This window comes from Lentzea chajnantorensis (assembly GCF_054300775.1).
Genome location: NZ_JBSDZT010000002.1, coordinates 287926 through 511686 on the forward strand (window position 1 = coordinate 287926; position 223761 = coordinate 511686).

At 70.0% G+C, this 223761-nt stretch carries 240 protein-coding genes, 4 tRNA genes, 2 pseudogenes and 1 riboswitch (2 of these 247 cut by a window edge); of the genes and pseudogenes, 90 read left to right on the top strand and 156 right to left on the bottom strand.

Annotated elements, in window-relative coordinates:
* Positions 1 to 2020, top strand: the 3' portion of a protein-coding gene (locus ACVDFE_RS01790; protein ID WP_458429348.1) for a polynucleotide kinase-phosphatase. The gene continues 449 nt to the left of window position 1, outside the view; 2020 of the gene's 2469 nt are visible here — the last part of the coding sequence; its start codon lies beyond the left edge, outside the window; it ends in the stop codon at positions 2018 to 2020.
* Between the two features lie 48 nt (positions 2021 to 2068).
* On the opposite strand, the gene ACVDFE_RS01795 is transcribed toward ACVDFE_RS01790, so the two are convergent.
* A complete protein-coding gene (locus ACVDFE_RS01795; protein ID WP_458429349.1) occupies positions 2069 to 2317 on the bottom strand; it encodes a hypothetical protein in 249 nt (82 codons plus the stop codon).
* A gap of 2 nt (positions 2318 to 2319) precedes the next feature.
* Complete coding sequence (mca, locus tag ACVDFE_RS01800; RefSeq protein WP_360386001.1) at positions 2320 to 3189, bottom strand: mycothiol conjugate amidase Mca; 870 nt, start codon at positions 3187 to 3189, stop codon at positions 2320 to 2322.
* Between the two features lie 96 nt (positions 3190 to 3285).
* On the opposite strand from mca, the gene ACVDFE_RS01805 reads away from it, so the two are divergent.
* Positions 3286 to 3708, top strand: coding sequence for a DUF4307 domain-containing protein (locus tag ACVDFE_RS01805; RefSeq protein ID WP_360385999.1), 423 nt, complete (start codon positions 3286 to 3288; stop codon positions 3706 to 3708).
* Positions 3709 to 3892: 184 nt separating this feature from the next.
* Positions 3893 to 4390, top strand: a complete 498-nt coding sequence (gene greA, locus ACVDFE_RS01810; protein ID WP_360385997.1) for a transcription elongation factor GreA — start codon at positions 3893 to 3895, stop codon at positions 4388 to 4390.
* A 24-nt stretch (positions 4391 to 4414) separates the two neighbouring features.
* On the opposite strand, the gene ACVDFE_RS01815 is transcribed toward greA, so the two are convergent.
* Positions 4415 to 4924, bottom strand: coding sequence for an Lrp/AsnC family transcriptional regulator (locus ACVDFE_RS01815; RefSeq protein ID WP_458429350.1), 510 nt, complete (start codon positions 4922 to 4924; stop codon positions 4415 to 4417).
* A 74-nt stretch (positions 4925 to 4998) separates the two neighbouring features.
* Here ACVDFE_RS01815 and hppD point away from each other — a divergent pair, with 74 nt between their 5' ends.
* Entirely contained in the window at positions 4999 to 6180 is a 1182-nt protein-coding gene (gene hppD / locus ACVDFE_RS01820; RefSeq protein WP_458429351.1) for a 4-hydroxyphenylpyruvate dioxygenase, read from the top strand.
* 54 nt (positions 6181 to 6234) lie between these two features.
* Positions 6235 to 6483 (top strand): hypothetical protein, encoded by a 249-nt coding sequence (locus tag ACVDFE_RS01825; RefSeq protein ID WP_360385992.1) that lies wholly within the window; start codon positions 6235 to 6237, stop codon positions 6481 to 6483.
* A 242-nt stretch (positions 6484 to 6725) separates the two neighbouring features.
* On the opposite strand, the gene ACVDFE_RS01830 is transcribed toward ACVDFE_RS01825, so the two are convergent.
* The 3 genes from ACVDFE_RS01830 to ACVDFE_RS01840 form a co-directional block, all read right to left on the bottom strand.
* Positions 6726 to 7871, bottom strand: coding sequence for a cystathionine gamma-synthase (locus ACVDFE_RS01830; RefSeq protein ID WP_458429352.1), 1146 nt, complete (start codon positions 7869 to 7871; stop codon positions 6726 to 6728).
* A gap of 96 nt (positions 7872 to 7967) precedes the next feature.
* Positions 7968 to 9047, bottom strand: a complete 1080-nt coding sequence (locus ACVDFE_RS01835) for an RDD family protein (protein WP_360385988.1) — start codon at positions 9045 to 9047, stop codon at positions 7968 to 7970.
* An 88-nt stretch (positions 9048 to 9135) separates the two neighbouring features.
* Complete coding sequence (locus ACVDFE_RS01840; RefSeq protein ID WP_360385986.1) at positions 9136 to 10506, bottom strand: cystathionine beta-synthase; 1371 nt, start codon at positions 10504 to 10506, stop codon at positions 9136 to 9138.
* A gap of 115 nt (positions 10507 to 10621) precedes the next feature.
* Between ACVDFE_RS01840 and ACVDFE_RS01845 the strand changes: the two genes are divergently transcribed.
* The 3 genes from ACVDFE_RS01845 (at position 10622) to ACVDFE_RS01855 (ending at position 13187) form a co-directional block, all read left to right on the top strand.
* Positions 10622 to 11494: an SGNH/GDSL hydrolase family protein gene (locus ACVDFE_RS01845; protein WP_458429353.1), complete on the top strand. Its 873-nt coding sequence runs from the start codon at positions 10622 to 10624 to the stop codon at positions 11492 to 11494.
* Between the two features lie 92 nt (positions 11495 to 11586).
* The gene (locus ACVDFE_RS01850) at positions 11587 to 12807 is read left to right on the top strand and encodes an acetyl-CoA C-acetyltransferase (RefSeq protein WP_458429354.1); all 1221 of its coding nucleotides are present in this window, start codon (positions 11587 to 11589) and stop codon (positions 12805 to 12807) included.
* Positions 12808 to 12974: 167 nt separating this feature from the next.
* Positions 12975 to 13187 carry a hypothetical protein gene (locus ACVDFE_RS01855; protein ID WP_360385980.1) on the top strand — a complete coding sequence of 71 codons (213 nt, stop codon included), beginning with the start codon at positions 12975 to 12977 and terminating at the stop codon, positions 13185 to 13187.
* Here ACVDFE_RS01855 and ACVDFE_RS01860 read toward each other — a convergent pair.
* Positions 13184 to 13597: a GNAT family N-acetyltransferase gene (locus ACVDFE_RS01860; protein WP_360385978.1), complete on the bottom strand. Its 414-nt coding sequence runs from the start codon at positions 13595 to 13597 to the stop codon at positions 13184 to 13186. The two genes, ACVDFE_RS01855 and ACVDFE_RS01860, sit on opposite strands and share 4 nt — an antisense overlap.
* Positions 13598 to 13667: 70 nt before the next feature.
* Positions 13668 to 14471, bottom strand: coding sequence for a Bax inhibitor-1/YccA family protein (locus ACVDFE_RS01865; protein ID WP_360385976.1), 804 nt, complete (start codon positions 14469 to 14471; stop codon positions 13668 to 13670).
* A 354-nt stretch (positions 14472 to 14825) separates the two neighbouring features.
* Between ACVDFE_RS01865 and ACVDFE_RS01870 the strand changes: the two genes are divergently transcribed.
* From ACVDFE_RS01870 to ACVDFE_RS01880, 3 genes are all read left to right on the top strand, one after another.
* Positions 14826 to 16190, top strand: coding sequence for an MSCRAMM family protein (locus ACVDFE_RS01870; protein WP_458429355.1), 1365 nt, complete (start codon positions 14826 to 14828; stop codon positions 16188 to 16190).
* The gene (locus ACVDFE_RS01875) at positions 16187 to 16888 is read left to right on the top strand and encodes a class F sortase (RefSeq protein WP_360385972.1); all 702 of its coding nucleotides are present in this window, start codon (positions 16187 to 16189) and stop codon (positions 16886 to 16888) included. Before ACVDFE_RS01870 ends, ACVDFE_RS01875 begins: the two co-directional genes overlap by 4 nt.
* Positions 16889 to 16970: 82 nt before the next feature.
* A complete protein-coding gene (locus ACVDFE_RS01880; protein WP_360385970.1) occupies positions 16971 to 18107 on the top strand; it encodes a polysaccharide deacetylase family protein in 1137 nt (378 codons plus the stop codon).
* Positions 18108 to 18223: 116 nt separating this feature from the next.
* On the opposite strand, the gene ACVDFE_RS01885 is transcribed toward ACVDFE_RS01880, so the two are convergent.
* The gene (locus ACVDFE_RS01885) at positions 18224 to 19261 is read right to left on the bottom strand and encodes a PQQ-dependent sugar dehydrogenase (protein WP_458429356.1); all 1038 of its coding nucleotides are present in this window, start codon (positions 19259 to 19261) and stop codon (positions 18224 to 18226) included.
* A gap of 289 nt (positions 19262 to 19550) precedes the next feature.
* On the opposite strand from ACVDFE_RS01885, the gene pqqA reads away from it, so the two are divergent.
* The 6 genes from pqqA (at position 19551) to ACVDFE_RS01915 (ending at position 23952) form a co-directional block, all read left to right on the top strand.
* The gene (pqqA, locus tag ACVDFE_RS01890; protein WP_360385966.1) at positions 19551 to 19673 is read left to right on the top strand and encodes a pyrroloquinoline quinone precursor peptide PqqA; all 123 of its coding nucleotides are present in this window, start codon (positions 19551 to 19553) and stop codon (positions 19671 to 19673) included.
* A 170-nt stretch (positions 19674 to 19843) separates the two neighbouring features.
* Positions 19844 to 20542, top strand: coding sequence for a pyrroloquinoline-quinone synthase PqqC (gene pqqC, locus ACVDFE_RS01895; RefSeq protein WP_458429357.1), 699 nt, complete (start codon positions 19844 to 19846; stop codon positions 20540 to 20542).
* Positions 20536 to 20805 carry a pyrroloquinoline quinone biosynthesis peptide chaperone PqqD gene (gene pqqD, locus ACVDFE_RS01900; protein ID WP_360385962.1) on the top strand — a complete coding sequence of 90 codons (270 nt, stop codon included), beginning with the start codon at positions 20536 to 20538 and terminating at the stop codon, positions 20803 to 20805. The genes pqqC and pqqD overlap by 7 nt, the downstream gene beginning before the upstream one ends.
* Positions 20798 to 21877, top strand: a complete 1080-nt coding sequence (gene pqqE / locus ACVDFE_RS01905) for a pyrroloquinoline quinone biosynthesis protein PqqE (RefSeq protein ID WP_458429358.1) — start codon at positions 20798 to 20800, stop codon at positions 21875 to 21877. The genes pqqD and pqqE overlap by 8 nt, the downstream gene beginning before the upstream one ends.
* On the top strand, positions 21874 to 22752 hold the full coding sequence (gene pqqB / locus ACVDFE_RS01910; RefSeq protein WP_458429359.1) for a pyrroloquinoline quinone biosynthesis protein PqqB: 879 nt from the start codon (positions 21874 to 21876) through the stop codon (positions 22750 to 22752). The genes pqqE and pqqB overlap by 4 nt, the downstream gene beginning before the upstream one ends.
* A gap of 51 nt (positions 22753 to 22803) precedes the next feature.
* Positions 22804 to 23952 (top strand): PucR family transcriptional regulator, encoded by a 1149-nt coding sequence (locus tag ACVDFE_RS01915; protein WP_458429360.1) that lies wholly within the window; start codon positions 22804 to 22806, stop codon positions 23950 to 23952.
* On the opposite strand, the gene ACVDFE_RS01920 is transcribed toward ACVDFE_RS01915, so the two are convergent.
* Positions 23906 to 24751, bottom strand: coding sequence for an SGNH/GDSL hydrolase family protein (locus tag ACVDFE_RS01920; RefSeq protein WP_458429361.1), 846 nt, complete (start codon positions 24749 to 24751; stop codon positions 23906 to 23908). The two genes, ACVDFE_RS01915 and ACVDFE_RS01920, sit on opposite strands and share 47 nt — an antisense overlap.
* Positions 24752 to 24867: 116 nt before the next feature.
* On the opposite strand from ACVDFE_RS01920, the gene ACVDFE_RS01925 reads away from it, so the two are divergent.
* Positions 24868 to 25617 carry an inositol monophosphatase family protein gene (locus ACVDFE_RS01925; RefSeq protein ID WP_458429362.1) on the top strand — a complete coding sequence of 250 codons (750 nt, stop codon included), beginning with the start codon at positions 24868 to 24870 and terminating at the stop codon, positions 25615 to 25617.
* Positions 25614 to 26294: an SDR family NAD(P)-dependent oxidoreductase gene (locus ACVDFE_RS01930; RefSeq protein WP_360385950.1), complete on the top strand. Its 681-nt coding sequence runs from the start codon at positions 25614 to 25616 to the stop codon at positions 26292 to 26294. The genes ACVDFE_RS01925 and ACVDFE_RS01930 overlap by 4 nt, the downstream gene beginning before the upstream one ends.
* 6 nt (positions 26295 to 26300) lie before the next feature.
* Here the strand turns inward: ACVDFE_RS01930 and ACVDFE_RS01935 are convergent, their stop codons facing one another.
* From ACVDFE_RS01935 to ACVDFE_RS01985, 11 genes are all read right to left on the bottom strand, one after another.
* A complete protein-coding gene (locus ACVDFE_RS01935) occupies positions 26301 to 29885 on the bottom strand; it encodes a DUF4082 domain-containing protein (RefSeq protein ID WP_458429363.1) in 3585 nt (1194 codons plus the stop codon).
* A gap of 301 nt (positions 29886 to 30186) precedes the next feature.
* A tRNA-Leu gene (locus tag ACVDFE_RS01940) sits at positions 30187 to 30263 on the bottom strand.
* Positions 30264 to 30382: 119 nt separating this feature from the next.
* The gene (locus ACVDFE_RS01945; RefSeq protein ID WP_458429364.1) at positions 30383 to 31048 is read right to left on the bottom strand and encodes an ATP-grasp domain-containing protein; all 666 of its coding nucleotides are present in this window, start codon (positions 31046 to 31048) and stop codon (positions 30383 to 30385) included.
* Positions 31049 to 31483: 435 nt separating this feature from the next.
* Entirely contained in the window at positions 31484 to 31606 is a 123-nt protein-coding gene (locus ACVDFE_RS01950; RefSeq protein WP_360385944.1) for a hypothetical protein, read from the bottom strand.
* A 231-nt stretch (positions 31607 to 31837) separates the two neighbouring features.
* A complete protein-coding gene (locus tag ACVDFE_RS01955) occupies positions 31838 to 33163 on the bottom strand; it encodes an NAD(P)/FAD-dependent oxidoreductase (RefSeq protein WP_360385942.1) in 1326 nt (441 codons plus the stop codon).
* A 142-nt stretch (positions 33164 to 33305) separates the two neighbouring features.
* Positions 33306 to 33767: a hypothetical protein gene (locus tag ACVDFE_RS01960; protein ID WP_458429365.1), complete on the bottom strand. Its 462-nt coding sequence runs from the start codon at positions 33765 to 33767 to the stop codon at positions 33306 to 33308.
* Positions 33761 to 34990, bottom strand: coding sequence for a DUF58 domain-containing protein (locus ACVDFE_RS01965; protein WP_458429366.1), 1230 nt, complete (start codon positions 34988 to 34990; stop codon positions 33761 to 33763). The genes ACVDFE_RS01960 and ACVDFE_RS01965 overlap by 7 nt, the downstream gene beginning before the upstream one ends.
* Entirely contained in the window at positions 34987 to 35928 is a 942-nt protein-coding gene (locus ACVDFE_RS01970; RefSeq protein WP_360385936.1) for an AAA family ATPase, read from the bottom strand. Before ACVDFE_RS01970 ends, ACVDFE_RS01965 begins: the two co-directional genes overlap by 4 nt.
* A gap of 109 nt (positions 35929 to 36037) precedes the next feature.
* Complete coding sequence (locus ACVDFE_RS01975) at positions 36038 to 36388, bottom strand: hypothetical protein (RefSeq protein WP_360385934.1); 351 nt, start codon at positions 36386 to 36388, stop codon at positions 36038 to 36040.
* Entirely contained in the window at positions 36385 to 36990 is a 606-nt protein-coding gene (locus tag ACVDFE_RS01980) for a DUF4129 domain-containing protein (RefSeq protein WP_458429367.1), read from the bottom strand. Before ACVDFE_RS01980 ends, ACVDFE_RS01975 begins: the two co-directional genes overlap by 4 nt.
* A 103-nt stretch (positions 36991 to 37093) precedes the next feature.
* Complete coding sequence (locus tag ACVDFE_RS01985; RefSeq protein ID WP_458434249.1) at positions 37094 to 37801, bottom strand: uracil-DNA glycosylase; 708 nt, start codon at positions 37799 to 37801, stop codon at positions 37094 to 37096.
* Between ACVDFE_RS01985 and ACVDFE_RS01990 the strand changes: the two genes are divergently transcribed.
* Complete coding sequence (locus tag ACVDFE_RS01990; protein ID WP_458429368.1) at positions 37757 to 39214, top strand: S10 family peptidase; 1458 nt, start codon at positions 37757 to 37759, stop codon at positions 39212 to 39214. The genes ACVDFE_RS01985 and ACVDFE_RS01990 overlap by 45 nt on opposite strands.
* Before the next feature lie 163 nt (positions 39215 to 39377).
* Here the strand turns inward: ACVDFE_RS01990 and ACVDFE_RS01995 are convergent, their stop codons facing one another.
* Entirely contained in the window at positions 39378 to 39593 is a 216-nt protein-coding gene (locus ACVDFE_RS01995; RefSeq protein WP_458429369.1) for a DUF397 domain-containing protein, read from the bottom strand.
* Between the two features lie 22 nt (positions 39594 to 39615).
* Positions 39616 to 40467: a helix-turn-helix domain-containing protein gene (locus tag ACVDFE_RS02000; protein WP_458429370.1), complete on the bottom strand. Its 852-nt coding sequence runs from the start codon at positions 40465 to 40467 to the stop codon at positions 39616 to 39618.
* 328 nt (positions 40468 to 40795) lie between these two features.
* Between ACVDFE_RS02000 and ACVDFE_RS02005 the strand changes: the two genes are divergently transcribed.
* From ACVDFE_RS02005 to ACVDFE_RS02035, 7 genes are read left to right on the top strand one after another with little or no spacing between them, the layout of a single operon-like run.
* Positions 40796 to 41095 (top strand): hypothetical protein, encoded by a 300-nt coding sequence (locus tag ACVDFE_RS02005; protein ID WP_458429371.1) that lies wholly within the window; start codon positions 40796 to 40798, stop codon positions 41093 to 41095.
* Positions 41092 to 41235: a hypothetical protein gene (locus tag ACVDFE_RS02010; RefSeq protein WP_458429372.1), complete on the top strand. Its 144-nt coding sequence runs from the start codon at positions 41092 to 41094 to the stop codon at positions 41233 to 41235. Before ACVDFE_RS02005 ends, ACVDFE_RS02010 begins: the two co-directional genes overlap by 4 nt.
* Positions 41232 to 41507: a hypothetical protein gene (locus ACVDFE_RS02015; RefSeq protein WP_458429373.1), complete on the top strand. Its 276-nt coding sequence runs from the start codon at positions 41232 to 41234 to the stop codon at positions 41505 to 41507. Before ACVDFE_RS02010 ends, ACVDFE_RS02015 begins: the two co-directional genes overlap by 4 nt.
* Positions 41497 to 41673 (top strand): hypothetical protein, encoded by a 177-nt coding sequence (locus tag ACVDFE_RS02020; RefSeq protein WP_458429374.1) that lies wholly within the window; start codon positions 41497 to 41499, stop codon positions 41671 to 41673. Before ACVDFE_RS02015 ends, ACVDFE_RS02020 begins: the two co-directional genes overlap by 11 nt.
* Complete coding sequence (locus ACVDFE_RS02025) at positions 41670 to 41930, top strand: hypothetical protein (RefSeq protein ID WP_458429375.1); 261 nt, start codon at positions 41670 to 41672, stop codon at positions 41928 to 41930. The genes ACVDFE_RS02020 and ACVDFE_RS02025 overlap by 4 nt, the downstream gene beginning before the upstream one ends.
* 12 nt (positions 41931 to 41942) lie before the next feature.
* Entirely contained in the window at positions 41943 to 42089 is a 147-nt protein-coding gene (locus ACVDFE_RS02030; RefSeq protein ID WP_458429376.1) for a hypothetical protein, read from the top strand.
* Positions 42090 to 42098: 9 nt separating this feature from the next.
* Positions 42099 to 42374, top strand: coding sequence for a hypothetical protein (locus ACVDFE_RS02035; RefSeq protein ID WP_458429377.1), 276 nt, complete (start codon positions 42099 to 42101; stop codon positions 42372 to 42374).
* 90 nt (positions 42375 to 42464) lie between these two features.
* On the opposite strand, the gene ACVDFE_RS02040 is transcribed toward ACVDFE_RS02035, so the two are convergent.
* From ACVDFE_RS02040 to ACVDFE_RS02055, 4 genes are read right to left on the bottom strand one after another with little or no spacing between them, the layout of a single operon-like run.
* A complete protein-coding gene (locus tag ACVDFE_RS02040; protein WP_458429378.1) occupies positions 42465 to 42815 on the bottom strand; it encodes a hypothetical protein in 351 nt (116 codons plus the stop codon).
* Positions 42816 to 42818: 3 nt separating this feature from the next.
* Positions 42819 to 43625, bottom strand: a complete 807-nt coding sequence (locus ACVDFE_RS02045; protein WP_458429379.1) for a hypothetical protein — start codon at positions 43623 to 43625, stop codon at positions 42819 to 42821.
* 1 nt (position 43626) lies between these two features.
* The gene (locus ACVDFE_RS02050) at positions 43627 to 44271 is read right to left on the bottom strand and encodes a hypothetical protein (RefSeq protein ID WP_458429380.1); all 645 of its coding nucleotides are present in this window, start codon (positions 44269 to 44271) and stop codon (positions 43627 to 43629) included.
* On the bottom strand, positions 44268 to 44531 hold the full coding sequence (locus tag ACVDFE_RS02055) for a hypothetical protein (RefSeq protein ID WP_458429381.1): 264 nt from the start codon (positions 44529 to 44531) through the stop codon (positions 44268 to 44270). The genes ACVDFE_RS02050 and ACVDFE_RS02055 overlap by 4 nt, the downstream gene beginning before the upstream one ends.
* A gap of 127 nt (positions 44532 to 44658) precedes the next feature.
* Between ACVDFE_RS02055 and ACVDFE_RS02060 the strand changes: the two genes are divergently transcribed.
* On the top strand, positions 44659 to 45057 hold the full coding sequence (locus tag ACVDFE_RS02060) for a hypothetical protein (protein WP_458429382.1): 399 nt from the start codon (positions 44659 to 44661) through the stop codon (positions 45055 to 45057).
* Here ACVDFE_RS02060 and ACVDFE_RS02065 read toward each other — a convergent pair whose 3' ends face one another.
* The 42 genes from ACVDFE_RS02065 to ACVDFE_RS02270 all read right to left on the bottom strand — a co-directional run bounded on the left by ACVDFE_RS02065 (position 45058) and on the right by ACVDFE_RS02270 (position 73902).
* Positions 45058 to 45240, bottom strand: coding sequence for a hypothetical protein (locus ACVDFE_RS02065; RefSeq protein ID WP_458429383.1), 183 nt, complete (start codon positions 45238 to 45240; stop codon positions 45058 to 45060).
* Complete coding sequence (locus ACVDFE_RS02070) at positions 45237 to 45923, bottom strand: hypothetical protein (RefSeq protein ID WP_458429384.1); 687 nt, start codon at positions 45921 to 45923, stop codon at positions 45237 to 45239. The genes ACVDFE_RS02065 and ACVDFE_RS02070 overlap by 4 nt, the downstream gene beginning before the upstream one ends.
* A 34-nt stretch (positions 45924 to 45957) precedes the next feature.
* Positions 45958 to 46623: a hypothetical protein gene (locus ACVDFE_RS02075; protein ID WP_458429385.1), complete on the bottom strand. Its 666-nt coding sequence runs from the start codon at positions 46621 to 46623 to the stop codon at positions 45958 to 45960.
* A gap of 548 nt (positions 46624 to 47171) precedes the next feature.
* Positions 47172 to 48242, bottom strand: coding sequence for a hypothetical protein (locus ACVDFE_RS02080; RefSeq protein ID WP_458429386.1), 1071 nt, complete (start codon positions 48240 to 48242; stop codon positions 47172 to 47174).
* A 33-nt stretch (positions 48243 to 48275) separates the two neighbouring features.
* The gene (locus tag ACVDFE_RS02085) at positions 48276 to 49130 is read right to left on the bottom strand and encodes a hypothetical protein (protein ID WP_458429387.1); all 855 of its coding nucleotides are present in this window, start codon (positions 49128 to 49130) and stop codon (positions 48276 to 48278) included.
* Positions 49131 to 49137: 7 nt separating this feature from the next.
* Complete coding sequence (locus ACVDFE_RS02090; RefSeq protein ID WP_458429388.1) at positions 49138 to 52065, bottom strand: phage tail protein; 2928 nt, start codon at positions 52063 to 52065, stop codon at positions 49138 to 49140.
* A 31-nt stretch (positions 52066 to 52096) separates the two neighbouring features.
* Entirely contained in the window at positions 52097 to 52339 is a 243-nt protein-coding gene (locus ACVDFE_RS02095; RefSeq protein WP_458429389.1) for a hypothetical protein, read from the bottom strand.
* 65 nt (positions 52340 to 52404) lie between these two features.
* Positions 52405 to 52785 carry a phage tail assembly protein gene (locus ACVDFE_RS02100; protein ID WP_458429390.1) on the bottom strand — a complete coding sequence of 127 codons (381 nt, stop codon included), beginning with the start codon at positions 52783 to 52785 and terminating at the stop codon, positions 52405 to 52407.
* Between the two features lie 115 nt (positions 52786 to 52900).
* Entirely contained in the window at positions 52901 to 53767 is an 867-nt protein-coding gene (locus tag ACVDFE_RS02105; RefSeq protein ID WP_458429391.1) for a phage tail tube protein, read from the bottom strand.
* 55 nt (positions 53768 to 53822) lie between these two features.
* On the bottom strand, positions 53823 to 54245 hold the full coding sequence (locus ACVDFE_RS02110) for a hypothetical protein (RefSeq protein ID WP_458429392.1): 423 nt from the start codon (positions 54243 to 54245) through the stop codon (positions 53823 to 53825).
* A 5-nt stretch (positions 54246 to 54250) separates the two neighbouring features.
* On the bottom strand, positions 54251 to 54541 hold the full coding sequence (locus ACVDFE_RS02115; protein ID WP_458429393.1) for a DUF5403 family protein: 291 nt from the start codon (positions 54539 to 54541) through the stop codon (positions 54251 to 54253).
* A 1-nt stretch (position 54542) separates the two neighbouring features.
* A complete protein-coding gene (locus tag ACVDFE_RS02120) occupies positions 54543 to 54890 on the bottom strand; it encodes a hypothetical protein (RefSeq protein WP_458429394.1) in 348 nt (115 codons plus the stop codon).
* Positions 54887 to 55372 carry a hypothetical protein gene (locus tag ACVDFE_RS02125; protein WP_458429395.1) on the bottom strand — a complete coding sequence of 162 codons (486 nt, stop codon included), beginning with the start codon at positions 55370 to 55372 and terminating at the stop codon, positions 54887 to 54889. Before ACVDFE_RS02125 ends, ACVDFE_RS02120 begins: the two co-directional genes overlap by 4 nt.
* A gap of 2 nt (positions 55373 to 55374) precedes the next feature.
* A complete protein-coding gene (locus ACVDFE_RS02130) occupies positions 55375 to 56595 on the bottom strand; it encodes a hypothetical protein (RefSeq protein ID WP_458429396.1) in 1221 nt (406 codons plus the stop codon).
* A 65-nt stretch (positions 56596 to 56660) separates the two neighbouring features.
* Positions 56661 to 57335: a hypothetical protein gene (locus tag ACVDFE_RS02135; RefSeq protein ID WP_458429397.1), complete on the bottom strand. Its 675-nt coding sequence runs from the start codon at positions 57333 to 57335 to the stop codon at positions 56661 to 56663.
* Positions 57336 to 57475: 140 nt separating this feature from the next.
* A complete protein-coding gene (locus ACVDFE_RS02140; protein WP_458429398.1) occupies positions 57476 to 58267 on the bottom strand; it encodes a VG15 protein in 792 nt (263 codons plus the stop codon).
* A gap of 3 nt (positions 58268 to 58270) precedes the next feature.
* Positions 58271 to 59656: a phage portal protein gene (locus ACVDFE_RS02145; RefSeq protein WP_458429399.1), complete on the bottom strand. Its 1386-nt coding sequence runs from the start codon at positions 59654 to 59656 to the stop codon at positions 58271 to 58273.
* Positions 59657 to 59680: 24 nt separating this feature from the next.
* Entirely contained in the window at positions 59681 to 61417 is a 1737-nt protein-coding gene (locus tag ACVDFE_RS02150) for a hypothetical protein (RefSeq protein ID WP_458429400.1), read from the bottom strand.
* Positions 61401 to 61829, bottom strand: coding sequence for a phage terminase small subunit (locus tag ACVDFE_RS02155; protein WP_458429401.1), 429 nt, complete (start codon positions 61827 to 61829; stop codon positions 61401 to 61403). Before ACVDFE_RS02155 ends, ACVDFE_RS02150 begins: the two co-directional genes overlap by 17 nt.
* Positions 61830 to 62092: 263 nt before the next feature.
* On the bottom strand, positions 62093 to 62461 hold the full coding sequence (locus tag ACVDFE_RS02160) for a hypothetical protein (RefSeq protein WP_458429402.1): 369 nt from the start codon (positions 62459 to 62461) through the stop codon (positions 62093 to 62095).
* Positions 62462 to 62465: 4 nt separating this feature from the next.
* Positions 62466 to 62792, bottom strand: coding sequence for an HNH endonuclease (locus ACVDFE_RS02165; protein WP_458429403.1), 327 nt, complete (start codon positions 62790 to 62792; stop codon positions 62466 to 62468).
* A gap of 3 nt (positions 62793 to 62795) precedes the next feature.
* Positions 62796 to 63320: a hypothetical protein gene (locus tag ACVDFE_RS02170; RefSeq protein WP_458429404.1), complete on the bottom strand. Its 525-nt coding sequence runs from the start codon at positions 63318 to 63320 to the stop codon at positions 62796 to 62798.
* A gap of 5 nt (positions 63321 to 63325) precedes the next feature.
* Positions 63326 to 63673 carry a hypothetical protein gene (locus ACVDFE_RS02175; protein ID WP_458429405.1) on the bottom strand — a complete coding sequence of 116 codons (348 nt, stop codon included), beginning with the start codon at positions 63671 to 63673 and terminating at the stop codon, positions 63326 to 63328.
* Between the two features lie 208 nt (positions 63674 to 63881).
* Complete coding sequence (locus tag ACVDFE_RS02180; protein ID WP_458429406.1) at positions 63882 to 64130, bottom strand: hypothetical protein; 249 nt, start codon at positions 64128 to 64130, stop codon at positions 63882 to 63884.
* Positions 64131 to 64134: 4 nt separating this feature from the next.
* On the bottom strand, positions 64135 to 64881 hold the full coding sequence (locus tag ACVDFE_RS02185) for a hypothetical protein (protein ID WP_458429407.1): 747 nt from the start codon (positions 64879 to 64881) through the stop codon (positions 64135 to 64137).
* Complete coding sequence (locus ACVDFE_RS02190; RefSeq protein WP_458429408.1) at positions 64878 to 65147, bottom strand: hypothetical protein; 270 nt, start codon at positions 65145 to 65147, stop codon at positions 64878 to 64880. Before ACVDFE_RS02190 ends, ACVDFE_RS02185 begins: the two co-directional genes overlap by 4 nt.
* Positions 65144 to 65404, bottom strand: coding sequence for a hypothetical protein (locus tag ACVDFE_RS02195; protein WP_458429409.1), 261 nt, complete (start codon positions 65402 to 65404; stop codon positions 65144 to 65146). The genes ACVDFE_RS02190 and ACVDFE_RS02195 overlap by 4 nt, the downstream gene beginning before the upstream one ends.
* On the bottom strand, positions 65401 to 65691 hold the full coding sequence (locus ACVDFE_RS02200) for a hypothetical protein (protein ID WP_458429410.1): 291 nt from the start codon (positions 65689 to 65691) through the stop codon (positions 65401 to 65403). The genes ACVDFE_RS02195 and ACVDFE_RS02200 overlap by 4 nt, the downstream gene beginning before the upstream one ends.
* Complete coding sequence (locus ACVDFE_RS02205) at positions 65688 to 66974, bottom strand: hypothetical protein (RefSeq protein ID WP_458429411.1); 1287 nt, start codon at positions 66972 to 66974, stop codon at positions 65688 to 65690. Before ACVDFE_RS02205 ends, ACVDFE_RS02200 begins: the two co-directional genes overlap by 4 nt.
* Positions 66971 to 67192: a hypothetical protein gene (locus ACVDFE_RS02210; RefSeq protein ID WP_458429412.1), complete on the bottom strand. Its 222-nt coding sequence runs from the start codon at positions 67190 to 67192 to the stop codon at positions 66971 to 66973. The genes ACVDFE_RS02205 and ACVDFE_RS02210 overlap by 4 nt, the downstream gene beginning before the upstream one ends.
* Positions 67189 to 67356, bottom strand: coding sequence for a hypothetical protein (locus ACVDFE_RS02215; protein WP_458429413.1), 168 nt, complete (start codon positions 67354 to 67356; stop codon positions 67189 to 67191). Before ACVDFE_RS02215 ends, ACVDFE_RS02210 begins: the two co-directional genes overlap by 4 nt.
* Complete coding sequence (locus tag ACVDFE_RS02220) at positions 67353 to 68714, bottom strand: DnaB-like helicase C-terminal domain-containing protein (protein ID WP_458429414.1); 1362 nt, start codon at positions 68712 to 68714, stop codon at positions 67353 to 67355. Before ACVDFE_RS02220 ends, ACVDFE_RS02215 begins: the two co-directional genes overlap by 4 nt.
* Entirely contained in the window at positions 68711 to 69916 is a 1206-nt protein-coding gene (locus ACVDFE_RS02225; RefSeq protein WP_458429415.1) for a hypothetical protein, read from the bottom strand. Before ACVDFE_RS02225 ends, ACVDFE_RS02220 begins: the two co-directional genes overlap by 4 nt.
* 4 nt (positions 69917 to 69920) lie before the next feature.
* Entirely contained in the window at positions 69921 to 70277 is a 357-nt protein-coding gene (locus ACVDFE_RS02230) for a hypothetical protein (protein ID WP_458429416.1), read from the bottom strand.
* Complete coding sequence (locus ACVDFE_RS02235) at positions 70274 to 70849, bottom strand: hypothetical protein (RefSeq protein ID WP_458429417.1); 576 nt, start codon at positions 70847 to 70849, stop codon at positions 70274 to 70276. Before ACVDFE_RS02235 ends, ACVDFE_RS02230 begins: the two co-directional genes overlap by 4 nt.
* The gene (locus tag ACVDFE_RS02240) at positions 70842 to 71192 is read right to left on the bottom strand and encodes a hypothetical protein (protein ID WP_458429418.1); all 351 of its coding nucleotides are present in this window, start codon (positions 71190 to 71192) and stop codon (positions 70842 to 70844) included. The genes ACVDFE_RS02235 and ACVDFE_RS02240 overlap by 8 nt, the downstream gene beginning before the upstream one ends.
* The gene (locus ACVDFE_RS02245; protein ID WP_458429419.1) at positions 71185 to 71361 is read right to left on the bottom strand and encodes a hypothetical protein; all 177 of its coding nucleotides are present in this window, start codon (positions 71359 to 71361) and stop codon (positions 71185 to 71187) included. The genes ACVDFE_RS02240 and ACVDFE_RS02245 overlap by 8 nt, the downstream gene beginning before the upstream one ends.
* Before the next feature lie 29 nt (positions 71362 to 71390).
* The gene (locus ACVDFE_RS02250; RefSeq protein WP_458429420.1) at positions 71391 to 71831 is read right to left on the bottom strand and encodes a hypothetical protein; all 441 of its coding nucleotides are present in this window, start codon (positions 71829 to 71831) and stop codon (positions 71391 to 71393) included.
* Positions 71824 to 72567: a DNA polymerase III subunit beta family protein gene (locus tag ACVDFE_RS02255; RefSeq protein ID WP_458429421.1), complete on the bottom strand. Its 744-nt coding sequence runs from the start codon at positions 72565 to 72567 to the stop codon at positions 71824 to 71826. Before ACVDFE_RS02255 ends, ACVDFE_RS02250 begins: the two co-directional genes overlap by 8 nt.
* Entirely contained in the window at positions 72564 to 72836 is a 273-nt protein-coding gene (locus ACVDFE_RS02260) for a hypothetical protein (protein ID WP_458429422.1), read from the bottom strand. Before ACVDFE_RS02260 ends, ACVDFE_RS02255 begins: the two co-directional genes overlap by 4 nt.
* Positions 72836 to 73654: a hypothetical protein gene (locus ACVDFE_RS02265; protein ID WP_458429423.1), complete on the bottom strand. Its 819-nt coding sequence runs from the start codon at positions 73652 to 73654 to the stop codon at positions 72836 to 72838. Before ACVDFE_RS02265 ends, ACVDFE_RS02260 begins: the two co-directional genes overlap by 1 nt.
* 8 nt (positions 73655 to 73662) lie before the next feature.
* Complete coding sequence (locus tag ACVDFE_RS02270) at positions 73663 to 73902, bottom strand: helix-turn-helix domain-containing protein (protein ID WP_458429424.1); 240 nt, start codon at positions 73900 to 73902, stop codon at positions 73663 to 73665.
* A gap of 283 nt (positions 73903 to 74185) precedes the next feature.
* On the opposite strand from ACVDFE_RS02270, the gene ACVDFE_RS02275 reads away from it, so the two are divergent.
* The 3 genes from ACVDFE_RS02275 (at position 74186) to ACVDFE_RS02285 (ending at position 77254) form a co-directional block, all read left to right on the top strand.
* The gene (locus ACVDFE_RS02275; RefSeq protein WP_458429425.1) at positions 74186 to 75028 is read left to right on the top strand and encodes a helix-turn-helix domain-containing protein; all 843 of its coding nucleotides are present in this window, start codon (positions 74186 to 74188) and stop codon (positions 75026 to 75028) included.
* 118 nt (positions 75029 to 75146) lie between these two features.
* Positions 75147 to 76526 (top strand): tyrosine-type recombinase/integrase, encoded by a 1380-nt coding sequence (locus ACVDFE_RS02280; RefSeq protein ID WP_458429426.1) that lies wholly within the window; start codon positions 75147 to 75149, stop codon positions 76524 to 76526.
* 299 nt (positions 76527 to 76825) lie between these two features.
* Positions 76826 to 77254 (top strand): GNAT family N-acetyltransferase, encoded by a 429-nt coding sequence (locus ACVDFE_RS02285; RefSeq protein WP_458429427.1) that lies wholly within the window; start codon positions 76826 to 76828, stop codon positions 77252 to 77254.
* 68 nt (positions 77255 to 77322) lie between these two features.
* Here the strand turns inward: ACVDFE_RS02285 and ACVDFE_RS02290 are convergent, their stop codons facing one another.
* The 13 genes from ACVDFE_RS02290 to ACVDFE_RS02350 all read right to left on the bottom strand — a co-directional run bounded on the left by ACVDFE_RS02290 (position 77323) and on the right by ACVDFE_RS02350 (position 90440).
* Positions 77323 to 78318 (bottom strand): ABC transporter ATP-binding protein, encoded by a 996-nt coding sequence (locus tag ACVDFE_RS02290; protein ID WP_458429428.1) that lies wholly within the window; start codon positions 78316 to 78318, stop codon positions 77323 to 77325.
* Positions 78311 to 79297: an ABC transporter ATP-binding protein gene (locus ACVDFE_RS02295; RefSeq protein ID WP_360385924.1), complete on the bottom strand. Its 987-nt coding sequence runs from the start codon at positions 79295 to 79297 to the stop codon at positions 78311 to 78313. The genes ACVDFE_RS02290 and ACVDFE_RS02295 overlap by 8 nt, the downstream gene beginning before the upstream one ends.
* Positions 79298 to 79307: 10 nt before the next feature.
* Positions 79308 to 80282: an ABC transporter permease gene (locus ACVDFE_RS02300; RefSeq protein ID WP_360385922.1), complete on the bottom strand. Its 975-nt coding sequence runs from the start codon at positions 80280 to 80282 to the stop codon at positions 79308 to 79310.
* Complete coding sequence (locus tag ACVDFE_RS02305) at positions 80275 to 81204, bottom strand: ABC transporter permease (protein ID WP_360385920.1); 930 nt, start codon at positions 81202 to 81204, stop codon at positions 80275 to 80277. Before ACVDFE_RS02305 ends, ACVDFE_RS02300 begins: the two co-directional genes overlap by 8 nt.
* A 122-nt stretch (positions 81205 to 81326) precedes the next feature.
* Positions 81327 to 82946: a peptide ABC transporter substrate-binding protein gene (locus ACVDFE_RS02310; protein ID WP_360385918.1), complete on the bottom strand. Its 1620-nt coding sequence runs from the start codon at positions 82944 to 82946 to the stop codon at positions 81327 to 81329.
* A 170-nt stretch (positions 82947 to 83116) separates the two neighbouring features.
* Positions 83117 to 84064: a Ppx/GppA phosphatase family protein gene (locus tag ACVDFE_RS02315; RefSeq protein WP_458429429.1), complete on the bottom strand. Its 948-nt coding sequence runs from the start codon at positions 84062 to 84064 to the stop codon at positions 83117 to 83119.
* 3 nt (positions 84065 to 84067) lie between these two features.
* Positions 84068 to 84619: a GNAT family N-acetyltransferase gene (locus ACVDFE_RS02320; RefSeq protein WP_360385914.1), complete on the bottom strand. Its 552-nt coding sequence runs from the start codon at positions 84617 to 84619 to the stop codon at positions 84068 to 84070.
* 49 nt (positions 84620 to 84668) lie between these two features.
* Positions 84669 to 85226, bottom strand: coding sequence for a GNAT family N-acetyltransferase (locus ACVDFE_RS02325; protein WP_458429430.1), 558 nt, complete (start codon positions 85224 to 85226; stop codon positions 84669 to 84671).
* A 104-nt stretch (positions 85227 to 85330) separates the two neighbouring features.
* Complete coding sequence (locus ACVDFE_RS02330) at positions 85331 to 86656, bottom strand: lytic transglycosylase domain-containing protein (protein WP_458434250.1); 1326 nt, start codon at positions 86654 to 86656, stop codon at positions 85331 to 85333.
* 152 nt (positions 86657 to 86808) lie between these two features.
* Positions 86809 to 87312 (bottom strand): DUF501 domain-containing protein, encoded by a 504-nt coding sequence (locus tag ACVDFE_RS02335; protein ID WP_458429431.1) that lies wholly within the window; start codon positions 87310 to 87312, stop codon positions 86809 to 86811.
* Positions 87288 to 87782 (bottom strand): FtsB family cell division protein, encoded by a 495-nt coding sequence (locus ACVDFE_RS02340; protein ID WP_360385906.1) that lies wholly within the window; start codon positions 87780 to 87782, stop codon positions 87288 to 87290. The genes ACVDFE_RS02335 and ACVDFE_RS02340 overlap by 25 nt, the downstream gene beginning before the upstream one ends.
* Before the next feature lie 3 nt (positions 87783 to 87785).
* A complete protein-coding gene (gene eno, locus ACVDFE_RS02345) occupies positions 87786 to 89072 on the bottom strand; it encodes a phosphopyruvate hydratase (protein WP_360385904.1) in 1287 nt (428 codons plus the stop codon).
* A 147-nt stretch (positions 89073 to 89219) separates the two neighbouring features.
* Complete coding sequence (locus ACVDFE_RS02350; protein ID WP_360385902.1) at positions 89220 to 90440, bottom strand: cytochrome P450; 1221 nt, start codon at positions 90438 to 90440, stop codon at positions 89220 to 89222.
* 16 nt (positions 90441 to 90456) lie between these two features.
* Here ACVDFE_RS02350 and ACVDFE_RS02355 point away from each other — a divergent pair, with 16 nt between their 5' ends.
* The gene (locus ACVDFE_RS02355) at positions 90457 to 91158 is read left to right on the top strand and encodes an alpha/beta fold hydrolase (RefSeq protein WP_360385900.1); all 702 of its coding nucleotides are present in this window, start codon (positions 90457 to 90459) and stop codon (positions 91156 to 91158) included.
* Here the strand turns inward: ACVDFE_RS02355 and ACVDFE_RS02360 are convergent.
* The 3 genes from ACVDFE_RS02360 to ACVDFE_RS02370 all read right to left on the bottom strand — a co-directional run bounded on the left by ACVDFE_RS02360 (position 91143) and on the right by ACVDFE_RS02370 (position 93953).
* A complete protein-coding gene (locus ACVDFE_RS02360; protein WP_458429432.1) occupies positions 91143 to 91883 on the bottom strand; it encodes an SDR family NAD(P)-dependent oxidoreductase in 741 nt (246 codons plus the stop codon). The two genes, ACVDFE_RS02355 and ACVDFE_RS02360, sit on opposite strands and share 16 nt — an antisense overlap.
* Positions 91884 to 91933: 50 nt before the next feature.
* Positions 91934 to 93451 carry a BTAD domain-containing putative transcriptional regulator gene (locus ACVDFE_RS02365; RefSeq protein ID WP_458429433.1) on the bottom strand — a complete coding sequence of 506 codons (1518 nt, stop codon included), beginning with the start codon at positions 93449 to 93451 and terminating at the stop codon, positions 91934 to 91936.
* A gap of 61 nt (positions 93452 to 93512) precedes the next feature.
* On the bottom strand, positions 93513 to 93953 hold the full coding sequence (locus ACVDFE_RS02370) for an Lrp/AsnC family transcriptional regulator (protein ID WP_360385894.1): 441 nt from the start codon (positions 93951 to 93953) through the stop codon (positions 93513 to 93515).
* Between the two features lie 81 nt (positions 93954 to 94034).
* Between ACVDFE_RS02370 and ACVDFE_RS02375 the strand changes: the two genes are divergently transcribed.
* Together ACVDFE_RS02375 and ACVDFE_RS02380 are read left to right on the top strand one after the other, a co-directional pair.
* Complete coding sequence (locus ACVDFE_RS02375) at positions 94035 to 95189, top strand: MalY/PatB family protein (protein ID WP_458429434.1); 1155 nt, start codon at positions 94035 to 94037, stop codon at positions 95187 to 95189.
* 107 nt (positions 95190 to 95296) lie between these two features.
* Positions 95297 to 95680, top strand: coding sequence for a tetratricopeptide repeat protein (locus tag ACVDFE_RS02380; protein WP_360385890.1), 384 nt, complete (start codon positions 95297 to 95299; stop codon positions 95678 to 95680).
* 7 nt (positions 95681 to 95687) lie between these two features.
* Here ACVDFE_RS02380 and efeB read toward each other — a convergent pair.
* The 3 genes and pseudogenes from efeB to efeU all read right to left on the bottom strand — a co-directional run bounded on the left by efeB (position 95688) and on the right by efeU (position 98878).
* A pseudogene (gene efeB, locus ACVDFE_RS02385) lies at positions 95688 to 96927 on the bottom strand (iron uptake transporter deferrochelatase/peroxidase subunit).
* Complete coding sequence (gene efeO, locus ACVDFE_RS02390; RefSeq protein WP_360385886.1) at positions 96924 to 98039, bottom strand: iron uptake system protein EfeO; 1116 nt, start codon at positions 98037 to 98039, stop codon at positions 96924 to 96926. The pseudogene efeB and the gene efeO overlap by 4 nt, the downstream one beginning before the upstream one ends.
* A 20-nt stretch (positions 98040 to 98059) precedes the next feature.
* A complete protein-coding gene (gene efeU / locus ACVDFE_RS02395) occupies positions 98060 to 98878 on the bottom strand; it encodes an iron uptake transporter permease EfeU (protein ID WP_360385884.1) in 819 nt (272 codons plus the stop codon).
* Between the two features lie 130 nt (positions 98879 to 99008).
* On the opposite strand from efeU, the gene ACVDFE_RS02400 reads away from it, so the two are divergent.
* On the top strand, positions 99009 to 99815 hold the full coding sequence (locus tag ACVDFE_RS02400) for a hypothetical protein (RefSeq protein ID WP_458429435.1): 807 nt from the start codon (positions 99009 to 99011) through the stop codon (positions 99813 to 99815).
* Here ACVDFE_RS02400 and ACVDFE_RS02405 read toward each other — a convergent pair whose 3' ends face one another.
* The 5 genes from ACVDFE_RS02405 to mfd form a co-directional block, all read right to left on the bottom strand.
* Entirely contained in the window at positions 99816 to 100448 is a 633-nt protein-coding gene (locus tag ACVDFE_RS02405) for a hypothetical protein (protein WP_458429436.1), read from the bottom strand.
* Positions 100449 to 100489: 41 nt separating this feature from the next.
* The gene (locus ACVDFE_RS02410; RefSeq protein ID WP_458429437.1) at positions 100490 to 103627 is read right to left on the bottom strand and encodes a S41 family peptidase; all 3138 of its coding nucleotides are present in this window, start codon (positions 103625 to 103627) and stop codon (positions 100490 to 100492) included.
* Positions 103628 to 103695: 68 nt separating this feature from the next.
* Positions 103696 to 104616 (bottom strand): MazG family protein, encoded by a 921-nt coding sequence (locus ACVDFE_RS02415; RefSeq protein ID WP_458429438.1) that lies wholly within the window; start codon positions 104614 to 104616, stop codon positions 103696 to 103698.
* Positions 104613 to 105554 carry a hypothetical protein gene (locus tag ACVDFE_RS02420; RefSeq protein WP_360385875.1) on the bottom strand — a complete coding sequence of 314 codons (942 nt, stop codon included), beginning with the start codon at positions 105552 to 105554 and terminating at the stop codon, positions 104613 to 104615. The genes ACVDFE_RS02415 and ACVDFE_RS02420 overlap by 4 nt, the downstream gene beginning before the upstream one ends.
* 13 nt (positions 105555 to 105567) lie before the next feature.
* Positions 105568 to 109122: a transcription-repair coupling factor gene (mfd, locus tag ACVDFE_RS02425; RefSeq protein ID WP_458429439.1), complete on the bottom strand. Its 3555-nt coding sequence runs from the start codon at positions 109120 to 109122 to the stop codon at positions 105568 to 105570.
* A 152-nt stretch (positions 109123 to 109274) separates the two neighbouring features.
* Between mfd and ACVDFE_RS02430 the strand changes: the two genes are divergently transcribed.
* Together ACVDFE_RS02430 and ACVDFE_RS02435 are read left to right on the top strand one after the other, a co-directional pair.
* Positions 109275 to 109550 (top strand): DUF4291 family protein, encoded by a 276-nt coding sequence (locus ACVDFE_RS02430; RefSeq protein ID WP_458434251.1) that lies wholly within the window; start codon positions 109275 to 109277, stop codon positions 109548 to 109550.
* Between the two features lie 7 nt (positions 109551 to 109557).
* Positions 109558 to 110667: a PQQ-dependent sugar dehydrogenase gene (locus ACVDFE_RS02435; RefSeq protein WP_458429440.1), complete on the top strand. Its 1110-nt coding sequence runs from the start codon at positions 109558 to 109560 to the stop codon at positions 110665 to 110667.
* Between the two features lie 123 nt (positions 110668 to 110790).
* Here the strand turns inward: ACVDFE_RS02435 and ACVDFE_RS02440 are convergent, their stop codons facing one another.
* Positions 110791 to 111390: a TetR family transcriptional regulator gene (locus ACVDFE_RS02440; protein WP_458434252.1), complete on the bottom strand. Its 600-nt coding sequence runs from the start codon at positions 111388 to 111390 to the stop codon at positions 110791 to 110793.
* A 73-nt stretch (positions 111391 to 111463) separates the two neighbouring features.
* Between ACVDFE_RS02440 and ACVDFE_RS02445 the strand changes: the two genes are divergently transcribed.
* The 9 genes from ACVDFE_RS02445 (at position 111464) to ACVDFE_RS02485 (ending at position 119382) form a co-directional block, all read left to right on the top strand.
* Positions 111464 to 112603: an alpha/beta hydrolase family protein gene (locus tag ACVDFE_RS02445; protein WP_458429441.1), complete on the top strand. Its 1140-nt coding sequence runs from the start codon at positions 111464 to 111466 to the stop codon at positions 112601 to 112603.
* A 100-nt stretch (positions 112604 to 112703) separates the two neighbouring features.
* Positions 112704 to 112774, top strand: a tRNA-Gln gene (locus tag ACVDFE_RS02450).
* Positions 112745 to 114487: a GGDEF domain-containing protein gene (locus ACVDFE_RS02455; RefSeq protein ID WP_360385867.1), complete on the top strand. Its 1743-nt coding sequence runs from the start codon at positions 112745 to 112747 to the stop codon at positions 114485 to 114487. The genes ACVDFE_RS02450 and ACVDFE_RS02455 overlap by 30 nt, the downstream gene beginning before the upstream one ends.
* Positions 114488 to 114534: 47 nt before the next feature.
* Entirely contained in the window at positions 114535 to 116004 is a 1470-nt protein-coding gene (glmU, locus tag ACVDFE_RS02460; protein ID WP_458429442.1) for a bifunctional UDP-N-acetylglucosamine diphosphorylase/glucosamine-1-phosphate N-acetyltransferase GlmU, read from the top strand.
* 14 nt (positions 116005 to 116018) lie between these two features.
* Positions 116019 to 116990, top strand: coding sequence for a ribose-phosphate diphosphokinase (locus ACVDFE_RS02465; RefSeq protein WP_360386664.1), 972 nt, complete (start codon positions 116019 to 116021; stop codon positions 116988 to 116990).
* Between the two features lie 299 nt (positions 116991 to 117289).
* Positions 117290 to 117895, top strand: a complete 606-nt coding sequence (locus tag ACVDFE_RS02470; protein WP_458434253.1) for a 50S ribosomal protein L25/general stress protein Ctc — start codon at positions 117290 to 117292, stop codon at positions 117893 to 117895.
* 62 nt (positions 117896 to 117957) lie between these two features.
* The gene (locus ACVDFE_RS02475; protein ID WP_360385861.1) at positions 117958 to 118464 is read left to right on the top strand and encodes a DivIVA domain-containing protein; all 507 of its coding nucleotides are present in this window, start codon (positions 117958 to 117960) and stop codon (positions 118462 to 118464) included.
* Positions 118454 to 119032: an aminoacyl-tRNA hydrolase gene (pth, locus tag ACVDFE_RS02480; protein ID WP_458429443.1), complete on the top strand. Its 579-nt coding sequence runs from the start codon at positions 118454 to 118456 to the stop codon at positions 119030 to 119032. Before ACVDFE_RS02475 ends, pth begins: the two co-directional genes overlap by 11 nt.
* Before the next feature lie 35 nt (positions 119033 to 119067).
* Entirely contained in the window at positions 119068 to 119382 is a 315-nt protein-coding gene (locus ACVDFE_RS02485) for a hypothetical protein (protein ID WP_458429444.1), read from the top strand.
* On the opposite strand, the gene ACVDFE_RS02490 is transcribed toward ACVDFE_RS02485, so the two are convergent.
* The gene (locus tag ACVDFE_RS02490; RefSeq protein ID WP_458429445.1) at positions 119379 to 120992 is read right to left on the bottom strand and encodes a fatty acyl-AMP ligase; all 1614 of its coding nucleotides are present in this window, start codon (positions 120990 to 120992) and stop codon (positions 119379 to 119381) included. The genes ACVDFE_RS02485 and ACVDFE_RS02490 overlap by 4 nt on opposite strands.
* Before the next feature lie 100 nt (positions 120993 to 121092).
* Here ACVDFE_RS02490 and ACVDFE_RS02495 point away from each other — a divergent pair, with 100 nt between their 5' ends.
* On the top strand, positions 121093 to 122427 hold the full coding sequence (locus ACVDFE_RS02495; RefSeq protein WP_458429446.1) for a DivIVA domain-containing protein: 1335 nt from the start codon (positions 121093 to 121095) through the stop codon (positions 122425 to 122427).
* Positions 122428 to 122491: 64 nt separating this feature from the next.
* Here the strand turns inward: ACVDFE_RS02495 and ACVDFE_RS02500 are convergent, their stop codons facing one another.
* The 10 genes from ACVDFE_RS02500 to metG form a co-directional block, all read right to left on the bottom strand.
* A complete protein-coding gene (locus tag ACVDFE_RS02500) occupies positions 122492 to 122899 on the bottom strand; it encodes a hypothetical protein (protein WP_458429447.1) in 408 nt (135 codons plus the stop codon).
* 110 nt (positions 122900 to 123009) lie between these two features.
* On the bottom strand, positions 123010 to 124776 hold the full coding sequence (locus tag ACVDFE_RS02505; RefSeq protein ID WP_360385851.1) for an ABC-F family ATP-binding cassette domain-containing protein: 1767 nt from the start codon (positions 124774 to 124776) through the stop codon (positions 123010 to 123012).
* Between the two features lie 246 nt (positions 124777 to 125022).
* Positions 125023 to 125985, bottom strand: coding sequence for a 4-(cytidine 5'-diphospho)-2-C-methyl-D-erythritol kinase (locus ACVDFE_RS02510; protein WP_360385849.1), 963 nt, complete (start codon positions 125983 to 125985; stop codon positions 125023 to 125025).
* Positions 125986 to 126042: 57 nt separating this feature from the next.
* Entirely contained in the window at positions 126043 to 126843 is an 801-nt protein-coding gene (locus ACVDFE_RS02515) for a MetQ/NlpA family ABC transporter substrate-binding protein (protein ID WP_360385847.1), read from the bottom strand.
* Between the two features lie 28 nt (positions 126844 to 126871).
* Positions 126872 to 127555 (bottom strand): methionine ABC transporter permease, encoded by a 684-nt coding sequence (locus ACVDFE_RS02520; protein WP_360385845.1) that lies wholly within the window; start codon positions 127553 to 127555, stop codon positions 126872 to 126874.
* Positions 127552 to 128550, bottom strand: a complete 999-nt coding sequence (locus ACVDFE_RS02525) for a methionine ABC transporter ATP-binding protein (RefSeq protein ID WP_458429448.1) — start codon at positions 128548 to 128550, stop codon at positions 127552 to 127554. The genes ACVDFE_RS02520 and ACVDFE_RS02525 overlap by 4 nt, the downstream gene beginning before the upstream one ends.
* 218 nt (positions 128551 to 128768) lie before the next feature.
* A riboswitch (SAM riboswitch) is annotated at positions 128769 to 128862 on the bottom strand.
* A gap of 88 nt (positions 128863 to 128950) precedes the next feature.
* On the bottom strand, positions 128951 to 129772 hold the full coding sequence (gene rsmA, locus ACVDFE_RS02530; protein ID WP_360386659.1) for a 16S rRNA (adenine(1518)-N(6)/adenine(1519)-N(6))-dimethyltransferase RsmA: 822 nt from the start codon (positions 129770 to 129772) through the stop codon (positions 128951 to 128953).
* Between the two features lie 191 nt (positions 129773 to 129963).
* Positions 129964 to 131373, bottom strand: coding sequence for a transglycosylase family protein (locus ACVDFE_RS02535; protein ID WP_360385841.1), 1410 nt, complete (start codon positions 131371 to 131373; stop codon positions 129964 to 129966).
* Between the two features lie 301 nt (positions 131374 to 131674).
* Positions 131675 to 132469: a TatD family hydrolase gene (locus tag ACVDFE_RS02540; protein WP_360385839.1), complete on the bottom strand. Its 795-nt coding sequence runs from the start codon at positions 132467 to 132469 to the stop codon at positions 131675 to 131677.
* A gap of 26 nt (positions 132470 to 132495) precedes the next feature.
* Positions 132496 to 134289 carry a methionine--tRNA ligase gene (gene metG, locus ACVDFE_RS02545; RefSeq protein WP_458429449.1) on the bottom strand — a complete coding sequence of 598 codons (1794 nt, stop codon included), beginning with the start codon at positions 134287 to 134289 and terminating at the stop codon, positions 132496 to 132498.
* A gap of 54 nt (positions 134290 to 134343) precedes the next feature.
* Between metG and ACVDFE_RS02550 the strand changes: the two genes are divergently transcribed.
* Genes ACVDFE_RS02550 through ACVDFE_RS02560 form a run of 3 tightly spaced genes read left to right on the top strand, consistent with a single transcriptional unit; the run spans position 134344 to position 136589 of the window.
* On the top strand, positions 134344 to 134895 hold the full coding sequence (locus tag ACVDFE_RS02550) for a PadR family transcriptional regulator (RefSeq protein WP_360385835.1): 552 nt from the start codon (positions 134344 to 134346) through the stop codon (positions 134893 to 134895).
* Positions 134896 to 134953: 58 nt separating this feature from the next.
* Positions 134954 to 135886, top strand: coding sequence for an ATP-binding cassette domain-containing protein (locus tag ACVDFE_RS02555; protein ID WP_458429450.1), 933 nt, complete (start codon positions 134954 to 134956; stop codon positions 135884 to 135886).
* Entirely contained in the window at positions 135876 to 136589 is a 714-nt protein-coding gene (locus tag ACVDFE_RS02560) for an ABC transporter permease (protein WP_458429451.1), read from the top strand. The genes ACVDFE_RS02555 and ACVDFE_RS02560 overlap by 11 nt, the downstream gene beginning before the upstream one ends.
* Positions 136590 to 136657: 68 nt before the next feature.
* Here ACVDFE_RS02560 and rsmI read toward each other — a convergent pair whose 3' ends face one another.
* Positions 136658 to 137503 carry a 16S rRNA (cytidine(1402)-2'-O)-methyltransferase gene (gene rsmI, locus ACVDFE_RS02565; RefSeq protein ID WP_458429452.1) on the bottom strand — a complete coding sequence of 282 codons (846 nt, stop codon included), beginning with the start codon at positions 137501 to 137503 and terminating at the stop codon, positions 136658 to 136660.
* Between the two features lie 24 nt (positions 137504 to 137527).
* On the opposite strand from rsmI, the gene ACVDFE_RS02570 reads away from it, so the two are divergent.
* Complete coding sequence (locus tag ACVDFE_RS02570; protein ID WP_458429453.1) at positions 137528 to 139069, top strand: dolichyl-phosphate-mannose--protein mannosyltransferase; 1542 nt, start codon at positions 137528 to 137530, stop codon at positions 139067 to 139069.
* Between the two features lie 175 nt (positions 139070 to 139244).
* On the opposite strand, the gene ACVDFE_RS02575 is transcribed toward ACVDFE_RS02570, so the two are convergent.
* The 4 genes from ACVDFE_RS02575 to ACVDFE_RS02590 all read right to left on the bottom strand — a co-directional run bounded on the left by ACVDFE_RS02575 (position 139245) and on the right by ACVDFE_RS02590 (position 143188).
* Positions 139245 to 141218, bottom strand: a complete 1974-nt coding sequence (locus ACVDFE_RS02575) for a serine/threonine-protein kinase (RefSeq protein ID WP_360385825.1) — start codon at positions 141216 to 141218, stop codon at positions 139245 to 139247.
* 243 nt (positions 141219 to 141461) lie between these two features.
* Positions 141462 to 142049, bottom strand: coding sequence for a hypothetical protein (locus ACVDFE_RS02580; protein ID WP_458429454.1), 588 nt, complete (start codon positions 142047 to 142049; stop codon positions 141462 to 141464).
* Positions 142046 to 142309 (bottom strand): hypothetical protein, encoded by a 264-nt coding sequence (locus tag ACVDFE_RS02585; RefSeq protein WP_360385821.1) that lies wholly within the window; start codon positions 142307 to 142309, stop codon positions 142046 to 142048. The genes ACVDFE_RS02580 and ACVDFE_RS02585 overlap by 4 nt, the downstream gene beginning before the upstream one ends.
* A gap of 45 nt (positions 142310 to 142354) precedes the next feature.
* Positions 142355 to 143188: a hypothetical protein gene (locus ACVDFE_RS02590; protein WP_360385819.1), complete on the bottom strand. Its 834-nt coding sequence runs from the start codon at positions 143186 to 143188 to the stop codon at positions 142355 to 142357.
* A gap of 63 nt (positions 143189 to 143251) precedes the next feature.
* On the opposite strand from ACVDFE_RS02590, the gene ACVDFE_RS02595 reads away from it, so the two are divergent.
* The 3 genes from ACVDFE_RS02595 (at position 143252) to ACVDFE_RS02605 (ending at position 146746) form a co-directional block, all read left to right on the top strand.
* Positions 143252 to 143914 carry a Crp/Fnr family transcriptional regulator gene (locus ACVDFE_RS02595; protein WP_458429455.1) on the top strand — a complete coding sequence of 221 codons (663 nt, stop codon included), beginning with the start codon at positions 143252 to 143254 and terminating at the stop codon, positions 143912 to 143914.
* Positions 143915 to 144008: 94 nt separating this feature from the next.
* On the top strand, positions 144009 to 144737 hold the full coding sequence (locus ACVDFE_RS02600) for a nucleotidyl cyclase domain-containing protein (protein ID WP_360385813.1): 729 nt from the start codon (positions 144009 to 144011) through the stop codon (positions 144735 to 144737).
* On the top strand, positions 144734 to 146746 hold the full coding sequence (locus tag ACVDFE_RS02605) for a hypothetical protein (RefSeq protein ID WP_458429456.1): 2013 nt from the start codon (positions 144734 to 144736) through the stop codon (positions 146744 to 146746). The genes ACVDFE_RS02600 and ACVDFE_RS02605 overlap by 4 nt, the downstream gene beginning before the upstream one ends.
* Here ACVDFE_RS02605 and ACVDFE_RS02610 read toward each other — a convergent pair.
* The 8 genes from ACVDFE_RS02610 to ACVDFE_RS02645 all read right to left on the bottom strand — a co-directional run bounded on the left by ACVDFE_RS02610 (position 146734) and on the right by ACVDFE_RS02645 (position 152448).
* Positions 146734 to 147060, bottom strand: coding sequence for a hypothetical protein (locus ACVDFE_RS02610; RefSeq protein WP_458429457.1), 327 nt, complete (start codon positions 147058 to 147060; stop codon positions 146734 to 146736). The genes ACVDFE_RS02605 and ACVDFE_RS02610 overlap by 13 nt on opposite strands.
* Positions 147061 to 147283: 223 nt before the next feature.
* A complete protein-coding gene (locus tag ACVDFE_RS02615) occupies positions 147284 to 147655 on the bottom strand; it encodes a cupin domain-containing protein (RefSeq protein ID WP_360385809.1) in 372 nt (123 codons plus the stop codon).
* Positions 147656 to 147744: 89 nt separating this feature from the next.
* A complete protein-coding gene (locus ACVDFE_RS02620; RefSeq protein ID WP_458429458.1) occupies positions 147745 to 148509 on the bottom strand; it encodes an excalibur calcium-binding domain-containing protein in 765 nt (254 codons plus the stop codon).
* 130 nt (positions 148510 to 148639) lie between these two features.
* Positions 148640 to 148712, bottom strand: a tRNA-Ala gene (locus tag ACVDFE_RS02625).
* Between the two features lie 58 nt (positions 148713 to 148770).
* Positions 148771 to 149499, bottom strand: coding sequence for a divisome protein SepX/GlpR (gene sepX, locus ACVDFE_RS02630; RefSeq protein WP_360385805.1), 729 nt, complete (start codon positions 149497 to 149499; stop codon positions 148771 to 148773).
* Between the two features lie 155 nt (positions 149500 to 149654).
* Positions 149655 to 150308, bottom strand: a complete 654-nt coding sequence (locus ACVDFE_RS02635; RefSeq protein WP_360385803.1) for a GNAT family N-acetyltransferase — start codon at positions 150306 to 150308, stop codon at positions 149655 to 149657.
* Positions 150308 to 151531, bottom strand: coding sequence for a molybdotransferase-like divisome protein Glp (gene glp / locus ACVDFE_RS02640; RefSeq protein WP_360385801.1), 1224 nt, complete (start codon positions 151529 to 151531; stop codon positions 150308 to 150310). Before glp ends, ACVDFE_RS02635 begins: the two co-directional genes overlap by 1 nt.
* Before the next feature lie 32 nt (positions 151532 to 151563).
* Positions 151564 to 152448, bottom strand: a complete 885-nt coding sequence (locus tag ACVDFE_RS02645) for a UTP--glucose-1-phosphate uridylyltransferase (RefSeq protein ID WP_360385799.1) — start codon at positions 152446 to 152448, stop codon at positions 151564 to 151566.
* A gap of 38 nt (positions 152449 to 152486) precedes the next feature.
* On the opposite strand from ACVDFE_RS02645, the gene ACVDFE_RS02650 reads away from it, so the two are divergent.
* The 4 genes from ACVDFE_RS02650 to mscL all read left to right on the top strand — a co-directional run bounded on the left by ACVDFE_RS02650 (position 152487) and on the right by mscL (position 154544).
* Positions 152487 to 153053, top strand: coding sequence for a 5-formyltetrahydrofolate cyclo-ligase (locus ACVDFE_RS02650; protein WP_458429459.1), 567 nt, complete (start codon positions 152487 to 152489; stop codon positions 153051 to 153053).
* Positions 153054 to 153147: 94 nt separating this feature from the next.
* Positions 153148 to 153468, top strand: coding sequence for an FmdB family zinc ribbon protein (locus tag ACVDFE_RS02655; RefSeq protein ID WP_458429460.1), 321 nt, complete (start codon positions 153148 to 153150; stop codon positions 153466 to 153468).
* A gap of 72 nt (positions 153469 to 153540) precedes the next feature.
* Positions 153541 to 154095: an SAF domain-containing protein gene (locus ACVDFE_RS02660; protein ID WP_360385793.1), complete on the top strand. Its 555-nt coding sequence runs from the start codon at positions 153541 to 153543 to the stop codon at positions 154093 to 154095.
* Complete coding sequence (mscL, locus tag ACVDFE_RS02665) at positions 154095 to 154544, top strand: large-conductance mechanosensitive channel protein MscL (protein WP_458429461.1); 450 nt, start codon at positions 154095 to 154097, stop codon at positions 154542 to 154544. Before ACVDFE_RS02660 ends, mscL begins: the two co-directional genes overlap by 1 nt.
* A 239-nt stretch (positions 154545 to 154783) precedes the next feature.
* On the opposite strand, the gene ACVDFE_RS02670 is transcribed toward mscL, so the two are convergent.
* The 8 genes and pseudogenes from ACVDFE_RS02670 to ACVDFE_RS02705 form a co-directional block, all read right to left on the bottom strand.
* Positions 154784 to 154969, bottom strand: a complete 186-nt coding sequence (locus tag ACVDFE_RS02670) for a hypothetical protein (RefSeq protein WP_458429462.1) — start codon at positions 154967 to 154969, stop codon at positions 154784 to 154786.
* A 7-nt stretch (positions 154970 to 154976) separates the two neighbouring features.
* Entirely contained in the window at positions 154977 to 155477 is a 501-nt protein-coding gene (locus ACVDFE_RS02675; protein WP_360385787.1) for a MogA/MoaB family molybdenum cofactor biosynthesis protein, read from the bottom strand.
* A gap of 5 nt (positions 155478 to 155482) precedes the next feature.
* A pseudogene (locus ACVDFE_RS02680) lies at positions 155483 to 156410 on the bottom strand (ATP-binding protein).
* Positions 156368 to 157054: a response regulator transcription factor gene (locus ACVDFE_RS02685; protein ID WP_360385785.1), complete on the bottom strand. Its 687-nt coding sequence runs from the start codon at positions 157052 to 157054 to the stop codon at positions 156368 to 156370. Before ACVDFE_RS02685 ends, ACVDFE_RS02680 begins: the two are co-directional and overlap by 43 nt.
* Positions 157055 to 157247: 193 nt before the next feature.
* A complete protein-coding gene (locus ACVDFE_RS02690) occupies positions 157248 to 158816 on the bottom strand; it encodes a S1C family serine protease (RefSeq protein ID WP_458429463.1) in 1569 nt (522 codons plus the stop codon).
* Between the two features lie 66 nt (positions 158817 to 158882).
* Positions 158883 to 159965 carry a galactose-1-phosphate uridylyltransferase gene (gene galT, locus ACVDFE_RS02695; protein ID WP_360385781.1) on the bottom strand — a complete coding sequence of 361 codons (1083 nt, stop codon included), beginning with the start codon at positions 159963 to 159965 and terminating at the stop codon, positions 158883 to 158885.
* Positions 159962 to 160759, bottom strand: coding sequence for a DeoR/GlpR family DNA-binding transcription regulator (locus ACVDFE_RS02700; RefSeq protein ID WP_360385779.1), 798 nt, complete (start codon positions 160757 to 160759; stop codon positions 159962 to 159964). Before ACVDFE_RS02700 ends, galT begins: the two co-directional genes overlap by 4 nt.
* Position 160760: 1 nt before the next feature.
* Complete coding sequence (locus ACVDFE_RS02705; protein WP_458429464.1) at positions 160761 to 162743, bottom strand: beta-galactosidase; 1983 nt, start codon at positions 162741 to 162743, stop codon at positions 160761 to 160763.
* Positions 162744 to 162994: 251 nt separating this feature from the next.
* Here ACVDFE_RS02705 and ACVDFE_RS02710 point away from each other — a divergent pair, with 251 nt between their 5' ends.
* From ACVDFE_RS02710 to ACVDFE_RS02720, 3 genes are read left to right on the top strand one after another with little or no spacing between them, the layout of a single operon-like run.
* Complete coding sequence (locus ACVDFE_RS02710) at positions 162995 to 164302, top strand: ABC transporter substrate-binding protein (RefSeq protein ID WP_458429465.1); 1308 nt, start codon at positions 162995 to 162997, stop codon at positions 164300 to 164302.
* On the top strand, positions 164299 to 165255 hold the full coding sequence (locus ACVDFE_RS02715) for a carbohydrate ABC transporter permease (RefSeq protein ID WP_360385773.1): 957 nt from the start codon (positions 164299 to 164301) through the stop codon (positions 165253 to 165255). Before ACVDFE_RS02710 ends, ACVDFE_RS02715 begins: the two co-directional genes overlap by 4 nt.
* Positions 165252 to 166154 carry a carbohydrate ABC transporter permease gene (locus ACVDFE_RS02720; RefSeq protein ID WP_458429466.1) on the top strand — a complete coding sequence of 301 codons (903 nt, stop codon included), beginning with the start codon at positions 165252 to 165254 and terminating at the stop codon, positions 166152 to 166154. The genes ACVDFE_RS02715 and ACVDFE_RS02720 overlap by 4 nt, the downstream gene beginning before the upstream one ends.
* 55 nt (positions 166155 to 166209) lie before the next feature.
* On the opposite strand, the gene lepB is transcribed toward ACVDFE_RS02720, so the two are convergent.
* The 8 genes from lepB to ACVDFE_RS02760 all read right to left on the bottom strand — a co-directional run bounded on the left by lepB (position 166210) and on the right by ACVDFE_RS02760 (position 173004).
* A complete protein-coding gene (lepB, locus tag ACVDFE_RS02725) occupies positions 166210 to 167061 on the bottom strand; it encodes a signal peptidase I (protein ID WP_360385769.1) in 852 nt (283 codons plus the stop codon).
* Between the two features lie 9 nt (positions 167062 to 167070).
* Entirely contained in the window at positions 167071 to 168456 is a 1386-nt protein-coding gene (locus ACVDFE_RS02730; RefSeq protein WP_458429467.1) for a sensor histidine kinase, read from the bottom strand.
* Positions 168453 to 169148 carry a response regulator transcription factor gene (locus ACVDFE_RS02735; RefSeq protein ID WP_360385767.1) on the bottom strand — a complete coding sequence of 232 codons (696 nt, stop codon included), beginning with the start codon at positions 169146 to 169148 and terminating at the stop codon, positions 168453 to 168455. The genes ACVDFE_RS02730 and ACVDFE_RS02735 overlap by 4 nt, the downstream gene beginning before the upstream one ends.
* An 81-nt stretch (positions 169149 to 169229) precedes the next feature.
* Positions 169230 to 169841 (bottom strand): trimeric intracellular cation channel family protein, encoded by a 612-nt coding sequence (locus ACVDFE_RS02740; protein ID WP_360385765.1) that lies wholly within the window; start codon positions 169839 to 169841, stop codon positions 169230 to 169232.
* A 19-nt stretch (positions 169842 to 169860) separates the two neighbouring features.
* The gene (locus ACVDFE_RS02745) at positions 169861 to 170622 is read right to left on the bottom strand and encodes a nucleotidyltransferase domain-containing protein (RefSeq protein WP_360385763.1); all 762 of its coding nucleotides are present in this window, start codon (positions 170620 to 170622) and stop codon (positions 169861 to 169863) included.
* 69 nt (positions 170623 to 170691) lie between these two features.
* On the bottom strand, positions 170692 to 171861 hold the full coding sequence (locus ACVDFE_RS02750; protein ID WP_458429468.1) for a GNAT family N-acetyltransferase: 1170 nt from the start codon (positions 171859 to 171861) through the stop codon (positions 170692 to 170694).
* 10 nt (positions 171862 to 171871) lie between these two features.
* Positions 171872 to 172687 carry a 3-hydroxyacyl-CoA dehydrogenase family protein gene (locus tag ACVDFE_RS02755; RefSeq protein WP_458429469.1) on the bottom strand — a complete coding sequence of 272 codons (816 nt, stop codon included), beginning with the start codon at positions 172685 to 172687 and terminating at the stop codon, positions 171872 to 171874.
* Positions 172684 to 173004 carry an EthD family reductase gene (locus tag ACVDFE_RS02760; RefSeq protein ID WP_458429470.1) on the bottom strand — a complete coding sequence of 107 codons (321 nt, stop codon included), beginning with the start codon at positions 173002 to 173004 and terminating at the stop codon, positions 172684 to 172686. Before ACVDFE_RS02760 ends, ACVDFE_RS02755 begins: the two co-directional genes overlap by 4 nt.
* A gap of 74 nt (positions 173005 to 173078) precedes the next feature.
* Here ACVDFE_RS02760 and ACVDFE_RS02765 point away from each other — a divergent pair, with 74 nt between their 5' ends.
* Complete coding sequence (locus ACVDFE_RS02765; RefSeq protein WP_360385755.1) at positions 173079 to 173726, top strand: histidine phosphatase family protein; 648 nt, start codon at positions 173079 to 173081, stop codon at positions 173724 to 173726.
* On the opposite strand, the gene rpmF is transcribed toward ACVDFE_RS02765, so the two are convergent.
* From rpmF to ACVDFE_RS02780, 3 genes are read right to left on the bottom strand one after another with little or no spacing between them, the layout of a single operon-like run.
* Positions 173723 to 173884: a 50S ribosomal protein L32 gene (gene rpmF, locus ACVDFE_RS02770; RefSeq protein WP_360385753.1), complete on the bottom strand. Its 162-nt coding sequence runs from the start codon at positions 173882 to 173884 to the stop codon at positions 173723 to 173725. The genes ACVDFE_RS02765 and rpmF overlap by 4 nt on opposite strands.
* Positions 173884 to 174135: a type B 50S ribosomal protein L31 gene (locus tag ACVDFE_RS02775; RefSeq protein ID WP_360385751.1), complete on the bottom strand. Its 252-nt coding sequence runs from the start codon at positions 174133 to 174135 to the stop codon at positions 173884 to 173886. The genes rpmF and ACVDFE_RS02775 overlap by 1 nt, the downstream gene beginning before the upstream one ends.
* Positions 174132 to 175016 (bottom strand): GTP-binding protein, encoded by an 885-nt coding sequence (locus ACVDFE_RS02780; RefSeq protein ID WP_458429471.1) that lies wholly within the window; start codon positions 175014 to 175016, stop codon positions 174132 to 174134. Before ACVDFE_RS02780 ends, ACVDFE_RS02775 begins: the two co-directional genes overlap by 4 nt.
* A gap of 66 nt (positions 175017 to 175082) precedes the next feature.
* Between ACVDFE_RS02780 and rpmB the strand changes: the two genes are divergently transcribed.
* The 4 genes from rpmB to rpsR are packed head-to-tail and all read left to right on the top strand — an operon-like array spanning position 175083 to position 176000.
* Positions 175083 to 175313, top strand: a complete 231-nt coding sequence (rpmB, locus tag ACVDFE_RS02785) for a 50S ribosomal protein L28 (RefSeq protein ID WP_360385748.1) — start codon at positions 175083 to 175085, stop codon at positions 175311 to 175313.
* Positions 175313 to 175480 (top strand): 50S ribosomal protein L33, encoded by a 168-nt coding sequence (gene rpmG, locus ACVDFE_RS02790; protein WP_065914914.1) that lies wholly within the window; start codon positions 175313 to 175315, stop codon positions 175478 to 175480. The genes rpmB and rpmG overlap by 1 nt, the downstream gene beginning before the upstream one ends.
* Complete coding sequence (gene rpsN / locus ACVDFE_RS02795) at positions 175480 to 175773, top strand: 30S ribosomal protein S14 (protein WP_360385745.1); 294 nt, start codon at positions 175480 to 175482, stop codon at positions 175771 to 175773. The genes rpmG and rpsN overlap by 1 nt, the downstream gene beginning before the upstream one ends.
* On the top strand, positions 175767 to 176000 hold the full coding sequence (rpsR, locus tag ACVDFE_RS02800; protein ID WP_360386651.1) for a 30S ribosomal protein S18: 234 nt from the start codon (positions 175767 to 175769) through the stop codon (positions 175998 to 176000). Before rpsN ends, rpsR begins: the two co-directional genes overlap by 7 nt.
* Here rpsR and ACVDFE_RS02805 read toward each other — a convergent pair.
* Positions 175948 to 176304 carry a hypothetical protein gene (locus ACVDFE_RS02805; RefSeq protein WP_360385743.1) on the bottom strand — a complete coding sequence of 119 codons (357 nt, stop codon included), beginning with the start codon at positions 176302 to 176304 and terminating at the stop codon, positions 175948 to 175950. The genes rpsR and ACVDFE_RS02805 overlap by 53 nt on opposite strands.
* Before the next feature lie 83 nt (positions 176305 to 176387).
* Between ACVDFE_RS02805 and bluB the strand changes: the two genes are divergently transcribed.
* Entirely contained in the window at positions 176388 to 177020 is a 633-nt protein-coding gene (bluB, locus tag ACVDFE_RS02810) for a 5,6-dimethylbenzimidazole synthase (protein ID WP_360385741.1), read from the top strand.
* Between the two features lie 44 nt (positions 177021 to 177064).
* Entirely contained in the window at positions 177065 to 178564 is a 1500-nt protein-coding gene (locus ACVDFE_RS02815; protein ID WP_458429472.1) for a tetratricopeptide repeat-containing diguanylate cyclase, read from the top strand.
* A 36-nt stretch (positions 178565 to 178600) separates the two neighbouring features.
* Here the strand turns inward: ACVDFE_RS02815 and ACVDFE_RS02820 are convergent, their stop codons facing one another.
* Together ACVDFE_RS02820 and ACVDFE_RS02825 are read right to left on the bottom strand one after the other, a co-directional pair.
* Positions 178601 to 179248 (bottom strand): response regulator, encoded by a 648-nt coding sequence (locus ACVDFE_RS02820; RefSeq protein ID WP_065914918.1) that lies wholly within the window; start codon positions 179246 to 179248, stop codon positions 178601 to 178603.
* Between the two features lie 134 nt (positions 179249 to 179382).
* Complete coding sequence (locus ACVDFE_RS02825) at positions 179383 to 180015, bottom strand: peptidoglycan recognition protein family protein (protein ID WP_458429473.1); 633 nt, start codon at positions 180013 to 180015, stop codon at positions 179383 to 179385.
* A gap of 133 nt (positions 180016 to 180148) precedes the next feature.
* On the opposite strand from ACVDFE_RS02825, the gene ACVDFE_RS02830 reads away from it, so the two are divergent.
* A complete protein-coding gene (locus ACVDFE_RS02830) occupies positions 180149 to 183346 on the top strand; it encodes a penicillin acylase family protein (RefSeq protein WP_458429474.1) in 3198 nt (1065 codons plus the stop codon).
* A 46-nt stretch (positions 183347 to 183392) separates the two neighbouring features.
* On the opposite strand, the gene ACVDFE_RS02835 is transcribed toward ACVDFE_RS02830, so the two are convergent.
* Complete coding sequence (locus ACVDFE_RS02835; protein WP_458429475.1) at positions 183393 to 184250, bottom strand: hypothetical protein; 858 nt, start codon at positions 184248 to 184250, stop codon at positions 183393 to 183395.
* A 163-nt stretch (positions 184251 to 184413) separates the two neighbouring features.
* Here ACVDFE_RS02835 and ACVDFE_RS02840 point away from each other — a divergent pair.
* A tRNA-Arg gene (locus ACVDFE_RS02840) sits at positions 184414 to 184489 on the top strand.
* A 135-nt stretch (positions 184490 to 184624) separates the two neighbouring features.
* On the top strand, positions 184625 to 186202 hold the full coding sequence (locus ACVDFE_RS02845) for a tyrosine-type recombinase/integrase (RefSeq protein ID WP_458429476.1): 1578 nt from the start codon (positions 184625 to 184627) through the stop codon (positions 186200 to 186202).
* Here ACVDFE_RS02845 and ACVDFE_RS02850 read toward each other — a convergent pair.
* Positions 186177 to 187340, bottom strand: a complete 1164-nt coding sequence (locus tag ACVDFE_RS02850) for a hypothetical protein (RefSeq protein WP_458429477.1) — start codon at positions 187338 to 187340, stop codon at positions 186177 to 186179. The genes ACVDFE_RS02845 and ACVDFE_RS02850 overlap by 26 nt on opposite strands.
* A 141-nt stretch (positions 187341 to 187481) precedes the next feature.
* Here ACVDFE_RS02850 and ACVDFE_RS02855 point away from each other — a divergent pair, with 141 nt between their 5' ends.
* The 4 genes from ACVDFE_RS02855 (at position 187482) to ACVDFE_RS02870 (ending at position 189948) form a co-directional block, all read left to right on the top strand.
* Positions 187482 to 187826 (top strand): hypothetical protein, encoded by a 345-nt coding sequence (locus ACVDFE_RS02855; protein WP_458429478.1) that lies wholly within the window; start codon positions 187482 to 187484, stop codon positions 187824 to 187826.
* Positions 187823 to 188083: a hypothetical protein gene (locus ACVDFE_RS02860; RefSeq protein WP_458429479.1), complete on the top strand. Its 261-nt coding sequence runs from the start codon at positions 187823 to 187825 to the stop codon at positions 188081 to 188083. The genes ACVDFE_RS02855 and ACVDFE_RS02860 overlap by 4 nt, the downstream gene beginning before the upstream one ends.
* A gap of 124 nt (positions 188084 to 188207) precedes the next feature.
* Positions 188208 to 189092: a helix-turn-helix domain-containing protein gene (locus ACVDFE_RS02865; RefSeq protein WP_458429480.1), complete on the top strand. Its 885-nt coding sequence runs from the start codon at positions 188208 to 188210 to the stop codon at positions 189090 to 189092.
* Positions 189085 to 189948, top strand: a complete 864-nt coding sequence (locus tag ACVDFE_RS02870) for a helix-turn-helix domain-containing protein (protein ID WP_458429481.1) — start codon at positions 189085 to 189087, stop codon at positions 189946 to 189948. Before ACVDFE_RS02865 ends, ACVDFE_RS02870 begins: the two co-directional genes overlap by 8 nt.
* Before the next feature lie 224 nt (positions 189949 to 190172).
* Here the strand turns inward: ACVDFE_RS02870 and ACVDFE_RS02875 are convergent, their stop codons facing one another.
* Genes ACVDFE_RS02875 through ACVDFE_RS02895 form a run of 5 tightly spaced genes read right to left on the bottom strand, consistent with a single transcriptional unit; the run spans position 190173 to position 194103 of the window.
* On the bottom strand, positions 190173 to 192341 hold the full coding sequence (locus ACVDFE_RS02875; protein ID WP_458429482.1) for an FtsK/SpoIIIE domain-containing protein: 2169 nt from the start codon (positions 192339 to 192341) through the stop codon (positions 190173 to 190175).
* The gene (locus ACVDFE_RS02880; RefSeq protein ID WP_458429483.1) at positions 192334 to 193164 is read right to left on the bottom strand and encodes a hypothetical protein; all 831 of its coding nucleotides are present in this window, start codon (positions 193162 to 193164) and stop codon (positions 192334 to 192336) included. The genes ACVDFE_RS02875 and ACVDFE_RS02880 overlap by 8 nt, the downstream gene beginning before the upstream one ends.
* A complete protein-coding gene (locus ACVDFE_RS02885; RefSeq protein ID WP_458429484.1) occupies positions 193161 to 193490 on the bottom strand; it encodes a hypothetical protein in 330 nt (109 codons plus the stop codon). Before ACVDFE_RS02885 ends, ACVDFE_RS02880 begins: the two co-directional genes overlap by 4 nt.
* Complete coding sequence (locus ACVDFE_RS02890) at positions 193487 to 193825, bottom strand: WhiB family transcriptional regulator (protein ID WP_458429485.1); 339 nt, start codon at positions 193823 to 193825, stop codon at positions 193487 to 193489. Before ACVDFE_RS02890 ends, ACVDFE_RS02885 begins: the two co-directional genes overlap by 4 nt.
* On the bottom strand, positions 193822 to 194103 hold the full coding sequence (locus ACVDFE_RS02895) for a helix-turn-helix domain-containing protein (protein WP_458429486.1): 282 nt from the start codon (positions 194101 to 194103) through the stop codon (positions 193822 to 193824). The genes ACVDFE_RS02890 and ACVDFE_RS02895 overlap by 4 nt, the downstream gene beginning before the upstream one ends.
* Positions 194104 to 194255: 152 nt before the next feature.
* Here ACVDFE_RS02895 and ACVDFE_RS02900 point away from each other — a divergent pair, with 152 nt between their 5' ends.
* From ACVDFE_RS02900 to ACVDFE_RS02910, 3 genes are all read left to right on the top strand, one after another.
* Complete coding sequence (locus ACVDFE_RS02900; protein WP_458429487.1) at positions 194256 to 194654, top strand: helix-turn-helix domain-containing protein; 399 nt, start codon at positions 194256 to 194258, stop codon at positions 194652 to 194654.
* Between the two features lie 228 nt (positions 194655 to 194882).
* Positions 194883 to 195992, top strand: a complete 1110-nt coding sequence (locus ACVDFE_RS02905) for a tetratricopeptide repeat protein (protein ID WP_458429488.1) — start codon at positions 194883 to 194885, stop codon at positions 195990 to 195992.
* An 80-nt stretch (positions 195993 to 196072) separates the two neighbouring features.
* Positions 196073 to 197155: a hypothetical protein gene (locus ACVDFE_RS02910; protein WP_458429489.1), complete on the top strand. Its 1083-nt coding sequence runs from the start codon at positions 196073 to 196075 to the stop codon at positions 197153 to 197155.
* A gap of 80 nt (positions 197156 to 197235) precedes the next feature.
* Here the strand turns inward: ACVDFE_RS02910 and ACVDFE_RS02915 are convergent, their stop codons facing one another.
* On the bottom strand, positions 197236 to 197811 hold the full coding sequence (locus ACVDFE_RS02915) for an NUDIX hydrolase (RefSeq protein ID WP_458429490.1): 576 nt from the start codon (positions 197809 to 197811) through the stop codon (positions 197236 to 197238).
* A 239-nt stretch (positions 197812 to 198050) separates the two neighbouring features.
* Here ACVDFE_RS02915 and ACVDFE_RS02920 point away from each other — a divergent pair, with 239 nt between their 5' ends.
* Entirely contained in the window at positions 198051 to 199409 is a 1359-nt protein-coding gene (locus tag ACVDFE_RS02920) for a pentapeptide repeat-containing protein (RefSeq protein ID WP_458429491.1), read from the top strand.
* A 275-nt stretch (positions 199410 to 199684) separates the two neighbouring features.
* On the opposite strand, the gene ACVDFE_RS02925 is transcribed toward ACVDFE_RS02920, so the two are convergent.
* Positions 199685 to 200521, bottom strand: a complete 837-nt coding sequence (locus ACVDFE_RS02925) for a hypothetical protein (RefSeq protein ID WP_458429492.1) — start codon at positions 200519 to 200521, stop codon at positions 199685 to 199687.
* 399 nt (positions 200522 to 200920) lie between these two features.
* On the opposite strand from ACVDFE_RS02925, the gene ACVDFE_RS02930 reads away from it, so the two are divergent.
* The gene (locus ACVDFE_RS02930; protein ID WP_458434254.1) at positions 200921 to 201184 is read left to right on the top strand and encodes an NUDIX hydrolase; all 264 of its coding nucleotides are present in this window, start codon (positions 200921 to 200923) and stop codon (positions 201182 to 201184) included.
* 117 nt (positions 201185 to 201301) lie between these two features.
* Positions 201302 to 202150 carry a hypothetical protein gene (locus ACVDFE_RS02935; protein WP_458429493.1) on the top strand — a complete coding sequence of 283 codons (849 nt, stop codon included), beginning with the start codon at positions 201302 to 201304 and terminating at the stop codon, positions 202148 to 202150.
* A gap of 204 nt (positions 202151 to 202354) precedes the next feature.
* Here ACVDFE_RS02935 and ACVDFE_RS02940 read toward each other — a convergent pair whose 3' ends face one another.
* The 3 genes from ACVDFE_RS02940 to ACVDFE_RS02950 all read right to left on the bottom strand — a co-directional run bounded on the left by ACVDFE_RS02940 (position 202355) and on the right by ACVDFE_RS02950 (position 203877).
* Complete coding sequence (locus ACVDFE_RS02940; RefSeq protein WP_458429494.1) at positions 202355 to 202513, bottom strand: hypothetical protein; 159 nt, start codon at positions 202511 to 202513, stop codon at positions 202355 to 202357.
* Between the two features lie 373 nt (positions 202514 to 202886).
* Positions 202887 to 203372, bottom strand: coding sequence for a hypothetical protein (locus ACVDFE_RS02945; RefSeq protein ID WP_458429495.1), 486 nt, complete (start codon positions 203370 to 203372; stop codon positions 202887 to 202889).
* 34 nt (positions 203373 to 203406) lie between these two features.
* The gene (locus ACVDFE_RS02950; RefSeq protein WP_458429496.1) at positions 203407 to 203877 is read right to left on the bottom strand and encodes an N-acetyltransferase family protein; all 471 of its coding nucleotides are present in this window, start codon (positions 203875 to 203877) and stop codon (positions 203407 to 203409) included.
* Between the two features lie 183 nt (positions 203878 to 204060).
* On the opposite strand from ACVDFE_RS02950, the gene ACVDFE_RS02955 reads away from it, so the two are divergent.
* Positions 204061 to 204981: an LCP family protein gene (locus tag ACVDFE_RS02955; protein ID WP_458429497.1), complete on the top strand. Its 921-nt coding sequence runs from the start codon at positions 204061 to 204063 to the stop codon at positions 204979 to 204981.
* A gap of 251 nt (positions 204982 to 205232) precedes the next feature.
* Positions 205233 to 209042 carry an nSTAND1 domain-containing NTPase gene (locus ACVDFE_RS02960; protein WP_458429498.1) on the top strand — a complete coding sequence of 1270 codons (3810 nt, stop codon included), beginning with the start codon at positions 205233 to 205235 and terminating at the stop codon, positions 209040 to 209042.
* Here the strand turns inward: ACVDFE_RS02960 and ACVDFE_RS02965 are convergent.
* Complete coding sequence (locus ACVDFE_RS02965; RefSeq protein ID WP_458429499.1) at positions 209026 to 209874, bottom strand: glycosyltransferase family 4 protein; 849 nt, start codon at positions 209872 to 209874, stop codon at positions 209026 to 209028. The genes ACVDFE_RS02960 and ACVDFE_RS02965 overlap by 17 nt on opposite strands.
* 242 nt (positions 209875 to 210116) lie before the next feature.
* On the opposite strand from ACVDFE_RS02965, the gene ACVDFE_RS02970 reads away from it, so the two are divergent.
* Entirely contained in the window at positions 210117 to 210614 is a 498-nt protein-coding gene (locus ACVDFE_RS02970) for a DUF2165 domain-containing protein (RefSeq protein WP_458429500.1), read from the top strand.
* Here ACVDFE_RS02970 and ACVDFE_RS02975 read toward each other — a convergent pair.
* The 3 genes from ACVDFE_RS02975 to ACVDFE_RS02985 form a co-directional block, all read right to left on the bottom strand.
* Entirely contained in the window at positions 210589 to 212583 is a 1995-nt protein-coding gene (locus tag ACVDFE_RS02975; protein WP_360385711.1) for a diguanylate cyclase domain-containing protein, read from the bottom strand. The genes ACVDFE_RS02970 and ACVDFE_RS02975 overlap by 26 nt on opposite strands.
* Before the next feature lie 176 nt (positions 212584 to 212759).
* Positions 212760 to 215072 (bottom strand): LuxR C-terminal-related transcriptional regulator, encoded by a 2313-nt coding sequence (locus ACVDFE_RS02980; RefSeq protein WP_458429501.1) that lies wholly within the window; start codon positions 215070 to 215072, stop codon positions 212760 to 212762.
* Positions 215073 to 215104: 32 nt separating this feature from the next.
* Positions 215105 to 216292, bottom strand: coding sequence for an Hsp70 family protein (locus ACVDFE_RS02985; RefSeq protein ID WP_458429502.1), 1188 nt, complete (start codon positions 216290 to 216292; stop codon positions 215105 to 215107).
* 224 nt (positions 216293 to 216516) lie between these two features.
* Here ACVDFE_RS02985 and ACVDFE_RS02990 point away from each other — a divergent pair, with 224 nt between their 5' ends.
* The 6 genes from ACVDFE_RS02990 to ACVDFE_RS03015 all read left to right on the top strand — a co-directional run.
* Positions 216517 to 217440, top strand: coding sequence for an IniB N-terminal domain-containing protein (locus tag ACVDFE_RS02990; protein ID WP_458429503.1), 924 nt, complete (start codon positions 216517 to 216519; stop codon positions 217438 to 217440).
* Between the two features lie 196 nt (positions 217441 to 217636).
* Entirely contained in the window at positions 217637 to 219445 is a 1809-nt protein-coding gene (locus ACVDFE_RS02995) for a dynamin family protein (RefSeq protein ID WP_360386645.1), read from the top strand.
* Positions 219442 to 220836 carry a hypothetical protein gene (locus ACVDFE_RS03000; RefSeq protein ID WP_458429504.1) on the top strand — a complete coding sequence of 465 codons (1395 nt, stop codon included), beginning with the start codon at positions 219442 to 219444 and terminating at the stop codon, positions 220834 to 220836. Before ACVDFE_RS02995 ends, ACVDFE_RS03000 begins: the two co-directional genes overlap by 4 nt.
* A 31-nt stretch (positions 220837 to 220867) precedes the next feature.
* Positions 220868 to 222148, top strand: coding sequence for a PhzF family phenazine biosynthesis isomerase (locus ACVDFE_RS03005; protein WP_458429505.1), 1281 nt, complete (start codon positions 220868 to 220870; stop codon positions 222146 to 222148).
* 247 nt (positions 222149 to 222395) lie between these two features.
* Positions 222396 to 223346: a LysR family transcriptional regulator gene (locus tag ACVDFE_RS03010; RefSeq protein WP_360385691.1), complete on the top strand. Its 951-nt coding sequence runs from the start codon at positions 222396 to 222398 to the stop codon at positions 223344 to 223346.
* A gap of 61 nt (positions 223347 to 223407) precedes the next feature.
* A protein-coding gene (locus ACVDFE_RS03015) for a helix-turn-helix domain-containing protein (protein ID WP_458429506.1) crosses the window boundary here: on the top strand, positions 223408 to 223761 show its 5' portion. It continues 495 nt past the right edge of the window; only the first 354 of its 849 coding nucleotides appear in the window; it begins with the start codon at positions 223408 to 223410; its stop codon lies beyond the right edge, outside the window.

Consider the following 223761-nt stretch of genomic DNA (forward strand, 5'->3'; position numbering starts at 1 on the left):
GCGCGTGCACGTGCTGCGCTCGGAGTCCGATGTGGACAACGCGACCGTCGTGTACGAGAAGCTGCTCAACGACCTGCGGCACGAGACCGGCCCGTTCGACGTGATCGGTGACGTGCACGGCTGCCGCGCCGAGCTGGAGGAGCTGCTCACCGAGTTGGGCTACGCGCTGGTCCGCGACGAGGAGGGGCGCGCGGTCGACGCGCTGCCGCCGGGTGACCGCAGGGCCGTGTTCGTCGGCGACCTGGTCGACCGCGGCCCGGACACGCCCGGTGTGCTGCGGCTCGTCATGGGCATGGTCGCGAACGGCCACGCGCTGAGCGTGCGCGGGAACCACGAGGAGAAGCTGGTCCGCGCGTTGCGCGGGCACAAGGTGACGGTCCGGCACGGGCTGGAGAAGTCGCTGGAGCAGCTCGCGCACGAGCCGGAGGAGTTCCGCCTGGCTGCGCAGAAGTTCTGCGACGGGCTGATCGCGCACTACGTGCTGGACGACGGCAAGCTCGTCGTGGCGCACGCGGGCCTGCCCGAGCGCTACCACGGCCGTGCGTCGGTGAAGGTGCGCAGCTTCGCGCTCTACGGCGACACGACCGGCGAGACCGACGAGTACGGCCTGCCCGTGCGGCTGCCGTGGGCGAACGACTACCGCGGCTCCGCGATGGTGCTGTACGGGCACGTGCTGGTGCCCGAGGCCGAGTGGGTCAACAACACCATGTGCCTGGAGACGGGCGTGGTGTTCGGCGGGAAGCTGACCGCGTTGCGCTACCCGGAGAAGGAGCTCGTCTCCGTCAAGGCGCACCAGGTCTGGTACGAGAACGACCGGCCGTTCCCGCCACCGGTCGCCGAGCGCACGCCGGACGTGCTGTCGCTGACCGACGTCACCGGCCTGCGCCGGATCGAGACGTCGGTGATGGGCGCGGTGACGGTGCGCGCGGAGCAGTCGGCCTCGGCGCTGGAGGTGATGAGCCGGTTCGCGATCGACCCGCACGACCTGCTGTACCTGCCGCCGACGATGGCGCCCACGGCGACCTCGCGGCGCGAGGACGTGCTGGAGCACCCCTCCGACGCGTTCGCCGAGTACCGCGCGGCCGGTGTCGCGCAGGTCATCTGCGAGGAGAAGCACATGGGCTCCCGCGCGGTGCTGCTGGTGCGCGAGGAGGGCGGGGCGGTGTACACGCGCACCGGCCGCGCGTTCTTCGACGGCGCGTTGGGCGAGGAACTGCTCGACCGGGTGCGGGAGGCCGTCCGGCCGCTGTTCGCCGAGCTCGCCACCGACTGGCTGCTCCTCGACGCCGAGCTGCTGCCGTGGAACGTCAAGGCCTCCGGCCTGATCCGCGAGCAGTACGCGGCGGTCGGCGCGGCGGCCGGTGGCGCGCTGCCGGTGGCGGTTGAGGCGTTGTCGGCTGCGGCGGCCCGTGGTGTGGACGTGTCGGACCTGCTGGCGCGTACTTCGCGTCGTGCCGCGAACGCCGTTGCGTACCAGGAGGCCTACTCGCGCTACTGCTGGCCCACGAACGGTCTGGAGGGCGTGCGGATCGCACCGTTCCAGCTGCTGGCGGCGGCCGGGCAGACGTTCCACGACCGCTCGCACCTGTGGCACCTGGAGAAGCTGGGTGCGCTGGAGGGTCCGCTGTGGCAGCAGACGCGGCACCTCGTGGTCGACGTCACCGACGAGTCCTCGGTGGCGCGCGGGGTCGGGTGGTGGGAGTCGCTGACGGCGGACGGCGGTGAGGGGATGGTCGTCAAGCCGCTGGCGAACCTGACCCGGCGGGCACAGCCGGGCGTGAAGGTGCGCGGGCGCGAGTACCTGCGGATCATCTACGGCCCCGACTACACCGAGCCGGCGAACCTGGCCCGTCTGCGCAAGCGCAGCCTCGGCCGCAAGCGCGGGCTGGCGTTGCGCGAGTACGCACTGGGCATCGAGGCACTGGAACGGGTCGCACGCGGCGAGCCGTTGTGGCGCGTGCACGAATGCGTGTTCGGCGTGCTGGCGCTGGAGTCGGAACCGGTGGACCCGCGCCTGTGACGGCCGGGCCGCACGCCTGCCTCCTGGCGGGCGTGCGCCGGAACCCGGTCAGTCCTTCTTCGGCGCCTTCGCCGGCTCCGCGGTCTCCGCCGGCTCGTCGAACGACGCGGGCAGCTTCCTCAGGTGCTTGTTCATCGAGCGCACCAGGAAGAACACGGCGACGAAGAACAGGATGAGCAGGACGAGGCCGACCGGGGAGGACTTGCCGAAGTCCTCCCCCTGGCCGCCCTTGTCGTCGTTCGTGTTCGACGGCTGCTGAACAGCGACGATCGCAACCGTGTCGGTCCAGGGGTTCACCCCTAGACCTTAACTCCGGCGAACAGGTCGTCTTCGGGCAGCGTCGAGTCGACCTGCGAGCGCACGAGCTCGTACTCCTCGGTGGGCCACACCTCGACCTGGATGTCCATCGGGATGGCGAACCAGCGGCTGGTCGGGTCGATCTGGGTGGCGTGGGCCTTGAGGGCCTCGTCACGGACGTCGAAGTACTCGGAGCACTGGACGCGGGTGGTGACGCGGTCCATCACGTCGGGACGGGCGGCGTCCCAGTTCGCGAGCCACTCGGTGTAGGGCGACTCCAGGCCGCGGGCCTCCAGCGCCTCGTGGAACGCCACCAGCTTCGCGCGGGAGAACCCGTGCGAGTAGTAGACCTTCACCGTGTCCCACGCGCCGCCGAGCTCCGGCTTGTACGAGGCGTCGGCGGCCGCGTCGATCGCGGCCATCGAGATCTCGTGCGTGCGGATGTGGTCGGGGTGCGGGTAGCCGCCGTTCTCGTCGTAGGTGACGATCACGTGCGGGCGGAAGTCGCGGATCGCCTCGACCAGCGACGGGACCGACTCCTCCAGCGGGACGAGGGCGAAGCAGCCCTCGGGCAGCGGCGGCTTCGGGTCGCCCTCGGGCAGGCCGGAGTCCTTGAAGCCCAGCCAGCGGTGCTGGATGCCGAGGATCTTGGCCGCGTTGGCCATCTCCTCGCGGCGGACCTCGATGATGTTCTCGAGCACGTCCGGCTTGTCCATCGCCGGGTTCAGAATGCTGCCCGCACCACCGTCGGTGCAGGTCACAACCATGACGTCGTGCCCTTCCGCGATGTAGCGGGCCATCGTGGCCGCGCCCTTGCTCGACTCGTCGTCGGGATGTGCGTGCACTGCCATAAGGCGCAGCTTGTCGGCCATGACCCCCGTGGTCCTCCTGTGTGAACGGTCCTGCGACACTCAACAACTGAACGTCGAGCACCATTGTTCCCCAGAGGCTTGAGGAGGCGCGGGATAGTGGCACAGCGCGCTCTCCCCGAGGGGCGGTACGGCAAGAGCAGCCGCGCGGCGATGCCCAGGCTCGCGCGGTGGGCGTTACTCGCCGTAGCCGTGGTGGTCGGTGCGGTCGTCGCGTTCGTCGGTTACCGAAATCTCGGCACAAAACCGATCGAGGCCGAACAGACGGCGTTCCAGATCCTCGACAGCGAGCGGGTGCAGGTCACTTTCCAGGTTTCCCGAGACCAACCGGAGCGACCGGCCGTCTGCATCATTCGGGCCCGGTCCAAGGACGGGGACGAAGCGGGTCGGCGTGAAGTTCTGATCCCGCCGGGGAATTCGACCGTTGTCGAGACAACTGTTGTTCGCGGTTCGAAGCCGCCGGTCACCGGCGAAGTGTTCGGCTGCTCCTACCAGGTTCCCGCCTACTTGTCCACGACCTAGCGGCCAAGCGGGTGATCTGCGGTTTAAGCGGCGAGATGAGGAACAAATCGCCGTCGCTGAACGTTGTCTCCGTGTTACTATTGCAGCTCAAGCACGGCCCCGGCGCGGGCCGTGTTTTTCCGTTCCGGGCTGGCGGCCCGGGAACTATCTGGCACACACGCGTGCGCCGGAGCAAGACGAGGAGTTGGTGACCGTGAGCGACACCCAGGTGACCTGGCTGACCCAGGAGGCCTACGACCGGCTCAAGGCTGAGCTGGACGAACTGATCGCGTACCGCCCGGTCATGGCTGCCGAGATCAACGCTCGTCGCGAAGAGGGCGACCTCCGCGAGAACGGCGGCTACCACGCGGCTCGCGAGGAGCAGGGCAAGCAGGAGGCGCGCATCCGCCAGCTGCACGAGCTGCTCCAGGCCGCGAAGGTCGGCGAAGCTCCCACCACGAAGGGTGTCGCGGCACCGGGCACGGTGCTCACGATCCGCTACGAGGGCGACGACGAGACCGAGACCTTCCTGCTGGCGACGCGGGAAGAGGGCGCGCACGGCGAGATGGAGGTCTACTCCCCGTCCTCACCGCTGGGCAAGGCGCTGAACGGCTCGAAGGACGGCGAGACCGTCGAGTACGAGCTGCCCAACGGCAAGCTCCAGAAGGTCACGCTGATCTCCGCGGTGCCGTACTCGGGCTGATCACACGACGTTGCGGAGGGGCGGTCACTGCGGTGACCGCCCCTTCACGCGTTCCAGGAGCGGTCGCACCCGCGGCGGCACCGGCGTGGAGAGCGCGATGGAGGTCGACAGCCTGCGCACGTGCGGCACGTCGACGATGTGGTCGACCACGCGCTGCAGGTCCGCGTTGGACCGCGCGACCATCCGCACGAAGAGGTCGCCCTGCCCGGTCGTGGCGTGCACCTCGCACACCTCGCTGATCGCGGCCAGGCCCTCGCACACCTCCTGCCGGCGGCCCTGCGCGATCTCGACCGTCGCGAACGCGGTCAGCCCGTAGCCCATCGCCCCCAGGTCCAGCGCGGGTGGGAACCCGGTGAGCACACCGCGGCCGGTCAGCCGGTCCAGCCGGGCCTGCACGGTGCCACGTGCGACACCGAGCCTGCGGGAGCATTCGAGGACGCCCAGCCGCGGCTCGTCGGTGAGGAGCAGCAGCAGCCGTGCGTCCAGTTCGTCGACTGTCTGGTCAGAGTGCTCACTCTGCTGGTCTTCGGCCACGCATCACTGTACAAAATGCGCAGGAAAATTGAAGACTGTTGCTCACCCTGTCGGGTCATCTCATGCTGATGAGCATGACGCAGCAGCTTGACGACGTGAGCTACGACCAGCTCCGGCAGCTCGTGGGGTTGGTCGACTACGACGCGACCAAGGACCCCTTCCCCGTGCGCGCCATGGACGCCGTGGTGTTCGTCGCGGGCAACGCCACGCAGACCGCGTGGCTGTACCAGGTGGCGTTCGGCATGGAGCTCGTGGCCTACGCGGGCCCCGAGACCGGCCAGCGCACGCACAAGTCGTTCGTGCTGAAGTCGGGCTCGGCCCGCTTCGTGATCCACGGCGGCGTGCAGCCCGGTTCCCCGCTGCTCGACCACCACCGCAAGCACGGCGACGGCGTCGTCGACCTGGCGCTGGAGGTCGGCGACGTCGACCAGTGCATCGAGCACGCCCGCGCGCAGGGCGCGACCGTCCTGGAGGAGCCGCACGACGTCTCCGACGAGCACGGCACCGTCCGCCTCGCGGCCATCGCCACCTACGGCGAGACCCGCCACACCCTGGTGGACCGCTCGAAGTACACCGGCCCCTACCTGCCCGGTTACGTGGCCAAGACGTCGACCGTGAAGCGGCCGGAGGGTGCGCCGAAGCGCCTGTTCCAGGCCGTCGACCACTGCGTCGGCAACGTCGAGCTCGGCAAGATGGACTACTGGGTCGAGTGGTACAACCGCGTCATGGGCTTCGTGAACATGGCGGAGTTCATCGGCGACGACATCGCCACCGACTACTCGGCGCTGATGTCCAAGGTCGTCTCCAACGGCAACCACCGCGTCAAGTTCCCGCTGAACGAGCCGGCGGTCGCGAAGAAGAAGTCGCAGATCGACGAGTACCTCGAGTTCTACGAGGGCGCGGGCGTCCAGCACATCGCCTTGGCCACCAACGACATCATCAAGACCGTCACCGCCATGCGCGAGGCGGGCGTGGAGTTCCTGGAGACCCCGGACTCCTACTACGACGACCCCGAGCTGCGCGCCCGCATCGGCGAGGTCCGCGTGCCGATCGAGGTCCTCAAGGAGCACCGCATCCTGGTCGACCGCGACGAGGACGGCTACCTGCTGCAGATCTTCACCAAGCCGATCGGCGACCGCCCCACCGTGTTCTACGAGCTGATCGAACGGCACGGCTCGCTGGGCTTCGGCAAGGGCAACTTCAAGGCGTTGTTCGAGGCCATCGAGCGGGAACAGGAGCGCCGCGGCAACCTCTGATGCGCGTTCCCCGGTAGGCTGCCTTACGGGGGACTCACATCGTGGGGAGGTGGCATGGCACTCGTACGACGCGTGGCCGCGGTGATTCCGCTGGTCGGAGCCGTGACCACGGCTGCGGCGCTGACCGGCGCGGCGTTCCTGACCGTGGCCCACGCGGGTTGCGACGAGGCCGGCCGCTTCGTCCGCACCGGCGAGTCGATCGAGTTCGTCGGCGGCTGCGTCAACGGCGCCGACCTACCGGCGGCGCCCACAGCCGACACCGCGGACAACGTGGACAGGTTCGGCGGCTCGAAGAAGCCGTAGTAGCGCTGAGGGCGTCTGCAAGTACCACCAACTCCACGTTGGCCGTACTTGCAGACGCCCTCTCCCCGTTGCTCGGAGTGCACGCGGGGCCCTTTCGTGCACCAGGAGCGCACGCGGGGAGCTTTCGTACTCCTGGTGTACGCGGGGAACTTTCGTGCTCCTGGAAGTGCACGCGGGGAGCTTTCGTGCACCAGGAGCGCACGAAAGGGCCCCGCGTGCGGTGGGGCAGCAGAGGGCAGGGGTTAGCCGAGGGCGGCCAGCAGGTCGGAGACCAGGTCGTCGCCCGACTCGATGCCCACCGAGACGCGGACCAGGTCGGCGGGGACCTCCAGCATCGAGCCCGCGGTCGAGGCGTGCGTCATCTTGCCGGGGTGCTCGATCAGCGACTCGACGCCGCCGAGCGACTCGGCCAAAGTGAAGAGCTCGGTGCGCGCGCAGACCGCGAGCGCCGCTTCCTCGCCGCCCTCGACGAGGAACGAGATCATGCCGCCGAAGCGACGCATCTGCTTGGCCGCCACCGCGTGGCCGGGGTGCGACTCCAGACCGGGGTAGATGACCTTCTTCACGCGCGGGTGGCGGGTGAGGGCCTCGGCGACCAGCTCGGCGTTGTCGGAGTGCTTCTCCATGCGCAGCTCGAGCGTCTTGAGGCCGCGCAGGGTCAGGTAGGCGTCGAACGGGCCGGGGACCGCGCCCGCGCCGTTCTGCAGGAAGCCGAACGCCGCGTCGGTCTCCTCGTCGGAGGTGACGAGGGCGCCGCCGACGACGTCGGAGTGGCCGCCGACGTACTTGGTGGTGGAGTGCAGCACCACGTCGGCGCCGAGCTCCAGCGGGGTCTGCAGGGCCGGGGACGCGAAGGTGTTGTCCACCACCAGCTTGGCGCCCGCGGAGTGGGCGACCTCGGCGATCGCGGCGATGTCGCCGATGTTCAGCAGCGGGTTGGTCGGCGTCTCGATCCACACGAGCTTCGTGGCCGGCGTGATGGCGGCGCGGATCGCGTCGACGTCGGAGACCGGGGCCGGCGAGTGGGTGACGCCCCACTGCGAGAAGACCTTGTCGATCAAGCGGAACGTGCCGCCGTAGGCGTCGTTCGGGATGACGATGTGGTCGCCGGGCTTGAGGAACGCGCGCAGGGCCGTGTCGGTGGCACCCATGCCCGACGAGAACGCACGGCCGAAGCGGCCGCGTTCCAGGGAGGCGAGGGCGGTCTCCAGTGCGCGGCGGGTCGGGTTGCCGGTGCGCGAGTACTCGAAGCCCTGGCGCAGCCCACCGACGCCGTCCTGGGCGTACGTCGACGTCGCGTAGATGGGCACGTTCACCGCACCCGTGGTCGGGTCCGGGTCCTGACCGGCGTGGATCGCCCTGGTCGCGAAGCCGTATGGGGTGCTCATGTCCGCAGGGTACTCACCCGTCCGGCCGCCGACCGGCAGGAGTGCGGAACAGAACAGCCCCCGGTCACGGGGACCGGGGGCTGTTCTGGTGAGGTCTTACCAACCCTGCTGCTGGCCGTAGCCCTGCTGCGGCGGCTGGCCGTAGCCACCCTGCTGCGGGTAGCCGCCGGTGCCCGGCTGCTGGAAGCCGCCGGTGCCACCGCCGTACGGCGAGGCCGTCTCCGGGGCGTTGATCACGATGGTCTTCATGATCTTGTCGGCCCAGGTCTGGTTCTTCGGCTCCCACAACGGGGCCAGGAAGCCCGCGTTGCACGGCAGCGAGTCGACGACGTGGCACAGCTGGCGCACGAAGGTGGTGCCGGCGCCGAGCGGCTGCAGCGTCTCCTCGGAGACGAGCTTGATCTTGGCGATCTTCTTGCCGATCGTCTGGCCGGTCGCGCCCTGCCTGATGATCAGGTTCCAGATGTAGAACCCGAACAGCGCCAGGTAGAGCACGATGCCGATGATCGCGAAGATCCACGCGGCGTCGGGGCCGATGCCCGCGCCGACGAGGCCCAGCACGAACGCGACGAGCCACACCACGACGACCGGCGCCGCGACGTCGATCAGGTAGCCCACGAACCGCGAACCCCACTCGGCGTAACCGGTGGGAGGCGGCGGCGGGAAGCCGGGAGCGCCGCCGTAGGAGGGCTGGCCGTAGGGCTGCTGCTGCGGCTGACCGTACGGCGAGCTCTGCGGAGCGCCGTAGGGCTGCTGCTGGTGCTGCTGCGGCTGGCCGTACGGGCTCGACTGCGCGGGCTGGCCGTACGGGTTGGACTGCACGGGTTGCCCGTACGGGTTCGACTGCGGAGCGCCGTAGGCGGGCGGCTGCGGAGCACCGTACGGGGGCGGCTGCTGGGCGGGGAACCCGCCGGAGCCGGGACCCTGTGCCGGGAAACCGCCGGAGCCGGGAGCGCCGGCCGGGGGCACCTGCCCCGGGCTGACGACCTGGGTGGCGTCCGCGTTCTGCTGCGGCGCGGCAGGCGTCTGACCAGGCGAGACGACCTGCGTGGCGTCCGGGTTGTGGGACGCCTGCGGCTGCCCACCTCCTGGGACGACCTGCGTGGCGTCCGCGTTTGGCTGCTCGTGCTGCGGCTGACCGCCGAACGGATTTCCTGGCGGCTGCGGAGCGTTCATCCGGTTTCCAACCCCCTTGGCTGGGCCGTGTGTGTATGAGTCTGGTTGATCTGGGGCGTCACGCTATCGGACGTACGGCCTTCTACGTTCAGCGACCAGCCAAGAAACCGAGAATGTCCTGCCTCGTCACGACACCGGCGGGCTTCCCGTCCTCCAGCACCAGCGCGCCGTCGGCGTGGGTCATGGCGTTCATGGCCACACTCACCGGCTCACCGGCGCCCAGCGTGGGCAGCGGTGCGCCCATGTGCTTGTCGAGGCGGTCGGCCAGCTGGGCCTTGCCGGTGAACAGCGCGTCGAGCAGGTCGCGCTCGTTGACCGCGCCGGCGACCTCGGCCGCCATGACCGGCGGTTCGGCGTTCACGACGGGCATCTGCGAGACGCCGAACTCGCGCAGGATCGCCACCGCGTCGCCGACGGTCTCGTTCGGGTGCGCGTGCACCAGGTCGGGCAGCTGGCCGCCCTTGCGGCGCAGCACGTCGCCGACGGTCGCGCCGGTCGAGTCGGGCGGCAGGAAGCCGTAGGAGGCCATCCAGCGGTCGTTGAAGACCTTCGACAGGTAGCCGCGGCCGCCGTCGGGCAGCAGCACGACCACGACGGCGTCCTCGGGCAGGTCCCGCGCGATGCGCAGCGCCGCGGCGGCGGCCATGCCGCAGGAGCCGCCGACGAGCAGGCCCTCCTCGCGGGCCAGGCGCCGAGTGACGTCGAACGAGTCCGCGTCGGAGACCTCGACGATCTGGTCGCAGACGGTCTTGTCGTAGGTCTCCGGCCAGAAGTCCTCGCCGACGCCCTCGACGAGGTACGGCCGGCCGGTGCCGCCGGAGTAGACCGAGCCCTCCGGGTCCGCGCCGATGATCTTCACCGCGCCGTCCGAGACCTCCTTGAGGTAACGGCCGGTGCCGGAGATCGTGCCGCCGGTGCCGACGCCCGCGACGAAGTGCGTGATCTTGCCCGCCGTCTGGCGCCACACCTCGGGGCCGGTCTGGTGGTAGTGGCTCGCCGGGTTCTCCGGGTTCGCGTACTGGTTGGGCTTCCACGCGCCGGGGATCTCGCGGACCAGCCGGTCGGAGACGTTGTAGTACGAGTCCGGGTGCTCGGGCGCGACGGCGGTCGGGCACACCACGACCTCGGCACCGTAGGCCTTGAGGACGTTGCGCTTGTCCTCGCTGACCTTGTCGGGGCACACGAACACGCACTTGTAACCCTTGCGCTGGGCGACCAGCGCGAGGCCGACACCGGTGTTGCCCGAGGTGGGCTCCACGATCGTGCCGCCGGGCTGCAGCTCGCCGGACTTCTCGGCCGCCTCCACCATGCGCAGCGCGATGCGGTCCTTCACGCTGCCGCCCGGGTTCAGGTACTCGACCTTGGCCAGGACGGTCGCCTTGATGCCCGAGGTCAGGGAGTTGAGCTTGACCAGCGGCGTGTTGCCCACCAGGTCGACGACGTGCTCGACGTACTCCACCGCTGTACTCCCCACTCCCACTCTCCGAGATAGCGCACGAAGCGTAGCTCTAGTGGCAGCGGAGGTTGATTCGAACGGTGATGCCGACGATTCCAGGGGAGAGGGGGTGGTGCGGATGCTCGGCACGGGACACCTGCGCGCGGCCGCCATGACCGCCGCGACGCTCGGCGGGCTGTCCGGGGCGCTCGTCGGGCTGCTGAACGAGCAGGGCAGACGGGCCCGCGTGGCCATCGGCGTGCTGGAACACCTGTGGCCCGCGCCCGACGGCGTGTACCGCGACGACGGCCGGGACCCGCTGCGGCTGGCGGTGCTCGGCGACTCGATGGCGGTCGGCGTCGGTGTGACGCACCCCTCGCAGATGCCGGGCGTGTTGCTGGCCGGGGCGCTGGCCGAGGAGGCGGACCGGCCGGTGCGGCTGTCGACGTACGCGATCAGCGGCTCGACGACCCGCGACCTGGTGCCGCAGGTCGACGCGGCGCTGCCGGGCGAGCCGCAGGCGGCGCTGGTCATCATCGGCGCGAACGACGTGACGACGCGGACGCCGGTGCGCGACTCGGCGGCGTTGCTGGGCGAGCAGGTCCGCCGGCTGCGCGCCGCCGGGTGCGGTGTCGTGGTCGGCACCTGCCCCGACCTCGGGATCGTGCGGCCGATCCCGCAGCCGCTGCGGGCGATCGGGCGGCGGTACAGCCTGCGGCTGGCGGCGGCGCAGACGGCGCAGGTGCGGCGGGCCGGCGGTGTCGCGGTACCGCTGGGGAACCTGCTGGCACCGGAGTTCACCGCGCGGCACGCCGACATGTTCAGCTCCGACCGCTTCCACCCCAGCGCCGCCGGCTACGAGGCGGCGGCCGGTGTGCTGCTGGCGCCGTTGTGCCGGGTGGCGGGGTTCCTGCCGGAGTGGGCGGCGGCGCCGGTGCCGTTGCGCTCGGCGGCGGCGCTGGCGGTGGGCGCGTCGCGGTGGCCCGCGTGGCTGCACCGGCGGCACGCGTGAGTTCCGGAAATCCTCGTCACGTGCGCTGGCCGGGGTGAGCGGGCGTTAACTAGGCTCGGCTGCGACCTTGACCCCCAACGAGGAGCTCCCCGATGCCTGAGGCCGTGATCGTCTCCGCCGCCCGCTCCCCCATCGGCCGCGCGGGCAAGGGCTCGCTGAAGGACGTGCGGCCCGACGACCTCGCCGCGCGGATGGTGAAGGCGGCGCTGGACAAGGTGCCGCAGCTCGACCCGGCGCAGATCGACGACCTGATGCTCGGCTGCGGCCTGCCCGGCGGCGAGCAGGGTTTCAACATGGCGCGCGTCGTGTCCGTGCTGCTGGGCCACGACACCCTGCCCGGCACGACGGTCACCCGCTACTGCGCCTCGTCGCTGCAGACCACGCGCATGGCCCTGCACGCCATCAAGGCGGGCGAGGGCGACGTGTTCATCTCCGCGGGCGTCGAGACGGTGTCGCGCTTCGCCAAGGGCAGCTCCGACTCGTGGCCGGACACCCACAACCCGCTCTTCGCCGACGCCGAGGCCCGCACGGCCTCCGTCGCCGCCTCCGGCGCCTCGACGTGGGACGACCCGCGGGTGTCCGGTGCCCTGCCGGACGTCTACGTCCCGATGGGCCAGACCGCGGAGAACCTGGCGCTGCTGAAGGGCGTCTCCCGCAAGGAGATGGACGAGTTCGGCGTCCGTTCGCAGAACCTCGCCGAGAAGGCGATCGCCGACGGCTTCTGGGCCCGCGAGATCACCCCGGTGACGCTGCCCGACGGCACTGTCGTCTCCACCGACGACGGCCCGCGCGCCGGCGTCACCTACGAGGCCGTGTCGCAGCTCAAGCCCGTGTTCCGCCCGGACGGCCGGATCAACGCCGGCAACTGCTGCCCGCTCAACGACGGCGCGGCCGCCCTCGTGGTCATGTCCGACACCAAGGCCCGCGAGCTCGGCATCACGCCGCTGGCGCGGATCGTCTCCACCGGCGTCTCCGGCCTGTCGCCGGAGATCATGGGCCTCGGGCCGGTCGAGGCCTCGAAGCGCGCGCTGGCGCTGGCGGGCCTGTCGATCTCCGACATCGACCTCGTGGAGATCAACGAGGCGTTCGCGGCCCAGGTCATCCCGTCCTACCAGGACCTCGGGATCGACCTGGACCGGCTGAACGTGAACGGTGGCGCCATCGCCGTCGGCCACCCGTTCGGCATGACCGGCGCGCGGATCACCACGACCCTGATCAACTCGCTCCAGTTCCACGACAAGCAGTTCGGTCTGGAGACGATGTGCGTGGGCGGTGGCCAGGGCATGGCGATGGTGCTGGAACGCCTCAGCTGATCCTGGACCGATTCCAAGATCTGCAATTTGCCACTTGCAAGTAGCTCCGTTTCACCCGAACGGAGCTACTTGCCCACCACCGTTCTGCCGATGACCTGAATCGTCCAGCAATGGCGTCATCGGGCGAGGGGAAGTCCGTCCCTACCGACGAGTCAGGAGGTTGGGACATGCCCTATGTGTGGTGGCAAAGCGAATACGACCTGCAATGCCACGCGTTCTCGCTCGACCAGGCCCGTGGTTCCCGCCGCAGTTTCTACGAGGCGGTGTGCGAGCACTCGGTGCCCGATGAACGGGTGTCGCGTTCGCAGGTGGGGGCCCTCTGCACGGACTGCCTGATCAAAATCGGCACCGAGCTGCCGGACGTGCGCTGGCGGGTCTAGCGCACGAGCCGCATGCCGACCGACGCCGGGGCGCTCTCGGTGAAGCCGTGCCGTTCGTAGAGACGACGGCCGGGCGGGTCGGCGAGCAAGCTGACGTACGCGTCGGGCGAGTGGTCGCCGATGCGGTCCAGCAATGCGGTCATGATCGCGTCACCGATGCCTTTGCGCTGGTGGCGCGGCAACACCGCCATGTCGATGATGTGGAAGTACCAGCCACCGTCGCTCAGCACGCGACCCATGCCCACGGTTTCGCCTGATTCCGCGTGAATCGCGCGAACAGTGGCCCACGCGCCGTTGATGCCGTTCTCGGCTTCCTCACGACTGCGCGCGCTCAGGCCGGATTCCTCGCGCAGGCGCAGGTAGTCGTCGACGGTCGGCGGACTCATCTCCAGGCGGTACCCGTTTTCCACGCGACCCAGCCTACAAATGCAGAAGGGCGCCCCGCCGCAGCGGAACGCCCTCCGATCGGATGCCCGGACGTCAGTCCGAGTTGAAGTACGAGAGCAGGCGCAGGATCTCGGTGTAGAGCCACACCAGGGTGACCGTGAGACCGAACGCGATCTGCCACGCGAACTTGGCCGGCACGCCGGCCCGGATCGCCTGGTCCGCGGCGTCGAAGTCGATCAGGAAGCTGAACGCCGCGAGGCCGATGCAGACGAGGCTGAAGATGATCGCGAGCGTGCCGCCGGAGCGGAGGCCGAGGCCGCCGGTCGTGAAGAAGCTCATGATCAGGTTGAAGAGCATCAGGACGGCGACGCCGATGATCGCGCCCGTGATCCACTTCGTGAACTTCGGCGTGACGCGGATCGCGCCGGTCTTGTAGACGACCAGCATGCCGGCGAAGACGCCGATCGTGCCGATGATCGCCTGGCCGATCACCACGACACCCTGGCCGGGGTTGCCGGTCCAGCCGTCGATCAGCCGCCCGATGATCCCGCTGAACGCGCCGAGGAAGACACCCTCGACGGCGGCGTAGGCGATGACGAGGGGCGGGCTCGGGACGCGCTTGAACGAGATGATCAGCGCGAGCACGAGTCCGATGATCGCGGCCGGGAACAGCAGTACCCAAGCCTGCATCAGGTAGGTGATGACGGCGGTGACCGCCACCACGGCCAGCGTGATGCCGGTCTTGGTGACGACGTCGTCGATCGTCATCGGCCGCTCGCTGGTCAGCGGCGGCGGGGCCTGCTGGTAGCCGGCTTCGGGCTGTCCGAAGCCTGCATAGCCTCCGTACCCGCCGCCGGTCGGCAGGTTACGGAAAGCCGGGTTGCTGCTGGAGCGCACCTGGTCCTCCTGGGGCGTTGCTTTACGCCGTCACGGGTACAACGAGCACGCTGGGTGCCAGGTTCCCCGTCGGTAAAGCCGACTTTACTCGCACAAGCGATCACACGTGCGCTAATAGTGTGCGAACTCGCGCGAAGACTCCGGAGCGTGACCTGACCTCGGCGTGTCGCGGCGTGTCCGGCCCCGTGCGCGTAACGCCGATCACATAACATTCACGATCACACCCTGCGCAGCGCCCTAGTTCCCCCTCGTGGCGGCTTGTCCCCGAAGTGGGCTACCGACAAGCTCGCACGCGGGATATGTACAGGTCAGAGGGGACCACGATTCACCATGGGCTGGAAACGTCTTGCCGCAGTGGCTGCGGTCTCGGGGCTCGCGCTCCTGACCGCCCCCGCGACGGCGACAGCGGTCGGCGTCAAGGGCATCGGCTACAACGCGACAGAGGTCCAGCCCAACGCCACCACGGGTTCGGAGTGGCACGGGTCGTACGTGTGGCAGGACAAGCACGTGTGGTGCGTGCAGTACGCCCTGCCCGCTCCCGACAGCGCGGTGGGCTACCAGCCCGGTGACGAGCTGCTGACGAAGGCGGGCAAGAAGCTCGCGCCCGACGTGGCCGCGAACATCTCCTACCTCCTGCTGCGCTACTCCACGACCAAGTCGGCGGAGGAGGCGGCGGCGCTCGCGCACCTGCTGCACAGCTGGACCGCGGCGCCGGACGGTGCGGTGAACTTCGACACGAAGGACCCGCGCTACCTCGCCTACAACGCCGAGTGGTACGCCGCCCGGCTGCCCGCGCCCGTGCTGGAGGCCGTCGCGCGGATGCGGGCCGACGCCGAGGCCAACCGCGGCCCGTGGAAGCTCGCCGCGACCGCGCCGCAGGAACCGCTCGTCATCGGCACCGAGTCGACGTGGACCGTGTCGCTGCTCAAGCAGAACGACAAGGGCGTCTCCGGCGCGCCGATCAGCTTCGCGCTGACCGACGCCACGCTCGTCGACGGCAGCGCGGAGGGCAAGGTCACCACCGACGCGAACGGCAGCCCGGTCGCGCTCAAGGTCGTCCCCACCGGTCCGAAGCCGGCGATCGCGGTCACCGCCGACTCCCCCGCGGACAAGCCGGTCGTGCACCAGCCGATCCAGACCGAGAACATGCAGCGGATCGTCACCACCGGCGGCGAGAAGAAGCTGACCGCCGCCGCCAACGCCCAGGCCAAGACCGCTCCGGGCGCCGTGAAGATCACGAAGATCGACTCGGAGACCAAGAAGGCCATCGCGGGCGTCGCGCTGCGCGTCACCGCCAAGGACCAGACGAGCCCCGCGCTCAAGCAGGACGACAGCCCGCTGGTCGGCACGGACGGCAAGCCGCTGGTGCTGCAGACCGGTGCCGACGGCACGGTCGAGGTGCCGGACCTGCGCACGCCGCAGGAGATCTGCCTCGTCGAGGTGGCCGCGCCGAAGGGGTACGAGGAGTTCTTCGACGCGAAGGCACCACCGGCCGCGTGCGGGTCCGTCGGCCCCGGCTCGACGCTCGCGCTGGAGCTGGTGAACAAGCCGAACACCCCGGTCGTGCCCAGCACGATCCCGGCGGGCACGGAGGGCAGCACGCCGGTCGCGACCGCGTCGTTCGACTCGCAGCTGCGCCCCGGTCTGCTGCTCTCGGTGGGTGGCCTGGTGCTGCTCGGCGGGGCACTGGCAGGCTTGCTGGTGTGGCGCAGGCAGTGAGTTCCCGGGCTTTCCTGACCGGCGTGCTGGTGGTGGGCGTCGCCGCCACCAGCGTGCTGGTCACCTCGTCCGAGACCGACGTCCTCGCGGGACGGCCGGTCGCGGACGAGATCCCCGTGGTCGGGCCCGGTCCTGTCGGCGACAGCATGAGCACCGGCAGGGGCGCCGACCTCACCGGGTTGATCGGCGGCGCGAACACCGGCAACGCCAAACCGGTCGAGCCCGCACCACCGCAGCAGCAACAGCCCGCGCCGCCCAAGGCCGGTCCCGGTTCGGTGCGGCTGCCCGCCGGTGGCTCGGCCACTCTGGTGCGGCGCGAGGTCAAGGACGGCGTGCTGCCGGTGCCCGACGGCATCGGCGAGGCGACCTGGTGGGGCACCGAGCTGGCGGGCGCCGAGGGCGCGACCGTGCTGGCCGGGCACGTCGACTGGAAGGGCGCGAAGGGACCGTTCGCCGAGCTGTGGCAGGCGCAGAACGGCCGTGAGGTCGTCGTCGCCGACAGCGCGGGCGAGGAGTTCCGGTTCAAGATCCGGCAGATCGAGACGGTCCGCAAGGAGGAGCTGCCGGCCCGCGCGCTGGAGCTCTTCGGGCCGCGCGGCCCGCACCGGCTGGTGCTGGTCACGTGCGGGGGTACCTGGATCGGTGGACAGCAGGGCTACGAGGCGAACCGAGTGGTGATCGCCGACCCCGTCAGGTGACCAATCGCCTCCCCGGCGCAACCCGTTCGGGTGACCGATCGTCTCCTACTGTGTGAAGCGCTGGGGATGGTTGACCACGGGCGTGGCTCTGGCACTGGCACTCGTGCTGGTGATGACGCTGAGTCCGCACGACGACCCGGACCAGCAGGCGGAGAACGGCCCGCTGCCGATGGCGCCCCGCCTTCCGACTCCGAAGGAGTCCGGGCCCGCGCCGCGCGTGCCCGGCCCCACGCCGGAACAGCTCGCGAAGCAACCGTGGATGCACAAGCTGGCGCAGGGTGAGAAGCCGCCGCAGTTCGTGCTCTTCTCCTTCGACGGCGCGGTGTCCAAGCAGCACTGGGACAAGGTGCTCCCGGTCGCCAGGCAGACGGGCGCGCACGTCACCGGCCTGCTGTCCGGCGTGTACATGCTGGCCGACCAGGACCGGACGCTGTACCAGCCGCCCGCGGGTCTCAAGCGGGGCCGGTCGGACATCGACTTCGGCGGCAGCAGGCAGGACATCGAGGCCAGGATCGGCTACCTGAACCAGGTGATCGCCGACGGCCACGAGATCGGCACGCACTACAACGGCCACTTCTGCTCCGGTGGCAGCCAGCCCTCGGTGGACAAGTGGGACAACGCCGCCTGGAACGCGGAGCTGGCGCAGTTCCGCCTGATCGTCGACAAGGCGCGGTCCGAGGGCTTCCGGTTGCCCGCCGACGCGGTCCGGGGTGGACGGACGCCGTGCCTGGAGGGCAACTGGGACGAGGCCTTCCCTGCGATGGCCGCCCACGGCCTGGTCTACGACACCAGCCAGGTCGCGCTCGGCGTCCAGTGGCCGTCCGTCCAAAGGGGACTGTACGAGTTCCCGATGCCCGAGGTGCGCGTCCCCGCGCTGGGCCGGCAGGTCGTGATGATGGACTTCAACCTCTGGTACGCGCTCAACGGCGCCAAGGAGGAACCGGCGCGCGCCCCGGAGTTCACGCAGATCGTCGTCGACACGTACCGGTCGGTGTACCGGGCGGCGCTGAACGGCAACCGCGCGCCGCTGGTGATCGGCAACCACTTCAACGAGTGGAACGGGTCGGCGTTCTCCACGGCGATGGAGCAGTTCCTCGGCGAGGTGTGCGGCAAGCCGGAGACGGTGTGCGCCACCTACACCGAGGTCATCCAGTGGATGCAGCTGCAGGACCCGGCGGTCCTCGACCAGCTCCGCCGGATGCCCGCCGCCCGCAACTGACCCCACCTCCCGACGTCACCCACTCGTGTCCGCCTACGGCACGCGGGGACCCTTCGTACCCCAGAAGCGCACGAAGGGTCCCCGCGTGCCGAAGCAGCGGTGCGCGAACGGGTGGGTCAGGCGTCGGTGGAGACGATGCGGTCGTCGGTTGAACCGGGTTGGCCGTTGGCGTCCTGGTTGGACGTGCCGAACCACAGGGTGCCGTCCGGTGCGGGAGCGATCGAGCGCACCCGGCCGTAGGCGCCGGTGAACAACGCCTGCGGCGTGCCGAGCGTGGTGCCGTTGACCGGGATCTTCCAGATCCGGCGGCCGGTGACGGCGCCGACGTAGAGCGCGTTCTTGTGCAGGGCGATGCCGGTCGGGCCCGCCAGCCGGTTGGACCACGTGACGGCCGGGTTCGTCATGCCGGCGACGTTGCAGTTGCCCTCGCACGTCGGCCAGCCGTAGTTCTTCCCGGCCTCGATGCGGTTGATCTCGTCGGTCGTGTTGTTGCCGAACTCGGTGGCGTACGCGGTGGTGCCGACCCAGGTGATGCCCTGGGGGTTGCGGTGGCCGATCGTGTACACGACGCTGTTCGCGCGCGGGTTGCCGCTCGCCGGCCTGCCCGCGGTGTCGAAGCGCAGCATCTTGCCGCCCAGCGAGTTCCAGTTCTGCGCGTTGGCCGTGTTCTGCGCGTCGCCGGTGGTCGCCCACAGGTAGCCGTCCGGACCGAACTCCAGGCCGCCGCCGTTGTGGTAGCGGTTCTTCGGGATGCCGGTGACGATCGGCTGCGGCGTGCCGCCCAGCGCGAGCTTGGCGATCCGGTTGTCGGTCGCCGTCGAGTAGTAGATGAAGACCGAGTTGTCGGTCGCGAACGTCTTCGACACCGCGAGGCCGAGCAGTCCGCCCTCACCGCCCGTGCTCTGGGCCGCTTCCACGGTGTCGAGCTCGGTCACGGTCGTGCCGCTGAGCTTCTTGATCTTGAACGTGTCCCGTTCCGTGAAGATGCCGCTGCCGTCGGGCAGGAACTCGATGTCCCAGGGGATGTCCAACCCGCTGGCGAGGGTCCGCTCGGCCTGCGCGGAGGGTCCGTCCTGCGCGGAGGCCGGGATCACGCAGAGGGAGGCGGCGACGGCGGTGCAGGCTGCCGCTGCCGCGATACGACGAGCACGCATGTGTGCTCTCCTTCGGGTCCGCTCGTGGTTTCAGTCTGCGGCGGAGGTGTTGCAGGGCGTGTTTACCCAATCACAGCTCGCACAAACTCACAACGCTCATCGGATGTTTCGATACAACCGTCCGCCTTCTCAGGCCTGAAAGGCGGTTCCGCTCCGATGATCTTTGGGAACCTTGTGAACGGTCTAGCGCGATCCACGCGGGACGTCCTACGGTGAAAGTCGCCGCCGCGCCCCACGGAAGAGCCGCGCGTGCCCTTCCCGGGCACGCCGTAGACCCGAGGAGTCGCGCATGAACGTTGCCGCTACCGCTACCGAGCACAAGCTTCCCGAGGTCAAGCGCGAGTGGGTGAAGCCCGACTTCCGCGACTTCGACACGCCCATGGAGGTCACCGCCTACGCGGCCCGCAGCTGACGCGGCCCGCACCGGGACCCCCGCGGCGGCGGGGGTCCCGGTCTCCCGCACTCCCCCTGCCGGCAACGGCATCTGCAAGTACCACCAACACATGATCGAATCGCCGTCGAAGCCAGGGGAGCGAACGCGACGGGTACGACTTCTGGCCAACCGCTGAGGAGTGCACGCTGATGAAAGCCGTGTCCGCCCAGGAGTTCGTTGCGGAGCTCCGCGCGCTGGCCCCGCGGTACTGGGACAGCCACCCGTTCCACCTGCGCATGCACGAGGGCGGCCTGAGCAAGCACGAGCTGCAGGCGTGGGCCGCGAACCGCTGGTACTACCAGCGCTGCATCGCGCAGAAGGACGCCGCGATCCTGTCGAACTGCCCGGTGCCGGAGGTCCGCCGCCAGTGGCGCGAGCGGATCGTGTGGCACGACGGCACGGGACCCGGCGAGGGCGGCGCAGAGAACTGGCTGCTGCTCGCCGAGGCGGTCGGGCTGACCAGGGACGAGGTGCTCGACGAACGGCACGTGCTGCCCGGCGTCCGGTTCGCCGTCGACGCCTACGTGAACTTCGCGCGCACCAGGCCGTGGGTCGAGGGGGTCGCCTCCGGGCTGACCGAGATGTTCTCGGGTGCGTTGATGCGCAAGCGACTCGCGGCGTTGCGGGAGCGGTACCCGTGGATCGCCGAGGAGGGGTTCGCCTACTTCACCGACCGCATCCGGGCGGTCGCCGGCGAGGGACAGGCCACTGTGGACGTCGTGGTCGAGCACGCCCGCACCCGCGAACAGCAGCTGGCGGCCGTGGCGGCGCTGGCGTTCAAGTGCGACGTGCTGCGGGCCGTGCTGGACGCCGTCGACTACTACTCGGGCAGGGGCAGGCCGTGCTAGCGCTCGGCGCCGTGCCGCGCATCCGGCGCGGGGTGAAGCGCGGCTACGACCAGATCCGCTCCGCGCACGTCGTGCTGTTCCCCGAGGGCGTGCTGGTGCTCAACGAGACCGCGGCCTCCGTCGTGGCGCTGTGCGACGGCGTCCGGTCGGTGGGGGACATCGCGCTGGCGCTGGGCGACGAGTACGCCGGCGTCGAGCCGGCGGACGTGGCGGAGCTGGTGGCGCGGCTGGTGGACCGGAGGGTGGTCGACGTCGATGGCTGAGGCACCGTTCGGCCTGCTCGCCGAGCTCACGCACCGCTGCCCGCTGCAGTGCGGGTACTGCTCGAACCCGGTGGAGCTGGTGCGCAGGGGCGCCGAGCTGCCCACCGAGGACTGGCTGCGCGTCTTCGACCAGGCCCGCTCGCTGGGCGTGTTGCAGGTCCACCTGTCCGGCGGGGAACCGCTGCTGCGACCGGACCTCCCGGAGCTGGTGGCGCACGCGAACAGCCTCGGCTGCTACGTCAACCTCGTCACGTCCGGTGTGGGCCTGTCCCGCGACCGGCTGCACGACCTGGCCGGGCGCGGCGTCGACCACGTGCAGCTCTCCTTGCAGGACGCGACCAAGGCAGGCAACGACCGGATCGCGGGCATCAAGGCGTTCGACCGGAAGGTCGAGGCAGCGGCCCTCATCCGCGCCGAAGGCCTGCCGCTGACCGTGAACACCGTGCTGCACCGGCAGAACCTCGACAACGTCGCCGGGATCATCGCGCTGGCCGAGCGGCTGGGCGCGGAACGGCTGGAGCTCGCCAACACCCAGTACTACGGCTGGGCGCTGCGCAACCGGGCGGCGTTGCTGCCCACGCGCGACCAGCTGGCGGCGGCCGGCCCGGTCGTCGCCGCGGCGCAGGAACGGCTGCGCGGGGTGATGGAGATCGTCTACGTCATCGCCGACTACCACGAGGCGCACCCGAAGCCGTGCATGTACGGGTGGGGTGCGCGGCAGCTGACCGTGGCGCCCGACGGCTCGGTGCTCCCCTGCCCCGCCGCCACCGTGATCCCGACGCTGCCGGTCGAGAACGTGCGCGACTCGTCGTTGCACGACATCTGGCACGACTCGCCGTCGTTCACCGCCTTCCGCGGCTTCGACTGGATGCGGGACCCGTGCCGGTCGTGCCCGCGCAAGGAGGTCGACTTCGGCGGCTGCCGGTGCCAGGCGTTCCAGCTCACCGGTGACGCCGCCGCCACCGACCCGGTGTGCTCGCTGTCGCCGAATCGGTCCACTGTGGACCTGATTCTGGCGACCGAGGTGGCACCGGCGGTCGAACCGGCCGTGGCCATGCGGAGGATGCCGTGAAGGCGGTCCTGCTCGGCACCGCGGCCGGCGGCGGGTTCCCGCAGTGGAACTGCGCCTGCGCGCTGTGCGTCCGCGCCCGGTCCGGTGAGCTGCCCGCCCGGTCGCAGGACTGCCTGGCGGTCAGCGCCGACGGCACGCGCTGGTGGCTGGTCAACGCCTCGCCGGACATCCGCACGCAGCTCGTCGCCTGCGCGCTGCTGAACCCCGGTCCCGGCCCGCGCGAGACCCCGGTGCGCGGCGCCCTGCTCACCGACGCAGAGCTCGACCACGCGCTCGGCCTGCTGACGTTGCGCGGCGGCACGGGCCTGGCGGTGTGGGCGCCGGGCCCGGTGCTGCACGCGTTGCGCGACCGGTTCGACCTGCGCTCGGTGGTCGACGGGTACGCACCCGTGGACTGGCGCGAGGTCACCACCGCCGAGGTCGAGCTCGACGGCCTGCGGGTGACGGCGGTCCCGATCAGCGGCAAGCGCCCGAAGTACGCGCGGTCGTCCACCGTGGAGGGCGATTGGGTGGTCGCCTACCGGTTCGCCGACCCGGTCACCGGTGGTGTGCTGGTCTACGCGCCGTGCCTCGCGCACTGGCCGGACGGGTTCGACGACGTGGTGGCCGGGGCGGACTGCCTGGTGCTCGACGGCACGTTCCACGCGGCCTCCGAGATGGGCACGGCGACGGGCAGCGGGTCCGGGCAGGCCGCGATGGGCCACCTGCCGATCACGGCGAGCCTGCCGCGGTTGCGGCGGTTCCCGGCCGTGCGGCGGATCTACACGCACCTCAACAACACCAACCCGGTGCTGGACCCGGACTCGCCGGAGGCGGCACAGGTGCGCGCGGCGGGCGTGGAGCTCCCGCCGGACGGCACGGTGCTCGAACTCTGAGGTGCCCGGACTCTGAGGTGCCCCGGACCCCGAACGGGCCAGAATGGGCGGATGTCCTTCGTGATCGGTGGTCGTCCGCTGGCCGAGCGGATCGTCGCGGAGCTGCCGTCGTTCGTGCGGCTCGTGCTCGCGGAGATCACCGACCGGGTGCCCGGCTACCGGCAGCTGCCCGCCGAGGAGCTCTCCGGTGACATCGCCCGCGTGATCGAGGGGACGCTGCGGGCGTTCGCGCGGGTGCTGCGCAGCCGGGAGCTGCCGACGGCCGACGAGCTGCGGTTCCTGCGCGAGTCGGCGGCCCGGCGTGCGGAGGAGGGCGTGCCGGTCGACGTCGTGCTCACGGCGTACCACGTGGGCATCCAGGTGGTGTGGGACGTGCTGGTGCCCGAGGCGCGGCCGGAGGAGGTCGGCGAGGTGCTGGCGCTCAACGCGCTGGCCATGCGGTACCTGCAGCTCGTGACGCCGGTGGTGAGCGCCGGGTACCTCGACGAGCGGCAGACGATGTTCGACGACGAGCGGTCGGCGCGGCACACGCAGCTGACCGGGCTGCTCGACGGCACGCGGGTCGCGGACGGGCCCGTGGTGGTGCTGGCGCTGCACGTGCCGCCGCACCCGGACGAGCTGACCGACGGGGTGGACGCGGCCGTGGCCGGGCGGCGCAAGCTGCGGCGGCTGCGCACCGAGCTGGAACGGCACAGCCGCGAACCGGTCCTGTCGGCGCTCACCCCCGACGGCGGGATCGTGCTGCTGCCGGGTGAGGACGACCGGGCCGACCGGGTCGTGGCGGACGCGGCACGGGCCGCCGGGGTGTCGTTGACGGTGGCGGCGGTCGCGGCCCCGCCGTCCGGGGTCGCGGCCGCCGCCGGGCTCGCCCGCGAGGTGCTCGCCGTCGCCGTGCGCTCGGGTCCCGGCCTGTACCGGCTGGCCGACGTGCTGCTGGAGTACCAGCTGTCCCGGCCGAGCGCGGCGCTGGAACCGCTGGCCGCGGTCGTGGCGCCGTTGTCCGACGAGCTCGTGCAGACGCTGGAGGTCTACCTGCGCCGCGGGTCGCGCCGGCCGGCCGCCACCGAGCTGCACGTCCACCCGAACACCGTGGACTACCGGCTGCGCAGGGTCGCGGAGCTCACCGGCCTCGACCCGACGCGGATCGAGCACGTCACGCTGCTGGCGGCTGCCCTGGCCGCGCGGCGCGCGCGACCGTAGCGCCGAACGCGGCCATGCCGGCGGCGTTGGGGTGCAGCGGCGCGGCGGCGGTCGTCGGCACCAGCCCCTCCAGGTAGCGGTCTGCGGGTGCGGCGCAGATGTCGTGGCCCACGGTCACGGCGGCGAAGTCCACGTACGTCGCGCCGCGCTTCTGGGCCTCGGCCCGCGCGGTGGCGCTGACCCGGTTGAGCACGCCCTGGAGGTAGTCGGCGTCCCGGCTCCACACCGGCTGCACCGGGTAGCAGCCGCCCGGCCTGATGTACGTGCCGTAGCCGGTGACCAGCACCTTCGCCCGCGGTGACCGGCGCTTGACCTCGTCGAGCGCGGCGCCGAGCTCCGGCCCCCACGCGTCCACGGCCGCGGCCAGCCGGTCCGTCCCACCGGAGGTGTAGCGGTCCTTGCAGGAGACCCCGATCGGCTGGGGCAGCAGGTTGATGCAGCTCAACGCCGTCTGGAACAGGCCGACGTCGTTGGCGCCGACCGTCAGCGACACCAGGTCGGTGGACGGCTTGAGCGCGGCGAACTGCGGTGCCACGAACCCGAACTGGCGGCCCGTGAAGTCGTCGGTCTTCGCACCGGAGCAGGTGACGTCGGTCAGCCGCGCGCCGAGCAGCTCCGCCGCCACCCGCGGGTAGTCGCGGGCCGACCGCAGGCACCACAGCGCCGGGTCCTGGGCCGGGACCAGCGGACCGGCCGCCGCCGAGTCGCCCAGTGCCACGTACTCCACGGTGTCCGCCTGGGCGGTGGTTGTTCCGGCGACCAAACCCGCCACCAGAGCCAACCCGGCCACGATCCGCATCCCGAACCTCCAACGTCGTCGTCAGGTCAGCTCATCGTGGTGGTTCCGGTCACGTGCGCGGGTGGGACGTTGCCCAGAGTCGGCCGGTCGGGTTTGTGACCGATCACAATGGGGGCGTGACTCCTGGCGAACTCCTCGACCTCGCCGCGCAGGCCTGCGTGGACGCCGCGAAGCTGCTGCGCGAGCTGCCGGTGGACGTTGCCGCGAAGGGCGCGTTCGACCAGGTCAGCAGTGCCGACCTGGCGGTCGAGGCGTTCCTGCGGCGTGCGCTCGACGTGCCCGGTTCCGCCGTCGTCGGCGAGGAGCTGGGCGCGGAGCAGGCTCGGATCACCTGGTACGTCGACCCGATCGACGGCACCCGCAACTTCGTCCGCGGGCTGCCCCTCGCGTGCCTGTCGGTGGCGGCGGCGGTGGACGGGCGGCTGGTGGCGGGGTGCGTGCTGGACCCGTTCCGCGACGAGCTGTTCACCGCGGCCGAGGGCGTGCCGTTCGCGGTGCGGTCGGCCGGGCTGGTGGTCCCGCCGGGACCGAGCCCGCGGCCGGTGGTGCTGACCGACGTCCCGTTGCCCGGCAGCCCCTACAGCGGCGAGGTGGAGCTGCTGGCCGACCTGCTCGCCGTCGCGGACGTGCGGCGGGTCTACGTGACGGCGCTGTCGCTGGCCTGGGTCGCGGCCGGGCGGGCGGACGCGGCGGCGAACCTGGGCATCCACCCGTGGGACGTGGCGGCCGGCGCGGTGCTGGTGCGGGCGGCCGGCGGCGTGTTCCACCACGTCGGCGGCGACGCGCTGGGGGCGGCGGGCTTCGTGGCCGGCCGTGGTGAGATCGTCGACTGGTTGCGCGACCGGTTGGAGGGCATCGTCTCGTGATCGACCTCAGCGGCCGGGTCGTCCTGGTCACCGGTGCGGGCGGCACGATCGGGGCCGGCATCGCACGCCGGTTCACCGCGGCCGGCGCCGTCGTCGTGCCGCACCGCGGCCGTGCCGACGGCGACCTGCGGTTCGCGGCGCGGCGCGTGGTCGAGGAGGCCTTCGCACTGCACGGCAGGCTCGACGCGGTGGTGAACAACGCCGGTGTGCAGCCCGTGGAACCGTTGCCGGGCATGAGCACCGAGTCCTGGCAGTCCGTTGTGGACATCAACCTGACCGGGCCGTTCGCCGTCACCCAGGCGGCCGCAGAGGTCCTGCCGCAGGGCGGGTCGATCACGCACATCGCGTCGATCGAGGGCACCCACCCGGCCGCGGGCCACGCCCACTACAGCGCCTCCAAGGCCGCGCTGGTCGTGCACGCGCGGGCCGCGGCCCAGGAGTACGGGCCGCGGCTGCGGGTGAACACCGTGTCCCCCGGCCTGATCAGCCGCCCCGGCATCGAGGAGCAGTGGCCGGAGGGCGTCGCGCGCTGGCACGACGCCGCCCCGTTGCACCGCCTCGGCACGCCCGAGGACGTGGGGAACGCGTGCGTGTTCCTCGCCTCCGACCTGGCGGCGTGGATCACCGGCCACGACCTGGTCGTCGACGGCGGGGTGACCGCACGCCCCACCTGGTAGCCCTGCTCAGCCGGCCTGCACGACCACGTCCACCCAGTAGTTCGTGGAGTCGAAGCTGGACGCGGGGAACGACCCGGCCGGGCCGTAGACGAACACCCCGTTGCCGCCCGCGCTCGCACTCGACGGCGCGGTCAACGAGCCGACCACCCTGGCGTTGGCGAAGTAGCCGTTCGTCACCGAGTAGCGCGTTGTCGTGTGGTACGCGGCGATGTAGGTGGTGTTGGCCGTCAACGGCACCGGGTTCGCGAAGGTCACCGTCTGCCAGCCGCTCGCCGACTCGCCGGTGAACGTCGCCGTGGCGAGCAGCTGCTGCGTGGCGGCGTTCCACAGGTGCGCGACGTGCGTGCCCGTGTTCAGGGAACCCTTGTAGAACTTGATGCCCGTCGCCGTGGCGTTCGCCGAGGACGTGCGGAACTTGACGCCCAGCTCCAGCGGGCCGACGTCGCCGGAGTTCACGATCGCGGGCACGTCGGAGCCGCTGAACAACGAGACCGGTGCCGGCGGCTGCACCGGGACCGCGGCGATGACGTCGACGAAGTAGTTGCCGGCCGCGAACGACGACGAGGGGAAGCTGCCCGCCGGGCCGTAGGTGAAGACGCCGTTGCCGCCCGCGCTCGCACTCGACGGTGCGACGAGCTGCCCCGCCGTCCGCGCCGAGGTGAACCCGTTCTCGGTCACCGAGTACTTCGTCGTCGTGTGGTACGAGACGACGTAGAACTGGTTCTGCGTCAACAACACCGGTGACGGGAAGGTCGCGCTCTGCCAGCCGCTCGCCGTCTCACCGCTGAACGTGGCGGTCGCGAGCAGCACGCCGGTGGTGGCGCTCCACAACCGGCCGGTGTGCGGCCCGGTGTTCAGCGTGCCCTTGTAGAACTTCACACCGGTCGCGCTCGCCCCCGCCACCGTGCACTGGAACTTCACACCGAGCTCGACCGGGCCGTTGTCGGTGGAGTTCGGGATGGCGGGCACGTCGGCGCCGGTGAACAGCGACTGCGTGGTCATCGCGACACCGACGTTCAGGCTCACCGTCGCCGAGGACTGCAGGAACCCGTTGGTGATCGTGTACTGGAAGCTCGCGGGCCCGGAGAAACCGGCGGTGGGCGTGAACGTGACGGTCTGGGCGCCCGCGTCGAAGCTCACCGTGCCGTTGGTGGCAGAACCCGCCGACACCATCGAGATCGGGTAGCCGTTGGGGTCGGAGTCGTTGGCCAGCAACGTCGCCGCGGGGATCGTGAGCGCGGTGCCCACCGGCGTGGTGAAGCCGCTGTTGCCGACCGCGACGGGCGCCAGGTTGCCGGCACCGCCCGCCCGCGCGAACACCACGTCGACCCAGTAGTTGGACTTCAGGAACGTCTCGGTGGGCATGGTGCCGCCCGCGCCGTAGCGGAAGACGCCGGCGTCGGCGGGCGCGGTGATCGCACCGCACGTGCGCGGGACGTGGAAGAAGTTGTGGTCGGAGTTCTCGAACTTCGCCGAGTGCACGCTGACGGTGTAGGTCTCGCCGGGCGTCAGCGCGACCGGGGCGATGTTCACCTGCTGCCAGCCGCTCGCGGTCTCACCGGTGGAGCCCACCTCGGCGAGCTTGGTGCCGGCCGCGTTGTAGAGCCGGGCGGTGTGCGCACCGGTGTTGTACGGGTTCTTGTAGAACCGCAGCGCGGTGGCGGAACCGGGCGTGTTGACGGAGAACCGCATGCCGTGCTCCAGCGGGTTCTCGTCGGGCGCGTGCAGCCCGTACGGCACGTCGGTGGGCTGGAAGAGCCGCACCGAGGCCGCGGGCGTCACCGTCACCGTGCGCGTGGGCCCGTTCTCGACGTTGAGGCTGTCGTCGACGGCCCGCACCTTGACCGCGTACGTGCCCGGCAGGTGCGGCCACCAGGAGAACGACCAGCTCGTCGTACCCGTGGCGGCCCGCCAGGACTGGCCGTTGTCGGTGGACACCTCGACGGTCGCGACGCGGCCGCCGACGTCGCTCGCCGTGCCGCTGATGATCACCTGCGCCTGCTGTGTGAACGTCGCACCGTTCGCGGGCGTCGTGATCACCGTGACCGGCGGCGTGGTGTCCGTCGAGGCCGTGGCGGGCGTCAGGTTGCCCTGCAACGTCTCCGGCTGCACCCCCATGTCCGCGAACAGGTTCACGGTTGCCTGCTGCGCGTCGCGGTCCTCGGACACCACGGGCATGGACGGGTCGGTGCTGGTGTAGTCGTGCACCGCGTCGAGTGCGAACGACCAGAACACCGTGCCGGCGCCGAAGACCAGGGCACCACTGGGCGCCCGGTAGAGCGTGAGGTGGTGGGTGGCGTCGCCGTCACCGGTCGTGGTGCCGTAGTCGAGGAGGTACTTGGCGCCGATGAACCGGTCGGTGCGGGAGAGCTTGACGAGCGTCGGCGGCCGGAACCGGTTGTCCGGCGACTCGTCCCACTCGTAGCCGAGCACGCCGTCCTCGACGTACCCGACCTGTCCCGCGGTCAGCGCGGCCATGCCGGTGTTGCGCCAGAACCGCAGCTTCCCGTACGCCTCCGGCACCTCGATCCGGTCGGCCTGGTGCGAGTCGACGGAGAAGCTGGTGCCCGTCAACCGGTTCTCCGCGACGCCGCCGTTCGAGGGCGGTGAGAACGCCGGGTCGCGCCAGGTGCCCGTCCACTCCGGACTCGGGTCGATCTTGGCGGCGTTCCTGGTCTCCTTGTAGCAGACCATGGTCCGGTTCGGCGTGCCGGTGACGTCGGGCTCCCAGCGGACCCGCCAGTAGACCTCGTTGCCGCTGAAGAAGCACAGGTGCACCCCCGCGTCCCTGGCCGCCTCGACGCGCGCACGCTGCGCCCCCGACCAGTACTCGTCATGCCCGACCGAGAGGTACACGTGGTGGTTGGTGAGGACGTAGTTGCCCGGCCCGACGTCCAGGCCGGTCACGTAGGCCACGTCGTACCCGTTGCGCTCCAACCACCTGATCATCGCGTACTCGGCGCTGAGCACGAAGTCCTGCGGCCCGGCGTCCACACCGCCCTGCGAGAGCCGCGTGCTGAACGGCCGGTTGCAGCTCACCTTGAACGCCCGCCCCGTCGGCGTCCCGGTGGCCGCGTTGCCGCCGTAGAGGTTCGCGCCACCCCACCCGTTGTAGGCCTGCCAGGTGGTGTCCGAGGTCTGGAAGACGATGTCGCGCTGCGTCCCGTCGCCGCGCACGACGAACGGGATGTGACTCGCCCCCGCGACCCCGTCCTGCCGCACCAGCTTCGCGAGGAACACACCGGACACCATGGTCGCGGGCACGGCCCACGAGGCGGTGACCGACCAGTTCGACGCGTCCCACAACCCGGTGCCGAGGTCGTTGAACGCGGCCGGCTGCACCGACGAGGTGGTGCGCTGGATCGTGTGCACCTTCCGCGCGCCGGCACCCCCGTAGTAACCGAGCCGGTAGATGTCGATGCGGTAGTTCGCGGAGTTCGAGTGGATCTTGAAGTCGATCGTCTGGCCCCTGTTGACGCTCAGCTTCGTGGTGAAGCCCGCCAGGGTGGGATCAGCGGCCCCGCTGATGCCGTCCCACTCGGACTTCGGACTCCCCGGCAACTGGTTCTCGGTCACGATCGGGTTCGGCATCCCGGCCCCCTTCGTCCCCCTATGGACATGCTCGTGACCGGGATATATGCCTCTCCGTAGTCGTCGTTAGCCCAGTGGGCACGCTGACACCCGAATGGATTAGGTGACGATGAAAGGTTTGCCAAATCCTGTAACGGAGGGGGTCTGAGCTGCGAGAACTCTCAGCCGTCTCGACAGGAGGGCGGGAGCACTCTCAGCGCTCCGGGAAGATCGGCGACCAATGGGTGTCACCGACGGTTACAAGATCAACTCTGCGGCACGGTCGCGCTGGTCAACGCCGTGGTCGACCGGGTGATGCGCATGGTGCCCCCGACGGGATTCGAACCCGTACTGTGATCCTTTTAAGGGACCTGCCTCTACCGATTGGGCTACGGGGGCGACGGGGAGCCTAGGCCTTGATCGTCGGCTTGTGTGCGCGGATGGTCGTTTCTCGCCCGAGCGGCCCAGTGAATTGGACTAGAGCGAGCATCCGGCTAAGCATCGAACGGACCCGAACATCAGCGCGTCCTCCCCGCTCCGAGCAGCTCCTTGAAGCGCAGCGCGACCCAGTCGTGGACGGCGGCGGACACGGAGTTGTCGCCGGCGCGGTGTTCGAACCAGCGCCAGTCGCAGTTGACGTTGATCTCCAGGAACACGTGGTCGCGGCCGGTGACGAGGAGGTCGAAGGCGGCGACCTGGACGCGCCAGTGGCGGGCCAGTGCCAGCAGGCGGTCCGACAGCGAGGTGGGGACCGAGGTCGGGGTCACGCGGACCGCGTCCGGGTCCACCCACAGCTGGGCCGGGTCGAGCTTGTCGACCTGGTAGGCGATGCAGCGTTCGCCGATCACGAAGACGCGCAGCTCGGTGTCGGAGGGGACGTACTCCTGCACGATCACCGGCGCGGGTTCGGGGGCGTCGGAGGCCCTGGAGGTCTCCAGCGGGCGCGGGAACAGGCCGTGCTGGACGCCGGGGCGGGGTTCGAGCAGGTGGCGGCCCGCGGTCTTGACGATGCAGCGGCCACCGCCGGGGCGGGTGCGGCCGGGGCGGGTCGTCACGGCGGTGCGGGGCACGCGCAGGCCGAACGCGGCGGCGTCGGAAAGCTGCGTGAGGCGGTCCAGGTGCGTCGAGAAGCGCGAGGGGTTCACGTGGGCCCAGTCGGAGCGGGAGGACAGCCAGTTGGCCACTGAGGCCCACTGGTCGACCGCGTAGGCGCCGGCGAGGGTGCCGGGCTCGACGGGGACCGCGGAGAAGCTCGAAGTGGCGGCGCCAGACCAGCAGGGGGCGCAGCAGCCAGCGGTCGAGCTCGACGAGGGGCTGGTCGGTGTAGACCGACAGCGGGAGGTCGACGCAGCGGTCGGCGTCGATGCGGGCCATCCGGATGCCGCGCTCGGCCAGTGCGATGGAGAGCTCGTTCATCTCCATGTCGGCGGCGCGCGCCAGGACCAGCACGCACGGCTGGGGGTTTCCGTCGCCCTCGTCGACCATGCCGAGGCGGTGGACCTGCTCCTGGAAGTCCAGGCACTTGGGAGGAGAGCGGAAGAGGTAGTCCTGACCCTGCAGCAGCAGTGGTCTGGCAGCCTCGGACGGGGCACTCGGCACCCGCCCGTCAGCCGACCTGCTCAATCGTCCTTCTTGCTGCTGAAACTCTTCCCCGCCTGTGCGTACTCCGCGGCGTACCGCGCCAACGCGGGGTCCTCGATCTCGCCGCGACGAAGCTGTGCGGCCAGCTCCTCGAGAGACATCGGGATCACCTCTTTCCCACACGGGCGCACCACGCATTCAGGTGATGCACCAGCCGTAGTCTCAGGTTCACGTAACGCAATGTCAAGGCAGGCGTCAGCGCTTTACTCCGATTGGGCGCTCAAGTTCCGCCTCTGGGCCATAAGAGTGCCCCGGACGAGGTGTCGTCCGGGGCATCTTCACACTCACAGCGAGTGGCGGTCACGCGTTCGGCCCACTGGACCGAACCAGGATCAGCTCTGGACCGCGCGGTCGAAGTCCGACTTCGGGTCGTTGATCTGGCCGAGCGCCACGACCTCGCGGCCGTAGAACAGCGCCTGCGTCCAGTCCATCAGCACGCGGAGCTTGCGGTTCACGGTCGGCATGAACGCCACGTGGTAGCTGCGGTGCATGAACCACGCCGGCAGGCCCTTGAAGCGCAGGCCGAACACGTCCGCGACGCCCTTGTAGAGGCCGAGGCCGGCGACCGAGCCGAGGTACTTGTGGAAGTAGTCCTTCGGCTTCTGGCCGCGCAGCGACGCGACGATGTTCTTGGAGAGCAGCTTCGACTGGCGGATGGCGTGCTGCGCGTTCGGCACGCACGTCGCCGTCGGGTCCTCGTCGGTGCGCGAGAGGTCCGGCACCGCGGAGCAGTCACCGGCGGCCCACACGCCTTCGAGGCCCTGCACCTGCATGGCGGCGGTGCAGCGGACGCGACCGCGCTCGTCGAGCGGCAGGTCGGTGTTGCGCAGCACCGGGTTCGCCTTCATGCCGGCGGTCCAGATGATCGTGTCGGAGTCGAACTCGGTGCCGTCGTCGAGGACGACGTGCCCGTTCTCCAGCGACTTCACGCGGGTGTCGAGGTAGATCTTGATACCGCGCTTCTCCAGCGCCTCGACCGTCCACGCACCGAGCTTCGCGGAGACCTCGGGCATGATCCGGCCCATCGCCTCGACGAGGACCCAGTTCATCTCTTCGGGCTTGATGCCCTCGTAGTACTTGAGCGCATACCGCGTCATGTCCTCAAGCTCGGCGAGCGTCTCGATGCCCGCGAAGCCACCACCGATCACGACGAAGCTCAGGAGCTTCTTGCGCAGGTCCGCGTTGTTCGTGCTGGCGGCCTGGTCCAGGCGCGACAGCACGTGGTTGCGGACGTAGATCGCCTCGCCGATCGTCTTCATGCCGATGCCGACCTCGGCCAGGCCGGGGATCGGGAGCGTGCGCGAGATCGCACCCAACGCGGAGACGAGCACGTCGTACTCGATCTCCTCGACGTGGCCGTCCGACAGCTCGGCGGTCACGATCTTGCGCGCGTGCTCGATCTTGGTGACGCGGCCCGTGACGACGTGGCAGCGCTTGAGCACCTTGCGCAGGGGGGCGACGACGTGGCGCGGCTCGATGGAGCCGGCCGCCGCCTCTGGCAGGAAGGGCTGGTAGGTCATGTGCGGCTGCGGGTCGATGACGGTGACCGACGCCTCACCGGAACGCAGCTTCTTCTGCAGTCCGAGAGCCGTGTACATCCCGACGTACCCACCGCCGACAATGACGATTCGCGTGGGTTGCGACTTCACAGCAGCCATACACACATGGTTGCACCACGACCCCATTTTTCGCGCGTCCGGAGGGGCCGTTGTGACTACCGTCGCCGGGTGACGCCGGACACCCTCGGCACTGACCTGCGCCGGGAGCCCGGTTCGACCGGTTCTCGCTGAGAGGAACGGTTCAGATCCTCAGTGCGACGACCCCGATGAGCACCGTGAGAGAGCCCAGGCCGAGCAGTTCCACGAGCCCGGTCCGAGTCCCTGATGGGATGAACGCGGTGAACGCCGCAACAACGAATGTGATCGTCTGAACAATGGCGAACCGGCGTGCCGGTGCTTTCAGCGCGGCGGGTTCCACATTCGTTTTCACCGGAACGACCGCCGCGAGCGCGGACGTCACGTGAACGAGGTGCAACAACGGGATCATCACCAGCACCCCGAGCCGCAGCGGGTGCCCGTCCCCGAACGCCATCGTGACCGCCGCGTACCCGATGAGCAACGCCGGTCCCGCGCTCGCCGGCAGGAACACCGACAACGCGGTCAGCCCCGCGACGACGACCAGCGGCACGATCGAGTCCGCTTCGGCGTTGAGGACCAGGGCCACCGGGAGCGCGGCCAGGACGAGCGCGAGCCGCATCAGCATCCGCTCGTCACCCTCACGCCGTGCCGCGCCATCCGCCGCAGCCGCACGCGGTGCTCCGCGGCGATCAGCTCCGCCGCCACCTCGCCCCACGGGGTCTCGCGGTCGGGTTCGAGCGGCGCGGGCAGCGTGTCGACCGCCAGCACCAGGTGACCGCGTTTCGCCGTCTGCACGGCCAGGTCGGCGATGTCGTCGTCGATGAACGGCGACAGCAGCACGACCACGCAGCCGTGCGGGAGAGCGCGCAGCACGGGTTTGGCCGACCACCCCGCGGCCTGCGCGCACACGACGAGCTGCGTGCGGATGCGCATCAGGTGGCGGCGCCCGACGCCGGAGCGGACGTTGAGCTGCGGCCGGCCCAGGTCCACCAGCGCCACCCGGTCGCCCTGCCGCAGGTACCCGGCGGCCATCGACGCGGCGCCGCGCACCGAGCGGTCCAGGCTGCCGTCCGGGCGGGTGGTGGCGCCGTGGCGGACCGACGCCCACTCGCCGACCTCGGCGCCGAGGTCGGTCCTGGTGTCCACCGCCAGCACGACCTCCGCGTCGGCCTCGGCGTGCCGTTCGCGGACGTGCAGCGCGCCGGTGCGGGTGGTGACCCGCCAGTCGATCCGCCGCAGCCGGTCGCCGGGCTGGAACGCGCGGATGTCGCGCAGCTCGGTCGAGTCGCCGGGGCGTGGTGAGCGGTGGACGCCGACCAGGCCGGCCGGGCGCGGCGGTAGCGGGCCGGCCGGGTGGTGCTCGACCGGCGGCAGGATCGTGCGGACGTGCTCGACGCCGACGACCGGGCCGTGGACGTGCAGGCCGTCCGGTCCGGCGAAGAGGTGGTCGAGCCGCAGGTCGACGCCGGGTCCCCAGGCGTCGCGGCGGACCTCGACGGGCAGGTCGGGCACCTCGGCGGGCAGCGCGACGACCTTGCCGGGCAGCTTCACGACGGCGATCTCGGCGTCGGCGCCCTCGACGTGGGCGACGGTGTGCACGAGCCCTGCGCCCGCACCGCGCGGGACGGGCCGGACCTCCACCGTCGGCGTGCCCTTCGGCCTGGTCGTGAGCAGCACCGACAGCACGAGCGGGGTGCCGAACAGGACGAGCTCCACCTCGTGCAGGAACAGCCCGGCCAGCACCAGCCCGAGGCCCAGCCACACCGCCCGCGCGTAGGCGTCGGTGGGGTGCCAGTGCGCGCCGTGGGAGGCGGCGAACGCCTCGCGGATCCGGTCGGCCCTGCTCATGCGCTCGGTGGTCCCGGCACCCTGCCGAGCAGCTCGGTCACGACCTGCACGCCGCTCACGCCGGAGGTCCACGTCTCCGGCTTCAGCACGAGCCGGTGCGCGAGGACCGCGACGGCGCACTCCTTGACGTCCTCTGGCAGCACGTAGCCGCGTCCGTCCAGGGTGGCCAGTGCGCGGGCGACGAGCACGAGCCCCTGCGCGCCCCGCGGGGAGGCGCCGACCTCGACCGACGGGTGCTGCCGCGTCGCGCGGGCCAGGTCGACGCAGTACCGCAGCACGTCTTCGTCCACAGTGGACAATTCAAGCTCCCGCTGCAGCTCGGCGAGCCGGCCGGGGGCCAGCACCGGCGGCACCTCGGCGTCCTCGCGCTGCCGGGCGATGCGCCTGCGCAGGACCTCGACCTCCTCGTCGACCGGCGGGTAGCCGATGTCGAGCCGCACCAGGAACCGGTCGAGCTGCGCCTCCGGCAACGGGTAGGTGCCCTCGTACTCCACCGGGTTGGAGGTGGCCAGCACGTGGAACGGCGCCGGCAGCGCGAACGTGCGGCCCTCGACCGTGACCTGCCGCTCCTGCATGGCCTCCAGCAACGCCGACTGCGTCTTGGGCGGCGTGCGGTTGATCTCGTCGGCCAGCAGCAGCCCGGTGAACACCGGCCCCTCGCGGAACTCGAACTCGCGCGTGCCGGGGTCGTAGAGGAACGACCCGGTGACGTCGGCGGGCAGCAGGTCGGGTGTGCACTGCAGGCGCCGGAAGTCGAGGCTGAGCGCTTGCGCGAGCGACCGGGCGATCAGCGTCTTGCCCAGCCCCGGCACGTCCTCCAGCAGCACGTGGCCACCGGCCAGCACCGCCGCGAGCGCGAGCCGCACCGTGCGCCCCCGCCCGACCACGACCCGGCCGATCTCGTCGAGAACGGCCTCGGCCTCCAGCTCGATCGTCACTCGCCCCTCCCGGGTGGTTCGTCCGCCGCGGTCCCGGTGCTCCGCACGCGCCGCAGCGCCGGCAGGGACTCGGGCAGCCACACGCCGTGCGTGCCGGTCTCCCGGACCCTCACTCGACCCTCCTGAGCCGTTCCGCGAGGTCCGCGGGGTCCGGCATGCGGTCGGCGTCGACGCCGAGCCGCCGCAACCGCGCGCGGAACCGCTCGTCGAACCGGGTCTGATCCCCCGCGGCCTCCTCCAGCCTGCTCGCGAGCGTGCTGGCGTGGGCGGTGCTGATCGAGCCCGGCACCTGCGGTCCCGCGCTCCACAGCACGTCGGTGGCCCTGGGCAGCCGGGTGACCAGCACGGCGAACGCGGCGGGCGGCACGGCGAGCGCGGTCGCCCAGAGCGGCGTGGCGCCCAGCCACCACAGCACGCCGCCGATGACGACCCCGGCGCCCAGTGCGAGAACGGTCCTCACGCGAGCTCCCTGATGATGCGGTCCAGCTCGTCCCTGGCGGCGCGCGCCTGCTGGGCGGTGACGTCCTCGTGCCCGAACCGCGCGCGTTGGTAGAGGCCCCTGAGCACGTCGGCGTCGACGCCCAGGCCCCTCGTGAACTCCGTCGGCGTCTGGTGCGGCTCGCGCGTGCGCGTTCCTTCGAGCGCCAGCCAGGCAGCGATGACGGCGTCCCGCGGCGGCCGGTCCGGGTGCCCGGTGAACTCCTGCAACGCCTTCTCGGCCCGCCGGACGAGCGCCTGCTCCGGCGGCAGCGCGGTGTCCCCCACCTCGACCCCGCGGGTGCCCCCGCGCCGGCGCCACCGCGGCAGCTCGACCGCGAGCACGAGGCCGACCAGTCCGAACAGGACGAGCACCAGCAGCACGAACAGGAACACCGTGAACGGCACCGCCACCACGTCCGGCAGCTCACCGGGCACCTGCAGGTCCACCGGCAGCGAGTTGTCGGCGGGCCGCGGCGGCGAGGAGCCGGTGCGCGGCACGAACCGCACCGGCGACGCCCCGCTCGCCGCGGCGGCCACGACCAGCAGCGCCGCGACGGCCACACCGGCCCGCCACCACCTCATGCGCGCCAGCGTCGCACGCCCGCGCGCGTTTCCCCACCGGTTCGCAGGATCGAGCCGGTCGGTCCCGGTGCGGGAACACCGCGCGGCGCCGCCGCACGTCCAGTCAGCTCAGCCCCGCGTGCTCCTTGGCCCGCAGCAGCAGCCCTTGCAGCATCTCCTGCGTCAACCGCCCGGTGTAGGTGTTGTGCGGCGACACGTGGTAGCAGCCGAACACGCGCACCCCACCGGCCTCCACCTCCACCCCGTGCCCGAACTTCACCGGCGAACCACCCACCAGAGGCAGGAACGCCTTCCACCCGAACGCGCCCAGCACCACGACGGAACGCAGGTTCGGCAGCAGCGCCATCTCCTCCCGCAGGTACGGCAGGCACCGGTCGCGTTCCTCCGTCGTCGGCTTGTTCTCCGGCGGCGCGCACCGCACCGGGGAGGCCATCCGCAGGCCGTGGAGCTCCAGGCCGTCGTCGCGGGAGGTGCTGGTGGGCTGGGAGGCGAAGCCCACCTCGTACAGCGCGCGGAACAGGAAGTCGCCGGACGCGTCGCCGGTGAACATGCGGCCCGTGCGGTTGCCGCCGTGGGCCGCGGGGGCCAGGCCGACGATGAGGACGGAGGCGTCCATCGGGCCGAAGCCGGGGACCGGGCGGCCCCAGTAGACCTGGTCGCGGAAGGCGGCGCGTTTGGTGCGCGCGGCGGTTTCGCGCCAGGCGACCAGGCGCGGGCACGCTCGACAGGACGTTATTCGATCGTCGAGTTCCGTAGTGTTGCTCCCATGTCCGAGGAGAAGACCGAAGAGAAGCCAGTATCTCCTGCCGATGATCTGGTCACCACCCAGCACAGCACCACCGTCAAGGGCCGGGAGCTGAACTACACCGCCACCACCGGGCGTGTCGTGCTCAGGGAGGAGGTGCTCAAGGACGGCGTCTTCGAGGGTCACAAGCCGAAGGCGGAGGTGTTCCTGACCGCCTACACGCTGGACGGCGCCGACCCGTTGAAGCGGCCGGTCACGTTCGCGTTCAACGGTGGTCCCGGCAGTGCCAGCGTGTGGCTGCACATGGGTCTCCTCGGACCGCGCCGGGTGCTGTCGGGCGACGTCGGCAACCTCACGCCGCCGCCGTACGGCATCGCGGACAACGAGGAGACGTTGCTCGCCGAGAGCGACCTGGTGTTCATCGACCCGGTGTCGACGGGCTACTCGCGGGCCGCCGAGGGGCAGAAGCCGGGCGACTACCACGGCTACCAGCCCGACATCGACTCCATCGCGGAGATCATCCGGCTGTGGACCGCGCGCAACGGGCGGTGGATGTCGCCGAAGTTCCTGTGCGGCGAGTCGTACGGCACGTTGCGGGCGGCAGGGCTGGCCGAGCACCTGCAGAAGAAGCACGGCATGTACCTCAACGGGCTCATGCTGATCTCGTCGGTGCTGGACTTCGCGACGCTGCAGTTCAACGAGGGCCACGACCTGGCCTACGCGCTCTACCTGCCGACGTACGCGGCGATCGCGCACTACCACGGCCTGCACGGCGACCGGCCGCTCAAGGAGGTGCTCGCCGAGGCCGAGGAGTTCGCCTCGCGCGACTACCCGTACGCGCTGGCCCGCGGCAACCGCCTGCCCGACCACGAGCGCGCGGCGGCGATCAGCAGGATCGCGCACCTCACCGGCCTGTCCGAGGAGTACGTGGACGCGGTCGACCTGCGCATCGAGCACATCCGGTTCTTCACCGAGCTGCTGCGCAAGGACCGCAAGACCGTCGGCCGCATCGACGCCCGGTTCACCGGGTGGGACAAGGACTACGGTCGCGAGGAGATCTCCGCGGACCCGTCCATCGACGCCATCCTCGGCCCGTACGCGGCGGTGCTCAACCACTACCTGCACGCCGAGCTGGGGTACTCCAGCGACCTGCCCTACGAGGTGCTCTCGCGGGTCATCGAGCAGTGGTCCTACAAGGAGTTCGAGGGCCGGCACGTCACCACGGCGGGCAAGCTCTCGGCCGCGATGCGCTCGAACCCGCACCTGAAGGTGCACGTGGCGTTCGGCTGGTACGACGGCGCCACGCCGTACTTCGCCGCCGAGCACCTGATCGCGCACCTGCAGATCCCGAAGGAGCTCACCGCGAACATCGAGTCGGCCTACTACCCGGCCGGCCACATGATGTACGTGCACGAACCTTCAAGAGTTCAGCAGTCAGAAGACCTTGCAGCGTTTGTGAAATCCGCTTCGAACGTGTGACCGTCCGTGGGGCGACTGTGGGGCACGCACCCCATCATCGCCCCACAGACGCGAGCCAGCAGCAGAGCAGGCCGACAGCACGCCCTGCTGCCTGAGGCAGCCCAGCACGACATGCAGAGGCCCCGCCCGAACTCATCGGGCGGGGCCTCTGTGGTTGAGCGGGTCAGTCCCTGAGGAACGGGCCGGCCGTCGCCGCAGCGACGAACGCTCTGCCGGCCTCGGTGCTGAACCTGAGCACGGTGCCGTCTGGGTTCTTCGAGTCCCGCACAGCGAGCTGGTTCCGCGTCTGGCGCATCTCGACGCAGTTGCCGCTCTCGCCGCCGCTGTAGCTCGACTTACGCCAACGCGGCTCCTCCGCTCCCTTCTTGTCCGGGATCATGCGATCCCTCCCTCTGCTGGTGTCACGGTTGCGAGATGACACTATCGAGCCGGGCCAGGGTTTCCTCGGCCGACAGGGCAGCCTCAAGCACCCGCGCGAAGACGAGCTCGTAGTGAGCGACGCGGCTTTCTTCGTCAACGAACAGCCCATCGGTCAACGTTTCCACGTAAACAGTTTTCGGACGAGCACCGGGAGGCGTCAGCACAGTAAACGGGAAGAACAGGGCGTCCGTCAGGCCGACCTCTTCCGGAATCACCCGAACGGTGACGTGCGGTCGAGCTGCAATCTCTGCCAGATAGCGCAGCTGCTCCGCCATCACCTCACTGCCGCCGACGTCATTACGTAGCACGCGATCGAGGATCACGAGCGTGAACTCAGGCGGGTTCGGAGAATTCAAGCGCGCTTGCCGTGCCATGCGAGCCTGCACAAGGTGCTCCACATCGGCCGCCCGCAGCGACGAATTCGTTCGCAGGACAGCGCGGGCGTACGCAGGTGTCTGGACCAGGCCATGCAGGAGATCCGGCCTGTAGGACTCGACAACGCGCGCTGTTTCCTCGGTATTGAAGAATTTCCGCAACCGGTCAGGAATCGCCGCGCCCCACGGCGTCTTTGGCCGGCGCCGTCGTGCCGCTTCTCCGAGATGTTCGAGGTCGGCTCGATCTTCGCCGTGAACGTCCAGGGCGTCGAGCACGGCGATCAGCTCAAGCCTCGACACGCTCACTTCGCCGCGCAGGATCTTGCCGACCTTGGATTCCGAGCACGCAAGCACCCTGACAAGGTCGGCACGCTTCTTGCCGCGGTCCTCCAGCAACTCGTTGAGCCGGTCGGCAAGGCGGCCCTTGTAGTCAGTTGGACTCTGGTCGGCGCTGCTCATGACTCTCCTTGGCCTTGATCGCGACCACAGTGTGCACGACAGCACCCGGTCGCATCCTCACCCAATCGGGCGTCTGGTCAACCTGACCGGTCAGGTTTACGGTCAGTTCTGCTCGACCGTGACGCCGGTCGGAGCACCCGTCCCGCACCACGTCACGGTTGCAAACCAGTGGTGCGGGACGGGCCGCAAACCGATACCGCCGAACCCTGCGAGTTGATGCCATGACGACGCCTCAGCCCTGGACCGTCGACCGCACGGACGTCATCGGCAGATCCACCACCCTGACGGCACACGCTGCTCGCGAGCAGCCGCCCGTCGCGCGGCCCGAATGAACTGCAAGCGCCCCGACGCCGCGGTGCGGTGGCGCCGGGTCACCACGACGGCGAGCGGCGAGCAGTTCCCGCCGTCGTCGTGTTGCGCCAGCTTCCGGCAGCTGGCGCAGGGCACGCCCTACCGGACGCCTGCTCGACAGGGCGTGCCCCCCAAGCTCGCCTGGCGCGACACCAACTCAGGACGTCGCTCGGTCGTCCTGATGCGCCAGGCGTACGGCGCGGTGCCGTGCGCTCTCCCCCTCGACGCGGCACCGCGCCCCACCAACCGAACGGCAACGGGAAGGGGCTCGCGGTGAGCTACCTCGCGAACCTGATCGACGGCATGTCGTCGCTGATCGTCACGTGGATCAGCATCGCCGAGGTGCACCGCCGCACCTGCGACTGCCAGGACGCGCAGCCGCCCGTCACCGACGTGTTCTTGGTGAGGTCGTCGTGAGCATCCCCGCAACACCGGGCCACGCCTGGAAGTCCACCGCAGAGGGGCTGCGGCACCAGCTGCGGTACGACGACAACAGGTACGACGAGCACGGGCGGCAGACGGCGCGGTGCGGCGAGCTGGTAACGCCGGTGCTTGACCAGCCCGCGTGCCCCGGCTGCCTCGTGGCGTCCCCGGCCGCCGAGCTCGCGGACGGACTGGAGGCACGCAGCGCCGCCCGCTTCTCGGCGCAGCTGGAGCCGGAGCCGGAGGACCTGCGCCGTGACCGCTGACCTCACCGTCGCCGCGCTCCTGCAGCGCGAGGGCGTGCAGTGGCCGGCGGTCTCCACGTCGCGGCACGCCCTCCACGAGACGAGCGACCTGCAAGCCTTCTGGGCGGACGGGTTGACGCCACGCCAGTACGTGCCATCGGTCGCCGAGGACTCGCGCGACAGGTGAGCCTCGAAGAGATCCGCGCACAGATCACCGACCTGCGCGACCGGGTTCTCGCCGCCAGCGCGGAGGCCGACTCGATCATCGCGAGGTTCGATACCGACTTCATGCCGACGGTGAACACGACGTTCGCTGGCTCCGAGAGCCCAGCAGCACTCGCGTCCATCGCGGCACTGAGGACAGCCTACGAAGCAGCGTTCGGTTTCAGTGCAACGCTTTTCGCGGCGGCTGACGAGCTACAGACCTATGTGGACGGTATGTAAGGAAGGGTTGAAATGAACGAAGAAGCCGACGACCTGCGGCACGGCACCCAGCCGGTGCAGCCGCCGGCGAGCCCCGACCTCCTGCAGCAGCAGACCGAGGGCCGTCCCGACCCCCGGCCGGGACCGGCGACGGGCGACCAGCCCTACGACGACCGCTGAGGCTGTGACATGACGGAGAAGAACTGCGACGCCCAGCTGACCCACACGTTCGTGCCGTTGGCAGCGCCGCCCAGAACCGCCGTAGTCAGGTGCGAGCTGGCCCCGCACACCGACGGCAACCATCGGTGCACCGACCCGAACCATGAGTGGCCGATCGGGAAGACCGAGCAGACGGAGTTCGAACCGGACCCGCCGCGCCGCAGCCGGTTCAAGCCCCCGCCACCGGGCTTCAGCGGGCGGATCGTCGACAAGCAGGGCCACCGCTGGGCGAACCCTGGACGGTGACGCCGCACCCACCCGGACACGGCGAAAAGGCCCCCGCCCAGGTTCTCGAGAACCTGGGCGGGGGCCTTCAGCGTTGAGCGGGTGCAGCGGTCAGGGCGTGTCGTCCCGCTCGATCAGCAGCACGCTGGTGTCGGGGCCGTCCTCGAAGGTCCGGGCGACAACGAGCGCCTGGCCCTCGTTGTCGCGCGGGTCCTCGACCGGGGTCACGAGCGGCTCGGCCGCCTTCGCCACCCTGAACGCGGTGTAGACCGCGCCGACCAGGGTCACGGCGCCGGGGATGGCGCCGAGCAAGCCGGTGAGCGCGTCGCCCTGCGCCGCGGTGATGACGCCCCAGCCGACCAGACTGGTGACGACCGAGGCCGCCAGGGCGACCGCCGATCCGACCGTGCGGACCTGCTCCAGGATGGGGCGGGGCCGGCCGTTGATGTCGATGGTGCTCACCGTTCAGACCTCCGATCCGGGCGAGCGCTGCACGCCGCCCAGGTTGTAGATGCGGGCGAACAGCTCCAGGAGCTCGCGTTCGAGGTCCTGCGGCGTCACGCCGCCGGTGGGTGCGGGGAGGTTCGCCGCGATGCTCTTGCCCAGCCGCTCGTAGTCGGTCGGCGTGGTCTCGTCCTGCCCCTCGCGCACCGCGGCCAGCAGCTCCGAGTGCTGCTCGGTGAGCGCGCCGGCGATGTTGTCGACCGAGGCCTGCAGCCGTTCCAGCTTGGCCGCGTTGGTGGTCAGCCACACGCGGGCCGGTGGCGCGTAGCTGGGAGTGCTGTGGCTCGGGACCGGCGTGGTCCACACCTCTGCTGCTGTCACGTCGTCCTCCTTGGTCAGTCCGGGCAGAGCCCAGGGTCGGGTGTCGTCCGCGCTGGCGGTGGCCATGACGGACAGGTGCAGGTGCTGGTGGTGCCCGCTGGACTGCTGCCAGGTCCACGGGCGGTAGCCGTTGCCCGCGACAGCGCGGGAGTCCATCAGCCGTCCCCGCCAGATCAGGTACTTGATCCGCGGGTCGCGCGACGCGATCAGCGCGGCGGCGAGCCGGTCGCAGTCGAGCCCGCCCGCCGGGTCGTGCGTGAAGTCGCGGGCGGTCACCAGCGGCTGGCTGGCCAGCACGAACCACGGGTTGTGGTCGCTTGCGGAGCCCTGCGCGCGGTGCGCGTCGTCTCCAATGGACCCATCCGAGGCGCGAGACCTGTTGGGCGCCAACGTGTTGAGCTGGGCGAGCAGCTTGTCGAGCGAGCGCGCAACGCGCCAGTCGGGCATCTCAGCCTCCGAAGCGGAGTAGGGGCGGGTTGGTGGTGGTGCTGCCCGGTGGCCCGGTCGACGCCGCGGTGCACGTGTAGGTCGGCGCGGTGTCCGGGCTGCCGGCGTCACGAGCGCAGGACTGGGTGCGGCCGTCGCCGTCGACCCACGACCAGCCCGCTGGCGGCACGCCGTCGCGGCCGGGCTGCCCGTCGAGCCCGTCCTTGCCGTCGACCCCGTTGGTGCCGTCCTTGCCGTCCTTGCCGTCCGCGCCGTTCTGGCCGTCCCGGCCGGACTCGCCGCGGCACTGGCTGGACTCGAACACGCAGGCCGGGGTGACGCCGTTCGTGCCGTCACGACCGTTGACGCCGTCGCGGCCGGGCGTTCCCTGCTCGCCGCGTTCGCCGGGGGCCGGTGGCTGGACGGCGGGCGTGCCGCCGAGCTCGCGGACCTGACCGGCGAGCGTCTGCGCGGCCTCTGCGGCGGCGCGCTGCTGCTGGTCGAGCGCGCTGATCTCGTTGGTGTGGCTGATGTTCGCGATGGCCAGCCACACCAGACCCGCGAGGGCAGCGGCCAGGCCGACCCACATCCACCGATGTCCCTTGCGGTCGCGTGCGTCTTCGGCTGCCTGGTGCAGGGCCGTGCTGATCCGGTCGTCGGCGGTCACCCCTGCTCACCTCCTCGCTGGTCGTTGGGCTTGTTGGGGTCCTGCAAGTGCTTGAGGACCGCCTCGATCTCGTCAGGCGTCACCTCGCCGTCGGCCGCGGCCTCGGCCAGCGCCTGGGCGACGCGTTCGGCACCGCCCTGCGCTGCCGCCGGCCGCTCCGTGCGCTGGGTCCGGCGCCACCCGGCGAGCGCACCCAGCAGCCCGGTGACGGCGAGCACCAGGCCGCCGACGGAATCGAGGAGCGCGGCGATCTGCTCCACCCGTCACCTCCTCCAAAAGGGGTCAATTTCGGGACAAAAGGGACCGAGGCGTAGCGCTGGGCGTCCCTGATGCCGATAGATATGCGGGAGGCCGCCGCGGGGCGGCCCCGAGCTCAGGGGGTTGTACGTGAAGAGGAAGGCGGCCGTGGTGACGGCCAGCGCGCTGGGCGCGCTGCTGCTCAGCGGTGGGATCACGTTCGCGCTGGCGTCTGGCGGCGGGGACGCGCCGGCCGGTACCGAGCAGCTGCCGACGAGCTCGTCGTCGAGCACCGTGTCGACGCCGAGCTCGTCGAGCGTCGCGCCGACCACGACCACCGTGGTGCTGCCGAGCACCACGCAGCAGCAGGCGCCGGCTCCGCAGGTGCCGCCCGCGCAGCAGCCCGCGCCGCGTGTGGCCGATCCGGAACCCACGACTCAGGACCCGGTGCCGACGGAGACGCCGCGGCCGCCCGCTGGCACGCCGACGGTGCCGGCGCCGATGTGCACCGACCCGGTCACCTTGCAGCCGGTGCCGTGCGGGTCGTAGCTACTGCGCCGTAGCGGACTCGACTCCGCCGTCCTCCGCCCGCTGTTCTCCGTCGAGGAGGCCAGCGGGCGGTGGCATTCTCGGCGTCGACATGGCGGGCCTGGTCGGCGTCGCGGGGGCGACCGGGTCCGACGCGTCGATCACCGGCGCGTCGCTCAGGTCTGGGACGTGAGGCTCCGTCATGAGGCCTCGTTCCGGATCGTCATGTCCGCGCCGATCCGGCCGGTGCCACCGGTACGCCGGCACTCCAGCACCAACCGGTGCTGCGACATGTGTGTGCCCGGAACCGCGAATGGCCCGACGTCCACGTACGTGACGGCGAAGCCAACCGTCTGGGTGGCTCCGACCTGCACCCCGTCGAGCATGAGCCGCATCTCACCAGTGGTCCCTGACGTCGTCGCGCAGTGGACCACCTGGACGTAGGTCCTCGGGTGTGACTTGTAGACCCACCCGGTATCGACCAGGCCCTCGAACGAGCTGGCATCGGTGCTGGGTAAGGCATCGAACCGGATTCGTCGCGTTGGCCAGGTCAACGAGGGACGCGCGAGGCCTTGACCGCTCACGCCGTCGTCGCTGACGACGATGTTGTTCAGGTTGTCGTGCAAGGCCCATGCCTGCGAGCCCGACGTCGAGAGGGTCCGCAGAACGAACGTCCCGTTGTCCCTCAAGAGCCCGAACTCGCGCTTGCCGTCCAACCCCTTCTTGGCGTACAGGGTGTAGACCCCGGCGGAGGTCACGATCTCGAACGCGCCGTCATCCTGGATCAACAGACCGCCGGCGGAGATCACAGCGCGATAGAGCGTCTTGCGCGCGAGTTCCCGCACCTCGTCGAACTTCGTGTTGAGGACCTGCGCGACGGTGCTCAAGCGGCCTTCTGGTGGCATGGCGGCACTTTCCTGCTTAGAAGCGGAGGGGGACGGGTGCAAGGGTGAGCGCGAGTTGGTCGCGGGTGGGGCCGTGGCCGAGGTCGATGATCCGGCGGCGGTAGTCGCCGTCTGCGAGCCACGGCTCACCGATCACGAAGAACAGGGCGTCATCACCGGGCGCGACGCTCGACACGTCGGGGCCGTCGCCGACGAGGTGGACGACGGCGGTCCAGTTCTCGATGGCGCCGCCGCCGTAGAGCTCGGCGTAGGCGGTGGCGTAGGCGGTGAGCGTGGCCAGCTCGGTGACCGAGCCGTGCTCGGCGGCGACGCGCCACCGTCGTGGCGCCCCAGCGGCCCGCCTGGCGGTGTTCTGCGCGGCGCCGATGATCCTGCCTCGCTCGGTTCCTTGGCCTGGCACAAGCCAATCTGTGGCCGTGGGCACCCAGTCGGTGGTGGGTGAGACGGAGACGAGGTCGCTGCCGGAGGCCCACACGTGCGGGCTTCCGGACTGCCCGAGGTAGGGGCTGCCGGTGCGCACCACCCACTCCAGGCCGGTGCGGTCCGCGGTCAGTCTGGGCGCCATTTCCACGTCGCACCCGTCCTGGCGCTGGGTGATCTGGTGGATGCGCTCCCCGACCATGCCGAGGTCGTAGCCGGGGTAGGTGATGGTCGAGGTGCCCGCGACGTCCGGCTCGTACACGAGCGGGAAGCTCGCAGTCCGTCCAGGTCTCCATCTGCTCCAGCAGCCGCCGGACGATGGTCCGCCAGGACAGCGGGCCGAGGGTGGTGTCGGCGGCCGGCGAGGTCCAGTTCGTCGTGGCGGCCGGGCCCACCGGGCGGTCGTCGCACAGCGTCCAGATCCCTCCACACTCCACGGTGAGGTAGGAGTCGACCAGGTCCTCTGTCCGGGTGGGAGTGACCTTCGCGATGGGCCCGGCCTGGGCGACCCACGTGCCCGTGCACCACGCGAGGCTGTAGCGGTCGCCGTCGGTCAGCAGCTCGCGCAGCTCGGCGCGGCCGATCATCTCGGAGTACACGGGGATCTGCGCCGTCAGCGCACCGCGGGCGTTGACGCCGCGCGACCACGACGGCACCGAGTCGCGCACGAGCGGGAGCTCGCGGACCACCGCGCCGGTGCGGGTCTCGGCGATCAGCAGCTCCCACGTCGGCGGCGGCGCGGCCGGCGTTCCTGGATCGAGGTCGGTGGAGCTCGTGGTCAGCGCGGTCGTCACGGTGTTCCCCCTTCCGTCAGACGGGGATGACCGTGCAGGACAGCAGGTTGTACGCGGCCGAGGTCTGCGCGAACGCGGCGTTCGTTCCGGACTGCCTCACCAGGCTCATGTGGACGACGTGCGCGCCGGTGAGTGTGGCGTCGGACGCGCCGGTGGCGGTGCGCATGACGTCGGTGAGCAGCGCCCCGGTGGCGTTGACCGCGCCGTAGGTCTGCCCCAGCACGGCGCCGAGCGTGCCGTCCAGGCGCAAGCCGAGGTCGTAGTGGGTGCCGATGCCCTGCGACCACACCAGCGAGCCGGACACGTCGAGCCGGTACGGCCATCCGGGGTCCGGGATCGAGATCGTCGCCACGGAGATGTTCGGCGTGCCGGTGGAGGTGTCGACCGTGCGCGTGGAGTACTGCAGCTGCTGGGTGCCGTGCCACTGCCCGTCCGCGCGCCACACCTCGATCTGCTGGTGGGTGCGGCAGTACCGCGCCTCACCGGGCAGCACACCGGGGTCGGAGTGCGAGTCGCCGGCCAGCATGAGCCGCACCGCGCCCCTGATCCCCGCGGCGCGCCTCAGGTCGGTGATGTTCGCCGAGGTGACTTGGGTCGCGTTCGCGGCGATGGCGAGCTCGGCCAGCGGGATGGCGCCGGTGGGCACCGCGGGCAGCAGCGGCGTTCCGGCCGGGGTGCCGGTGACGCTCCACAGCCTGGTGCGGGTGTCGGCGTCGCCGATCGAGGCGTCGAGCACCTGGGCGACGATGAGGTCCCGGCGCGGGTTGGTGGTCGACGAGGCCGGCAGGTCGATGCGGCCGGTCGAGCGCAGCGTCGAGACGTACGGGCCCTGCCCGGACCGGCTGATCACGCACTGCCCGAGGTAGGACCGCACGGCCATGCCCGGCGTCGGCGAGTCCGGGACGATCATCAGGTCGAGGTACAGGCCACCGCCGTACGCGGAGGGCAGCACACCGTCCCGATAGGACGAGAGCGGGTTGACCGCGTTCGCGCCGACCGCGAGGAAAGCACCGTCGTGGTACCGGCCGTCGATCGCGTTGTTGCCGGGCTGGGTCCAAGTGTCCTCGAACGTGTAGTCAACGGCCACTGGCCACCTCCTTCGCTGTTGGGCGGGCCGCGGTCACCACTGCGCGGTGGACCAGTAGGCGGTGAGGAGCGCGGTCGCGGGCATCGAGTCCGCGGCGAAAGCCACCAGCAGCTCGGAGCGCGCGGGCACCGTGAACCACCTGCTCCCGGCCGCTCGTGCGCGGCGGTCCGCGGTGCCGCCGAGCCGCACCGTGCGGCGCCTCGGGTTGGTGTCGATCTCGACCCACGGCACCGCGCCGGCGGCGGTGGTGAGCGTGTCGTTGTAGCGCAACAACCCGTCGATCTGCGGTGCGCTGATGCGCGGGTTGACCAGCGACTCACCGGGCACAGTGGACCCGCTGACCACGAACCGGACCGGCGCGTCCGCGTAGCCCGGATTGGCCAGCACCACCGAGCCGGTGGAGACGACCGTCCCCCATGACAGCCCCGTCGACCAGTCCAGCCCGGTCGTCCAGGGCAGGCCACCGCTGGACTGCGGCGGCAACACCGGCAGCGACCGCGGCACGCCGTACTTGCGCGGGTCCGGCGCCCGCAGCTGCAGCGTCCAGTCCAGCACCGACCCGCCGGGCCGGATCGTGACGATGGGGGCCGCGTCGCGGCGCACCCAGGCCGACAGGTCGCCGGTCTCCTCGGTGCACCGCAGCTCCCAGAGCCGGTCCGGCCGGGCGGGGTCGAGACACAGCGCTGCGAGCCGGTGCTCAGCACGGCGCCGTGTCTCCCAGTCCGGTGCCCACACCCAGCCGCGCAGGCTGATGATGCGGGCGGTGTCGGCGTTGGCCGGAGACCCCGACCAGCCCTCCTCTGCCTCCACCGTCCACTGTGCACCGTCGCCGTCCGTCCCGTCGTTGAACCACAAGCCGTCCAGCAGCCACTTCACCCGCAGGCCCACCAGCTCGTCACCTCCTCAGCGCGTGCAGAAGCCGGTTCTCACTGGTGCTGATCACCGAGTCGGCGTCTGCGCCGCGGGCGTCGATGTGCTGGGTGACCGTGATCCCGCCGGCCTGCGTCGTGCCGTCGCCGGTGGTGGTGATCCCGTCTCCGGACAGCCGCACCGCCTGGGTGAGCTCCCTCGACGCCGAGACGACCAGCGGCACACCGGACCGCATGCCGGAAGCGAAGTCCCTTGCCAGCGCGATACCGGAGCGGTCGGTGTAGCCGGACCCCGACAGCGGGCCCCGTTTGGCGGGTGAGCGCGGGAAGAAGTCCTTGACCGTCTGCACGATGCCGGACGCGGCATCGCTGACCGCGCCGAACATCGACTTGATCCCGTCGATGAAGCCGCGGATCAGCGCCCTGCCGGACTCCATCAGCAGGGAGCCCAGGTTGCCCAGCACCGCAACGATCCGACTCGGCAGCAAGGCCACCCATGCCAGGATGCCCTCACCGGCCGACACCGTGGCCGAGCGCGCCGAGCTCCAGGCGTTGGACGCCCAGGCGCCCAGCGACGCGGCCAGCGAGCCGACCGCGGACACGATGCGCCCTGGCAGGCCAGCCGCCCAGGCGAGGGCCTGCTCGGCGGCGGCGAGTCCGGTCGTGGAAGCCCACTCCCACGCCGAGCGCGCCCAGGTGCCCAACATCGTCTGCAGCGAGACCACCGCGGTGAGGATGCGGCCCGGTAGCGACGACGCCCAGGTGACGGCGTTGTCGACGCCAGTGCTGATCGCGGTCGTCGCGTACTCCCAGGCGGCGGTGAGCTGCTGCCACAGCAGCAACCCCAGCTCGCCGCCCAGCTTCGCGAACGCGATCGGCAGCGCGACCAGGGCGCCGACGATGTACCCGATGCCGGTACCGACGGCGGTCGCCGCGAAGATGAACGCGTCGTGCAGCAGCCGCCACAGCACGCCGGGCAGCTGCTGCACGGCGGTGACGATCCGGCCGGGCAGCTCCTGGAACCAGACCACGACGCTGTCCACAAAGGACGACAGTCCGGAGGAGGCCTGGTCGCCCAGGTCGGACAGCCAGCGGCCGACCGCCGAAGCGGCACCGGACAGGGCGCCGGTGAAGTCCGACAGGCTCAGCGACGACACCGCGTCGCCGAAGTCGGTGAACCAGCCGATCAGCCGGCCGATGGCCGCACCGGCGTCGGACAGCGCCCCGCCGATCTTGTCGAAGTACAGCCAGCGGGAGAAGTCGTTGGCCAGCTTGTTGATCCAGTCCGCCCCGGTGGCGGCCTTGTCGATGACGAGCGCCAGCCCCGCCGCGAACTTGCGCACGATCGGAATGGACGTGGTGAGGTTGCGGGAGAACACATTCGCGACCAGCTCCGCCAGCCGGGCCAGCGGCGGGATCAGCGGCGCGGCGGCGATCAGCACGTCGGTCAGGGCCTGCCCGAGGTTGATCAGCGACTCCGAGATCCGCGGGTCCGCGAACGCATCGGACAGCTGCTGCGCCACGGTTTCCAGGCCGGGTCCGAGCTTGGCGAGCGCCTGGCCGAGGCCGTCGATCAGCTTCGTGACGCCGGGTCCCAGCGCCTTGGCGATCTTGGCGGCAGGCTCGACGATGCGGCCTAGCGCCTTGACCAGCGACTCGATCACCGGGGCCAGGACCTGACCGGCCTCGCGCAGCGCCCGCATCACCGACAGCAGCGCGTCGCGGCCTTCACCGGCGGACAAGAACGTGTTGACCGAGCGCAGCAGCTCGGTCAGCGTGCCGGTCAGGCCGGAGCTTTCGTCGGTGGCCGCCGACAGCACCGCGTGCACGATCCCGCCGACCTGGCGCAGCAGGCCACCGACCTGGCGCAGTGCCGCCGCGGCGTCGGTGATCCACTGCATGGCCTGCCCGGACTCGCTGATCCGCGTCAGCCACTGCCCGAACGCCACCGCTGTGCTGTTCGCGGACTGCGCCAGCCGTGACACCGCCGGCAGGGCCGCCGTGGCGAGGTCGCGGAACCCGCGGACCACCGCGATCACGCCGTCACGCGTCGAGGCGATCGCACCGCGCGCCGTGTCGAACGCACCCGAGAGCAGGTCGACGGTCTTGGACTCGCGCGCCACGCCGAGCAGGGCCGCGGCGAGCTGGCCCGCCTCGGCCGTCACCGCCGACATACCGGCCTTGAGCGGGCCGAGAAGCACATTCGCGGTGTCGGTCAGCTGGTCCTTGAGCTGGCTGAACAGGGCATCCTGCACCTGCTCGCGCAGCGCCTTGAACGCCGGCTGCAGCCGCTCGAACTCGCGTGCCACCGACTGGGCGGCGGGCGAGAGCTGCTTGAGCGCTTCGGCGAACTTCTCCGGGTCGCCGACCTGCTTGAGTGCCTCGCCGAACCCGGACAAGCCGACCTTGAGCGCGACGACGCCGGCCGCAGCCGCGACACCGAACGCCGGGACAGCGGCCAGCGCCCCGGACATCGCCGCCACCGCGGCGGTGACGCCGACCGCGCCGTTGACCGCCGCCCCGGCGACCGCCGCGAACGCGCCGATCTTGAGCGTCGTGCCAGCGACACCGCCGCCCAGGCGGGTGAATGCGCTGATGGCCTTGCGGATCTGCCCGGCGCGGTCGACGTCGAGGTCGACGTCGACCTTGGGTGCGCGGGACTTGAGCTGGGCGGCCAGGACCTTGAGGTCACGCTCGGCGGCGGCACCGTCCAATGTGGCCGGGATCGCCACCTCGGTGACCTTCTCGGCCCGGCCGACCAGCTTCTGCAGCTCGGCCTGGAACTTCTTCTCGGCCTTCTCGTTGACGCCGAGGCCGACGTTCAGGACGGTGCGCTGCTCGACCCGCGTGAGGTACTTGCTGAGCGCGGGCCCGAACCGTGTGGTGTCGGGCAGGATGCGCACACCGGCGCGAGCAACGATCACCGCGCCGGTGCCACCAGAGCTTTCGGCCACGAGGAATCACCCCCGTATCCGCGTTGCTGGGTCAGATCGGGAGTGCTTCGTCCAGCGTTGCCACGCGGTGCGGCTGCTCAGGCCGGGGCAGCTTGGACTTGTAGCCGCCGGTGCCGGTGGCGTCGCGGGTCTGCGCGGCGATCTCCACCGGCGTGGTCCAGGACCGCATGTGCTGGCCGCCCAGCAGTTCCGCCACGTACGCGGAGCCCTCCGGCAGGTAGCGCAGCAGCGCCAGGACGTGCCGCGGGGTTACCGGGGTGCCGTCGCGGAACACGTCGGACAGCCGGGTGTGGCAGTAGTGCGCGAGGTCGAACTCGATAGCCTCGCCGTGCCGCTCGATCAGCTCGGCGAGGTCGAGGCTTCCCCCGCCTGGGTCGCCGCCACGAAGTCCTCGATCAGCGTCAGCAGCAGCCCGAGGTCGTCACCGCAGCGCCGCAGCAGCTCGTCGACCGGTTTCTTGGTCTGCGCCACCTGCCGGAAGAACTCGCGCACGGCGGTACGCAGCTGCGCCGAGCGACCCTTGGTGTCCTCGCCCTTGGGCGTGTCCTGCAGCTCGATGATCTGCCCGAGCAGCTTCTCGATGTGATCACGCTTGCTGTCGGGCAGCCGCAGCAGGGGCAGCAGCACCGCCACATCGCCGTTGTCGAGCTCGATCTCGTAGTTGCCGTACCGGTCGTCGGCCTCGGCCTGCAACTGCGCGAACGTCTTCCTCGTGCCCACGATCATCTCCCAGCTGTGGAACGGACCTTGAGTGCGGACCACAGGACGGGGACGCCAGGGCGGGAGGTCCGCGGCCCGCCCTGGCGTTGCTCGTGCGCCGGCGGGCCGCTGAGGGTCAGCTACCGCCGGGCGTGGTGGTGGTGACCGCGACGGTGGGCGAGGTGCCACCGGTCAGCGACGCCGAGGAGGTCGTCATCTGCGGCACGTCGACCCCGGCCAGCGTGCCGACGAACTCGACGACGACCGCGGTGCCGGGCAGCGGGCCGCCGGTGCACGTGACGTTGCCGGCGCCGATGGTCGACAGCGCCTCCAGCGCCGTGCGCACCGCCGTGGCCGCCGCGTTGTACGGGATGCCGGACGTGGTCTGGCCGTTGAGCGTGGCCGTCCAGGTGCCGCCGGTCGGGCCGCCCGTGATGGCGATCTGCTGCAGCTCGTTGGCGCCCATCGGCGCGGGCACCGACAGCTCGCCGAGGTAGTCGCTGCCGTCGGCACCGAGGATCGTCGCCGCCACCGGCATGGACGCCAGCTGTGCGACGTCGAACTCCTCGCTGTCCGCGCCGATGATCGACACCCGGTCGTAGTAGCGGTACTGGGCCCGAGGACCGTCGACGATCCTGATGAACAAGACCGCTTCGGTGGGCACCGGCTTCTTCGGCGGCTTCAATCGTCCGCTGGCCACAGCCGCATTCGAACCGTGGTAGAGCTTCATCGACGCGATGTCGTACTGCAGCAGGCTGAAAGCGACCTTCAGCCGGACCGCCGACACGTCGTCGCGCATGGCCTCGTCCTGCCAGGCACCCAGCACGGTCGATTCGCCGCCCTCGCGGGCAACCTGCATCGGGCTCTCGCGCGAGGTGTAACCGACCTCGGTGTAACCCGAGGAACCGGGGTCGTCGGGGTCGGCCGGGTAAGCGGTGCCGATGGGGGCGAGCCAGTACTCGCCCTTGCCCGGCACGAGCGTGACACTCTTGTCCTTGCCCATGTTGTGTCCTCCGTGGACAGATGACGGCAGCGCCGGGCGTGCCGAGTAGGGGTGTTCAGTTCGCCCGGAAGCCGAGCGACCACACTCCGCGGAACTGAAAGACGTCGGCCGGGACGCCGGCGTCGCGGATCTCGACGGGCCGCTCGGTGACCTCGTAGCTCGTCAGGTGGCCGGCCGCGACGACGACCTGCTCGTCGACCGCGCGCCACAGCGCCCAGCGCGCGAGCTCGGCCAGGTCGGCGGCAGCGGCGACCGAGCCGCGGGCGACGGCCTCCACGGCGATCGAGGCGATGCCGTAGAGCTCCGGGTGCGGTTCGGCGCCGCCGGGCAGCTCCTGCACGAGCAGGAACGGCACCCGGCTGAACACGTTGGTGCGTTGCGTACCGATCTGGAGGCCGGGCAGGTGCGGCAGCGCGAGCTGCTGCAGCACCTGCTGCACCACCAGCGGCGCGGGCGGCAGCAGGCGAGGCAAGCCCATCAGGCTCACCCGCCGGGCTGCACGGCGTCGCGCAGGATGTGCGCGCCCTCGACCCACGAGCCGTCACGGGCGTAGTGGCCGCGCTCCAGCGCCAGCGGTGCCGGGCCGACCAGCTCGACGAACGCGTCGGTCGACGAGCCCAGCCGCAGCACGACTTCGTGACTGCCGTCGTCGCGACGGTTCGCGAGGTTCGCGCGAGCCCTCGCGAGGATCGGCGCCGCCGCGTCGACCACGGCGCCGGTGACGCCGTCGAGGTGAGCGATCGTGGAAGCGCAGTCCTTGTAGACCTGTGCCACGTCAGCCTCCTCTCGGGATCTGGGTGCGCAGGGTCACCACGGTGCGGCGGGTGCCCCGGCCGCGGGCGTACCGAGTGGGCTCGCCCTCGACGTCCCAGCGGCGGCCGTCCCACTCGACCTGAGCCCACGGCCCGGCCGGGCAGGGCACACCGCGCTTGGGCCGCATCCGGTAGACCTCACCGGCCTGCTGCCCGGTGCCGGCCAGCTCCTGCGCGGAGACCGGCCATACCATCGCCAGCACCGGAACGCCATCCGGCGACGGTGTCCACTGCGGATTCCCGTACGGGTCGGTGCCGAGGACCTGCGGGTAGACGACCACCGCGGCGTTGTGCTGGTCGAGCAGGCTCACCAGTCTTCCCCCTGTCCGACGTCGTCCGGGTCGAACGCGGCGAAGGCGTCCCCGCCCTGGCTGGTGGGGATGAGCACGACCTCGGTGCGCAACCTGCCGCGGCTGCGTGTGGTCGACACGGTGTGCAGGCCGGAGCGGGTGGAGGCGTACCGCTGGCAGATGTCCTTTTCGGACTCCGTCAGGTACGGGGTGACCGCGTCACCCTCACGCCGCCACGTGTAGCCCTCTTCGGACTCCGAGGACAGTTCGTCGGGGTTGCGGTAGCAGCGTTTGGCCGACCGCAGCACCACCGTGACCAGCGGGCCGGGGGCGTTCGCGGCGCCCGCCCCGTCCACCCAGTCCTTGCCGGTCTCGGCGCGCACCAGGTTCGAGGCGTCTTCGAGGTCGGTCTCGGCGCGTGCGAGGTCGACACCGGCCAGGGTGCCGACCTCGACGCCGATCCGCTTCTCCAGCGCCGCCACCGATGCCAGCGACGGCAACATGATCAGAGGACGATCTTGACGGCGCGCACGAACTGCGAGACGCCACCGGCCTGGGTGGTGGTGACCGCGACGCTGGGCGTCGTGCCGCCGGTCAGGCCCGCGCCGGACGCGGTCATCGCGTTGACGTTGGCGCCCGCGAGCGCCCCGACGAACGTGACCGTGTACGGGCCGCCGTTCGCGCCGGTGACCGTCACGTTGCCGGCGCCGATCGTGGACAGCGCCTCCAGCGCCGTGCGCACCGCCGACGCCGCCGCGTTGAACGGGATCGCGCCGGTGGTCTGGCCGTTGAGCGTTGCCGTCCAGGTGCCGCCGGTCGGGCCGCCCGTCATGGTCAGCGTCTGGACCTCGTTGGTGGGGGTGCCGTCGATGACGGCGTTGACGCCGGCGAACACGTCGACCATCGAGCGGTCCTGGGCGTTGCGCTGGTCGTAGTCCAGCAGCCAGCGCAACGCCAGGCCCTCGAAGGTCTCCGAGCGGCCGACCGTGGCGCCCTGCGGCACCTTGGGCGCCTGCAGCGACAGGGCGAACGCGGTGCGGTGGTACGCGAACGCCACGGTGTCGGGGATGGCCTGGGACACCAGCACGACGAACCCGGCGATCTTGCCGACCACGGCCTCGCGCAGCGTCTCCGACCAGCCCGAGGTGTCCACCTTGGACAGCCGGTCGGAGTTCAGGAAGAACTCCTCGACGTCGTTGCCGACGATCAGGTACCGGTCCGTGCCGGGCACGTTGGCCTTGTTGAGCGCCTTGCGGGCGGCCACGGCGGTCTTGTACGGGTCGGTCTGGTTGAGCGTGAGCGTGGTGGCGTAGGTCGCGCCGGTCATCTCCGCGGCGAGCGCGTCCTCGACGCCCTCGACGACACCGCGCAGCTGCGGGCCGGTGACCTGGCCGGCGAAGTCGGTGACGTCGAGGGTCAGTTCCTCGTCGGTGACGCCGACTGCCGAGTAGATGTGCATGTCGAGCGTGATGTCGACCTTGGTCTCGGCCAGGTTGTCCAGCACGATCACGCCGTCGCCCTCGGACGCCGAGGGCCGCGCACCGCGCATGGTGCGGGTGCGGGCCTTCACACGGGCCGGAACCCGCAGGGTGATCGTGTCGTCCTTCGCACCGGCGAAGTCGCCGCCCGCGTCGCGCCACACCGTGGTGGTGAGCACGATCTCGCGCTCCAGCAGACCCAGCGACGTGCGGGCGATCTTAGTTGCCTTCTGCACCGTGATGGCCACGGGTGCCTCCTCAAGTGGTGATCAGGGGACCGCGAGCGGCCCCGTGGCCGTGCGGTGAAAGGGGGTCAGAACCCGCGTCCGCCACCGCGCCGCGCGACCTTGGCGGCGAGCTTGCGGGGGTCGGTCTCGTCGGGCTCCTCGTCGGGACGGCCGCCGCCCTTGAGCCGGGTGCGCGGCCGGTTCTTGACCTTCTCGGTCCGGTCGTCCTTGTCGGACTTGCCGTCGCCGCCGAGCTCGGCCAGGAACTCATCGGCGTCGGCCTCGAGGTCTTCCTCGGTCTCGCCGACCAGGCGGGCCGCCTGCTTCTCGGTGAGGCCCTTGCGCAGAGCCACCCGCAGCCGGATGAGCTCGGACTGCGAGGTGCTGGCGAGCCGTTCGGCCTCGGTCAGCTTCTCGGCGTCCTGCTCCTCCTTGGTCTTGCTCTTGGCGACGTGGCTATCCCACTGCTTCGCCTTCTCCTCGGCCTCCTGCAGTCGCCTGCGCAGGCTCTGGTTCTCCTGGTTCTTCTTCCGCACCGCCCGCTTTCCCTTGCCGGACTTGGCGTCGTCGTCCTGGTCGTCGTCGGCGTCGTCGTCGGGCTCCTGGCCCTCGTCGTCGTCCTGGTCGTCGTCCTCGTCCTCGCCGGACCCGCCGAGCACGGGCCAGACCGGGCGACCGCCGATCACCGCGAGCGCCTCCAGCGGTTCGCCGGTGGCCGGGTCGATCAATGTGGGGTGCACGGGCACGGTGGTGTCACGCATGAGCCCTCCAGGGGCGTCAGGTGGGTGTGTCTCGCGGCGGATGCCGCACCGCTGAGCCCTCCAGGGGCGTCAGCCGGGATGGAGCTCGCGGCGAATGCCGCGCAACCCCGCGCCTCCGGGGCACGGGAAACCGGGAACCGCTACGTGCGGTTGATCGGGTCGTCCGGCAGCGACCGGCCTTCCACGGCGCGCCGGAACGCCAGCCGTGCCCGCTCACCGCCCAGACCCTTGGTGGTTTTCTTCCACAGCGCGGCGTGCGCTTGCGCGGCGGCCGGCAGTGCCGCGTCCTCGACGAACGAGGGTTCGACCGAGCACGCGCAGAAGTCGTGGAACTTCGCCAGGCCGTCACCGACGAACCGCGCGTTGGTGTCGCTGTGGTCGGTGAAGTAGACGAACCCGCGGCTGGCGAGCATCCGGCAGAACCAGCACGCGTCAGCGCTCGTCACCCGCGAGTACGCCACGACCTTCTGGTCCTGTTCTCCGGCGGCCGTGAGCGTCTGCCGTCCGCCGTCGAGTGCGTGACGGCCCGCCGCGCCCTGCACCGCCACCAACGCCGACTCCGCGGCCTGCTCGGCCGGTTCGCCGGCCTGCAGCCGTGACCGGACCTCGGTCGGGCCGGTCACGATCAGCGACGTGGCGATCCGGGCCCGCGTGGGCTCGTCGAGCTCGACGACGTCGGGCCGCTCCGCTTCGCCGATCTCGGCGCGGCGGAGCTCGGCGTAGTAGTCCGCGGCCGAGCGTGCCGACTTGCGCCGGTAGCGGGCCACGGCGTCGAGCGAACGCCCGAGCCAGCCGCCCACGGTCTCGTCGACTCGCTGCGGATCGAGCAGGCCCCACAGGTCGGTGAGGTCGGCCAGCAGCATGGCCCGGATCGAGAGCTGGGCGGTGCGCTGGCGGGCGGTCGCGGCGCGGCCTCGCGCGGTGACAGCCACCGCCTACTCCTCGTCCGGGTCGGCCGGCGGGTCGAGCTCGCCGCGTGCCTGGCGCGCCAGCTCCTCGCGCAGCTGCTCCAGCGCGCCGGGCCGCATGAGCTTGACCCACTCGTCCACGTCGGACTTCTCGACGCCGGGCAGCATGCCCCACAGGGCCTGCACCGGGATCTGCAGCATGGTGGCCGCCTTGCCCAGCGCGTCCGACGCTTGCGCGAGCGAGCGGACCTCGGTGTCCTGCCACGTGACGCGCGCGAGCATGTCCTCGGCGTCGGCGTCGTTGCCCTCGATCAGCGCCGCAGTGCGCAGCGTCTGCACGTGCGACGCGCCCGCGGAGACCTTCGACTCGGCGGTCTTGGCGCGCAGGCCGGCACGGGCCGCCGCCAGCGCTTCCGCGCTGAGGTTGACCAGCTGGCCGGTGAGCTCGTGCGCGGGGGTCTGCGACACCGCGGCCAGCGCCTCCACGTCCGCGCGCCACGCGGCGACCATCGGGCTGATGTCGGTCTCGTCGAGCGTGCCGAAACGACCTTCCGGGTTCTCATTGACGAGCAAATCGCCGTGCCGCAACAACATTGCGGCCTTGTTCTCTTCCTCGTCGCTGTCCGGCTTGGCCATGCCGGTGGCCGTCCTGATCTTCCACGAGTTGTAGTGCTGGGCCAAAAGCCTGTCGTACGTGGTCTTGTCGATGCGCGCGGCACTGCCGATGTACGGCTCGACTTCACCGGTCGCGTTGCCCTCGGTGTCGAGCTCGTTGGCGTACCGGATCACCGGGCACAGGCCGAGACCGTGCTCACCGCGGTGCTCGATGTACTCCACCTTGGACCCGTCGCTGTCGCACGACAGGTAGTGCACGTCCATCTCGTCCACGAACTGCAACATCTGCTTGCCACCGCTGGGCTCGACACCCAACGCGTACATCGGGAAGTCGTCGTTGCCAGGGTCCTTGTACCCGGCGATCATGCGCTTGGGCGAGTGCACGGTGATCGCGGCGGTGCGCCGGCCGCGCAGCTCGCCCGGCAGCACCATCGTGTAGGCCAGGCCGAACGAGACCATCGCGCGGTGCAGCGCGATCTGCCGCACCGGCATCCGGTTGGCGCACCACGTCCACCACGGCCCCGACAAGGCGTCGCCGTCCTTGCCGGGCGGGTGCAGCGGCGAACGGTAGGAGTCGACGTACATCCCCTGCACCACGGCCTTGGTGACCAGGCGCAGCCACGGCGACTGGGCCAGCCTGCGCAGCTGGCGGTGCTCGCGGGTGGTCTCGCGCGGCAGCTCGATGTCCTCGTTGTGGCCACCCTGCCACTTGTCGATCCGCTCGACGCGTTCGTTCTCCGTGCGCCACATCGGGTGCAGCTCTTTCGTGACCAGCTCGACCACGGAATCGGGCTTCATCACCACCGCGAGCACACCCCCTTGTCAGCGTCGGCTGCCCCAGACACGGCCGCCGGTCTTCTTCTTGTTGTCCTGCTGCGGTTTCTGGTTCAGCAGCAGGCGGCGCACCATGCGCGCGCCGACCATCGCCACCGCGAGGTCGATCTTCTTCGCGGACTCCTTGGCGCCCTTCCACAACGACGTGCCATAGCGGTTGGGGTAGCGGCGTGCGTTGAGCACGTGCCGCCGCAGCCGGTTGTCGCCGTCGTGCAGCAGCGTGTGGTCCTCGATCTCCTCGGCCGTGCGCATCGCCGCGGCCGTGAACTGCTCGATCCGCACGGGGCTGGTCATGTCCCACATCACCGAGTGCGCCTCACCGGCCGCGCCACGGGTGGCCCAGAGCTTGAGCCGGTCGTGGTAGCGGCGGTGCAGCCGGTCAAGGGTTTCGTCCCAGTACCGGTCCTGCGTCTCGTCGTCGAGGGTGTGCGACGGGTCCGCGAAGAACGCCGACACCGCGAAGTCCTCGAACACGGCGTCAACACGTGCCTCCACGGTCGCCCGCGGCGCAAGCCACGTCCGGCCGCGGCGTCCAGGCGGCCGTTGCCACATGCCGAACACGGCGACCAGGCCGTCACTGACGCGGCAGCCCACCAACGCCGTCGCGTCGTTGCTCTTGCTGCAGTCCAGGAACAGCGCGATCTCGTCGCCGGGTAGCAGCTCGACGCCGTCCGGCGCCTTGCACTGGTCGAAGTCCCTGTAATCCGACCAGGCGTCGTCCGCAGTCTCGATCTGGTTGTACCAGAACCGCCGCAGCTGAGAGGCCGGACGCTTGCCGGCCAAGATGGCGCTGACGATCCGCTCGATCGACAACCACACCGAGTCGCCACGGATCGCGGCGACCACGGCCGGGGCGGCCTCCGCGGTGAGCGGGGCGTCCGGCGGGGCCTCCAGCGAGTCGTACATGAACCGCGCGCCCAGCGCGCCCACCACGGCGGCGTTCTCCTCGTAGGCCTCGCGTTCGCGCTGCGCTACCGAGTCCTCCGCCGGGTGGTAGGCGTTCGTGATCGACAGCGGCCGGGCCGAGGCGTCCGCCGACTTGGTGGAGTTGTTGTCGAGCACTTCGGCCATGTCGTGGCCGCGGTTGGCTTCCCGCCAGCGGTGCGTCTCGTTTTTCAGCGTCGACGTCGCCCGTGCGCCCTCCAGGGCGTCCGGGTTGGACGTCACCGCCTCCAGGATCTGACCGCCCGCGGCGGTCACCTGGAACGTCGACAGCTCCAGGCCGTAGCGGGCGATCGTCTCCTTGGTGAACAGCGTCGGGAACAGCCGCATGGTGTTGCGGGTCTGCCGCAACGACACCGCGGCGATCTGCACCCACGCCTCGGGGTGAGGCCTCGCGCCGGGGTGCTCGTTGCCGAACGGGTCGATGAACGGGCGTGCGTTGAGGTCGGGCCGGGACGGGCCGATGAACTCCACACTGGACACGACCGAGCCGACCGGGTCCTTGCCCCATCCCTTGAGGCGCTGTAGAACGCCCTCGTCAAAGAGGAACCGGCCGTTGGAGTCGACCGCCCACCACCACAGCCACCAGCGCGCCTGCTCGGCCGTGAACTTCCACGGCCGCCCATCGGCGTGCTTGAGGTGATCGCGTGCCCACGCGAGCGACTGCCAGCCGATCGTGTACTCGGGCAACACGAACTTGCCCTCGTCGTCACGCTGCCACGTGGGGCCCAGAACGGTGGGGGTGATGATCAGCGACGACCCGGCCTCAGCCGGTGATGCCACGGTAGTCGTCCAGGTTGGTCACGTCGGGGTGCGCGTCACCCGGCGTCTTCCGGTGGATCTCCAGCCGCACCCGACGCCGCGCGCCCTCGGTGGTCAACAGGTCGTTCATCGCCGACCACACCACCGCGAGCGCGCGGGCGTTGAGCTTCTCCTCGGCCAGCGCCCGCGTCATCGCCTCGGCGATCAGCCGTGCCGCCTGCCAGTCGCTGGGCTCCATGTACTTCGACTGCCCGGACGCGGCCAGCGAGTCGTACCAGTCCTTCGCGATCGGGTGCCACGCCTCGGTGGGCGTCGGCACCTCGACCTCGTCCTCGGCCGGAACGATCACCTTCTCCGTCAACGCCTTCTCCGCCTTGGTGCGGTGGCCGGCCTTGTGCTCCTCGCGCTTGCCGAGCGGTCCCCTGAGTCCCACGTCAAAACCCCCAAACTCGTTTCGAAGATCGTTTTGACGGGTTTTGAACGTCCACAAAGGACGCTAGAAGCTCACAGGCGAGGTGCGACAAAAGCGCAGGTCAGAGCCTTGATCACGACCGACCCCGGAATTCAAAACCTGGGAGCGCGTGCGCACGGTATGACCTCCGGTGTCCTGATTTCCCAGGATCGGGAGGCACCCCCCACCCCATTTGTCAAGCCCTTGAAGGAAATTCCTTAGAAGGAGTTTCCTTCGGTGACCTGTCAGTCCTCGTCGTCGAGCTCGTCCTCGTCGTCCTGGTCCTCGTCCTCGTCGATCGCGGCCGTGGTCTGCTCGGCCTGCTCGATGCGGTCGGCGAGCTGTGCCTTGGTGCCGTAGGTGGGCAGCTGCAGCTGCTTCGCGCGGGCCTGCAGCTCGGCCAGCGTCGGGCCCGAGGTCGGCGTGTCGGTCTGCTCGGTGCGCGCGGCGGGCGGCTGCTCGACGGGCTCGACGGGCTGCTCGTCGTCGGGGTCGGCGCCGGTGTACTCGGCGTGCCCGTGGGTGACGAGCCAGTCGGCCTCGCTGTCGCCGAGGAGGCGGATCGAGCCGGTGGGGTTCTGGCCCATCCGGTGGCTGTACCTGACCTGTCGCATGTGGTCACTCCCTGGTGGTGCGCCGCGGTGGTGGCTCGGGTGTGCGGAACCGGCGTGCGCTGATGGCTGCGCGGGCCTGTGCCGCTTCCTCACCGGTCTTGCGGGCGTGGTGGGTGTGGCAGAGCCACTGGAGGTTCCGCAGGGCGTGTGAGCCGCCCTGGGAGCGCGGGACGATGTGGTCGCAGTGGGCGCCCGTGCGCCAGCATCGGCGGCCGGTCGGGCCGTGGTGCTCGCACTGGCCGCCGGCTCGGCGCCGGGTCTGCTCGCGCCGCCACTCCCAGTCAGGTGGCAGCTCGGCGGCGCTGGTGCTGCCCTGCCATCGGCCGCTCACGGCTCAGGTGGTGCCGTCGCCGGCGTCGTGCAGCACCGTCACGTGGCCGGTGCTGTTCGCGGTCATGGCCATGCCCTGCCGAAGGACGTCGAGCGCGTCGAGGGCGTTCCTGTGCCGCCGCGTCCTCGGGTTGACGGTGGCTCGGTCGACGGTGTCGGTGATGTCCACGCTGTGCACGCGCATCCCCTCGAACACGGCTGCAGAGGTGCCGGTCACAACATGGACATCGGTCCAGCGGTCGGGGTGGGCCTCGCGGTAGCGGGCGGCCTCCGCGGCGGTGCTGGCAAGCAGGACCGTGGCGCCGGCGTGGCCGGTGGTCTGCTCGGCGTGGCGGCGGCGCAGCTCGGTGGCGGCCTGCTCCAGCAGCTCGGCCACGGTCAGCTGGCCGCCGACGATGCGGACCGCGACTTGTCCCTCGCTGGGCAGCTCGGCGTCCTCGGCGGCGGGCGCGACCAGCACGCTGCCGATCGGGCGTTCGGTGCCGTTGCCCACGCGCAGGTAGACGGGCATGCGTGCGGTTGCGCCCATGCGGGTCACTCCGTCCACTCGGGATGCTGGTGCAGTACGAGCCTGCCCATCCATCCGACGTTGTAGGAGACGCCGTCGAGCTCGTAGGGCAGCGCCCAGTCGCGGCCGTCGGCGTCGGTGAGGGGTTGCTCGGTGAGCTCGACGAGCTCGGGCTCGTCGTGGCCGGTCCACCGGCCGGGGTCGGCCAGGACGTGCCGGTGGTACTCGCCGATCAGGTGCTGGCGCAGCCACTCGCGGCCAAGCGCGACGTAGTCGAGGTGTCGGGCGTCCTCGCTGTCGGCGAGCGGACCGCGCAGCTTGTCGGCGAGCTCGACGTCGGCCGGGTGAACAAAGTGCGGGTGTTCGATCAGCACGGCGGTCACCTCCTAGTCGGTGAGCTCGCGGTGCACGGGGCACCGGCGCCGGACTCCACTGGTGGACTCGGGTGTTGGTGTGTCGTCCACTCTGGGAGGTCCTTGCGCCGGTGCGCCGGGCAACGCAAAAACCCCCAGGCCGGTGTTGGCCTGGGGGTTTTTGGGCATGCTCGTCCGGGCAGAAGCGTGACACAGGGTCTGACCTGTGTCAACTCGCGTGGGCGAGATCCACAGCAGCGCGCCGGTCGAGGTAGTCGACGACCTCGGCGGGCAGGTAGCCGCGGCCAGGGCTGATGTGGCCGCGGTGCTTCCACCGCCGCAGCGCCGCGGCACTCACCCGGAACGTGGAGTCTCCGGTGCGGTCGGCCTCGGCGTGCAAGAACGCGATCATCTCGGCGGCGGTGATCCGGTTGGGGTCCATGCGCTCGCGTGCGGAGACGCGTACACGGCTGATCATGTGATCAGCGTATCCCGTTGTCGCGCAACGCCTTGTTGGCTCGCGCGAGTCGTATCACCTCAAATCCGGAGTAGACCGTGCCGCAGGACAGGCAGCGAGCGCCGACGACGAACGGCACGCCGGCCTTGTCCTGCTCCCGGATCACGATGCCGCCACCGCACGCCGGTCGTTCGTCGGCCTGGCCCTTGGTCGGCGGGTCGCCCTCGCGGCGGGTGCACGACGCAACCGGCTTGGGCGGGGCCTCGCCGTTGGTCACCGCGAGCTCGCGCCGCAGCTGCCGCACCTCGTCGGCGAGGTCGAGTACCCAGGGCTGCTCGCTCACCCAGCCCAGGGCGACGAGCAGCGTGGAGATCGCGTCGCGCACCGTGTGCGGTGCGGGCACGAGGTGACGCAGGCTCGGCGGGGTGCGGTCCTCCCACACCTGCTGTGCCCAGCCGCCGAGCACGGCCGGCACCGACAGCGGCGGGTGGTCGTCGTCCTCGGGTCCGGTGTGGACGCGGTGCACCCCGACCGCGTTGCTGCGCGGGTCGAGCTGGGCGACCGCGTGCAGGTCCAGCGGCGGTGCCGAGCTGAACCCGGCGGCCGTCGCGACCATCTCCGGCCGGACCTTCTTGACCGGGGTGAGGTTGGCCGCGTGGAACTCGACCCAACGCAGGTCGTCGTGCACGCGGTCACGGCAGGTGTCGCACAGCAGGCTGTTGCCGGTCGTGGGCTCTTCGGTGGTGCAGCCCTCACGAGAGCAGAAGATCACTGGCCCTCCCAGTCGTTGAGCCAACCCAGGTCTGCGCGTCGCTGCTGCCGGTCGTGCAGCCACACCACCGGGACCGCCTTGAGCAGCTGCCAGCACACGGCCAGCACCTCGCGCGGTCGCAGGCACACGTCGGCGACTCGGTGCGGGGTGTCGCTTCCGGTGAGGACCTGGAGCCACACGTGCGGCATGCCGCCGGGCCATCCGGAGACCTCGACACGCACCTCGCCGCCGAGGTTGGGCTCGACGCTGGTGTCGTACTCCTTCACCGTCGCGTCACCGCCTCGTCGTCCTGGCCCTCGTCGCCGATGCGGTCGAGCCAGATCGCGCGAACCGACTCGACGGCACCCTCCACCGCGGACTGGATCAGGGTCGTGACGTCCCACTCGGCGCCGTTCGGGCCGGGCCGCTGCACGGCGCGCCCGATCTCCGCGAGGCTCGCGGGCCCACCGTCAGCGATCAGCGGCGCCCAGACGCGGTCCCAGTCCTGCCCGGTCAGCTGCAGGCGATCCTGCTTGGCGCTCACGACTTCCGTCCCTCTCTGCCCTGCTGCTTCTCGATCGCGTCGGCGAACACGTCGCACGCGAGGTTGGTCAAGGTGTGTGCCGCGCTGCTCACCGCCCAGGCCTCGTCCGAGGACAGGCCAGCCAGCGCCTGGCGGGCCGCCTGCTCGTTGCCGTCGAGCAGGCACCGCAGCGCGGTCTGCGCCTTCACCGCGACTGCGGCCTTGCTCACGGCGGCCGTCATCTGGGCGCGGGCGTCGTCGAGCGCGACACGCACCGCGGCCCACGGGTCGGGCTTCTGCTCGCTCATCGGCTCCTCCTCGCGGTGATGGCACGCGGCGCGCGCTGCTGACGGGCCGGGCCGGTGTTGCGGTTCCGGCGCAACCACAACGCCCGCGCCTTCGGGTCGGCCGGCGGTTCCTCGACGAGCAGACCGAGCTGCCGTAGTGCCTCGGCCGCAGGCTCGATCGCCGCAGCGAGAACCTCGACGGTCTCGCGGATGCCGTCCAGGAACCCGTTCAAGAAGTGGGCCTGCCACGTCGTCAGCGGCAAGCCCAGGCTCGCGAACTGCTCGACCCACCCCTCGGGCAACGCGGCGTGACGAGCGAGCTCGGCGCTGTCGCGGGAGACCTGTTCGACGAACGCGGCCAACGCGGGAGGACCGACGTATCCGGCCACGGGCCCGAGGCTGAAGCTGTCACCGGTGGCGGTGCTGGAACCCCAGCACTGGCCGGTGATCTCCCGGTCCTCCTCACGCGCCTGCTGCTGCTCGCGGCGGCGCAGCTCGAGCATGCGCTCCGCCGGGGACTCGCCGGTCGGCGACCACGCGTTGGTGATGACGTGGTCGACCTCGCCGACGCTGCCGTCCGGGCGGACGCCGATGACGTCACCGGCCGGGGTGACGCCCAGGGCGTAGCGCTGCCGGTAGGCGTCGTAGAGCATGGCCGCAACAGCGTCGGCGTCGGGTTGCGGGTCGATCGCGGTGAACGTGATCGGCGCGCGGTCCTGGGTGACGGACGTGATGCGGCACTGCGGGTCGATCGCGGTGAGGCGGCCAAGCGCGAAGTCCTGCCCATCAGGCCAACGGGCCAGCAGGACACCGTCACCGGCCAAGACGTGCACCGGGAAGTAGCCAGACGCGGCCGGGTCGTCTGGATCGGCGGGGAACGGCGTTCCAGCCGGAGCAGTCCAGACCTCCTCGTGCAGTCCCGCGGGCGCTGCGGAACGCGAGGTGTGCCAGTCGCGCTGGCACACCTCGCTGCAGAAGTCGTCAGACGGCGAGTCGTCGAGCGGCCGCCCGCAGCGCTGGCAGCCGATGGCGTCGGTGATCGTCTTGACGATGTCGCGGGTGTCCGTGCTGGGCGCGGGGAACCACTCGGCGAACTCCGGCAGTGTGCCGTTCTGCGCGAGCGCGGTGGCGGTCGCCTGCAGCGGCCTGGGGAGTGGGTCGCCGTGCCCGTTGACCCACTCGTCGGACGCGGCCAGGTAGCCGAGTTGGCCGGCGCGGTGGAGGCCGAGCACTACGCCGGGCGCTTGGAGCTGCGGGGCGGCGGCTGCTGCCCACTGCTCGCTGCTGATCCAGGGTTCGTTCACCGGTTCGGCTCCTCGCGGTCCAGGCGCGCGGCGGTCGCCTGCACGGTGGTGTCAGGCCGCATCGTGTAGTCGACGTAGATGCGGCCCAGCTTCGTTTCGTAGCCGCCACGGCGGTAGTTGGGGTAGAAGCGGCTGGCGTCGCGCACGTCGAGCACAAGTTCGAGTGCAGCGAGCGTGGCCGCGCACTCCTCCTTGGTGCCCTCGATCCGGAGCTTCACCGGCTGGTCTCCTTCGTGCGGGTGATGTGGGCGGGCGGCACGAGCGAGTCGAGCTCGTCGAAGCCGGGTTCGTCGTCGGCGGCCGAGGCGATGCCGTGCACGCGGCAGGCGAGGTTGATCCAGCGGAAGTCGAGCGTGTTTCGGTTGCGGCACAAGCACCTCACGGGCGTGTCACCTCCGCCTGCTGCGACACGGAGCCAAGCGTGGCGTAGTGGGCGCGCCAGTCGAGTTCGACACGGCCCGTGCGGCCGATGCGGTTCTTGGTGATGCCGAGCTCGACCGTGAAGCCGGGCTCTCCCTTCATCGGCCCGTCCTCGATGGGCGGGCGCCAGTGCAGGATCACCACGTCGGCGTCGGCCTCGATGCCGCCGGACTCGCGCAGGTCCGATGAAACCGGCCGGCGGGCCTCGCGGACGTTGGACCGGTTGAGCTGCGCGGCGACGACCACGGCGAGGTCGAGCTCGCGGGAGAGCTGCTTGAGGCCGCGGCTGATCGCGGCGACTTCCTGCTCGCGCATGGTGCCGCGGCTGTCGCCGCCGACCAGCTGCAGGTAATCCAGGGCCAGCACGCGGGTTCCGAACCGGCGCTTGGCCTCGCGGGCGGTCGCCATGATGTAGGGCAGGGTCAGGTTCGGCTTGTCCACCACGGTGAGCGGCAGGTCGCGGGCGCGGTTGTAGTAGCGGCCGACACGGTTCCAGCCGTCGTCGTCGAGGCGGCGGCGGGTGATGTGCGACTGCTCGACCACCGCGCCGGAGGACACGAGCCGGTCGGTGACCTCGGCCGCGCCCATCTCCGCCGAGTAGACCTGGGTGTGGTGGCCGCAGTCTGCGGCGTGCTGGGCGATCTGCAGCAGGCTGATGCTCTTGCCGTCACCGGGCCTGCCGCCGACGACGTACATGCGGCCGGTGCGGAGCCCGCCGAGCAGCTGCTCGTTGAGGTCGGCCCACGGCGTCGGGATGACGATCGCGGTGTCGGGTTCTCGCTGGGCCACCACGAACGCGTCGAGCAGGTCGGCGAACTGGTGGATGTGCTCGTCGGCGTTGCGGCCGGTGTCGAGGTTGCCGAGCAGGTCGTGCACCAGGTTCAGCGCCTGGGCGGGGTCCTCGGCGTCGGCTACCTGGTAGCGGGCGCTGTCGAGCACGTCGCACAGGGCCCGGAGCTTGCCGCAGCGGACCACCGTCGACACGGCGTCGGGGAACGCGTGGACGTCGGGGACGTGCCCGGCGTGTTCGTTGAGGAACCGCAGGGCTCGCTGCACGCTGTCGTGGTCGCCGGGTCCGCGGTGCGGCAGTGCGTCGCGCAGCCGGCCGATCAGGTTGCGTGCGGTGGTCGGGGTGTCGTCGTCGCGGAGCTGGCGGGCGGCGGCCCAGAGGGCCTCGTGCATCGGGTCGGAGAAGTGGCCGGGTTCGACCTGGGCAAGTGCTTCGTCTCGCAGGGCCCGGCGCGTGACCGGGGTGAGCAGGGTGACGAGGTAGGTCTCGGCCTCGATCGGCCGCAGCGGGTCGGTGATGGGTCCGTTCACGATACGGCCTTCGCGGTGAGTTGATCAACGATGGTCTGGTGGTGGGTGGTGATCCACTTGCGGACGTGGTCGGTCATCCATCGCACGCCGTCGCGTCCTGCGACGTCGGCGGGCAGGTCCGGACGCTGGTAGCGCAGGCTGGTGCGCTGCTCGATCCCGGACACGCGGCCAGCGGACCACTCGCCCCGCAGCCACTCGGCGATGTCGTCGGCCGAGCGCGGCGCGGGCGGCGTGGTGCCGTTGCCGGGCGTGTGGTTCTCCCAGCACCGTTGGTTGAGCCAGGTCTTGCCGTGCTTGATGTGCTCGGCGTCCTTGCCGCGCACCTCGTCGGCGTAGGCCTGGGCGGCGGCGATGAGGACGTCCACGGGGACCGTCTGCGCAGCGGCGGCGAACTTCTGCGCGGCCGGGTACTTGTCGCGCTTGTTCGGGTACACGGCCCACCACCGTTCGAACTCCTCGGAGTAGGTCGAGGCGCGCTTCGGCTTCTTGGTGGGCTTGGGCTTCGGAGCACGTGGCGTGTCGGCGTCGCGCATCGGCTGATGCGCAAGGCTTTTACCTGTTCCCCTGTTCCCCTGTTCCCCTGTTCCAGGCGCGACGACTTCCGGAACACTCTGGAGGGTTCCTGGAACTCCGGTCTGATCTGCGGAAACGGATGAAGCTTCGGGAGAGCACGAACTTGGCGCAGCGGGGGCGTTCTCCGGAGCATCCGGAGCGTTTTCCGGAGCACGGAAACGTCGGGTTGTGGCTTCCGGCGACTTCCCGAACCCTCCGGAGGGCTCCCGGAACGTTCCCGGAACACTCCCGGAAACGGGCTGTCCGGGAGCCTCACCGATGCGGGACTCGCGGTAGTCCATCGTCCCATCCGGACGCGGGAAGCGCCCCTTCTGGGCCTTCTCCACCCGCTGCACCGACTCCCAGAACGCCACGCACAGCAGCTGGTTGCCCGTCGCCGTGTACCGCCACAACAGGCCGGCTTCGGTCAGCTCGTCCATCGCCGCGGCTACGCGTGCCACGGTCGCCGCGCCGTCGCGGACCATGTCCCGCTGGAACAGGTCTCCGACGATCAGCGCTACATCGTCCTTGCCCACCCCGTTGTCGTCCACGTAGGACTCCAGGGCCTTGAGCACCAGGCGGGCATCCCAACTCACGCTGGCGATCCGAGCGGATCGCCAGAACTCCGGCTTGGTGCTTCGAATACGCACCGGCCTACCTCCCCTCGCTGTTGTGGTGGTAGCGCGCTGAGAACCGCGCCAGGTTGGCCGTGAAGACCGTGGCGGCGTGCTCGTCGATGCCACGACCAAGCAGCACGGCGTGGTCGAGCTGTTCGCGGCACAGCTCCTCGAACTCCTCGACCGGGCCCACGAAGGTGCCGAGCTGCCACGCCTGCAGCAGCTGGCCCCACTCCGTGTAGCCCGCCCACAGCTCGCCCATCGGGCCTTCGTGCGACGCGACCGCTGCGGCGACCTCAGCCGCGTGCGTTACTTCTGCGGTGATGTCCACCGAGGACCGCAGAGCGGGGGAAGCGCTCTGCGGCATCGGCGTGACCCCGTGTGCTCGGGTCATGAGGAAGACGTTGTCCTCTCGTTTGCGGCCACGTTGAGCGGCTGCTGCGCCTTCTCCTGGGCGCACCGCTGCTCGACGAGCCGGGCCAGCCTGGCCACGTTGGGACCGGAGCCCACGAACTCGACCGACGCGGCCCCGAGAGCGCACCAGGTCGCGTTGTGTGGCACCGGGTAGCTGATCGGCACGTCCGCGCCCAGCTCGAACCGCACATGCGCGCCGTCCGGGATGCGCGGCAGCCGGTCCTGCTGCAACTCCAGCAGCGTCACGGTGTGCACCACCCGCACCGCCAACGGCGAGGCCGGCGGCTGCACGACGCTGGGCGCGGCCACGCCCTCGAACGGGTCAGCACCAGTGAACGCGTTCACCACACCGGCCACCGCGCGCAGGTAGCGTGTCGAGGCCTCCAGGCTGTCCGCGTACTTCGTCGGCATCCTGAACCCGTTGTCCCGCAGCGTGTCGGCGATCTGGCTCACCAACCGTGGCGTGATCACGGGGAGCCTGTGGGCGAGGTCGTACTCCGCGTCCGTCCACCCAGGGAACACCCTGATCCACTCGTCGACCGGCCTAGCCACGACGCACCTCCCCGGCCGTCTCGGCGACGTCGTTCTCCAGGTCGCCACCACCCTCCGCGCGCACCGACGCAGTACGCCGGTGGCCGTAGGTGTTGAACGTGCCGTCCGCGTGCGCGAACACCGGGAACATGCCCACGGCGTCGTCACCGTCGGCCCAGAACTGGTCGAACTCGATGTCGACCTCACCGGTGGTGTCCGGGTGGTGCACGAACCCGACCAGCTGTGCCGGTATGCCACGCCAGAAGTCCTGGCGACCGACCGAGCCGTCCTCGGCGATGAACCACGGGTATGGCAGCACGCCGCCGGTTTCCTCCGGCTGGATGACCAGCACCTCGTCAGCCACGGCCCACCTCCTCGGCCAGCTCGGCCGCGGACATGCGCCGTCCACGATCAACGGCGGCGATCAGGGCCTGAACGCGTCGCGCGGCAGCCGGGTCGGCAGCGGCACGACGAGCGTTCTGCACCGCGCGACCGCGCTCCAGCAGCCATCCCAGCGCCCAGTCCAACAGCATCGGAGACGGCCTGAACAGTCGTGGCCTCATCACGGGGTCACCCCCGTCTTTCCGAGGTGCCGCAACTGCTCGCCGCACTGCAACAGCAGCGCAGAGACGTTGGTCTGCCACTCCTGTTCCGAGGACACCGAGCGGATCAGGTCGTGGAACAGCTCGCGGTCCATCTTGGCGCGGGCCCAGAACAGACGTCCGGCCCAGCGCTGCGGCGGCATCACGTCGTCGGCCTGGCGCACCTCGCCAGTGCACTCGTCGACCCACGCGAAGCCCTCGAACGCATCCGCCTGCAGGCCGCTGTGCGCCACCACGGTGTCGATCCAGGCGCACAGCACGTCGGGCAGTTCGGCAGGGGAAACCTGCTCCGCCAGCTGCTGCCCAAGCCGCGTCGCGTTCCCGTAGTCGCGCCGCGCCGCAGCGGCCAGCGTGGCCCCGGCCAGTTCGAACCACGGCGGCATCTTCGTCTGCTCACCCACGGTCGGCCTCCTCGTCTTGCACCACGGACAGCCGCGGTGCGTCACCGGACTGCTCGGGCAGCTCAGGCCAGAACCACGGCGAGGTGACCGGGTCGTCGTCGCGCACCGGCATCAGCAGCGCCCGATAGTGCTCGCCGATGAACACCAGCGCGGGCCGAAACGCGCCCTGCATCTGGAACCGCACCTGCGTGTCGCGAGCGGACGCGATCGTGCAGAAGTCGGCCACGAACTCCGGGTTGAACGTCGCGAACCGCTCTGGCGTCGTCGAGGCCTCGGCGTCGCGCACCAGCTTCGCCAGCTTCCGCAACCCGCCGTAGAACGGGTCATGCGGATGCGGCAGCCGCGGCGTCACCGGGATCACCAGGCCCTGACGGCCTGAGCCCACGAACTTCGCCGTGAGCGCGCCTTTGCCGGACTCCAGCGTCAGCACGCTGCCCGAACCGACATCGCGGAACTCGGTGTAGACCTTCAACACCGCGACGAGCTTCTTGGCCTCGTCCAGCGACACGAACATCTCTGGCAAGAACCCTGAGCAGTTCACGGTGGCCTGCGCCAACCGGAACCGGTCCGTGGACGTCGCGGTGAGCAGCTGGTCGCCGGTCGACGCGTCCCAGCGCAACGCCACGCCGTTGAGCATCGGCAATGCGCGGTCAGTCGACGCCGACACCAGTACGTCCCGCAGCAGGGCCGTGAACTCCAGCGCGTTCACCGAACAGCGCATGTTCTTGTCGCTCATCGTCCGGCCTCCGCGGGAACGAGTACGAACGCCGACGGGAACACCGTCGCGGTCGGCGGCGACAGCACGCCGCTGACGCCCTCTCCGCCGTCGGTGTCGTGGCAGCCGCCCGCGAACAGCACGGCGGCGACGCAGGCCGCCAGGACCGCCAAGCGCAGCAGACCGGCGACGCGCTCGGTCGGCTGCCGGTCGATCCACCAGTCGAGCGCGCTCAACGCGACAGCGGCGCCCAGCGTCACCAGGTCTGCCCTCATCTGCTTGACGCCCATCAGGCACCCGCCTTCGGCGCGGCCCCGGCGGTGCGGGCGGCGAGAACCGCGTCGGCCCGGTCGGCGCCTGCGACCAGCTGCGCCGCCAGCAGGCGAGCCTGCACCGAGTTGGCCTCGACGATGCCGGCCGCGTCCGGCTCAAGGTCGTGCAGCACAACGTCGGAGTAGGTCTCGTCCCCGAACGTCGTGGCACGCGCCATCACGGTCACCGTGCCGCCGAAGTCGAGTGCGACCTCACCGACCACCTCGGTGACGCAGCACTGGCGCTTGATCTCGAACTTGTGCTCTGGGGCGTGCGTCTCTTCGCAGCCCGGCAGGCAGCGCGGGTCAGCGGTGGCCTGCGCGGGCACCGTGGGCGTGGCGGCGTCGATCCGGGCCAGCAGGTGGCCGAGCTGGGCGTGCATGATGCGCGCCTGCTCGATGGGCCACTCGGCGCCATCGAACGTCACCCTGTCGACGTTGGCCAGGCGGATGGTCGGGGCGTTCACCCGCGGCGCGGCACCGGGCTCCGTCACGACGAGCTGTTCCAGGATCAGCCGCTGCCCCGTCAGCGGTTCGACCGCCGACCCGGTCTCGGAGTTGAAGGTGCCAGGCGCCTCGTACGAGTGGAACGTCATCTCGTCGTCGAGGACGGTCACCTTGTCGGCCCAGGTGGGGCAGAGGTTGGGCTGTTCTGTTCTGGCGATTGTGTCGACCGAGGCGCTAACCTGCTGCTCGGGCATGCCATGCTCCTGCTGGGTATAGGTGTTGTGGTTGTCCTGCTCGGCCGCCGGTGCAACGGCGGGCCGGGCGTCTTGGCGCTGGCCGGTGGTGTGCAAACCGCCGGTCACGCGTTCCGCCTACGGCGACGGGGCTTCGGACGGCGCAGCCAGTCGACGAGGTCGGACTCGAAGATCCGCCAGTCGCCGCCGCGCACCCGCTGGTAGCCCTTGAGGTCGCCTTCGTGCACGTGCTTGAGCACCGTCTTCGGGTGCATCCGCACGAACGCCGCAGCGCTCTTGATCGTGTGCACCTTGACCGTGCCCTCGGTACTCGCGGGCGTCTCGCCGCGCTTGAGCACGGGCATCGGCGGGGTAGGTGTGACAGGAGTCTCGGGCAACTTGCACCCCTTCCAGTGATGCTCGCCGAGTCACTTCGAGTATCTAGTGAGTAACTAGGTAACTCTGGGTAGGTGCCCGAACGTACCGTTTCGCTCCCATTCGGCGCAAGCAGAAGATCCGAACTGGGGCTAGTACGTCTCACGGCGACTACGCGAGCACGCTCCGTGATACTCCTAGATACTCCATAAGACTCCTAATGACTCCCAAAGGTGTCTGGACATACCCGTGTTCCCGCAGGAAAATGGCCGCATGACGAACTCACAGGCCGCACCCCCCCTCGACGCTCCGGCGTCGAGCGGCCCGAGTGGCGACGTCCGAGCAGCGTTCGGGCGGGAGCTCAAGGCCCTCAAGGAGGCCGCGGGCTGGACCACCGAGGAAGCCGCTGAGCGCGCCGGCATCACGCGCAAGACGTGGGGCCGGATCGAGGCCGGCGCACCGGTCCGCGGACACTCGATCCGTGGAGTCGAACGCGCGTTCGACGTACCACCGGGCAGCTTCGCGAAGGCCTACGACGGCGAGACCTCACTTTCCGAGGCCTACCAGCAAGTGACCGGAAACCCTGTTGTGCCGAAGAGCGTGCCGAAAACCCGCAGAAGGTCCAGCGATCCGGACGGTCGTGACGATTCTTGGGCCGAGCTGGAACTACGCCAACTACTGGACCGCTTCCGAAAGGTCGTTCCACACATTCCCACCTCGGATCTGCTTCAAGTCAGCGAAGCAGTCTCCACAACGATCAGCATCCGGCTTCAACAGGCAATTCAACGCAGCAGCATACTCGAACGAGAGTATAATGCAGCCACGCGGGAAAGAAACGAGTCTTACGCCAACTTAGCCCGCCTGGAAGCGGCCGTCGAAACACTCCGAGCAAGGATTGAAGCAGGTCCAGACAGCGAGGATGAGCTACAAGAGCTACACCGCAGGATGGAATACGTTCGCGCCAATCTGCTGCACGCAATAGAGCAGACATCACAATTGACCGCGCACGCAGATAAAATCAGATATGAAATGGTGCAAACCGAGCAAGAGACTGTGTATCTGCACAAAGCATTGAGGAATCCCATTGAAAAGGATCAGCTGAAGCAAGAAGGTTGAAATGGCTTGGTACGAGAAGCTGCCGTCCGGCAAATACCGAGGCGGGTGGTGGGGGCCACCTGGCTCGGCAACTGACGGCGTTGGCCGGAAAAAGCTCTACACCCCTGCCCATGACCGGATGCTTGACGCTCTCGACGAGGCCAAGGCTCAGGAGCAGAAGCAGAAGCGGAAAGCCCAACGTGCGCGCGGCGCAATTCCCGCACGCATTACGTGGGGCGATTGGTGGGACCTCATCAGCGAGGATCGCGACCGCGAGAGCGACAGCGACCGGACCGACGCGCAGATCGTGCGCGCGTACATCCGCCCCCAGTGGGGCGCCGTGCCGCTGAACGAGATCGTGCCGTCCGGTGACGATCGGTTCGGCGCGCAGGAGTGGGTGCGCAAGCTGGAGGCCGGCACCGCCCCGGTCGAGATCGTGCGGCCAGGCTGGAAGCCGAGGAAGCTCTCGGCCAGCTACGTGCAGCGGATCTGGTCGGTGTTCTCGTGGTCGATCAACGCCGCGATCCCCGAGATCCTGAGCGCTTCCCCGATCGCGAAGGTGAAGTTGCCGCAGCGCAACCGGCGCGTGAAGAAGTTCGTGAGCGCCGACGAGGCCGAGCAGCTGGTGGCCAAGGGCGGGCTGCGCCAGGACTACGCGGACGCGGTCGCGTTCGGCCTTGAGACCGGTTTGCGGCCCGGTGAGCTCACCGGCCTGCACGCGCACCGGATCGACTGGAACGCCGCGGTGCTGACGGTCGCCGAGACGTACGTGTTCCGGTCGAAGAAGATCCGCGGCTGGCCCAAGGACGGCGACGTGCGCGAGGTGCCGCTCACGCCGAAGGCGGTCGAGATCCTGCGGCGCCGCGTCGATGGGCGCGAGCTCAGGCAGCCGTGCGGCGTGCCGCACTTCCGCGGGGAGGCGTGCGACAACGCGCTGGTGTTCCTCACCGAGCCGACACCTGGGGCGTCCTCCGGCGGCCGGCCGTTGCACCGCGACGTGCTCGCGCTCGCGATGAAGGGCGCCGCTCAGCGGGCCGGAACCGAGCCCAAGAGCGGGTACGCCCTCCGCCGGGGGTTCGCGACGAGGCTCGCTGACGGAGGCCTCGACGCGTTCGCCCTGGCCGACGTCATGGGCCACGCCGACATCACGATGGTGCAGGAGTACGTCCAGGCCTCCGCCGGGCGCCGCGGCCGCGTGCTGGCCGCGCTCGGCAGCACCCCTGAGCAGGCCGCCCCCGAACCGCAGCAGTCGGCCGCGGGGCACTCGCCGGCCGGAACGGTCGCCGAGTTCGTGCTCGACCGCGTGCGCGAGGCCGAGCTCGCCACGCTCCACCTCATCCAGGGATCGGCCCGTGGCACCCAGGCCGCCGCGGAGCAGCGCCGGACCGAGCTCGCCGAGATCCGGACGTCGGTCGAGCGGTTGACCAGGCGCGGCATCACCGACAACTACTTCCTGCGGGTGCTCGCCGGCGCGTACGCTGATGATCCGGACTTCCGGCAGGAGTGGGCCGTCTCGTGAGCCCCCTGAACCGGTCCCTGCTGATCAGCGGCCGTCCGATTCGGACACACCACGTGGGGCAAAACCGGGTGCTGATGGGGCACGCTAGCTATCCGATTGACGCCAACTCGTTCCCGTTCACGGTCACTGACACCCGTTTGACCAGCAAGAACACGCCTATTCGCTCCCCTTGGTAACCGGAGGCTCCCATTGGTAAAACCCCAGGTCAGGCAGTCAGTACACGTGATGTACGTGCACGAGCCCAGCCGCATCCAGCAGTCGGAGGACCTGGCCGCGTTCGTCCGGAACTCGTCGAACACGTGATCCTGGACCTGACCGACGACACCGTCCTGCGCGAGCTGTGGACGGTGCAACGGCTGGCGTACGCCGTCGAGGCCGAGCTGATCGGCTTCGACGGCATCCCGCCGCTGCACGAGTCGCTCGACGAGCTGCGCGCGTGCGGTGAGACGTTCCTCGGGCTGTACGACGGAGAAGGTCTCGCGGGCGCGGTGTCCTACGTGCTCGACGGGTCCACCGTGGACATCCACCGGCTGGTCGTGCACCCGCGGGCGCACCGCCGCGGCATCGCGACGAAGCTGCTCGACGCGTTGCCGGAGGGGCCGCAGTCGGTCAGCACCGGCACCCGCAACGAGCCCGCCCTGCGCCTGTACCGCGGCCGCGGTTTCGTCGAAACCGGCACGCACGAGGTCGCCCCCGGCGTGTCGATCACCCACCTCGCCCGGCCCTGACCGCACGCGGGGAGCCCCCGTACCCCGGAAGAGTACGAAAGCTCCCCGCGTGCACCTGGGAACGGCGGTCAGACGACCGCGCGCTCCTCGGCGAAGTGGCAGGCCGACGGGTGGTTCGCGACCCGCGTGACGAGCTCGGGCACCTCGGTGGCGCAGATGTCCTGCGCCTTCCAGCACCGCGTGCGGAACCGGCAGCCCGACGGCGGGTCGATCGGCGACGGCACGTCACCGGTCAACCGGATGACGTCGCGCCGGCCGCGCTGGGTCGGGTCCGGCACCGGCACCGCGGACAGCAGCGCCTGCGTGTACGGGTGCGTCGGGTGCTCGTAGATCTGCTCCTCGGTGCCGATCTCCACGATCTTGCCGAGGTACATCACCGCGACGCGGTCCGACAGGTGCCGCACGACGGACAGGTCGTGCGCGATGAACACGTACGACAGGCCCATCTCCTGCTGGAGGTCGCCCAGCAGGTTCATGACCTGCGCCTGGATCGACACGTCGAGCGCGGACACCGGCTCGTCGCACACGATCACCTTGGGCTTCAGCGCCAGTGCCCGCGCGATGCCGATGCGCTGGCGCTGGCCGCCGGAGAACTGGTGCGGGTACCGGTTGATGTGCTCCGGGTTGAGGCCCACGATCTCCAGGAGCTCCTGGACCTTCCGCTGCCGGTCGCCCTTGGGCGCGACCTCGGTGTGGATCTCGTAGGGCTCACCGACGATGTCGCCGACCGTCATGCGCGGGTTCAGCGACGTGTACGGGTCCTGCAGCACGATCTGGATGTCGCGGCGCAGCTTGCGCAGCTCCGCGCCCTTCATGCCGAAGATGTCGCGGCCCTCGAAGCGCGCGAGTCCCGACGTCGGCGGTTCCAGGCGCATCAGCACCTGGGCCAGCGTGGACTTGCCGCAGCCGGACTCGCCCACGACGCCCAGGGTCTCGCCCTTGCCGAGCGAGAACGAGACGCCGTCGACGGCCTTGACGTGGCCCACGGTGCGCTTGAACAGCACGCCGACGCGGACCGGGAAGTGCTTGACGAGGTTCTCCACCTCGAGGATCGGCTCAGCCACGAGCGACGACCTCCTCCGCGATGTGGCACCGGCTGGTGCGGCCCATGCCGAGGTTGTGCACGGCGGGGACCTCGGTGACGCACCGGTCGAACGCGCGCGGGCAGCGCGGGTTGAACGGGCAGCCGGGCGGGATGTTGGTCAGCGACGGCGGCAGACCCTTGATCGTCTTGAGCTCCTGGCCGCGCAGGTCCACGCGGGGCAGGGACTCGAGCAGCGACTCGGTGTACGGGTGCCCCGGCGCGCGGAACAGCTCGTAGACGTCGGCGTGCTCGACGATGCGGCCCGCGTACATGACCGAGATCCGGTCCGCGACGTCGGCGACGACGCCGAGGTCGTGGGTGATCAGGATCATGCCCATGTCGCGTTCCTTCTGGATCTCCGCGAGCAGGTCCATGATCTGGGCCTGCACCGTGACGTCCAGTGCGGTCGTGGGCTCGTCCGCGATCAGCAGCTCCGGGTCGAGCGCGAGCGACATCGCGATCATCGCGCGCTGCCGCATGCCGCCGGAGAACTGGTGCGGGTAGTCGTTGACCCGTCCCTTGGCGTTCGGGATCTTGACCTGGTCGAGCAGCTCGACGGCGCGCTTGCGGGCGTCCGCCTTGGACATGCCGCGGCGGACCTTGAGCTGCTCCTCGATCTGGAACCCGACGGTGAAGACCGGGTTCAGCGCGGAGAGGGCGTCCTGGAAGATCATGGCGATGCCCTCGCCGCGGACCTGCCTGCGGTCCTCCGCCGACTTGGTCAGCAGGTCCTCGCCGCGGAACTTGATGGTGCCGTTGGTGATGAACGCCGGCGGCATGTCCAGGATGCCCATGATGGTCTGGGCGGTCACGGACTTGCCGGAACCGGACTCCCCCAGCACGGCCAGGGTCTCGCCGGCGGAGACGTGGTAGGACACGCCGTTGAGCACCTTCGCGACACCGTCGCGGGTGCGGAATTCCACGTGGAGATCCTCGACCTCCAGCAGTGGCTGAGTCACGAGATCTCCCCTATCGGGACTTGGGGTCGAGTGCGTCGCGCACGGCGTCGCCGAGCATGACGAAGGCCAGGACGGTGATCGTCACGAAGCCCGCGGGGAACAGCAGCATGTGCGGTGCCGCCTGGAAGTAGTCGCGGGACTCCGAGATCATCACGCCCCACGACACGACCGGCGGGCGCAGGCCGATGCCGAGGAACGCGAGCGTCGCCTCGGCGCCGATGAAGGCACCCAGCGCGATCGTCGCGTACACGAGCACCGGTGCGACCGTGTTCGGCAGCAGGTGCCGGAACACGATGCGGATCGGCGAGGCGCCGAGACCGCGGGCCGCCTTGACGTAGTCCTGCTGCTTGGCCACGAGCGTCGCGGACCGCATGATGCGCATCGCGACCGGCCACGACAGCACCGCGATCGAGAGCACCACCTGCGTGACGATCTTGACCACACCGGGGTTCTCGGTCGGGGCGTTCAGCGTGGTCAGGATGACGATCGCGCCGAGCACGAACGGGATGCCGGCGAAGATGTCGGCGAACCGGGACAGCACGCTGTCGATCCAGGTCTTCGCGTACCCGGCGATGATGCCGACGGTCGAACCGATCAGCACGGTCAGCAGGGTCGCGAAGATGCCGACGAGCAGCGACGCGCGGGCGCCGTGCATGGCACGGGCGTAGACGTCGTAGCCCTGCAGGTCGTAGCCGAACCAGGCGTCACCCGACGGCGGCGCCAGCGACTTGTCGAGGTTCGCCGCGCGCGGGTCGACCGACGTGAACAGCGTCGGCCAGATCGCCATCAGCACGACGACCGCGATGATGACCAGCGAGATGATGAACGTGGGCTTGCGCCGCAGCTCGCCCCACGCGTCGCTCCAGAGCGAGCGGGGCTTGCGCTGCTTCTGCGACGAGTCGTCGACGTGGCTGAGCTGGTCGACACCGGCCGCCGCGGACGCCTCGAGTCCGGCTCCACCGGACACGGATCCTGGGTCACTCATAGCGAATCCTCGGGTCGAGAACGGCGTACAGGAGGTCGACGAGCAGGCTCATCAGCAGGTACACGAGCACCAGCAGGGTCACGATGCCCGTGACCATGACGCCTTCCTTCTCCTGGATGCCGCGGAAGATCAGGCCGCCGATGCCGTTGATGTTGAAGACGCCCTCGGTGACGATCGCGCCACCCATGAGGCTGCCGAGGTCGGTGCCGAGGAACGTGATCACCGGGATCAGCGAGTTGCGCAGCAGGTGGACGCCGACGACGCGGGACTGGGGCTGGCCCTTGGCGATCGCGGTGCGCACGTAGTCGGACCGGCGGTTCTCCACGATGCTGCTGCGGCTCAGGCGGGCGACGTAGGCCATCGAGAGGCTGCCGAGCACGAAGCCGGGCAGGATCAGCTCACCGAACGTCGGGTCGGAGCTGACCGAGGTGTCCATGAAGTCGAAGCCCTGCGGGCCGAGGTACAGGCGCAGCACGAAACCGGTGACGAACACCGGCAGCGAGATCAGGAACAGCGTCGAGATCAGGACCAGGTTGTCCAGGAAGCCGGACTTGCGCAGACCGGTGAGGACACCGGCGATGATGCCGATGACCGCCTCGATGATCAGCGCGATGATGCCCATCTTCAGCGTGATGGGCCACGAGGTGGCGATCTGCTCGCCGACGGACACGCCGTTGAAGGTGGTGCCGAAGTCACCGACGACCAGGTTGCCCAGGTACTTGAAGTACTGGACGACCAGCGGGTCGTTCAGGTTGAGCTTCTCGCTCATCTCGGCGACGTAGGACGGGTCGCACGGACGCTGGCCGCACTTGCCGGCGAACGGGTCCTGCGGAATCGCCCAGACGAGGGCGTAGATCAGGAAGGTGGTCCCCAGGAAGACCGGTATCAGCTGCAGCAGACGGCGCAGCACATAGCGACCCATGAGGTCGGCTCCTTGCGTGGTGGGGGGCGTCTGAGCCTGAACACCGCTCCGGCCCCGCGCCCGTGACGCTCAGTGGACGCGAGGCCGGATCGTGCTAGCTGCTCACAACGGGTGTTCGGCTGTCAGCCCTTGACGCGGAACGACGCGAGGTCGGCGTCACGCTTGAAGGTCAGCTTGGCGGCGAGCAGGTTCTTCGAACGACCGCCGATGCCCTTCTCGTTCCAGGTCGGGATGGACGGCATGTCCTTCGCGATCTGGTCCTCCGCCTGCTGGTACAGCTTGATCGCGGCGGCCTCGTCCGCGGTGCCGTCGGCCTGCTCCAGGAGCTTGTCGACCACCGGGCTCGAGTAGTTCGAGTCGTTGGACGAACCACCGGTGCGGTACAGCGGGTTGAGGAAGTTCTCGATCGACGGGTAGTCGGCCGACCAGTCGGAACGGCTCATGCCGGTCAGCTGCTTGCCGTCGACGATCTGGCGGAACGCACCGAAGTTGGTGGCACCGACGAACTCGCACTCCACGCCCAGCGCCTGCTTGATGCTGTTGCAGGCCGCCTCGAGCGGCTCCTTGCGGCCACCGTCCTGGTTGGACTGGATGGTCAGCTTGCCGGTGAAGCCGGACTCCTGCAGGAGCTGCTTCGCCTTCTCCGGGTTGTACGTGCAGTACTCGCCGCAGACGCCCTTGCGGTAGCCGTTGATGCCGGGCGAGACCCAGCCGTCGGACGGCGTGAAGGAGCCGGCGAGGACGGTCTTGGTGATCTGCTCGCGGTTGATGGCCATGGAGATGGCCTGGCGGAGCTTCACGTTGTCCTTGAACGCCGGGACGTAGTACGGCAGGGCGATCGCGCTCTGGCCCAGCAGGTTCGCGGTCAGGACCTGGTCACCGAGGTCCGCCTTGTACTTCTCGCCGACCTTGGCCGACGGGGGCAGGGCCTCCATGAAGTCCAGCTTGCCGGCCACCAGGTCCTGGTAGGCGGTCTCCTGGCTGGAGTAGATCTTGATGTCGAGGGTCTTGAAGTGGACCTTCTCGCCCTTGTAGTCGTCGAAGCGGTCGAGCTTGATGAGCGAGTTCGGCGTGCGCGAGACGAACTTCAGCGGGCCGTTGCCGATCGGCTTGGCCTCGAACGCCTTGGGGTCCGCGAAGAACGCGTCCGGCAGCGGCGAGAACGGCAGGTAGCCGACCATGGTGGTGAAGACCGAGGTCGGCGCGTTGAGCGTGACCTTGAACTCGTAGTCGCTGACGACCTCGAGGCCGGACATCTTGTCGGCGGTCGGCTTCGCGGCCTCGTCAGCCGGGTGCACGTCCTTGAAGCCCTGGATGACCGAGAAGAACGAGGCGGCCTGCTGCGCGTTGTTCGCGTTGGCCGACCAGTTCCAGCCGTCGACGAAGTTCTTCGCCTTGACCTCGGTCCCGTCGTGGAACTTCCAGCCCTGCTTGATCTTGACGGTGTAGACCTTGGCGTCGGTCGACTCGATCGACTCCGCCATGAGGTTGGTGGGCTTGCCGTCCTCCGGCGCGTAGTCCACGAGGCGCGCGAACAGGGCCTCGGTGACCTTGGAGCCACCGGCCTCGGTCGTGTTGGCCGGGAACAGCGTGCTCTTGGGCTCGGTGCCGTAGATGGACACCGTGCCTTCGGGGTTCTCCTTGCCCTCGGAGGTGGACGAACCGCCACCCCCGCCGCACGCGCTGAGCGTCATGGCCAGCGCGGCCGGCAGAGCCACCCACGCAACCCGTGATCGCGACATCAATCTCTCCCGCCTATTCCCGGCGGCGCCGCAAGTGGTGCGGGCGCACGCCTCCCCGGGAGGTCTCGTCCACCTCCCAAAACGTGAGAGGACGTTAACCGGGGTGTCCAGGAGTACGCGCACTGAAACCGGTCACAAACTCGTCACGATCGTCTCAAGTCGACCTTAATTCAGCGCTGGACCAGCGAAAACGCGATGCCGTCGAGGATGTCGTGCTCGCTGCAAACGAGCACGTCAGTTCCCGCGCGATTGTGCAGCTCCTCGGCAATCGCGCGCAGAACGATCGCTCCACCGCAGATGACGTCCACCCGGCCGGGATGCATGGGTCCCAACCCGGCCCGTTCATCATGCGTCATGGAGAGAACACTGTCAGTGATTTCACGAACATTGTCAAGTGTGATGCGGGAGAGGTGGATTTCGTCGCTGTTGTACACCGCCAACCCCTGGACCAGGGCGGACAACGTCGTGACCGTTCCGGCAACGCCGATCCACGTGCGCGTCTTCTCGACCGGAACTGTTTCGAAGGCCAATTGGACCTGCTCGCGCGCAAACGCTTCCGCCTTGTCGACCTCGCCCTTCTCGGGCGGGTCGGAGTGGAGGAACCGCTCGGTCAGCCGCACGCAACCGATGTCCATCGACCGCGCCGCCTCGACCTCCGCACCGCTGCCGAGGACGAACTCGGTGCTGCCACCACCCAGATCGGTGACGAGGAAGGGTCCCCCGTCCGGGTCTAGGTCGGCGACCGCGCCGAGGTAGGACAGCCGCGCCTCCTCGTCCCCGGAGATCACCTCCGCCGGCGCCCCGAGCACCTCCTCGGTCATGCCGAAGAAGTCGTCCCGGTTGCTCGCGTCCCGCGTGGCGCTCGTGGCCACCATCCGCACGCGCTCCACGCCCTTGCGCTGCATCGTGCGCGCGTAGTCCAGCAGGGCGTCCTTCGTGCGCTTGATCGCGTCGGGGTGCAGCCGCCCCGTGGCGTCGACCCCCTGCCCGAGCCGGACGACCTGCATCTCGCGGTGCACGTCCCGCAGCCACACCGTGCCGTCGTCCCGCGTGGTCACGTCAGCGACCAGCAGCCGGATCGAGTTGGTCCCGCAGTCGACAGCGGCAACCCGCGCCATGGCTCACTCCTCGTTTCGGTGTTCTTCGGCAAGCATGGCGTAGACGAAGAGGTCACCCCACTCGCCCTTGAAGACCTCGTTCTGCCGGAAGTGCGCCTCCCTGCGCATCCCGAGCCGTTCCATCAACCGCCACGACGGCTCGTTGCGCGGGTCGCACTGCGCGATCACCCGGTGCAGCCGCACCTGCTCGAAGGCGAGGTGGAGCATCTGCTCGGCCGCCTCCCGCGCGTACCCCCTGCCCTGGAACTCGGGGTTGAAGATGTACCCCAGCTCCCCCTGCGCGTGCTCCCGGCTCAGCCACTTGATGTCGACCTCGCCGATGACCGTGCCGTCGAGCACGGCGGCGAGGGCGAGCGACTGGCCGTCCCCGGTGAGCTCGTCCATGGCCGACCACCTGAGCAGCTTCTCCGCGGTCTCGTCGCGGGTCAGTGCCTCGTCGTAGAGGTAGCGGGCGACCTCGGGCAGGCGGCGGTAGGCGTGGACGTCGTCGAGGTCTGCGGGGGTGAAGGGGCGCAGGAGGAGGCGGTCGGTCTTGATCGGGTAGTCAGGGCGCACGGTCACACCTTGCCAAGGAACACCGGCGGTGCCTCCTGGTTTTCCGGTGTCAGCGGCGTGCCCGCCACTCCTGTGCGAGCACCGCGTAGGTGCAGAGGTCGGCCCACTCCCCCTTGACCACCCTGTTCTGCCGGTAGTGGGCCTCCCTGCGCATCCCGAGCCGTTCCATCACCCGCCACGACGCCTCGTTGCCCGGGGCGGCCCTGGCGATGACCCGGTGCAGCCCGAGCTCCTCGAACCCGAACCGCAGCAACGCCCCCGCCGCCTCGCCCGCGAGTCCCCTGCCCTGGAACTCGGGGTTGAAGACGTACCCGATCTCGCCCTGCCGGTGCTCCTCGCTCAGCCACTTGAGGACGACGTCGCCGACCACCCGCCCCGCCTCCGGCCAGTGCACGGCGAGGGAGAGCCCCTGGCCGTCGCCGGTCAGCTCGGTCTGGGCGGCCTTCCTGGCGAGCAGCTCGGAGGTCCCGGCGCGGTCGGTCACCACGGTGAGGAGGTAGCGGTTGACCTCGGGATCGGTGCGGTAAGCCGCGTAGTCGTCGAGGTCCGCCGGGGTGAAGGGGCGCAGGAGGAGGCGGTCGGTCTTGATCGGGTAGTCAGGGCGCACGGTCACACCTTGCCAAGGGACACGGGCGGTGCAGGGCGGATCGCGGTGTGACGAAGGTCAGTCCCGCTCCGGGCGCGCAGCACGAGGGCCGAGCGGACAACGGATCAGGTCGTCGTGCTCATGACCGGACCGCTCGCCCCCGTGGTCGGCACGACACTGCTGGCCGCTGCCGTCGTCGTCACCGCGGTGGTCGGCTCGGCGGTCGTCGTCGGCTCCACCCGCGTGGTCGTCCCCTGCGACTGGCTCGACGACCCGGCCGGCGGGGTCGACGGCTCCTGGGCGGGCGGGTTCGAGGACGAGGGCGGGGTGGACGAGGAGGACGACGGCGGCGTCGAGGAGGACGGCGGGCACGACGGCGCGGACGAGGAGGACGGCGGCGTGGACGACGAGGGCGCGGAAGAAGAGGTCGTCGTCGGCGGCGGCGTGCACGGGTTCGACGACGACGGCGGGGTCGACGGGTTCGAGGACGACGACGGCGGCGGGGTCGACGTGGTGGGGTTGCCCGGGTTCCCGGAGTTGCCGGGGTCACCGGGGTTGCCCGGCGTCGGGTTCTGCACGTTGTTGCCGGTGTCGGGGAGCAGGGGCAGCGTGTCGACGTTGTCGGTGTACTGCTTGGCCCACTGCAGGACCGTGCGGACGTAGGAGTTCGAGTTGTTGTAGCGGAAGATCGCGGCCGAGCGGGCGGAGGGCTGGGACAGGTCGCCGCCGCCCGCGCAGAGGTAGCGGCCGGCGCCGAGGGCGGCGTCGTAGACGTTGTTCGGGTTGATGACGCCGTCGTCGTTGCCGTCGGCGCTGTAGCCCGCCCAGGTGCCGGGGATGAACTGCATGGGGCCGACGGCGCGGTCCCAGGTGGCGTCGCCGTCGAGGCGGCCCCCGTCGGTGTCGCGGATGGCGGCCATGCCGGGGGCGCCGTTGAGGACCGGGCCGAGGATCTTCGGGGTGGCGTCGCCGATGGCGTTGACGCGGCCGTTGTTGGCGTGGTTCGACTCGACCTTGCCGATGCCCGCGAGCAGGGCCCAGTCGAGGTTGCAGCCGGGGACCATGGTGGCCATCTTGTCCTCGGCGCGCAGGTACGCCTCCAGCACGACGCCGGGGATGCCGTGGTCGCCGGGGAAGTCCTCGATGACGCCGGGGTCGTTGTCGAGGTCGTCGAGGTCGCCGTCCTCCAGGTCGAGCAGCAGCGCGGCGCTGAGCTCGTCGGACAATGGCAGGCGGCCGGTCGCGCCCAGCTCGGACGGGTCGCGCCGCAGGGCGCCGAAGACGTCGGCAGGGCCCAGGGAGACCGCGATGTCGGTGTGCTTGGAGAGGTTGACCCAGTCGACCAGCCTGGTGCCCACGATCAGCGCCGGCGCGAGCATGGCAGCCAGTGCGGCCACGGCGAAGCCCTTGTGACGGGCTGACAGGGCCGCGGGACCGCGCAGTTTGGCCATTGCCACGAATACTCACCTCTCGTGCGTCATCGCGGCGCGCCGTCCGACAGTTACGGCGTGCGCCCCCTCGCTGCCCTGGTCCCAGCCTGCCTCACTCGCGAGCCCAGGTGTACCCAAGACGGAGTGAAGCGCCTGTTCGGTTCCGTTGACCGTTAACCGGCCGCGCAGTCACCGACCGGCCACAGGGCCTGCTCGCGCAGGACCGCCAGCGCCTCGTCGCCGAACGGGTTGACGCCGGGGCCCTTCGCCAGCGAGTGGGCCACGTGCACGTGCAGGCACTTGACCCTCGTGGGCATGCCGCCCGCGGTGACCTGGGTGCCCAGCGGTTCGAGGGCGTCCCGCTCCGCGAGGTACGACTCGTGCGCGCGCTGATAGGCGGCGGCGAGTTCGGGGTCCTCCGCGAGCCGGTCGGTCTGCTCCCTCATCAGCCCGTTGCCCTCCAGCGTGCTGACCAGGGAGTTCAGCTTCGGGCAGGTCAGGTAGAACATCGTCGGGAACGGCGTCCCGTCCGGCAGGCGCGGGTGCGTCTGCACGACGTTCGGGTGTCCCGAGGGGCACCGCGACGCGATCGCGCGGGTTCCGCGCGGCGTCCGGCCCAGCTGCTTCGCGACCACTTCCAGGTCAGCAGCAGTTACTTGTGCGTCACCGATTGCCAAAGTTCCTCGTACCAAGACTGGTTCGCCGACGGCTTGCCCGACGGACGCTCCGATTCAGTGTTGCGGTTCTCGTCGCCCGGCAGCTGCACGATGTACGGCGTCTCGCCCGGCCGCACCCAGTGCAGCCGCTTGCGCGCCTCGATCTCCACGAACGCCGGGTCGTTCAGCTGCGCCTTGCGGTGCTCCAGCGCGGCGACCTGGTCGCGCAGCTTGTCGGACTCCGCGTTCGCGTCGCGCAGCTCGTCGCGCTGGGACAGGTAGGTCCGCAGCGGGACCGCGATGCTCAACGCCAGTGCGCACAGCACCATCGCGAACATCGCGGCCCGCCGCGTGCCGGTCATCCCGAAGGCCCCGCCCGTGCCGTCGGAACGGCGGGCGGGGCCCTTCGGACGGGGTGGCTTGCGCGCGCGGGTGGGCCGCGCCTCCCGTTCGGCACGGGGGCGGCGTGGTCGGCGCGCGCGCTCAGCCATGCGTCAGCCCTCCGGCGTGTACCGGGGGAACGCCAGCTCGCCCGCGTACCGCGCGGCGTCGCCGAGGCTCTCCTCGATGCGCAGCAGCTGGTTGTACTTCGCGGTGCGCTCACCGCGGGCGGGGGCACCGGTCTTGATCTGGCCGGCACCGGTCGCGACGGCGAGGTCGGCGATGGTCGTGTCCTCGGTCTCGCCCGAGCGGTGCGACATCATCGACTTGTAGCCGTAGGAGGTGGCCAGCGAGACCGCGTCCAGCGTCTCGGACAGCGTGCCGATCTGGTTGACCTTCACCAGCAGCGCGTTGGCGGCGCGGCGGGAGATGCCCTCCTCCAGGCGCTCCGGGTTGGTGACGAACAGGTCGTCGCCGACGATCTGGACCTTCTCGCCCAGCTCGGCGGTCATCTGCACCCAGCCGTCCCAGTCGTCCTCGGACAGCGGGTCCTCGATGGAGACCATCGGGTAGTCGCGGACCAGCTCGGAGTAGTAGCCGATCATCTGCTCGGCGGAGCGCTTGTTCTTCTCGAACGTGTAGGCGCCGTCGGAGAAGAACTCCGTGGCGGCCACGTCGAGCGCGAGCGCGATGTCGCGGCCGGCGCGGTAGCCGGCCTTCTCGATGGCTTCGAGGATCAGGTCGAGCGCGTCGCGGTTGCTGCCGAGGCTGGGGGCGAAGCCGCCCTCGTCGCCCAGGCCGGTGGCGAGGCCCTTGCTCTTCAGCACGGACTTCAGCGCGTGGTAGACCTCGGCGCCCCAGCGCAGGCCCTCGCGGAACGTCTCCGCGCCGATCGGCGCGATCATGAACTCCTGGATGTCCACGTCGGTGTCGGCGTGCGAGCCACCGTTGAGGATGTTCAGCATCGGGACCGGCAGCACGTGCGCGTTCGGTCCGCCGATGTAGCGGAACAGCTCCAGGCCGGAGCTCGTCGCCGCCGCCTTCGCGACCGCGAGGGACACGCCCAGGATCGCGTTGGCGCCCAGGCGGCCCTTGTCCGGGGTGCCGTCCAGGTCGACGAGCTTCTGGTCCACGACGCGCTGCTCGACGGCCTCGATGCCGACCAGCTCGGGGCCGATCTCGTCGAGCACCGCGGTCACCGCACGCTCGACGCCCTTGCCCAGGTACCGCTTGGCGTCGCCGTCGCGCAGCTCCACCGCTTCGTGCTCACCGGTCGAGGCACCCGACGGAACGGCTGCGCGCTCCAGCGTGCCGTCGTCCAGCGCCACCTCGACCTCGACGGTGGGGTTGCCGCGCGAGTCCAGGATCTCGCGTGCTCCGACCTGCTCGATGACCGCCACTTGCGCTCCCTGTTTCTCCTGCGTCTCGTCTCGCGACGAGCCTACTTGGGCCAGGTGACCGACCGGGGCTCGACACCGTCAGATCACAGCGGGCCGCCGGAGCCGGTCTACTGAATCGTGCCAGACGCGCCCCGGTGCCGTACACGGCTACGACAGCGACACCGGCAGGTGCTTGACGCCGTTCTGGAAGTTCGACCGCAGCCGGACGACCTCGCCGTCGAGCCGCAGCCGGCCGGGCAGGTCCAGAACCGCCTCGAAGACCGCGCGCAGCTGGGTGCGGGCCAGCTGCGCGCCGAGGCAGAAGTGCGGGCCGTGGCCGAAGCTCAGGTGGTCGGCCTCGCGGCGGCCCACGTCGAACCGGCCGGGGTCGGTGAACACGCGCTCGTCCCGGTTGGCCGCCGAGAACCACACGACGACCTTGTCCCCCGCCCTGATCTCCACGCCCGACAGCGACGTGTCGCGGACGGCCGTGCGGCGGAAGTGCATCACCGGCGTCCACCACCGCAGCACCTCCTCGACCGCCGTGCCGAGCAGCGACCGGTCGGCGCGCAGCCGGTCGTACTGGCCGGGGTGCTCCAGCAGGGCGATCAGGCCGCCCGGGATGCCGTTGCGCAGGGTCTCGTTGCCCGCCACGGAGAACAGCCAGAACAGGTTCTCGAACTCCTCGATCGACAGGTCCTCGCGCATGAGGTTGCTGATCACGTCGTCCGACGGGTGCGCACGCTTGTGCTCGCCCAACGCGTGCGCGTAGGCGTAGAGGTCGGGCATGCCGTTGCGTGCGCGCGGGTCACGGCCGTCGTCGGGACGCAGCTCCAGCGCCGCCAGCGCCATGTCCGTCATCCCGGTCGTGTCGCTGGAGGACAGGGCGTACTCGGCGTCCTGGAAGCCGATCACGCGGTTGCTCCAGTCGTAGAGCAGCGCGCGGTCCTGGCGCGGGACGCCGAAGACGTCGGCGAGCGTCAGCAGCGGCAGGTCGGCGACGTCGGCGGCGAAGTCACCGGACGGCTCGGCGACGATGCGGCGGGCGTTCTCCCGGATGCCCTCCTCCAGCCGCGCGACCGCACGCGGGGTGAACGCCCCGGTCAGCATGCGCCGCAACCGCGAGTGCTCCGGCGGGTCCTGGTTGAGCATCATCCGCTGGACGTAGGCGAGGTCGTCCGGCCGCGGGTCGCGGATCTGCGTGGCGCCGCGGTGCGAGGAGAAGACGCCGGGCGAGCGCAGCACCGTCTTGACGTCGTCGTACCGGAACACCGCCCAGAAGTCGTCGATGCGCACCACGTTCTTTTCGCGCAGCCGGGTGAGTGCGTCGTGCGGGACACCGGAGGTATATGTGTCCGGGTCGAGGATCAGCTCGGCATCGGTACGCATAGAACAGGATTCTGACGTGCTCCATGTCGAACGTGGCGGGAACGGACCGCTGCTGGTGCTGCTGCACGGCCTCGGTGCCACCGGTGAGGTCTGGGAGCAGGTCGTCGCGGACTGGCACGGCAGCTGGCTCGTGCCGGACCTGCCCGGTCACGGCAGGAGCGCGCCCCTCGACCGGTACTCGTTCGGCTCTCTCGCGGCCGCCGTCGCGACCGTGATCCCTCGCGAGCCCGTCACGGTCATCGGCCACTCGCTGGGCGGTGTGGTCGGCCTGGCGCTGGCGAGCGGCTGGTTCGGGGTCGAGGTCACGACCGCGGTCGGCGTCGGGGTCAAGGTGCGGTGGACCGACGAGGAGCTGGCCAAGGCCGCCGCGCTCGCCGCCAAGCCCGCCAAGGTCTTCGGCACCGAGGCGGAGGCCGCCGACCGCGCCGCGAAGATGGCCGGCGTGCCGCTGCGGCACGGCGTGACCGAGGTGGACGGCGGCTGGGCGCCCGCGCTGGACATGCGCGCGTTCGGCGTCGGCCGCCCGGACATGGCCGGGCTGGTCATGGCCGCGCAGGCGCACGTGGTGCTGGCGGCGGGGGAGAACGACCCGATGAGCCCCCGGGAGCACCTGGAGGAGCTGGTGCCCGAGCCGGTGGTGTTCACCGGCGCGGGCCACAACGTGCACGTCGAGTCGCCCTCGTCCCTGTCCCCCGTGCTCGCTCAGCTCGCGAGGTAGCCGCCGTCGGCCGCGAGGACCACGCCGGTCACGAAGCTGGACCGGTCCGACGCGAGGAACAGCACGGTGTCGGCGATCTCCTCCGGCTCGCCGACGCGGCCCAGCGGCAGCTGCGCGCTGAACTCCTCGAACACCTCACCGGCCTGCACGACCGCGGCGTCGGTGCGGACCGGGCCGGGTGCCACCGAGTTGACGCGGACGCCGTGCCCGCCGAACTCGACGGCCCACGAGCGGGTGAACGCGTCCACCGCGGCCTTGGAGGCGCTGTACACGCTCGTGACCGCGTTGCCGGCAGCAGCGCCGATGGACGAGATGTTGATGATCGCGCCCTTCTTCTTCGCGACCATCGCCGGGGCGAGTGCGGCCGTGAGGAAGTAGGTGCCGCGCACGTTCACGTCGAACACCTGCTCGTAGGTCTTCACCGACTGCTCGGGGGTCGAGGAGAACGGGAAGATGCCCGCGTTGTTGACCAGGACGTCGACCTCGCCGACCTCCTGGGCGAGCTTGCGGACGTCGTCGAGGTCGCCGACGTCGGAGACGATGAAGTGCGCGGTGCCGCCGGCCTTCTCGACCAGCTCGACGGTCTCCTTGCCCAGCTCGGCGCGGCGGCCGGTGAGGTAGACGGTGGCACCCGCCTCTGCGAGCCTGACCGCGATCGCGCGGCCGATGCCCGAGGTGGCTCCGGTGACGAGTGCCTTCTTGCCTGCGAGTTCCTTGGTTGACATGTCCACAAATTTGGCGCAGCCGGATGGTCGAGCCGTGAATTTCGGATGAATCAGCTGGTCAGGACGGGTGTGCGGAGTCCGAAGTACAGCTGCACGAACCGCGGCAGCCGGTAGCAGCCGAGCACCACCGGTTCGATCAGGTGCACGTCGGCGAGCGACTCCAGCAGCATCTCGATGCACGCCACGTCACCGCCGTAGAGCTCGGCCGCCTCGCACACGGTGACCACGTCCCGGTCCTGGCGGGCCAGCAGGCGCAGCAGGTGGCGTTCCTCGTCGGTGAGCTGCAGCGCGGCCTTGTCCAGCGGCGCCAGCACGGCCCGGCAGTCGGACGGGACGGCGGTGCCGAGCCTGCTCTCCCGCTCCATTTGCAGCTGCAGCATCTCGACGGTCCACTGCGGCCGGGAGGACAGCTTGCCGCCGAGCACCCTGATCGGGTTCGGCAGGTGCGAGACGCGGGCCAGCACCTCGGCCGCGCGCTCCGGTTCGGCGTCGATCCGCCGCGGGTCGAGGACCTTGCGGAAGAACTCGTGCGCCTCGGTCTCGGTGAGGCCAGCGGTCCTGACCCACGTGACGGCGGGCAGCTCGTTCAGCCTGCGCACGCTCGTCAGGACGAGCGCGGAACCCGGGGTGTGCAGGTCGCGCACGGACGCCGCGTCGGTGACGTCGTCGACGACGACCAGGAACCGCTTGCCGCGCGCCTTCTCCCGCCACAGCGCGGCCCGGTCGCCTGCCGGGTTCTCGACGCCGACCGCGCGCAGCAGCTCGGTCGCGACGTCCTTGCCGCGCACGACGATCTGCCCGTCGGGGAACCGGTGCCTCACCAGGTGGCCGATCCGCACGGCCAGCGCGGTCTTGCCGCTGCCGTGCATGCCGGTGATGCCGACCGTGCCGGGCAGGACCCGCAGCGCCTGCGCGATCTCCTGGGCCCGCCCGGTGAAGTCGGGCAGGTCGGGGGGCAGCTGCTCGGGCTTGCGCGGCAGGTGCAGGTCGCCGGTGAGGATCTGGGCGTGGACCTTGCGCAGCTCGGGACCGGGTTCGAGCCCCAGCTCGTCGTTCAGCAGTGCGCGCGCCTGGTGGTAGTGGTCCAGCGCCTCGGCTTGCCGGCCGTCGCGGTAGAGGGCGTGCATCAGCAGCGCACGCGGGCGTTCCCGCAACGGGTTCGCGGCCACGTGCTTCTGCAGCTCCAGCACGTCGAGCTCGCGTTCGAGCCAGTCCTCACGGGCCTTGAGCCGCTCCTGCGCGAGCCTGACCCGCTGCGCCTCGAAGTACGTGCCGGTCAGGCCTTCCAGCGGTTCCCCGCGGCAGTCGTCGACGAGCTCGGCGCGCACGGTGTAGCCGCCGTCCTTCGACCTCAGGTCCAGCTCCGGCAGGGCCTTGCGGATCTTGTACGTGTACGTGCGCAACGCCGTCAGCGCGCTCGGCGTCGGGTCGTCCCAGACCATCCCGATCAGCTGGTCGTTGCTCAACCGGATGCCGTTGTTCAGCAGCAGCGCCGCCAGCACGGCCCGCTGCTGCCGCGGGCCGAGGTCGACCTCCTCGTCCCCTCGCCAGGCTCGTACTGGACCCATCAGTGAGAAGCGCAGGCTCATGCAACGGCACAACGCCCCCGCGCATTCCCCGCTTCCCGGCTCACGGCAACGGGCGCGGTTCGACCACCTGCTTCATCACAATGGTCGACGTCAGCCCGCGCACACCGGGCAAACGGGCCAGCGTGCCCTCGTACAACCGCTGGTAGTCGGCGAGGTCGGCGGTGACCACCCGCAGCAGGTAGTCGGGGCTGCCGAACAACCGCTGCGCCTCCACGACGTTCGGCACCCCGGCGAGCGCGTCGTCGAAGTCGTCCAGCGACTCCAGCCGCACCTTCGCGAACACCAGCGCCTCGAAGCCGAAGCCGATCGCCGCCGCGTCCACCACGGCGCGGTAGCCGCGGATCACGCCCCGGTGCTCCAGCTCGCGCAGCCGGCGCTGGCAGCGGGAGACGCTGAGCTGCACGCGGTGGGCGAGGTCGGTGACGGTCATGCGGCCGTCGCGCTGCAGCTCGGCAAGGATCTTGCGGTCCACGGCGTCCATTCGCACATCCTGGCCTGTCCTCAGCGCTCATGCAGCAAAGAAAGCAAACACCTCCTGCGCGATCTCTCCTAGCTTTGCGGCATGAACCCGTTGCGCGAGCTCACCCTCGACCAGTTGCGGCAGCGGACCAGCATGAAGTGGCGGCACTACCCGCCCGACGTGCTGCCGGTGTGGGTGGCCGAGATGGACGTCCTGCTGGCCGAGCCGGTCGCGCGGGCGGTCACCGACGCGGTGGCGCTGGGCGACACCGGCTACCCCGAGGGCAGCGCCTACGCCGAGGCGCTGGCCGGGTTCGCGCGCGAGCGCTGGGACTGGGAGCCGGCCGTCGACCGCACCGCGATCGTCCCCGACGTGATGATGGGCGTCGTCGAGATGCTCCGGCTCGTGTCGGCACCGGACGCGCCGGTCGTGGTCAACTGCCCGGTCTACCCGCCCTTCTACCAGTTCGTCACGTCGATGGGGCGGCGCGTGGTCGAGGCGCCGCTGGACCCGGCGGGGCGGATCGACCTCGTCGTGCTGGAGGAGGCCTTCGACCGGGCCGGACGGGGTGCGGCGTACCTGCTGTGCAGCCCGCACAACCCGACCGGGACCGTCCACACCGCCGACGAGCTGGCCGCCGTCACGGACCTGGCCGGACGGCACGGCGTGCGGGTGGTCGTGGACGAGATCCACGCGCCGCTCGTGGCTCCCGGTGTGCGGTTCGTGCCGTACCTGAGCGTGTCGGGCAACGCGCTGTCGCTGATGTCGGCGTCGAAGGCGTGGAACCTGGCCGGGCTCAAGGCGGCGCTGGCCATCGCGGGCCCGGAGGCGGCCGGTGACCTCGCGCGGTTGCCGGAGGAGGTCGGCCACGGGCCCAGCCACGTCGGCGTCCTCGCGCACACCGCGGCGTACCGGGACGGCGGCGACTGGCTGGACGCGGTGCTGGCGGGCCTCACCGAGAACCGCCGGGTGCTGGCCGCGCTGCTGGCCGAGGAGCTGCCGGGGGTGCGCTACGAACCGGCGCCCGGCACGTACCTGGCGTGGCTCGACTGCCGCGGGCTGGGGCTCGGCGACCGGCCGGCCGGGGAGTTCCTGCGCCGCGGGCGGGTGGCGGTGAACTGCGGCGTCCCGTTCGGCACCGGCGGGGCGGGGTTCGTGCGGCTGAACCTCGCGACCTCGCCGGAGATCCTCACGACGGCGGTGCGCAGGATGGCAGCGAGCCTGCCGGCCGGTGCCGCCACGTCCGAATCGGACTGAGGTGTCCTGCTCGCGCAGCGGGTTCGACGCCCCGCGACCTCCCCTTTCGAGTTCTGTCGCCCGGACGGCAGTCGAAGAACCCGCCCGCGGTGGGTACCGTTGATCGAATGACGGACGGCACCTTCGAAGCTTTCCGCAGGGCGGAGGCGTTGCTGGGCCAGCAGCGGCCGTTGGACGCGCTGCGCGAACTGCGGCAGGTGCTGGACGAGGCCCCGGACGCGCCGTCCGTGCAGCTGCTCGCCGGCCGCGCCTACCTCGGGACCGCGCAGCTGCGGCGGGCGGAGGAGGCGTTCCGCAAGGTCCTCGACCTCGACCCGAGCGACCACTACGCCCGGTTCGCGCTCGGCAAGACGCTGCAACGGCAGCAGCGGCTCACCGAGGCGCTGGCGCAGCTGCGGATGGCGGTCGCGATGAACCCGTCGCCGGAGTACCAGGAGGCGCTCGGCGAGGTGAAGGCCAGGCTGGCGCTGGGCGGCGGCCGGCCGGGCTGAGCACCGCCTACCGGAACAGCGCCTCACCCCAGTAGCCGCCCGGCTGCACGCCGCGGGGCACGGCGAAGTGCCCGGAACCGGTGTGCTCCAGGTACTCCATCATCTTGTCCTTTGTGGACAGCGCCTGCTGCATCGGCACGAACGCCGTACGGGAGTCCCGGTTGAACGCCACGAAGAACAGGCCGGCGTCGAGGTGCCCGAGCCCGTCGGAGCCGTCGGTGAAGTTGTAGCCGCGGCGCAGTATCCTGGCGCCGTTCAACGACTCCGGCGACGCGAGCCGGACGTGGGCGAAGCTCGCCGATCCGCGGCACCCCGCCCGCGCCCTTGACGTGCAGGTCCGGCTCGTCGAACTCCCGGGCCTGCCCGAGCGGGGCGCCCTCGCCCTTGGAGCGGCCGACGATCTGCTCCTGCTCGTTCAGCGAGGTGCGGTCCCAGATCTCGACGTGCATGCGGATCCGGCGGGTCACCAGGTAGGTGCCGCCGCGGATCCACTCGGGGCCTTCCGCGACCCACACGTGGTCGCGCAGCAGGTCGGTGTCCTCTGCCTTGATGTTGCGGGTGCCGTCCTTGAACCCGAACATGTTGCGCGGTGTGGCCTGCGCCCGCGTGGTCGAGGACGTGCGGCCGAACCCGAGCTGCGACCAGCGCACCGCGACCCGGCCGAAGCCGATCCTGACCAGGTTGCGGATGGCGTGCACGGCGACCTGCGGGTCGTTCGCGCAGGCCTGGAGGCAGATGTCGCCGTTGCTGCGAGCCGGGTCGAGGTCGTCCTTCGGGAACCGCGGCAGGTCGATCAACGCCTCCGGCCGCTGACCGGCCAGCCCGAACCGGTCGTCGAAGAGCGACGGGCCGAAGCCGATCGTCAGCGTCAGCGCGGAGGCCGGGAGACCGAGCGCCTCGCCGGTGTCCTTGGGCGGGGCGTCGGCGTTGCCGCCGACGGCACCGTTCTCGGCGGCCTCCTGGCCCGCGGTCATCCGTTCCGCGGCCCGCGTCCACTGCTTGAGCAGGTCGACGAGCTCGGCCCGGTTCTTCGTCTTCACGTCGAGCGCGACGAAGTGCATGTGGTCCTGCGCGAGCGTGGTGATGCCCGCCTGGACGTCGCCGTGGAACGGCACCTGCGCCGCCGCGGCGTTCTCGGCCTCCGGCGCCGCCCTGACGGCGAACGCGCCGGCCGCCGCACCGGTCCCCGCGAGCGCCACCCCGGCGCCCGCGTACCCGAGCACCCTGCGCCGTGACACCCCGCTCACTTGGCCGACACCACCTCGGCGACCCTGCTGACCGGCTCGCCCAGCGCGTCGACGGCCTCGGCCAGCGCCTTGACCTCGTCCTGGGAGAGCTCGGTGTACAGCGCGAACCCGTCGCCCCTGCGGTGCTTCTCCAGCGCCTCGTCGAGGGCCTTGAACTTCTCGTCCAGCGTGGACACGAGGGCCGCGTCCCGCTGCTGCACCACCGGTCGCAGTGCCGCGACGGCCGCCTGCGAACCGTCCACGTTGGACCGGAAGTCCCACAGGTCGGTGTGCGAGTAGCGGTCCTCCTCACCGGTGATCTTGCCGGTGGCGACCTCGTCGAGCAGCTCCTTGGCGCCGTTGGCGAGCTGCACGGGCGTGAGCTCGACGGCCTTGGCCCTGCCCACGATCTCCTTGACGTCGGCCAGCAGCTGGTCGGCGATCCTGTCGGAGTCGGCCTGCAACCCGGACGCCCACAGGTCCTTCTCCAGGCGGTGGTAGCCGGTGAAGGCCATGCCCTCCTCGATCACGTCCTCGCGGCCGTCGATCTTCGGGTCGAGGTCGCCGAAGCTCTCCGCGACCGGTTCGATGCGCTCCCAGTAGATCCGCGACACCGGGTACAGGGCCTTGGCCTCGTCGACCTTCTTGGCCTTGACGGCGCCCACGAACTCCTCGGTCTTCACGAGCAGCTGGTCGGCCTGCGAGGAGACGTAGCGCTGGTAGCTCTTCGTCGCCTCGGCCAGCAGCGCGTCGCCGTCGGTCGACTTCTTGGCGTCACCGGTGACGGTGAAGTCGCCGCGGATGCCGTCGCCCTTCATGCCGGGCTTGCAGGCGGTCTGGAACTTGCCGGCCTCGGTGACCTCGACGATCAGCTTGCGGGTGAGGCCGGGGCCGATGTTCTCGACCTCGCCGAGGATGCGGTCGCCCTCCGCGTACAGGTAGAACTCGGTGACCTTGGTGCCCTTGTTCGTCACCTCGAACGCGACGTTGCCGGTCCCCGCCTCGGTCTTCGCGACCTTGCACGCGCTGTCGCTCGCCTCGACCGCGATGGCGCCGCTCGCGGCGTTCTCCGGGGTGCTGCCGCAGGCGGCCAGCACCACGAGTGAGCCCAGGACGACTGCTGCCTTCCGCACGGCAACTCCAGTGATCTGTTTCAGGCGGCCGCGCGAGCGCGCGGCCGGACGAGGAAGAGGGACAGGACGACCGCCACGTAGGAGACCCACGCGACGGCCTGCAGCACCGACGTCCGCTGCGAGTAGTTGAAGAAGCCCTTGAGCAACGCGCCGTACCAGGAGTCCTCCGGCAGCACGTCGCTGATGTCGAACGCGAGCGTGTCGAGCCCCGGCAGGATCGCCGCCTCCTGCAGGTCGTGGATGCCGTAGCTGAGCACCCCGGCCGCGACGAAGACGAGCAGCACGCCCGTGACGGTGAAGAACCGGCCGAGGTCGAACCGGATGGCCCCCGCGTAGAGCCCGGCGGCGATGGCGACCGCCACCGCGATCCCGCCGAGGAACCCGATCAGCGGCTGCGTCGTTCCCCCACCCGCGGCCTGCACGCTGGAATAGAAGAAGACGGCGGTTTCGAGCCCTTCCCGGGCGACCGACAAAAAGGACACGACAACGACCGCGAGCGGTCCGACGTTGAGCGCTTCGTCCATTTTGCCGCGCAGCTCGGCCGCGATCGTCTTGGCGGCGCGCCGCATCCAGAAGATCATTCCCGTGACGAACGCGACCGCGATGACCGACATCGTCCCGCCGAACGCTTCCTGCTGCTCAAAGGTCATGCTCGCGCCGGCGAAGGTGATGACCGCACCCGCCGTCACGGAAAGCACCAGTGCGGTCACCACGCCGACCCAGACCCACTTCAGCGCGTACCTTCTGTCCGTTTTAACCAGAAATGCGATCAGGATGCTCACCACGAGTGCGGCCTCAAGCCCCTCCCGCAGCCCGATCAGGCCATTTGCGAACAGCATCCGACGCCTCCGTGAATCAGGTCGGCCTGAATTTAGGTAAGGCTCACCTGTATGTCCAGCCGCCGACAGTGCCGTTTGCATCACGGTTCACGCAGCCACCCGCTTGCCGGGAGCACGTAGCCTGGGTCTCGTGGTCCCGCCGTCCGCACCCCGAAGCCGCTCGCGCAACGCCGCCATCTTCGGCCGCATCGTCCTGGTGCTGCTGCTGATCGTGGTCGTGGCAGCAGGAGCGTGGGGCCTGGGCGCCCTGAACCGCCGCTCCGCAGCCCCCCTCGGCCCGCCGCCGTTCCTCGTCCCCCTCCAGGAGGTCGAGCCCGGCGCCGCCGCCCCCGGCAACGCCGTCGCCCCGAACCCCGCCACCGGCGACAGCCCGCTGACCGAGTGGGCCACCCGCGTGGCGTCGAAGACCGACATCCCGGCCCGCGCCCTGCACGCCTACGCCAACGCGGACCTGACGATGCAACGCGACGCCCCGGCGTGCCGCATCTCCTGGGCCACCCTCGCGGGCATCGGCCGCATCGAGTCCCACCACGGCAACATCAACGGGGCCCGCCTCCAGGACAACGGCCTGCCCTCCCGCCCGATCATCGGCATCCCCCTGGACGGCTCCCCCGGCGTCAAGGCCATCCACGACACCGACGGCGGCCGCCTGGACACCGACACCACCTGGGACCGCGCGGTGGGCCCGATGCAGTTCATCCCCGGCACCTGGAACCGCTGGGCCAAACGCGCCGCCCCCGACGGCCTCCCCGCCGACCCGCAGAACATCGACGACGCCGCCCTCACCGCGGCCCGCTACCTGTGCGGCGGCGGTGCCCGCGACCTCGGCACCGGTGCCGGCTGGTGGGCCGCCGTGCTCGCCTACAACAACTCCGTGGAGTACGGGCAGAACGTGTTCAGCGGGGCTGACGCGTACGCACGGGCCAGCATGCCCTAGTCAGGCCTGGTTGCGGTGGCTCGCTGAGGCGGACGGCTGGCTGGGGTCGGCGGTAGAACCGGGGCGCGCCCTTCCCGGAGCCGACGACGGCACCGTCGTCTCCGAAGGAACCACCGACGCAGAAGAAGGCGGCGGCGGCGGAACCACGCTGGACGTCACCACCGGCCGAGAGCTGTCCGAAGTAGACGGCGAAACCGAAGAGTCCTCGTCCCCGGGCACATCGGGCTCCTCGTTCCGCCCCACCGCCGACGGCTTGGACGAGGACACCGGCACCCGCACGGTCTCGGTCACCGTCGTGCCCACCACCCGCGTCCGCGTCGCCGGCCGCGCCCCCTTCAGCTCGCGCGCCTGCCCTTGCACCACGACGGTTTCGGTGATCGTGGAGGTGGTGAGCGCGTCGAACGGCTCGGTCCACCACTGCGAGGTGGGCCTGGTGGCCGGCGGGGCCGCCAGAGGGGCTTCCTCCGGCGACCCCGTCAGGGCGATCAGTGCGAACATGCCGGTGAGCGCCAGGAACGGGACGACGACCACGGCCCCGAAGCACCCACGGCCACTGCGCGGCTCTTCACGGTGACTCATCTGCGACACACCCCCGCACGAGGACAACTGTTCCGTCTTGTTGATCGTCCACAAGGAACAGTGCGTCACAGTTCTTCAGCCACACGATGGTGTACTCACGCGAGAGGCGGCAACTCCGGAGCGTGAGCTGCCGGTGAAGACGAAAGCCTTTCCAGAGCGAGGGAGACGGCGCGTTCGAGTTGGGGGTCGCGGCCGGAAACGCGGTCCGCGGGGGTCATGACCACCTCGATGTCCGGGTCGACGCCGTAGTTCTCGACGTCCCAGCCGTGGCCGTTGAAGTACGACGCGTACCTCGGCTGGGTGACCATCGTGCCGTCGACCAGGGAGTAGCGCATGTCGATGCCGATCACGCCGCCCCACGTGCGGACGCCGATGACCGGGCCGATGCCCAGCTCCTTGATGGCCACGTTCACGATGTCGCCGTCGGAGCCCGCGAACTCGTCGGCCACCGCCACGACCGGGCCGCGCGGGGCGTCCTGGGGGTAGCTCTCGGACGCGGTGTAGCCGCGGGCGACGGACCAGCCGATGACCTTGCGGCCGAGCTTCTCGATCACGAGCTGGGAGGTGTGGCCGCCGCCGTTCTCGCGGACGTCCAGCACCAGGGCCTCGCGGGTCAGCTCCACGCGCAGGTCGCGGTGCAGCTGGGCCCAGCCCGCGCCCATCATGTCCGGAACGTGCAGGTAGCCGACGCGACCGCCGGACTTCTCGTGCACGAATGCGCGTCGGCCGGCCACCCAGTCGTGGTAGCGCAACGGCTCCTCATCGGCCAACGGCACGACCACGACCCGACGCAGTTCGCCACCACCACCGGGGCGCACGGTCAGTTCGACGGGCTTGCCCGCCGTGCCCACCAGCAACGGCGCGGGGCCGCCCAGTCCGACCGGACGACCGTCCACGGCCACGATGGCGTCGCCCGCGCGCACGGCCACCCCTGGCGCCGTCAGCGGTGAACGGGCGTGCGGGTCGGAGGTCTCGCCGGGGATCACCCGGCGCACGAGCCAGGAGCCGTCAACGCGTTCCAGGTCGGCACCGAGCAGGCCCTGGCGGCGGGACGTCGGCACGTGGTGCGCCGAGCCCCAGACGTAGGCGTGGGACGTGCCGAGCTCGCCCTGCACCTCCCACAGCAGGTCGACGAGGTCGTCGTGGCTGCCGAGCTTCTCGACCAGCGGGCGGTAGCGGTCGAGCTCGCCCTGCCAGTCGACGCCGCCCATGTCGGTGCGCCAGAAGTTGTCGCGCATGAGACGGCCGTTCTCGGCGTACATCTGCGCCCATTCGAGCGCCGGGTCGACGACCACGCGCACCCGCGCCAGGTCGATCTCGACGTAGTCGGCCGAGTCCTCGTCGGCCTTGCTGTCGGTCGGCACGACGCGCAGGTCACCGCGGTCCTCGACGACCATCCGGCGGCCGTCACCGGACACCGCGAACGCGTCCGCGCTGTCGGCCAGGCACTCGGTCTTCTGCTTCGCGAAGTCGAACCGCTCCAGCACCGTGCGCGGCGGGCGGGCGTCCGGGGTGGCCAGGTTGTCGCCGAGCACCCCGAGCAACGGACGGCGCAGCCACAGCAGGCCGCCGCGGGCCGCGCGCAGGCCCGAGTACTCCGCACCGGGCACGGGCACCGGCACCACGCGGCCGGCCAGGCCGTCGATGTCGACCTTCGACACCGGGGGCTTGTCGTCGTCGTCCGAGGAGTCCTTGTCGTCGTCCTCGTCGTCCACGGGACGGCCGCCGCGCGTCGGGGCGAACGGTGACGGCGTCGTCGCGGCCAGCGGCACCAGGTACGGGCGGCAGCCGGTCGGGAACGACAGGTCGAAGACGTGCGCGTCGTAGACCGGGTCGAACGTCCGGACCGACAGGAACGCCAGGTGCTTGCCGTCCTCGGTGAAGGCCGGCGAGAAGTCGGCGAACCGCAGCGGCGTCACGTCCACGACCGACAGGTCCGTCACGTTCGCCATCTTGATGTGCCGCAACGGCGTGGGGCCGGGGTGCGACCACGCGAGCCACGCAGAGTCGGGCGAGAACGCCAGGTTGCTCACGTTCGCGTTGGCGCCGGAGACGACCTCCCGCACCTCGCCGGAGGCGATGTCCACCAGCAGCAACCGGCCGTCGTGCGTCCCGACCGCCACGCGCGACCCGTCCGGCGCGGCGACCAGCGACAGCACCCGGCCGAGCTGACCGGACGCGACGCGGCGGGCGGTGTTGCCGGGCTCGACGCCGCCGACGGGCGCGATCTCCAGCGCCTCCTCGCCCTCGACGTCGGTCACCCACACCACGTGGCCCGTCTCGCCGAGGACCTTCGGCAGCCGCGCGCGCACGTCGGAGCGTTCGGCCAACGCGCGCACGGGGCCGTCGCGGTGCGTCACCCAGTGCACGGAACCGCGCACCTCGACGGCGGACGCGCGGCCGGTGTGGTCGACGCTGAACGAGTCGACGTTGCCGGAGGCCTTGACGTGGTGCTGCTGCAGGCCGGTGCGCGGCCCGCCCAGCCGGATGTCGAGCTTGCGCAGCTCCGCCAGGCCCTCCAGCAGCCACAGCTCACCGGCGGAGTGGAAGATCACCCGTGAACCGTCGGTGGAGGCGTTGCGGGCGTAGAACTCCAGCTCGGTGTGGCGCCGCAGGTCCGTGCCGTCCGGCGCCACCGAGTACACGCTGCCGACGCCGTCGTGGTCGGACAGGAACGCGATCCGCCCGTCCACCCACATCGGGTTCGTCAGCGGCGACTTCAGGTCCGCCAGGATGCGGGCGAACTCGCCGTCGCCCGCCTCGTCCACCCACAGCTTCCCGGCGGTGCCGCCGCGGTACCGCTTCCAGTAGGAGGGGTCCTGCATGTAGCTGGACGAGGTGACGACCTGCCCGTCCGGGCCGAACGAGACGTCGTTGACCCACCCGAACGGCAGCAGCTCTGGCGGTTCGCCGTCGAGCGGCACGGCCCAGGCCTGCTTGCGGTGCCGGGACATCTGACCGGTCGTCGAGACGGCGACCACCCGGCCGTCCGGCGTCCAGCCCGACACCGCCGTGCGGGCGACGCCGAAATGCGTCAACCGGCGTGCGGGGCCACCGTCCACAGGGGCCACCCGCACCTCGGGGGCCCCGTCGATCCAGCTGGCCCAGGCCAGCTGGGTGCCGTCGGGCGAGAACCGCGGCGAGCGGACGGGTACCTGGTCGGCGGACGCGCGCCAGGCCCTTCCTCCGCCGACGGGGGCGAGCCACACGTCGTCCTCGGCCACGAACGTCACCAAGTCACCGCGAAGGTGCGGATACCGCAGGTAAGTCACGTGATCGACGTTAGCCCACCGTCACCGGTTCAGGAGGGCCAAAAGCGACGCCAGTCCTCCGCTGTCACAGATTCCAGACCTTCGGCCCGTGCTTTCGCTTCGGCATCCCGCACCCTGGCGGCGAACTGCCTGCACACCTGGCGCAGCTCCGTCTCCGGGTCCTCACCGGCGAGCCTGGCCAGTGCGGTCACGGCGAACAACGTCGTGCCCGTGTCGTCGCCTTCGGGCAGCAGGTCGACCGGGAGACCGGCGCGTCCGGTGCGCTGCACCAGCTTCGCGGCGAGCGCGACCGCCGGCTGACCGAGCGCCACACCGTCCACACTGGACTCGCGGCGCTTCTCGGCCTGCTTGAGCTCCTCCCAGCGGTGCTCCTGCGAGGTCGCGTCGTGCACGGCCGGGTCGTGGCCCTCGAACACGTGCGGGTGCCGGCCGACCAGCTTCGCGACCAGCTCGGCGGCCACCGCGTCGATGTCGAACGGGTCCTCCGCGTGCTCCGCCGCGACGCGCGCGTGGAACAGCACCTGCAGCAGCACGTCGCCGAGCTCTTCGCGCATCGCTGCCCTGTCGCCGTCCTCGATGGCTTCGAGCAGCTCGAACGTCTCCTCGACCAGGTACTGGCGCAGCGAGTCGTGGTCCTGCTCGGCGTCCCACGGGCACCCGCCGGGCGACCGCAGCCGGTGCATCACCGCGGCCGCGTCGAGCAGCCCGGCACCCAGCGGCTCCGGCGTGGTGATCACGGTGGAGCCGGGGTAGGCGGCGGCGGAGGTCGTCAGCACCACGGCACCGTCTTCCGGCACCTCGGGAGCAGCCCCGTCGACGCCGTACGCCGACCAGGACTCCACCGGCACGCCCTCGCCCGCGTACACGGCGGTGGCCGTGCGCAACGCGGGCAGGGCGGCAGCGGGGAGCACGGCGCCGAGCCGCTCGCTGAGGACGACGACGGTGATCAAGACTTCTTCTGGTTCGCGCTCACGCCGACGAAACCGGCCTGCTCGCCGGCCTTGCCGACGACGGTGGCACCGGTCGGGTCCCACACGCCGTAGCGGGGGTTGACCTCGATGTCGAGGTCGGCCGCGTGGAACTGGGCGATCCGCAGGCCGAACGCCGCGAGCAGCCGCGGGTCCATCCGGTCGGCCAGCTCGTCCTCGCCCGGCGTCGCCGGGACCGTGGTGCGCTCCTTGACCAGCGCGACCATCCAGCTGGCCTGCTGCTCGTCGGCGGGGAACGCGACGACCGTGCCGGGCTTCACGCCCCACAGCATGGTGTGCACGAGCGAGGCGTTCTCGGAGACGCGGACCTTCTGGTTCGTGGCCGAGGCCTGCTGACCGCTGGAGGTGCGCGGTGCCTCCTGCACGAACCTGGCGAACTTCGCCGGGTCCGCCGCGGCCTCCCTGGCCTTGTCCTTGGCTTCCTTCGGGTCCTTGACCTGGAAGAAGTCGATCGTGATCTGGAGGGTGGAGAGGTTGCGGCGGGCCAGCTCACCCATGATCATCGCGTCGCGCTGGCGGCGGTGGATCGTGGTGGCGTCCTGCTCGCTCTGCTTGGCCGCCTCCTCCGGACCGCCGCGCTCCTGGATCGCGTCGTACACCTTGGTCTCGTCGACCGAGATGTTCTCGCGCTGCCCGGCGTACTCGGCGATCTTGTGGGTGATCTCGTCGGCCAGCACGAGCCGCGAGACCTGGTCCAGCTTGCCCTGGTCCTGCATCTGCTGGGCGGCGGGTTCCTTCTTGAGCACCGTGATGGTGCGATCCTGGACGGTCTTCAGATCGATCGCCTGACCTCCGACGATCGCGGCCGAACCGGCCTTCGCGGGCCCGGCGGCGCATCCGGTGGCCAGCAGGGCCACAGCAACACCGACCAGCGAGAAACGCTTCAGAACAGTGCTCACGGGGATCAGCCTCTCACGCCGTGGTGACTCCGGTCACGGGAGTCCCCGCCAGAGAGCCGAGGAACGCGCCACACCAGTCGAGCAGCTCCTGGTCCCGCAGCTGCGGTGCGCCCATCCGGCCGCCCGCCGCTCCCTCCGTCGGCCTAGGCACGGTGACCGTGCCCACCGCCTGCTTGTAGACGGCCTTGGGGAACAGCCGGCGCAGCCGGACGAGCTGCGAGTCGAGCAGCTCCAGCTTCGCGAACCGGATGTTCTGGCCCATCGCGATCACCTCGGTGACCCCGTGGCGGCGACAGGTGTGCCGCAGCCTGGCCACGCCGAGCAGGCGCTCGACCGGCTCCGGCGGCGTGCCGTAGCGGTCCTTGAGCTCGTCCCAGACGGACTGGAGCGCGGCCTCGTCGGCGGCGGCCGCGATCTTGCGGTAGGCCTCCAGCCGCAGCCGTTCGCCGGGCACGTAGTCGTGCGGGATGTGCGCGTCGACCGGGAGGTCCACCCGCACCTCGGCGAGCTCCTCCTCCTCGGCACCGCCGTCGGCGCCCGCGTGCTTGCGGAACGCCTCGACCGCCTCGCCGACCAGGCGCACGTACAGGTCGAAGCCGACGCCCGCGATGTGACCGGACTGCTCGGCGCCGAGGATGTTGCCGGCGCCGCGGATCTCCAGGTCCTTCATGGCGACCGCCATGCCGGCTCCCAGCTCGGTGTTCTGCGCGATCGTCGCGAGCCGGTCGTGCGCGGTCTCGGTCAGCGGCGTCTCGGGCGGGTAGAGGAAGTACGCGTACCCGCGTTCGCGGCCGCGGCCGACGCGACCGCGCAGCTGGTGCAGCTGGGCGAGGCCGAGCAGGTCGCCGCGCTCGACGATCAGCGTGTTGGCGTTGGAGATGTCGAGACCGGTCTCGACGATCGTGGTGCAGACGAGGACGTCGAACTCGCGTTCCCAGAAGCCCTGGATGATCTTTTCGAGCTTGTCCTCGTTCATCTGGCCGTGCGCGGTGACGACCCGCGCCTCCGGGACCAGCTCGCGGATGCGGCGCGCGGCCTTCTCGATCGACGAGACCCGGTTGTGCACGAAGAAGACCTGGCCGTCGCGCAGCAGCTCGCGGCGGATCGCGGCACCGACCTGCTTGTCGTCGTACGCGCCGACGTAGGTGAGGATCGGGTGCCGCTCCTCCGGCGGGGTGAGGATCGTCGACATCTCGCGGATGCCGGCGAGCGACATCTCCAGGGTGCGCGGGATGGGCGTCGCGGACATGGTCAGCACGTCGACGTGCGTGCGCAGCGCCTTGATGTGCTCCTTGTGCTCCACGCCGAACCGCTGCTCCTCGTCGACGATCACGAGGCCGAGGTCCTTGTACCGCACTGTCTTCTGCAGCAGCCGGTGCGTGCCGATGACGATGTCGACCGCGCCGTCCGCGAGGCCCGCGACGGTCTGCTCGGACTCCTGCGGGTCGGTGAAGCGGGACAGGCCCTTGATGTTCACCGGGAACTGGCGCATGCGCTCGGAGAACGTGTTGAGGTGCTGCTGGGCCAGCAGCGTCGTCGGCACCAGCACCGCGACCTGCTTGCCGTCCTGCACGGCCTTGAACGCCGCGCGCACCGCGATCTCCGTCTTGCCGTAGCCGACGTCACCGCAGATGACGCGGTCCATCGGCACGCCGCGCTCCATGTCGGCCTTGACCTCGTCGATCGCGGCCATCTGGTCCTGCGTCTCGGTGAACGCGAACGCGTCCTCCAGCTCGCGCTGCCACGGCGTGTCGCTCGCGAACGCGTGGCCGGGCGCCGACTGCCGGGCCGCGTAGAGCTGCACCAGCTCGGCCGCGATCTGCTTGACCGCCTTGCGCGCCTTGGACTTCGTGTTCTTCCAGTCGCTGCCGCCGAGCTTGTTGAGCGTGGGCAGCTCACCGCCGACGTACCGGCTGACCTCGTCGAGCTGGTCGGTCGGCACGAACAGCCGGTCGCCGGGCTGACCGCGCTTGGACGACGCGTACTCCAGCACCAGGTACTCGCGGGTCGCTCCGGCGACGGTGCGCTGGACCATCTCCACGTACTTGCCGATGCCGTGCTGCTCGTGCACGACGAAGTCGCCGGCCTTGAGCGCCAGCGGGTCGACCGCGTTGCGCCGCTTGGACGGCATCTTGCGCATGTCCTTCGTGGACGTGCCGCCGCGGCCACCGGTCAGGTCGGTCTCGGTCAGCACGACCAGCGCGAGGTCCGGCAGCACGAAGCCGTCCTCGAGCGCACCGCGCACGACCGTGACCAGGCCTGCCTTCGGCGCCTCGTCGAGGGACTCGACGCAGACGGCCGGGACCTCGGCCTCCTTGAGCCGTTCCTCGGCCCGGTGCGCGGTGCCGGCGCCGGGCACGACGAGCACGGCCGCGCCGCCGGTCGCCGTGTGCGCCTTGAGGTCCGCGAACGCCCGCTCGACGTCGCCGGAGTAGGCCTCGACCGGCTTGACGTCGAGGTGCACCACGTCGGTGGCGTCGGTGGTGAGCCGGCTGAGCGTCCACCACGGACGGTCGCCGGCCCGCGCGCTCTCGGAGACCTCACCGATCCCCTGGTACGCGCTGCGCCCGAGGTCGATCGGCGCCTTGCCGCCGCCCGCGGCCGCCATCCACGACGCCTCCAGGAACTCCTGGCCGGTGCGCACCAGGTCGGCGGCGCGGGCGCGGATCTTCTCCGGGTCGTTGAGCAGCACGTGCGTGCCCCTGGGCACCACGTCCGTGAGCATCTGCAGCTCGCCGGGGCACAGCGCGGGGATCAACGCCTCCATGCCCTCGACCGCGATGCCGCCGGAGATCTTCTCCAGCATCTCCGCCAGGTGCGCGTCCGACCGGTGCTCCTGCGCCAGCTCGGCCGCGCGGTGCCGCACGTCGTCGGTCAGCAGCAGCTCACGGCACGGCGGCGCGACGAACTCCTGCACCTCCTCGGGCAGCGACCGCTGGTCCTGCACGGAGAACGGCCGGATCTCGCTGACCTCGTCGCCCCAGAACTCGACGCGGTAGGGGTGCTCGGCGGTGGGCGGGAAGATGTCGAGGATGCCGCCGCGGGTGGCGTACTCGCCGCGCTTCTCGACCATGTCGACGCGGGTGTAGGCGTTCTCGGCCAGCCGCGTGACGAGCTCGGCGAAGTCCTGCTCCTCGCCGACCACCAGGTGCACCGGCCTGAGGTCGCCCAGGCCGGGCGCCATCGGCTGGATGAGGCTGCGGACCGTCGTGACCAGCACCTTGATCGGGTTGCCCTCGGGGTGCCTGAGCCTGCGCAGCGCCTGCAGCCGCGCGCCGACGGTGTCCGCGCGCGGGCTGAGCCGCTCGTGCGGCAACGTCTCCCAGCTCGGGAAGAACGCGACCCGGTCGTGGCCGATGAGGTCGCGGACGACGTTGGTGAGCTCCTCGGCCTCGCGGCCGGTCGCGGTGACGGCCAGGACGGGCCGGACGGTGGACAGCGCGGCGGCCACGAGCGGGCGGGCGGCCAGCGGGCCGTCGAGCGCCAGCTCGGGCACACCGGCGGAGTCGATCAACGTGCGGAGGGCCTTGTCGGGCAGGACACCGTCGAGCAGGCCGAGCAGCGGCATGATTTCCAAACCCCGTCGAGTGGGAGACGCCAGACAGACCCCTGCCTGGGGCGAGGGGTCTCGGCTGCCCACCATAGCCCGTTCCGCGACCACTCATCGGGTGGCTCCGGCGGGGGTCGAGCGGTCACGCTGGGTGCGCGGGGAAGAGACGGATCAGGGCTGGCTTCGACGACCAGACCATCGTGGTCCACCAGGCCTGCTCGCCCGCGATCGCCGGTCCGGCCGTTGCGGCGCAACGGTTCGTGCCGCCGTTCAAGCTGGAGCGGGTGCCGGCCGTGTGGATCACCGAGTGGACGGTCAGCATCACGGACGTGACCGGCCTTGCGCGCGAGGTGCACGCGGCGGTCCGCGCGAACGACGACGACACGGCACGCGCTCTGCTGCCGATCGAGCGGCCTTACGGCGCCGCAACGGCACAAAACGCATAGTTGGGACATGCGCGCACTCGTTGCTGCTGTCTCGGTCCTGGCCCTCGCCGCCTGCTCCTCCCCCGAACCGGGCGGCACCGCGCCGTCGAAGGCCCCCGCGCCGCAGGGCCTCCGGGTGGAGGAGGTCGCGGGCGGGTTCCAGCACGCCTGGGACCTCGGCTTCCTGCCGGACGGCTCTGTGCTCGTCACCGAACGCCCCGGCACGCTCAAGCTCGTCAAGAACGGCCAGGTCACGCCGGTCGACATCGACCTGACCGACCTGCAGGCGCGCGGCGAGGGCGGCCTGATGGGCCTCGTCGTCCACCCGGACGGGCAGCGCTTCACCACCTGCTACAACACGACCGGGGACGTCCGGCTGGTGACGTACCGGCTCGACGGCACCAAGGCGACGAAGGCGAAGGACCTGCTCACCGGCATGCCGTCGAACTCCAGCGGGCGGCACTCCGGGTGCCGGCCGACGCTCGGGCCGGACGGTGCGATGTGGGTGGCCACCGGTGACGTCGCGCAGGGGCGCAACCCGCAGGACCGGACCAGCCTGGGCGGCAAGGTGCTGCGGATCGACCCCGAGACCGGCGAGGGCGCCAAGGGCAACCCGTTCGAGTCGTCGGCCGACGCCAACGAGCGGCGGGTCCACAGCTTCGGGCACCGCAACGTGCAGGGCGTCGCGTTCCGGCCGGGCACGGACCAGGTGTTCTCCAGCGAGCACGGGCCGTCGGTCGACGACGAGGTCAACCTGCTGAAGGCGGGCGGCAACTACGGGTGGGACCCGTCCAAGGGCGGCACGCAGGGCGGGTACGACGAGTCCGTGCCGATGACCGACCTGCAGCGGTTCCCGGACGCGGTGCCCGCGGTGTGGTCGTCCGGGTCGCCGACGGAGGCGATCTGCCAGGCGGCGTTCTGGGGCGGCAAGCTCGCGATCACCGCGTTGAAGGGCTCGAAGCTGCTGCTGTTCACCCTCGACGAGGCCGGGAAGGTGCGGGACGTCAGCATCCCCGAGGAGCTGAACGACCGGTACGGCCGGCTGCGCGCCGCCCGCACCTCACCCGACGGGGCGCTCTACGTCACGACGTCGAACGGGTCGGGCGACAAGCTGCTCAAGCTCACCGGGGCCGCCTAGGGCCCGCAGCACCGCGGGCCCTCTCCACCACGTGGCCACCGCCGTGCCGCTCGACCCCTCGACGTACGGCGCGGTGCGTCCACCCGGGACATCGCTGCGCGGGGCCCGTTCCGTTTCGCCCTCTCAGGAACGGGACCGCAGCCGGGGCTCGTGCTCCAGCGCCGACAGGCCGTTCCAGGCGAGGTTGACCAGGTGCGCCGCCACCTCGTCCTTCTTCGGCCTGCGCGCCTCCAGCCACCACTGCCCGGTCAGCGCGACCATCCCGACCAGCGACTGCGCGTACAGCCCCGCGAGCCCGCGGTCGTAGCCCCGTTCCGCGAAGTGCAGGGCGAGGATGTGCTCGACCTGCGAGGCGATGTCGTTCAGCAGCGACGAGAACGTGCCGGAGGTGGAGGCGACGGGCGAGTCGCGCACCAGGATGCGGAACCCGTCGGTCGAGCCCTCGATGTAGTCGAGCAACGCGCAGGCGGCCTGTTCGAGCAGCTCACGCGGGTGGCTGCCGACCACCAGCGCGGTGCTGATCAGGTCCATCAGGCGGCGCATCTCGCGGTCGACGATGACGGCGTAGATGCCCTCCTTGCCGCCGAAGTGCTCGTAGACGACCGGTTTCGAGACGCCGGCGCGGTGCGCGATCTCCTCGACCGAGGTGGCCTCGAAGCCCTTCTCGGCGAACAGGGAGCGGGAGACGTCCAGGAGCTGCTCGCGGCGTTCCCCGCCCGTCATCCTGACCCGTGCCACCGAGCCAGCGTACGTGGCCGGGCTCACGGTCCGGCCCGCGGCGGTGGATGATCTGGCCATGGCCAGACGCAAGATCATCCGGATCACCGCAGCCACGCTGCTGTCCCTTCTCCTGCTGGTCACGGCGGCGCTGGGCGGCATCGGCTGGTACTACAGCGATGAGCTGCTGGTACCGGCCGAGGTGCCGCAGCGGTACCCGGAGACCTCCCTCGGCGGGGACGGCGACACCGTCGTGCTGGCCGAGTCGAGGCTGTCCACCCTGGCCGGCACGTTCGGCCTCGTCTGGCCGGGCGGCAGCGCCAAGGTCGGCGACGTGGCCGCGACGCGGAACGGCCGCGTCGAACGCCCGCTGCTGGAGGGCACCGCGCCGCCGGAGGGCACGCGGGTGCGCATCGAGACCGACGTCTACGAGGGCGACCCCAGGACCACGCTGGGCCTGACCTACAGCGAGGTCCGGGTACCCGGTGAGCTCGGCGAGATGCCCGCGTGGCTGGTGCCGGCCGAGAACAGCGACACGTGGGTCGTCACCGTGCACGGCCGCGGCGCGTCGCGGGAGGAGGCGCTGCGCGTGGTTCCGCAGTTGCACAGCGCCGGGCTGCCCGTCCTGCTGATCACCTACCGCAACGACGCGGGCGCCCCCGCCTCCCCCGACGGCTTCTACCACCTGGGTGACACCGAGTGGCGCGACGTCGAGGCGGCCATCCGGTACGCGCAGGGCAGGGGCGCGCGGGAGGTCGTGCTCTACGGCTGGTCGATGGGCGGCGCGATCGTCGGGCAGACCCTGGCCCGCTCCGGCACGGCCGCCGCGGTCAGCGGGGTCGTGCTCGACTCCCCCGTCACCAGCTGGTCGAAGACGCTGGACCTGCAGGCGCGCAACCGGGGCGTGCCCACGTGGCTCACACCGGTCGCCGAGCTGGTCTCCGGCTGGCGCGCCGACCTCGACTTCGACCGCTTCGACCTGGTCCGCAACCCGCCGGCGGTCAAGCCCCCGACGCTGGTCTTCCACGGCACCGCGGACGGCACCGTGCCCGCGCAGTCGTCACGCGACCTCGCCGCCGCGGCGGGCGGTCTCGGGTGGCCGCTGCGGTACGTGGAGATCCCCGGCGCCGACCACACTTCGGGATGGAATGTGGCGCCGGACACGTACCGCAGGGAGCTCGGCGACTTCCTGACCAGCACGATCGGCGTGCGGCGGTGATCTCGCGGCGGATCACCGCCACGGCCGGTCGAGTGGTGGTTGGACAAGCGGAGCGGGTCTCGTGACAACATGTGCGCAGGACGGGCTCCGGCTCGTCCGTTCCGCCATGGTGTAAAGGCAGCACCTCGGATTTTGGTTCCGATGGTCCAGGTTCGAATCCTGGTGGCGGAGCTGGACACTGGTTCGCGTGGGTCTTCAGGAGGTGCGGAGCTGCCCGAGGAGACGGTCGACGAGCAGGGCAACGTGGGCCGCCGCCACCACGAGATGTCCGACGCGTGGCTGGTGGGCCGCGCGAGCGAGCTCGTCGCCGTGGCCCAGAGCAGCCACCTCGCCGCGCAGCTCGACGCGGCCAACGAGATCGACCACATCCTGGCCGAGGCGCAGGGCCGCGGTGAGCCCCGCATCGTCGCGCAGCTGCTGCGCGCCGCCGCCGTGGTCCGGCTGGTCACGCCCGGCCTGGTCGACATGTCGGACCCGCAGCTCGACGAGATGCTCGCGCACTGCCGCCGGCACGGCCTGATCGTGCTGGAGGCGGACGCGCGGGCGTTGCGCGGCCGCCGGTTCCTGCTGGGCAACGCCGAGGACAAGGCGCTCACCGAGATCGCGGCGGCGCTCGCGATGATGCTCGACGAGGAGCCGGAGCCCGACCCGGTCTTCGACAAGCGCACGTGGGACCAGCTGCTGGCCACGACGTTGCAGGACATCGCGCTGGTGCTGACCCAGCTGGGCGTCTACGAGATGGCCGACGACGTGCTGGCCCGCGCGCACAACGCGCTGTGGGAGAGCGGCCAGCCGCACCAGATCTACGTGCACCTGGTGAACCGCACGCGGTTGCGGATCGGCTGGGGCCTGCGCCTCGAACGGGTGAACTTCCGGCAGGAGGCCGATGAGCAGTTCCGGGTCGCCGCCGGACTCGCCGAGGCCGCGGAGGTGCCGTTCCGGCAGTCGCTGCACCCCGGCCGGCGCGACCTCGACGCCGCCGAGCAGGTGCCGATCCTCGGTGCCGCGCAGGCGCTGACCCGCCCGAGCGAGGACCACCTCGACCGGCTGTGGTCGCTGCGCGGGCTGTCGATGTACGCGCGGGAGCTGATCATCGTCGCGATAGCGCTGGCCCGGTGCCTGGTCGAGGCCAACCGGCTGGACGACGCGCTGAAGGTGCTCGGCGACACCCGCACGCAGATGGAGCACGACACGTCGGAACCGTCGCTGTTGCTGTCGCTCGAACGCGAGTACGCGCACCTCTGCGGTCCACACACGACGTCCGCTTTGGAGGCCTACAACGCGGCGCTGGAGCTGGAGCTCTGGCAGATGCGCGAGTCGCGGGTCGCCACGCTGACGACGCGACGTGAACACGAACGGCTGACGCGCACCCACGGTGCGATCGCGCAGCAGGCGTTGCAGGACCCGTTGACCGGGCTGCCGAACCGGCGCGCGCTCGACGACAAGATGCGCGAGCTCATCTCGGGCGAGGTCTACCCGTTCTCGGTCGCGCTGGTGGACCTCGACGGGTTCAAGGGCGTGAACGACCGGCATTCCCACGCCGAGGGTGATGATGTTCTTCGGGTGATTGCCAGCACACTCCGCCAGGCCCTGCGCGGCGACGACATGGTGGCCCGCTACGGCGGCGACGAGTTCGTGGTGCTGCTGCCGGGAGCACCCCTGCACGCCGCGGAGGCCGCGCTCGGACGGGCGGTGGATGCGGTGGCAGGCCTGCCAATCGACCTCTCCCGCGGGGTGACGCTGTCGGTCGGCGTCATCTCGCTGCGCCCGCGTGAATCCGCCAACCAGGCCCTGTCGAGGGCCGACTCGGCGATGTACGTGGCGAAGCGCCAGGGCGGCTGCCGGGTCGCGGCCGTGGCGGGGGAGCCCTCCGCGGAGGCTTAGGCTGGTCCGCGGACTTCGAACCACCCAGCCTGTTAGGGAGAGCATTGATGCTCGAAGGCCCTGTCAGCACGGTCGTGCTCGCCGCCGGGGAAGGCACCCGCATGCGGTCGTCCACGCCGAAGGTGCTGCACCGGATCGCCGGACGGTCTCTCGTCGAACACGCGGTGCGTGCGGCGGCGGGCACAGACCCCGACCACCTGGCCGTCGTCGTCGGACACGGCCGTGAAGCGGTCACCGAGCACCTGGAGGCGCTGTCCGGCGCGCTGGGCCGCAAGGTCACCGTCGCCGTGCAGGCCGAGCAGAAGGGCACCGGGCACGCGGTCTCCTGCGGTCTGGCGGAGCTGCCCCACGACCTGGGCGGGACCGTGATCGTGAGCTACGGCGACGTCCCGCTGCTCGACACCGGGACGTTCAGGGCCCTGCTGGCCGAGCACTCGGCCGCCGGCAACGCCGTGACCGTGCTGACCGCCGTGGTGGACGACCCCACCGGGTACGGCCGGATCGTGCGCGACCCCGACGGGACCGTGCAGGGCATCGTGGAGCAGAAGGACGCCTCCGCGACCGAGCGGCTGATCACCGAGATCAACTCGGGCGTGTACGCGTTCGACGCCGCCGTGCTGCGCGACGGCCTGTCGCGGCTGTCGACCGACAACGCCCAGGGCGAGCTGTACCTGACCGACGTGCTCGGCATCGCCCGCGGCGACGGCCTGCGGGTCGGCGCGCTGGTCGCGTCCGACCGCTGGCTGGTCGAGGGCATCAACGACCGCGTGCAGCTGGCCGCCGTGGGCGCCGAGATGAACCGCAGGATCGTCGAGGGCCACCTGCGCTCCGGCGTCACGTTCGTCGACCCGTCCTCGGCGTGGGTGGACGCGGACGTGCGGATCGGCCAGGACGCGCTGATCGAGCCGAACGTGCAGCTCCGCGCGGGCACGGTGATCGGCGCCGGTGCCGTGGTCGGCCCGGACACCACGCTGTCCGGCGTCACGGTGGGCGACGGCGCGTCGGTCGTGCGCACGCACGGCAGCGACTCGGTCATCGGCGAGCGCGCGAGCGTCGGCCCGTTCGCCTACCTGCGCCCCGGCACGTCTCTGGGGGTCAAGGGCAAGATCGGCACGTTCGTCGAGACGAAGAACTCGACGATCGGCGAGGGTTCGAAGATCCCCCACCTGTCCTACATCGGTGACGCCACGATCGGTGATCACAGCAACATCGGTGCAGCATCGGTAACCGTCAACTACGACGGGGTGAACAAGCACCGCACGATCGTCGGATCCCACTGCCGCACCGGCTCGGACAACATGTTCGTAGCGCCGGTGACGGTGGGCGATGGTGCTTACACCGGCGCGGGCACGGTCCTGCGCCGCAACGTCCCACCGGGCGCGCTCGCCGTGTCCGGCGGCCCACAGCGCAACCTCGAAGGCTGGGTCATCAGCCGGCGCGAGGGCACGGCAGCCGCCCAGGCAGCTGCCGCGGCACTCGCGCAGCAGAATTCCGAGAAGACTGAGGAGGGTCGCTGACCGTGAACCCGCAGATGCCCGGCACACCGAAGAAGAACCTGATGCTCTTCGGAGGGCGTGCCTACCCGGAGCTGACGGAAGAGGTCGCGAAGCACCTCAACGTCACCGTGACCCCGCAGCAGGCCTACGACTTCGCGAACGGCGAGATCTTCGTCCGCTTCGAGGAGTCGGTCCGCGGCTGCGACGCCTTCGTGATCCAGTCGCACACCGCGCCCATCAACCAGTGGCTGATGGAACAGCTGATCATGGTCGACGCCCTGAAGCGCGCCTCGGCCAAGCGCATCACCGTGATCCTGCCGTACTACCCCTACGGCAGGCAGGACAAGAAGCACCGCGGCCGCGAGCCCATCTCCGCCCGCCTCATCGCGGACATGTTCAAGACCGCCGGCGCCGACCGCCTCGTCTCGGTCGACCTGCACACGGCCCAGATCCAGGGCTTCTTCGACGGCCCGGTCGACCACCTGTGGGCCATGCCGCTGCTCGCGGACCACATCCGCGGCAAGTACGCGGGCCACGAGCTCACCGTCGTCTCCCCCGACGCCGGCCGCACCAAGCTGGCCGAGAAGTGGGCGGACACGCTCGGCGGCGCGCCGATCGCGTTCATCCACAAGACCCGCGACCCGCTGCGACCCAACGAGGTCGTCTCGAACCGCGTGGTCGGCAAGGTCGAGGGCCGCCTCTGCATCGTGATCGACGACATGGTCGACACCGGCGGCACCATCGCCGGCGCCGTGAAGCAGCTGCTCAGCGAGGGTGCCGCCGACGTGGTCATCGCCGCGACGCACGGCATCCTCTCCGGCCCTGCCACCCAGCGCCTGCAGGACTCGGGTGCCCGCGAGGTCGTGTTCACCGACACCCTGCCGATCCCGGCGGAGAAGCGGTTCCCGAACATGACCGTGCTGTCCATCGCGCCGCTGCTCGCGCGCGTGATCCAGGAGGTCTTCGAGGACGGCTCCGTCACCTCGCTGTTCGACGGCAACGCCTGACCTCCGTTCTTTGACCGCACGCGGGGACCTTTCGTACCGTCTGGGAGTACGAAAGGTCCCCGCGTGCGTTCGCGAGGACCCCCCGATTAGGCCTGTCGACGCCACTCACCTACACTGGTCGGGTTGCCTCGGCGAGGGCGAGCTCCACAGCTCGGCGTGATCGACGCGGTGGCTTGATGCCGCGCGTGTTGACCGTTTCCGCGCTGCTCGCCGCCGCTGGCCACCACCCCAAGCCTCAACCGCTGATACTTGTGCACCGCCCCGACGTACAAGGCCAGACTTGTAAGGAGTACCCCACCGTGTCCGAGGTTCGTCTCGCCGCTGAGCAGCGCACCGAATTCGGCAAGGGCGCCGCCCGCCGTACCCGTCGCGCCGGCAAGATCCCCGCGGTCCTCTACGGCCACGGTTCCGACCCGAAGCACCTGGCCCTGCCGGCGCTCGAGTTCGCCCGTGTCGTCCGCGAGCACGGTCAGAACGCCGTCCTCACCCTCGCCCTCAACGGCGGTAGTGAGCTGGCGCTGACGAAGACCGTCACCACGCACCCCATCAAGAACTACATCGAGCACGTCGACCTGCTGCTCGTCCAGCGCGGCGAGAAGGTCACCGTCGAGGTGCCGCTGGTCATCTCGGGCGAGCCCGCTTCGGGCACGCTGCTGACGCAGGACCTCAGCACGATCCAGATCGAGTCCGACGCGATGAACATCCCGGAGCAGATCGAGCTGTCGATCGCCGACGTCGCCGCGGGCACGCAGATCCACGCCAGCGACCTGACGCTGCCGGAAGGCGCCGCCCTGATCACCGACGCCGACGCTCTCGTCGTCGCCGTCAACGAGGCGCCGTCCGCGGCTCAGATGGAGGGCGACGACACCGCTGCAACCCCGGCCGAGGCCACCGAGGAGAGCTGAGCCCCATCACGTCGGGCCGGACACACGGCGCGCCACCCCCTCACGAGGGGGGAGGCGCGCCGTTGCAGTACCTGAGTCCGGCCGAGATCCGCGGTCGCACGTTCCGCCGCAAGCGCCAGGGCTACGACCCCGGCCAGGTGAACGAGTTCCTGCTGATCATCGCCGACGCGCTGGCCGGCCGGATGCGCCTCAACCCCGAGCACGTGCAGACCGTCCGGTTCGCCGCGGTGCCCAACGGCTACGACCCGCAGGCCGTGGACGAGCTGCTGCACCTGCTGGAGTTCCAGGTCCGCGCCGGCATCGTGCCGCCGACCGGCCTGAACACCGGCGCGGACCTGACGGCGCGCAAGATCCCCAGGTCGAGCACCGGCTACGATCGCGTCGAGGTCGACGCCTTCCTCGCCCGTGCCGCGGCCAACCTGGACGGCAGGGGCGCGATGACCTCCACCGAGGTCCGCAACACCCGGTTCAGCACCACGTCCGGTCTGCTGGGTCGCGGGTACCAGGTGCAGGCCGTGGACACGTTGCTGGACGAGATCGAGCAGGAGCTGCGCTTCCGTGGACGATGAGTTCGCCCGAGACGGCCTCGCGCTGATCGTCGGCCTGGGCAACCCGGGCCCGAAGTACGAGGGCAACCGCCACAACATCGGCTTCCTCGTCCTCGACGAGCTGGCCGCCCGCGTCGGCGGCAAGTTCAAGGCCCACAAGTCCGGCGCCGAGGTCGTCGAAGGCCGCCTGTCCGGCCGCCGCGTCGTCCTCGCCAAGCCGCGCAGCTTCATGAACCTCTCCGGCGGCCCCGTCTCCAGCGCGGCGAAGTTCTACAAGCCGGGCCTGATCGTCGTCGTCCACGACGAGCTCGACCTCCCGTTCGCCGCGGTCAGGATGAAGCTCGGCGGCGGCGACAACGGCCACAACGGACTCCGCTCCATCACGAAGTCGTTGGGCACCAAGGACTACCACCGCGTGCGCTTCGGCGTGGACCGCCCGCCGGGCCGCATGGACCCCGCCGACTACGTGCTGAAGGACTTCTCCACCGTCGAACGCAAGCAGCTCGCCCTGGAGATCGACCGGGCGGCGGACGCGACGGAGGCCCTCATCTCGAAGGGCCTGGAAGCGGCGCAAAACGCCTTCCACTGAGCCGTGCGCTGAGCGCATGACCAACCGAAAGGGCCATGCCGCGTAAGCGCCGTCCCGACGTGCTCAAGGGCTTGTCCGGCCGGCTCCTCGCCGACCTGGGCCGCGTCGAACGCTCCCGCAACTACCTCGGCCCCGGCTCGGTCGAGCTCGCGCTCCGCGTCTGGACCAGCTGGCTCGCCTCTCCGGCACGGCACCGGTGGATGGACGAGACGCCGTGGGAGTGGGACCACTACCCGGAAGAAGATCCGTTCAGGGCCCGCGACCTCCTCGACGCCGTCGCCTGCGCGCTCCCCCGCACGAGCGCGCGGGAGCTGCGCAGGCGACTCGACGAACTCGATGACCTCTACTAGACCAGTGCGGCCGCCGCGGACCGCCGCAGCTTGCCCGACGGCGTCTTCGGCAACGTCCCCGGCGGCTGCACCACGACGGAGAACGGCCGCAACCCGACCGCGTCGACCACGCGGGCCGTGATCTCCTTGACCAGCACCTTCTCCGCGTCCGCGTCGCCGGCGAGCTTCGACTCGACGACCACGGCGAAGCGTTCGCGCTGGGTTCCGGCGTCCAGCCGCACGGCGACCGCGTTGCCCGCGCGCACGCCCTCGACGGAGCACGCGGCGCGTTCCACGTCGGTGGGGTAGATGTTGCGGCCGCCCATGATGATGACGTCCTTGCGGCGGCCGCAGACGACGACCTGGCCGTCCTCGACGACGTAGCCAAGGTCGCCGGTGGACAGCCAGCCCTCGGCGTCCTGCGTCGCCAGTGGACCGTCCACGGTCAGGTAGCCGGGGGTGACGGCGTCGCCGCGGAGCTGGATCTCGCCGACGCCGCGCAGGCCCATGACCTGACCGGTGTCGGTGACGACCCGCAGTTCCAGGCCGGGCAGCGGCGGGCCCAGCAGCGGGTAGGCGCGGCCCGTCTCGGACGGCACGGCTTGGCGCGAGGCCTCCAGCTCGTCGGCGTCGACGACGTCTACTTCCAGGCCGGTGTCCAGCGGTGCGAAGGCGACGCCCAGTGTGGTCTCGGCCATGCCGTAGGCGGCGAGGATCGACTCCGGGCGCAGGCCGAAGCGGGCACCGGCGTCGATGAACGACTTCACGGCGGCCGGGTCGATCGGCTCGGCGCCGTTGAGCGCCAGGCGCAGGGTCGACAGGTCGAACGAGTCGGACGAGGACGCCAGGCGGCGGGCCACGATCGCGTAGGCGAAGTTCGGCGCGGCGGTGATCGTGCCCCGGTGGCGGGTGATGAGGTCCGCCCACAGGGTGGGGCGGGCCAGGAAGTCGACCGGCGTGACCTTCACGAGCTCCAGGCCGAACAGCATCGGCACGGTCAGGAAGCCGACCATCCCCATGTCGTGGAACAGCGGCAGCCACGACACCATCACGTCGGACTCGGGGTCCAGCGCCGCTGCCTCGCGCATTCCGAGCGCGTTCGACATGAGGTTGCGGTGGGTGATCCGCACGGCCTTCGGGTCGGCCGTGGAACCACTGGTCAACTGCAGCAGTGCGGTGGCATCCTCGGGGGTGGGAACAGGGTTTTCGATCGGCTCGCCGTCGAGCTCGGACAGCTTCCGGTAGGCGATCCCGTGCTGCTCCAGCACGGGGGCCAGCGCGTCGAACGGGCTGCCGAGCAGCACCAGCCGCGAGTCGATCATGGCGAGCACCCGCACCGTGTCCTCGGCCCACTCGGCCAGGTCGGTGCGCGGTGTGGGTTGATGCAACATCGTGACGCTGCCGCCGCACAGCCACGCGGCCTGCACGGCCGGGGCGATGGCGGCGGGTTCGGCGGCGAGCACTGCGATCGCGGTGCCCGGCGCCACGTCGAGCGCACCGGCCACCCGCCGGGCGCGTTCGTGCACCTCGGCCCAGGTCCGGCGGACGGGCGCGGCGGGTTCCCCCGTCGTCATGCCCCTGTCCCTGCCGTTTGCGGCCGTCGCCAGCATCACATCCACGAACTGACTCATGTTCGTGATCGTAGTGGCGGTCTTTGGTCCATCAGGGCGAAACGTTGTGCCACGCGAAACGCGATACTCCCGAGTACAGGTACGCAGGAGGAGGTCATTGGTGGATCGGGGCGGCCCCGGAGCGCAGCATCGTCTGCCCGCGCATCCGGCACCTCTGCTCTCCGCGCAGGACGTGGCGCTCGTCGCGTTCCACCGCCCCCCGCAGGGGCGGCGCGGCTACGACGCGGCTGAGGTGGACGCATTTCTCGACCGGGTCGAGGACACCATGCGCAGCAAGGACATCCTCACGCGCGAGGACGTGCTGAACGTCAGGTTCCGCACGGCGACCCGTGATCCGGGTTATGACGTGAACGAGGTCAACGTGTTCATGGAGCTGGTGGCGGACACGCTGCGGTCCACTCCGCAACGCCAGCAGGCCGCCGCACCGGCCCAGGGTGCGCACGCCACGTCGCAGGCGCTCAGGCCCGCGGTGCGACTGTCCCCCGACGACGTTGCCGCCGTGCGCTTCCACAAGCCCAGACCGGGGACCCGCGGGTACCACGAGGGCCAGATCGACGCGTTCCTCGACCGCATCGAGGCCACCCTGCGCGGCGAGGACAACCTGACCGCCCAGCAGGTGCAGGACGCGGTGTTCGGTGAGACCGCTCCCGGCACGTTCGGCTACGACTCCGAGGACGTCGACACCTTCCTCGACCTGGTCGTGCTCATGTTCGAGACCGCTCCCCCGCCCGCACCCGCGGCCCCTCCGACGGCGCGGTTGCCGCAGCAGCGCCCGCTGCTCCAGGGACCGCCGCCGCGGCAGCAGCCCGCACCGAAGCCCCCGGCGGCACCACGTCCGCAGCTGCCCCCGCCGGTGCAGCCACAGGCCGCACTGCCCGCCTCGCCGCGCCCCGAGGCCGTTGCGGACGGGAAGCTCACCGCGAAGGACATCCGCAACGTCGCGTTCCACCGCCCTCCCCGCGGCCGCCGCGGTTACCAGGAGTCCCAGGTGGACGCTTTCCTCGACCGCATCGAGGCGACCCTGCTGGGGCAGGACAACCTGACGGGCAAGGACGTCCGCGACGTCCGCTTCTCCCGTCCGCTGATCGGCCGCCGCGGGTACGACGAGACCGAGGTGGACGCGTTCCTCGCCCAGATCGAGCAGCAGCTCTCCGGGCCGGTGCGCAGCATGCCGCAGGTGAAGTCGTGGAAGGACCTGCGCCAGCTGCGCATCCCGCAGGCGGCGTCCGGCCAGCGCGGCTACCGCACCGCGCAGGTCGACCGGGTGCTGGAGGAGATCGGCGTCGCGCTCGACGGCATGCTGGGGGCGACCTCCGAGGAGGTCGTGAAGACCCGCTTCAGCTACGCGCTGCTGACCGGTCAGGGCTACGACACGTCGTTCATCGACGAGCTGCTGCCCCAGCTGGCCGACGAACTGCGCCGCCGAGGCCGCTGACCCCTGTTGCTGCCGGCGTCTGCAAGTACTACCGACTCGCAGTTGGTGGTACTTGCAGATGCCCTCAGCCGCACAGGGAGTTGGGCGAGGAGAAGTAGCTGATGCCGTACGCGGTGTCCGTGCCGCCGTTGCGGCTCCAAGCCGTCACGCACGGGTGCTTGTCGGCCGAGCTGTAGAACTTGCCGTCTTCCTTCCACTGGCCGGACAACGTCCGCGTCCTGACCTTGAACAGCAGGCCGCGTCCCTTGTCGACCGACGCGCAGTACCCGGGAGCCGCCTCACCCGACGCGCCGTGCGACCCGAGGAACACGATCTGGGCCCTGGCGCTGCTGCCCTTGCTGATGCACACGCTGTAGCGCAGCGTGTCGGCCGCCGCGGCGGTGCCGGCACCGGCCAGGGTCAACGCCCCGGTCGCCGCCAGCACACTGGCCGCCGCGACGATCCGCCTGCTCCACAACACCTTCACACCCATGGGATCCGCACTCTCCATCCGTTCGCAGTGGATCACCGGTGAGTCTGGTGCCGTGCGGGACCGGCTGGCGAGCCTCCGGCAGCGCCCGTAAGGATTCCGTTCGGTTTGGGTCAGCCCTCGACGGCCTCGGCGGCTTCCATCCAGGCGGCCTCGACGTCGGACTCCTCGGCCAGCACGGACTTCAGCTCGGCGTCGAGCTTCAGCAGCCGGTCGGGGTCGGTGGCCGCCTCGGCGAGCGCCGCGTGCAGCTCGGCCTCCTTCTTGTGCAGCTGCTCCAGCCGCCGTTCCAGCCGGGCCAGCTCCTTGCGGGCGGCACGCTGGTCCGCGGCGTTCGACGGGGCCTTCTCCGCCGCGGGAGCGGCCGACTGCCGGTCGCGCACCGAGTCGCGGCGCCGCAGGTACTCCTCGATGCCGCCGGGCAGGTCGGTCAGGCCGCCGTCGCCGAACAGCGCCACGACCTTGTCGCACACGCGCTCGACGAGGTACCGGTCGTGCGAGATCACGACCAGCGTGCCCGGCCACGAGTCGAGCAGGTCCTCCAGCTGCTGCAACGTGTCGATGTCGAGGTCGTTGGTCGGCTCGTCGAGCAGCAGCACGTTCGGTTCGGCCATCAGCAGCCGGCACAGCTGCAACCGCCGCCGCTCGCCACCGGACAGGTCCGACACCGGCGTCCACTGCTTCTGCGACGAGAACCCGAACCGCTCGCCCAGCTGGGACGCGGACATCTCGTACTTGCCGAGCACGACCCGGCGTGCGACCTCCTCGATCGCCTCCAGCACGCGCATGGACCCGTTGAGGTCGAGCAGCTCCTGGGAGAGGTGCGCGATCTTCACGGTCTGACCCTGGATCCGCTTGCCCGTCTCGGGTGCGCGCTCACCGGCCAGCAGCCGCAGCAGCGTCGTCTTGCCGGAGCCGTTGACGCCGACCAGGCCGATCCGCTCGCCGGGCCCGATCCGCCACGTCAGGTCGCGCACCAGCACACGGTCCGGAATGGACAGTGTGACGTCCTCGACCTCGACCACCGTGCGGCCCAGCCGCTTCTTCGCGAACGCGACGAGCTCGACGGTGTCGCGCACCGGCGGCACGTCCGCGATCAGCGCCTCGGCGGCCTCGATGCGGTAGCGCGGCTTCGACGTGCGGGCGGGCGCGCCCCGGCGCAGCCACGCGAGCTCCTTGCGGGCCAGGTTCTGCCGCTTCTCCTCGGCCGCGTCCGCGAGCCGCTGCCGCTCGGCGCGCGCGAAGATCCAGTCGGCGTACCCGCCCTCGTACTGCTCGACCTTGCCCTGCACCACCTCCCACGTGCGGTTGCAGACGGTGTCGAGGAACCACCGGTCGTGGGTGACGACGACGAGCGCGCACTTGCGGGCCAGCAGGTGCTCGGCGAGCCACCGCACGCCCTCGACGTCGAGGTGGTTCGTGGGTTCGTCCAGCACGAGCAGCTCGAGGTCCTGGATCAACGCGGCCGCGAGCGCGACCCGGCGCCGTTCGCCACCGGACATCGTGGACACCACGGAGTCCAGGCCCAGCGCCGTGATGCCGAGTCCGTCCAAAATGGATCGGACGCGCGCGTCGGAGGCCCACTCGTGCTCGGCGTCGAAGCCGAGCGGGTCGATGACCGCGTTGCGCACGGTCGACCCCTCCGGCAGCTCGGTCCGCTGCGTCACGACCGCCATCCGCAGATCGCGCGAGCGCGACACCCGGCCGTCGTCGGCGGGTTCGACCCCGGCCAGCACCTCGAGCAGCGTCGTCTTGCCGCCGCCGTTCAGGCCGACGACGCCGATGCGGTCGCCCTCGTTGACGCCGAGCGACACGCCGTCGAGCAGCGGCCGGACGCTGAACGACTTCGACACGGACTCCAGGTTGACCAGGTTGGCCATCAAAACCTCACGACTCGTAAGAAACTGCCCGGTGAAGGCTACCCAGCACCGCCAACGCCCCCGCTCCCCGACCGCACGCGGGGACCCCACGTAACCCCCGAAGTGCACGCGGGGACCCTACGTACCCCCTAGGTGCACGCGGGGACCCTACGTACCCCCGAAGTGCACGCGGGGAGCTTGCGTACTCGTAGAGGGTACGAAAGCTCCCCGCGTGAGTTCCGAGATGCGGAAAACGGAGGGCGGGAGTCAGGCGTGGACCTCGGGAGGGGTGGGCTTCGGTTCCTCGGTCGTGATCACCCGCGCACCGGGCACCGGGCCCTGTGCGACGCGCACGGTCCGGCACACACCCGCGCCCGCGAGCTCGGCGGCGACGCGCACGGCCGTGTCGTTGTCCTCGCACAGGAACGCCGTCGTGGGGCCTGAACCGGACACGATGCCGGCCAGCGCGCCCGCGTCGACGCCCGCGCGCAACGTGCGGCGCAGGTTCGGCCGCAGCGAGACGGCGGCGGCCTGCAGGTCGTTGCCCAGCAGCAGCGCGAGCTGGCGCGGGTCACCGGAGGACAGGCCCTCCAGCACCGCCTCGACCGCGCCGACGCGGGGCGGGTCGCCCTCGGTGCGCAGCCGGTCGAGCTCGTCGAACACGTCCGGCGTGGACAGTCCGCGCCGGTCGAACGCCAGCACCCAGTGGAACTGGTGGCGGGCCAGCACCGGCACGATCCGCTCGCCGCGGCCGGTGCCGAGCGCGGTACCGCCGTAGAGGCAGAACGGGACGTCGGCGCCGAGCTTCGCGGCCAGCTCGGCCAGCTCGTCGCGGCTGATCTCCAGCCGCCACAGCGCGGCCAGGCCGACCAGGGTGGCCGCGGCGTCCGCGCTGCCACCGGCCATGCCGCCGGCGACGGGGATGGCCTTGCGGATCACGACGCGGACCTTGGGGTCGTCCGGGTCCTTGCCGACGTGGGCGGCGAGCAGCCGCACGGCACGCCAGGCGAGGTTGCCGGCACCGGTGGGCACCTGGTCGGCGCCCTCGCCGTGGACCTCGACGCCGGGCTCGTCCGCGACGGCGACGGTGACCTCGTCGGCCAGGGACAGCGCCTGGAAGATGGTCACCAGGTCGTGGTAGCCGTCCGGTCGCACGTCGCCGACGGCCAGGTGCAGGTTGACCTTGGCCGGGACGCGGACCGTGACCGGAGGGGGAACGACAGCGAGCACCTCGTCAGCCTACGGGCGATCGGCGTGTGCGGACTCCTCCCCCGGTCACCACGGGCCTCAGACCGGGATGACGGAGCCGTTGAAGGTCTGCTTGATGTAGTCCTTGACCTGCTGCGACGCCAGCAGCTCGGCGAGGTCCCTGATCCGCTTGTCGTCCTTGAGCTCGCTGCGGGTGACGAGGCCGTTGGCGTTGGGGTTGCCCTCGGCCTTCTCCAGCACCAGCGCGTCGGTGGCGGGCTTGAGCTGCGCGTCGATGGCGTAGTTGCCGTTGATCACCGCGGCGTCGGTGTCCTCCAGCGAGCGCGGCAGCTGGGCCGCCTCCAGGGGCACGAACTGCAGGTTCTTCGGGTTCTCCGCGACGTCGCGGACGGTCGGCTGGTCCACGGCCTTGAGCTTGATCAGGCCGTTGGCCTCCAGCAGCTTCAGGCCGCGGGCCTCGTTGGTGGCGTCGTTGGCGACCGCGACCTTGGCGTTCTGCGGCAGCTCGTCGACCTTCTTGACCTTCTTGGAGTACAGGCCCAGCGGCTCGACGTGCACGCCCTCGACCCACTCGACCTTCGCGCCGCTCTCCTTCGTGAACGTCGCCAGGTACGGGACGGTCTGGAAGTAGTTGGCGTCGAGCGAGCCGTCGACCAGTGCCGTGTTCGGCTGGACGTAGTCGGTGAACTCGACGACCTCGATCTTCAGGCCCTTGGACGCCGCGAGGTTGTCGGCGACGTACTTGAGGATCTGCGCGTGCGGGACCGGCGAGACGCCGACCTTCAGCGTGTCCGAAGCGGACGAACCACCGGACGAGCAGGCGGACAGAGCGGTCAAACCGGTCAAAGCGGCAGCGATGAGGGCAGCACGAATGCGCATGACGTTCCTTTTGAGAATTGCTACTGGGTCAGACGGAGGCGTGCCGGCGTCGGTCCGACGCACGGGCGGCACGGGTGAAGCCGAACTGGATCACGGTGGTGAGCACGGCGAGCCACGCCACGGTGCTCCACAGGATCCGGTCGTTGAAGCGCTGGTAGCCCTCGCGGATGGCCAGGTCGCCGAGGCCACCGCCGCCGATCACGCCCGCCATGGCCGAGTAGCCGATGAGGGCGATGACCGTGACGCCGATGGCGTTGATGAGCGCCGGCAACGACTCGCGGATGAGCACGCTGCGCACGATCCTGAGCGTCGAGGCACCGGTCGTGATCGCGGCCTCGACCACGGTCACGTGCACCTCGGACAGGATGTTCTGCACGAGCCGCCCGACGAACGGGATCGCTCCCACGGCCAGCGGCACGATGACCGCCGTGCTGCCGATGGACCCGCCGACGATCAGGCGGGTCACGGACGTGAGGGCGACGAGCAGCACGATGAACGGCATCGAGCGGCCCAGGTCGGTGACGAAGCTGAGGGCCCTGTGCACCGCGGCGTTCGGCCGCAGCCCGCCCTTGGCGGTGAGCTGCAGCCAGACCCCGACGGGAACTCCGAGAACTGTGGCGATCACGGTGGAGACGCCGACCATGTACAGCGTCTCCCCGGTGGCCTCGACGAGGTAGCTCACCACGTCGGACCAGGGTGTTGCAGACCTCACGCAGCTACTCCCTGCGGCCCCTTCAGGGACCTCTGAACCGCGCCGCCGGCCTCACCGATCCACTCCAGCGCCGAGTCGGACCGCTCGCCGTTCAGGCCGAGGCGGAACCGCGCGACGGGGGTCTCGCCGAGGCGGGTGAGCCCGCCACCGACGATGTTCAGCTCGACGCCGAACCGGTGCGCGGCCTCGGGCAGCAGCGCGCCGACCGCGGCGAACCCGACGAGCACGACGTCCGCGACGCGGTCGTAGGCGTTCTCGTTGATCGGGTTCAGGTCGACGGCGGGCAGCAGCGCGGAGCTCGTGCGGCTGGCGGCGTTGTTGACGAGGTCGAGCACCTTGCCGTGCTCGACGACGTGGCCCTGCTCCAAGACCGCGACGTCATCGCAGATCTTGCGGACCACACCCATGTCGTGCGTGACGACGAGGACGGTCACACCCAGCTCTGCGCGCGCACGGTCGAGCACCGCCAGCACGGACCCGGTGGTCTCCGGGTCGAGTGCGCTGGTGGGCTCGTCGGCCAGCAGGACGGACGGGTTGGCGGCGAGGGCGCGCGCAACGGCGATGCGCTGGCGCTGCCCGCCGGAGAGCTGGTCGGGGTACGCGGCGGCCTTGTCGGTGAGCCCGACGAGGTCCAGCAACTCGCCCACGCGGGTGCGCCGCTGCGGTCCCGGCACGCCGGCGGACTCCAGCGGCAACGCGATGTTGCCGGCCGCGGTCCGCTGCCGCAGCAGCGAGTCCCCTTGCGGCACAACGCCGATCTGCCGGCGGGCGGCACGCAGCGCCGAGCCGTCGAGCGAGGTGATGTCGGTGCCGTCGACGCGGATCGCACCCGAGTCGGGGCGCTCCAGCAGTGCGACGCAGCGGGCCAGCGTGGACTTGCCGGCGCCGCTCGGGCCGACGACGCCGAGCACGGTGCCGGCCTGGACGTCGAGGGTGACGCCGTTCAGCGCGTTGACACCCTGGAAGGACTTGGTGAGGTTTTCGACAGTGATCACTTCTGCTCCACGGCTGCGCGCGACGGCGCACGCTCCCGTTGTGCGGGGGTGCGCGGTCGAAGTTCTGCTCAGGTGTGTGCGCCACTCAGCGACCGAGTGCGCGTCAAAGGACTTTGAGAAGGCGCCTTAGACGAGGTGGCGACGACATGCAGAAGCGGTGCGACGGCACTGGTCGACGACTCGACGGCGCGTCAGCATTCGCGAGGTACCCACGTGATCCTCCATCGGTCCTGGCGTTAGCACCTGCCCGCATCCAGCGGGTGGTTGCTGCGACGTCGTAGAGCCAGGTCTCTCAGTCGCTCCGGATGGCAGTTAGCAGTCAACCGGACGGACGTTCGGTTGCGCAAGCCAGATTCGGATTCGTTCGACAGATCACACTGTTGGCCGAAGGATCGCCGGATCAGACCTCGGCGATCCGGACAAAGTCGATCACGCTCAACTGCTCGCCCCTGACCTGGGGATCGATGCCCGCTTCGGCCAGCAGTTCGTCGACGTGCGGCGTGTAGCTCTTGAGGGCGGCCCTGAGGGTCTTGCGGCGTTGCGCGAAGGCCGTGTCGACGATCTTGAACAGCTTGTTCTTGTCCACTGTGGACAACAGCTTTTCGTGGCGCTGGAAGGCAACCAGTCCGGAGTCGACGTTGGGCGCGGGCCAGAAGACGTTGCGCCCGACCGACCCCGCCTTGCGCGCGTCGGCGTACCAGGCGAGCTTCACGCTGGGCACCCCGTAGACCTTGCTGCCGGGCTTCGCCGCCATCCGGTCGGCGACCTCCGCCTGGACCATGACGAGCCCCTTGCGCAGGCTCGGCAGCTCGTGCAGGAGGTGCAGCACCACGGGCACCGCGACGTTGTACGGCAGGTTGGCGACGATCGCGGTCGGTTGTACCGGCAGGTCCTCTTGGGTGACTTTCATGGCGTCCTTGAGGACCACGTGGAGCTTGCCGGCGTTGGCCGGGTCGTGCTCCTGGACCGTCTGGGGCAGCCGGTGCGCCAACGGCGGGTCGATCTCGACCGCGACCACCTCAGCGGCCGCCGGGAGGAGCGCGAGGGTCAGCGAGCCCAGGCCGGGGCCGACCTCCAGGACGACGTCCTCGTCGGTCAGACCGGCGGCGGCGACGATCTTGCGGACCGTGTTGGGGTCGTGCACGAAGTTCTGGCCCAGCTTCTTGGTCGGGCGGATGCCCAGCTCTTCGGCTAGACGGCGGACTTCGGCGGGTCCCAACAGGCTCACCGGGGCATTGTCTCAGGCCACCCACCAAAGACCTCAGGTTGCCCACCGAAGACCTCAAGTTACCCACCGAAGACCCCCGCCCCCTGCTGCGACGAGTGCACGCGGGGAGCTTTCGTACTCACCTGGAGTACGAAAGGTCCCCGCGTGCGGTCAAGCAGAGCGGAGGGATGGGTGGGGAGGCGGGGTTACGGCAGGCCGAGCTTCGCGCGGCAGCCGGGCCACGCGGAGTACGTGCCACCGCGGCCGTCGCGGAGCTTGGTGGCGATGGCGATCTGCTGTTCGCGGGTCGCCTGGTGCGGCAGGGCCGCGTAGGCGGTGCCGCCGTAGGCAGCCCAGGTGCTCGCGTTGAACTGGAGGCCGCCGTAGTAGCCGTTGCCGGTGTTGATGGCCCAGTTGCCGCCGGCCTCGCACTTGGCCAGGCGGTCCCACACCTCGCCGTCGGGGAGGGGCTTGGTGCCGACCGCGATCTTCTTGGGCTTCGGCTCCTTGGTGACCTTGCCGCCGATCTTCTCGCGGTTGATCTCCTTGCCGTTCTTCACCGTCACGCGGTAGGTGGAGATCTGCTCGCCGGCCTCGCCGGGCTCCAGGACCTTCTGCTGACCCTGGTTCAGGGTCGGGTCGTTGGTCTTCTCGACGGGCGGGGCGACCGGCTCGTTCACGTTGATGACCGTGACGCCGGTGCGGGAGATGTAGACCTCGGCGCCGGAGGCCAGGCGCACGTCGGTGCCGGCCTGGACCGCGTCCTCGGGACCGAGGGTGAGGTTCTCGCTCTTCAGCAGCTCGTCGACGGTGACGGCGGTGGTCTGGACCTCGCGGACCGGGTTCGCGCCGTCGAAGAGCTTGACGACCTTGCGGGTCTTCACCTCGAGGTTCATGCCGTCGAGGGGGACCTCGGAGCCGGTGGGCGCGGAGAACCACGAGCCGTCGACCGGGACGCCGAGCTGCTTGGCGGCCTCCTCGACGGTGACCGAGCGGACCCAGTCCTCACGGGACTGGCCGTCGACGCTCATCTTGAGCAGGCGGCCGCGGTCGAGGGTGATCTTGCCGCCGTCGGAGATCGGGGCGTTGAGCGACGGGGACAGCGCGTCGTGCTCGCCGACCCTGATGCCCTCCTCCGCGAGGACCTCGCCGACCGTGCCCTCGTAGGAGTGGACGGTCGAGGTGATGCCGTCGATGTCCACGGCCACGGACTTGTCCATCGCCATCGCGGTCACGCCACCGCCGGAGATGGAGACCAGGACCGCGGCGACCGCGCCCTTGAGGAAGCGGCGCTTCCAGGACGAGACGGCCGTGACGAGGAGCTGCGGGTCCTCCTTCTCCTCTTCCTCCGTGGGGAGGACGAGGGGCGGCATGATCGTCGTCTCGGCGTTGATGAGCCGGATCAGCTCGTCGACGTCGACGTTCGCCGTCGCGAGGAGCTCGTCGGCGTCAGGGCCGAGCACCTCGAGCACGTCCGCGGGCGAGATCGTCAGCGCACCGGCGGGGAAGCTCGGGTGGGGGTCGGCCACCGCGACCGCGGTGTTCCCGACCGGCGTGAACCAGTCGGTGTCCTCGTTGAAGTCGTACGGAGCGGCAGTTCTGTCGCTACCAGACAAGGGTCGATACCTCCATTGCGGAAGCTCCGAGGCCACCGCACAGTTGGCGTTGACAAGATCATTCGAGTTGCAGCTCGAAGGTTCCCGGCAACTCCTCCTACGTGGTCTCGCTGCTTCGCGCTTCCGGCTTGGGACCCGCCCCGACTGCGGGCGTGCTCCGAACCGACAGGGTCGGTTCAGGTGGCACGGTCACGGGACAGTAACGGGGCAGCCGACGTTGCGCAAACACCCCCACCGATGTTGTGACCTCAGTCACCCGTAGAGGTAGGAACCCTTTGCTCCGTTCGTCTCAAGTCGCATCTCAGTGGCCAAGCCCGAAGACTCGTTGAGCAGTACGGGTGACGGCGGCAGCGAGTTCAGAAAGATCTTCGCCACGCAGGGTGGCCAAGGCCCGAACTGTGTAATTCACACAATAGGGTTCGTTCGGTCGCCCCCGGAACGGGTGGGGCGTCAGGAAAGGCGCGTCCGTCTCGACGAGCAGCTGATCCTGCGGCACCAGCCGGGCCGCCTCCTGCAGGGCACGGGAGTTCTTGAACGTCACCGGGCCCGCGAACGACAGCACGTACCCCGCGTCCACGCACCGGCGCGCGAAGTCCGCGTCACCGGAGAAGCAGTGGAAGACCACTGTGGACGGTGCACCCTCGGCGTCGAGCACCTTGAGGACGTCCTCGTGCGCGTCCCGGTCGTGGATCATCAACGGCTTCCCGACGCGCTTGGAAAGGTCGATGTGCCAACGGAAAGCGTCTTGCTGCGCGGCCGGCGGCGAGTAGTCCCAGTAGTAGTCGAGACCAGTCTCGCCGATCGCCACGACGCGGTCGAACCGGGCCAGCCGCTCCAGCTCGGCCTTCTCCGCGTCGCCGAACGCGGCGGTGCGGGTCGGGTGGACCGCCACGGCCGCGTAGACCCGCGGGTCCCAGGTGGACGCCTCCGCGGCCCACTGCGCGGACTTCAGGTCGTCCGCGACCGTCACCACGTGCGAGACGCCGGCGGCCTCCGCCCGGTCCAGCAGCACGGCCACGTCGGCGGCGTCGACGGCACCGCACGCGTCGAGGTGGGTGTGGGCGTCGACCACCGGCACCGGAAGGGCTTCCGGCACCGGCGGTCGTTCCCGCTTCTCCGCCACTAGTCGGTGACGATCGGGGCCCACTCGGGCCCGGTCTCGCCCAGCTTCGGGTCGAGCTTCGCGAACAGCGGCGAGGGCTTCTGCAGCGGCCGGCCGACCTCGATCGGCGTCGACTCCCACTTCGCCTGCTCGCCCGCGTAGTCACCGGTCAGCACCGGGTACGAGCGGTCGGGCACGTCGAGGTCGGTGACCTCGTCCATCGACGGCTGCGCGGCCCACACGCCCGTGCCGCCCAGCGCCTCGTGCACCTGCTGCGCCGAGTGCGGCAGGAACGGCGTCATGAGCGTGTTCGCGTCCTGCACGACCTGCAACGCCGTGTGCAGCACGGAGTCGCGGCGGTCCGGGTCGTCCTTGAGCTTCCACGGCTCCTGGTCGGACAGGTACTTGTTCGCCAGCGAGATCACGCGCATGGCCTCGCCGGAGGCCTGCTTGAACCGCGAGCGGCGCAGGTGCGCGCCGACCGTGTCGAACGCCGCCTTCGACTGGCGCAGCAGCTCGTGATCGGCGTCGGTCAGCGCGGTCGCCTTCGGGATGGCGCCGACGTTCTTGTGCGCCATGGAGATCGAGCGGTTGATCAGGTTGCCCCACTCGTTCGCCAGCTCGAAGTTGGTCCGGCGGACGAACTCCTCCCAGGTGAAGTCGGTGTCCTGGTTCTCGGGACCCGCGACGGAGATGAAGTACCGCAGCGCGTCCGGCCCGAACTCCTTCAGGAAGTCGCCGACGTAGATCACGGTGCCGCGCGAGGTGGAGAACTTCGAGCCGCTCATCGTCAGGTACTCCGACGACACGACCTCGGTCGGCAGGTTCAGCGTGCCGAACCGGCCGGGCTCGCCGCCCTTGTCGCCCGCGCCGTTCTGGCCCAGCAGCAGCGACGGCCAGATGAGCGAGTGGAAGACGATGTTGTCCTTGCCCATGAAGTAGTAGCCCTGGGCGTCACCGGTCCAGAACTCCTTCCAGGCGTCGGGGTTCCCAGTGCGCCGTGCCCACTCGACGGACGCGCTCAGGTAGCCGATGACGGCGTCGAACCACACGTAGAACCGCTTCATCGGCTGGTCGCTCCACCCGTCGAGCGGGATCGGCACACCCCAGTCGAGGTCGCGGGTGATGGCGCGCGGCCGCAGGTCCTTGATCAGGTTCTGCGAGAACTTCAGCACGTTCGGGCGCCACTCGGACCGCGTGCCCATCCACGAGCCCAGCGACTCGATGAACGAGGGCAGGTCGAGGAACAGGTGCTCGGTCTCGACGAACTTCGGCGTCTCGCCGTTGATCCGCGAGCGCGGGTTCTTCAGGTCGATCGGGTCGAGCTGGTTGCCGCAGTTGTCGCACTGGTCGCCGCGCGCGCCGTCGTAGCCGCAGATCGGGCAGGTGCCCTCGATGAAGCGGTCGGGCAGCGTCCGGCCGGTCGACGGGCTGATGGCGCCCATCTCGACCTTGGGGATGACGTAGCCGTTCTTCCACAGCGCGGAGAACAGGTCCTGCACCACCTGGTAGTGGTTGCCGGTGGTGGTGCGGGTGAAGAGGTCGTAGGACAGGCCGAGGCCCTGCAGGTCGGAGGCGATGACGCGGTTGTACTTGTCGGCGAGCTCGCGAGCCGTCAGGCCCTCCTTCTCGGCCTGCACCTGGATGGGCGTGCCGTGCTCGTCCGTGCCGCTGACCATGAGCACCCGGTGTCCGGACATTCGCATGTAGCGGGAGAAGACGTCGGACGGGACACCGAAACCGGAGACGTGACCGATGTGCCTGGGGCCGTTGGCATAAGGCCAGGCCACCGCGGTCAGTACGGAGGCACTCATGTGCATAGCCTACGGAGGCGGTGCCAGCCGCTTTTCACTGCATGGGAGGTCGGTTTGTCCGCGACCAGGATGCTGGTGCTCGGCGTGGTCAAGCTCGTCGGCGAGGCGCACGGCTACCAGGTGCGCCGTGAGCTGCAGTCGTGGTCTGCGGAGTCTTGGGCGAACGTGCAGCCCGGTTCGATCTACCACGCGCTGAAGTCGCTGGCCAAGGACGGACTGCTGGAACCGGTCGGCACCGAGTCCCGCGAGGGCCCCGCCCGCACCTCCTACCGGATCACGCCGTCCGGTGAGCACGAGCTGGACGACCTCCTCGCGCACGCGCTCGCGAACCCGGCCGCCGGCAACGACGAGGTGTCCGCGGGCGTCGCGATGCTCACCCTCGTCCCGCGCAAGCAGGCCGTCGTGCTGCTGAAGAACCGCCTCGCAGGCCTGGAGGGGCAGCTCACCCCGACCCGGCACGGCATCACCTCGATGCCGGAGATGGGCAAGCCCGCGCACGTCAGCGAGCTGTTTCGACTGTGGCTCGTCCACCTCGAAGGTCAGGTCCGGTGGACTCGGGAGCTGATCGAACGCCTGGAGGCCGGTGCGTACGAACTTCGGGACTAGTCAAACTTGAATAGTCCCGACTAGCCTCTGGTCAAACTTGACTAGAGGGGGTTCCGGCATGATCAAGGCACGCGGCCTCGCACGCCGCTTCACCACGAAGGCCGGTCCGGTGGACGCGGTGCGCGGCGTCGACATCGACGTCGCCGAGGGCGAGCTCGTCGGGTTCCTCGGACCCAACGGCGCCGGCAAGTCGACGACGCTGCGCATGCTCACGACGCTGCTGCGGCCCACGGCGGGCGAAGCGCTCGTCGCCGGGCACGACCTGCTCACCGACCCGGCGGGCGTGCGCCGCAACATCGGCTACGTCGGCCAGAAGCCCGGCGCGGGCCTGGACCAGCGGGTCGCCGACGAACTGGAGCTCCAGGCCCGGTTCTACGGCCTTTCCCGGCACGACGCCCGCAGGAAGGTCGCCTGCCTGCTCGAACGGTTCGACCTGACCGGGCTGGAGCAGCGCGGCGTCGGCACGCTCTCCGGCGGCCAGCAGCGCAGGCTCGACCTCGCGATGGGCATGCTGCACGACCCGCGGCTGCTGTTCCTCGACGAACCGTCCACCGCGCTCGACCCGCAGAGCCGCCGCAACCTGTGGGACCACATCCGGCAGCTCAGGGCCGACGGCGTGACGGTCTTCCTGACCACCCACTACCTCGACGAGGCCGACCACCTCAGCGACCGGCTGCTCGTCATCGACCAGGGCGCGATCGTCGCCGAGGGGTCGCCGGACGAGCTGAAGCACCGCGTCTCCGGTGACCTGGTCGTGCTCGGCACGCCGCAGGCCGCGCTGGTCGCGACCAAGTTCGCCGACGCCGCCGTGGACGGCGAGGAGGTCAGCTTCCGCATCCCGAACGGCGACCGCGCGCTGCCGTCGTTGCTGAAGGACCTCGACAACATCGGTGTCGAGCTGCACTCCGTCCAGGTGCACCGGCCGACGCTCGACGACGTGTTCCTGACCATGACCGGCCGCTCACTGCGGGAGGACAGCAATGCTGCGTGACACCTGGCTCGTGTTCTGGCGGGTGATGCTGCCCGTGCTGCGCAACCCCGTGGCGGTGGTCTTCGGCATCGCCCAGCCGTTGCTCTACCTCGGGCTCTTCGGGCCGTTGCTGGGCGAGGGCGGCTGGCAGTGGTTCGTGCCGGGCCTGCTGGTGCAGATGGCGTTGTTCGGCACGGCCTACGCGGGCTTCTCGCTGCTGCCGGAGGTGCGCACGGGCGTGATGGAACGCCTGCGGGTCACCCCGGTCAGCCGGGTCGCACTGCTCGTCGGGCGGGTTGGCAAGGACGTGGTGCTGCTGGTCGTGCAGAGCCTGCTGATCATGCTGGCCGCGATGCTGTTCGGCTTCCGGGCGTCGGCGGGGCAGGTGCTGCTCGGCCTCGGGCTGGTGGCGTTGCTCGGCGTCGCGATCGGCTCGGTGTCGTACGCGATCGCGTTGAAGGTGAAGCTGGAGTACGTCTTCGCGTCGGTGCTGTCGGCGTCCATCGTGCCGTTGATGCTGTTGAGCGGCGTGCTGCTGCCCATGTCGAACGGCCCGCAGTGGCTCTACTGGCTGTCGCGGGTCAACCCGCTGGCGCACGTCGTGGACGCCGAGCGGTCGATCTTCAACCCCGGCACGGTGACGTACGGGCTGGTCTCGGTCGCGCTGCTGGTCGTGGCCGGCGTGCTCTACGGCATCCGCACGTTCAACCGGGAGTCAGCTTGAGGCACGCGGGGGCCCCGCGTTTCCCCCAGGGGGAACGCGGGAGTCCCGCGTTCCCCTGAAAAGGCAGGTCAGCTTGACCTGACCGCCGCGTCGTAGAGCGTCTTCTTGCTGATCCCGGCCGCCTCCGCGACCTCGGCGGCGGCCGACTTCATCCGCTCCCCGTCGGCGACGCGCTGCCTGACCTCGGCGACGAGCGTGTCGAGGTCAGGCGTGTCCGCCACGGGAGCGGGGCCGAGCACCACGGTGATCTCGCCGCGTGCGCCGTCCACGGCCCACGCGGCGAGTTCGGCCAGCGACCCGCGCACGACCTCCTCGTACTTCTTCGTGAGCTCGCGGCACACGGCGGCACGGCGGCCGGGCCCGAGCACCTCGACGGCGTCCTGGAGCGTGTCCGCGAGCCGGTGCGGGGCCTCGAAGAAGACGACGGTGCGCTGCTCGGTGGCCAACGGGGCGAACCAGCGCTTGCGCTCACCGGACTTGCGCGGCGGGAACCCGTCGAACGCGAACCGGTCGCTCGGCAGCCCGGACAGCGCCAGGGCCGTCGTGACCGCGGACGGCCCCGGCAGGCACGTGACGGTGATGTCCTGCTCGACACACGCGGCGACGAGCCGGTAGCCGGGATCGGACACCGACGGCATGCCGGCGTCCGTCACGAGCAGCACGGTCTCGCCGCCGTGCAGCGACTCGAGGAGCCCCGGCAGGCGCGCCTGCTCGACCTGGTCGTAGAAGCTGATCACCCGCCCGGAGGGTTTGACCTGCAGTGCCGCCGCGAGGCTGTGCAGTCTGCGGGTGTCCTCCGCGGCGATGACGTCCGCCGTCGCCAACGCCTCCACCAGGCGCGCGGAGGCGTCGCGGATGTCGCCGAGCGGAGTAGCGGCGAGGACCAGACGGCCTGAACCGGATACAGGACTCACGTGGTTCACCCTACGATCGGCGACGTGACAGTCCTCGTGCAGCCAGGAGAGGCGCCCGCCGCCGTCGCGGAGGAACCGCGGACGGACCGCGCGGCGGCCCTCGACCCACCTCCGCACGGCAACCGGTTGCGCGGGTGGCTGGTCACGATCGCCGTGACGCTGATCGGCGCGGTCGTGCGGTTCTGGAACGTCGGGTACCCGACGGACAAGGGCACGCCGATCTTCGACGAGAAGCACTACGTGCCGCAGGCGGCGCAGGTGCTGCGCAACGGCGGCTACGAGGACAACCCCGGCTACGAGCTGATCGTCCACCCGCCGCTCGCCAAGCAGCTCATGGCCATCGGCCAGGCTCTCTTCGGCTACGACGGCATCGGCTGGCGGTTCGCCTCGGCACTGGCGGGCGCGATCACGATCCTGCTGATCGCGCGGATCGCCCGCCGCCTGACCCGCTCGGACCTGCTGGGCGCGCTGGCGGGCGTGCTGCTCATCGCGGACGGCGTCTCGCACGTCCAGTCCCGGATGGGCATGCTCGACATCTTCCTGGCGCTGTTCGTGGTCGCCGCGTTCGGCTGCCTGGTCGTGGACCGCGAACAGGTGCGGGAACGGCTCGCGGTCGCCGTGCGCGAGGGTTTCGTGACGAACTCGGCCTTCGGCCCGTGGCTGGGCTTCCGCTGGTGGCGCTTCGGCGCGGGCGTGATGCTCGGCCTGGCGTGCGGCATCAAGTGGTCGGGCATCTGGTACATCGCGGCGTTCGGCCTGCTGACGGTCGTCTGGACCGCACTGGCACGGCGGGCGGCCGGTGTCGAGGAGCCGTGGCTCGGGTCGATCGCGAAGGACGTCCTGCCCTCGCTGGGCGGTCTGGTCGCGATCCCGGTCCTGGTGTACCTGGTGACGTGGTTCCCGTGGATGGCCAGCGAGACCGGCATCGACCGGCACGTGGTCGGCACGAAGGTGCAGGACATCAGCTACGTCCCGGACGTGCTCCAGTCGCTCTGGTACAACGCGAAGAACGTCTACAAGTTCCACGTCGAGCTGGTCACCTCGGAGACCAACCGGCACCCGTGGGAGTCGAAGCCGTGGACGTGGCCGATGGGCCTGCGCCCGATGCTCTACTACTACGACAACTCGGTGACCGGCTGCGGCCAGGCCTCGTGCCTCGGCGCGATCATGCTGATCGGCACCCCGGCGCTGTGGTGGGTGGCGTTCCCGGCGATCGGCTGGGCGATCTGGCGGGCCGTCGGCAGCCTGGACTGGCGCTACGCCGGTGTGCTCGTCGGCTACCTGGCGGGCCTGCTGCCGTGGTTCCTCAACCTCGACCGGCAGATGTACTTCTTCTACGTCACGCCGATGGCACCGTTCCTGGTGCTGCTAATCGTGCTGGCGCTGGGCGAGGTCCTCGGCCGTGCGCGCGCGGGCTCCGAACGCCGCGGCACCGGTCTGCTGGTCGTGGCGCTGTACGTCGGCATCGTGGTGGCGAACTTCGTGTGGCTGTGGCCGATCCTCAACGGCAACCCGATCACGCCGGAGATGTGGCAGCAACAGCTGTGGCTGCCCAGCTGGCGCTGAGCGGTCGCGGCCGGTGCGCGGGTGAGTGGTGAGGCGATCGGCGGAAACCGCCTCACCACTCTTCGCGGGGCATCGCGGTGGTGCTCCGATGCCGGGGCTTCGCGGGTGGACCACCGCCTAGGTCGTTGGCGACGAAACAACCGTTACCGCCCCGCGAGGGGTTCACCCGGTTCGCCTACATCGGCATGTGCTTCGTCGGCGGCGGTCCCGGCTTGCTGATGAACTTCGTGACCGGCCCCTCCTTGCTCATCCCGGCCCGTTCCAGGAACTGCGCCATCTCGCCACGCACCTGCGCCAGCGTCGGGCGGCGGCCCGGTTCCGGGTCCATCGCCGCCAGCAGCAGCCGCGCGTGGGCGCTGTTCTGCGGCAGCTTCGTCACCGGTTCGCCCTGGGCGGCGGCCATCAGCGAGGAGATCGGGTTCTCGCGGGAGCCGCGCGGCGGATGGCCGGTGAGGGCGTAGGACACGGTGGCGGCGAGCTGCCACGAGTCCGAGGCGGGGGACGCGGCCTCACCGCGTGCCGTCTCCGGCGCGAGGAAGTCGGGGGTGCCGACCATCATGCCGGTGGCGGTGAGGGTGCTGTCGCCCTTGGAGCGGGCGATGCCGAAGTCGATCAGGTGGGCGGTGCCCTGGACGTCGACGATGACGTTGGACGGCTTCACGTCGCGGTGCAGGACGCCGCGGGTGTGGGCGGAGGTGAGGGCGTCGGCCATGTTCAGCCACAGCCGGGCCGCCAGCTTGTCGTCGATCAGGCCGTTCTTCATGACCGTCTCGGACAGCGACGCGCCCTCGATGTACTCCATCACCAGCGCGAGGCCGTCCGGGTCTTGGACGATGTCGAACACCCGCACGCAGTTCGGGTGGCGGACCGCGGCCAGTGCGCGGGCCTCGCGGAGCATGCGCTGCTCGGTGTCGTTGTCCGGGGCGTGCGCGAGCTTCACGGCGACGGTGCGGTCGAGCTGTTCGTCGACGGCGAGCCAGACCGTGCCGAAGCCGCCGGAGCCGAGCTGGCGGACGCGGCGGAACCGGCCGTTGCCGGGGTTCCACACCTTGCCCGACTTCTGCACCGGTGCGGGCGACTCCGCGTTCGCGGCGCCGGGGCCGAACGGCAGCGGGCCGGGGGTGTCCGCGAGCACCGCGGGCCGGGACGGCTGCGGTGGCTGCGGGTTCGCCTGGGACGGCTGCTGGAGCACCTCGGCCACCCGCGTCGGCGGGTACTGCTGCGGCGGGGGCGGCGGCTGGTTCACCGGGCGCATCGGCCGGTTCATCGGCGCCGGCTGGTACTTCGGCACCTGTGCCGGCTGGTAGGGCGGCGGCTGCTGCTGGGCGGCCGTGATCGGCTTGGTCGCCGCCTTCTTCTGCGGCAGCTGGGGCTGCTGAGAGGGCTGCTGCGCGGTGTTGCGCGCCACCGGCTGGGGTGGCGCCTGGTTCGCGTTGCGGTCCTGGGACCGGTCACGGCCGGGGCGGTTCAGCATGGCGGTAGTCAACCCGAAGATGCGCACGACGATCGACCCGATCACCGCGATCGGGAAGAACCCGAGCAGGACGTGCCCCACCAGCGTCACGGGCAGTGCCGACGTGGACGCGAGGAGCACCAGGAACGGCGGCCAGAACACCCGGCGCGGCCAGTTGGGCCCGAGCCGGAACGCCGACCCGGCCTGCAGCATGACGAACAGCAGGCACAGCAGGCCGAGCACGATCGTGATTCCGGCGGCGACCAGGAACAGCCACTCGTCGCCCGGCGCGCGGAACACGCCGAGGATCGACGGCGTGCCGTCGACGAGGTAGGCGCCCTGGGAGAACTGTCCGAAGCAGGTCGCCTGGTCGAGCGAGTCGGACCCGGCGATCGTGCGCTGACCGAGGCCCTGCACGGTGCCGCGCAGGATCAGCCACGGCAGCACCAGCGTGCCGGCGACGCCGAGCACGGCGAAGACGGCGCCCGTCACGGCGCCGTAGGAGTTGCCGACCACCCGGCGCACCGCGATGGCGAGCAACGCGGCCACGGTGGGGAAAAGGCCGAGAACGGCACCGAGCGCCGTCGTGGTCCACACCCAGTCACCGGGGCAGACGCTGGCGCCCACGAAACCGTGCAGCCACGTGAGCAAGGACTCCGCGAGCCCCACGACCCGAACCACCCCTTCCGCGATCATCCCCAGCCTAGGTGCCGATTCAGCCTACGGTGCGTGATCGGTGTGCGGCCGACGCCACAGCAACCAAAATCGCGTCCACTGCGTTGCACCTCCCGCACCTGGCCGGACCTCGCGAGAAATGCGCTCTTCTGCCCTCTAGGACGTGTCCGCGGCCTTGTCCGTTGAACGGCGGCTCATCACGGTTGGAGCCGGTTTGCGACTCGGAAGCGTCACGTGCCACGACCTGCGGTGTGGAATCGCCGCTCAGTTGCTGCGCAGCCAGTGCCGGTACCGCGCGACCAGGGCGAGCGAGGTCAGGACCCCCTCCACGTGCGGTTTCGCCATGAAGTCCGCGGCACGCGACCTCGCCGGCCCCGGCTGGGCGGCGGGCTCCGGAGCGGCGGGCACGGGTGGTGGTGGTGGTACGGCCGGGCGCGGCACCAGCGGGACGAACGGCGGCGCGACCAGCACCGGCAGCTCCGACCGGACGTTCCACAGCTCCTCCGCGGCCCGGTCGACCGCGCGGACCGCCAGCCGTTCCTCCCCGGCCCGCTGCTGGTCGAGCCGGTCGAGCAGCTCGCCGTCGGCGCCCAGGCCGAGCCGCACGACCTCGGCGACCGTGTGCAGGTAGGCCTCGACGGCGTCGTGCGCGGACCCGAACGCCTCGGACGTGTCGAGCCACCTCATCCGCGCCCGGTGCCGGTAGTCGTCGAACGCCTCGCTCGCCGCCCCGCGCCACGCCGGTGCCGTCGCGGCGGCGTGCGCGGCCGCGGCCGATGCGCTCTCGTCGCGCATCCGCCTCAGCCACTCCTGGACGGTCCGCAGGGAGTGGAACTCGTCGGGGAGCGTCACGCCGGCGGGGTGTCCACCTGCTCGTACAACCGAGCGGTGTCCCTCAGCCGGTGCACGGTCTCGTCGGCGTCGCCGCCCAGCACGCCGGTCGCGTGGCCGGCCGCACCGCGGAACCTGCTCAGCGCCGCGAACAGCTCACCGCGCCGCCCGTCCACCTCGCCGTCCGGGTGGACCGCCTGCTCCGCGACCTGCTCGACCGCCCTCGCGAGCGGTCCGGTGAGCGCTCTCAGCTCGGCCGGGTCGACCTCGAACCCCCGCACGGCACCCTCCACACCGGAAGTTTGACGCTGAACGATACCAACCTGTTACCTGATGAGCGCGCCGACGTCCGAACTGGACAGGAAGACGGTCTCCTCCTCCGCGGCGCCCGCGTCGACCACGACCGCGAGCCGCGCCGACGCCACGAACGGCAGCAGCTCCGCGCCCTCGACCTCCAGCCACCGGTCCTCCCACGGCAGCTCCTTCGCCCGCCGGTAGGCCACGAGCCGGTCGAGCCCGGTGAACACGAGCACTGCCTTCTCGTAGCCGTCGACGCTCGTGGTGACCAGCCCCGGCTCCCCAGGGTCGGGCAGGAACACGGTGGTGCCGAGCAGCTCCGCGGCCACGCCGGGATCACCTGCCCGCGCCAGCTCGCGGACCCGCGGCTCCGCGCGCGGCCTGCGGTACATCGGCCGCCCGTGCAGGACGTGCTCCAGCTCCACGGCGGTCGACGGCACCGAGGGGTCGACGCGGAAGTGCGGCACGCAGTTCAGCGCGAACGGGATGTCGTCGACGCTCGCGCCCGGCAGCACCGCGACGACGACCTTGCGCTTGAACTCCTCGGGCTTGCGCATGAGCATGCCGCGCAGGTGCTTGAGCTCGTACTCGGCACCGGCGCTCATGGGGCTGTCACCGCGGAACGCGAGCCGCCACCCCGCCGACACCGCGACCACGATCCGGTCCGCGTCCTCCATGCGCTGCAGGCAGTACGTGGACCAGTCGACGGGCAGGTGCTGGTTGAACAGGTCGAGGTCGGCGTCCACGCCGAGGCGGTGCAGCAGCTGCGCGAACGCGTGCACGGTGTCCCGCCACGCCTGGACGCGGGCGGCGTCCCAGCCGGGGCTGCTGTGCGCCCAGACGACGAAGGCTTGCGGCTGCATCGCGGAATCATGGCAGCCGGTCGTATGGACTCCAACGGATTAAGCCGGGCACGATGGACGACCGTGGCGGATTCCTCGGCAGCCCGCGGACGCGGCGCGTTGCGCACCGCGGGTGCGCTGCGGCCGTTCGCCGCGGGCGAGCACCTGATCAACGCGGGTGAGCGCAGCGACGAGGTGCTGCTGCTCGACTCGGGCCTGGTCAAGGTCGTGCTGCCGACGGCGGGCGACCGGGAGCCGATCACCGGCCTGTTCGGCCGCGGCGACCTGCTCGGCGAGCTGGGCGTCACCGGTGGCGTCCCGCGCAGCGCCCACGTGATCGCGCTCGCCGCAGGCTCGGCGTGGCACGTGGCCGGCGGCCGGTTCGTGGCGCTGCGGGCGACGAACCCGGACGTGCAGCGCCTGGTCGACCAGACGTGGCGCGACCGCCAGCGCAACGCGGACGAGCTCCAGCGGCTGCTCGTGCGGCCGGTGCCGGAGCGGGTGGCGCTCTGCCTGCTGCGGTGGGCCCTGGCGTTCGGCGAGGAGGTCGACGGCGGAGGTCTGGAGCTGCGCGGACTGAGCCAGGACGAGCTGTCCCAGGCGGTCGCGGCATCGGTGCAGCACGTCCAGGAGACGTTGAAGGCACTGCGGTCCGAGGGCCTGCTGCACACCGGCCGGCTGCGGTTCTGGCTGCCGGACCCGGACCGGCTGGGACATTTCATTGCCAAAGCGGACCGCGGGAACTGACAACTTGTTGTCCCGGTTTTCCGGGGATGGCCACCGCCGCGAGCCGCCAGACTCGACAGCTCAGTTCGGGCGCGAGCACCTCGGAGGCAGTGAGTTGAACCCCGTTCCCCAGCACCGCACCTTGCTCGGTGTCGACGTCATCGGCTCGGCACAGCTGCCGCCCCACCTGCTGGCGGCAGTCCCCACCACCGTCTCGGAGCTGCTGCACGCCGCCCTCTCGGCCGCGGGCATCGACCGGTCCGATGTGCTCGCCGTCGAGTCACCTGGCGACGGCGCCCTGCTCGTCCTGCCGAGCGAGCTGCTGGGCGCCGCCGTCGACGCGGCCGCGCACCTCGACCAGCTCACCACCGAGCACAACCGCTGGCGCAAGCCGGAGGTCCGCCTGCGCGCGGCCGTCCACACCGGTCCGGTCGGTGCGGACGGCGGCTTCTACCAGGCCAGGATCACCCACACCCGGCTCCTGGACGCCAGGGAGTTCAAGGCCCTGCTCACCCGCTGCCGCGAGGAGGGCGGCGAGGAGACCGCCAACACCGGCCTCATCGTCTCCGCGGAAGCCCTCGACACCGCCTTCAGCGGCAACCACACCCGCCTGGCCCGGCGCGCCGAGTTCGGCCCGCTCCCGGTGGCCAACAAGGAGTACCGGCACACCGCGTGGGTGCGCGTGCCCGGCTTCGACCCGCGCGCACTGACCGCGCTGACCACCACGCCCGCGCCGCCGGAGAGCGCGGCGCGGGTGGTGAACACGGTGCACGGCACCAACCACGGGGTGCAGGCGGGCGACATCCACGGCGGGGTCACGCTGTACGCGGGGCACCGGCCGTGAGCGAGGAGAAGAAGGACCAGCCGCAGCCGGAACCGCAGAAGGTCCCGGCCGACGCCGCGCCGCTGTCGCCGGGCGAGGGCCGGCACACGTCGAACGTCTCGCACGGCGACATGCGCGGTGTGCAGACCGGTGACGTCCACGGTGACGTGGTCATCCGAGCCGCCGTGACCGCGGACCAGGCCGATCTGATCGTGCGGTACGCGGCGCCGCAGGACGTCGACGACGTGCAGCACGAGTTCGTGCCACCAGGTGGCTTCGCCTCGGCGCTGGCGGCCCTGCGCCGGGACAACGTCGTCGTGCTGTGCGGCGCGGGCACCGGACGCACGTTCGCGGCCCGCAGACTGCTGGCCTACGAGCTGCGGGTCGCGCGGATCGCCGACATGAACCGGTCCCGCCCGCTGGGCACCGTGCGGGCCGCCGAGCTGGAACGGGACACCGGTGTCGTGCTCGACGTGCGGGACAGCCGCGACCGGCCGTTCACCGACAGGGACTTCGCCCAGTGCCGCGACGTCATGAAGGACGCGGGCTGCTACCTGGTGGTGCTGCTGGACCACCACGGCCAGGTGCCCGACGCCGCGGCGAAGGACGCCGTCCTGCTGACCGCGCCGCCCCCGGTCGAGGTCGCACAGGCGGAGCTGCGCAGGCGCGGGCACGCAGGCGAGGCGGAGCTGCAGACGCTCAAGGACGAGCTGGCTCCCGCGTTGGACGGTGCCTCGCCGGACAAGGCCGTGCGCGCCGCGGACCTCGCCGTGCAGATCCACGAGGAAGGCCTGGCCGTGGCGGACGCGCTCGCGTCGCTGCGGGAGGAGGTCACCGTGGCCGTCGCACGGTGGTTCGAGGAGCTGGACGTCCGTGCGCACGCCTACTCGTTCGCGGTGGCGGTGCTGGAGAACCAGCCCTACGAGCACGTCATGGACCGGGCCTGGGCGCTGGACCAGGACATCAGGACGGCCCGGTTGCCCGAGGACAAGAAGCTGCGGCCGCGTTGCGTGTTCGACCGGTCGAAGGACCGGATGCTGCGCGAGATCAGGGCCACGACCGAGGTCCGCGCCCACCCGAAGCACAAGGACATGTTCGAGGAGACGGTCCGGTTCGAACGCCACGACTGGGCGCGCGGCGTGTTCAGGCACATGTGGCGCCAGTACCCGGCGGCGCACGGGGTCCTGCGCGACTGGATGTGCGCGGACGACACGCTCGACCGGTTCAAGGAGGAGAGCGTCCAGGCGATCTGCGAGGTGGTGCGGACCGTTCCGGCCCACGAACCGCTGGCGCTGGTGGAGAACCTCGGCTCGCAAAGGCAGTACGGGCGCCGGGAGCTGGCGGCGCGCGCGATCGAGGTGCTGGTGGACGACGACCTCGTCCGGCCGCTCGTCGAGAAGACACTGGGGCGGTGGGTCAAGGCCGGCAACGCCTTCGAGAAGGCGACAGCGGCCGCGGTGTACTCGTCATCGTTCGGCCGCCGCGACCTCACCGCCTCGCTCGCGAAGCTGACCGAGATCGGCAAGTCGAAGCAGCACGCACCGCAGCGCGCGGTCGCCGCCGGCGTGCTGGCGATGCTCGTGGACGAGGACATCCGCGGGATCGCGCTGGACACGGTGATGTCCTGGACCGCCGGTCGCTACCGGCGCACCGGTCTGCAGCCGATCTCCCTCGTGCTGGGGCTCTGGGTCTCCGGGATCTACCGGACCCGCCACGAGTACTTCGTCGAGTTCGGCCGCGCGTTCCCGAAGCAGGTCAGGGACCTGCTCAAGCACGTGCTCGCGGACGAGGAGTTCGGCGGTTACGTGCTCGAACACCTGGGGGAGCTGGCACTGCACGCCCGGTGGGACGCCGCGAAGGCGGCCGAGCTCGTCCGGCTCACCCGGCTGATCGCGCCGGACCTGTCGTGGTGGCGGCGCAGGGACGCGGTCGACGCGGTGTGCTTCCAGCACCCGGCCAAGCGCTCGGAGATCCAGCGGATCTTCCGCATCGCGTGCAAGGTGCAGAAGGGCCGGGCTCAGCCGTCGTAGACCTCGTGCTCGGCCAGCGGCCGGGTGCGTCGACCGCGGCGTGCGAGGCGAGGTGCCCGTCCCGACGCGTTATGGCTGGCGTGCGAGGTGGGATGTCCGTCCTCGACGCGCCACGGCTGGCGTGTGGGGCGAGGCGCCCGTCCGGGAGCGCGGGCCGGTTCGAGGCGGGCGACCGGGTTCGGTCCCGTCCCCCGGCCCGCGAGTCGCGGTGCAGGGCCGTGGGTGCGGGCGGCGAGGGCGGCGCGGAGGACGACGGGCTCGCCGGCCGTGCTACCGACCAGCACCCGCGCCTCGACCGCCGTCGCGCCGGGCACGACCGTGGGGTGGGCGGCCGCTCACCTCGCGTGCGGGGTCGTGGCTGACGCCGGTGACCCGCCGGAGGTGGCGGCCCCGAGTAATAAGGCGGCGACCACCGATTCCATGAGACCAACATAGCCGCGACCGGCGCGTTCGCCGACCAGCTTCACCCCACGGGCGGGTGAGCCCGGAAACGTTGTACCGCAGGTGACTCAGGGTTTCGAGTCCACACCGGACGGGTCAGTGCCCGTGGTCGTGCTTCGGCGCGAACGGCTGGAAGACGTAGAACATCGTCACCGGCTGGTCACCCGCGACCGTCTCGTGGTCGACACCGGGCGGGACGACGGCGTAGGAACCGGCCGTGGCCTCGACGCCGCCGATGCTGACCGTGCCGTCGACGACCCACGTGTGCTGCGCGGCCGTCGGGTGGACGTGGCCGGCGTCCCGTGCGCCCGGTGCCATCTGGATCAGGCCGACGACCGTGTCGCCGGTGGGCGACCTCCACAGCATGCGGTTCTGCAGCCCTTCGTCGCCGTGCAGCGGGAACGGCTTCATCTGCGCGAGGGCATCCGGCGAGATGACGGTGACCTTGTCCTGCGGCGTGTCACTCACGGGCACGGCCTTTCCGGATCGGGGGCTATGACCGTTGTATAGGCGAAAAGGCCGCGGGCATTACGCCTGTGGACGCCCGCGTCTTTGCGCTATTCGCACGCCACGCCGTCGTTGTCCCGGTCGAGTGCGGACCGGTAACCCGGCTGGCCGCGGTAGAGCGGCGCCGCGCCGGCCGCCCTGGCCGCTGCGCAGTTCGCGTAGTACGCGGGAGCGGGCGCTGGCTGAGGCTGCGGCTGGGGTGCGGGCTGGGGTGCGACGGGCTGCGGCGCGGGCTGGGGCGCCACGGGCTGCGGGGCGACCGGTTGCGGGACAACGGGTTGCGGAGCGGGCTTCACGTCCAGGCCGCCGCACGACGGGCCCCAGAACCCCAGCGCGGCCTGCTTCGCGACCGCCTGCGCCTGCTGGACGGCCGTGTCGGCCTCGGCCAGCGCCCGCGCGGCGCCCTGGCTCACGGCGAGCACCGAGTAGTCGTTGCCGTCGGACAGGAGCAGCCGCAGCCCCGACACCTTCACCGGCTTGCCGACCAAGGTCTTGGTCGCGAACTCGGCCGACGCCGCCGCCCAGCACTCGCCGGGCACGGCCAGCCCGGCGACGACCACCTTGCTGCCGTCCGACAACGCCACCGTGCGACCGTCCACAACGGACGCGACGGTCACCGGCGGCGGCGTCGTCGTGGTCGTCGTCGTGGTGGTGGTCGTGGTCGTCGTCGTGCTCGACGTGGACGTGGAACCGGCGAGGTCGGCGGGTTCCTGCCCACAGCTCGCGACGACCATCAGGGACACGGCCGTGATGGCGACCAGGAGGATGCGGGGGTTCTTCGGCAGTTGTCGCCAGAGGGCGCGTGCGGCGGTCATGGCCGTCACATCGCGAAGCCCCGCATCCGGTGTTACCCGTGTCACTCAAAAGGCCCAGTGGACCGAACGTCCATTCAGGACAAAAAGAAGAAGTCCGGCGGTCGTGGTGACCACCGGACTTCTTCTTGCGTGGAGCTGAGGGGAATCGAACCCCTGACCTTCTCGATGCGAACGAGACGCGCTACCAACTGTGCTACAGCCCCTTGCGGTGTTACGAGAGAACTATAGCAGGGCGGAAAGAGGTGTTTCACCACCCCCCTCCTATGCCCCGACAGCACCCCGGTACCGCAGCGACTCCACTCCGTCGAGCTCGACGAACACCGGGTCCTCGTCGTCGGAGTCGACCGGGATCGTGCCCGGGAGCACGTGGTGCTCGTAGCGCGGCAACGGCGGCAGCGCCGGGAGGTCGTCGGCCACCTCGGCGACGTCGACGACCTCGACCTCGGTGGTCTCCAGCGCCTCGACGACCACCGGCGCGTCCGCCTCGACGGCCGGGGTCTGCTGCTGCGGGCCCGTCGCACGGCGGCGGCGGACCTGTTGCAGGCGGGCGAGCCGGCGGGCGCGGATCTCCTCCTCGATCCGCACCTGGCGGCGCAGGTACGTCAGGTAGCCGGCCAGCAGGAGGTCGAGGCCCGCGTGGGCGTACCAGAGCGGCGTCCAGAAGACGCCGGCGACCACACCGGTCGCCACGGCGGCGACCAGCAGGAACGCCACGACTCTGCGGCGGAACGCGTACTTCGCCTGCGCGACCAGCGCGGCGGTCTCCGGGTCGTAGCCACCGCGGCCACGCCGGAACGGGCGTTCGACGTACTCCTCCTCGTCGAAGTAGTCGTCGTCGATGTCGTGGATGTCGTCGTACTCGGCGTCGGGCATGGCGTCGTACTCCTCCCCCACGCTGCGCGCACTCTCCTGGCGCTTGCGGGCCACCATGGGGACGAGGACGACCAGCCACGCCACTACCAGCGCAACGATGATCAGCGAACTCGGCATTCCCCGTTCACCTCCCCCGGCCCACGCGTGGTGCTGTCACCACGCTAGTCACAACAGTCACACCTGTGTCGGAGGCTCGCCGAGCGCGGTGCGTACCAAAGTGTGGTGTATCACCCACTTTCGGGTGAAGCGATTAGGACGAACGGAAGCGGATGTCAGGGAAGACGGGCCTCTCCGCGTGCGACCAAACGGCGCACTAGGCCATCAGGGACCTCTTCGGCCGTGAGGGCCAGGCAGAGGTGGTCACGCCACTGCCCGGCAACATCCAGATAACGCTTGAGGAGGCCTTCCTCGCGGTACCCGGACTTGGCGAGCACCCGTAAGGAGGGCCCGTTCTCGGGCCGGACGGTCGCTTCGAGGCGGTGCAGACCGGCCCCGCGGAAGGCGTGGTCCGTGAGCAACGCCACGGCGGCCGTCGCGACGCCGCCGCCCGCCCGGTCGGCGGCCACCCAGTAGCCGATCCAGGCCGAGCGCAGTGCTCCGCGGACGATGTTGCCGACGGTGATCTGGCCGGCCACCTCGCCGTTGACGAGGATCATGAACGGCAGGGTGGTGCCGCGCCGGGCCGTGGAGCGCAGCGTCGACCACTGGGCGGGCCAGGAGAGCACGGCGTTGCGCTCGTCCCAGCCCTCCACGGCGGTCGGTTCCCACTGCTCCAGGTACTCGCGGTCGCGGATGCGCAGCCGCGACCACCGCGCGCCGTCGAAGAGCCGCGGGCCGCGCAGCACGACGGTTCCCGCGCGCACGTCGAGCGGCCCCAGCCGGACGGGCCAGCCGGGGTGCCGTCCGAGATCGGCGAAGGCGCTCATCAACTCCTCTGGGCCAGGAAGCTGACCCGCACTTCCTCGCCGGCGGAGACGTCCGTGACGTCCTCGTCGACCATGACCAGGCAGTTCGCCTCGGCGAGGGAGGCGAGCAGGTGCGACCCGGACGTGCCCAGCGGCTGCACCAGGTACTCGCCGTTGTCGGCGTCGCGCAGCAGCTGGCCGCGCAGGAATCCGCGGCGGCCCTTCGTCGACTGCAGCGGTGACAGCAGGCGGGCCGACACCGCGCGGCGGTACGGGTTCTTCTTGCCGAGCGCGGCCCTGATCAGCGGCCTGACCAGCACCTCGAACACGACCAGCGCGCTCATCGGGTTCGCCGGCAGCAGGAACGTCGGCACCGCGTCCGGTCCGAGCCGGCCGAAGCCCTGCGCGGAGCCGGGGTGCATGGCGACGCGGGTGACGTCCATGTCGCCCAGCTCCGACAGCGCCGCCCTGACCTCGTCGCCGATCGCGCCGCCCACGCCACCGGCGATGACGACGATCTCGGACAGCAGCAGCCGGCCCTCGACGACCTCGCGCAGCCGGCGCGGGTCGGCCGACGTGATGCCGACCCGGCTGACCTCGGCTCCCGCGTCGCGGGCGGCGGCGGCCAGCGCGTACGAGTTCACGTCGTAGACCTGGCCCTGGCCGGGCGTGCGGTCGACGTCGACGAGCTCCTCGCCGAGCGAGATCACCGATACCCGCGGGCGCGGGTGGACGAGCACCTTGTTGCGGCCGACGGCGGCCAGCAGGCCCACCTGGGCGGCCCCGATGGACGCGCCGCGGCGCACCGCGACGTCACCGGTCTGCACGTCCTCACCGGTGCGGCGGACGAACCCGGCGGAGGGCACGCTGCGGTTGACGGTGACCTTGGCGTGGTGGCCGTCGGTGTAGCCCAGCGGCACCACCGCGTCGGCCAGCGTGGGCAGCGGCGCACCGGTCGCGACCCGCACCGCCTGGCCGGGTTGCAGCCTGCGCGGCTGCCGGGAGCCCGCGGGGATCTCCCCCACGACCGGCAGCTGCACCGGGTCCGCGTTCGCACCGGACACGTCCACGCTGCGCACCGCGTACCCGTCCACCGCCGCCTGGTCGAAACCGGGCAACGCGCGTTCCGCCACGACCTCTTCGGCGCAGAGCAGGCCCTGCGACTCGGAGATCGCCACCCGCACCGGCGCGGGCCGCACCGCGGCCGCGATCACCCGGGCGAGCTGCTCGTCCACTGACCTCATGTGATTGGTCCTCGCGCCCAGAATGGTGTTGATCAGGATTTGTCGAGGCGTTCCCGCAACCACTCGCGCAGGTCGGGTCCGTACTCCGGGGTGTTGAGTGCGAAGTCAACCGCAGCCCGCAGGAATCCCGCGGGATTGCCGAGGTCGTGTCGCCCACCGCGGTGGACCACGACGTGCACCGGGTGCCCCTCGTTGATCAGCAGCGCGATGGCGTCGGTGAGCTGCAGCTCGCCGCCCGCACCGGGGGTGATGCGCTTGAGCGCGTCGAAGATCGCCCGGTCGAGCAGGTAGCGCCCGGCGGCGGCGAACGTCGAGGGCGCCTCCTCCGGCTTCGGCTTCTCGACCATGCCGACGACCTGCTTGACGTCGTCGGAGCCGGTGTCGCGGACGTCGAACACGCCGTACGCGGAGATCTGCTCGCGCGGGATGTCGAACGCCAGCAGGACGCTGCCGCCCTTCTCCTCGCGCACCTGTGCCATCTTCTTGAGCGCGTCCGTGGGCAGGATGATGTCGTCGGGCAGCAGCACCGCGACGGCCTCGTCCTCACCGGTCAGGTTGGCCTCTGCGCAGCCGACCGCGTGGCCGAGGCCCAGGGCCTGCTCCTGGATCGCGGTCTCGGCCTTGATCAGCTGAGGGGCACGCCGGATCTTCTCGACGAGTTCGGGCTTGCCGCGGTCGGCGAGCGTCTGCTCGAGCTCGGGGTTCTCGTCGAAGTAGTTGGCGACCGACGCCTTCTCCGGCGAGGTCACGATCACGAGCCTGGTGGCACCCGCACCGGCCGCCTCCCTGGCCACGTACTCGATGGCGGGGGTGTCGACGAGCGGCAGCAACTCCTTCGGCACGGCCTTGGTCGTGGGGAGGAAGCGAGTGCCCAGGCCGGCCGCGGGCACGATGGCGGTGTGGAAAGCGCTGCTCATGGGCTGCGATGCTAACGACATACCGGGGGATACCCACCATGACGTCCGATCTTCGTGACCGGAAGGCCACTCTGCGTTCGCGGTTGCTGGCCGAGCGCCGCGCGGTGCCCGCCGACGTGCGCGCCCGTGAGGCCGCCGCGCTGGCCGCGCACGTGGCCCGGCTGGAGGTGGGGCCCGACCAGACCGTGTGCGCGTTCCTGCCGGTCGGGTCGGAGCCCGGTGACGCCTCGTGGCTCGACGGGTTGCGGTGCCGGGTGCTGCTGCCGGTCGTGACGGGCGACTCGCCGCTCGACTGGGCGGTCCACACCGGTCCCGCCGACCTCGCCCCGGCGGCGTTGCGGCTGCTCGAACCCACCGGGCCCCGGCTCGGCGCCTCGGCGATCGCTGGAGCCGCGCTGGTGCTCGTGCCCGCGCTCGCGGTGTCGGTGGACGGGGTGCGGCTCGGGAAGGGCAAGGGGCACTACGACCGGTCGTTGCCGCTGGTCACCGCGCCGCTGGTGGCCGTGGTGAGGGACGCGGAGGTGCTGGAGTCGGTGCCCGCGGAACCCCACGACGTGCGGATGAACGGCGTGCTGACGCCCGTCGCGGGCCTGCGCTGGCTGTGACGTTGACCTGTGGTGTTTGCGCTCGGGGAAGGTCCTGGGCGAAAATCGTGTTGGCACTCACAACGGTCGAGTGCCAGATCTAGGAGCGAACCCAGTGCCTACGTACCAGTACGCCTGCACCGCGTGTGAGCACCGGTTCGAGGCGGTGCAGTCGTTCAGCGACGCCTCCCTCACCGAGTGCCCGGAGTGCTCGGGCAAGCTGCGCAAGCTGTTCGGTGCCGTCGGTGTGGTCTTCAAGGGCAGCGGTTTCTACCGCACGGACAGCCGTTCGTCGACCAAGGCCCCCGCCGCCTCGTCGACCTCGACCTCGACCTCGTCGACGTCCTCGTCCACGGAGTCCTCGTCGTCGTCCACGACGTCTTCGTCGAACTCCGCGAAGTCCTCGACGAGCTCCCCGGCGGCCGCGGCCTCCTGAAGATCGCGAGTTGTCCACAGCCTCGCGGCTCGACACCTCCGTCATGCCCTCGCCGGTCCTACCGTCGAGGGCATGACGCTGTCCCCGACCCCGTCCGACCGCCTCCGCTCGCTGCTCCGCCGCGGTGTCCCGCCGTTCTGGCGCCGTCTCCTGGCGCTCGGGCTGACCCTGCTGGCGCTCTCGACGTTCTTCTGGCCCGACGTGGGCCACCCCGCGGTCGTCGCGACCCGCGACCTGCCCGCCGGCGTGCCGCTCGGCCCCTCCGACGTCCGCGTGCAGCCGCTGTCCGTCCCACTACCGGGGTCGTTCCCCTCACCCGGTGCGGTGATCGGTCGCACCCTGTCCACCCCGACCCGCGCGGGCGTCCCGCTGACGGACTTCGCCCTCGCGACCGGTCCACCCGACCTCGCCTCCGTGGCCGTCCGCGTCGCTGACCAGGAGCTCGCCGCCGTGGTGCGGGTGCAGGACCGCGTGGACGTCGTGTCCGCGGAGGGTGAGGTCCTCGCCTCGGACGCCTCCGTCCGCGAGACGAGGGGCCAGGTCGTCGTCCTGACGTTGCCGAGACGAAACGCGACGCGCGTGGCCGCGGCATCACTGGAGCACGCCTTAGCCGTTACTCTCCGCTGATGCTGAAGGGTTTCAAGGACTTCCTGATGCGCGGGAACGTCGTCGACCTGGCCGTGGCCGTGGTCATCGGCACGGCGTTCACCGCGATCGTCACCGCGTTCACCACGAGCATCATCAAGCCGCTGATCAACGTGTTCGGCGGCGCGGAGACCAAGGGCCTCGGTTTCTCCCTGCGCACCGACACCCAGGCGCTGAAGGACTCGACCTTCATCGACCTGAGCTCGTTCATCAACGCCGTCATCAACTTCCTGATCGTGGCCGCGGTCGTCTACTTCGTGCTGGTGCTGCCGATCAAGAAGATCCAGGAGCGCCGCAAGAGGGGAGAGGAGAGCGGCCCGGCCGAGCCCACCGACGTCGAACTGCTCAAGGAGATCCGCGACCTCCTGGCCGCCCAGGCCAGCCAGCCGCCGACCACCCCCACCCGCGACCGCCGCGACCCGGCGATCTGAGTCCCCACCGGCCGCCGTCCCGACGGCGGCCGGCCCACCCACCTCCCGCCCCACGCGGGGAGTGAGCGCCGTGCGGACAAGCGCCGTGAGAGCGAGCCCCGTCCGGGCAAACGCCGTGCGGGCGAGGCGGCGCTGGTTCAGCGCACCCGCCGGTGGTTCGGGTGCCGAGGTAGGGCGGGGTGCGGTGCGAGGGCGGGACGCGCTGCGTTCACCGGCCGGAGCGCCGAGGCGCCCCGGCCTCAACCGCCGTGGTGCGGCGGCCGGTTCTCCCGGTACCAGGCCTCGGAGTCCCCGCCGGTCTCCCCGCGCTCGTCCGACGTGGTCTCCGGCAGCACGTCCCCGAACACCTCGGCCAGCCGACGCCGCCGCCGACGCCGGTCCGCGTCGTCGCCGTCATCGGCTGCCCGTGTTCCCTGCTCCGCCACTGCTACTTCACTCTTCGTCGAGCCCGGACAGCTGTTCGATCACGTAGGGCACCAGCGACGACAAGGTCGCCATGCCGTCGCGGACCGCGGAGCGCGACCCGGCCAGGTTGACGACCAGCGTGCTGCCCGACACGCCGGCGAGGCCGCGCGAGATGCCCGCGTCGACCGCTCCCGCGGCCAGGCCGGAGGCCCGGAGGGCTTCCGCGATGCCGTGGATGGGGCGGTCGAGCACGCCCTGCGTGGCGTCGGGGGCGACGTCGCGGGGTGAGACGCCCGTGCCGCCGACGGTGACCACCAGGTCGACGCCGCCGATGACGGCGGTGTTGAGGGCGGCCCTGATGTCGACGACCTCGCCCTCGACGGCGACGGTGCCGTCGACGATGAAGCCGGCTTCTTCCAGGAGTTCGGTGACGAGGGGGCCGGAGCTGTCGTCCTGCTCGCCGTGCGCCACCCGGTCGTCCACGATCACGACCAAAGCGCGGCCAAGGCGCTGCGCGCTGCGTTCCATACCGATCACCGTAGCGGGAGTCGGACTTCGAAGCGGCAGCCAGGACCGTGGTTCTCGACGCCGATGCGGCCGTGGTGGGCGTCGACGAGGCCGCGGGCGATCGCGAGGCCCAGGCCCGCGCCCACCGGGTTGCGGTGGACGGCGCCGCGGAAGCCCACGTCGAAGACCTGCGGCAGCACGTCGGCGGGGATGCCGCCGCACGCGTCGTCGACCCGCACCACCGCGTCGGGTCCGTCCACATCGACCTGCACGGCCACCGCCTCGCCCTGCGGGGTGTGGCGGATCGCATTCGACACGAGGTTGCGCACGACCCGCATCAGCTCCGGTTCGGTGCCGCGGACGACCGGCCATTCACGGGCGTCGGCGCGCAGTTCCACGCCCCTCAGCGCGGCCACGGGAGCGGAGGCGGCCACGACGTCGCTCACCACGTCGGCCAGGCGCACGTCGTGCAGCGTGAGCTTCAGGGCGCCCGCGGTGATGCGGGAGAAGCTCGAACAGGTCGTCCACCATCTTCGACAGGTGGTCGGCCTCCTGGGCGATCTGCTTCGCGTAGACGGCGACCTCGCCCGGTTCGGACACGACGCCGTCCTCCAGCGCCTCCGTCATGGCCCTGATGCCCGCCAGGGGCGTGCGCAGGTCGTGGCTGATCCACGCCACCAGCTGGCGCCGCTGGGCCTCCGCCTCGCGTTCCCAGACGCTGCGGCGGGCGATCGCGCGGCCCAGCATGATCGAGAACGGCACCGTCACGACGGCCACCAGCGCGCACGCCAGCAGGGTCGCCGTCAGCATCGGCGTGAACATGAAGCCGCTGACCATCAGCACACCCGCGATGGTCGCCACGACCGGCACGATGACCATGACGGTCATCGCGCTCGTCAGCGAGACGCGGCTCAGCCGGTCGAACACGGGTCGTACCGGTAGCCGACGCCCCACACAGTGCTGAGCCGCACGGGCCGTGCCGGGTCCTGTTCGATCTTCTCCCGCAGCCGTCGCACGTGGACGGTCACGGTCGACTGGTCGCCGAACTGCCAGCCCCACACGCGTTCCAGCAGCTCGGCGCGGCCGAACGCGCGGCCGGCGTTGCCGATGAAGAACGCCAGCAGGTCGAACTCGCGGGTCGTCAGCTGCAACGGCATGCCGTTCAACGTCGCCGTGTGCGCGGCCAGGTCGAGCACGAGGTCGCCGTCGCGGACCGTGCGCGGTTCGTAGGCGCGGTTGGCCCTGCGCAGCACCGAGCTCACGCGCAACGCCAGCTCGCGCGGGCTGAACGGCTTCGTGACGTAGTCGTCCGCGCCGATCTGCAGCCCGGCGATCCGGTCCTCCTCCTCGCCCAGCGCCGTCAGCATCACCACCGGTGTCGCCCCGCGCTCGCGGATCCGCCTGCACACCTCGAGGCCGTCGATGCCGGGCAGCATCAGGTCCAGCACCACGATGTCCGGTTCCCGCACGGCGAGCACCCGCAACGCCTGTTCCCCGTCGCCGGCGAGCTCCACCTCGTACCCGGCGTGTTCGAGGTACCGGCGCACCACGTCCCGCACCGTCGTGTCGTCCTCGACGACCAGCACCCGTTCCACCACGTCACCACGCTAGGCCACGAACGACCCCGTCACCCGCACCCGTCAGCACTCCGTAATCAGGTCACGCGGGAGTCCCGCGTGACCTGAAAGAAGGGGGCCACATCTGCGCGCGGGGCAGGTGCGTGCAGATGTGGCCTCCGGGTCGTCACGCCCGGCTCGGACGGGCGGTTGTCCGAGCCGGGCGTGCCCCGACCTACCCCACCTCGACTCCGCCGAGGGTGGCTTCCACGGTCTTGCCGTCCGACAGCGTCACGGTCACCTTGTCGCCGGGCGCCTTGGAGCGGACGGCGGCCACGAGGGTGTCCGAGCTGTCGATGCGGCGGTCGCCGAACTTGGTGATGACGTCGCCCTCCTTCAGGCCGGCCTGCTCCGCGGCACCGCCGGAGGTGACCTTGCTGATCTGGGCACCGCCGTCCTGGGCCTCGCGGACCTCGACGCCGAGCACGGTCTGCTTGGGCTTGCCGGTCTTCACGATCTCGTCGATCGTGCGGCGGGCCTGGTCCATCGGGATGGCGAAGCCGATGCCGACCGAACCGGCCTGGCCGCCCGCGGAGTTCGGGCTGTAGATGGCGCTGTTGATGCCGACGACCTGGCCCTGCATGTTCACCAGCGGGCCGCCGGAGTTGCCGGGGTTGATCGCGGCGTCGGTCTGGATGGCGTTCAGCACGGTGGCCTGCGAGTTGCGGGCGTCGCCACCGGCGGAGACCGGCCGGTTGAGCGAGCTGACGATGCCGGACGTGACGGTGCCGGACAGCTCGAACGGCGAACCGATGGCGACGACGCTCTGACCGATCTTCAGGTCACCGGAGTTGCCGAGCTGCACGACCGGGGCGCCGGAGACGCCGTCGGCCTGGATCACGGCGATGTCGGAGCTGGGGTCGCGGCCGAGGATCTTCGCGGTGGCGGTCTTGCCGTCCTGGAAGACGACCTTGATGCTGCCGCCGCTCGCCGCGCCCTCGATGACGTGGTTGTTCGTCACGATCTGACCGTTGCTGGAGATCACGAACCCGGAACCCTCGCCGGCACCGGACCGCGTGACGACCTGGATCTGCACGACGGACTGCAGCATCTTCGCCGCGACCTCCTCGACCGAGCCGGGGGCCGCGTTGCTCGTCTGCGAGGCGGGGCGCGGGGTGTCGAGCGAGCTCACCGCGGACGACTCGTTGGCGAACGTGTACCCGAGGTAGCCGCCGACACCGCCGGAGGCACCGCCGACCAGCAGCATCAACGCCGCCACACCGGCCACGACCTTGCCGCGGCCCTTCGGGCGGTTCGGCACCGACGACTGGTAGCCGGGCGGGAGGTAGAAGGCACCGGTCCCGGGCTGACCGGGCTGACCGTGCTCACCGGGCGGGCCGAACGGACCCGGCTGGCCCGGCTGACCGTGCTCACCGGGTTGGCCGTGCTGACCGGGAGGGCTGAACGGACCCGGCTGACCGGGGGTGTCGAACTGCGCGGTGGTGCTCCCCAGCCCCAGCGGGTGCGCCGGGGGAAGTTGGCCGGACCCGGAGGGCGGGAACTGCTGCCGGCCGGGTCCGGACCCGCCGAGCTGCGCCTGGCCCGCGTCAGGTGCGTGCACCTGCGGCTGGGCCGGTGGAGAAGTTGTCCCGGCCTGGCCGGATCCCCCCTGCAAAGGATCCGGCTGGCCGGGTTCCGGCGGCTGCGGGCCCTGCTCCCGCGCACCGGAGTCGGGGTGACCGGCGGTCGGCGGCACGGAGCGGGACTCGTCCGGCTGCTGCGCTGGCTCGTTGCTCTCGGTCATACCCATAGTGTCGGGTGCCGTCCTGAGAGCAGCCTTAAACCAGCCTTTGAGGTCCGTGAGGGTTCCTCAGAGCGCGCGCAGCCGCTCCGCGATCTGCTCCGGCGTCACGTCGTTGATCCACACCGCCTCGCCGGACTCGGAGCCGGCGAGGTACTTCAGCTTGTCCTTGGTCCGCAGCACCGAGAACACCTGGAGGTGCAGCCACATCTCCGCGCGACCGGCGTTCACCGGCGCCTGGTGCCAGGCCGCGATGTAGGGCAGCGGCCGGTCGTAGAGCGCGTCCAGGCGGTGCAGCACCTTCAGGTACAGCGCGGCCAGGTCGTCACGCTCCACAGAGGACAGAGCGGCCAGGTCGGGCACCTGGCGGCGGGGTGCCAGCACGACCTCGACCGGCCACCGCGCCGCGGCGGGCACGAACGCCACCCAGTGCGCCGACTCCTCCACCACCCGCGTGCCCGCGCGGAGCTCCGCCTCCAGCACGTCGCCGAACAACGGCCGCCCGTGCTGCTCGTGGTAGTCCAGCGCCGCCGAGAGCATCCGCTCGGTCCGCGGCGTCACGAACGGGTAGGCGTAGATCTGCCCGTGCGGGTGCGAGAGCGTCACGCCGATCTCTTCGCCGCGGTTCTCGAACGGGAAGACCTGCTCGACCCCTGGCAACGTTGACAAGAAGGCGACGCGGTCCGCCCACGCGTCGACGACGGTCCGCACGCGCGACTCGGACAGCTCGCCGAACGACTTGCCGTGGTCCGAGGTGAAGCACACGACCTCGCACCGCCCACGCCCCGGAGCGCGCACGAACAGCTCCTCGCCATCCACAGTGGACGGCACGTCCGGCACGTTCTGCGCCAGCGACGGGAACCGGTTCTCGAACACGACGACGTCGTAGTCGGCCTCGGGGATCTCGGTGGGCCGCCCCGGTGTCGACGGGCACAGCGGGCACAGGTCGGCCGGCGGCTTGTAGGTCCGCGTCTGCCGGTGGGCCGCCATGGCGACCCACTCGCGGGTCAACGGGTCCAGCCGCACCTCGGACATCGGCTGGGTCGCGGGCAGGTCCCGCGTGTCCGCCGCGACCCGCGGTGGTGCCTCAGCGCTGTCGTCGAAGTAGATGATCTCCCGGCCGTCCGCCAGCTTCCCCGCGGTACGCCTCACGCCAACTCCTCGCCACTTCCCGGTACATGGGCCAGCACCATCTCGCCCACCTGCTCGGCGAGCACTGCGCGCGCGGCGTCCGGCAGACCCTCGTCGGTCACCAGCACGTCCGCCTCGTCAAGATCGGCAATCGTGGAGATGCCCACGGTGCCCCACTTGGTGTGGTCGGCGACCACCACGACCCGGCCCGCGGCGTCGACCAGCGCGCGGTCCGTCTCGCTCTCGTTCAGGTTCGGGGTGGTGAAGCCGGAGCGCTCGGCCATGCCGTGCACGCCCAGGAACACCACGTCCAGGTGCAGCGACCGCAGCGCCTGCACGGCCACCGGGCCGACCAGCGCGTCGGACGGCGTGCGCACGCCACCGGTGAGCACCACCGTGCGGTCGGTGCGCCCGCTCTGCTGCAGCACGTCCGCGACCCGGATCGAGTTCGTGACGACCGTCAGGTCGGGGATGTCGTCGAGGAACCTGGCCAACGTCCACGTCGTGGTGCCCGCGGACAGGCCGATGGCGGTCCCCGGCCGCACGAGGCCCGCGGCCTGGGCCGCGATCGCTTCCTTCTCCGGCAGCTGCCGGACCGACTTCGCCTCGAACCCGGGCTCGTCGGTCGAGCGGCCGACCACCGTGGTGGCGCCGCCGTAGACCTTCTCCACCAGTCCGCGGGAGGCGAGCACGTCGAGGTCGCGGCGCACGGTCATGTCGGAGACGCCGAGGCGGACGACCAGGTCGCTGACGCGCACCGCTCCCGTCCGCCTGACCTCTTCCAGGATCACCGCTTGCCGTTGACGTGCCAGCACCTCACACCTCTTCCCTGAGGACGACGACGTCCCCGGCCCGCACGGTGAGGCGCCCGGAGACCTGCGTGCCGGACACCACGTCGACACCGGACGCCTCGATCTCCGCGTCGGTGTCGGTGTGGTTGACGGCGAAGAGCCACGATACGGCCCCGTGCCGCCGCACGAGCTCGATCCCGGTCCGTGACACCGCGACCCCCGCACCGGAAAGCGCGCTTTCCACCGTTCGGCGGAGACCTGTCTCGTCGAGGTCACATGCGACGTACCACGCGACGCCGTTCCCAAACGCGTTCCGCGTGACCGCCGCGACGCCCGGCAGCGGCCCGTCGGCGTAGGAGGCGATGACCTCGGCGCTGCGGGTGTGCAGGTGCTCGGTCCACAACGAGCAGGTCGACCCGTCGGTCAGCGAGACGGTTTCTCCCTGCCGCAGCGGGAAGAACTCCTCCGAGTACGCGCCCAGCACATCGCGGAACGCACCGGGGTAGCCGCCCAGCCGCACCCGCGTGTGCTCGTCGGTGACCCCGGACAGGTAGGTCACCAGGACATGACCGCCGCCGGCTACGTAGTCCGCGACCACCGCCGCGTGCGCGTCGGACACCGCGTAGAACGCCGGGACCACGACCAGGGCGTACTTCGAGAGGTTCGTGCCGGGTGCGACGAAGTCGACGGTGACGCCGGCCTGCCAGAGCGCCCTGTAGTAACCCAAGACGTGCTGCCAGTGGTCGAAGTCCGCGGTGGGGTGCGCGTCCTGGCGCAGCGCCCAGCCGGACTGGAAGTCGAACAGCACCGCCACCGCGGCGTCCACAGTGGAACCGACGACGTCGGCCAGCTTCGCGTACTCCGCGCCGACCTGGCGGACCTCGCGGTGGACCTCGGTGTCCGGGCCGGCGTGCGGGACCATCGCCGAGTGGTAGCGCTCGCTGCCGCCGCGCGACTGCCGCCACTGGAAGAACAGCGTCCCGTCCGCGCCGTGCGCGATGTGCTGGAACGAGTGCCGGCGCATCTCGCCGGGCAGCTTCGCGATGTTGCGGTGCTGCCAGTTGACCGCCGACGTCGACTGCTCCATCAGCAGCCACGGCCTGCCGCCGGCCAGCCCGCGGGTGAGGTCGGCGGACATCGCGAGCTCGACGTGCCGGTCGGGCGACTCCGCCTGCGTGTAGTGGTCGTTGGAGACGAAGTCGACCTCGCGCGCCCACTTCCAGTAGTCCAGCGCGCCGAACGTCCAGTTGACCATGAAGTTGGTCGTGACCGGCACGTCCGGCGTGATCATCCGCAGCACGTCGCGCTCGGCCTTGTAGAGCTCCAGCAGCGCGTCGTTGCTGAAGCGGTCGAAGTCGAGCACGTGCGCGGGGTTCGCGAACGTCGGCGTCACCCGCGGCGGCAGGACCTGCGCGAAGTCGGTGTAGCCCTGGCTCCAGAACGCCGTGGACCACGCGTCGTTGAGCTGGTCGAGCGTGTAGCGGGCGGCCAGCCACTCGCGGAACGACGCCGCGCACGTGTCGCAGTAGCAGCGGTTGACGTGGCAGCCGTACTCGTTGCCGACGTGCCACGCGGCCAGCGCCGGGTGGTCGCGGTAGTGCCCGGCCATCTCGGCCGCGAGCGCCGTCGCCCGGTCGCGGTAGACCGGCGACGACGGGCAGTAGGCCTGCCGTGAGCCGTGCGAGAGCCGCACGCCGTCCGCGCGGACGGGGAGCATCTCGGGGTACTCGGTCGTCAGCCACGGCGGGGGTGCGGCGGTGGCGGTGGCGAGGTCGGCGCGGATGCCGTTGTCGTGCAGCAGGGCGAGCACCCGGTCGAGCCAGCCGAACCGGTACTCACCTTTGCTGACCTCGATCTTCGCCCAGGAGAAGATCCCGACGCTGACCAGGTTGACCCCGGCCCCGCGCATGAGCTCGACGTCCTCCGCCCAGACGTGTTCCGGCCACTGCTCGGGGTTGTAGTCGGCACCCCAGCCGAGGCCTGGCATGCCCGTGGGCCAAGTCGTCACGGCGGCAAGCGTGGCCGACAACAACCCCCAACGTCAACACAAGCAAACAACACTTCGCGTTTGGCTCTGTTCGGCGGTTGACCGCAACGAGTACCGGGAACGGTCCGGACACAGCGCGTGCACTGCGTGTGCACTGGTTTAACAGCTCCGTAACGGGACTTGACATGCTGTGTGGCTGGGACCACATTGTGCGCAACTTTGTTGGAGTCCTGTTCGGTTCGCACGAGCGAGTGTCACCTGTAGGAGCGATGATGGTTCGGTACGCGTCGGGTTCCACTCCCCTGCCGCACTTCGGCAGGCGCACCATGCTGCGCGTCATGCTGGCCGGTGCGGGTGTCGCCGCCACCGGTGGCCTCGCGGCCTGCGGCGGCGGCTCGGGCTCCGGTGCGGACTCGAAGGTCGTGACGTTCGGCAACAACCTCAGCGACCAGGTGCCGAAGGACGCGATCACCGCGGCGCTGAAGGCGTTCGAGGCGAGCTCGGGCGGCCTGTCGGTCACGATCAACACCAAGCAGCACGAGCAGTACCAGGAGCAGATCAACAACTACCTGCAGGGCAAGCCGGACGACGTACTGGCGTGGTTCGCCGGCTACCGGATGCGGTTCTTCGCCGACCAGGGCCTGACCGGCGACCTCAGCGACCTGTGGGGCAAGGTCGGCGGCAACTACTCCGACGCGCTCAAGCAGGCCTCCACCGGCACCGACGGCAAGCAGTACTTCGTGCCGTTCACCCAGTACGCGTGGGGCATGTTCTACCGCAAGAGCCTGTGGCAGGAGCGCGGCTACGAGGTGCCCAAGACGCTCGACGAGCTCGTGGCGCTGTCCACGAGGATGAAGGCGGACGGCCTGATCCCGATCGCCTTCGCGCAGAAGCAGGGCTGGCCGGGCATGGGCACGTTCGACCAGCTCAACTTCCGCATCAACGGCTACCAGTTCCACGTCGACCTGCTGGCCGGCAAGGAGGACTGGCAGGACAAGCGGGTCAAGGACGTCTTCGACACCTGGAAGCGGCTGCTGCCGTTCCACCAGGAGAACGCGCTCGGCCGCGAGTGGCAGGAAGCCGCGCAGACGTTGCAGCAGAAGAAGTCCGGCATGTACCTGCTGGGCGCGTTCGTGGGCCAGCAGTTCCCCGACGCCGACAAGGCCGACCTCGACTTCTTCCCGTTCCCGGAGATCAACCCCGCGCACGGCACCGACACGGTCGAGGCGCCGATCGACGGCTACCTGATGGCGAAGAAGCCGGCCAACTCCGAGGGCGCGCTCAAGCTCCTGGAGTACCTGTCCTCCGCCGAACCGCAGCTCGCCTACCTCAAGGCCGACCCGACCGCGGTCGCGACCAACCAGAAGGCGGACCAGGCGAGCTACAGCCCGCTGCAGAAGAAGGTGGCGGACACCATCAAGAACGCCAAGCACATCACGCAGTTCCTCGACCGCGACACCGACCCCGGCTTCGCGAGCGAGGCGGCGACCAACGGGCTGATCGCGTTCATCAAGGACCCGAACAGCGTCGACTCCGTGCTCAAGGGCATGGCCGACCAGGCGAAGAACATCTTCAAGTGACCGCGGTCCAGGAGAAGCCGAAGGCGGTGGTCCCCAGCGGGCCGCCGCCTCGCCGGCGTGGGAAGCGCGCCACCGCGCTGGCGGGCACGGACAAGCTGGTGCTGGCGCTCATGCTCGGCATCCCCACGCTCGTGCACCTCATGTTCGTGTGGGTCCCGGCATTGGGCTCGGTCGCGCTGTCGTTCAGCAAGTGGAACGGCATCGGCGGCTTCGAGGACATCGAGTGGATCGGTGTCGGGAACTACGCCGAGATCTTCACCGAGTACCCGCGGTTCTGGCCCGCGGTGCAGCACAACCTGGTGTGGCTGGCGTTCCTGCTGGTCGTCCCGACCTGCGCCGGTCTGCTGCTGGCCGTGCTGCTCGACCGCGAGCTGCGGTTCAGCCGGGTCTACCAGAGCGCGCTGTACATGCCGATGGTGCTGTCGCTCGCGCTGGTCGGCTTCATCTGGCAGCTGATCTACACGCCCGACGGCGGCCTGCTCAACTCGCTGCTGGGGCTCGGGGACAACCCGGTCGACTTCATCGGCGACTCGGACATCAACCTGTACGCGGTGCTCGTCGCGGCGGCGTGGCGGCACACCGGCTACATCATGCTGCTGTACCTGGCGGGCCTGAAGGCGGTGGACCCGGCGCTCAAGGAGGCTGCGGCACTGGACGGCGCGTCGGCGGCGCAGACGTTCTTCCGCGTCACCTTCCCGGTGATGAAGCCGGTCAACATCGTGGTGGCCGTCGTGACGGTGATCGAGGCGCTGCGCGCGTTCGACATCGTCTACGTCATCAACAAGGGCCGCAACGGACTGGAGCTGCTGTCGGTGCTGGTGACCGACAACATCATCGGCGAGGCCTCCCGCATCGGCCGCGGCTCCGCGGTCGCGGTGATCCTGTTGACGATCTCGCTCGGCGTCATCATCCCGTACCTGTACCAGGTGTTCAGCAAGGAGAACCGGACGTGACGGCCACGCTGGAACGGCCCTCGGTGCCGGCCGTGAAGAAGCACCCGGTGACCCCCGCGCGGGTCGCGCTGCACGTGTTCCTGGTCCTCACCTGCCTGGTGACCCTGGCGCCGCTGCTGTGGGCGGTCTACGCCTCGCTGCGCACCTATGACGACACGTCGGTCAACGGCTACTTCTCCATCGCGAAGTCGCTGACGCTCGACAACTTCGCCAAGGCGTGGGAGGTCGGCGACCTGCCGCACTTCTACTGGAACACGTTCCTGATCACCGTCCCGGCGCTGGTCGTCACGCTGGTGCTCAGCTCGATGGTCGCGTTCGGCGTGTCCCGGTTCAGCTTCAAGTTCAACATCGCGCTGCTGATGGTCTTCACGGCGGGCAACCTGCTGCCGCAGCAGGTGATCGTGACGCCGCTGTGGCGGCTGTACCGGCTGATCGAGCTGCCGGCGTGGCTGTCGGAGAGCGAGTCGCTGATCGACTCCCCGCTCGGCGTGATCCTGATCCACATCGCGTTCCAGATGGGCTTCTGCACGTTCGTGCTGTCGAACTACATGAAGACCATCCCGTACGAGCTGACCGAGGCCGCCCGCGTGGACGGCGCGTCGGTGTTCCGGCAGTACTGGCAGCTCACCCTGCCGCTGTGCCGTCCGGTGCTCGCCGCGCTCGCGACGCTGGAGTTCACCTGGATCTACAACGACTTCCTGTGGGCGTTGGTGCTGATCCAGGACGGCGACAAGATGCCGGTCACCTCGGCGCTGCAGAACCTCAAGGGCACGTTCTTCACCGACAACAACCTCGTCGCAGCCGGCTCTCTGCTGGTCGCGCTGCCCACGCTGGTGGTGTTCTTCGTGCTGCAACGGCAGTTCGTCGGCGGCCTCACGCTGGGGTCGACGAAGGGCTGACCGGCAACGCGCAACGCCCCCGGGCCATCGGCTCGGGGGCGTTGTCGTGTGCGGACTACTTGCCGCCGGTCTGCGGGTTGTGGTCCGAGATGGTGCCCCACCGGCTGACCGGGATCACGATCACCCGCGCCTTGCCCACGACGTTGTCGATCGGGATCGCACCGTCGGCGGGCGTCGGGTCGCCGTGCTTGCGCGAGTCGGACGAGTTGTTGCGGTTGTCGCCCATCACCCACAGCTTGCCCGCGGGAACGGTGACCTTCTCGAACGTCTCCTGCTGCTTCGGGCCGGGACCGAAGTTGATGTACGGCTCGTCCAGCGGCTTGCCGTCGACGAGGACGCGGCCCTTGTCGTCACAGCACTCGACGGTCTGCCCGCCGACGGCGATGACGCGCTTGATGAAGTCGGTGCCGCTGGGCTCGGAGAGGTTCACCATCGAGCCGAGGTCCTGCAGCGTGCCCTGCACGAAACCGGGGGGCTGCTTGCCGCCGGTCCAGTTCGGCGGGCCGCGGAAGACGATCACGTCACCGGGCTGGGGGTCGCGGAACAGGTAGGTGATCTTCTCGACCAGCACCTTGTCGTTTACGCAGCCCGTGCAGCCGTGCAGCGTCGTCTCCATCGAGGCCGACGGGATGACGAACACGCGCGCGATGAACGTCTGGATGACGACGGTCAGCAGCAGCGCCACGCCGAAGATGACCAGCAGCTCTTTCCAGAACGGCTGCTTCTTCTTCGGCTTCTTCTTCGAGAACCCCGGCGTCGAGTCGTCGTCGGGTGAGGACGACGACGACTGCGCGGAGGACCGGGACGCGGACGTGGAGAAGCGCGACGTGGGCTCGGCAGGACCGTCCCCGGCCGGCGGGGTCGTCTCCCAGGTCGACGAAGAATCGTCGTTCACGCGATGACTCACACCCCCACCTTACGGACGTCCGGGTAGGCGCAACGTGAACAGGGCACCGCCCTCGGGCGCCCTGCCCGCGGTGGCCGTGCCGCCGTGCCGTTGCGCGACCTGCTTCACGATGGCGAGCCCCAGCCCGGAACCCGGCAGCGTGCGCGCCTCCGACGAACGGTAGAACCGCTCGAAAACGTGAGGTAGATCGGCATCCGCGATGCCGGGGCCCGCGTCCGCCACCTCCACCGCGGCACTGCCGTCGCCGAGCTGGCGGAGCTCCAGCCGCACCGCCGAGCCCGAGGGGCTGAACTTCACCGCGTTGTCGAGGAGGTTCAGCACCGCGCGTTCGAGCGCACTCGAATCACCCAGAAGTGTCCACGGTTGCAGCCGCACGTCGAAGGTGACGGCACCGGAGGCACGGCGGCGGGCGCGGTCCAGCGCCCGTTCCACGACCTCCACGAGGTCGACGGGCTCGTGCACGACCTGAGGTGCGTCCTCACGGGCCAGTTCGACCAGGTCACCGATGAGCGTGGTGAGCTCGTCGAGCTGAGCGCGCACATCGGACTGGATCTCCCGCTTGTCCTCTTCGGACAACGTGGGTGAATCCGGGCGTTCCGACGCGAGCAGCAGCTCCAGGTTGGTGCGCATCGACGTCAGCGGGGTGCGCAGCTCGTGGCCCGCGTCGGCGACCAGGCGGCGTTGCCGTTCCTGCGACTCCGCGACCGCGCCGAGCATGGCGTTGAAGCTGTGCGTCAACCGGGCCAGCTCGTCGTCGCCGGAGACCGGGATCGGCGTGAGGTCACCGGTGTTCGCGACGCGTTCGGTGGCCTCGGTCAGCCGTTGCACCGGCCGCAGACCGGTGCGTGCCACGGCCGTGCCCGCGATGGCAGCGAGCAGCACGCCGGCACCGCCGATCAGCAGCAGCACGATGCTGAGCTTCGCGAGCGTGGCGCGTTGCGGCTCCAGCGACTGCGCGATCACGATCGCCGAGCCGTTGCGGTAGCCGACGGCGATCGCCCGCGTGTCCGTCTTGTAGTCGGTCCACAGGAAGTCGCTGCGCAGGCCCTGCGCGACCTCGCGCGCCTGCGGTGCGTTCGGCGGCTCCTGCGAGTTCTCCGGGTAGCGCAACGTGCCGGTCGAGCCGGACAGCAGGCCCATCCGCACGTCACCGGCCGCGAGGAACGCCGCCGGGTACGTCGTCACCTGGGCGTCGTTGATCGCCACGCCGTTGACGACGGCCACGGCGCGTTCGCGCAGGCTCTCGTCCAGGGCGTCGTAGACGTTCTTGCGCACGATCATGTACGCGCCGAACGACACCAGTGCGACCGCGCCGGCGACGCAGAAGGCCGCCAGCCAGGTGACCCGAGCCCGCAGCGACGCCCGTTGCAGCCGTCCCTGGGGTTCGGCGATCACGGAGGCGTCTCCCGCAGGACGTAGCCCACCCCGCGCACCGTGTGGATCAACCGGGGCTCGCCCTCCGCCTCCGTCTTGCGGCGCAGGTAGCCCACGTAGACCTCCAGCGCGTTGCCCGAGGTCGGGAAGTCGTATCCCCACACGTCCTCCAGGATGCGGCCGCGGGTGAGCACCTGGCGCGGGTGCGCCAGCAGGAGCTCGAGCAGCGCGAACTCGGTGCGGGTCAGGCTGATCGGCCGCTCGCCGCGGCGCACGTCCCGCGTGGACGGGTCGAGCTCCAGGTCGGCGAACCTCAGCACGGCGGCGGAGCCGGACGCGGCCTCGGTGTCGTGGGTGGCCCGCCGCAGCAGCGCCCGCAGCCGGGCGAGCAGCTCCTCCAGCGCGAACGGCTTGGGCAGGTAGTCGTCGGCACCGGCGTCCAGACCGGACACCCGGTCGCTCACCGCGTCCCGCGCCGTGAGCACGAGGATGGGCAGGTCGTCACCGGTGCTGCGCAGCCTGCGGCACACCTCGAGCCCGTCGAGGCGCGGCATCATCACGTCGAGCACCATCGCGTCCGGCCTGGCGGCGGTCACCGACTCCAGTGCCTGCATGCCGTCACCGGCGGTCTCGACCTGGTAGCCGTTGAACTGCAGCGAGCGCCGGAGCGACTCCCGGACCGCCCGATCGTCATCGACAACGAGGATGCGCATGTGGGTCAGTCTTGCCGAGGGAACTGAGAGGCGCCTGAGAAGGTCCTCAACAGCGGGTGTGAGTTCGGCGTTAGCCGCCGCTCAGCCGTCCAGGCCCCGCGCGACGGGGGCGTTCCACTTCCGCCACAGCGCCACCAGCCGGACGGTGATGATCAGCACCGCACCGGCCAGCGCCACCAGGCCCTTCGGCAGCCGCGCCCACTCGCCGACCGCCACGACCACCGCTCCGGCCAGCGCGGCGACGGCGTAGATCTCCCGCCGGAGCACCAACGGGATCTCCCGCAGCAGCAAGTCGCGCAACGCGCCACCGCCGATGCCGGTGGTCATGCCGACCAGGCACGCCGCGTACGGGGGTGCGCCGAGGGTGAGCGCGGTCGTCGTGCCGGAGGTGACGAACAGCCCCAGGCCGACGGCGTCGAGCACCAGCACCGAGCGCCGCAGCTTCGCCACCTGCGGGCTGAACCAGAAGACGAGCACCCCGGTCACGCCGGCGACCAGCAGGTACGGCCAGGTCCGCAGGCTCGTGGGCGGGTGCACGCCGAGCAGGACGTCGCGCACGATGCCGCCGCCCAGCGCCGTGGTGAGCGCCAGGATCACGACGCCGAACACGTCGAGCCTGGCCCGCACGGCGGCGAGCGCGCCGGAGGCGGCGAAGACGGCGATCCCGATCAGCTCGAGTGCGGTGAGCAGCACGGACGAGAAGGGTACGTGGTCACCGGGGTGGCGCCTCCCTGCGGTAACCGGCCTCCAGCCGCCCTCCCGCGGCGGCCAGCACGCGTTCGACGCACTGCGCGAACCACTTCGGGTCACCGCCGCGCGCCAGCGCCCGGTAGGCGTCCACGAGCTCGCCCTCGCCCGCGTCGCGCAGCCGGCGCAGCAGCCACTTGCCGTGGCCGAGCCACCGGTTGCGCACCACCAGCGCCAGCTCGCCCGCGCCGGTCAGCAGCTTCGCCGCGACGAACAGCAGCTCGTCGTCGTCCCGCGCGGAGACGAGGTCCTCCAGCATGTCGGTGACGGCGTAGCGGCGGTCCTCCAGCTCGGTCACGGTCGGCGGCGGCGGGCCCGCGTCGAGCAGGAGTCGCGCCTCGGCCCGCAGCCGCGCGCCGGTGCCGTCCGCGTCGAGCATCATCAGCCCCTCCGCGCACATGTACAGCAGCGGCGGGCGGCGTTCCTTCGTGTCGCGGGCGACGAAGTCCAGGAAGGACTCGACGGTGTGGCAGAACAGCTCGACCGGCCAGCCGCGGTGCACGAACGTCTCCCGGTACGCGCCGCGCAGCCCGTCGATGATCACGACGAGGTCGAGGTCGGAGTTCGGTGTGTAGTCACCGGCGGCGGCACTGCCACCGAGGAACGCGGCCCGTGCGAGCGCGAAGTGCTCGTCGAGCAGGTCCCGCGCGGCGGCCACCGGTTCCCGGTCCCGGCACAGCGGGTGCCCGTTCGGGTACCACTGCGCACGCCTGATCTCCCCAGACATGCCGCCATTGTCACCCGATGGGGGCGGTCGGGCGACGAGTGACATGCGGGACGGCCGGTAACGGCGCCGTCAGAAGAAGTCGGCCAGCCGCGGCACGCCCGCCGAGCCGACGAGCCGGTCCAGCGCCACCGCGTCCGCCGGGTCGCCTTCGAGCAGCCCGGCCCGCCGCAGCGCGTGCGTGTTCTGCAGGCCGGAGAACCACGGTCCCAGCGCGCGGGCGTGCACCCGCACCGCGCCCGATCCGCCCGGTTCGACCCGCACCACGCCGTCCGAGGCGACGATCCGGCACGGTCCGGCGTGCCACGGCGCCCGCGGGTCGACGACCTCCAGGTCCACGGCCAGGTCCGCGGCCGGGTCGCCGGTGCACGACCAGCCCCGTGCGGCGACGGCGGCGGGCAGGTCGACGACCCGCAGCATCCAGGTCGAGGTCAGCACCGAGTGGCGCACCGGGGTCGCGCCGAGCAGGTCGACCGTCGCCGGGTCCACGATCCGCAGGTCGACGGCCTCCAGCGTGCCCGCCCACGACTTCAGCGACGCGAGCAGCGTCAGCTGGGCGTCGAGGTCGGCGCCGACGAGGTCGAACACCTTGAGCCGGCCCATGCCGTCGCCGGGTTCGCGCTTGGCGGTGAGGTAGCCGCGCAGCCCGTCCGGTCCCGGCAGCACGGTGACGACGTCCAGCTCCAGCACCTCGGCCGGGTCGATCCGGGGTGGCCGCCGGTCGGCGAGGCCGTCGACGGTCCGCGCCACCTCCAGGTAGCACTCGTGGATCGCCGCCAGGTCGCTCTCCCGCGCGGGCCGCGCCGGGACCCGCTCGGCAGGACCGGGGATCGAGAGCACCCGGTCCATCGGCAGCTCGACCCACTCGAAGCGCCCCGCGCGTTCCCAGCCGAAGCCCCGGTAGAGCGCGGGCACGGTCGGGTACAGCGCGGAGACGGCCTGACCCTGCTCCCGCATGACGCCCAGCGCCGCGTCGAGCAGCGCGCCCGCGACGCCCCTGCCGCGGAACGACCCGTCCACGGCGACACCGCCGATCCCGCCCATGGGGACCGCGGCGCCGCCGTAGAACTGGGCGTACGCGCCGATGCCGAGGACGCCGGCGACCTGGCCGTCGACCTCGGCGACCAGGCCGTGCGTGCCGGGGCGCACCAGCCGTTCCGGCCGCTCGGTCGAGTTGAACGCGACCCTCCGCAGCCGGAACACCGCGTCCAGGTCGTCCTCGCCGTACTCACGGATGTGCACGGGCACCTCTCTACCAGGTGAAGAAGCCCTGGCCGGTCTTGCGCCCCAGCTCACCGGCCGCCACCTTGTCGCGCAGCAGCCGCGGCGGCGCGAAGCGCGGTCCGAGCTGGGCCGCGAGGTGGTCGGCGATGGCCAGCCGCACGTCGAGCCCGACCAGGTCGGTGAGCTCCAGCGGGCCCATCGGCCAGCGGTAGCCGAGCTTCATGCCGGTGTCGATGTCGGCCGCGGAGGCGACCCCCTCCTCCAGCATCCTGATGGCCTCCAGGCCGACCGCGACGCCGAGCCGGGACGTCGCGAAGCCGGGCGAGTCCCTGACCTCGATGACGGTCTTGCCCAGCTGTTCGGCCCAGGTCCGCGCCTTGGCGACGGTGGCGGGGTCGACGCCGTCGTGGTGGACGAGCTCGACGAGCTGCTGCACCGGGACGGGGTTGAAGAAGTGCATGCCCAGCACGCGTTCGCCGGGCAGTCCCGCGGCGATCTCGGCGATCGACAGCGACGAGGTGTTGGACGCGAGCACCGCGTCCGGGCACCGCCGGGCGGCGTTGCCGAGGACCTGCTGCTTGAGCGGCACGTTCTCCGGCACGGCCTCGACGACCAGCTCGGCGTCCGCGGGCAGCTCACCGGTGCTCAGGTTCGCGAACACCGCGCCGGCGTCCGCGAGCTTGCCCTTCTCCTGCGCCTTGTCGAGCGACCGCTTGACGGTGCGCGCGCCCTGTTCGGCCCGCTCGGCGTCCGCCTCGGCCAGCGTGACCTCGTGGCCGCCCGCGAGCAGCACGTGGGCGATGCCGGCGCCCATCGTGCCGCCGCCGATGACGACGGCCTTCACCGTTCGACCACCTCGGCGCTGAACATCGCCACGAGCTCCATGCCGCCGATCTCGGCGAGGTTGGCGCCCGACGAGGCCCACTCCGGCGTCTGCACGGCGGCCCTCATCGACTCGGCGGACTCGAAGTACATCTCGGCGACCAGGTGCGGCTCGGTGTCGCCCAGGAATCCGGCGAAGAACACCTGCTGCACCCTCGCGACCTCGGCCCGCACCAGGCCGGGCACGGAGGCGACGATCGGCAGGTGCGACTCGAAGTACCTCTGGTCGAAGCCCTCGGGGTCGGCGGGCCTCTTGTACAGCGCGATGTACTTGATCATGTGACGGCTTCCTCCTCGACTCGCCGAGCACTGTAACGCCGACGGCACCCGCGGGCGCAGGGCACGATGGAGAGGTGCGGATCATCCTGCTGCGCCACGGCCAGAGCCTCGGCAACGTCGACGAGCTCGCCTACTGCCGCATCCCCGACCACGCCCTGCCGCTGACCGAGACCGGTGAGGAGCAGGCCCGCGCGGCCGGCCCGGTGATCAGGGCGCTGGCCGGCGACGAACCGGTCGCGGCCTACGTGTCGCCGTACCGCAGGACGAGGCGGACGTTCGAGCTGCTGGGCCTCGACACCGAGCGGGTCGTCACCGAGCCGCGGGTGCGCGAGCAGGACTGGGGCAACCTCCAGGACCCGGTGCAGCAGGAGGTGCTCAAGCACCAGCGGCACGCGTTCGGGCACTTCTTCTTCCGGTTGCCCAACGGCGAGTCCGGCGCGGACGTGGACGACCGCGTGGCGGCGTTCCTCGACGGCCTCACGGTGCGGATGCACGAGGACGAGGAGCACCCGAAGACCGTGCTGGTCGTGTCGCACGGGCTGACGATCAGGTTGCTGTGCCGCAGGTTCTTCGACTGGAGCATCGACCTGTTCGAGTCGCTGTCCAACCCGGACACGTGCGAGCACCGCGTGCTCGACCACGACGGGACGCGGTGGAGGCTGGATCGCCCGTTCGTCCAGTGGCGCGACTCACCGGACGGGACGACCCAGCTGGCCCACTAGAGGAGTCCGCGCTTGTAGGCGGCGACGAGACGGCGTGGGACGAGGAGTTCCTTGCCGTCCAACGTCTTCACGCGCACCAGGTCCGGTGCGGTGGCCTTCCACTGCGAACGGCGGTGGCGGGTGTTGGAACGCGAGGTCTTGCGCTTGGGAACGGCCATCAGCGCTCACGCTTCCCGTAGCGGCGGTTGAACTTCTCGACCCGGCCCGCGGTGTCGACGAGCCGTTGCGTGCCCGTCCAGAACGGGTGCGAGTCGGCGGTGATGTCGACGGTGAGCAACGGGTAGGTGTTGCCGTCCTCCCACTCGACCGTCCGGTTCGAGGTGGCGGTCGAGCGGGTCAGGAACGTCCTTCCGGTGGACGCGTCCTGGAAGACCACCGGGTGGTAGTCGGGGTGGATGCCGGGCTTCATGTCTGCAACTTCCTGATCGAGTCCACGAAGGACAGTTCGTCGTCGGTGAGCAGTGCGTCGGCGAACGCCGCGGTGATGCCGTCCGGCTCGCCCACGGTGATCGCCACGATCTGGGTGGTCCTGCCCTCGCGCGGCCCGCCGGTGCCGACGTGCAGGCCACCGCCCGCGGACTCCAGGTGCAGCGCGGTGTCCGGTTCGTCGGCGACCCACAGCCGGCCGCGCGAGCGCACGACCGTGCCGTCGAGCAACGCGTCCAGCGCGTCGTCGAGCCGCTTCGGGTGGAACGGGCGGTCGGCGGTGAACACCGCCGTGGAGACACCGCACTCGGGGACGAGCGGGATCATCCGCGGCCTGCTGCCGCGCCTGACCTCCACGGTGTCGGGCGTGCAGCGGTGCGCGCCTGGAGCCAGCCGGTCGAGCACGGCGAGGGTGCGGTCGTCCGCGTCGCCCTTCAGCACCAGCACGTCGGCGGCCTCGGCCTGCGCGACCACGACCTGGGCGACCGTGCGCTGGTCGCTGACCACCGAGGCGTCACCCAGCGCGTCGTCCAGCCAGGTCGCCGCGTCCAGCACGGTGATCACGCACTCGACGTCCACGTCGAGGTCGCGGCGCACGACGTCCGGTTCCAGCAACGGGTCCAGGTGCAGCACGACCGTGTGACCTCGGAGTGCTTCGAGCAGCGCCTTCAGGTCGTCGCGCACGGTGCAGGACACGCAGCCGTGCAGCAGGTCGACCTCGGTGGCGACGCCGTCGACCCAGCGCCGGACCGCGGTGGGCGTGGCGACGTGCCGCACCAGCACCGATCCGGGCCGGTCGCGCCACACCCGCACGGCCACGTCGTGCTCGACCAGCCCCGCCACCATGACGACAACGGTTTCCATGTGCGCTACCGTAGTTGAAAACGAATGTCGTTTCAATCTGTGTTGTTCCGACCTGGGAGGTACGCAATGCGCTGCCAGCTGACGGGCCGTGAGCCCGGCTTCGGCAACCGCGTCTCGCACTCGCACCGCAAGACGCGGCGGCGCTGGAACCCGAACGTCCAGCGCAAGCGGTACTGGGTGCCGTCGCTGAACCGGTTCGTGACGCTGACGCTGTCCACGAAGGCCGTCAAGACCGTCGACAAGCGCGGCATCGAGGCCGTGGTGGCCCAGCTGCGCAAGCAGGGGGTGAAGGTCTGATGGCGAAGGGCAACGACGTCCGGCCGATCATCAAGATGCGGTCGACCGCGGGCACCGGGTTCACCTACGTGACCCGCAAGAACCGCCGCAACGACCCGGACCGGCTGGTGCTGCGCAAGTACGACCCCGTGGCGCGCAAGCACGTCGACTTCAAGGAGGAGCGCTGATGGCGAAGAAGTCCAAGATCGCGGCCGACCGGCGCCGGCGCGAGGTCGTGGCACGCCACGCGTCCCGCCGCGCCGAGCTCAAGGAGATGCTGCGGCACCCCGAGACGCGCGCGGAAGCGTTGCGGGGCCTGCAGAAGCTGCCGCGGGACGCGTCGCCGACCCGGCTGCGCAACCGGGACGTCGTGGACGGACGGCCACGCGCCTACTTCCGCGCGTTCGGGCTGTCGCGGTTGCGGCTGCGGGAGATGGCCCACCGCGGTGAGCTCCCCGGCGTGTCGAAGGCCAGCTGGTGAAGCCGCCGCGGCCTGCGAAGCGCAGGCAGAACCTGCTCGCGAGGGAGGGCGTGGCGGTCGTCGACTGGAAGGACGTCGCGCTGCTGCGCAAGTTCATCTCGGACCGGGGCAAGATCCGGTCGCGCCGGGTGACCGGCCTGACGCCGCAGCAGCAGCGCCAGGTCGCCACCGCGGTCAAAAACGCACGGGAGATGGCTTTGCTGCCGTACCCGTCACAAGGGCGATGACGCGGATCGCCGCGCTGGCCAGGAAGGCCAGCGCGGCGAGCTGCACCAGCAACGCGAGCACCCAGGTCGTGTGTTCGTCGACCGTGAGATCGCCCCGAACACCGACCAGGAAGGTCGCGTACAGACCCCAGCACTGCAACGCGGCCAGCGCGGCACCGAGGACCGTCGTGCGCAGCGACACGACCACCACGACCGCGGCCAGCCCGGCGAGCGCCAGCACCGGCCAGGCACCGGTGAACGCGGTCACACCGACCCCGGCGCCGAAACCCAGGGCGGAGCCATAACCACCTGCCATTCTCGTCATCCGTGGTCCATATCGCGAAGTTGAGATCGGCGCCACCTCTCCGGTGTGAAGTTGGTGCTTTCGTGTGAGGCACGATCACGCGAATGAACCTGTACGAAGCTGTGCACCGCCGCCGCGACACCCGCGCGGAGTTCACCGGTGCGGAGATCCCGCCCGACGTCCTGCGCCGCGTGCTGACCGCCGCCCACGCCGCCCCCAGCGTGGGGCTCTCCCAGCCGTGGGACTTCGTGCTGGTGCGCGACGACTCCGTGCGCCGCGCGTTCCGCGACCACGTGCAGGCCGAGCGCAGCGTGTTCGCCGCCTCGCTGGACGCCGAGCGCGCCGAGACGTTCTCCCGCATCAAGGTCGAGGGCGTCCTGGAGTCCTCGCTGGGCATCGTCGTCACCTACGACCCCGACCGCGGCTCGCCCGCGGTGCTCGGCCGGCACGCCATCGCCGACGCCGGGCTGTACTCGGTGTGCCTGGCCATCCAGAACCTGTGGCTCGCCGCCACCGAGGAGGGCCTCGGTGTGGGCTGGGTGAGCTTCTACCGGGAGGATGTGCTGCGCCGGCTGCTGGGCATCCCCACGAGGGTCCGCCCGGTCGCGTGGCTGTGCGTGGGTCCGGTCCGATCACTGCCCGACACGCCTGATCTGGAACGTCACGGTTGGCGCAACCGCCTACCCCTCGATGACGTCCTGCACCACGATCGGTACGGGGCGCGACCGACCCGGTAGCCTGTGCGGGCCGCTCGGCGAGTCGGAACGGAGTCGATGAACGAGTGGAGCAGCGCGATCCGCTGGTAGCGGGCGAGGTACCGCGGCTGGACCGGGAGGTCCGCGCGTTGCTCGACGCTGGCCGCAAGCCGGAGGCCAACAGCCTGTTCGACGAGGTGGTCACCAAGGTGTCCCCCGGAGCAGACCGCTGGGTGCGGTCGGCCGTGCTGGTGAACCGCGCGGTCATGGCGTGGCGCCTCGGCCGCATCCCCCTCGCACTGGAGCTGGCCGCGGAGGGCTGGACCGACCTCGACACCGACCGCGCCGACAGCCCCGCCGTCGCCGAGACCATGGCCGGCCTGGGCTACCTCATGGAGGGCATCGGCAACCGCCGGGCATCGCTCGACATGCTGCGGCTGTCGGTGCAGGTGGCCCGCCGCGCGGGCAACACCGACACCCTGGCGCGCTGCCTGCAGCGCCTCGGCGGCTCGCTGAACTTCCGCGCCTGCTCCGGTCCGCCCGCCGCCGCACCGGCGATCTTCGAGGAGGCCCTCGCCCACCTGGAGGAAGGCCTCGGGCTGGTGAAGGACGAGAAGATCCGCCGTGCCCTGATGGGCGCCTGCGGTCGTTCCCTCGCGGGCGTCGGCCAGCTGGAGAAGGCCGACGAGTTCGGCGAGGAGACGCTGCGCCTGGCGCTCGACGCCGCCGACCTGTGGGGCATCTCGGTCGGCAACTGGGTCCTCGCCGTGGTCCGCCGCGAGAAGGACGAGCTGGACGAGGCCCGCACGTTCGCCGCCCGCGCGGTGGCGAACGCCGAGCGCATCAACGACACCTCGTTGCTGCTGCGCTTCTCCACCGAGCTCGCCGACATCTGCCACGCACTGGGCGACTCCGTCGGGGAGGCCGAGGCGCTGCGCCGGTCGATGACCGCGGCCCGCACCGCCACCGAGACCCTCCAGGAGGGACTCGGCCAGGCGCTCGAACAACGCCGGGTGGCCGTCCAGGCGCAACGCCTGGCGGTGGCCGCCCAGGAAGCCGCGGCCCGCGACCCGTTGACCGGCCTGGCCAACCGCCTGGGCCTGGAACGCGCGGCGCAGGCACTGCTGGAGTCGACCGCGGCCCGCGGCCGGGTTCCGTGGCTGGTGCTGGTGGACGTGGACTGGTTCAAGGGCGTGAACGACGACGCCGGTCACGCCGCGGGCGACGCCGCCCTGCGCGAGATCGCCGCGCTGCTGCGCCGCGAGTGCCGTTCCGACGACCTGGTCGCCCGCTGGGCGGGCGACGAGTTCGTGGTGCTGCTCGGCGACACCGACCCGAACATGGACGTGGGCCCCACCGTGGCCGAACGCATCCGCGCGGCCGTCGACGGCCACGACTGGACCATGGTGCTCGGCGCGGTCCGCCGCCCGACCGTGAGCATCGGCGTGGCGGCCGGCCCCGCGAAGCTCGACCAGCTGTTCGCGGCAGCGGACATGGCGCTCTACCGGGCCAAGCGGCACGGCCGCAACCGGGTCGAGGTCGAGCCCTCCGCCGACGAGGTGCAGGAGATCGTTTCCGGTGGCTGAGCCGGGCCCCGTGCGGGAGCCCGGCCCAGCCCGTCCTCAGGCGATCAGCCCACCTCGGTAGGCCACCAGGGCGGCCTGCACGCGGTTGACCGCGCCGATCTTGCCGAGCACCGACGACACGTAGCCCTTCACCGTCGCCTCCGACAGGTGCAGCGTGCCACCGATCTCCGCGTTCGACATGCCCTGCCCGATCAGCACGAGCACCTCGCGCTCGCGTTCCGACAGCGACGCCAGCAACCGGCGGGCCGGCTCGGCCATCCGCTCACCGTCGGCGACCGCGGCCAGGACGCGGGCCGCGACACCGGGGTCGAGCACCGCTCCCCCGCGCGCGAGGTCGCGCACGGCCTTCACGAGCTGTTCCGGTTCGGTGTCCTTGAGCAAGAACCCGGAGGCCCCGAGTCTCAACGCCTCCGAGACGTACTCGTCGACGTCGAACGTGGTCAGGATGCACACCCGTGGTGGTTCCGGCAGGGTCCGCAGCCGCCGCAGGGCCGCGAGTCCGTCCGAGGTGCGCATCCGGATGTCGAGCAGGACCACGTGGGGACGGTGCTGGCGCGCCAGGTCGGCCACCAGGTGCCCGTCATCGCATTCGGCGACGACTTCGATGTCCCCGACACTGCTCAGGATCATGCGAAGGCCAGAACGGACGAGGTCCTCGTCGTCGGCCAGCAGAACCTTGATCACGACGCCTCCCGCATTGGCGTTCCGTGCTCCCTCATGAGCCGTGATCTTCGCGTACAACCGCCGAAGGTCACGTTAATTCTCAGTTATCTCATCATGTGGTAACCGTTTTTCGAGATGGCGGGAGGCGTTCACAGTTACCGGAATAGCGCGGTGACTTCGCTGCGTAGGCGCGGCAGCAGGGCATAGAGGGCATCACCTGGACACTGAGTGACCATGAAGTCCCGATGGCCGAAAATCTCACCTGTTGGAATGCCGTACCGGAAACACAGGTGCGCGCAGAAGGCGACCAGTGAATCCCACTGCGCCAGCGGTGGGGAGACGTCCACGTAGAGGCCTTCGTTCTCGATTCCGATGGCGCAGTCGTTCTGACCTGGACAATGCGCGCCGACCACGATGCGGTCGCCGAGCTCGAGGGCGTTGAGGCTGCCGTGCCGCCCCTCCAGGACGAACCCGCCGCGGCTGTTCGAGAAGTGCTGACCTGAGTCGACCCAGCCGTTTTGGTCCATATGAAGGTTCTGAATCCACTGCGCGTGCTCATAGGCCCGACCTATCGACTGGTTGTCGAGGTTCGGGGAAGTTGAATGGTGAATCACAATGCGTTCCGGCTTTCGGACCACCACCTCGATGCCTTCGCCCGGAGGGCGGGCACCCCAGTCGGCGCAGGAATAGATCTGAACAGGGGCTTGCGCGGTCGCGGGCGTGGCGGACAGGGCCGGGACGGCGGCGGTCGCGGTGAGGGATGTCAAGAGCGTGCGTCGGCGGATCATGCTGATCTTCGTCGCATACGTGATCGATACAGCGCATCCGGAAGCAGTTCCAAAAATGCGAAGGTCTTTCGCAATAGGCGTGGCAGAAAGTAATCTGCGCCACATCAACCCTGCACGGAGAGGAGCTTCGCGGATGCGGAGAGCCAACCCGGTGACGTCCCTGCTGGCCTCCGCCGCCGTCACCGCCTCCCTCGTCATCGTCCCCGGCGCACCCGCCCAGGCGGCGCCCGCGCCCACGTTCACCGCCGACGACTACTGCCTGGGCCAGTGCGGCGACGTCCTGCCGCCCGGCAACAACGGCAACGCGACGCTGGCCGAGATCCTCGCCCACAAGGCGTTCGGCACCCGGCCCGCGCACTCCGCCGACCAGCTCGGCAAGTACGACGCCCTCGTCGCCGGCTACGGCGGCCTGTCCAACGCCCAGCTGACCGACTTCTTCAACGACGCGTCGTTCGGCGTGCCCGCCGACCAGGTCGAGAGCACCGTCAAGCCGCGCGCGGACGTGACGATCGTGCGCGACAAGAAGATCGGCATGCCGCACATCACCGGCACCACCCGCTCCGGCACGATGTTCGGCGCCGGCTACGCGGCCGGCCAGGACCGGATGTGGCTGATGGACCTCTTCCGCCACCTCGGCCGCGGCCAGCTCAGCGGCTTCGCGGGCGGCGCGCCGGGCAACCGGGTGCTGGAGCAGTCGTTCTACAACCAGATCCCCTACACCGAGGCGGACCTGCAGAAGCAGATCGACACCGCCGCGGCCAAGGGCGGCGACCGCGGCCGGCAGGCGCTGGCCGACGTCAACGACTACATCGCCGGCATCAACGCCTACCTGACCCAGGCGATCAGCGCGCGGAACTTCCCCGGCGAGTACGTGCTGACCGGCCACGCGGACGCGATCACGAACTGGAACGACATCCAGCCGTTCAAGTCGACCGACATGGTGGCCATCGCCGCGGTCGTCGGCGGCCTGTTCGGCGCGGGCGGCGGCGGTGAGGTGCAGTCGGCGCTGGTGAAGCTGGCCGCGCAGAACCGCTACGGCGCCACGGTCGGCGAGCAGGTGTGGAAGGCGTTCCGGGCGCAGAACGACCCCGAGGCCGTGCTGACCCTCCACAACGGACAGTCGTTCCCGTACGCGGCCTCCCCTGCGTCCCCCGCGGGCGTGGCACTCCCGGACGCGGGCAGCCTGACCCCGGAGCGGATGATCTACGACGAGGTGGGCGGAACGGGTGCCGCGGTCTCCGTTCCCGCACCGGACGAGCTGAAGAAGGCTTCCGGCATCTTCGCGGACGGCGTGCTGCCGGCGGACCTGCTGAACAAGAAGCACGGCATGTCGAACGCGCTGGCCGTGTCCGGCGCCCACACCGACTCCGGCAACCCGGTCGCCGTGTGGGGCCCGCAGACCGGGTACTTCGCGCCGCAGCTGCTGATGCTGCAGGAGCTCAACGGCCCCGGCATCCGCTCGCGTGGCGTGTCGTTCGCGGGCGTCTCGATGTACGTGCAGCTCGGCCGCGGCGTCGACTACTCGTGGAGCGCGACCTCGGCGGGTCAGGACATCGTCGACACCTACGCCGTGGAACTGTGCAACCCGGACGGTTCCGCGCCCTCCAAGGCGTCCTCGCACTACCTGTACCGCGGCGCGTGCCTGCCGATGGAGCGGCTGGAGCGCAAGAACGCGTGGAAGCCGACCGTCGCGGACGGCACGCCGGCCGGTTCGTACACCCTGGTGATGTGGCGGACCAAGTACGGCCTGGTCGCGAGCCGCGCCACCGTGGGCGGCAAGGTCGTGGCGTACACGACGCTGCGCTCGACCTACCTGCACGAGGTCGACTCGATCATCGGCTTCCAGGAGCTCAACGACCCGACCGCCATCCGGTCGGCGACCGACTTCCAGCGGGCGGCCGACCGGATCGGGTACGCGTTCAACTGGTTCTACGTCGACTCGAAGGACACGGCGTACTTCAACTCGGGCCTGAACCCGGTGCGCAAGTCCACTGTGGACCCCAACCTGCCGGTGTGGGGCCGCCCGGAGTTCGAGTGGCAGGGCTTCGACGGCGACGAGAACACCGCGCAGTACATGCCGTTCGCCGGCCACCCGAACTCGATCAACCAGGACTACTACGTCTCGTGGAACAACAAGCAGGCCAAGGACTTCACGTTCGGCGGCTTCGGCCACAGCGCCGTGCACCGCGGTGACCTGCTCGACGGCCGCGTCCGCGCGCTGATCACCTCCGGCCAGAAGGTCACGCGGGCGGCGCTGACGAAGGCGATGGCCGAGGCCGCGGTGGCCGACCTGCGCGCCGAACAGGTGCTGCCCGAACTGCTGCGCGTCGTCGAGTCCGCACCGGTCGACCCGGCGCTCGCCCCGGTCGTGCAGCAGCTGAAGGACTGGCAGCGCTCCGGTTCGTTGCGCAAGGAGACCGCCAAGGGCAGCAAGACCTACGCCCACGCCGACGCGATCCGCGTGCTGGACGCGTGGTGGCCGCTGCTGGTCGCCGCGCAGTTCCAGCCGTCCCTCGGCACCGACCTGTACACCGCCCTGGTCGGCGCCATCCAGGTGGACGAGGCCCCGTCCGACACCCACGGCGCCGCCCCGCACAAGGGTTCCTCGTTCCAGTACGGCTGGTGGGGCTTCGTCGACAAGGACCTCCGCAAGGTCCTCGGCGACCCGGTCCAGGGCGCGTTCCCGCAGACCTACTGCGGCGGCGGCACCCTGTCCGGCTGCCGGACGGCACTGGTCGACTCCCTGAAGCAGGCCGCGGCCAAGCCCGCCACCCAGGTCTACCCCGGCGACGCCGACTGCGCCGCGGGCAACCAGTGGTGCGCGGACACGATCATCCACCGTGCGATGGGCGGCATCACCCAGGACAAGATCCACTGGCAGAACCGCCCGACCTACCAGCAGGTCGTGCAGTTCCCGTCCCGCCGCGGCCAGAACATCACCAACCTGGCCACCTCCGCGACGGCCACCGCGTCATCGCACGAGACCGGCTGGAACACCCTCCCGCCACAGCACGTGGTCGACGGAAACCCGCAGTCGCGCTGGGCCAGCGATTGGAGCGACGACCAATGGATCCAGGTCGATCTCGGCTCTGTGCAACGGGTCGGTCGCGCTGTGTTGCAATGGGAATCGGCCTACGCCACCGGCTACCGCATCGAGCTGTCCAGCGACGGGACAAACTGGCGCAACGTTTTCGCGACAAGTAGTGGCGACGGCGGCTCCGATGTCGTAGCGTTTACGCCACAGGACGCGAGGCACCTCCGGATGACCGGTACCCACCGGGCCACTCGGTACGGATACTCCCTGTACGAACTTGAGGTCTACAGCTCGTAGGCCTTCGAGATGAGGCCGCCGATCCACCCCCAGGGGTCGGCGGCCTCTACTTATGCCCGTTGTTGTGTCCGTTGTGGACACCGTCGTCCTGCTCCCCGGCCGGCAACCCCACCTGGTCGGCGAACTCGGTGGCGATCCGGCTGCCCCCGTACACGCTCAACGCCTTGGCCAGGTGCTGCTGCAACTCCACCCGGTGCTGGTCCCCGAGCTCCGGCAACGCCTTCTCGACGCTGCTGATCAGCGACTCCGCCCAGTGCTTGGCCGGCTGCTGCTGCGCGATCCGCACCAGCTGCGCCAGCTCGTCCGACAGCTTCACCGCTTCCTCGACCCGGTACCCGTTGCGCTGCAACCACCAGATCGTCGCGGTCCCGACGTCCGTCAGCACCTCGTCACGCAGGTACCGGATCTCCTGCCGCTCGATGTCCCGCTCCGCCAACTTGAACGTCGAGCTCCGCAACAACTCGATGTGCTTGCGCGCCATCTCCAGGTCCCCGTCGTCCACCTCGACCTTGACCTGCTCGGCCCGCGCCCACACGTGCGTCCCCGGCACCTGCTGCTCACGCGCCAACTCGTCCCCGAGGTGCACCTGCAACGCCGCGTGGTGCACCAACATCCGCGACGAACTGATCTCCGTGGCCCGCTGCACCACGTGGTGGATCGCAGCGCTCTTCGGCGAGTTGTGCCGCAACCCGGTGGCCAGGTCGAACCGCCACACGACGTTCATCTTCAACAGGAAGTCCAACCCGTACACCGCACTGGGCAACGGCGTCTCGAACTCCTGCTGATGACTGCTCGCCGGCGGCACGTACGTGTAGTCGTCACGCCGGTTCGGCACCCGCCGCCGCCACCAGGACCGGACGGCCCCCAGCGGGCCAGGACGAAAGTCGGGCCAGGGTCTGCTCACGCCCTCTGCGTACCCGACGCATCCCGTCGGGAGAAGGTGGCCTGCCTCACTTCCTTCGAACGGCCGCACCCAACTCGTTCGGTCCCTTACCGAGCGTGATGGCTCTGGGTAGGCGGGGGCCTGGTCAACTCGGTGGCGGTGGACCGCTAGACTGCTCACGCCAGCCCTAGTAGCTCAGGGGATAGAGCATCGGTTTCCTAAACCGTGTGTCGCAGGTTCGAATCCTGCCTGGGGCACCACCTTTCGCCGGGTGAATTTACAGCCGCTGACCTGCACAAACGGGTCAGCGGCTGTAGTTTTCAGCGACTACTGAAGTCGATCTCTAGTCCATGACGTGACAGGACTTGTGACATGAACGCGCGTACGTTCCCGTCATGGCCTCTTCCAAGCAGGGGCGCAAGCCCCGCCAGCGCGGCAGCATCGACACCCTCCCCAGCGGCAACCTGCGGGTCCGCGTCTACGCGGGTACCGACGCCCTGACCGGTAAAGAGAACTACATCACCGCCGTGATTCCAGCCGGTCCCAAAGCCGCGAAGGAAGCCGAGAAGGAACGAACTCGAATAGTCAACCAGATAGATGAGCAACGAAATCCAAAAACCAAGGCGACCGTCAACCAACTCATGGACCGCTACCTGGAGTTGCTTGACGTTGATGACACCACGCGGATCAGCTACGAGGGGTACATCCGGAACCACGTCCGCCCTCTGCTTGGGAAGCACAAGCTCACCAAACTTCTTGATGGCGAGACGCTGGATTCCTTCTATGCAACTCTGCGGCGCTGCCGCAAGCACTGTGACGGCAATCCGTACTTCGAGCACAAGACTGACGGAGAGCACACGTGCGACCGAAGGTGCAAGCCACACAAGTGCAACCCCCTCGCAACCTCGTCAATCCGACAGATCCACTGGTGCCTGAGCGGAGCGTTCAAACGCGCCAAGACGTGGCGCTGGATCTCGGAGAACCCGTTCTCCGGCGACGCTCACAAGCAGAAGTCAGTGACCCCAAACCCGAAACCGCCGACCGCCAAAGAAGCAGCGGCGATCATCAATGAGGCGTTCCGCATCGGCCTCGAATGGGGAACGTTGGTGTGGATGACCTTCATCACCGGCGGTCGTCGTGGCGAAGTATGTGCTTTCAGGCTCGATCTTCTAGAGCTCGATTCCGCCGTGCTCCCCCTCACTTCGAGCATCGCGCAGTATGGCAAGAAGACCTGGGAAAAAGAGATCAAGACGCACCAACAGCGACGAAACACCCTCGACCAAGTGACCGTCGCACTGCTTCACGCGTACTTGGCTCACGTAACCGCCAAAGCGCAAGCGATCGGCGTGAAGCTTCACAAGAAGGGGCGCCTGTTCTCGCTCGATGTCGACCACTCCACATGGATCAAGCCGTCCACCGTGTCCCAGCGGTTCACGCGGATGTGCACTCGCCTTGGGCTCGACATCTCCATGCAGAACGTCCGCCATTATTCCGCCACCGAGTTGATCGCTGCCGGTGTGGATGTTCGCACCGTAGCCGGTCGGCTAGGGCACGGCGGAGGCGGAACCACAACACTTCGCGTTTACTCCGCCTGGGTTGCTGAAGCAGACCAACGCGCAGCAGGAACACTCATTGCGCACATGCCTGAACTTCCCATTGAGATCGATGCAACAGGCACCTCAAGGCTTGCTGTCGAGCCGGAACGCAACGATCCCTACCAGCGGATATTTGCCGATCTCCGAGGCGCGATCGCTTGCGGCGCCTTGAAGGCTGGGGACCTGGTCCCGACGAACATCGAACTCCAAGGGCGCTACGGCGTGAAGGCCGGAACCGCACACCGCGCAATCTCAGAACTCAAAGCAGCAGGGCTGATCAAAGTCAGTCGCGGAAAGCGCGCTGTCGTACTCGGCCCGGATGAGAGTCCGGATATTGCAGATGTGGTCAACCTCAGCCGAAGGCGAGAAGCGAAGTAAGCCGCTTATGCTGTCGCTGAGAACCAATCTGCGTTGCCAGCAACCGCGCACGACTCACGTGTGCGGTTGCTTCGTCCTTTGCGCCAGTCACAGTGAAAACCTGCACCAGATCCACTCTCAAAGCAGTCTCCGCACGAGCGAACGAAGGATCTAGCCGCTTCAGCACATCGGATAGCACGTCGATTGCCTCCCGCGCCCCCAAGCGTGCAAGCGCACTGCCGCGCCACCTCGCAAGGTGAGTGGAGTCGAACACCAGGTACGGCACCTCTGCACTGTCGATGTTCGCTGGCATCTTGCGCAGCGCTTCATCAAAGGCTCGCATGCAATCTTGGCTCTTTCCGTTCGCTGCACAAGCCTCGCCGTATCCGGCAGTGAGCCACGAGAACAGCAGACCTGGAACCTTCCCCTTTGCGATCGATCGCGCGTACTCAGTGAGCTGGACCGCCGCATCCACTTCGCCAATGTCAAGCAGGACCACTGCTTGACCCGCACACGCATAGGCTTCCAAAGCTGGCGAGTTGGCTTCACGCGCTGCGACCCGCACAGAGTCGTAATGGTCCCACGACTCGCTGACCAATCCCTGGTCGAGCGACTGCCACCCCGCAAGGGCGGAAGCATCAACAAGGACCTCTGACAGGCTCGACCGAACACACTGGTTCAGGACATCGCGCTTTGCGCGCTCCATCTGTTCAATCTGGCCACGTAGCTCCCCGAGCAACGCCGATGCCCCGAGACGTCGATCAATAACGCGCGTTATATCGAGCTTCCTCCGCAAAAGGTCGACCGTGTCCACGTCCAGATTTCGTCCGGCCGCTATGCGCGCCTGCAACTCAATGTCGTGTTCCGCGGAGACAGATATTGTTTCCTGCACCGGCTTAAGCAACCGGTCTACAGGCACGTTCATCATGTCTTCAAGCAGTCGGCGAAGCGGTGCGTTTGGCATACCGAGCGGGCTGCCGTCATCACGACGACCAGACACCAGGCGGTGCACATGCCGCACGCTCACCGAGACTTTCATCCCGCGCTCGTGAGCAAACCGCGCGGCGTCTCGGCTGAACTCTTCAGCGGTCTGCCGTCGCCGGCTGAGCAACTCGCCGAACAACGTCCTCGGTTGGCGCCGTTCATCCTTCGACTCCATCGGCTGACCTCTCCGTCTCACTGATGTCAGCGCTGATGAGTCTAGGTCACCAAATGGCACTAGATGGCACAGCCAGGTCATTTACACCCGCTTCGCCCCCGGAGAGGCTGATGTCTGCGGTCACGAACTTCGGGAAGGACGGTGGTGGTCGTGGTCTGGGATGCAACGGGAGTCGTGCTGTTCGTCGTGTGGCTGCTGCTGCCACCGGCGTACGCCGTGGTGTTCGGCCGGAAGTACGTCAGACAGTCCCGAGCGGCTGCTGAGGAGGCCGTGAACGCCGCCCACGAGGCTGCGTGGGCGCACGCGGACGTCCAGGACGCGCTGGACGGGCTGGAGCCCCTGCACAGGCCTCAGGAGGACGTTCCGGTCTCTTTGCCGACGGCACGGACAGCAGACACACAGGAGTTGCCCGCAATCCGGCCGCCCGTGTCGGTCGGGAAGCACAGGCTTGACGAGTCACGGCCTGTGCAAGGGGTTACGTCGTGACTCCCGACGAGACCGACCTGATCACCGAGTTCGGCAGGATCTCCAAGCTCATGCCAAACGTGCTGTTCGACTTCATCATGGGCACCCTGGCACCGGAGCGACAGCGGGAGTTCGGCGAGATTCTGATCGTGCTCGGAGAGCTTCTGGTCAACCACGCCGACGACCGCAAGCAATCCGAACAACCGACGACGGTTGACGCTGTCGAGAACCAGGCCGAGCAGGCCGTAGGGCTCACCAAGCGATTGCCGCCGCGATAAAGCCGCCAGCCTCCGGGGCTCCGTCTCACCCCCCGTCCGAGGTTGGTCAGGGAGAGCCGGCGCGGTGCGCGTCGCCGCGTCGGCTTCTCGCGTCGCCTCTTCGAATCAGTGCAAGGAAGTTGGTATGCCTAAGCGGATCTCTACTGCGCGTGGTCGTGAGTTCGGTGCTGGTCTGAGGGCGGCGATCGAACGGACCGGCCTGACCTCGCGTGCGCTCGCTGACATCGCGGGCTGGGACGAGTCCAAGCTGTCGAACGTGTTGAACGGCAAAGCTGGCGCCAGTCTGATCGAGGTCGCCGCGCTGTTGGGTGCCTGCCGGGTCAAGGCCGCTGAGGCCGCTCATCTGTTGGCGCTGTGCCCGGACATGCACGTCAGGGGCTGGTGGCAGCAGCACGGCGTGCACGCGCCGATCCAGGTCCGCACGGCTGTCGAACACCTGAAGCTGGCCACGACGTTGACGGACTGGCGCCCGCACATGGTGCCGCTGTTTCTTCAGACGGCCGACTACATGTGTGAGGTGCTGCGCGTGTCCTCCACAGTTCCGGCGGACGAACTGCAAGACCGAGTGAAGGCGGGGCTTGCTATGCAGGCGTCGCTGTCACGCGGCGTGCGGTGCACCTTCTTCCTCCACGAGTTGGCGTTGCATCTGCCTGTCGGTGGTGCTGAGGTACACGCCGGGCAGTTGCTGCACCTGTTGTTCATGGCGAACCGGCCGAACGTCACGATCCGGATCGTGCCTGCCTCGCTTGGCGCACACGCGGGCTTGGCTGGACCGTTCACGTACTTGACGTTTGCGAAGTACGAACCGCTGGTGTGGATGGAGAACGAGAACTCCAGTCTCTTCGCCGAGGCGGTGGACGCGATCGAGGGCTACGACAAGGTCGTTCGTGCGCTTGCTGCCAGCAGCCTGGACGATGCCGCCTCCCGAGAGCTGATTGTCCGCCTGGTCGACACCTCGTGGGGTGCTGACGCTGAACTGTTGAGGATGCAGGCGGCGCACGATGCCTAAGGGGTTCAAGTCGAGTCTGGCAAACCGGGCCGTTGCACGTGCGCTTGCATTGTGGCGCAGGGAAAGCGGCCTGAGTCTGGCGGAGGTGACCGAGCGCGTGAAGTGGTCCGCCGCGAAGACCTCGATGATGCAGAACGGGCTCGTCCCGATCAGCGCTGCCGACGTGATGGCGCTCGCGCTGGTCTACGGGATCGACAGTGTTCGGCGGGAGCCGGTGTTCTGGGCTGCGCAGCGCGCACGTGATCCACGCACGTTCGATCTGACGACCAACGATGCGGTGCCCTGCGTGGGCTGGACGTACTCCGAGGTTGAAGCCGAGGCGAGCTACGTACGTGCCGTGGCTCTGGACGTCTTGCCCCCGCTGGTCCGGACATCCGAGTACTCCGCTGCGATCGAAGGCGAGGCTTTCCCCGAACAAAGTCACCGCCGGTATGACGACCTGCACCGTGCGCGGGTGCTGTCCCAGTTGGACGAGGATCCGACGCTACGAGTGGAACTCGTGCTGGGACAGGCGGTGTTGCGGCGGCCCGCCGGCGGTGCGCTGGTGATGGCAGACCAGTTGTTCCAGTTGGCGGTGTTCGCTCAGCTTCCCGGCGTGAACATCTACCTCGTACCGGACAGTGCGGGCGTCGTCGCGGGCATGACCTCGTTCGCGTTGCTGTCGTTCCGCGAGGCGCAGTTCGACGACGTGGTCTACCTCGACAGCCCCCACGGCGATGTGTGGCTTGAGAGCGAGTCTGAACGTCGCCCGTACCTGGAGTTGTTTGGGCGGCTGATGTCCACGACGCTCACAGCCGCCGAGACAGCCGAGCACCTTCACAACGCGGCACAGAACCTCAAAGACGCCGCGCGCTGACCAGCACGCGACACCGGCGCGCGGTCGTGTAGTGACGGGTCGGCCGTGTGCGGCGCACCTCTGTGAGAAGTGCACCGCACACGGCCGTTTCCCGTGGTTGTGACGGGTCATCCGTCACGCGTCACACCCGTCACGGCGGGCCGTTTCCGCTGGTGAGCACCGGTTTTGCACCCGTCACAGGGCGTGTGACGGGTGGCGGGTCCGCTGGGACGGGTTGTGACGGGTCAGCGGTCATCGTCGATCACCTCCACGTCGATCACTGCCGCGTCGCGGGCACGCCGGATCGCCGCACGGATGTCGGCGACGGCGTAGCCGCGTACCTGTTTGACGCCGTCCTGTGTGGGCACGCGGTCGCGGGTCGGGCTACAGCCGAACTCAGCCATGTCGAGGCCGAACCCCTTGGGTTCAACTCCGAGCGCTTCCACGAGTTCGGCGGTGGGTACGAAGTCCCTGCCTTCCTTGCTGTCGAGGTCATCGGCGAGGTAGTCCACAACGGACGCCAGCGGTTCGGGCAACTCGACCTCGTCCACCCGTTCCGCATCCGTGATCGCGGGCGCGGCTGCGCCGATGGCCTTCGCCACGGCCGCGTGATCGAGCACCGGTTGCGTTCGCTGCCCCGCCGCGTGCCCGGTGAGCGTTCCTTCCGCCTCCCGCAACGCTCGCCCGCGTAGGCAGATCTCCCTCCAGTCCTCATTGGGCATGTAGAACGTCCGCACGGTCAGCGCGAGCAGGTCCGCACCGGCCTGGGTCTCCCCGTCAGGTCGCAGGATGCCCACCCCCTTGTGCGAGGGCAGCAGGCGACTGGAGTCGTACCCGCGCGTGTTCATCTGCTCGCCCAGGATGATGTTGCTGTCACGCCAGTCCATCACCCGTAAGGCGAACCGCGACCCGAGCACCGCGCGAAGGCTGGACGGGATGGTCTTGCTGTCCGGCCGCTGCGTCGCGAGCACCAAGATCACACCTGCCGCCGGCGCCTTCTTCGCAAGCCACGTCAGCAGCTCGCCGATGTACTCACCTGCCGTGAGCTTCTTCCCCTGCACCTCAACAGGAGTGCGGTCCTCCAGCGGGATCTGTACCTCGTCCACGATCAACGCCGTGATCGGCATGTCCAACGATGAATCACGGGACATGTCCGGCGTCACCTTCGACTCGGGACACGTCAGGTCGTCGAGGTCCTGCATCCTGCGATAGCGGCCCTGGACGGCCGCGACCAGTTCCACCAGCCAGTCCAGGAACGCCAGCACGTGTTCGCTGTCGTCGCCGGACATGAACCGGTGCGCGACCTGTTCAGCAGCCTTCCAGTCCTTGCCGTTCTTGAAGTCCGCCACGTACAACCGGGTGTGCGGGTCCAAGATCAAGCCTGCGGCCGCGAGCCGTTCGGCCATCGTCTTGCCCTGCCGAGGAATCGCGCCAATGAGCACCGACGTCCACACCATCGGCAGATCGATCCGGCGTCCGCGCGCGTCGGTGCCGAAAGGCACCGGCCGCCACGCATCCCACCTGAGCACTCCGAGCAACGGGGTACGGATGGGCGGCGTGGCGTAGGGGTCCTCATCGGCAACCCACATCGCCACCCGTCCGGCGTGCCCGCCGTTGCCGCGCACCCGCTCCACACTCAGCTGAATCTCATCCACGGCCAGCGCGGACGCCAAGGCCTCCCGATGCTTGACGACGTCGGCCGCCTTGCGGGTCGCGGGCAGGTCAACCGTGACCGCCCATCCCTGACCTCTGCGCGTGGCCCGGTCGACCAGGCGCAGCGTCTCGTCCTTACCGATCAGCTTCGCGTCCCGGAACGCGTCCACGAGCACCTGAGGGTCCATCGTCCAGGTCAACGTTCGCGGTCCAGCGAGCACCGCCTTACGTCCAGGACTGCCGTCCTTGCGCCTGCCGAGGATCGCCAGTGCGACGGCGACCACCACGCCCGAGATCCACAGCGCCCGATGCCCGTACAGAAGATCGAGCACCGCGACCACGACCGCCACCGTGACCACCGTGGCCCCGGTGACCTTCCACCGGAACAGCGTCAGCTCCCGAATGTCGGTGAACTTGTCCGCGAGCTTCTCCGACTGCTCGGCTGCATCCCGGTAGTCCCGCACGGTCACCCAGGAACGCCACCACCGGACCGCGACCACCAGGCCGCGCACGACCGCGCCCGTGAACCGGAACGGTGAACGCACCACGGCCACCACGACATCCTTCAAGGCCTGCACCGCGTGAACGCGATCCTTCGCCCACAACGGCACACGCGGTGAACGCCGCCACGCGTTCATGAACCGCTGTCGCCACGACGGTTGCAGCAGTGGGGAAGCATCGTTCACGAACTCACCCTCGAACACCGCCCGCACGGGAAGCGGCCCGTCCGCGCTGACGAACTCACGGCCGTGGTCACTCATCACGACCACCTCCGCTCACCTCAGCCGCCAGCGCGGCGGACAGACGAGACGACAGCCCGCGCGAGCAGCCGGTGACACCACGGACCCACGCCGGGCTCACCACGACATCAGGCGTCCACGCTTCGCGCGCAGCTATCAGATAGTCATTGAAGGTGACTCGACTCTGCGGGCGATTGTTGTTGCGCCGCTTGGGTTTCGGCGCCGCCGGCCTGGGCTCCGCGGGGCGGTCCGCGGTGACCGTTGCCGAGCGTTCCGACGCTTCCGTGAACGCCGCCGAAACTGCCTCCGTCAGCTTGTCCCGCAGGTCCGTCACAGCTTCCGCCGCGACGAACACCACGAGCGGCGGAACCGAGTGCAGGACCACGCCCGAGACCGAACCGGCCGCCCACGAGTGCCACGTGTTCATGACGTAGGTAGCGGCGAGCGTGAACCACTTCGCCCGCCGGGTCCACGCACCCGTGCGCACCTGATACCGCGCGGTCACCTGCTCTGCTCGCAGGATCGCCAGCAGCACCAGCGACACCGTTGGGTCGAGCAACCATGCCGCCAGCCACGGCAGCGACCACGCCGGCGTGCCCGCCGCCGCGAAGCTCTGGACGTTGGTCATGGTGAACCCGAGACCGAGCACGATCCCCGACCAGCACAACTGGTCCACCTGAGCGCGCACCCGCTCGACCCGCAACGCGATCACATCGGGGTGCGTCGCGTACGCCCGCAGCTCCGCCGCCTCCGCCGCATCGGCAGCCAGCCTCTCGGCCGCCGGGGCGGCGGGTGGCCGCCCGAAGGCGGCCACCCTTTCCCGACTCTTGCCGAACGTGCTCATCGCCGTTCACCCCGGCCACGCGGGTTGTCATGCGTGGTGATCGTGAGTGCCTTCGTCAGCGTGTACGCCGCGAACAAGGCGGGCAGGCCCAGCACCACGAGCAACAACGTCACGTCGCCCCGGTGCGTGATCACCACCCACTGCACACCCACGATCGCCCCGGCCATCAGCAGCACCCGCCCGGTCAGCGACAGCAACCGAGCACCAGCACGTGCCGCGTTCGCCGCTGCCTTCGCCCGCCGGGCACTGGCCCGCCAGACCCACAGCAGCACCACGACCACACCCACAACCGCAAGGATCTGCGTCGAAGTCAGGTTGATCGTCACGACGACCCACCACCCTCACGGCGAGCACGCCACACCCGGAACACCTCACGGCGATCTTCCTGCGACAGACCACCCCACACACCCACCGTGTCCTCGCCGGCCGTGCGCAACTCCAACTCCAAGCACACGCCCCGGACCGGGCAGTCCGCACACAACCGCGCAGCAGCCTCGCGGTCGCTGATCTCCTCCTGCTCCCACTCGGGACCATCGTCGTCGGCCCACAGCCACATGCACGCGCCGTCCCGCGTCACGATCTCCAACAGGACCTGATCCGGAACCTTCTCGTAGCGGTCGAGCTCCGCCGCCACGAGCTCGTAGTAGTTCTCCGGGTTCACCACGCACCCCCGGCCTTCTGCTCGAACTCCCGAGCGCTACGCCGCGCGGCGATCATCTCCGCGATGTCGACCACGCCGCCCGACTCAGCGGCCCGCTGGATCAGCTCCTCCACAGCGCGCGCCGGAATGACGTACCGGCTGCGCAGCCGCACGGCGGGGAAGGCGTCGTCATGGATGGCCCGGTAGACCGTCTGCGCGTCCACCCTGAACAACCGCGCGGCTTCCGAGACTGTGTAGAACAGCGGCGGGTTGCTTCCCGCCGCACTTGTTGCAGTCATGATGTGAGTGCCTTTCAAAGAGTGATTTCTTCTCCGAAGGCGCTGACATTGGCGTCAATTCACATACGATCGCCGCTGACATCAGCGCTTTGTCCGTTTTCGGCGCGGTTTGCGCGCTAACGTCGGCGCTGAGGCGGAGCACGGAGGCGTACGTGGAAGAGGACTGGTCGTCGGTCGCGGAGGCAATCAATGCCCGCGCTGACGAGCTGGCGATGAAGCAGAAGGAACTTGCCGAGAGATCCGGCGTATCGCTGGCTATCGTTCGCGAGATCCAACAAGGACGAATCGAGCGACGACGAAACCCACGAACCCTCGAAGCGCTGTCGATCGCGCTCGAATGGCACCCGCAGCACCTCATTGCAGTGCTGCAAGGAAAGACCCCGCCAGCGGCTGATCCGACCGATCAAGCAACCGAGGACCCGCTGGTTCCGCTGCTGCAAACGGTTATTCGCGAACTTCGCGGTCTCCGTGCCCAGGTCGGCGCACTCACCAGCCGCCTTGACGAGTCCGCAAGAAATGCCCGCAAGAACTCGCAAAGGAAGGACAAGTGAGTCCATCCCGCTTGGTGGTTTCTGCGTCGCTGTCATGGCTACAGCAGACCGCCGCGGACGGGGTCAAAATAATTGCTGGCACCTAACAGGGGGCGTGTTAGGTCGAGTTAGGTGCCCAGCTCAGAAGGGGTCGGGGGACTCAGGAAGATGGGGAGACGGAAGCGCGGCGAACCACCACTCACGAAGCTTCAAGGCATCCGTGAGGAGCTTGGACGCACACAGGAACAGGTGGTGCGCTACTTCCTCGCGCGCCGCGAACAGATCCACGACGTTCCTCAGGCGACCGAGCACGCGCTATACATCACGCTCTCTCGTTGGGAGAACGGGCATGTAACCGTCACAGAGCCTGGGTACAGGCGCATGTTCCGCGAGTACTACGGCCGAACAAACGAAGAACTCGGCTTCCCGCCAGACCAAGAGAGTGAAGCACTCGAAGAACTGCGCGACCGCCTGATTGTGGCGCGCAGCATCGATGATGAAACCGTTGAGATGTTTCAACATCAGATCAACAGTGCGCGTGGATCAGATAAGCGCTTCGGTTCTTTGCTGGTGCTCGACCAACTCAACAGTCACATCCGCCAACTGGAAAGCGTCCGCGCGTTCAGTGTGCGGGAAAGTCACCGGCGCCGAATTGCAGCCATCCTGACCGACGCGCGCACGCTCGCCGGCTGGACCGCCCTTGACCGGGGCTCGCAGCTCCAGGCCTGGCAGTACCACGAGGATGCCAAGGTGTCCGCTCGCGAGGCGGACTCACCGCACTTGCTGGCCCACGCGTCCGCCCAGCAAGCGGTAATCCTGCTCGACATGGGTGAGTACCAAATGGCAGTGGAACTGCTGGAGTATGCGCGATATGTAGCCGAACATCGCGTGCCATCCCTACTCAAAACCTGGCTAGCGGCGGCACATGGCGAAGGACTCGCGGCGGCCGGACAGCACGACGCCGCATTGCGGGCATTCGACGATGCAGACTCTCTGATGCCCTCTGATCCCGTGGACCCGGCGATGCCGTTCCTTCTGTTGAACCAAGGGCACCTCAGTAGGTGGCGCGGAAGCGCGCTACTACGGCTTGGCGATCAAGACGCAATCAACCACTTGGAAAGCGCTGCAAAAGCGTTGGACTCCACGCCGAATTCTGCGATCCGCGGGCAAACCGGAATGTACGTCGACCTTGCCTTCGCCTACGCCGCCGCTGGCGATCGGGAAACAGCCCTCGCCTATGCGCGCAAAGCTCGGCAACTTGCCTCCCGCATCGGCTCCGATCGCCAAAGGCAGCGACTAGCGAACCTAGAGCTACCCGGCAATAAGAGCCAGCTCGGCATTACACAGGAACAAAAATAGAAGTTGGGCACCCTCCATGTCGCTCACACCGTCGACTGGGTAGAATCCGCTCCCCTAGGCTGGAGTGTGGATGGGTGGACATGACGATCCTGGCGCAGGAGCTTAACGAAGATCAAAAGCTGATGCTTGACGCAATCTACGCGTCATATGCAAGTCGGGGAAAATGGCCGGACTGGCTGTACGTCAAGCGATCATTTCGCCAGAAGTCACAGAGTGACCCACGAACAGTGCGTGATTCTTTCCCTGTTGTAGGCACACGCCTGAACGGCCCTAGCTACAGCGCGATCCGGTATAGCCCACATGAGCATGGAGACGACGCAGAACTCCGCCTATATATTGCCGCAGGACTTCATGTGTCCAGATTCGCCGACAAGGTCGCCAGCGGTCTTGTCAAGGCGATTCAGCGACTTTCTGTCGCCGCACGCGAGGCGGCCCCAGACGCTGGCGCCTTGACCGTCAGCCGCGATCAGCTTGCCTACCACATGAAGTGGGATACAGACGGCATGCGCGATGTGCCAGACCTTCTGAATGCCGAGCCCATTTCCCTAATTTCCTCATACTTCAAAGATGATAGCGACATGTGGGTGATGACCCTCAATGACGAAGGTTTGACACCCTACAGCAACATCGCCACGATCGAAGATTACGTCTCCAAGACGGTAGAGCTGATTTCCACACTGCCAACGTTTCAGATAGGCAGCATGACTGCTCACAGTATCAAAATTGGACACATGGCGAATGGGGTCAGCACAGGAGCTGCCCCTAGCGCACACCCTGAGTACGTGTCAGAAGACTTGATCGAACAGCTCGAAAGGGTCAATTCCCAACACTGGAACCTCGCCAAGCTGGTATCTATGCTCCGCGAACTAAACTCGGCGTATGCCGCCGGTCATCAATACTCATCGCTGATGTTGTGCCGGGCCGTAATGGATCACGTTCCTCCCGTCTTTGGATGCAAGGCGTTCAGCGAAGTCGGCAGCCAAATAAGCATGCCCGCAACCGATAAGCGGCATCTCAAGTTGCTCGGCGACAACCGGCAAGTTTCCGATGACGCTCTACATCGTCACATCTCCAGGCACAAGGACCTGGTCGAGCTTCATGACGTCCCCCAACGTCAGGGCATAAACACGCTCATTCGACTGGTGATCGATCAACTCAGCTAGGGCGTCGCTGGCAATCGGGAACCGGATTTGCCCATCAAAGGCACTATTCCTAATAGCCAGCGACCCCATGCCATCTCAAGCTAGTCGACGGTGGATGCTCCACGACTATTGCGCGAGGCCAAGTAATAGAGCACTGGAATGATCGCCCCGGAGCCTAGCACTTCTTCCCTCCCGATAAGTTCGAGAAGGCGAGCAGTGGAGACCCATTCGAGCCGTGCCGCTTCCTCACCATCGGTAGGCTCACCTACCTTCTCGAAGTCACGCCAAAGATACGCATCAACCTTTGCGTCGACCATTCCAGGCAGCGGCTGGAAACTTACGAGATGCTCAGGTTCGCCGATCGGGCGGTAGCCAGTCTCTTCCTCGGCTTCTCGCTTGGCTGTAACCGACGGATCTTCGCCGGCCTCGACCAAGCCGCCGATCAGTTCATAGCCCCACTGATCGACAGCAAAGCGGTAGCGCCACAGTGTCAGGACTTCCTCTTGCTCATTGACAAGCAAGGCGACTGCAACGCGGTCCAGCTTCACGACGTGATGCTCGAACCTGCTGCCGTCCGGCGGCTCAACGTCTACCAGGTTTAGTTTGATCCAACGGTTGTCGTAGATGGTCCGCTCACCATGGACCTTCCACCTAAGTTCCTCCGGGTACTCCGTCACCCGCTCAGCCTACGAGCCTGCTGTCGCGTGATCACTCACCCGGTCAGCGGCAGGCACCACAGATCAAGCCGATGAGCACATCGGACGGGCTTCGATGAAGCGTTATTGCCTCCGAGGGCGATCAACAAGGTGTGAACGATCCCACTACACAGTTGCCACCGACAGCCAACGCTTCCAACCGGACTGCAATTGCACCTTCAACCGCATCCCGTTCCCCTCTGCCTCGCTGGACCGTGCCAGTGGTCGCAGTCCTCGTGCTCGCCGCAGGAATAACCGTTCTGGTGGTGTTGTGGCGATGGATCGACACACTTGCCCTTGTCGACATAGAAAAGAAGGCCGCGACACAGTTGGATGCCGTCAAGATATCCGCATCCATTGTTGTCGCAGGCGGCGGCTTGTTCGCTCTTTACCTTGCGGCACGACGCCAACGCACCCAAGAGCAAGAACTAGAAGCGCGTCATGCTGAGCTCAAGCATCGTGAAGCTGAACTCGGACAACGCGACCGAGTCCAAATGCATGCCGAAAAGGTCGCTGAGGACAACCGGCTGCATGCAGAGCGAACAGCTGATGCAAACGAACGCGACGCAGCAGACCGGCGAGTAACCGAACTATATGCAAAGTCGGTCGAACAATTGGGTTCAGACAAAGCGCCAGTGCGCCTTGGAGGACTATATGCCCTAGAGCGACTAGCTCAGCATAACGATTATCAGAGGCAGACCGTAGCAAGCGTGATATGCGCGTACCTACGCATGCCCTACACACCGCCCGAAGAACTCCTTCCCCTGAACACTGACGAAGCCAACCAAGACAAGTACGCCCGCAGCGCACAAGAACGCGAGGTGCGCTTGACCGCTCAACGCATCCTCGGAAACAACCTACGCAGGAGAACCAGCGATGACCCTGCACACCCAACTGCCTGGTCTGACATCGATATCGACCTGACAGGTGCGACACTAATTGACTTCAATCTAGCCAAGTGCGATATTCGCAGCGCAGTTTTCAACGGAGCACGGTTCTTCGGCTTAACTAGGTTCACAAGTGTTGTCTTCAAAAAGAACGCATCTTTCAGGGGAGCGTTATTCTACTCACTAGCTTTCTTCGATAAAGCCACTTTTCATTCTACAGCGAACTTTGATTCCGCAGAATTCGAAGGGGTTGCGAGGTTCACCGCAGTCCAGTTTAGCTACGTATGCTCGTTCAATGATGCGGTCTTCCAAAGAAACGTTATTTTTTCCTCGATCAAGTGCAAGGGTTTCATCAGATTCAAAGATTCAACCTTCAATGGACATGCCAGGTTTGCCAGCGCGGAAATCGCCGCTTCCGCTGTATTTACTGGGGCAACTTTCAAAAAGAAGGCAAATTTTGAGCAGGTTTTCTTCGGCGGAGCTTCCGACTTCACCAACACCACCTTCGAATTCGCGCCGGAACTGGGCATTGGCGCGTTCGCCACGCTGAGAGCATCTTTCGATTCAACCTGGCCTGCCGGGTGGAGCACAGCGAACCAGATTGGGCTTATTAAGGACAAAGAAGAAAAGGCTTGGTACCTTCTAGCCGACAGTTTCCCACCTCAGGAGGCGAACTTGCCGGGTCACCCCTGATCTCAACTCCACAGTGGACGGTTCCATCGCAGGATCGACACGTCCCCATGGCGTGACAGGGTTCGTGACGCGAACCGTAGCGAAAACGTGATACATGCAGGAGTGCGACATGAGTCTTGCAGGGACATAGATGCAGGTAGAGGCCATGGAAGCGGCCGAAAGAGACATTCCTAAACCGTGTGTCGCAGGTTCGAATCCTGCCTGGGGCACCACCTTTCGCCGGGTGAAATCAAGCTCTGACCAGCGGCAACGCGGTCGGAGCTTGATCTTTTTGGTCAGTCACCGTCAGCGAGAGTCTGCCCCTGTGTGCCGCCATCTACGGACTCACCGCGGACTGGATCTGATCCCGACGTAGCGTCCTCAACTGTCGCCTTATCCGGCTTCACGTCAACTGCCGTCGACGTCTGTCGCTCTCGCTCCCACTCCGCGCGCTGCGCCAGGTACTCAGCACGCTCGGCCTCCAGTCGAGCGCGACGTACCTCTCGTTCCTCCGTGACAACCTCGACAGGACCCTTCAACACTTTGGAGTTCCTGAGGAGCTTCTCGATGGCACGAAGGGCTTTCGCAGTCTCGTGCGCGCCGAGCACCTCGACTCTCGCACTGTCAGCCTGCACGTTCAGATCAAGGATGTGCGTCTCAGACCAACGCTTCTTCGAACCATGACTTCCGTACTCGACCTCCACGGAGTACACCTTCGGAAGCTTGCTCTGGAACAGATCCGGAGCGTTGTCAAAGTAGGTACGAAACTCTCTCCCAGGCGCAAACGTCGGAATCGGTTCGTTCAACATTCGAAGATCAGCAAACTTCGTTCGCGCGTCATCATCCACGGTCCGCTGAGGCGTAGGAGTCATCTTGATGCGGACGTCTTTCGCAGGACCTTGTCCGATGTTCTTGATCACGAAGTCGATGAGCCGCCATGACGCAAGGCTGTTTTCGAAGTCAACGACGATGTAGGGGCGCGTCTGATCCTCGTGCGCCGCCGTGACTGCCCGGACCTGTCTGAATGCAGCCAAGACGGCTAGCACCGCACCGAGCAGCGCTAGCGCCGACACAATCGCTGCAAACCCAGCCCAGGCCGTCTGAGTCAGCCCTAGGAACTTTTCCGGTGCCATCCTTAAACCCTTCTGCCGCTCTACCACACATAGGTAGGTAGAGCGGCAATGTTACGCACCATCAGATACGGGGTCGACCTCAGCGACCAAGCAAGGAATCAATGATGCCGTTGACTGCCTCTCGCTGACCGTCGATACATTTCGCATAGACCTTCAACAGCACTTCTACCGAGTGCCCAGCCCGCTCAGCGACCTCAGGAGCCGGAACCCCACCGTTCAACCAGAGAGACACAGCCGCATGCCTCAAGTCATACGGCCGTCCCGCAAGCGGCGACGAGACCTGAGCAGGCGTCAAGGCATACGACCGCGCTTCTTCCCATACGCGGTAGTACGTCGAGTACGACACCAGGCGAGACTATCGGCCATACCGTCATCCGCGAAACCATAGAAGAAACCGGGATCGACGTCGAGCCTGTCGACATCATCGGCGTATACTCCGACCCCGACCACGCTGTCGCTTACACCGATGGCGAGGTACGAGAGCAGTTCTCTATTTGTTTCCGAGCAAGGCTGATCGGTGGGGATCTACGCGAAAGCAGCGAGCCAAGCGAAGTTCTCTGGGTGATCCGCAGCGATCTGGACAGACTCAACATCCACCCGTCGATCCAGCTTCGCATCCTGCACGGGTTCGAGAACCGATCGACACCCTACTTCGCGACCTAGTCAACCGCGTCACGTCGCCCCAGACCCCCGGAACATGCCACCACATCGCTAACATTACTCAAGATCCAAACGATCTACGAGCATAACAACACAAGAGCCATACTTGGAGGTACCCAGGTGCTGTTTAGCCGCCGCGAAAGACTGAAGAAGATCGCAGAACAAGAGAACCAGGGAGCATCTTTCTGGACTCGAAACTTCACAAAAGAAACCCGCGTGCGCATTATTCACGCATTCATTGACGCCACGAAATATCGGATGGAAGAATGCGCTTTGATTGCACGAGGACTAATCCTCCGCGATGAGGGCTGGCTCCATCTCACATCCTCCTCTCTCGCCGAGGTTGACGACTTCCTTGAGTACGCAATGAAGTGCGCCGATGACATGATGCCCACGGTAATAGAAGCAATGCACGAGTCTATGTCTAGCCGACGCGTCTCGGGAGCGCACCCGTACAACTTTCACGGCGAGACTGAAACAATTCTCCGCGAATCGCGAGTTAGCTACGACCTCATCAATGGCCAGATGGTCGAGTTCTCCTCAAGAGAAATGCATGTTGCCGTCATATCTCCAGTCCTCAAACTCCTAGCCACCAACAATACATACTCGGCAGTTGAGGCCGCCTACCAGGACGCACTCCGCGAAATATCCGACAACAAAGGCGCGGACGCAATCACCGACGCCGGCACAGCTCTTCAGGAGATGCTAAACGCCCTCGGCTGCAAGGGAAACGCGCTGGGTCCCCTAATCAAGAACGCGCGAAACAAGGGGATAATCGCGGCGCACGACGTCCGCCTCCTAGACGGGCTGGATGTAATTATGAATTGGGTGTCCGCAGACAGAAGCGAATCAGGCGACGCGCATTCTTCCACGCAAGCCGCCATAGCGGACGCATGGCTAACCGTTCACATCGTTGGAGCACTAATCCTCCGCCTGGCGGAGGCGGACGTAAAGCGACCAGGAAAGTAACGGTAGCGTATCAACACTTCTGTGTTGCAATCCGAAATGCGGGACAACTTGAAGGTACTGCCGAATTGCGCTCTACAGGATCAAGGCCGCCGCTGGCGGCGCGTCCCGCGCGTATGGCGGACACCTTCCATCCCGGCACTCCCGGCATCCGCTTCGCTCCGCCGGTCGGCCGGGCGGCGCTGCGCGCCGCACTCCGGCCTCACCTCACCGACGAGCCTGCTCATAGAGCCATGCCAGCCAGCAGCTCCCCACGAGCACCAGCATGATCACCGCGGACTTGCTGTGCACGGCGCTCGACTGCCGCGACGGCTCCGCCGCCTTGCCACCGGACGATGAGCGTCGATGACCGAGCAGCACGAGCACGCCGGCTGTTGGAACTCCACCCCGCCCCGCGAGCATGACACCGGCCAGTGGTGTCGGGTCAAGGCTGGAACGAGTACCTTGACCCGACACCACTGGCCGCGTGATCGGCATGGGGTCGAGATGAAGCGGGAGAAGTGGCCGAGCACGGACCACGGACTCCTCACGGACTGGCTATGCCAAACGCCCCAACGGATGCAGGCGAACCCACAGGTCAGTAGGCATGAGCGAGCGAGTAGCCCACTTGCCTTCCTAAACCATTTGTCGCAGGTTCGAATCTGCCTGGGGCACCACCTTTCGCCGGGTGAAATCAAGCTCTGACCAGCGGCAACGCGGCCGGAGCTTGATCTTTTCCCACACGGCGCCAAAGCAGGGATCACCTCACCTGCGACCGCACGAAGTCGACGTACGGCTCATAGGCCGAAACATCCCGCCCGGGCTCATAAGTGCTGAGGTAGTAGTAGTCGGCCATGATGTTGGCCTGCTGCTCCGAGTTGAACTCCCCGAACGTCTTCCCCCGCAGCCCCTCGACCCCGCCGTAGTCGTAGAGCCCCTTCACGAAGAACCCGGCGAACGCCGTCGGCAGCAGGCTGAGGACGCTGCGGCCGTGCTGGTACTGGTAGGCGTGGGTCAGTTCGTGGACCAGCCAGCGTTCGTAACGGGCCTGGTTCTGCGGCGAGGTGAGGATTCCCCTGGGGAACGTCACGAGGCGGGGCAGGGTGCGGGCGACACCGAAGGCGCCGAGGAGGCCGCCTTCGGCGAGGGTGAGGGCGCTGATGTCGAGGGCGTCGCCGAAGACCTTGCGCGCGATGTCGGCTTCGCGGGACTCAAGAGCGCGGCGGAACACAGGGCGGAACACCACGGCGGCTCCCTGCTGGGCGGATGGACGATCGTGGTCATGCGCGGTGGTAGCGGACCTCGTCGAGCACGGCGTCGCCGAGGGTTTCGCGGCGGGTGGTGCCGTCGGGGGTGAAGCCGAGGCGTTCGTAGAAGCGGCGGGCGCGCTGGTTGCCGGCGAGGACCCAGACGATGGTGTCCGGGAGGCCTTCCAGTGCTGCGGCGGCCAAGGGGTGGGCGAGGCCGGTGCCCTGGGCGGACTCCAGGAAGTAGATCGCGTACAGCTCGTGGGTGGCGTCCGGTTCGCGGGACGGGCCGACGCTCGCGAAGCCCACCACCTCGTCGTCGGCCAAGGCGACCCAGACGGTGCCGGAGGGGATCAGGCGTTCCCACATGGAGGTGCGCGACTCCACGGACAGGGCGTCGAGGACGTCGTCGGGCATGTGGCCGCGGTAGGTGGTCCGCCACGAGTCGACGTGGACGGCGGCGACGGCGGGTGCGTCGGAGACCACGGCTTTGCGGATTGTCATCGGTGCCCCCAGTGGCGTGATCGGATCGTCGTCGACGCGGGTCGCGGCATTGACGATGCCCTCGCTTTGTACTACCTGAAGGCGAGGTGGTCGCCATCGGCACGGACGGGCTCCGCGAGGCTGTGACACAACCCTGACAAATCCCCTACCGGGTCCGGACAAAGTGCCGGGACCGTTGGGGGTGTGAACGTCCACTGGAAACGATGGCTGGTGGTCTCGGGGGCCGCTGCGGTCATCGCGGCGGGCGTCGTCGTCTGGGGGTCCTACGCCCGGCTGGAGGGCAACCTCCAGACCGTCGACCTCGCCGAGGAGCTCAGCGGCAACGCCCGGCCGCCGCGGCCCACGCAGACGCCGTCGACGCCGGGCAGGCCGCTCAACATCCTTCTCATCGGCAGGGACGACGGGCGGTCCGACACCGCCATGGTCGTGCGGCTGAACGCCAGGGGCGACGCGGCCAGGGTGATCAGCATCCCGCGCGACACGATGGTGCCGCGGCCGCGGTGCGGTGACCACCCGCCGGCGCGCATCGCCATGTTCAACAGCGCCTTCTCCACGGGTGGGGCGGCGTGCACGGTGGCAACGGTCGAGCAGATGAGCAATCTGCGGATGGACCATTTCGTGCAGATCGACTTCAACGGTTTCCGCGACGTCATAGACCGCCTCGGCGGAGTCGACATCACGTTGCCCGAGGCGATCGACGACGACAAGAGCGGACTGCGCGTTCCGGCCGGGCCGAACAGGTTGAGCGGAACCCAAGCACTCGCATTCGTGCGGACCCGGTACAGCATCGGGGACGGAAGCGACCTGAACCGGATAAAGAACCAGCAGCTCTTCCTGACCGCACTCAGTCAGAAACTCGCGGACGAGAACTGGCTCGGCAGCCCGCAGCGGACGTTCGAGCTCGCCGACGTCATGACGAGGTCGATCGTGACGGACGCGGAGCTCGGATCGATCAGCGCGCTGGCGGGCCTCGCCGGCAAGCTCACGGCGTTGCGACCGGGGAGCATCGGCTACGTGACGCTGCCGGTCGAGCAGTACCTGCCCGACCCCAACCGGGTCCAGCCGAAGCAGCCGGAGGCCGACGCGCTCTGGACGGCCGCCTGACTAGCAGGCAGCACCCTGCCACTCACTCGGTCGAGGCCACGGCTGAGGAGACCCCCAGCGCTCCTCAGCCGTGGAAGATCTTCCCCAGCTAGCCGCTACCACTGTGACGGTCTCCCGGTCTCGTGAAAGGACGTGCGGTCGAGGTTGTCAGACCATCTCGTTAGGGTGGGTTCGGAAGGGCCCGTCCGGCGCGTGCGCCGCAGCTCAGGCGGGTGGTGTGCGTTTTCCGGTCCGGACGAGGTGGAGGGCGATTGGGACCCCGTGGCGTCTTCGCGGAGCGCTTCGCGCTGCTGTACGCGGAGGCAGGTGACCCGCCGCTGAAGCGGGTCACGGAGTCGGTGACCCGCGCCCGCCGGACGGACGAACAGGGCAGACCGGTCCGCGTGCCGGCGCAGCGGGTCAGCGACTGGCGGCGCGGGCGGAACGTGCCGGCGAGGTTCAGCGGGTTGAGCGCCGTGCTGGAGGTCCTCACCGGCGAGGCGCGCAAGCGCCGGCCGCAGCCCGCGGTCGACGGGCTCTACGACGTCGAGGTCTGGCGCACGCTCTGGGAGGAGGCGCTCGCCAGCCCGGTGGGTGACGCGGACACACCCCCTCAGGACGAAAACGCGGTGTGCCCTTACATGGGTCTCAGCGCATTCGGACCGCAGGACACGAATTGGTTCTTCGGACGGGAAAGAGCGACGAACGCACTTCTCGCCCGGATGAACGACAACGGTCTGACAATGCTCGTCGGCGCGTCGGGTGCCGGTAAGTCGAGCCTGATCAAAGCGGGCGTGCTGCCCCGCCTACGCAAAGAGGCGGTGGTGATTTCCCCCGGCACCGATCCGTTGAAGGAGCTCGCGCTCCAGCTGCCGGAACTGATAGCGGTGCTCGAAGCCGCCGCCGACTCGGACGCGCTGGTCGAGTTCGCGCAGGAGGTGCAGATCGCGGTCGGCGAGCGGGTGGTGGTCGTCGACCAGTTCGAGGAGGCGTTCACGCTCGGCGGCGACGCGAACCGGCTGCGGGTCTTCGTGCAAGCCCTGCACGCGGCCGCGCAGAAGACGGCGGTCGTGCTGGGCGTGCGGGCCGACTTCTACGCCCGCTGCCTCGACTTCCCCGAGCTCGCCGAGGCGCTGCAGAGCAACCAGATGGTGCTCGGCGCGATGTCGGCGGCCGAGGTGCGCGACGCGGTCACGAACCCGGCGAAGGCCGCAGGGTTGCAGCTCGAAGCGGGCCTGGTCGACCTCATGCTGCGCGACCTGGGCGCCCAGAACCGGCGCGGCAAGGACGCCTACGACGCGGGGGCGTTGCCGCTGCTCAGCCACGCCCTGCTGGTCACCTGGCAGCGCCGGCAGGCAGGCCGGCTCACGATCGCGGGCTACCGGGCGGCCGGCGGCATCCAGGGTGCCGTCGCCACGACGGCCGAACGGGCCTGGGCCGACCTCGACGACCCGGGCCAGCAGGCGGCGAAGCAGCTGCTCCTGCGCCTGGTCAGGGTCGGCGACGACACCCAGGACACCCGGCGCCGCTCCAGCCGCCACGGCCTGCTGGAGGCGAGCACGAACCTGCCGGCGACCGAACGCGCGCTGGAGGTGCTGGCCAGGGCCCGGCTGATCACGCTCGACGCCGGCAGCGTGGAGATCACGCACGAGGCGCTGCTGCACGCGTGGCCGCGGCTGCGCGGCTGGATCGACGAGGACCGCGCGGGCAACCTGACCCGGCAGCGGCTGGAGGAGGACGCGGCCACCTGGTCCGCGCACGACCGCGACTCGTCGATGCTCTACCGCGGGGCCCGGCTGGAGGGCGTGCGGCAGCAGCGGAACGTCACCGTGCTCGCCAGGGAGTTCGTGCGCACGTCGGAGCGCCAGCACCGCAAGAGCACCTGGCTGCGCCGCAGTGCCGTCGCGCTGGTGGCGGTGTTCGCGCTGATCGCGGCGGGTGCGGCGGTGATCAGCGTGCAGCAGCGCAACGACGCCCAGTACCGCCAGGTCGTGGCGGAGGCGGACCGGCTGGCGACGACGGACGTGTCGTTGTCGGCGCAGCTGCTGCTCGTGGCGCACCGGATGCGCCCGGACGACCAGGCGGTGGCCGCGAAGGTGCTCGCCACCCAGCAGGTGCCGCTCGCGGTGCCGGTGCTCGGGCACACCGGCGCGGTCTACCTGACGACGTTCAGCCCGGACGGCACGCTCCTCGCGACCGCGAGCTACGACCGCACCGCGCGGCTGTGGGACGTCCGGGACCGCAGCCGCCCACGGCAGGTCGCGGTCATCAGCGGGCACGAGGACTGGCTGAGCTCCGCGGTCTTCTCCCCCGACGGCAAGGTGCTCGCGACGACCGGCCAGGACGCGACGATCCGGCTCTGGGACGTGGCGGACCCCGGCTCGCCCCGGGCGCTCAAGACGATCGAGACCGGCAACGGCCCCACCTACCTGCTGGAGTTCAGCCCTGACGGCAGGCTGCTCGCGGCGGCGAACGAAGACCGGTCGGCGCGGCTGTGGGACGTGAGCAGTCCCGCGAACGCCAAACCCGTCGGGGAACCGCTGCGCGACCACAGCGCCGCGGTGCGCTCGCTCGCGTTCAGCCCGGACGGCAGGACGCTGGCCACCGCCGGCGACGACTCCACGATCCGGCTGTGGGACGTGGCCACCGGGACCAGGACCGGCAAGCCGCTGACCGGCCACCGCGACGGCATCCACTCGGTGGCGTTCAGCGGCGACGGGAAGCTCCTCGCGAGCGGCTCCGAGGACAAGACGGTGCGGCTGTGGGACCCGGCCACGCAGGAACCGGTCGGCCTGCCGCTCGCCGGGCACACCGAGGCCGTGTGGTCGGTGAAGTTCAGCCCCGCCGAGCCCGTGCTCGCCTCCGCGGGCGCCGACGCGACCGCGCGCCTGTGGAACATCAGCGACCCCGCGGTGCCGAACCCGCTCGGGCGCCCGCTCACCGGGCGCGGCGGGTCCCTGTTCGCCGTCGGGTTCAGCGGGGACGGCGCCACGCTCGCCACGGGGTCGCAGGAGAGCGGCGCGAACCTGTGGTCGTTGCCGCGCGAGTGGTTGCTCGGCCACACCGCGCGGGTGGGCGAGCCGTCGTTCCGCCCGGACGGCCGGCTCCTGGCGACCGGGTCCGCGGACAAGACGGTGCGGCTGTGGGACCTGTCCGACCAGCACCACCCGAAACCGGCGGGACCACCGCTGCTGGGCCACGAGCGCTCGGTCGGCCCTCCGGCGTTCCGGCCGGACGGGAAGGTGCTCGTGTCCGCGGCGGGCGACCAGACCGTGCGCCGGTGGGACGTGGCCGACCCGAGCCGCCCGCGGCCGTTGGGCGAACCGGTCCTGCTGCCGACCCGCTTCGCCACGGCCGCGCGGTTCGACCCGGCCGGGACGGTGCTGCTGACCAGCCAGGACGACAACTCGGTGCGGCTGTGGGACGCCGCGGACCCGGCGCACCCCGTGCCGCTGGGCGAACCGCTGACCGGGCACGACGCGTACGTCAACGGCATGGACTTCAGCCCCGACGGCCGCACGGTCGCCACGGCGAGCAGCGACCGGACGGTGCGGCTGTGGGACGTGAGCGACCCGACGCGGGCGCGGCTGATCGGCACGCCGATCCAGGACCCGCAGATCGTGCACAAGGCGGTCTTCACCGCGGACGGGGGCACGCTGATCACCGCGGGGCAGGACCGGGTGATCCGGTTCTACGACGTGCGCGACCGCGAGCACCCGCGGCTGGTGAGCGAGCTGCGGGGGCACACGGGCGTGATCACCACGATCTCGGTCAGCGCGGACGGCCGGCTGCTCGCGAGCAGCAGTGCGGACAAGTCGTTCCGGCTGTGGGACATCAGCGACCCGGCCAAGCCGTTCTTCACCGGTCAGCAGATCACCGGCGACTGGACGTCCGAGCCGTACGTGCGGTTCTCGACGCAGGGCCGGTTGCTGGCCACCGGCAACGCCGACGGCGTGGTGCGGCTGTGGGACCTCGACGTGCCGCACCAGGTCGACCGGATCTGCACGGCCACGCGCGGCGCGCTCACCCCCGCGGTGTGGCAGGAGAAGCTGCCGCAGATGGACTTCAGGGACCCGTGCTGAGCCGGACGGCGTCCTCCACCAGCCCCTCCAGCACGCGCGGCAGCTCGCGCAGGTCCAGATGTCGTTGCACTGCCGCGAAGTTGGCGTCGAGCACGGCGTCGGTGGCGGCGAGCAGACCGTCGAGGTCGGAGGGGTCGAACACGGTGAGGCCGAGCGCGCGGATCTCGTCCAGCACCGGATAAGGCCCTGCCACAACGGGTTTCCGCGCCGCCGCGGCCTCGCAGACGGGCAGCCCCCACCCCTCCCAGGTGGACGGCAGCAGCACGAGGTCGGCGGCAGCGTAGAGGTCGGCCTGGTTCGCGACGCGCCCGCGCAGCACACCCGGGAGCCGGTCCGCAGCAGGGCAGGGAGCGTCGTCGGTGAGCCAGTAGCGGACGTCCGGGCGGCGCGCGGACAGGCGCCGGACGAAGTCGACGGCACCGGGGATGTTCTTGGACGTGCCCTCGACGCGGGCCGGGTGCACCACGAGGTAGTCGCCGGGTGCGGCACCGAGGGCGGCGCGGGTGCCGTCGCGGTCGCCGTGCGCGAGGCCGGCGACGTCGACCCGGTTGTGCACCACCCTGGTGTGCACCGAGGGCCAGCGCGCGCGGAACTCCCGCTCTGTCAACGAGTTGATCAGCACGTGCAGGTGCGCGGGGTGGTGCAGCGGCACGACGTCACCGTCGACCGGCCGCAGCTGGACGCGCTGCCACGCCGGGTCGTGGTGGCGCAGGACCACCGGAACGCGGGCCGCGAGAGCGTGCTCTTCCCACGCCACCGAGGCTTCCGGTGCGCTCCACAGCGATCCGGCGTTGTCGAGCACCACCAGGTCGTGCGTCGCGCAGAGCTGCACGGATCAGGACGTGGTCGACGGGTGGCGGGTCACCGCCGGGCCGGTCGGCCCACAGGCCGCGGACGACGACCCCGGAACCCGAGGCGAAGTGACCGGCGGCGAGCGTGACGTCCCAGCCGAGCACCGCGAAGGCGTGCGCCCACTTCGCGGCTTCGACGCTGACTCCGTCGAACCCGCCCAGCCGGTGGGAGACGACACAAACACGGCTCACCGCCCGCACCCTATCGGTTACTGTCCGCGCCATGCGTTTACTTGCTCGGGTCGGCAGCTTGCGCGCGGTCGTCGCGGTGACCGTCGGGTTCATCGCGTTGAACATGGTCCTCGTCGTGATCGGCAACGTCACGGACTACGGCACGAACGAGGCGTTCGTGCAGCACGTGCTCGCGATGGACACCACGTTCGGCGAGGGGCTGAAGTGGCGGGCCATCACCAGTTCCGCCGTCGTGACGCTGGTCTACGTCGCGATCATCGTGTGGGAGGCGGTCTCGGCGCTCCTGCTGACCGCGGGCACCGTCGCGTACGCCCGCAACCGCGACGACAGCGCGCGCAGCTTCGCGTCGGCGGGCCTGCTGATGGTCGTGGCGCTGTTCCTGGGCGGGTTCATCACGGTCGGCGGCGAGTGGTTCGCGATGTGGCAGTCGAAGGACTGGAACGGCATCGGCGCCGCGCTGCGCATGGTGACCGTCGCGGGCTTCGCGCTGGTCCTCGTGCACCTCAGCCCGCGGCGGGCCAGCTCGTAACCGGTTCCCGGCAGAACACCGGGCCGACCCCCGCGTCGGCTCCCAGACCACTCCACCAGTCGCGCTGCTCGGCGTCCTCGACCGGGTCGACCACGACCAGCCCACCGGCCTCGTGCACGAACCCGATGACGTCGCTGAGCACGCGCGACACCAGCTCGTCCGATGTGCGGCTGCGGCCGGTCATCCGCACCGCCATCACGCCGAGCGAGCGGACGAGCTCGATCTCCGCGGTCGATCCCCCGAAGTCACGGGCGCCGATGTGGATTCCCATGTCCGACAACAGTTCCAGGTTGTCGGCGGCCTCGCTGTCCTGCGCGGCCAGCACGCGCACCGGGAAGCCGAGGAGCAACCGGCCGGCGGGCAGCCCGGTGTCCGCGAGCACCCGCCGCACGTCGCGCACGAGGTCCGGGCTGTTCGCGAGGCCCTCGGTCAGGCACACGGCGAGCACCTCGTCGTGCCCGCACGCCGCTTCCGCCGCCCTGCGCAACATCCACTCGCCCAGCGGCAGCATCAACCCGGTGTGCTCGGCCATCGACACGCACTTCTCGTGCGGGATCAGCCCGGCGTCGCGGTGCCGCCAGTGCAGCTCGGCCTCGACGCACACCCGTGCCGCGCCGTCGAGCCGCATGACCGGGGTGAACACGACGTCGATCTCGCCGCTCTCCCACGCGCCGGGCATGACGGCGGCGAGCGCGAACTCCTCCTGCTCCCGCTTGTCGAGCGTCGCGTCGTGCAGCCCCCACTGCCGGCGCCCGCTGCGCTTGGCCCTCCTGAGCGTCATGTCCGACGCCCGCAGCACCTCGGCCGGGTGGCCGCCGGGGTGCAGCCGCGGCAGCACGCCGATCGACGCCGACACCGCGACGCCGTGCCCGGTGAAGTAGACGGGTTCGGCCAGCTCGTGCTCGATCGTGCGGATGGTGCTGTCGACGTCCGGCGTGTCCGGCCCGTTCTCGACGAGCACGGCGAACTCGTCGCCCTCCAGCCGCGCCACCATGGCCTTCTCGCCCGCGAAGACGGCGCTCAGCCGTTCCGCGACGAGCTTGAGCACCCGGTCGCCGATCTCGCGCCCGAGCCCGTCGGTGATCACGGCGAACGCGTCGAGGTCGAGGTGGTAGAGCGTGACGCCGTGCTCCATGTCGCTGTGCAGCAACGACTCCAGCCGCGTCGTGAGGTACTGCCGGTTCGGCAGCCCGGTCAGCGCGTCGTGCAGCGACTGGTACTGCAACCGCCCGCCGAGCAACGTGAGCTGGCTGTCGTCGTCGATCATCACGACGTAGTGCCTCGGGGTGTCCTCCGCGTCCTTCTGCACGGTCGCCGCGAGCAGCACCCGGAAATGTTCGCCGTCGCGGTCGATGAGCCGCGGCCGTTCCTGGACCCGCCGCATCCGCCCGTACCGCAGGCCGGCCAGCGCGTTCTCGACCAACGGCAGGTCGGGCGGCGCGATGAGGTCGCCGAGCGTCATCCCGCCGACCTCCTCGCGCCGCAGGATCGTGCACAGCGCCTCGTTGGCCCGCTCCAGCCGCCCGTCGAGGCCGACGATCGCGATCCCCGTCGACGAGTGCGCGAAGATGTCCTCGAACCGCTCCTCGCTCGCCCGCAGGTCGAGCTGCGCGGCCCGGGTCGCGCGCAACATCGCCTGGCTGACGCTTTCCTGCTGCTCCAGCACGAACGCCTGCATCGCATCGGTGTACCCGGCGGACATCTCCCCGATGACCAACGCGCTCTTGTGCGCGTCCTCCGTCTCGTGCGCCACGAACCCGGCCAGCACCTCGACGGACCTGCGCAGGCTGTCCGCGCCGACGCAGTGCATCTCCACCAGCCGCGTGCCGACCCGCGCGGCGGTCTTCGCGTCCCCGGCGAGCGCTTCGGCGATCAGGTTCACCAGCTCGCGCAGCTCCTCCGCCAGCTTCGCGGAGGACAGGGGGATGTAGGAGGTCCGGCTGACCTCGCGGGCCCAGTCGCGCGCCACCTCGTCACGTCCCGGCGGGCGTGACGATCTCGCGTCGTCCTGGCTCGGCAAAATCGTTCCACCTGACCTGCTCGACGAGCAACGGTGCGGAAGCCTACCGCCAGCAAACCACATCGTCCCGACGCACGGCGGCGTTCGCCCCCTTCGGGCGAGGAACGACCTCGCGCGAGGTGCTTTCAGGAACCCACGATGTGCCGCAGCTGCGCTAGCAGGTCGCTGCGGCTCGTGCTCCCCAGCCGCTGCCGCATCCGCGCCATGTGGTGCTCGACGGTCTTGGCCGAGATGAACAACCGGTCCCCCACCTGCTTGTACGTCATCCCCTCCAGCACCAGCCCTGCGACCTCGCGCTCGCGTTCGCTCAGCTTCCCGGCGTCCTCGACCACGACGGGGGCGTCGGCCTCGGCGCGGCGGGCGGACACCGGGCGGCCCTGGAGCAGGCGGGCGCAGTCGAGGAGGCGGACCATCGCCTGGCGGTCGGAGGTGCGGATCGCCGCCTGACCGGCCAGGCGCGCGGCGTCCCACCACAGGCCGACGGCGTGCAGGCTGCGGGCGGCCTCTTCCACGCGGTCGGCGTCGACCTCGCCGGCCACGACGTCGAGCCAGCTCTCGGCCGCGGTGGAGATGATCGCGCAGTAGCGGCTGTGGTCGCGGGACGCCGCCAGCACCGCCGCGTGTTCCTCGGCGGAGGTGAGGTCGTCGTCGATGATCGCGGCGTGCAGCAGGCTCCAGCGCAGCTGCGTGGACCACAGGGGCGGGGTGCCGAGCGACTGGAGCAGTGCCAGGGCCTGGGACAGGTGCGGGGCGAGGCGGTCCTGGTCGCGCAGGCGGGCGGCGGCCGCGGCGAACTCGCCCAGCGGCAGCAGGGAGAACAGGTCGACGGGGTGGCGGAGCACGGCCTCGCAGGCCTGCTCCCAGGTGCGGCGCAGGGTGGCGAGGTCGCTGTTGCGGCGAGCCACGCCCACCTCCAGGGCCACGGCGAAGATCCAGTCGCGGGGCTCGAACGTGCCGCGGACGGACATCAGGGTCTCGCGGGCCACGGCGAGGTTGCCGCGCAGCATGTGCAGCCAGGCCTGCAGGAGCCGGTGGCGCACGGACATCAGGACGCCGCCGGTGCCGGCCTCCACGGCGCGGTCGAGGACGGACTCGGCGACGTTCGGCTCGCCGCAGTGCAGGGCGACCAGCGCGGCCAGCGACGCCGGGCTGTCGGGGAGCAGGACGGCGCCGCCCGCCGGTTCGAGCAGGGAGGATGCGCGGACCAAAGTGGACAGTGCGGCGGTCTCGGAGCCGGAGACGGACTGCCGGACGCCTTGCAGCATCAGGGATGCGGCGCCACCCAGGAGGGTCGGGGGCTGGGCGGGGGTGTCGTCGGACGGGGTGCCGGTGCCGAGGGCGCCGATGCCGGCGAACGCCGCGGCGTAGGGGGTGGCGGCCCAGCGGAACAGCTCGGTGCTGCGGGCCAGCTGGCCGCGGTGGGCCAGCGCGACGGCGGCCACCTCGGCCGCGGTGCGGCGGTGCGGGGAGTCGGGGGCGCTGATCACCTGGTCGGCCAGGCGCAGGGCGGAGTCGAGGTCGCCCGCCATCGCGGAGGCGGTGGCCCACTGGGCGGCCGTGTCGGAGGGGACGACACCGCCGCCGGTCGAGGCCTTGAACAGGCGCGCGGCCAGTGCCGGGTCAGAGGACAGGGCCTCGCGGGCGGCCGCGGCGAAGACCGGGCCGCCGATGCCGGTGTCGACCAGCGGGCGGACCAGGTCGAGGACCGGGCCACCGCGGTCGAACTGCAGCTGGGCGAGGCGCTGGCGGACGGCGATGCGGCGTTCGGTGCGGGTCAGGGCGCCGACCGCGCGCTGCGCCAGCGGCAGCAGGGTGCCGTCCTCGGCGAGCAGGCCGGTGGCGCGTGCGGCCTCGATGATGTCGCTGACCTCGTCGAAGTCCTTGTCCAGCAACGCCGACAGCAGGTCGAGGCGCTGGGCGGCACCGGCTTCCGCAGCCAGCAGGAACTTCTGCAGGTCCGGGTCGAGCCAGTCGAGGTCGCCGCGGAACGCCGACAGCACCTCGGCGGTGACCTCGGAGGCGGCACCGAGCCGTTCGACGTACGCGGGCACGCCGCCGGTCTGGGCGTGGACGAAGTCGACCACCGGCCGCGGGGCGTGCAGGAGCTCGCGGACCTGGTCCTTCGAGAACGGCGCCAACGGCACCACGACTGCGCCACGGGTCAGCTCGGCCAGCACGGCACGGCGCGGCCACGGCCGGTAAGCCAGCACCAGCAACGGTTCCGCGGCCAGCGCGCGCAACGCGGCGTCGTCCAGCAGATGGGCGTCGTCGACCACGCGGACCGCGGGGTTGCCGATCTCACCGAGGAACGCTGTCTTGCCGTGACCTCCGGGCGCCGCGACGACCACGCGCAGGCTTGTGCCCGGCGCGGCGTCGTTGATCCGGTCGAGGACACCCCTGGTGGAGTCGTCCAGCACCAGTCGGGCTCGCGTGGTCACGCTCAACGGCCATCCTCTTCTGTGGGGGGAAGTCAGTCGGAACGGGAGCCGGACCGGCGACCGGTCGGCTTCAGCACCCGCGTCACGCGCTTGGACCGCGGCGGCGGCAGCTCCAGCGGCGGGACGTCCACGGGCGGGCGCGGCGGCGGTGCGGTGAACTCCTCGTCGTCGGGCTTCTGGACCTCGCCGACCGGGAACCGCAGGGACGCCTCGCGGGTGTGCACGAGCACGGACGTGTCGCTCGGCTCCGGCTCGGCCTCGGGGCCGACGACCACGAGCCGCGCGGCGACGGCGGCACCCTTCGCGACCGAGTGCTCGGGGGCGGCCTCGGCGAGGACCCGGCAGTCGACCGTCGCGGACAGCGCGTCACCGATCACCGGTGTCCGCACCGCCCCACCGACCATCAGCACCGCTTCCGGCCGGTCCGCGCCGACCGCGCGCACGAACGTGCTGACCAGCTGGTCCACCGCGGGCCGCAGCTCCTCGGCGAACTCGTCGCGGGTCACCTCGGCGCCGGCCACCACGACCGCGGGCCCGAACGCCCGCTTCGCCGCCTCGCACTCCGCGGCTGACACGAACGCGTCCTTGCCGAGCCGGCCGCGCACCAGCGCCGCCAGCACGTCGTCGAAGTCGGCGCCGGCCGGGTGGTCGACGGCGTCGACGTGGTTGAGCAGCTCGAACGTCCTGCCCGGGGTGCGCCGCACGACCGAGGCGGAGAACGCGTGGCTGCCGAGCGAGAAGACCGCCAGGGTCGAGCCGGGCAGGACGCGGGCGAGCACGGCGTGGTTCTCCGCGGCCGCCAGCGGCTCCGGCACGAGCGTCACCTCGGGCAGCCCGACCTGCCGCAGGGCGGCGTGCAGCAGCCCCCGGCGATAGGGGCCCCACCCGGCCGGGTGAGTCACGGCCACGTGCCGGGGCTGTTCACCCTGTCGGGCGACGACCTCGCCGACGACCCACAGGACGAGCAACGCGGTCAGCTCCTCGGCCGGGACCACCTCGGGACCCAGCGAGAACGGCACCGCGTCACCGATCCGGCGGGCGAACCCGGAGGCGAGCCAGCCGCCGGGGTCGACGTCGCCGACCGAGAACGTCCCGGCGTCCGTGAGCTGCAGCAACGAGGGCACGACCAGGGCGATCTCGGCGTCCCGGCCGCCCTCGAGACGGCACGCGGCAGCCGTGGTGCGGGTGGTGCCCACATCGACTCCGAGTACGTACGACACGTCTCTTCCTCACCTGTTCGCAGCAGCGACCAGTACCTACACGGGTGAAGGAAGCACGCTCAAGCGATGCCCCTAACCCCTTAGGGGGTCAACGAGCGTCACCCCATCGGGGAACGGGGATTCACTGGGAGTTATCCCCGATGTTCGAGACGGGCCGGTTCTCCTACGTTCTGCGACAGCCAGCCGCCAGACCCCGACCCGTGCTTTCACCAGGAGATCCTTCGATGATGTCGTCGCCCGGCACGCTCCACGACTTCGTGCTCAACCTGCTCAGCGACCCGGCGCTGAAGGCCGCGTTCGCGGCGGACGCCCAGGGTTGCCTGGAGCAGGCCGGCCTGGCCGACATCACCGCCGTGGACGTCCAGGAGGTCATCCCGCTGGTCCTCGACCTGGTCCCGGACATCGACGGCCTGCCCGCTGTCGACGGTGTGGACCTGGACCTGCCGGCCGACGAGCTGCTCGCGGACGGTCCGCTCGGCGCCATCAGCCAGCTGCAGGCCGTCGCGTCTCAGCTGACCTCGTCGGGCCTGTCCCTCAGCGACATCCACACCTCGTCGGCCGGCGTGCTGGCCGCGGACGGCAACGGTCTCAACATCATCGCCGCCAACCGGACGCTCGGCGAGTACACCTCGACCAACATCGGCCTGGACGGCGACTTCTCCGCCGTCGGCGACGTGGCGAGCGTGCTCGACCAGACCACCTCCCCGCTCACCGGCTCCGTCCTCGACGTGGCCGACACCGGCGTCTCGACGATCGACTCGGCCGCGCTGGACACCGTCTCCTCGGTCGTCCCCGGCACCGACTCGGTGGTGGGCCACCTGGGCGGCGTGACCGGCCTGGCCGACGGCCTGCTCGGCACCGTCGGCGGCGGCGACGCGGGCCTCGGCAACGTGCTCGGCGTGTCCGGCCTCGACGACCTGTCGCACGGCGCGCTGAACGTCCACTCGACCGAGACCGTCGTCTCCGCGCAGGGCGTCGCGGGCAGCGTCGTCGGCACCGCCACCGGTGTCGCGCACAGCGCGACCGGCCTGGCCGGTGACACCGCGGGCGTCGGCAACGTGCTCGGCGGCGTCACCGACACCGTCGGCCAGGTCACCCACGGCGTGCCGGTCGTCGGCGACCTCGGCCTCGACGGCCTGCTCGGCTGATCTTCTCCCCCTCCCGCACGAGGAACCGGCCCTGTCCCCCCGCGGACAGGGCCGGTTCTGCTTCTCCGGTCCCGGCGGGCGGCCGGTGAGCAACGTCACCCGGCTGCGCCGACCGGCCGCATCTCACCGGTCAGCACCCGGTTGTGCACTCCAGGCTTTCACCCAGGGGGGTGAACACGGCACTATGCGTCACGTGATGGCACCGCCTTGGCTCGACGTGCTGGACGAGACGATCGGCGCCTGCGTCACGCACCGGCGGCCCGACCTGGAGGCCCGGCTGCGAGAGAAGCGGGCCCAGCAGCTGGACCCCAGGCTGCGCGTCCTGGTCGTCGGCGAGTCCAAGCAGGGCAAGAGCCAGCTCGTCAACGCGCTGATCAACGCCCCCGTCTGCGCGGTGGGCGACGACATCACGACCACCGTGCCGACCTACGTGCAGCACGCCGAGACGCCCTCGGCCGCGCTGGTCCGCAACGCCTCCGCCGGCGGTTCGATCTTCCACGCGCCGACCGAGCGCATCGCCGTGCCGATCGAGCAGGTCACCAAGCAGGTGTCGACGCCGCAGGCGCGCGAGGTCGTGCGGGCCGAGGTCGGCATCCCGCGGGCGCTGCTCGACAACGGCCTCGTCCTCATCGACACCCCCGGAGTGGGTGACACCCGATCAGCGCACACCGCGAGCACGTTCGCGACGCTGGTGCAGGCCGACGCGGTGCTGATGGTGTCCGACGCGACCGGTGAGCTGACCGGCGCCGAGATGACGCTGCTCAAGAAGGTCATGCAGGCCTGCCCGAACGTCACGGTGGTCGTCACGAAGATCGACCTGGTGCCGAGCTGGCGGGCCGTCGTGGAGCGCAACAGGGCGCTGCTGCAACGCGCCGGCGTCCCGGCGAAGCTCATCCCGGTGTCGTCGGCGCTGCGGCTGCGCGCGGCGAAGACCGGTGACCAGGGGTTGAACGCCGAGTCCGGCTTCCCCGACCTGCTGGCGTGCGTGCAGCGCGACATCGTCGCCTCCGCCGACCTGCTGGCCCGCCGCGCCGTCGCCGTGGTCGCGTCCTCCGCGCTGACCCAGCTGGTGACGCCGCTGCGCGAGGAGCTGACGGCGCACGACTCGGCGCGCACCGCGGACACGGTAGCGACGCTGCAGGAGGCGCAGCGCCGGGTCGACGAGCTGCGCCGCCGGTCGGCGCGCTGGCAGAACGTGCTCAACGACGAGATGGCCGACCTGATCTCCGACGTCGAGTACGACCTGCGCGACCGCACCCGCCGAATCCTGCGCGAGGTCGACAAGACCTACGACGAGGCCGACCCCGCGATCGGCTGGGACAAGTTCGAGCAGTGGCTGGAGGACAACCTCAACGAGGCCGCCACCACGAACTTCGCCTGGCTGATGGAACGCGCGGAGTGGGTGGCAGCGAAGGTCGCGAAGAACTTCCCCGTCTACCGCGAGGACCTGCTCCCCGGTTCGGTGCTGCCCGACGACCTGCTGGAGCCGGTCAGCCGGCTGGAGAAGCCGAAGATCGAGCCGTTCTCGGTGTCGCAGAAGCTCTTCACCGGTCTGCGCGGCTCCTACGGCGGCCTGCTGATGTTCGGTCTGGTCACCTCACTGGCCGGGATGCCGCTGATCAACGTGGTCTCGCTCGGCGCCGGTGCGCTGTTCGGCGGCAAGTCGATCCTCGACGAGAGCGACGCCCGGCTCAAGCGCCGCCAGGCCGCCGCGAAGGCCGCGGCGCAGCGCCACGTCGACGACTTCTTCGTCAAGTTCTCCAAGGACGTCCGCGACTCCGGCCGGCACATCCAGCGGGCGCTGCGCACCCACTTCAGCACCCTGGCCGAGGAGCTCCAGGAGACGTTGCTGGAGTCGGCCCGCAGCGCCAAGCGCGCCATCCAGGACGACCAGACCGAACGGGAGCGGCGGTTGCGCGAGGGCCGCAAGGAGCTCGACAAGCTCGTCAGCCTCTACAAGCGGGTCCAGGCGCTGGGCGGACCGGTCATGGAGCTGTCGGCGTGACCCTGGACCGCGTCGTCTGGTCGATGCTGCAGGAGGCCTCCGCCGTCTACCGCGACAGCCCGCGCGCCACCGGCTGGCTGCGCTCGCAGGTCGAGCGCTACACCGAACCGGTGCGGATCGCGGTGACCGGCCGGCCGGGGATCGGCAAGTCCACTGTCGTCAACGCGCTGGTCGGCGACGAGTTCGCGCCGCTGGACTCGTTCGTCTGGTACCGCGGCGGGGCGCAGGCGCGGGCGCACGTGTTCGCCGGGCCCGGCCGTCCGCACGAGGTCGCGGTGACCGGGCGCAACCACCGCCGGCACGTGGAGGTCGGCCAGTTCGACCGGCCGGACCGGGTCGTCGTGGAGTGGCCCTCGCGGTCGCTGCGGGACGTGGTCCTGATCGACACGCCGGCGTCGGCGGCCCCGGAGCAGGTGCTCGGCGACGCCGACGCGTTGCTGTACCTGATGCGGCACGTGCAGGACGACGACCTGAAGTTCCTCCAGGCCGCCAACGACCACCCGATCGCCCGCACCGCCGCCGTGCACACGGTCGCGGTGCTCGCGCGGGCCGACGAGATCGGCGCCGGGCGGATCGACGCGCTGTCGTCGGCCAAGCAGATCGCCCGCCGCTACCGCAGGGACGTCGCGGTGCAACCGTTGTGCCAGAACGTGGTCTCGGTCGCCGGGCTGCTCGCGGTGGCGGGCAGGACGTTGCGGGAGGACGAGTTCGCGGCGCTGCGGGCGTTGTCGGCGCTGGGCCGCGAGGAGCTGGAGGACCACCTGCTGTCGGCGGACCGGTTCGTCGGCGAGGTGTTCCCGGTGCCGATGGAACCCGCTGTGCGCCAGGCGTTGCTGGGCCGGTTCGGCATCTTCGGGGTCCGGCTGGTCACCGCGCTCATCCGGCAGGGCTTCGACACGCAGGTGAAGCTCACCGGCCAGCTCGTGCAGCGCAGCGGCCTGGGCGAGCTGCGCGACTCGATCGCCGTGCACTTCACCGAGCGCAGGGAGATCCTCAAGGCGCGCTCGGCGTTGCTGGCGCTGGACGTGCTGTTCCGGGTGGAACCGCGGCCGGCCGCCCGCAAGCTGATGGCCGACCTCGAACGCGTGGTGGCCTCCGCCCACGACTTCCGCGAGCTGCGGCTGGTCGCGGCACTGCAGTCCGGGCGCACGAGGCTGCCGGCCGAGGTGCAGGCCGAGGCCATGCGGCTGGTCGGCGCCGAGGGCACCAACTCGTTGGCGCGCTTGGGCTTCGACTACGACGCCGACCCGCACGAGCAGCGCGAGGCGTTGCTCGACGCGCTGGTGCGGTGGCAGGCGCGGGCCGCCGACGTGCACGCGCCGAACGACCAGCGCCGGGCCGCGCAGGTCGTCGTCCGCAGCTGCGAGGGGCTGCTGCCGCAACTGCCCTGACCGGTTCGGCGGGTGGGGCACCATGGTCGGCATGGAACTCGTGCGGTGGCGGGACGAGCACTTCGAGCACATGCTGCGGTGGGGTGCCGACCCGCGGATGACCGAGTACGTCGGCAACGGCCGGCCGTGGTCGCCGGAGTACGTGGCGCAGCGGCACGAGCAGGCGTTGCGGCACTGGGAGGAGCACGGCTTCGGCCTGCACGCGGTCGTCGAGGACGGCGAGGTCGTCGGGCTGGCGCAGATGCTCGACGCGCCGGGTGAGATCGAGATCGGCTACTGGGTGGCGCCCGAGCACTGGGGCCGCGGCGTCGCCACCGAGGTCGCCGCGCTGCTGCGGGACAAGGCGCTGGCGGTCAAGGACCGGGTGGTCGCCGCTCACCAGGCCGAGAACACCGCCTCCGGCCGGGTGCTGGAGAAGGCCGGGCTGACCTACTTCACCAGCCGGTACGTGTTCGGAAGACTTCAGCACGGCTACGCGTTGGACCGGGGTATGAGCGACACGGGGGTACTGCGGTACAGCGCGTTCACGACCGATCCGGTGGGCGGCAACCCGGCCGGTGTCGTGCTCGACGCGACCGAACTGACCGACGACGAGATGCTCGCCGTCGCAGCGAAGGTGGGCTACTCGGAGACCGCGTTCCTGTTCCCGGGCGCGGAGGACCGCGAGTTCGTCGTCCGGTACTTCAGCCCGCGGGCCGAGGTGCCGTTCTGCGGGCACGCCACCATCGCCACGTCCGTCGCGCTGGCCGAGCGGATCGGGGACGGGCCGCTGACGTTCCACACGCTCGCCGGCGACGTGACCGTCGAGACGGCGAACGGCACGGCGACGCTCACGAGCGTGCCGACCAGCACCGAGGAGGCGGACCCCGAGCTCGTCGCACGGGCGTTGAAGGCGTTGCGGTACCGCGAGGTCGGCGACGGTCCGGTGCACGTCGGCTTCGGCGGTGCGCGGCACCTGCTGGTCCCGGTGCGCAGCCGCGAGCAGCTCGCGGACCTCGACTACGACTTCGACGCGTTGCGCGACCTGATGCTCGACCACGACCTCACGACCGTGCACCTGTTCTGGCGCGAGTCGCCGGAGCTGGTCCACGCGCGCGACCCGTTCCCGGTGGGCGGTGTCGTGGAGGACGCGGCCACGGGCGCGGCCGCCGCGGCGTTCGGCGGCTACCTGCGCGACCTCGAAGGGCCGCAGCGGTTCGTCATCAGCCAGGGCGAGGACATGGGCCGCCCGTCCCGGCTGGAGGTCGACGCCACGCGCGCCGACCGCCGGGTGTCGGTGACCGGCGCTGCCGTCGTCATCCCCTCTTCCTGACACCACGAGCCGTCACAGCCGGTCCCGGTTCCAGGGACCGGCTGTGCGCTCCCCTGCAAGGGACCGCGAGGGCCCGACGCTGCTGCCGCGCCTTGCAGGGTGCCCGGCAGCAGCGTCGAACCGAAGGGGTGCGCACCCTCCCGCGCCGGACCCGGTGCTGCCGCAAGCACCGGGCCGGAAGATCGCGCAACCACTATGACCCGTTAGAAGGGTGGCGGCTCATACAGAACCGGGATACAAGGTCTTTATGCCCGAGTTGGAGCTCCGCCACCTCCGAGCGGTCCGCACGATCGCCGAGGAGGGCAGCGTCACCAGGGCGGCCACGCGGCTGGGTCTGACCCAGCCCGCGCTGTCCGCCCAGCTGCGGACCGTCGAACGGCTCGTGGGAGGTCAGCTGTTCGACCGCACCCGCAACGGCTGCGTGCCCACCGACCTGGGCCGGCGCGTGCTGGGCACGGCCAGGCTGGTGCTCGACGAGATGGCGCAGCTGATGAGCACCACCAGGGAGGCCGACCGCCGGGGTCCGCTGTTCTTCGGCAGCGTCTCGTTCCTGTACTTCGCGAAGCTCGTGGAGAACCTGCGCCAGCTCAACGCCGACGTGCGCGCGGAGGCCCGCATCTCGTCGGCGGAGGTCGTGGACATGCTGGAGGCGGGCCAGATCCACGTGGCGCTGTTCGAGTTCTTCGACGGCATGCCCTCCCGCGACCTGGCGGGCATCGAGCTGCGCAGGCTCGTGGCCGAACCGGCGTTCGTCGCGGTCTCCGAGCACGACCCGCTGGCACAGCAGGACGAGATCGACCTCGCCCAGCTCGCCGACCGCGACTGGGTCACCCCGCCGGCCCAGCAGCAGGGCAACCGGATGCAGATGTTCCAGGCCTGCGCGGACGCCGGGTTCGTGCCCCGGCTGACGCACCACACCGGTGACGCGGGCATGGCCCGGGGCTTGGTCGCCAGCGGCGCCGTCTCGTTCGCGGCGGCCCCGTCGCGCACCGGTGACGGCATCGTCATCCGGCGGTTGCGCGGCGTGCCGCTGATGGTCGACATCTTCGTGGCGACCCGCCGGGACTCACCGGTGGCGGGACGGGCGCACGAGGTGTTCGCGTGCGCCGCCGACGCCTACCGCTCGGTGCTGGACCGCAACCCGGAGTACCGCAAGTGGTGGGACTCGCACCCGGAGGCGCACCCCGAGTTCACGTAGACCGTTTTCACCCGGATGAGTCCGTACCGTGGAACAAGTCCTAGTCATAGCGTCCATGGTCATGGCGCCCACCACCCCGTCCACCGCGTACAGCCGGGACCTCGGCGACGAGCTGAAGAAGCTGCGCGAGTCCACCACGAACCTCACCGGCCGCGCCCTCGCCGTCCGACTCGGCTGGGACCCGAGCAAGGTGTCCAACATCGAGAACGGCAAGGTGCGGCCCAGCGAGGTCGACCTCATCCAGTTCCTGATGATGTGCGGCAAGGACCTGCCGTTCTTCGAGGACTTCAAGCAGCGTTACCGACGCGCGTTCGACGACTACATCGTGCTGGTGCCGGAGAACCTGCGCACGGTCGTCATCGCTGAGGCGAGCGCGACGACGATCACCGCCTACGACGTGCTGACCATCACCGGT

Excerpts from the sequence above, each read along its gene's own strand:
- ACVDFE_RS03010 (WP_360385691.1), top strand. The coding sequence starts at position 222,396 with ATGCCCGAGTTGGAGCTCCGCCACCTCCGAGCGGTCCGCACGATCGCC.
- ACVDFE_RS02255 (WP_458429421.1), bottom strand. The coding sequence starts at position 72,567 with ATGAGCGACAAGAACATGCGCTGTTCGGTGAACGCGCTGGAGTTCACG.
- ACVDFE_RS01955 (WP_360385942.1), bottom strand. The coding sequence starts at position 33,163 with ATGGCTGCTGTGAAGTCGCAACCCACGCGAATCGTCATTGTCGGCGGT.
- ACVDFE_RS02645 (WP_360385799.1), bottom strand. The coding sequence starts at position 152,448 with ATGAGCAGCGCTTTCCACACCGCCATCGTGCCCGCGGCCGGCCTGGGC.
- ACVDFE_RS02065 (WP_458429383.1), bottom strand. The coding sequence starts at position 45,240 with ATGACGGAGCCTCACGTCCCAGACCTGAGCGACGCGCCGGTGATCGAC.
- ACVDFE_RS02350 (WP_360385902.1), bottom strand. The coding sequence starts at position 90,440 with ATGCGTACCGATGCCGAGCTGATCCTCGACCCGGACACATATACCTCC.
- bluB (WP_360385741.1), top strand. The coding sequence starts at position 176,388 with ATGAACCTGTACGAAGCTGTGCACCGCCGCCGCGACACCCGCGCGGAG.
- ACVDFE_RS02995 (WP_360386645.1), top strand. The coding sequence starts at position 217,637 with ATGGCACCGCCTTGGCTCGACGTGCTGGACGAGACGATCGGCGCCTGC.
- ACVDFE_RS01990 (WP_458429368.1), top strand. The coding sequence starts at position 37,757 with ATGTCCGAGGAGAAGACCGAAGAGAAGCCAGTATCTCCTGCCGATGAT.
- ACVDFE_RS02245 (WP_458429419.1), bottom strand. The coding sequence starts at position 71,361 with ATGCTGTTGGACTGGGCGCTGGGATGGCTGCTGGAGCGCGGTCGCGCG.
- ACVDFE_RS02745 (WP_360385763.1), bottom strand. The coding sequence starts at position 170,622 with ATGTCTGGGGAGATCAGGCGTGCGCAGTGGTACCCGAACGGGCACCCG.
- ACVDFE_RS02620 (WP_458429458.1), bottom strand. The coding sequence starts at position 148,509 with ATGACCGCCGCACGCGCCCTCTGGCGACAACTGCCGAAGAACCCCCGC.
- ACVDFE_RS02125 (WP_458429395.1), bottom strand. The coding sequence starts at position 55,372 with ATGTTGCCGTCGCTGGCATCGGTGGCGGCGCTGGAGAAGCGGATCGGC.
- ACVDFE_RS01950 (WP_360385944.1), bottom strand. The coding sequence starts at position 31,606 with ATGTCTCTCGAGGAGCTGGCCGCACAGCTTCGTCGCGGCGAGATCGAG.
- ACVDFE_RS02485 (WP_458429444.1), top strand. The coding sequence starts at position 119,068 with ATGCCGCGTAAGCGCCGTCCCGACGTGCTCAAGGGCTTGTCCGGCCGG.
- ACVDFE_RS01830 (WP_458429352.1), bottom strand. The coding sequence starts at position 7,871 with ATGAGCACCCCATACGGCTTCGCGACCAGGGCGATCCACGCCGGTCAG.
- ACVDFE_RS02870 (WP_458429481.1), top strand. The coding sequence starts at position 189,085 with ATGCCTAAGGGGTTCAAGTCGAGTCTGGCAAACCGGGCCGTTGCACGT.
- ACVDFE_RS01825 (WP_360385992.1), top strand. The coding sequence starts at position 6,235 with ATGGCACTCGTACGACGCGTGGCCGCGGTGATTCCGCTGGTCGGAGCC.
- ACVDFE_RS02760 (WP_458429470.1), bottom strand. The coding sequence starts at position 173,004 with ATGATCAAGTACATCGCGCTGTACAAGAGGCCCGCCGACCCCGAGGGC.
- ACVDFE_RS02970 (WP_458429500.1), top strand. The coding sequence starts at position 210,117 with ATGCGTTTACTTGCTCGGGTCGGCAGCTTGCGCGCGGTCGTCGCGGTG.
- rpmG (WP_065914914.1), top strand. The coding sequence starts at position 175,313 with ATGGCGAAGGGCAACGACGTCCGGCCGATCATCAAGATGCGGTCGACC.
- ACVDFE_RS02805 (WP_360385743.1), bottom strand. The coding sequence starts at position 176,304 with ATGACGAGAATGGCAGGTGGTTATGGCTCCGCCCTGGGTTTCGGCGCC.
- ACVDFE_RS02660 (WP_360385793.1), top strand. The coding sequence starts at position 153,541 with ATGACGCTGTCCCCGACCCCGTCCGACCGCCTCCGCTCGCTGCTCCGC.
- ACVDFE_RS02380 (WP_360385890.1), top strand. The coding sequence starts at position 95,297 with ATGACGGACGGCACCTTCGAAGCTTTCCGCAGGGCGGAGGCGTTGCTG.
- ACVDFE_RS02375 (WP_458429434.1), top strand. The coding sequence starts at position 94,035 with ATGAACCCGTTGCGCGAGCTCACCCTCGACCAGTTGCGGCAGCGGACC.
- ACVDFE_RS02440 (WP_458434252.1), bottom strand. The coding sequence starts at position 111,390 with ATGACGGGCGGGGAACGCCGCGAGCAGCTCCTGGACGTCTCCCGCTCC.
- ACVDFE_RS02950 (WP_458429496.1), bottom strand. The coding sequence starts at position 203,877 with ATGACAATCCGCAAAGCCGTGGTCTCCGACGCACCCGCCGTCGCCGCC.
- ACVDFE_RS02845 (WP_458429476.1), top strand. The coding sequence starts at position 184,625 with ATGGCCTCTTCCAAGCAGGGGCGCAAGCCCCGCCAGCGCGGCAGCATC.
- ACVDFE_RS02635 (WP_360385803.1), bottom strand. The coding sequence starts at position 150,308 with ATGAGCGCCTTCGCCGATCTCGGACGGCACCCCGGCTGGCCCGTCCGG.
- ACVDFE_RS01845 (WP_458429353.1), top strand. The coding sequence starts at position 10,622 with ATGCTCGGCACGGGACACCTGCGCGCGGCCGCCATGACCGCCGCGACG.
- ACVDFE_RS02780 (WP_458429471.1), bottom strand. The coding sequence starts at position 175,016 with ATGGAAACCGTTGTCGTCATGGTGGCGGGGCTGGTCGAGCACGACGTG.
- ACVDFE_RS01835 (WP_360385988.1), bottom strand. The coding sequence starts at position 9,047 with ATGAACGCTCCGCAGCCGCCAGGAAATCCGTTCGGCGGTCAGCCGCAG.
- sepX (WP_360385805.1), bottom strand. The coding sequence starts at position 149,499 with ATGCCGAGTTCGCTGATCATCGTTGCGCTGGTAGTGGCGTGGCTGGTC.
- ACVDFE_RS02490 (WP_458429445.1), bottom strand. The coding sequence starts at position 120,992 with ATGAGTCAGTTCGTGGATGTGATGCTGGCGACGGCCGCAAACGGCAGG.
- glmU (WP_458429442.1), top strand. The coding sequence starts at position 114,535 with ATGCTCGAAGGCCCTGTCAGCACGGTCGTGCTCGCCGCCGGGGAAGGC.
- ACVDFE_RS02105 (WP_458429391.1), bottom strand. The coding sequence starts at position 53,767 with ATGGGCAAGGACAAGAGTGTCACGCTCGTGCCGGGCAAGGGCGAGTAC.
- hppD (WP_458429351.1), top strand. The coding sequence starts at position 4,999 with ATGACGCAGCAGCTTGACGACGTGAGCTACGACCAGCTCCGGCAGCTC.
- mfd (WP_458429439.1), bottom strand. The coding sequence starts at position 109,122 with ATGCCGCTGCTCGGCCTGCTCGACGGTGTCCTGCCCGACAAGGCCCTC.
- ACVDFE_RS02170 (WP_458429404.1), bottom strand. The coding sequence starts at position 63,320 with ATGGGCGCAACCGCACGCATGCCCGTCTACCTGCGCGTGGGCAACGGC.
- ACVDFE_RS02735 (WP_360385767.1), bottom strand. The coding sequence starts at position 169,148 with ATGCGCATCCTCGTTGTCGATGACGATCGGGCGGTCCGGGAGTCGCTC.
- ACVDFE_RS02875 (WP_458429482.1), bottom strand. The coding sequence starts at position 192,341 with ATGAGTGACCACGGCCGTGAGTTCGTCAGCGCGGACGGGCCGCTTCCC.
- ACVDFE_RS02575 (WP_360385825.1), bottom strand. The coding sequence starts at position 141,218 with ATGATCGCGGAAGGGGTGGTTCGGGTCGTGGGGCTCGCGGAGTCCTTG.
- ACVDFE_RS02275 (WP_458429425.1), top strand. The coding sequence starts at position 74,186 with ATGACGAACTCACAGGCCGCACCCCCCCTCGACGCTCCGGCGTCGAGC.
- ACVDFE_RS02110 (WP_458429392.1), bottom strand. The coding sequence starts at position 54,245 with ATGGGCTTGCCTCGCCTGCTGCCGCCCGCGCCGCTGGTGGTGCAGCAG.
- ACVDFE_RS02710 (WP_458429465.1), top strand. The coding sequence starts at position 162,995 with ATGGTTCGGTACGCGTCGGGTTCCACTCCCCTGCCGCACTTCGGCAGG.
- ACVDFE_RS03005 (WP_458429505.1), top strand. The coding sequence starts at position 220,868 with ATGGAACTCGTGCGGTGGCGGGACGAGCACTTCGAGCACATGCTGCGG.
- ACVDFE_RS02160 (WP_458429402.1), bottom strand. The coding sequence starts at position 62,461 with ATGCGACAGGTCAGGTACAGCCACCGGATGGGCCAGAACCCCACCGGC.
- ACVDFE_RS02500 (WP_458429447.1), bottom strand. The coding sequence starts at position 122,899 with ATGGGTGTGAAGGTGTTGTGGAGCAGGCGGATCGTCGCGGCGGCCAGT.
- ACVDFE_RS02135 (WP_458429397.1), bottom strand. The coding sequence starts at position 57,335 with ATGCGTGACACCACCGTGCCCGTGCACCCCACATTGATCGACCCGGCC.
- ACVDFE_RS02825 (WP_458429473.1), bottom strand. The coding sequence starts at position 180,015 with ATGATCCGCCGACGCACGCTCTTGACATCCCTCACCGCGACCGCCGCC.
- ACVDFE_RS02270 (WP_458429424.1), bottom strand. The coding sequence starts at position 73,902 with ATGCCCGTGCTCAAGCGCGGCGAGACGCCCGCGAGTACCGAGGGCACG.
- ACVDFE_RS02650 (WP_458429459.1), top strand. The coding sequence starts at position 152,487 with ATGACGTCCGATCTTCGTGACCGGAAGGCCACTCTGCGTTCGCGGTTG.
- ACVDFE_RS01960 (WP_458429365.1), bottom strand. The coding sequence starts at position 33,767 with ATGCTGATGCGGCTCGCGCTCGTCCTGGCCGCGCTCCCGGTGGCCCTG.
- ACVDFE_RS02045 (WP_458429379.1), bottom strand. The coding sequence starts at position 43,625 with ATGCCCGACTGGCGCGTTGCGCGCTCGCTCGACAAGCTGCTCGCCCAG.
- ACVDFE_RS02030 (WP_458429376.1), top strand. The coding sequence starts at position 41,943 with ATGAACGAAGAAGCCGACGACCTGCGGCACGGCACCCAGCCGGTGCAG.
- ACVDFE_RS02465 (WP_360386664.1), top strand. The coding sequence starts at position 116,019 with ATGCCCGGCACACCGAAGAAGAACCTGATGCTCTTCGGAGGGCGTGCC.
- ACVDFE_RS02435 (WP_458429440.1), top strand. The coding sequence starts at position 109,558 with ATGCGCGCACTCGTTGCTGCTGTCTCGGTCCTGGCCCTCGCCGCCTGC.
- pqqE (WP_458429358.1), top strand. The coding sequence starts at position 20,798 with ATGGCTGAGGCACCGTTCGGCCTGCTCGCCGAGCTCACGCACCGCTGC.
- ACVDFE_RS02360 (WP_458429432.1), bottom strand. The coding sequence starts at position 91,883 with ATGTCAACCAAGGAACTCGCAGGCAAGAAGGCACTCGTCACCGGAGCC.
- mca (WP_360386001.1), bottom strand. The coding sequence starts at position 3,189 with ATGGCCGACAAGCTGCGCCTTATGGCAGTGCACGCACATCCCGACGAC.
- ACVDFE_RS02865 (WP_458429480.1), top strand. The coding sequence starts at position 188,208 with ATGCCTAAGCGGATCTCTACTGCGCGTGGTCGTGAGTTCGGTGCTGGT.
- ACVDFE_RS02925 (WP_458429492.1), bottom strand. The coding sequence starts at position 200,521 with ATGGCACCGGAAAAGTTCCTAGGGCTGACTCAGACGGCCTGGGCTGGG.
- rpmF (WP_360385753.1), bottom strand. The coding sequence starts at position 173,884 with ATGGCCGTTCCCAAGCGCAAGACCTCGCGTTCCAACACCCGCCACCGC.
- ACVDFE_RS02505 (WP_360385851.1), bottom strand. The coding sequence starts at position 124,776 with ATGGCCAACCTGGTCAACCTGGAGTCCGTGTCGAAGTCGTTCAGCGTC.
- ACVDFE_RS01915 (WP_458429360.1), top strand. The coding sequence starts at position 22,804 with ATGTCCTTCGTGATCGGTGGTCGTCCGCTGGCCGAGCGGATCGTCGCG.
- ACVDFE_RS02560 (WP_458429451.1), top strand. The coding sequence starts at position 135,876 with ATGCTGCGTGACACCTGGCTCGTGTTCTGGCGGGTGATGCTGCCCGTG.
- ACVDFE_RS02830 (WP_458429474.1), top strand. The coding sequence starts at position 180,149 with ATGCGGAGAGCCAACCCGGTGACGTCCCTGCTGGCCTCCGCCGCCGTC.
- ACVDFE_RS02895 (WP_458429486.1), bottom strand. The coding sequence starts at position 194,103 with ATGACTGCAACAAGTGCGGCGGGAAGCAACCCGCCGCTGTTCTACACA.
- ACVDFE_RS02370 (WP_360385894.1), bottom strand. The coding sequence starts at position 93,953 with ATGGACGCCGTGGACCGCAAGATCCTTGCCGAGCTGCAGCGCGACGGC.
- ACVDFE_RS02365 (WP_458429433.1), bottom strand. The coding sequence starts at position 93,451 with ATGGGTCCAGTACGAGCCTGGCGAGGGGACGAGGAGGTCGACCTCGGC.
- ACVDFE_RS02305 (WP_360385920.1), bottom strand. The coding sequence starts at position 81,204 with ATGGGTCGCTATGTGCTGCGCCGTCTGCTGCAGCTGATACCGGTCTTC.
- ACVDFE_RS02455 (WP_360385867.1), top strand. The coding sequence starts at position 112,745 with ATGGTCCAGGTTCGAATCCTGGTGGCGGAGCTGGACACTGGTTCGCGT.
- ACVDFE_RS02005 (WP_458429371.1), top strand. The coding sequence starts at position 40,796 with ATGAACTGCAAGCGCCCCGACGCCGCGGTGCGGTGGCGCCGGGTCACC.
- ACVDFE_RS02340 (WP_360385906.1), bottom strand. The coding sequence starts at position 87,782 with ATGGCTGAGCGCGCGCGCCGACCACGCCGCCCCCGTGCCGAACGGGAG.
- ACVDFE_RS02145 (WP_458429399.1), bottom strand. The coding sequence starts at position 59,656 with ATGAAGCCCGATTCCGTGGTCGAGCTGGTCACGAAAGAGCTGCACCCG.
- ACVDFE_RS01920 (WP_458429361.1), bottom strand. The coding sequence starts at position 24,751 with ATGCGGATCGTGGCCGGGTTGGCTCTGGTGGCGGGTTTGGTCGCCGGA.
- mscL (WP_458429461.1), top strand. The coding sequence starts at position 154,095 with ATGCTGAAGGGTTTCAAGGACTTCCTGATGCGCGGGAACGTCGTCGAC.
- ACVDFE_RS01935 (WP_458429363.1), bottom strand. The coding sequence starts at position 29,885 with ATGCCGAACCCGATCGTGACCGAGAACCAGTTGCCGGGGAGTCCGAAG.
- ACVDFE_RS02590 (WP_360385819.1), bottom strand. The coding sequence starts at position 143,188 with ATGCAGCCGCAAGCCTTCGTCGTCTGGGCGCACAGCAGCCCCGGCTGG.
- ACVDFE_RS02880 (WP_458429483.1), bottom strand. The coding sequence starts at position 193,164 with ATGAGCACGTTCGGCAAGAGTCGGGAAAGGGTGGCCGCCTTCGGGCGG.
- ACVDFE_RS02775 (WP_360385751.1), bottom strand. The coding sequence starts at position 174,135 with ATGAAGCCCGGCATCCACCCCGACTACCACCCGGTGGTCTTCCAGGAC.
- ACVDFE_RS01995 (WP_458429369.1), bottom strand. The coding sequence starts at position 39,593 with ATGATCCCGGACAAGAAGGGAGCGGAGGAGCCGCGTTGGCGTAAGTCG.
- ACVDFE_RS02515 (WP_360385847.1), bottom strand. The coding sequence starts at position 126,843 with ATGCGCATTCGTGCTGCCCTCATCGCTGCCGCTTTGACCGGTTTGACC.
- ACVDFE_RS02260 (WP_458429422.1), bottom strand. The coding sequence starts at position 72,836 with ATGGGCGTCAAGCAGATGAGGGCAGACCTGGTGACGCTGGGCGCCGCT.
- metG (WP_458429449.1), bottom strand. The coding sequence starts at position 134,289 with ATGAGTGCCTCCGTACTGACCGCGGTGGCCTGGCCTTATGCCAACGGC.
- ACVDFE_RS02315 (WP_458429429.1), bottom strand. The coding sequence starts at position 84,064 with ATGGCGCGGGTTGCCGCTGTCGACTGCGGGACCAACTCGATCCGGCTG.
- ACVDFE_RS01965 (WP_458429366.1), bottom strand. The coding sequence starts at position 34,990 with ATGAGCAGGGCCGACCGGATCCGCGAGGCGTTCGCCGCCTCCCACGGC.
- ACVDFE_RS02310 (WP_360385918.1), bottom strand. The coding sequence starts at position 82,946 with ATGTCGCGATCACGGGTTGCGTGGGTGGCTCTGCCGGCCGCGCTGGCC.
- rpmB (WP_360385748.1), top strand. The coding sequence starts at position 175,083 with ATGCGCTGCCAGCTGACGGGCCGTGAGCCCGGCTTCGGCAACCGCGTC.
- ACVDFE_RS02910 (WP_458429489.1), top strand. The coding sequence starts at position 196,073 with ATGACGATCCTGGCGCAGGAGCTTAACGAAGATCAAAAGCTGATGCTT.
- ACVDFE_RS02200 (WP_458429410.1), bottom strand. The coding sequence starts at position 65,691 with ATGAGCGAGCAGAAGCCCGACCCGTGGGCCGCGGTGCGTGTCGCGCTC.
- ACVDFE_RS01850 (WP_458429354.1), top strand. The coding sequence starts at position 11,587 with ATGCCTGAGGCCGTGATCGTCTCCGCCGCCCGCTCCCCCATCGGCCGC.
- pqqA (WP_360385966.1), top strand. The coding sequence starts at position 19,551 with ATGAACGTTGCCGCTACCGCTACCGAGCACAAGCTTCCCGAGGTCAAG.
- pqqC (WP_458429357.1), top strand. The coding sequence starts at position 19,844 with ATGAAAGCCGTGTCCGCCCAGGAGTTCGTTGCGGAGCTCCGCGCGCTG.
- ACVDFE_RS01855 (WP_360385980.1), top strand. The coding sequence starts at position 12,975 with ATGCCCTATGTGTGGTGGCAAAGCGAATACGACCTGCAATGCCACGCG.
- ACVDFE_RS02230 (WP_458429416.1), bottom strand. The coding sequence starts at position 70,277 with ATGACCCGAGCACACGGGGTCACGCCGATGCCGCAGAGCGCTTCCCCC.
- ACVDFE_RS02690 (WP_458429463.1), bottom strand. The coding sequence starts at position 158,816 with ATGACCGAGAGCAACGAGCCAGCGCAGCAGCCGGACGAGTCCCGCTCC.
- ACVDFE_RS02445 (WP_458429441.1), top strand. The coding sequence starts at position 111,464 with ATGGCCAGACGCAAGATCATCCGGATCACCGCAGCCACGCTGCTGTCC.
- ACVDFE_RS02850 (WP_458429477.1), bottom strand. The coding sequence starts at position 187,340 with ATGGAGTCGAAGGATGAACGGCGCCAACCGAGGACGTTGTTCGGCGAG.
- ACVDFE_RS02300 (WP_360385922.1), bottom strand. The coding sequence starts at position 80,282 with ATGAGTGACCCAGGATCCGTGTCCGGTGGAGCCGGACTCGAGGCGTCC.
- ACVDFE_RS02675 (WP_360385787.1), bottom strand. The coding sequence starts at position 155,477 with ATGGAACGCAGCGCGCAGCGCCTTGGCCGCGCTTTGGTCGTGATCGTG.
- ACVDFE_RS02180 (WP_458429406.1), bottom strand. The coding sequence starts at position 64,130 with ATGATCAGCCGTGTACGCGTCTCCGCACGCGAGCGCATGGACCCCAAC.
- glp (WP_360385801.1), bottom strand. The coding sequence starts at position 151,531 with ATGAGGTCAGTGGACGAGCAGCTCGCCCGGGTGATCGCGGCCGCGGTG.
- ACVDFE_RS02280 (WP_458429426.1), top strand. The coding sequence starts at position 75,147 with ATGCTTGACGCTCTCGACGAGGCCAAGGCTCAGGAGCAGAAGCAGAAG.
- ACVDFE_RS02990 (WP_458429503.1), top strand. The coding sequence starts at position 216,517 with ATGATGTCGTCGCCCGGCACGCTCCACGACTTCGTGCTCAACCTGCTC.
- ACVDFE_RS02555 (WP_458429450.1), top strand. The coding sequence starts at position 134,954 with ATGATCAAGGCACGCGGCCTCGCACGCCGCTTCACCACGAAGGCCGGT.
- ACVDFE_RS01885 (WP_458429356.1), bottom strand. The coding sequence starts at position 19,261 with ATGCGTGCTCGTCGTATCGCGGCAGCGGCAGCCTGCACCGCCGTCGCC.
- ACVDFE_RS02330 (WP_458434250.1), bottom strand. The coding sequence starts at position 86,656 with ATGGCCAAACTGCGCGGTCCCGCGGCCCTGTCAGCCCGTCACAAGGGC.
- ACVDFE_RS02000 (WP_458429370.1), bottom strand. The coding sequence starts at position 40,467 with ATGAGCAGCGCCGACCAGAGTCCAACTGACTACAAGGGCCGCCTTGCC.
- ACVDFE_RS01980 (WP_458429367.1), bottom strand. The coding sequence starts at position 36,990 with ATGAGGTGGTGGCGGGCCGGTGTGGCCGTCGCGGCGCTGCTGGTCGTG.
- efeU (WP_360385884.1), bottom strand. The coding sequence starts at position 98,878 with ATGCTGTTCGCAAATGGCCTGATCGGGCTGCGGGAGGGGCTTGAGGCC.
- ACVDFE_RS02035 (WP_458429377.1), top strand. The coding sequence starts at position 42,099 with ATGACGGAGAAGAACTGCGACGCCCAGCTGACCCACACGTTCGTGCCG.
- rpsN (WP_360385745.1), top strand. The coding sequence starts at position 175,480 with ATGGCGAAGAAGTCCAAGATCGCGGCCGACCGGCGCCGGCGCGAGGTC.